This window comes from Alphaproteobacteria bacterium, from assembly GCA_016722515.1.
GTDB lineage: Bacteria > Pseudomonadota > Alphaproteobacteria > Rickettsiales > JADKJE01 > JADKJE01.
The window spans coordinates 749,728-980,413 of sequence record JADKJE010000001.1; the positions used below are offsets into that span (position 1 = coordinate 749,728).

212 protein-coding genes, 9 tRNA genes, 1 rRNA gene and 10 pseudogenes (2 of these 232 running past the window's edge) are annotated in these 230,686 nt (G+C 42.3%); 86 read left to right on the forward strand and 146 right to left on the reverse strand.

Annotation, left to right across the window (positions count from 1 at the left end; all coding sequences use genetic code 11):
* The 3 genes in view from IPP74_03360 to rseP are tightly spaced (at most 23 nt apart) and all read right to left on the reverse strand, a layout consistent with a single transcriptional unit that may run on beyond the window.
* On the reverse strand, positions 1–160 hold the beginning of the coding sequence (locus IPP74_03360; protein ID MBL0318330.1) for an OmpH family outer membrane protein. It extends 491 nt beyond the left edge of the window; only the first 160 of its 651 coding nucleotides appear in the window; its start codon is at positions 158–160; its stop codon lies off the left edge, out of view.
* Between the two features lie 23 nt (positions 161–183).
* Entirely contained in the window at positions 184–2,577 is a 2,394-nt protein-coding gene (bamA, locus tag IPP74_03365; GenBank protein MBL0318331.1) for an outer membrane protein assembly factor BamA, read from the reverse strand.
* 10 nt (positions 2,578–2,587) lie between these two features.
* Entirely contained in the window at positions 2,588–3,721 is a 1,134-nt protein-coding gene (gene rseP, locus IPP74_03370; GenBank protein MBL0318332.1) for an RIP metalloprotease RseP, read from the reverse strand.
* Positions 3,722–4,023: 302 nt separating this feature from the next.
* Here rseP and IPP74_03375 point away from each other — a divergent pair, with 302 nt between their 5' ends.
* The 5 genes from IPP74_03375 to IPP74_03395 all read left to right on the forward strand — a co-directional run bounded on the left by IPP74_03375 (position 4,024) and on the right by IPP74_03395 (position 8,129).
* Positions 4,024–4,698: a dienelactone hydrolase family protein gene (locus tag IPP74_03375; protein MBL0318333.1), complete on the forward strand. Its 675-nt coding sequence runs from the start codon at positions 4,024–4,026 to the stop codon at positions 4,696–4,698.
* Positions 4,699–4,778: 80 nt separating this feature from the next.
* Complete coding sequence (locus IPP74_03380; GenBank protein ID MBL0318334.1) at positions 4,779–5,210, forward strand: Rrf2 family transcriptional regulator; 432 nt, start codon at positions 4,779–4,781, stop codon at positions 5,208–5,210.
* Between the two features lie 8 nt (positions 5,211–5,218).
* A complete protein-coding gene (gene cysT / locus IPP74_03385; GenBank protein ID MBL0318335.1) occupies positions 5,219–6,067 on the forward strand; it encodes a sulfate ABC transporter permease subunit CysT in 849 nt (282 codons plus the stop codon).
* Between the two features lie 8 nt (positions 6,068–6,075).
* On the forward strand, positions 6,076–6,921 hold the full coding sequence (gene cysW / locus IPP74_03390; protein ID MBL0318336.1) for a sulfate ABC transporter permease subunit CysW: 846 nt from the start codon (positions 6,076–6,078) through the stop codon (positions 6,919–6,921).
* Positions 6,922–6,938: 17 nt separating this feature from the next.
* Positions 6,939–8,129 (forward strand): sulfate ABC transporter ATP-binding protein, encoded by a 1,191-nt coding sequence (locus IPP74_03395; GenBank protein ID MBL0318337.1) that lies wholly within the window; start codon positions 6,939–6,941, stop codon positions 8,127–8,129.
* Positions 8,130–8,265: 136 nt separating this feature from the next.
* On the opposite strand, the gene IPP74_03400 is transcribed toward IPP74_03395, so the two are convergent.
* From IPP74_03400 to IPP74_03430, 7 genes are all read right to left on the reverse strand, one after another.
* Positions 8,266–8,871, reverse strand: coding sequence for a transglycosylase SLT domain-containing protein (locus IPP74_03400; GenBank protein MBL0318338.1), 606 nt, complete (start codon positions 8,869–8,871; stop codon positions 8,266–8,268).
* A 318-nt stretch (positions 8,872–9,189) separates the two neighbouring features.
* Positions 9,190–9,357: a twin-arginine translocase TatA/TatE family subunit gene (locus IPP74_03405; GenBank protein ID MBL0318339.1), complete on the reverse strand. Its 168-nt coding sequence runs from the start codon at positions 9,355–9,357 to the stop codon at positions 9,190–9,192.
* 40 nt (positions 9,358–9,397) lie between these two features.
* Positions 9,398–10,669, reverse strand: coding sequence for a diaminopimelate decarboxylase (lysA, locus tag IPP74_03410; protein ID MBL0318340.1), 1,272 nt, complete (start codon positions 10,667–10,669; stop codon positions 9,398–9,400).
* A 15-nt stretch (positions 10,670–10,684) separates the two neighbouring features.
* Positions 10,685–11,026, reverse strand: coding sequence for a hypothetical protein (locus IPP74_03415; GenBank protein MBL0318341.1), 342 nt, complete (start codon positions 11,024–11,026; stop codon positions 10,685–10,687).
* Positions 11,023–12,420 carry an argininosuccinate lyase gene (gene argH, locus IPP74_03420; protein MBL0318342.1) on the reverse strand — a complete coding sequence of 466 codons (1,398 nt, stop codon included), beginning with the start codon at positions 12,418–12,420 and terminating at the stop codon, positions 11,023–11,025. Before argH ends, IPP74_03415 begins: the two co-directional genes overlap by 4 nt.
* 14 nt (positions 12,421–12,434) lie before the next feature.
* On the reverse strand, positions 12,435–14,762 hold the full coding sequence (locus IPP74_03425; protein MBL0318343.1) for an ankyrin repeat domain-containing protein: 2,328 nt from the start codon (positions 14,760–14,762) through the stop codon (positions 12,435–12,437).
* A 34-nt stretch (positions 14,763–14,796) separates the two neighbouring features.
* Positions 14,797–14,871, reverse strand: a tRNA-Cys gene (locus tag IPP74_03430).
* Positions 14,872–15,077: 206 nt separating this feature from the next.
* On the opposite strand from IPP74_03430, the gene IPP74_03435 reads away from it, so the two are divergent.
* From IPP74_03435 to IPP74_03450, 4 genes are all read left to right on the forward strand, one after another.
* Positions 15,078–15,710: a methyltransferase domain-containing protein gene (locus IPP74_03435; protein MBL0318344.1), complete on the forward strand. Its 633-nt coding sequence runs from the start codon at positions 15,078–15,080 to the stop codon at positions 15,708–15,710.
* A 44-nt stretch (positions 15,711–15,754) separates the two neighbouring features.
* Positions 15,755–17,110 (forward strand): TolC family outer membrane protein, encoded by a 1,356-nt coding sequence (locus IPP74_03440; protein MBL0318345.1) that lies wholly within the window; start codon positions 15,755–15,757, stop codon positions 17,108–17,110.
* Between the two features lie 226 nt (positions 17,111–17,336).
* Positions 17,337–17,987 carry a DUF2497 domain-containing protein gene (locus IPP74_03445; GenBank protein ID MBL0318346.1) on the forward strand — a complete coding sequence of 217 codons (651 nt, stop codon included), beginning with the start codon at positions 17,337–17,339 and terminating at the stop codon, positions 17,985–17,987.
* Positions 17,980–19,815 carry an ankyrin repeat domain-containing protein gene (locus IPP74_03450; GenBank protein ID MBL0318347.1) on the forward strand — a complete coding sequence of 612 codons (1,836 nt, stop codon included), beginning with the start codon at positions 17,980–17,982 and terminating at the stop codon, positions 19,813–19,815. Before IPP74_03445 ends, IPP74_03450 begins: the two co-directional genes overlap by 8 nt.
* Before the next feature lie 176 nt (positions 19,816–19,991).
* Here IPP74_03450 and tsaD read toward each other — a convergent pair whose 3' ends face one another.
* The 5 genes from tsaD to IPP74_03475 form a co-directional block, all read right to left on the reverse strand.
* Positions 19,992–21,017, reverse strand: coding sequence for a tRNA (adenosine(37)-N6)-threonylcarbamoyltransferase complex transferase subunit TsaD (gene tsaD, locus IPP74_03455; protein ID MBL0318348.1), 1,026 nt, complete (start codon positions 21,015–21,017; stop codon positions 19,992–19,994).
* A 32-nt stretch (positions 21,018–21,049) separates the two neighbouring features.
* On the reverse strand, positions 21,050–22,513 hold the full coding sequence (locus tag IPP74_03460) for a hypothetical protein (GenBank protein MBL0318349.1): 1,464 nt from the start codon (positions 22,511–22,513) through the stop codon (positions 21,050–21,052).
* A 15-nt stretch (positions 22,514–22,528) separates the two neighbouring features.
* Positions 22,529–24,904 carry a hypothetical protein gene (locus IPP74_03465; protein ID MBL0318350.1) on the reverse strand — a complete coding sequence of 792 codons (2,376 nt, stop codon included), beginning with the start codon at positions 24,902–24,904 and terminating at the stop codon, positions 22,529–22,531.
* 60 nt (positions 24,905–24,964) lie between these two features.
* Positions 24,965–25,342, reverse strand: a complete 378-nt coding sequence (locus IPP74_03470) for a TrbC/VirB2 family protein (protein MBL0318351.1) — start codon at positions 25,340–25,342, stop codon at positions 24,965–24,967.
* 356 nt (positions 25,343–25,698) lie between these two features.
* Positions 25,699–26,115 (reverse strand): PAS domain-containing protein, encoded by a 417-nt coding sequence (locus tag IPP74_03475; protein MBL0318352.1) that lies wholly within the window; start codon positions 26,113–26,115, stop codon positions 25,699–25,701.
* A 153-nt stretch (positions 26,116–26,268) separates the two neighbouring features.
* Here IPP74_03475 and IPP74_03480 point away from each other — a divergent pair.
* The 3 genes and pseudogenes from IPP74_03480 to IPP74_03490 all read left to right on the forward strand — a co-directional run bounded on the left by IPP74_03480 (position 26,269) and on the right by IPP74_03490 (position 31,197).
* Positions 26,269–27,845, forward strand: a pseudogene (locus tag IPP74_03480) (methionine--tRNA ligase).
* Positions 27,846–27,860: 15 nt separating this feature from the next.
* Entirely contained in the window at positions 27,861–29,075 is a 1,215-nt protein-coding gene (locus IPP74_03485; protein ID MBL0318353.1) for an AFG1 family ATPase, read from the forward strand.
* Positions 29,076–29,361: 286 nt separating this feature from the next.
* Positions 29,362–31,197 (forward strand): hypothetical protein, encoded by a 1,836-nt coding sequence (locus IPP74_03490; GenBank protein ID MBL0318354.1) that lies wholly within the window; start codon positions 29,362–29,364, stop codon positions 31,195–31,197.
* 303 nt (positions 31,198–31,500) lie between these two features.
* Here the strand turns inward: IPP74_03490 and IPP74_03495 are convergent, their stop codons facing one another.
* Positions 31,501–31,770 (reverse strand): hypothetical protein, encoded by a 270-nt coding sequence (locus tag IPP74_03495; protein ID MBL0318355.1) that lies wholly within the window; start codon positions 31,768–31,770, stop codon positions 31,501–31,503.
* 326 nt (positions 31,771–32,096) lie between these two features.
* On the opposite strand from IPP74_03495, the gene IPP74_03500 reads away from it, so the two are divergent.
* The gene (locus IPP74_03500) at positions 32,097–32,339 is read left to right on the forward strand and encodes a hypothetical protein (GenBank protein MBL0318356.1); all 243 of its coding nucleotides are present in this window, start codon (positions 32,097–32,099) and stop codon (positions 32,337–32,339) included.
* A 119-nt stretch (positions 32,340–32,458) separates the two neighbouring features.
* Entirely contained in the window at positions 32,459–33,526 is a 1,068-nt protein-coding gene (locus tag IPP74_03505) for a pentapeptide repeat-containing protein (protein MBL0318357.1), read from the forward strand.
* A gap of 19 nt (positions 33,527–33,545) precedes the next feature.
* Here IPP74_03505 and IPP74_03510 read toward each other — a convergent pair whose 3' ends face one another.
* The 4 genes from IPP74_03510 to IPP74_03525 all read right to left on the reverse strand — a co-directional run bounded on the left by IPP74_03510 (position 33,546) and on the right by IPP74_03525 (position 36,542).
* The gene (locus IPP74_03510; protein MBL0318358.1) at positions 33,546–34,457 is read right to left on the reverse strand and encodes a hypothetical protein; all 912 of its coding nucleotides are present in this window, start codon (positions 34,455–34,457) and stop codon (positions 33,546–33,548) included.
* A 107-nt stretch (positions 34,458–34,564) separates the two neighbouring features.
* Positions 34,565–34,969 carry a hypothetical protein gene (locus tag IPP74_03515; GenBank protein MBL0318359.1) on the reverse strand — a complete coding sequence of 135 codons (405 nt, stop codon included), beginning with the start codon at positions 34,967–34,969 and terminating at the stop codon, positions 34,565–34,567.
* Between the two features lie 418 nt (positions 34,970–35,387).
* A complete protein-coding gene (locus IPP74_03520) occupies positions 35,388–35,951 on the reverse strand; it encodes a carboxymuconolactone decarboxylase family protein (GenBank protein ID MBL0318360.1) in 564 nt (187 codons plus the stop codon).
* 48 nt (positions 35,952–35,999) lie between these two features.
* Entirely contained in the window at positions 36,000–36,542 is a 543-nt protein-coding gene (locus IPP74_03525; protein ID MBL0318361.1) for a peroxiredoxin, read from the reverse strand.
* A 164-nt stretch (positions 36,543–36,706) separates the two neighbouring features.
* On the opposite strand from IPP74_03525, the gene IPP74_03530 reads away from it, so the two are divergent.
* Positions 36,707–37,585: a LysR family transcriptional regulator gene (locus IPP74_03530; protein ID MBL0318362.1), complete on the forward strand. Its 879-nt coding sequence runs from the start codon at positions 36,707–36,709 to the stop codon at positions 37,583–37,585.
* Between the two features lie 38 nt (positions 37,586–37,623).
* Positions 37,624–37,953, forward strand: coding sequence for a rhodanese-like domain-containing protein (locus IPP74_03535; protein MBL0318363.1), 330 nt, complete (start codon positions 37,624–37,626; stop codon positions 37,951–37,953).
* A gap of 39 nt (positions 37,954–37,992) precedes the next feature.
* On the opposite strand, the gene ovoA is transcribed toward IPP74_03535, so the two are convergent.
* From ovoA to IPP74_03710, 35 genes and pseudogenes are all read right to left on the reverse strand, one after another.
* Positions 37,993–40,290, reverse strand: coding sequence for a 5-histidylcysteine sulfoxide synthase (gene ovoA, locus IPP74_03540; GenBank protein MBL0318364.1), 2,298 nt, complete (start codon positions 40,288–40,290; stop codon positions 37,993–37,995).
* Positions 40,291–40,861: 571 nt separating this feature from the next.
* The gene (locus IPP74_03545; GenBank protein MBL0318365.1) at positions 40,862–41,485 is read right to left on the reverse strand and encodes a hypothetical protein; all 624 of its coding nucleotides are present in this window, start codon (positions 41,483–41,485) and stop codon (positions 40,862–40,864) included.
* Positions 41,486–41,545: 60 nt separating this feature from the next.
* Complete coding sequence (gene tgt, locus IPP74_03550; protein ID MBL0318366.1) at positions 41,546–42,697, reverse strand: tRNA guanosine(34) transglycosylase Tgt; 1,152 nt, start codon at positions 42,695–42,697, stop codon at positions 41,546–41,548.
* The gene (gene queA / locus IPP74_03555) at positions 42,678–43,751 is read right to left on the reverse strand and encodes a tRNA preQ1(34) S-adenosylmethionine ribosyltransferase-isomerase QueA (GenBank protein ID MBL0318367.1); all 1,074 of its coding nucleotides are present in this window, start codon (positions 43,749–43,751) and stop codon (positions 42,678–42,680) included. Before queA ends, tgt begins: the two co-directional genes overlap by 20 nt.
* Before the next feature lie 65 nt (positions 43,752–43,816).
* A complete protein-coding gene (locus tag IPP74_03560; protein ID MBL0318368.1) occupies positions 43,817–44,368 on the reverse strand; it encodes a peptidylprolyl isomerase in 552 nt (183 codons plus the stop codon).
* A 27-nt stretch (positions 44,369–44,395) separates the two neighbouring features.
* Entirely contained in the window at positions 44,396–44,800 is a 405-nt protein-coding gene (gene rplQ, locus IPP74_03565; protein ID MBL0318369.1) for a 50S ribosomal protein L17, read from the reverse strand.
* A 43-nt stretch (positions 44,801–44,843) separates the two neighbouring features.
* On the reverse strand, positions 44,844–45,857 hold the full coding sequence (locus IPP74_03570) for a DNA-directed RNA polymerase subunit alpha (protein MBL0318370.1): 1,014 nt from the start codon (positions 45,855–45,857) through the stop codon (positions 44,844–44,846).
* Positions 45,858–45,889: 32 nt separating this feature from the next.
* Positions 45,890–46,273: a 30S ribosomal protein S11 gene (gene rpsK / locus IPP74_03575; protein MBL0318371.1), complete on the reverse strand. Its 384-nt coding sequence runs from the start codon at positions 46,271–46,273 to the stop codon at positions 45,890–45,892.
* 13 nt (positions 46,274–46,286) lie between these two features.
* Complete coding sequence (gene rpsM, locus IPP74_03580; GenBank protein ID MBL0318372.1) at positions 46,287–46,655, reverse strand: 30S ribosomal protein S13; 369 nt, start codon at positions 46,653–46,655, stop codon at positions 46,287–46,289.
* Between the two features lie 157 nt (positions 46,656–46,812).
* Positions 46,813–47,475 carry an adenylate kinase gene (locus IPP74_03585; protein ID MBL0318373.1) on the reverse strand — a complete coding sequence of 221 codons (663 nt, stop codon included), beginning with the start codon at positions 47,473–47,475 and terminating at the stop codon, positions 46,813–46,815.
* Positions 47,472–48,818, reverse strand: coding sequence for a preprotein translocase subunit SecY (secY, locus tag IPP74_03590; protein ID MBL0318374.1), 1,347 nt, complete (start codon positions 48,816–48,818; stop codon positions 47,472–47,474). Before secY ends, IPP74_03585 begins: the two co-directional genes overlap by 4 nt.
* A 15-nt stretch (positions 48,819–48,833) precedes the next feature.
* Positions 48,834–49,373 carry a 50S ribosomal protein L15 gene (rplO, locus tag IPP74_03595; GenBank protein ID MBL0318375.1) on the reverse strand — a complete coding sequence of 180 codons (540 nt, stop codon included), beginning with the start codon at positions 49,371–49,373 and terminating at the stop codon, positions 48,834–48,836.
* Between the two features lie 32 nt (positions 49,374–49,405).
* A complete protein-coding gene (gene rpmD / locus IPP74_03600; protein ID MBL0318376.1) occupies positions 49,406–49,588 on the reverse strand; it encodes a 50S ribosomal protein L30 in 183 nt (60 codons plus the stop codon).
* Between the two features lie 17 nt (positions 49,589–49,605).
* Positions 49,606–50,160: a 30S ribosomal protein S5 gene (rpsE, locus tag IPP74_03605; protein MBL0318377.1), complete on the reverse strand. Its 555-nt coding sequence runs from the start codon at positions 50,158–50,160 to the stop codon at positions 49,606–49,608.
* 7 nt (positions 50,161–50,167) lie between these two features.
* Positions 50,168–50,530 (reverse strand): 50S ribosomal protein L18, encoded by a 363-nt coding sequence (locus IPP74_03610; protein ID MBL0318378.1) that lies wholly within the window; start codon positions 50,528–50,530, stop codon positions 50,168–50,170.
* A 20-nt stretch (positions 50,531–50,550) separates the two neighbouring features.
* Positions 50,551–51,096: a 50S ribosomal protein L6 gene (gene rplF / locus IPP74_03615; GenBank protein MBL0318379.1), complete on the reverse strand. Its 546-nt coding sequence runs from the start codon at positions 51,094–51,096 to the stop codon at positions 50,551–50,553.
* Between the two features lie 9 nt (positions 51,097–51,105).
* A complete protein-coding gene (gene rpsH / locus IPP74_03620; protein ID MBL0318380.1) occupies positions 51,106–51,513 on the reverse strand; it encodes a 30S ribosomal protein S8 in 408 nt (135 codons plus the stop codon).
* A 9-nt stretch (positions 51,514–51,522) separates the two neighbouring features.
* Positions 51,523–51,834, reverse strand: a complete 312-nt coding sequence (gene rpsN, locus IPP74_03625; GenBank protein MBL0318381.1) for a 30S ribosomal protein S14 — start codon at positions 51,832–51,834, stop codon at positions 51,523–51,525.
* Positions 51,835–51,847: 13 nt separating this feature from the next.
* Positions 51,848–52,387 carry a 50S ribosomal protein L5 gene (gene rplE, locus IPP74_03630; GenBank protein ID MBL0318382.1) on the reverse strand — a complete coding sequence of 180 codons (540 nt, stop codon included), beginning with the start codon at positions 52,385–52,387 and terminating at the stop codon, positions 51,848–51,850.
* A 12-nt stretch (positions 52,388–52,399) separates the two neighbouring features.
* Positions 52,400–52,711 carry a 50S ribosomal protein L24 gene (gene rplX, locus IPP74_03635; GenBank protein MBL0318383.1) on the reverse strand — a complete coding sequence of 104 codons (312 nt, stop codon included), beginning with the start codon at positions 52,709–52,711 and terminating at the stop codon, positions 52,400–52,402.
* Position 52,712: 1 nt separating this feature from the next.
* Positions 52,713–53,081 (reverse strand): 50S ribosomal protein L14, encoded by a 369-nt coding sequence (rplN, locus tag IPP74_03640; GenBank protein ID MBL0318384.1) that lies wholly within the window; start codon positions 53,079–53,081, stop codon positions 52,713–52,715.
* 31 nt (positions 53,082–53,112) lie between these two features.
* Complete coding sequence (gene rpsQ / locus IPP74_03645) at positions 53,113–53,340, reverse strand: 30S ribosomal protein S17 (protein ID MBL0318385.1); 228 nt, start codon at positions 53,338–53,340, stop codon at positions 53,113–53,115.
* On the reverse strand, positions 53,333–53,545 hold the full coding sequence (gene rpmC, locus IPP74_03650; protein MBL0318386.1) for a 50S ribosomal protein L29: 213 nt from the start codon (positions 53,543–53,545) through the stop codon (positions 53,333–53,335). Before rpmC ends, rpsQ begins: the two co-directional genes overlap by 8 nt.
* A 17-nt stretch (positions 53,546–53,562) precedes the next feature.
* Positions 53,563–53,982 (reverse strand): 50S ribosomal protein L16, encoded by a 420-nt coding sequence (gene rplP, locus IPP74_03655; protein ID MBL0318387.1) that lies wholly within the window; start codon positions 53,980–53,982, stop codon positions 53,563–53,565.
* Between the two features lie 8 nt (positions 53,983–53,990).
* A complete protein-coding gene (rpsC, locus tag IPP74_03660; protein ID MBL0318388.1) occupies positions 53,991–54,656 on the reverse strand; it encodes a 30S ribosomal protein S3 in 666 nt (221 codons plus the stop codon).
* 3 nt (positions 54,657–54,659) lie between these two features.
* Positions 54,660–55,037 (reverse strand): 50S ribosomal protein L22, encoded by a 378-nt coding sequence (gene rplV, locus IPP74_03665; GenBank protein ID MBL0318389.1) that lies wholly within the window; start codon positions 55,035–55,037, stop codon positions 54,660–54,662.
* A gap of 2 nt (positions 55,038–55,039) precedes the next feature.
* Positions 55,040–55,309 (reverse strand): 30S ribosomal protein S19, encoded by a 270-nt coding sequence (gene rpsS / locus IPP74_03670; GenBank protein MBL0318390.1) that lies wholly within the window; start codon positions 55,307–55,309, stop codon positions 55,040–55,042.
* Between the two features lie 14 nt (positions 55,310–55,323).
* Positions 55,324–56,160, reverse strand: a complete 837-nt coding sequence (gene rplB / locus IPP74_03675; GenBank protein MBL0318391.1) for a 50S ribosomal protein L2 — start codon at positions 56,158–56,160, stop codon at positions 55,324–55,326.
* 3 nt (positions 56,161–56,163) lie between these two features.
* A complete protein-coding gene (locus IPP74_03680) occupies positions 56,164–56,457 on the reverse strand; it encodes a 50S ribosomal protein L23 (protein MBL0318392.1) in 294 nt (97 codons plus the stop codon).
* A pseudogene (rplD, locus tag IPP74_03685) lies at positions 56,454–57,076 on the reverse strand (50S ribosomal protein L4). Before rplD ends, IPP74_03680 begins: the two are co-directional and overlap by 4 nt.
* A gap of 15 nt (positions 57,077–57,091) precedes the next feature.
* Entirely contained in the window at positions 57,092–57,838 is a 747-nt protein-coding gene (rplC, locus tag IPP74_03690; protein MBL0318393.1) for a 50S ribosomal protein L3, read from the reverse strand.
* Positions 57,835–58,158, reverse strand: a complete 324-nt coding sequence (rpsJ, locus tag IPP74_03695) for a 30S ribosomal protein S10 (GenBank protein MBL0318394.1) — start codon at positions 58,156–58,158, stop codon at positions 57,835–57,837. Before rpsJ ends, rplC begins: the two co-directional genes overlap by 4 nt.
* A gap of 29 nt (positions 58,159–58,187) precedes the next feature.
* Positions 58,188–59,364 (reverse strand): annotated as a pseudogene (tuf, locus tag IPP74_03700) (elongation factor Tu).
* A gap of 91 nt (positions 59,365–59,455) precedes the next feature.
* Positions 59,456–59,529: transfer RNA gene (locus IPP74_03705), tRNA-Gly, on the reverse strand.
* An 83-nt stretch (positions 59,530–59,612) separates the two neighbouring features.
* Positions 59,613–59,698: transfer RNA gene (locus IPP74_03710), tRNA-Tyr, on the reverse strand.
* Positions 59,699–59,856: 158 nt separating this feature from the next.
* Between IPP74_03710 and rlmB the strand changes: the two genes are divergently transcribed.
* Positions 59,857–60,633 (forward strand): 23S rRNA (guanosine(2251)-2'-O)-methyltransferase RlmB, encoded by a 777-nt coding sequence (rlmB, locus tag IPP74_03715; protein ID MBL0318395.1) that lies wholly within the window; start codon positions 59,857–59,859, stop codon positions 60,631–60,633.
* A 156-nt stretch (positions 60,634–60,789) separates the two neighbouring features.
* On the opposite strand, the gene IPP74_03720 is transcribed toward rlmB, so the two are convergent.
* Both IPP74_03720 and motA read right to left on the reverse strand, forming a co-directional pair.
* Positions 60,790–61,722 carry an OmpA family protein gene (locus IPP74_03720; protein ID MBL0318396.1) on the reverse strand — a complete coding sequence of 311 codons (933 nt, stop codon included), beginning with the start codon at positions 61,720–61,722 and terminating at the stop codon, positions 60,790–60,792.
* Between the two features lie 22 nt (positions 61,723–61,744).
* Entirely contained in the window at positions 61,745–62,608 is an 864-nt protein-coding gene (gene motA, locus IPP74_03725) for a flagellar motor stator protein MotA (protein ID MBL0318397.1), read from the reverse strand.
* 109 nt (positions 62,609–62,717) lie between these two features.
* On the opposite strand from motA, the gene IPP74_03730 reads away from it, so the two are divergent.
* From IPP74_03730 to IPP74_03750, 5 genes are all read left to right on the forward strand, one after another.
* Positions 62,718–63,149, forward strand: coding sequence for a flavin reductase family protein (locus IPP74_03730; GenBank protein ID MBL0318398.1), 432 nt, complete (start codon positions 62,718–62,720; stop codon positions 63,147–63,149).
* A 56-nt stretch (positions 63,150–63,205) separates the two neighbouring features.
* Positions 63,206–64,018 (forward strand): 4-hydroxy-tetrahydrodipicolinate reductase, encoded by an 813-nt coding sequence (locus IPP74_03735; GenBank protein MBL0318399.1) that lies wholly within the window; start codon positions 63,206–63,208, stop codon positions 64,016–64,018.
* The gene (map, locus tag IPP74_03740; protein ID MBL0318400.1) at positions 64,008–64,799 is read left to right on the forward strand and encodes a type I methionyl aminopeptidase; all 792 of its coding nucleotides are present in this window, start codon (positions 64,008–64,010) and stop codon (positions 64,797–64,799) included. The genes IPP74_03735 and map overlap by 11 nt, the downstream gene beginning before the upstream one ends.
* 196 nt (positions 64,800–64,995) lie before the next feature.
* Positions 64,996–66,309 (forward strand): class I SAM-dependent RNA methyltransferase, encoded by a 1,314-nt coding sequence (locus IPP74_03745; GenBank protein MBL0318401.1) that lies wholly within the window; start codon positions 64,996–64,998, stop codon positions 66,307–66,309.
* An 11-nt stretch (positions 66,310–66,320) separates the two neighbouring features.
* The gene (locus IPP74_03750; protein ID MBL0318402.1) at positions 66,321–67,673 is read left to right on the forward strand and encodes a DUF2748 family protein; all 1,353 of its coding nucleotides are present in this window, start codon (positions 66,321–66,323) and stop codon (positions 67,671–67,673) included.
* A gap of 172 nt (positions 67,674–67,845) precedes the next feature.
* Here the strand turns inward: IPP74_03750 and IPP74_03755 are convergent, their stop codons facing one another.
* The 4 genes from IPP74_03755 to IPP74_03770 form a co-directional block, all read right to left on the reverse strand.
* Complete coding sequence (locus IPP74_03755) at positions 67,846–68,076, reverse strand: carbon storage regulator (GenBank protein ID MBL0318403.1); 231 nt, start codon at positions 68,074–68,076, stop codon at positions 67,846–67,848.
* A 130-nt stretch (positions 68,077–68,206) separates the two neighbouring features.
* Positions 68,207–69,707: ribosomal RNA gene (locus IPP74_03760) — 16S ribosomal RNA — on the reverse strand.
* Between the two features lie 1,135 nt (positions 69,708–70,842).
* The gene (locus IPP74_03765) at positions 70,843–71,856 is read right to left on the reverse strand and encodes a hypothetical protein (GenBank protein ID MBL0318404.1); all 1,014 of its coding nucleotides are present in this window, start codon (positions 71,854–71,856) and stop codon (positions 70,843–70,845) included.
* An 87-nt stretch (positions 71,857–71,943) separates the two neighbouring features.
* The gene (locus IPP74_03770) at positions 71,944–72,990 is read right to left on the reverse strand and encodes an Mrp/NBP35 family ATP-binding protein (GenBank protein MBL0318405.1); all 1,047 of its coding nucleotides are present in this window, start codon (positions 72,988–72,990) and stop codon (positions 71,944–71,946) included.
* Positions 72,991–73,066: 76 nt separating this feature from the next.
* Between IPP74_03770 and hflK the strand changes: the two genes are divergently transcribed.
* The 3 genes from hflK to IPP74_03785 all read left to right on the forward strand — a co-directional run bounded on the left by hflK (position 73,067) and on the right by IPP74_03785 (position 76,981).
* Positions 73,067–74,215 (forward strand): FtsH protease activity modulator HflK, encoded by a 1,149-nt coding sequence (hflK, locus tag IPP74_03775; GenBank protein ID MBL0318406.1) that lies wholly within the window; start codon positions 73,067–73,069, stop codon positions 74,213–74,215.
* Positions 74,216–74,231: 16 nt separating this feature from the next.
* Positions 74,232–75,101 carry a protease modulator HflC gene (hflC, locus tag IPP74_03780; GenBank protein MBL0318407.1) on the forward strand — a complete coding sequence of 290 codons (870 nt, stop codon included), beginning with the start codon at positions 74,232–74,234 and terminating at the stop codon, positions 75,099–75,101.
* Positions 75,102–75,586: 485 nt separating this feature from the next.
* Positions 75,587–76,981 carry a hypothetical protein gene (locus tag IPP74_03785; protein ID MBL0318408.1) on the forward strand — a complete coding sequence of 465 codons (1,395 nt, stop codon included), beginning with the start codon at positions 75,587–75,589 and terminating at the stop codon, positions 76,979–76,981.
* Here the strand turns inward: IPP74_03785 and IPP74_03790 are convergent.
* Both IPP74_03790 and IPP74_03795 read right to left on the reverse strand, forming a co-directional pair.
* Positions 76,959–78,773, reverse strand: a complete 1,815-nt coding sequence (locus IPP74_03790) for an ankyrin repeat domain-containing protein (protein ID MBL0318409.1) — start codon at positions 78,771–78,773, stop codon at positions 76,959–76,961. The two genes, IPP74_03785 and IPP74_03790, sit on opposite strands and share 23 nt — an antisense overlap.
* A gap of 185 nt (positions 78,774–78,958) precedes the next feature.
* Positions 78,959–79,312 (reverse strand): RidA family protein, encoded by a 354-nt coding sequence (locus tag IPP74_03795; GenBank protein MBL0318410.1) that lies wholly within the window; start codon positions 79,310–79,312, stop codon positions 78,959–78,961.
* A gap of 287 nt (positions 79,313–79,599) precedes the next feature.
* Here IPP74_03795 and IPP74_03800 point away from each other — a divergent pair, with 287 nt between their 5' ends.
* The 3 genes from IPP74_03800 (at position 79,600) to IPP74_03810 (ending at position 84,632) form a co-directional block, all read left to right on the forward strand.
* Complete coding sequence (locus IPP74_03800) at positions 79,600–80,199, forward strand: suppressor of fused domain protein (GenBank protein ID MBL0318411.1); 600 nt, start codon at positions 79,600–79,602, stop codon at positions 80,197–80,199.
* A gap of 363 nt (positions 80,200–80,562) precedes the next feature.
* Positions 80,563–84,201 carry a hypothetical protein gene (locus tag IPP74_03805; GenBank protein ID MBL0318412.1) on the forward strand — a complete coding sequence of 1,213 codons (3,639 nt, stop codon included), beginning with the start codon at positions 80,563–80,565 and terminating at the stop codon, positions 84,199–84,201.
* The gene (locus IPP74_03810; protein MBL0318413.1) at positions 84,198–84,632 is read left to right on the forward strand and encodes a hypothetical protein; all 435 of its coding nucleotides are present in this window, start codon (positions 84,198–84,200) and stop codon (positions 84,630–84,632) included. The genes IPP74_03805 and IPP74_03810 overlap by 4 nt, the downstream gene beginning before the upstream one ends.
* Positions 84,633–84,779: 147 nt before the next feature.
* Here the strand turns inward: IPP74_03810 and IPP74_03815 are convergent, their stop codons facing one another.
* Complete coding sequence (locus IPP74_03815) at positions 84,780–87,224, reverse strand: hypothetical protein (GenBank protein ID MBL0318414.1); 2,445 nt, start codon at positions 87,222–87,224, stop codon at positions 84,780–84,782.
* A 504-nt stretch (positions 87,225–87,728) separates the two neighbouring features.
* On the opposite strand from IPP74_03815, the gene IPP74_03820 reads away from it, so the two are divergent.
* Positions 87,729–89,813 carry a hypothetical protein gene (locus IPP74_03820; GenBank protein MBL0318415.1) on the forward strand — a complete coding sequence of 695 codons (2,085 nt, stop codon included), beginning with the start codon at positions 87,729–87,731 and terminating at the stop codon, positions 89,811–89,813.
* Positions 89,814–90,064: 251 nt separating this feature from the next.
* Here the strand turns inward: IPP74_03820 and IPP74_03825 are convergent, their stop codons facing one another.
* Positions 90,065–90,496, reverse strand: a complete 432-nt coding sequence (locus IPP74_03825; GenBank protein MBL0318416.1) for a hypothetical protein — start codon at positions 90,494–90,496, stop codon at positions 90,065–90,067.
* Positions 90,497–90,599: 103 nt separating this feature from the next.
* On the opposite strand from IPP74_03825, the gene IPP74_03830 reads away from it, so the two are divergent.
* On the forward strand, positions 90,600–91,499 hold the full coding sequence (locus IPP74_03830) for an arylamine N-acetyltransferase (protein MBL0318417.1): 900 nt from the start codon (positions 90,600–90,602) through the stop codon (positions 91,497–91,499).
* A 428-nt stretch (positions 91,500–91,927) separates the two neighbouring features.
* Here IPP74_03830 and IPP74_03835 read toward each other — a convergent pair whose 3' ends face one another.
* From IPP74_03835 to IPP74_03845, 3 genes are read right to left on the reverse strand one after another with little or no spacing between them, the layout of a single operon-like run.
* Positions 91,928–92,044: a winged helix-turn-helix domain-containing protein gene (locus IPP74_03835; protein ID MBL0318418.1), complete on the reverse strand. Its 117-nt coding sequence runs from the start codon at positions 92,042–92,044 to the stop codon at positions 91,928–91,930.
* Positions 92,045–92,068: 24 nt separating this feature from the next.
* Positions 92,069–92,251, reverse strand: coding sequence for a helix-turn-helix domain-containing protein (locus tag IPP74_03840; protein MBL0318419.1), 183 nt, complete (start codon positions 92,249–92,251; stop codon positions 92,069–92,071).
* Positions 92,248–92,397 carry a hypothetical protein gene (locus tag IPP74_03845; GenBank protein ID MBL0318420.1) on the reverse strand — a complete coding sequence of 50 codons (150 nt, stop codon included), beginning with the start codon at positions 92,395–92,397 and terminating at the stop codon, positions 92,248–92,250. Before IPP74_03845 ends, IPP74_03840 begins: the two co-directional genes overlap by 4 nt.
* A gap of 202 nt (positions 92,398–92,599) precedes the next feature.
* On the opposite strand from IPP74_03845, the gene IPP74_03850 reads away from it, so the two are divergent.
* Positions 92,600–94,660 (forward strand): hypothetical protein, encoded by a 2,061-nt coding sequence (locus tag IPP74_03850; protein MBL0318421.1) that lies wholly within the window; start codon positions 92,600–92,602, stop codon positions 94,658–94,660.
* A gap of 839 nt (positions 94,661–95,499) precedes the next feature.
* Here the strand turns inward: IPP74_03850 and IPP74_03855 are convergent.
* The 9 genes from IPP74_03855 to IPP74_03895 are packed head-to-tail and all read right to left on the reverse strand — an operon-like array spanning position 95,500 to position 100,414.
* Positions 95,500–96,126 (reverse strand): heme-binding protein, encoded by a 627-nt coding sequence (locus tag IPP74_03855; GenBank protein MBL0318422.1) that lies wholly within the window; start codon positions 96,124–96,126, stop codon positions 95,500–95,502.
* The gene (locus IPP74_03860) at positions 96,123–96,821 is read right to left on the reverse strand and encodes a response regulator (protein ID MBL0318423.1); all 699 of its coding nucleotides are present in this window, start codon (positions 96,819–96,821) and stop codon (positions 96,123–96,125) included. Before IPP74_03860 ends, IPP74_03855 begins: the two co-directional genes overlap by 4 nt.
* A gap of 3 nt (positions 96,822–96,824) precedes the next feature.
* Positions 96,825–97,553, reverse strand: a complete 729-nt coding sequence (locus IPP74_03865) for a hypothetical protein (protein ID MBL0318424.1) — start codon at positions 97,551–97,553, stop codon at positions 96,825–96,827.
* Positions 97,487–98,368 (reverse strand): DUF4118 domain-containing protein, encoded by an 882-nt coding sequence (locus IPP74_03870; GenBank protein ID MBL0318425.1) that lies wholly within the window; start codon positions 98,366–98,368, stop codon positions 97,487–97,489. Before IPP74_03870 ends, IPP74_03865 begins: the two co-directional genes overlap by 67 nt.
* A 12-nt stretch (positions 98,369–98,380) precedes the next feature.
* Positions 98,381–99,046: an exopolysaccharide biosynthesis protein gene (locus IPP74_03875; protein MBL0318426.1), complete on the reverse strand. Its 666-nt coding sequence runs from the start codon at positions 99,044–99,046 to the stop codon at positions 98,381–98,383.
* Positions 98,998–99,192 (reverse strand): hypothetical protein, encoded by a 195-nt coding sequence (locus IPP74_03880; GenBank protein ID MBL0318427.1) that lies wholly within the window; start codon positions 99,190–99,192, stop codon positions 98,998–99,000. Before IPP74_03880 ends, IPP74_03875 begins: the two co-directional genes overlap by 49 nt.
* Positions 99,173–99,397, reverse strand: coding sequence for a hypothetical protein (locus IPP74_03885; protein ID MBL0318428.1), 225 nt, complete (start codon positions 99,395–99,397; stop codon positions 99,173–99,175). Before IPP74_03885 ends, IPP74_03880 begins: the two co-directional genes overlap by 20 nt.
* 13 nt (positions 99,398–99,410) lie before the next feature.
* Positions 99,411–99,623, reverse strand: coding sequence for an amphi-Trp domain-containing protein (locus IPP74_03890; protein MBL0318429.1), 213 nt, complete (start codon positions 99,621–99,623; stop codon positions 99,411–99,413).
* A 41-nt stretch (positions 99,624–99,664) separates the two neighbouring features.
* Positions 99,665–100,414, reverse strand: a complete 750-nt coding sequence (locus IPP74_03895) for a Bax inhibitor-1/YccA family protein (GenBank protein MBL0318430.1) — start codon at positions 100,412–100,414, stop codon at positions 99,665–99,667.
* 439 nt (positions 100,415–100,853) lie between these two features.
* On the opposite strand from IPP74_03895, the gene IPP74_03900 reads away from it, so the two are divergent.
* The 7 genes from IPP74_03900 (at position 100,854) to IPP74_03930 (ending at position 109,097) form a co-directional block, all read left to right on the forward strand.
* Positions 100,854–101,834, forward strand: a complete 981-nt coding sequence (locus tag IPP74_03900) for a TerC family protein (GenBank protein ID MBL0318431.1) — start codon at positions 100,854–100,856, stop codon at positions 101,832–101,834.
* Between the two features lie 19 nt (positions 101,835–101,853).
* Positions 101,854–102,594: a tellurite resistance TerB family protein gene (locus IPP74_03905; protein ID MBL0318432.1), complete on the forward strand. Its 741-nt coding sequence runs from the start codon at positions 101,854–101,856 to the stop codon at positions 102,592–102,594.
* Between the two features lie 4 nt (positions 102,595–102,598).
* Positions 102,599–103,366 carry an ion transporter gene (locus tag IPP74_03910; GenBank protein MBL0318433.1) on the forward strand — a complete coding sequence of 256 codons (768 nt, stop codon included), beginning with the start codon at positions 102,599–102,601 and terminating at the stop codon, positions 103,364–103,366.
* A 408-nt stretch (positions 103,367–103,774) separates the two neighbouring features.
* The gene (locus IPP74_03915) at positions 103,775–104,125 is read left to right on the forward strand and encodes an alkylphosphonate utilization protein (GenBank protein MBL0318434.1); all 351 of its coding nucleotides are present in this window, start codon (positions 103,775–103,777) and stop codon (positions 104,123–104,125) included.
* Between the two features lie 236 nt (positions 104,126–104,361).
* On the forward strand, positions 104,362–105,465 hold the full coding sequence (locus IPP74_03920; GenBank protein MBL0318435.1) for a Fic family protein: 1,104 nt from the start codon (positions 104,362–104,364) through the stop codon (positions 105,463–105,465).
* A gap of 373 nt (positions 105,466–105,838) precedes the next feature.
* Complete coding sequence (locus tag IPP74_03925) at positions 105,839–106,423, forward strand: pentapeptide repeat-containing protein (GenBank protein ID MBL0318436.1); 585 nt, start codon at positions 105,839–105,841, stop codon at positions 106,421–106,423.
* Between the two features lie 295 nt (positions 106,424–106,718).
* Positions 106,719–109,097 (forward strand): hypothetical protein, encoded by a 2,379-nt coding sequence (locus IPP74_03930; protein ID MBL0318437.1) that lies wholly within the window; start codon positions 106,719–106,721, stop codon positions 109,095–109,097.
* A gap of 242 nt (positions 109,098–109,339) precedes the next feature.
* Here IPP74_03930 and IPP74_03935 read toward each other — a convergent pair whose 3' ends face one another.
* Positions 109,340–109,732: a hypothetical protein gene (locus IPP74_03935; GenBank protein ID MBL0318438.1), complete on the reverse strand. Its 393-nt coding sequence runs from the start codon at positions 109,730–109,732 to the stop codon at positions 109,340–109,342.
* Between the two features lie 15 nt (positions 109,733–109,747).
* On the reverse strand, positions 109,748–110,923 hold the full coding sequence (locus IPP74_03940) for an ATP-binding protein (protein MBL0318439.1): 1,176 nt from the start codon (positions 110,921–110,923) through the stop codon (positions 109,748–109,750).
* A 336-nt stretch (positions 110,924–111,259) separates the two neighbouring features.
* Here IPP74_03940 and IPP74_03945 point away from each other — a divergent pair, with 336 nt between their 5' ends.
* Entirely contained in the window at positions 111,260–111,793 is a 534-nt protein-coding gene (locus IPP74_03945; GenBank protein MBL0318440.1) for a Bro-N domain-containing protein, read from the forward strand.
* Position 111,794: 1 nt separating this feature from the next.
* Here the strand turns inward: IPP74_03945 and IPP74_03950 are convergent, their stop codons facing one another.
* From IPP74_03950 to IPP74_03980, 7 genes are all read right to left on the reverse strand, one after another.
* Complete coding sequence (locus IPP74_03950) at positions 111,795–112,124, reverse strand: transposase (GenBank protein MBL0318441.1); 330 nt, start codon at positions 112,122–112,124, stop codon at positions 111,795–111,797.
* A 258-nt stretch (positions 112,125–112,382) separates the two neighbouring features.
* Positions 112,383–112,721 carry an IS30 family transposase gene (locus tag IPP74_03955; protein MBL0318442.1) on the reverse strand — a complete coding sequence of 113 codons (339 nt, stop codon included), beginning with the start codon at positions 112,719–112,721 and terminating at the stop codon, positions 112,383–112,385.
* Positions 112,706–113,122: an IS30 family transposase gene (locus IPP74_03960; GenBank protein ID MBL0318443.1), complete on the reverse strand. Its 417-nt coding sequence runs from the start codon at positions 113,120–113,122 to the stop codon at positions 112,706–112,708. Before IPP74_03960 ends, IPP74_03955 begins: the two co-directional genes overlap by 16 nt.
* Complete coding sequence (locus tag IPP74_03965) at positions 113,047–113,367, reverse strand: helix-turn-helix domain-containing protein (GenBank protein ID MBL0318444.1); 321 nt, start codon at positions 113,365–113,367, stop codon at positions 113,047–113,049. Before IPP74_03965 ends, IPP74_03960 begins: the two co-directional genes overlap by 76 nt.
* Positions 113,368–113,423: 56 nt before the next feature.
* The gene (locus tag IPP74_03970) at positions 113,424–113,855 is read right to left on the reverse strand and encodes a helix-turn-helix domain-containing protein (GenBank protein ID MBL0318445.1); all 432 of its coding nucleotides are present in this window, start codon (positions 113,853–113,855) and stop codon (positions 113,424–113,426) included.
* Between the two features lie 415 nt (positions 113,856–114,270).
* Positions 114,271–115,395 (reverse strand): macro domain-containing protein, encoded by a 1,125-nt coding sequence (locus IPP74_03975; GenBank protein ID MBL0318446.1) that lies wholly within the window; start codon positions 115,393–115,395, stop codon positions 114,271–114,273.
* 53 nt (positions 115,396–115,448) lie between these two features.
* The gene (locus tag IPP74_03980) at positions 115,449–115,667 is read right to left on the reverse strand and encodes a hypothetical protein (protein MBL0318447.1); all 219 of its coding nucleotides are present in this window, start codon (positions 115,665–115,667) and stop codon (positions 115,449–115,451) included.
* 255 nt (positions 115,668–115,922) lie between these two features.
* Here IPP74_03980 and IPP74_03985 point away from each other — a divergent pair, with 255 nt between their 5' ends.
* From IPP74_03985 to IPP74_04030, 10 genes and pseudogenes are all read left to right on the forward strand, one after another.
* Positions 115,923–117,035 (forward strand): Fic family protein, encoded by a 1,113-nt coding sequence (locus IPP74_03985; GenBank protein ID MBL0318448.1) that lies wholly within the window; start codon positions 115,923–115,925, stop codon positions 117,033–117,035.
* Between the two features lie 256 nt (positions 117,036–117,291).
* A complete protein-coding gene (locus IPP74_03990; GenBank protein MBL0318449.1) occupies positions 117,292–118,212 on the forward strand; it encodes an ankyrin repeat domain-containing protein in 921 nt (306 codons plus the stop codon).
* Positions 118,213–118,270: 58 nt separating this feature from the next.
* Complete coding sequence (locus IPP74_03995; GenBank protein ID MBL0318450.1) at positions 118,271–118,516, forward strand: hypothetical protein; 246 nt, start codon at positions 118,271–118,273, stop codon at positions 118,514–118,516.
* Positions 118,517–118,859: 343 nt separating this feature from the next.
* Positions 118,860–119,621 carry a DUF2431 domain-containing protein gene (locus tag IPP74_04000; GenBank protein MBL0318451.1) on the forward strand — a complete coding sequence of 254 codons (762 nt, stop codon included), beginning with the start codon at positions 118,860–118,862 and terminating at the stop codon, positions 119,619–119,621.
* A 9-nt stretch (positions 119,622–119,630) separates the two neighbouring features.
* Positions 119,631–120,245 carry an alpha-ketoglutarate-dependent dioxygenase AlkB gene (locus IPP74_04005; protein MBL0318452.1) on the forward strand — a complete coding sequence of 205 codons (615 nt, stop codon included), beginning with the start codon at positions 119,631–119,633 and terminating at the stop codon, positions 120,243–120,245.
* A gap of 256 nt (positions 120,246–120,501) precedes the next feature.
* Positions 120,502–121,728, forward strand: coding sequence for an ATP-binding protein (locus IPP74_04010; protein MBL0318453.1), 1,227 nt, complete (start codon positions 120,502–120,504; stop codon positions 121,726–121,728).
* 309 nt (positions 121,729–122,037) lie between these two features.
* The gene (locus IPP74_04015; GenBank protein MBL0318454.1) at positions 122,038–122,340 is read left to right on the forward strand and encodes a hypothetical protein; all 303 of its coding nucleotides are present in this window, start codon (positions 122,038–122,040) and stop codon (positions 122,338–122,340) included.
* A 44-nt stretch (positions 122,341–122,384) separates the two neighbouring features.
* On the forward strand, positions 122,385–122,621 hold the full coding sequence (locus IPP74_04020; protein ID MBL0318455.1) for a DUF2442 domain-containing protein: 237 nt from the start codon (positions 122,385–122,387) through the stop codon (positions 122,619–122,621).
* Between the two features lie 282 nt (positions 122,622–122,903).
* A pseudogene (locus IPP74_04025) lies at positions 122,904–123,758 on the forward strand (Bro-N domain-containing protein).
* 10 nt (positions 123,759–123,768) lie between these two features.
* Positions 123,769–124,005, forward strand: a complete 237-nt coding sequence (locus IPP74_04030) for a DUF2442 domain-containing protein (protein MBL0318456.1) — start codon at positions 123,769–123,771, stop codon at positions 124,003–124,005.
* Positions 124,006–124,237: 232 nt separating this feature from the next.
* On the opposite strand, the gene IPP74_04035 is transcribed toward IPP74_04030, so the two are convergent.
* On the reverse strand, positions 124,238–124,693 hold the full coding sequence (locus IPP74_04035; protein ID MBL0318457.1) for a Fic family protein: 456 nt from the start codon (positions 124,691–124,693) through the stop codon (positions 124,238–124,240).
* Between the two features lie 2 nt (positions 124,694–124,695).
* Positions 124,696–125,718, reverse strand: a complete 1,023-nt coding sequence (locus tag IPP74_04040; GenBank protein ID MBL0318458.1) for a DNA-binding protein — start codon at positions 125,716–125,718, stop codon at positions 124,696–124,698.
* 631 nt (positions 125,719–126,349) lie between these two features.
* Here IPP74_04040 and IPP74_04045 point away from each other — a divergent pair.
* Complete coding sequence (locus tag IPP74_04045) at positions 126,350–127,453, forward strand: Fic family protein (GenBank protein MBL0318459.1); 1,104 nt, start codon at positions 126,350–126,352, stop codon at positions 127,451–127,453.
* A gap of 150 nt (positions 127,454–127,603) precedes the next feature.
* Here IPP74_04045 and IPP74_04050 read toward each other — a convergent pair whose 3' ends face one another.
* Positions 127,604–128,032, reverse strand: a complete 429-nt coding sequence (locus IPP74_04050; protein ID MBL0318460.1) for a hypothetical protein — start codon at positions 128,030–128,032, stop codon at positions 127,604–127,606.
* A 55-nt stretch (positions 128,033–128,087) separates the two neighbouring features.
* On the opposite strand from IPP74_04050, the pseudogene IPP74_04055 reads away from it, so the two are divergent.
* A pseudogene (locus IPP74_04055) lies at positions 128,088–129,144 on the forward strand (IS3 family transposase).
* Between the two features lie 388 nt (positions 129,145–129,532).
* Here the strand turns inward: IPP74_04055 and IPP74_04060 are convergent.
* Positions 129,533–130,921 carry a hypothetical protein gene (locus IPP74_04060; protein ID MBL0318461.1) on the reverse strand — a complete coding sequence of 463 codons (1,389 nt, stop codon included), beginning with the start codon at positions 130,919–130,921 and terminating at the stop codon, positions 129,533–129,535.
* 680 nt (positions 130,922–131,601) lie between these two features.
* Between IPP74_04060 and IPP74_04065 the strand changes: the two genes are divergently transcribed.
* From IPP74_04065 to IPP74_04080, 4 genes and pseudogenes are all read left to right on the forward strand, one after another.
* Positions 131,602–132,537, forward strand: a complete 936-nt coding sequence (locus IPP74_04065; protein MBL0318462.1) for a hypothetical protein — start codon at positions 131,602–131,604, stop codon at positions 132,535–132,537.
* A gap of 178 nt (positions 132,538–132,715) precedes the next feature.
* Positions 132,716–133,819, forward strand: coding sequence for a recombinase family protein (locus IPP74_04070; protein ID MBL0318463.1), 1,104 nt, complete (start codon positions 132,716–132,718; stop codon positions 133,817–133,819).
* Between the two features lie 123 nt (positions 133,820–133,942).
* Positions 133,943–134,824, forward strand: a complete 882-nt coding sequence (locus tag IPP74_04075) for a KilA-N domain-containing protein (protein MBL0318464.1) — start codon at positions 133,943–133,945, stop codon at positions 134,822–134,824.
* Positions 134,825–135,323: 499 nt separating this feature from the next.
* Positions 135,324–136,600, forward strand: a pseudogene (locus IPP74_04080) (IS256 family transposase).
* On the opposite strand, the gene IPP74_04085 reads toward IPP74_04080, so the two are convergent.
* Positions 136,597–137,490, reverse strand: coding sequence for a DUF2971 domain-containing protein (locus tag IPP74_04085; GenBank protein ID MBL0318465.1), 894 nt, complete (start codon positions 137,488–137,490; stop codon positions 136,597–136,599). The pseudogene IPP74_04080 and the gene IPP74_04085 sit on opposite strands and share 4 nt — an antisense overlap.
* A 229-nt stretch (positions 137,491–137,719) precedes the next feature.
* Between IPP74_04085 and IPP74_04090 the strand changes: the two genes are divergently transcribed.
* Positions 137,720–138,619 carry an abortive infection family protein gene (locus tag IPP74_04090; protein ID MBL0318466.1) on the forward strand — a complete coding sequence of 300 codons (900 nt, stop codon included), beginning with the start codon at positions 137,720–137,722 and terminating at the stop codon, positions 138,617–138,619.
* A 512-nt stretch (positions 138,620–139,131) separates the two neighbouring features.
* Here the strand turns inward: IPP74_04090 and IPP74_04095 are convergent.
* The 10 genes from IPP74_04095 to IPP74_04140 form a co-directional block, all read right to left on the reverse strand.
* Positions 139,132–139,206, reverse strand: a tRNA-Asn gene (locus IPP74_04095).
* A gap of 11 nt (positions 139,207–139,217) precedes the next feature.
* Positions 139,218–139,294, reverse strand: a tRNA-Asp gene (locus tag IPP74_04100).
* A 193-nt stretch (positions 139,295–139,487) separates the two neighbouring features.
* Positions 139,488–139,563, reverse strand: a tRNA-Val gene (locus IPP74_04105).
* 141 nt (positions 139,564–139,704) lie between these two features.
* Positions 139,705–139,977 (reverse strand): HU family DNA-binding protein, encoded by a 273-nt coding sequence (locus IPP74_04110; protein MBL0318467.1) that lies wholly within the window; start codon positions 139,975–139,977, stop codon positions 139,705–139,707.
* A 235-nt stretch (positions 139,978–140,212) separates the two neighbouring features.
* Positions 140,213–142,684, reverse strand: a complete 2,472-nt coding sequence (gene lon / locus IPP74_04115) for an endopeptidase La (protein MBL0318468.1) — start codon at positions 142,682–142,684, stop codon at positions 140,213–140,215.
* A gap of 187 nt (positions 142,685–142,871) precedes the next feature.
* Entirely contained in the window at positions 142,872–144,149 is a 1,278-nt protein-coding gene (gene clpX, locus IPP74_04120) for an ATP-dependent Clp protease ATP-binding subunit ClpX (protein MBL0318469.1), read from the reverse strand.
* 44 nt (positions 144,150–144,193) lie between these two features.
* Positions 144,194–144,844: an ATP-dependent Clp endopeptidase proteolytic subunit ClpP gene (gene clpP, locus IPP74_04125; protein MBL0318470.1), complete on the reverse strand. Its 651-nt coding sequence runs from the start codon at positions 144,842–144,844 to the stop codon at positions 144,194–144,196.
* A 145-nt stretch (positions 144,845–144,989) separates the two neighbouring features.
* Positions 144,990–146,330: a trigger factor gene (locus IPP74_04130; protein ID MBL0318471.1), complete on the reverse strand. Its 1,341-nt coding sequence runs from the start codon at positions 146,328–146,330 to the stop codon at positions 144,990–144,992.
* 128 nt (positions 146,331–146,458) lie between these two features.
* A tRNA-Leu gene (locus IPP74_04135) sits at positions 146,459–146,543 on the reverse strand.
* A 108-nt stretch (positions 146,544–146,651) separates the two neighbouring features.
* The gene (locus IPP74_04140) at positions 146,652–147,713 is read right to left on the reverse strand and encodes a substrate-binding domain-containing protein (GenBank protein ID MBL0318472.1); all 1,062 of its coding nucleotides are present in this window, start codon (positions 147,711–147,713) and stop codon (positions 146,652–146,654) included.
* Positions 147,714–147,902: 189 nt separating this feature from the next.
* Between IPP74_04140 and IPP74_04145 the strand changes: the two genes are divergently transcribed.
* The 3 genes from IPP74_04145 (at position 147,903) to IPP74_04155 (ending at position 150,921) form a co-directional block, all read left to right on the forward strand.
* Positions 147,903–149,618 carry a hypothetical protein gene (locus IPP74_04145; GenBank protein ID MBL0318473.1) on the forward strand — a complete coding sequence of 572 codons (1,716 nt, stop codon included), beginning with the start codon at positions 147,903–147,905 and terminating at the stop codon, positions 149,616–149,618.
* A 357-nt stretch (positions 149,619–149,975) separates the two neighbouring features.
* Positions 149,976–150,227: an RNA-binding protein gene (locus tag IPP74_04150; protein ID MBL0318474.1), complete on the forward strand. Its 252-nt coding sequence runs from the start codon at positions 149,976–149,978 to the stop codon at positions 150,225–150,227.
* Between the two features lie 121 nt (positions 150,228–150,348).
* Positions 150,349–150,921 (forward strand): DUF305 domain-containing protein, encoded by a 573-nt coding sequence (locus IPP74_04155; GenBank protein MBL0318475.1) that lies wholly within the window; start codon positions 150,349–150,351, stop codon positions 150,919–150,921.
* An 89-nt stretch (positions 150,922–151,010) separates the two neighbouring features.
* On the opposite strand, the gene IPP74_04160 is transcribed toward IPP74_04155, so the two are convergent.
* The 3 genes from IPP74_04160 to IPP74_04170 all read right to left on the reverse strand — a co-directional run bounded on the left by IPP74_04160 (position 151,011) and on the right by IPP74_04170 (position 157,558).
* Entirely contained in the window at positions 151,011–154,247 is a 3,237-nt protein-coding gene (locus IPP74_04160; protein ID MBL0318476.1) for a hypothetical protein, read from the reverse strand.
* Between the two features lie 276 nt (positions 154,248–154,523).
* Positions 154,524–156,437 carry a hypothetical protein gene (locus tag IPP74_04165; GenBank protein ID MBL0318477.1) on the reverse strand — a complete coding sequence of 638 codons (1,914 nt, stop codon included), beginning with the start codon at positions 156,435–156,437 and terminating at the stop codon, positions 154,524–154,526.
* A 794-nt stretch (positions 156,438–157,231) separates the two neighbouring features.
* Positions 157,232–157,558, reverse strand: coding sequence for a hypothetical protein (locus IPP74_04170; protein ID MBL0318478.1), 327 nt, complete (start codon positions 157,556–157,558; stop codon positions 157,232–157,234).
* Positions 157,559–157,730: 172 nt separating this feature from the next.
* Between IPP74_04170 and IPP74_04175 the strand changes: the two genes are divergently transcribed.
* Positions 157,731–160,463 carry a hypothetical protein gene (locus tag IPP74_04175; protein ID MBL0318479.1) on the forward strand — a complete coding sequence of 911 codons (2,733 nt, stop codon included), beginning with the start codon at positions 157,731–157,733 and terminating at the stop codon, positions 160,461–160,463.
* Positions 160,464–160,536: 73 nt separating this feature from the next.
* Here the strand turns inward: IPP74_04175 and IPP74_04180 are convergent, their stop codons facing one another.
* Complete coding sequence (locus IPP74_04180; protein MBL0318480.1) at positions 160,537–160,755, reverse strand: hypothetical protein; 219 nt, start codon at positions 160,753–160,755, stop codon at positions 160,537–160,539.
* A gap of 206 nt (positions 160,756–160,961) precedes the next feature.
* On the opposite strand from IPP74_04180, the pseudogene IPP74_04185 reads away from it, so the two are divergent.
* Together IPP74_04185 and IPP74_04190 are read left to right on the forward strand one after the other, a co-directional pair.
* Positions 160,962–161,246 (forward strand): annotated as a pseudogene (locus tag IPP74_04185) (DNA damage-inducible protein D).
* 261 nt (positions 161,247–161,507) lie between these two features.
* Positions 161,508–162,241: pseudogene (locus tag IPP74_04190) on the forward strand (IS5 family transposase).
* 293 nt (positions 162,242–162,534) lie between these two features.
* Here the strand turns inward: IPP74_04190 and IPP74_04195 are convergent.
* The 3 genes from IPP74_04195 to IPP74_04205 form a co-directional block, all read right to left on the reverse strand.
* Positions 162,535–162,624: transfer RNA gene (locus IPP74_04195), tRNA-Ser, on the reverse strand.
* A 102-nt stretch (positions 162,625–162,726) separates the two neighbouring features.
* Positions 162,727–163,248 carry a DUF1003 domain-containing protein gene (locus tag IPP74_04200; GenBank protein MBL0318481.1) on the reverse strand — a complete coding sequence of 174 codons (522 nt, stop codon included), beginning with the start codon at positions 163,246–163,248 and terminating at the stop codon, positions 162,727–162,729.
* 57 nt (positions 163,249–163,305) lie between these two features.
* Complete coding sequence (locus IPP74_04205; protein MBL0318482.1) at positions 163,306–163,680, reverse strand: VOC family protein; 375 nt, start codon at positions 163,678–163,680, stop codon at positions 163,306–163,308.
* Positions 163,681–163,994: 314 nt separating this feature from the next.
* Here IPP74_04205 and IPP74_04210 point away from each other — a divergent pair, with 314 nt between their 5' ends.
* Both IPP74_04210 and IPP74_04215 read left to right on the forward strand, forming a co-directional pair.
* Positions 163,995–165,716 carry a type I secretion system permease/ATPase gene (locus IPP74_04210; GenBank protein ID MBL0318483.1) on the forward strand — a complete coding sequence of 574 codons (1,722 nt, stop codon included), beginning with the start codon at positions 163,995–163,997 and terminating at the stop codon, positions 165,714–165,716.
* Between the two features lie 9 nt (positions 165,717–165,725).
* Entirely contained in the window at positions 165,726–167,177 is a 1,452-nt protein-coding gene (locus tag IPP74_04215) for an HlyD family type I secretion periplasmic adaptor subunit (protein MBL0318484.1), read from the forward strand.
* A 266-nt stretch (positions 167,178–167,443) separates the two neighbouring features.
* Here IPP74_04215 and IPP74_04220 read toward each other — a convergent pair whose 3' ends face one another.
* Together IPP74_04220 and IPP74_04225 are read right to left on the reverse strand one after the other, a co-directional pair.
* The gene (locus IPP74_04220; GenBank protein MBL0318485.1) at positions 167,444–169,090 is read right to left on the reverse strand and encodes a pentapeptide repeat-containing protein; all 1,647 of its coding nucleotides are present in this window, start codon (positions 169,088–169,090) and stop codon (positions 167,444–167,446) included.
* Between the two features lie 74 nt (positions 169,091–169,164).
* A complete protein-coding gene (locus IPP74_04225) occupies positions 169,165–170,211 on the reverse strand; it encodes an aspartate-semialdehyde dehydrogenase (GenBank protein ID MBL0318486.1) in 1,047 nt (348 codons plus the stop codon).
* A 612-nt stretch (positions 170,212–170,823) separates the two neighbouring features.
* Here IPP74_04225 and IPP74_04230 point away from each other — a divergent pair.
* From IPP74_04230 to IPP74_04245, 4 genes are all read left to right on the forward strand, one after another.
* On the forward strand, positions 170,824–171,282 hold the full coding sequence (locus IPP74_04230) for an OmpA family protein (GenBank protein MBL0318487.1): 459 nt from the start codon (positions 170,824–170,826) through the stop codon (positions 171,280–171,282).
* 118 nt (positions 171,283–171,400) lie between these two features.
* Positions 171,401–171,940 carry an inorganic diphosphatase gene (gene ppa / locus IPP74_04235; protein ID MBL0318488.1) on the forward strand — a complete coding sequence of 180 codons (540 nt, stop codon included), beginning with the start codon at positions 171,401–171,403 and terminating at the stop codon, positions 171,938–171,940.
* A 23-nt stretch (positions 171,941–171,963) separates the two neighbouring features.
* Positions 171,964–172,827 (forward strand): pantoate--beta-alanine ligase, encoded by an 864-nt coding sequence (locus IPP74_04240; GenBank protein ID MBL0318489.1) that lies wholly within the window; start codon positions 171,964–171,966, stop codon positions 172,825–172,827.
* 31 nt (positions 172,828–172,858) lie between these two features.
* Entirely contained in the window at positions 172,859–173,740 is an 882-nt protein-coding gene (locus IPP74_04245) for a rhodanese-related sulfurtransferase (GenBank protein ID MBL0318490.1), read from the forward strand.
* A gap of 310 nt (positions 173,741–174,050) precedes the next feature.
* Here the strand turns inward: IPP74_04245 and IPP74_04250 are convergent, their stop codons facing one another.
* Together IPP74_04250 and IPP74_04255 are read right to left on the reverse strand one after the other, a co-directional pair.
* Entirely contained in the window at positions 174,051–174,461 is a 411-nt protein-coding gene (locus IPP74_04250; GenBank protein MBL0318491.1) for a hypothetical protein, read from the reverse strand.
* 151 nt (positions 174,462–174,612) lie between these two features.
* Positions 174,613–175,734: a glutamate 5-kinase gene (locus IPP74_04255; GenBank protein ID MBL0318492.1), complete on the reverse strand. Its 1,122-nt coding sequence runs from the start codon at positions 175,732–175,734 to the stop codon at positions 174,613–174,615.
* Between the two features lie 87 nt (positions 175,735–175,821).
* Here IPP74_04255 and IPP74_04260 point away from each other — a divergent pair, with 87 nt between their 5' ends.
* Genes IPP74_04260 through IPP74_04275 form a run of 4 tightly spaced genes read left to right on the forward strand, consistent with a single transcriptional unit; the run spans position 175,822 to position 178,044 of the window.
* Entirely contained in the window at positions 175,822–176,052 is a 231-nt protein-coding gene (locus IPP74_04260; GenBank protein ID MBL0318493.1) for a BolA family transcriptional regulator, read from the forward strand.
* A gap of 21 nt (positions 176,053–176,073) precedes the next feature.
* The gene (gene grxD, locus IPP74_04265; GenBank protein ID MBL0318494.1) at positions 176,074–176,415 is read left to right on the forward strand and encodes a Grx4 family monothiol glutaredoxin; all 342 of its coding nucleotides are present in this window, start codon (positions 176,074–176,076) and stop codon (positions 176,413–176,415) included.
* 21 nt (positions 176,416–176,436) lie between these two features.
* Positions 176,437–177,219: a TatD family hydrolase gene (locus IPP74_04270; protein MBL0318495.1), complete on the forward strand. Its 783-nt coding sequence runs from the start codon at positions 176,437–176,439 to the stop codon at positions 177,217–177,219.
* Positions 177,220–177,270: 51 nt separating this feature from the next.
* The gene (locus tag IPP74_04275; protein ID MBL0318496.1) at positions 177,271–178,044 is read left to right on the forward strand and encodes an MBL fold metallo-hydrolase; all 774 of its coding nucleotides are present in this window, start codon (positions 177,271–177,273) and stop codon (positions 178,042–178,044) included.
* A 74-nt stretch (positions 178,045–178,118) separates the two neighbouring features.
* On the opposite strand, the gene crcB is transcribed toward IPP74_04275, so the two are convergent.
* Positions 178,119–178,514, reverse strand: a complete 396-nt coding sequence (gene crcB, locus IPP74_04280; GenBank protein MBL0318497.1) for a fluoride efflux transporter CrcB — start codon at positions 178,512–178,514, stop codon at positions 178,119–178,121.
* Between the two features lie 139 nt (positions 178,515–178,653).
* Here crcB and rcnA point away from each other — a divergent pair, with 139 nt between their 5' ends.
* Together rcnA and recQ are read left to right on the forward strand one after the other, a co-directional pair.
* On the forward strand, positions 178,654–179,787 hold the full coding sequence (gene rcnA, locus IPP74_04285) for a nickel/cobalt efflux transporter RcnA (GenBank protein MBL0318498.1): 1,134 nt from the start codon (positions 178,654–178,656) through the stop codon (positions 179,785–179,787).
* 73 nt (positions 179,788–179,860) lie between these two features.
* Complete coding sequence (recQ, locus tag IPP74_04290) at positions 179,861–181,687, forward strand: DNA helicase RecQ (GenBank protein MBL0318499.1); 1,827 nt, start codon at positions 179,861–179,863, stop codon at positions 181,685–181,687.
* Between the two features lie 59 nt (positions 181,688–181,746).
* On the opposite strand, the pseudogene IPP74_04295 reads toward recQ, so the two are convergent.
* Positions 181,747–182,187, reverse strand: a pseudogene (locus IPP74_04295) (ATP-binding cassette domain-containing protein).
* Positions 182,188–182,739: 552 nt separating this feature from the next.
* On the reverse strand, positions 182,740–184,512 hold the full coding sequence (locus IPP74_04300; protein ID MBL0318500.1) for an ABC transporter ATP-binding protein: 1,773 nt from the start codon (positions 184,510–184,512) through the stop codon (positions 182,740–182,742).
* Positions 184,513–184,825: 313 nt separating this feature from the next.
* On the opposite strand from IPP74_04300, the gene IPP74_04305 reads away from it, so the two are divergent.
* Together IPP74_04305 and IPP74_04310 are read left to right on the forward strand one after the other, a co-directional pair.
* Complete coding sequence (locus tag IPP74_04305; GenBank protein ID MBL0318501.1) at positions 184,826–185,539, forward strand: amino acid racemase; 714 nt, start codon at positions 184,826–184,828, stop codon at positions 185,537–185,539.
* Positions 185,540–185,553: 14 nt separating this feature from the next.
* On the forward strand, positions 185,554–185,967 hold the full coding sequence (locus IPP74_04310; protein MBL0318502.1) for a VOC family protein: 414 nt from the start codon (positions 185,554–185,556) through the stop codon (positions 185,965–185,967).
* Positions 185,968–186,134: 167 nt separating this feature from the next.
* On the opposite strand, the gene IPP74_04315 is transcribed toward IPP74_04310, so the two are convergent.
* The 3 genes from IPP74_04315 to IPP74_04325 form a co-directional block, all read right to left on the reverse strand.
* Entirely contained in the window at positions 186,135–186,956 is an 822-nt protein-coding gene (locus IPP74_04315) for a hypothetical protein (protein ID MBL0318503.1), read from the reverse strand.
* Entirely contained in the window at positions 186,949–187,254 is a 306-nt protein-coding gene (locus tag IPP74_04320; GenBank protein MBL0318504.1) for a hypothetical protein, read from the reverse strand. Before IPP74_04320 ends, IPP74_04315 begins: the two co-directional genes overlap by 8 nt.
* Before the next feature lie 98 nt (positions 187,255–187,352).
* Positions 187,353–187,883, reverse strand: coding sequence for a Smr/MutS family protein (locus IPP74_04325; protein ID MBL0318505.1), 531 nt, complete (start codon positions 187,881–187,883; stop codon positions 187,353–187,355).
* A gap of 68 nt (positions 187,884–187,951) precedes the next feature.
* On the opposite strand from IPP74_04325, the gene IPP74_04330 reads away from it, so the two are divergent.
* Together IPP74_04330 and IPP74_04335 are read left to right on the forward strand one after the other, a co-directional pair.
* Positions 187,952–188,731: an RluA family pseudouridine synthase gene (locus IPP74_04330; protein ID MBL0318506.1), complete on the forward strand. Its 780-nt coding sequence runs from the start codon at positions 187,952–187,954 to the stop codon at positions 188,729–188,731.
* Positions 188,724–188,912 carry a hypothetical protein gene (locus tag IPP74_04335; GenBank protein ID MBL0318507.1) on the forward strand — a complete coding sequence of 63 codons (189 nt, stop codon included), beginning with the start codon at positions 188,724–188,726 and terminating at the stop codon, positions 188,910–188,912. The genes IPP74_04330 and IPP74_04335 overlap by 8 nt, the downstream gene beginning before the upstream one ends.
* A 91-nt stretch (positions 188,913–189,003) precedes the next feature.
* Here the strand turns inward: IPP74_04335 and IPP74_04340 are convergent, their stop codons facing one another.
* Positions 189,004–189,699 (reverse strand): phosphatidylserine decarboxylase, encoded by a 696-nt coding sequence (locus IPP74_04340; protein MBL0318508.1) that lies wholly within the window; start codon positions 189,697–189,699, stop codon positions 189,004–189,006.
* A 135-nt stretch (positions 189,700–189,834) separates the two neighbouring features.
* On the opposite strand from IPP74_04340, the gene IPP74_04345 reads away from it, so the two are divergent.
* Positions 189,835–190,377, forward strand: a complete 543-nt coding sequence (locus IPP74_04345) for a TIGR00730 family Rossman fold protein (GenBank protein MBL0318509.1) — start codon at positions 189,835–189,837, stop codon at positions 190,375–190,377.
* Between the two features lie 47 nt (positions 190,378–190,424).
* Positions 190,425–190,501, forward strand: a tRNA-Val gene (locus tag IPP74_04350).
* A gap of 209 nt (positions 190,502–190,710) precedes the next feature.
* Here the strand turns inward: IPP74_04350 and IPP74_04355 are convergent.
* The 3 genes from IPP74_04355 to IPP74_04365 form a co-directional block, all read right to left on the reverse strand.
* Complete coding sequence (locus tag IPP74_04355; protein ID MBL0318510.1) at positions 190,711–192,375, reverse strand: protein phosphatase 2C family protein; 1,665 nt, start codon at positions 192,373–192,375, stop codon at positions 190,711–190,713.
* 310 nt (positions 192,376–192,685) lie between these two features.
* Positions 192,686–192,871, reverse strand: a complete 186-nt coding sequence (locus IPP74_04360; GenBank protein MBL0318511.1) for a DUF1328 domain-containing protein — start codon at positions 192,869–192,871, stop codon at positions 192,686–192,688.
* A 24-nt stretch (positions 192,872–192,895) separates the two neighbouring features.
* Complete coding sequence (locus IPP74_04365; GenBank protein MBL0318512.1) at positions 192,896–193,141, reverse strand: hypothetical protein; 246 nt, start codon at positions 193,139–193,141, stop codon at positions 192,896–192,898.
* Positions 193,142–193,426: 285 nt separating this feature from the next.
* Between IPP74_04365 and IPP74_04370 the strand changes: the two genes are divergently transcribed.
* The 4 genes from IPP74_04370 to folP are packed head-to-tail and all read left to right on the forward strand — an operon-like array spanning position 193,427 to position 196,369.
* Positions 193,427–194,488 (forward strand): phosphoribosylformylglycinamidine cyclo-ligase, encoded by a 1,062-nt coding sequence (locus tag IPP74_04370; protein MBL0318513.1) that lies wholly within the window; start codon positions 193,427–193,429, stop codon positions 194,486–194,488.
* A complete protein-coding gene (locus IPP74_04375; protein ID MBL0318514.1) occupies positions 194,478–195,101 on the forward strand; it encodes a phosphoribosylglycinamide formyltransferase in 624 nt (207 codons plus the stop codon). The genes IPP74_04370 and IPP74_04375 overlap by 11 nt, the downstream gene beginning before the upstream one ends.
* Complete coding sequence (gene folK / locus IPP74_04380) at positions 195,070–195,615, forward strand: 2-amino-4-hydroxy-6-hydroxymethyldihydropteridine diphosphokinase (GenBank protein ID MBL0318515.1); 546 nt, start codon at positions 195,070–195,072, stop codon at positions 195,613–195,615. Before IPP74_04375 ends, folK begins: the two co-directional genes overlap by 32 nt.
* On the forward strand, positions 195,587–196,369 hold the full coding sequence (gene folP / locus IPP74_04385; protein ID MBL0318516.1) for a dihydropteroate synthase: 783 nt from the start codon (positions 195,587–195,589) through the stop codon (positions 196,367–196,369). The genes folK and folP overlap by 29 nt, the downstream gene beginning before the upstream one ends.
* Here the strand turns inward: folP and lipA are convergent.
* The 15 genes and pseudogenes from lipA to IPP74_04460 all read right to left on the reverse strand — a co-directional run bounded on the left by lipA (position 196,316) and on the right by IPP74_04460 (position 215,833).
* Positions 196,316–197,269, reverse strand: a complete 954-nt coding sequence (gene lipA / locus IPP74_04390) for a lipoyl synthase (protein MBL0318517.1) — start codon at positions 197,267–197,269, stop codon at positions 196,316–196,318. The genes folP and lipA overlap by 54 nt on opposite strands.
* A 147-nt stretch (positions 197,270–197,416) precedes the next feature.
* Entirely contained in the window at positions 197,417–200,203 is a 2,787-nt protein-coding gene (locus IPP74_04395) for a hypothetical protein (protein MBL0318518.1), read from the reverse strand.
* Between the two features lie 267 nt (positions 200,204–200,470).
* Positions 200,471–201,361 (reverse strand): hypothetical protein, encoded by an 891-nt coding sequence (locus IPP74_04400; GenBank protein MBL0318519.1) that lies wholly within the window; start codon positions 201,359–201,361, stop codon positions 200,471–200,473.
* 12 nt (positions 201,362–201,373) lie between these two features.
* Positions 201,374–202,782: pseudogene (lpdA, locus tag IPP74_04405) on the reverse strand (dihydrolipoyl dehydrogenase).
* Positions 202,783–202,811: 29 nt separating this feature from the next.
* The gene (locus IPP74_04410; protein ID MBL0318520.1) at positions 202,812–204,167 is read right to left on the reverse strand and encodes a pyruvate dehydrogenase complex dihydrolipoamide acetyltransferase; all 1,356 of its coding nucleotides are present in this window, start codon (positions 204,165–204,167) and stop codon (positions 202,812–202,814) included.
* A 144-nt stretch (positions 204,168–204,311) separates the two neighbouring features.
* Complete coding sequence (locus IPP74_04415) at positions 204,312–204,833, reverse strand: GNAT family N-acetyltransferase (protein ID MBL0318521.1); 522 nt, start codon at positions 204,831–204,833, stop codon at positions 204,312–204,314.
* A 10-nt stretch (positions 204,834–204,843) separates the two neighbouring features.
* The gene (locus IPP74_04420; GenBank protein ID MBL0318522.1) at positions 204,844–205,839 is read right to left on the reverse strand and encodes a pyruvate dehydrogenase complex E1 component subunit beta; all 996 of its coding nucleotides are present in this window, start codon (positions 205,837–205,839) and stop codon (positions 204,844–204,846) included.
* 42 nt (positions 205,840–205,881) lie between these two features.
* Complete coding sequence (pdhA, locus tag IPP74_04425) at positions 205,882–206,895, reverse strand: pyruvate dehydrogenase (acetyl-transferring) E1 component subunit alpha (GenBank protein MBL0318523.1); 1,014 nt, start codon at positions 206,893–206,895, stop codon at positions 205,882–205,884.
* Between the two features lie 517 nt (positions 206,896–207,412).
* On the reverse strand, positions 207,413–208,603 hold the full coding sequence (gene metZ / locus IPP74_04430; GenBank protein ID MBL0318524.1) for an O-succinylhomoserine sulfhydrylase: 1,191 nt from the start codon (positions 208,601–208,603) through the stop codon (positions 207,413–207,415).
* Positions 208,604–208,755: 152 nt separating this feature from the next.
* On the reverse strand, positions 208,756–209,076 hold the full coding sequence (locus IPP74_04435; GenBank protein ID MBL0318525.1) for a hypothetical protein: 321 nt from the start codon (positions 209,074–209,076) through the stop codon (positions 208,756–208,758).
* Positions 209,077–209,199: 123 nt separating this feature from the next.
* A complete protein-coding gene (locus IPP74_04440) occupies positions 209,200–210,414 on the reverse strand; it encodes an argininosuccinate synthase (GenBank protein MBL0318526.1) in 1,215 nt (404 codons plus the stop codon).
* Between the two features lie 24 nt (positions 210,415–210,438).
* Positions 210,439–210,765: a BON domain-containing protein gene (locus IPP74_04445; protein MBL0318527.1), complete on the reverse strand. Its 327-nt coding sequence runs from the start codon at positions 210,763–210,765 to the stop codon at positions 210,439–210,441.
* Positions 210,766–210,808: 43 nt separating this feature from the next.
* Positions 210,809–211,960, reverse strand: coding sequence for a molecular chaperone DnaJ (gene dnaJ, locus IPP74_04450; GenBank protein ID MBL0318528.1), 1,152 nt, complete (start codon positions 211,958–211,960; stop codon positions 210,809–210,811).
* Between the two features lie 71 nt (positions 211,961–212,031).
* A complete protein-coding gene (gene dnaK, locus IPP74_04455; GenBank protein MBL0318529.1) occupies positions 212,032–213,954 on the reverse strand; it encodes a molecular chaperone DnaK in 1,923 nt (640 codons plus the stop codon).
* 112 nt (positions 213,955–214,066) lie between these two features.
* On the reverse strand, positions 214,067–215,833 hold the full coding sequence (locus tag IPP74_04460; GenBank protein MBL0318530.1) for a sensor histidine kinase: 1,767 nt from the start codon (positions 215,831–215,833) through the stop codon (positions 214,067–214,069).
* 207 nt (positions 215,834–216,040) lie between these two features.
* On the opposite strand from IPP74_04460, the gene IPP74_04465 reads away from it, so the two are divergent.
* Positions 216,041–217,543: a YifB family Mg chelatase-like AAA ATPase gene (locus IPP74_04465; protein MBL0318531.1), complete on the forward strand. Its 1,503-nt coding sequence runs from the start codon at positions 216,041–216,043 to the stop codon at positions 217,541–217,543.
* 177 nt (positions 217,544–217,720) lie between these two features.
* Here the strand turns inward: IPP74_04465 and glnA are convergent, their stop codons facing one another.
* The 9 genes from glnA to IPP74_04510 form a co-directional block, all read right to left on the reverse strand.
* A complete protein-coding gene (gene glnA, locus IPP74_04470; GenBank protein ID MBL0318532.1) occupies positions 217,721–219,199 on the reverse strand; it encodes a type I glutamate--ammonia ligase in 1,479 nt (492 codons plus the stop codon).
* A 128-nt stretch (positions 219,200–219,327) separates the two neighbouring features.
* Positions 219,328–220,182 carry a formyltetrahydrofolate deformylase gene (gene purU / locus IPP74_04475; protein MBL0318533.1) on the reverse strand — a complete coding sequence of 285 codons (855 nt, stop codon included), beginning with the start codon at positions 220,180–220,182 and terminating at the stop codon, positions 219,328–219,330.
* Positions 220,183–220,195: 13 nt separating this feature from the next.
* Positions 220,196–222,262, reverse strand: a complete 2,067-nt coding sequence (locus IPP74_04480) for an AsmA family protein (protein MBL0318534.1) — start codon at positions 222,260–222,262, stop codon at positions 220,196–220,198.
* Between the two features lie 158 nt (positions 222,263–222,420).
* Positions 222,421–222,702, reverse strand: a complete 282-nt coding sequence (locus IPP74_04485; protein MBL0318535.1) for an integration host factor subunit beta — start codon at positions 222,700–222,702, stop codon at positions 222,421–222,423.
* Between the two features lie 25 nt (positions 222,703–222,727).
* Positions 222,728–223,651: a signal peptide peptidase SppA gene (gene sppA / locus IPP74_04490; protein MBL0318536.1), complete on the reverse strand. Its 924-nt coding sequence runs from the start codon at positions 223,649–223,651 to the stop codon at positions 222,728–222,730.
* A gap of 19 nt (positions 223,652–223,670) precedes the next feature.
* Positions 223,671–225,407 carry a 30S ribosomal protein S1 gene (locus IPP74_04495; GenBank protein ID MBL0318537.1) on the reverse strand — a complete coding sequence of 579 codons (1,737 nt, stop codon included), beginning with the start codon at positions 225,405–225,407 and terminating at the stop codon, positions 223,671–223,673.
* A gap of 148 nt (positions 225,408–225,555) precedes the next feature.
* A complete protein-coding gene (locus tag IPP74_04500; protein ID MBL0318538.1) occupies positions 225,556–226,227 on the reverse strand; it encodes a (d)CMP kinase in 672 nt (223 codons plus the stop codon).
* Entirely contained in the window at positions 226,224–227,582 is a 1,359-nt protein-coding gene (aroA, locus tag IPP74_04505) for a 3-phosphoshikimate 1-carboxyvinyltransferase (protein MBL0318539.1), read from the reverse strand. Before aroA ends, IPP74_04500 begins: the two co-directional genes overlap by 4 nt.
* 66 nt (positions 227,583–227,648) lie before the next feature.
* Entirely contained in the window at positions 227,649–229,655 is a 2,007-nt protein-coding gene (locus IPP74_04510) for an Rne/Rng family ribonuclease (GenBank protein MBL0318540.1), read from the reverse strand.
* A gap of 439 nt (positions 229,656–230,094) precedes the next feature.
* Between IPP74_04510 and IPP74_04515 the strand changes: the two genes are divergently transcribed.
* A protein-coding gene (locus tag IPP74_04515) for an N-acetylmuramoyl-L-alanine amidase (protein MBL0318541.1) crosses the window boundary here: on the forward strand, positions 230,095–230,686 show its 5' portion. 920 nt of this gene lie beyond the right edge of the window; 592 of the gene's 1,512 nt are visible here — the first part of the coding sequence; its start codon is at positions 230,095–230,097; its stop codon lies off the right edge, out of view.

Consider the following 230,686-nt stretch of genomic DNA (forward strand, 5'->3'; position numbering starts at 1 on the left):
TCATGATACGTTGTGTATCAACTACAGCAATCTTCTTTGCTGCTGGAGCCGCTGCAGGCGCCACAGCTGCTGCTGTGGTTTGTGCACATACCTGAGACACGGATGACATCAGCATCAGCGATGATGTTGCCAAGATAACGGTTAATAGTGTTTTTTTCATAAGCATAACTCCTGTTTAAATCCTTAAAATTGTGTACCAAAATTGAAACGAATAAGTTCTGTTTCGTCAAAATCTTCTTTCTTGATGGCCTCAGCTAAATCAATCCGAATTGGACCAAGCGGAGAACTCCAAGCAAGACCTGCACCAACAGATACTCTGAGTGAATTGCTATCTTGTAAGGTTGCACCTGAATCATCTGTTCCCCACAGTGATCCTGCATCCACAAAAATAGCACCACGTAACCCTAACTCATCAGGCGTACCTAAAGGAAATTCAAGCTCCGTGGTTCCAACATAATAATTATTCCCGCCCAACGCATCTGCTGTTGCACTATCGCGAGGACCAACCCCCGAACTTTTGAATCCCCGAACTTGCTGACCACCGACAAAGAAGCGATCACTTAAGCGAACATCTTCGCCCCCCCAACCAAAGATATTTCCACCTTTTCCAACCAGCTTAAACACAACATCATCTGTAAGGACCGGAAAGAAAACACCAGTTCTGAGCTCATTGCGGATGAATTGTCCATCGCCACCAACACCGGCGAACTCCTGATTTAACCGCAGATAATAACCTTTACTAGGATTGAATTTACTATCTCTTTTATCATACATTAGGGTATGCCCGATAGAAGACGTTGTATGCTCACCTTGCTGAGCCTGAACAAAGACCGATGATGCTGCATTAACATCCTGAATATCATCTTTACGCAACGAATAGTGCACCGAGTGCGTTAAATATTCTGTAATATCATACGAGGCTCTTAATGTTCCCCCAACGGTATCAATGCTATAGGAACTCTCATCCGTATTATCTCTTGATATTTTAAACACGTCGAAACCTGCTGCAATGTTTCTATCCATGAAATAAGGCTCGGTAAACCCAAGATCAATCTGCATCCCACGCTGACCACGCTCAAAACTCAATTTAAGATCTTGGCCTTTTCCTAAGAGGTTCCGCTCACGAATACTGACATTTCCAACGATACCATCGGTCGTGGAATAACCTGCACCGAATGTCAATTCGCCGGTTGATTTTTCTTTAACATTAACATCAATATCCACTTTGTCAGGATACTGGGTTGGCTTGTTATCAACATTGACCCTCTCAAAGAAAGCTAAATTCTGGATACGTTCTTTAGAACGACGAATCTGTTCTGCATTGTATGGATCACCCTCTTGAATTCTGAATTCGCGACGGACCACCTTATCAAGTGTTCTGTTATTGCCATTGATATCAATACGGTTAACGTATACCTTTGGCCCTTCTTTGATTTGATAAACGACTGAAACGGTACGCGCCTTAGCATCTCTCTTGTACTGAGGGTCAACATCAGCAAAAGCGTAACCGTGATCGGTCGCATACTCAACTAAAGAATCCACAGATTTTTCAACCTGTTTGGCATCAAACAACTGCCCTTTTTTGGTTTTGACCTTTTCCATCAGCTTGTTTTTTTCAAGATTTTTGAAAGCGCTGTTGACGGAAATGTCACCAAAATTATATTTGATTCCCTCATCCACGGTATAGGTTACGATAAACCCATCCTGCTTAGGATTAAGGTCGGACGTAACGGAAACAACCTGGAAGTCCGCATATCCTCGTTGGACATAGAATTTTCTGAGCAATTCTTTATCGAAAGATAGTCTGTCGGGATCATAGGTGTCGGTACTGGAAAAGAAGCGGTACCAATGCGACTCTTTGGTGCTTACAATCCCCAGAAGCCTGTTATCCGAAAAATGTTTATTACCCACAAAGAGTATTTGATCAACATTGGCTTTAGGCCCTTCTTCAATCTCATAGACAAGGTCAACCCTGTTTTGATCTTTATTGATAATTTTTGGCTCCACCTTCACTGCGTAACGACCATGCTGACGATACACTTCCTGAAGGCGTTTTACATCGGCTTGTAATTTAGATTTCGTATAAACCGAACGTGGCGTCAATTTGATTTCCGGCAATAATTTATCATCTTCAATCCGTTTGTTTCCTTCAAAGCTAACTTGTGAAACAACTGGGTTTTCAACTACGGTTACCTCAACTTCATCGCCACGTAATCGAGCATCTACATCACCAAAGAGCCCTGTTTCATAAAGGTGTTTTACACCTTCGCTGAGTTTTGCATCATCAAAATCAGAACCAACTGGCATCGCTAGATAATTTTCTATCGTGCTTTTTTCTATCCGCTGATTACCTTTAACACGGATAGCGGCAATCTTGATACGCTGCGAACTGACTGCCACCGATTCAGACCGCGCTTCAGCCATCTGTAAACCGCCCAAATCAGTACTGGCTTTTTCCGATTCGAGCGATGAGGTTTTATCAGCACTACGACCTATAGATGTGGCAAACGCAGTTGAGAACCACAGCGATTGACACAAAAGAAACGCCAAACTAACACAACGCATAAAACGAAACATACCACAACCTTTAGAAATAACCCATAATATCATTCAGTATCACAAATATCATCAAAGCACTGATTAATGCAAGCCCAACTCGCATTCCATATTCTAAAATCTTGGGAGGTATCGGACGGCGAATAATCCCCTGTATGGCGTATATGAATATATGCCCCCCGTCCAGAACTGGAATTGGAAATAAATTAATGAGACCTAAATTAAGTGACAACACGGCGACAAACCATATTGCTGTCTTCCACCCACGATGCACTGACTGCCCTGAATACTTAGCAATTTTAATCGGACCGCCTAATTCTTTAACGCTACGCTGCCCTACAACCATCTGTTTCATTGCCAGTAAGGTTGACGCAGACATATCATACGTTTCTTTGACCGCCTCCCCCATCGCATTAGGAAGTGAAAGAGGATGGGTTTCAGCTTCTGTTTTAGAAGCAATTCCTAGTAAACCAATACGTGTCTCATTACCAAAAATATCTTTTGTTGTATAGTCTTTAGGCGTAACGGCCAACGTAATAGGCTTGCCACTCCTTTCAATAACCAACGTAACCGTAATACCGGGATGAAGACTTATAATTCGCTGTAAGTCCGCAAATGAATTAACATTTTCCCCATCAACTTTTAGCACCTTGTCCCCAGCTTTAATACCAGCAGCAAAAGCGGGGGTATTAGGCATAATCTCATCGGCAATAGGTAAAACGATCCTCTGGCCATACACATAGAAAAAACCTGACAAAATACAGAACGTAAGAAGAAAATTAGCGAAAGGCCCAGCAAAAACAACGGCGGCTTTAATCCATAGCGGTTTAAAAAAGAACGCCTGTTTGCGTTGCGATTCTGGTAATTCATTGATACCTAGTTCTGGAAAACTGGCCGGATTGGCATCGCCAAACATTCTGACATAGCCACCCAGAGGCAATAGGCTGATTTTCCAACGGGTACCAGAACGGTCATTCCAGCCAACAAGTTCTTTGCCAAAGCCAATTGAAAAAGCTTCCACTTTAACCCCGAACAGTTTAGCAACCGTGTAGTGGCCCAACTCATGTATAAAAACGATGATTGATATAATAATAAAGAAACTGGCCGCGTAATACCATGCGTGTAATACGTTCCACTGAAATAACAAATCTATTAATTTTTCCATACACCATCCTGGACACAAATCATAAAACTAAGGTGCCCTCCCGACTTATAACATGTATGTCAAAAAAATACAAATATTGTTTATAAATAGTTTTAATCCTAAAAATAGCGTATATTCGGTGCTGATGCCTCGCTTGACTCGTTTTAACTGCTCTTTTTAGGTTAGTGCCTTTTGGGGGTATCTTCAAATTGACGAATACGCCTAGAACTTCACCGAAATCATTTCCTAAAGCAAAAAAATAAAAACTTTTGTTGTTTTTTCTAAAATCTACGCCATCATACTGAACAAAGGAAATTATAACTATGAATCAACGTGAGGCGCTTTCTTATCTTGAACAACCGCCTGCTTCGGGCAACAGCCCAAAGCAGCTGATTGTCTTTTTGCATGGAATTGGGGCAGACAAATCCGATCTTTTTCCACTGGCGGATGAATTAGCGCCATTCCTTCCTGATGCCCATTTTGTTTCCTACGACGCCCCATTTCCTTATGACCTTGCACCTTATGGCAGACAATGGTTTAGCCTGCAGGATCGATCGGCCGAATCATTGAAAGCTGGAGCTGCTATTGCTTCGGTAACACTCAAAGCGGCGATTGAATCTAAACTTAAAGAACTCACGTTAACATTTGACGAGGTGGCCATGATTGGCTTTTCACAGGGAGGTATGGTTGCTTTATACTGCAGCCTCCGCTGGGAGGAAGGCTGCAAAGGGGTTGTTAGCTATTCTGGAGCCTTGATCGACCCAGCAGGACTCAAAGATGAAATCCAATCAAAACCAGAAGTATGCCTTATTCATGGTGAAGCAGATGTAGTAGTACCCTTTATCGCATTTGAGGAAGCATACCAGGCTTTGCAGAACCTTGATGTCCCGGTTCTTGCTTATTCTCAACAGGATTTAGGCCATGGTATTGACCCAGCCGGCCTGCAAATAGGCGCGGCATTCTTGCAACACACCTTTGACATTATCAGCGAAAAATAAGGCCAACCGTAAAAACCCTATTGACTTTGTAGAAATTAAACTATATACATTTTATAGACATTAATTTAGTGGGTAGCCCTTTGTTATCGATGAAAGCAAAATATGCTCTACGTGCGATGATCGTTCTGGCACGGCATGAAAAACGCATGATCCAGATAAAAGTCATTGCCAACGAGGCGGATGTTCCTCAGAAATTTCTGGAAGCCATTTTGCTTGAGCTTAAGCATCATGGTTTCGTTGATAGTAAACGCGGTATTTTTGGTGGCTATTTTCTTTCTCGTCCTGCAGCTCTCATCAGCGTAGGCAACCTTGTGCGCGTCATTGATGGGCCGTTGGCCCCTATACGCTGTGCCAGCATAACTGCTTATCAAAAATGTGATGATTGCCCGGATGAAAATCTTTGCGAAATCAGAAAAATCATGCTTGAAGTACGCAATGCCATCGCAGGTGTTTTAGATAATAAGACACTGGCTGAAATGCTTGAAAATCCGTCGATAGGTTCTGGAGTTTAAGTTTTGCCATGTATAAATATCCCAAAATATCCATCCTTAAACGCCATACAATCGTACCGGGTTTTGGCCTGACCCTCGGATTAACCTTGACCTATTTATGCCTCATTGTCCTCATACCGTTATCAGGCCTGTTCTTTTCGTCGTTTCATTTAAGTTTTGCGGAAATGTTTAAAATTGCAACAGATCCCCGTGTGGTGGCTTCTTATAAAGTCACCTTTGGTTGCTCATTCATCGCAGCCCTCATCAATCTTATTCTAGGATTAATGCTAGCATGGGTGTTGGTACGATACCAGTTTCCAGGTAAACGTCTGATGGATGCCATGGTCGATTTACCCTTTGCCCTTCCTACAGCCGTTGCTGGAATTACCCTTACGGCACTCTATGCGCCCAATGGCTGGATCGGTCAATATTTAGAGCCGCTGGGAATCAAGGTTGCCTTTACGCCGCTGGGAATTATTGCGGCACTCATTTTCGTAAGCCTGCCGTTCGTGGTCCGGACCTTGCAGCCCGTCCTTGAAGATCTTGAAGAAGAGGTCGAAGAAGCTGCAGCCTGTTTAGGTGCCAATCGTTGGCAAACCTTTCGCATGGTGATTTTTCCTTATATCCTCCCTCCCCTGATCACGGGTTTTGCCATGGCTTTTGCCAGGTGCCTGGGAGAATACGGTTCCGTTATTTTTATTGCTGGCAATATGCCATTTAAATCAGAAATCATTCCGCTTATTATTGTGACCAAGCTTGAACAATATGATTATCAGGGAGCAACTACCATCGCGGTTGTTATGTTGCTGGTATCATTTTTGATGCTTTTTGTGATTAATATGCTCCAGAAATGGAGTTCTCGGTACTTAAGTAGGTAAGGATAACCATGTTCAGTAAGCATATGAATCATACCGTAACCGAACCTTTTCTTGTAAGAGCCTTACTCATCGTACTGAGTATTGTTGCCCTGTTTCTTATCATTGGCATGCCTATTATTGTTGTCTTTACCGAGGCATTCAGCAAGGGCTATCATGCCTATATAGCTGATATCCTTGACCCCTATGCCATCTCTGCCATTAAATTAACCTTACTGGTCGTGGCTATCGCTGTACCTTTCAATTTAATATTCGGGGTCGTTGCCAGTTGGGCTATTACCAAGTTTGAATTTGCCGGGAAACATTTTTTAATCACGTTAATTGATCTTCCTTTTTCGGTGTCTCCTGTTATATCAGGACTTATTTATGTCATTCTTTTTGGTGCCCATTCAATCTTTAGCGACTGGCTTAGTGAGCATAATTTGCAGATTGTCTTTGCCGTTCCAGGCATTGTGCTTGCCACTATTTTTGTGACGTTTCCTTTTGTTGCTCGTGAAATCATCCCCCTTATGCAAGAACAAGGTACTGAAGAAGAAGAAGCCGCCATCCTTCTGGGGGCATCCGGCTTGCAAACCTTCTGGCGTGTAACCCTTCCCAATATCAGTTGGGCTTTGGTTTACGGAGTGCTCCTGTGTACGGCACGCGCCATGGGCGAGTATGGTGCTGTGTCTGTGGTATCAGGGCATATTAAAGGAGAAACAATGACGATTCCTTTACATGTGGAAGTCCTTTATAACGAATATAATTTTACTGCTGCATTTGCAGTTGCCTCTATTTTATCGCTCATGGCATTATTGACCTTGATTGTTAAATGGATCGTTGAAAAACATTTCCATAGTTCTAACCAATCGACCTAATCTTACTGGAGACTTCCATGCCCATTCACATTGAAAATGTGTATAAAAAATTTAGCGGCTTCGTTGCTCTTAATAATGTTAACCTGGATGTTGAATCAGGAGAATTGTTAGCCTTATTAGGCCCTTCAGGTTCTGGAAAAACGACCTTATTGCGTATTATCGCCGGTCTTGAATCTCCTGATAAAGGGGTCATTTCCTTTGATGGCGAAGAGACACCAACAGGGGATAGCGGTCGCCATGTTGGTTTTGTGTTTCAGCACTATGCCTTGTTTCGACATATGACTGTTTTTGATAACGTTGCCTTTGGCCTTAATGTCAGAACACGCGATAAACGTTTAGCCAAACACGAAATTCGTAACAAAGTGTTTGAATTATTGGCCTTGGTTCACCTCGATGCTTTTCATGACCGTTTTCCCCATGAACTTTCAGGTGGTCAACGGCAGCGCGTGGCGCTTGCCCGTGCCTTGGCGGTTGAGCCTAAAGTCTTGTTGCTAGACGAACCTTTTGGCGCACTTGATGCCAAAGTACGTAAAGAATTGCGATCCTGGTTACGTCGCCTTCATGACGAAATTCAACTCACAAGCATTCTGGTAACGCATGATCAGGAAGAAGCCATGGAAGTTGCCAATCGTGTGGTGGTGATGAATCAAGGCGGCATAGAACAAGTAGGTTCACCAGAAGAAGTGTACCATCATCCCGTGAATTCATTTATTTATGACTTTCTTGGAAATTATAATGCTTTTGATGGCTGGCAGGATGACAGTGGCAATGTCCATCTTATCGACTTTGATGTCATAGCCAAACCGTTTAAAAGCCCTTATAACATTCAAGATAAAGGGCTCTTAAGCCGTTATCCTGAATTAAAGAAACTGGGTAAAAAAGTCATTCCGAACTTATTTGGTGATGAAAACGACAGCTCCCCTAAGCAATCTGTAAAAAAAGAACCGATCCCAACAGAAGGCAAGCCTGTTAAACTCTTTGCCCGACCACATGAAATTTTTGTCAATAAAACCATGGATCAGGGTGAGTATATCGAGGCACGTGTTGTTCACATCAACCCAGCAGGTTCGCTGGTTAAAATGGAATTACAGCGTAAAAACCTCCAGGTTATTTATGCCGAAGTTCAAAAAAATGTAGTGGATAAACTAGAAATTATCAAAGGTGATTTAATTTATATAAGACCCAAAAATTGGCGCGTCTTTGAGTAGCCTAACATTCAATTCATAAACCTAAAAAGAGCCTTTAAAACGACTGATCCATAAACACCCAATATCTGCTCTTTCAGGATAAAAAAACTCCCTGCCATCTGGCAGAGAGTTTTTTAACATTAGGATCATGATCGCTTTATCTAGCCATAGCCACTTCGATATTGTTTTTTTGATTTTTAAGACTTTTCCACATAGCAAATACTCTATCGGAATAATCACGACTTCTGGCTGGGGTCGCTGAATGATAAAGACCCACCGCTTTTTTCCAGCTATTGACGTCTTTATAACTGTTTTTAAGCATGCGCGCAGAATAAGCGATGTTATAACGCGGCTCGAACATTTGTGAAATACTCACGAATTCTTTACCATGGTATTTCAGGTTAATTTGCATACAACCTAAATCCATACTGTTGCGGCCAAGCTTACGTTGTTGATTCACAAACTGGATAGCTTCTTTCTTTGAGTTGAAATAATAGCCTTTTCCATTCACATTAACTGTCCAAGGCCAAGGTGCCATTTTTTGAGTTGCTTCATCAAATTTCCCCGATTCAACCATCGACACTGAGTTCAATAATTTAGCTGGGATTTGTTGTTTGCTTTCAAAATAATGGAAATAACGTTCGCAAATGTTTCCTTTTGAAGCAACCGCATCATCTTTACTGGCCTTTGTTTCATTAGGAACCAACGAAAGACCAACAAGAACCATAAATATAGATATGTATAGTAATGTAATACGCTTCATACTCCTCCCTACTTTCCATTAAAAAATGAATAGATCAATTATACATGATTTGGTGAAGTATTTTAAGCTATAAATTACACTTTCTACAACTTTTTACCATTGACTTATTAGATTGTTATATTATTTTGACAGAGATGTTTTGTCATATAACGATAACAATACCCCGTCATAGCCACCGCTTCTTCAAGCCGGACCTCTATCATTCTTTTTCGCCATAGGAATGGAGTGTGAGCCGCAACTGATTACGGAAGAGCTCTGAACTAACGCTGGTGCTCATGGTCTGTCGTTATTTTGACAGCCATATTTGTTTGTGTAAAACTATTTAGGTTCTTTAGGCGTAACGTCTTTAATATCACCGCCTTCATTAAGCCCATCTTTGAATTTACGGATACCTACTCCCAAGTCACCCAACACGCGTGGCAGTTTTCCGGCACCAAAAAGAATAAAAATAGCAATAACAAGAAGCAGTAATTTCCAGATACCCATAAAGGCTCCTTTCAAAGTTATGTGTTGATTATACTCTTTATTATGCCTTAAGCCAAGTGGGGATATGATCTTTAGCAAATAACTCCTCGTAGGTCTGTCGAGGCCGTATCACATCAAACGTATCACCTTTTACCATAACTTCAGCTAACAGCGGCCTTGAATTATAGGTTGACCCCATCACCGAACCGTAGGCGCCAGCAGAGCGTATGGCTAATAAATCGCCTGGATTACAGGTGGGCATAAGTCGTTGCATCGCAAGCACATCGCCGGTTTCACAAATAGGTCCAACGACATCCACGAGATGCTGCACGGTGTTAGAGCTCGATTGAACCACAGGAATTATATGATGATAGGCATCATATAACGTAGGACGAATCAGGTTATTCATAGCGGCATCTACAATCAGAAAATTTCGGCTTTCTGTTTTCTTTTCATAAATAACCTGGGTTACCAAAATGCCCGAATTACCCACGATCAAACGACCTGGTTCAAATACTAAGCTACAGCCTAGATCTTTGGTTGCCTCACTGACGACATCCGCATAATCCTTAGGCGTCGGAGGAATAACCTCTTCATGATAGGGAATTCCAAGACCACCACCTAAATCAAGCCTCGTAATAATATGTCCCTCGCCTCGTAACATTTTAAGCAGTTCAGCAATTTTGCTGAACGCTTTCCGAAAAGGCTCAAGATCAAGCAATTGTGAACCAATATGCATCGAGATAGCACACGGATTAATACCGGGAAGATCCGCCGCCAAACGATAGATATGCTTGGCTCTCTGCCACTCCACTCCAAATTTATGCTCTTTTTTACCAGTTGAGATTTTATGGTGAGTTCCTGCATCGATATCAGGATTAAGGCGAATTGCAATGTTCGCGGTCATACCTAATGATTCGGCAACCTGGCTTAAGGTCCGCAATTCTTCCTCGGATTCGACATTGAATTGAAGGATCCTTTCTGTTAGGGCATACGCCATCTCCTCTGTGGTTTTACCCACACCGGAAAAAACGATTTTCTTTGGATTGACTCCTGCTATGCGTGCTCGTCTGATTTCTCCACCCGAGACAGCATCGACACCGGCTCCTTCATTGGCTAACAGCTTAATAATAGCATTATTATCATTGGCTTTTACCGCATAACACAACATCACGTTCAAAGACGATGGAAACGGCTCCAGAAAAACGCGGTAGTGCCGTTGAATTGTAGCCGATGAATAAATATAAACAGGTGTACCCACCTGTTTAACAATGTCGCTTACGGGTACATCTTCAGCGTACAATACCCCATGCTTATAATTAAAATGATCCATAACAACTACTTTTGATTAATGGGTTTGATTACGCGTATCCTCATCAACGCCAACCGGCGATTCAGAATCACGTTTACCTGAATCCTGAGGATCTGGAACAACCGCTTGAGGCTCCTGATCTAAACCTTGTACAGGTATTTGATTGGTCGTCTGTTCCTCATGCATCTGGTCAATGATACCAGGATCAGGTGCAGGCGTATCCACAATCGGAGAATTTGGCGCTTGATATTCTATCTGAATTTGGTCCTTAGCACGTTTTTTCATCACACGGTCACCATGCACCAAATCGCCACGAAAACCGCAGGATGTTAGGAACATCCATGATCCCGCACCTATCAGAATACTCTGTTTTATCATTTCAGATATTCCTTTTGGGCATGGCTAATAGCTTCCTTAACTCTCAATGGTGAAGTCCCTCCAAAACTCTGGCGGCTATTAACCGACTTCGACACGGTGAGAACATCAAAAATCGACGCATTAATTCCCGGCTCTACTGACTGAAGCTCATCAAGCTTCAGTTCATGCAATTCACAGGGTTTTGCTTCGGCAAGCCGGACAATCCTTCCAGTAATGTGATGCGCTTTACGAAAAGGAATGTGTAGATTCTGTACCAGCCAATCTGCAAGATCCGTAGCCGTAGCATAACCTTGACCTGCAAGTGCCAGCATCCGGTCTTTATTAATGAACATATCCTTGATCATGCCTTCCATAGCGGCCAGGCTTAAATGAAGCGTTGCAGCAACATCAAATACAGGTTCTTTATCTTCCTGCATATCTTTGCTATATGTCAGTGGCAGCGCTTTCATCACAGTAAGTAATGATAATAACGCGCCATAAACCCTGCCGGTTTTAGCACGCACTAATTCAGCTGCGTCTGGATTACGCTTCTGAGGCATGATCGAACTACCTGTCGTAAATGATTCTGATAAGGTAATAAAACGAAAACCTGGGCTGCACCAGAGCACAATCTCTTCAGCAAAACGTGAAAGATGCATAGAAATCAAGCTGGCAACACTTAAAAATTCAATCGCAAAATCGCGGTCTGATGTTGAATCAAGTGAGTTGCGTGTGGGACCATCAAATCCAAGTAACTCAGCGGTGAGGTGACGATCAATAGGAAAGGATGTTCCAGCCAGGGCTGCTGCACCAAGCGGACATTCATTCAGGCGTTTTCTTGCATCGGCAACACGACTACGATCCCGTCTTAACATCTCAACATAGGCAAGTAAGTGATGGCCAAACGTAACAGGTTGCGCTGCTTGAAGATGCGTAAAACCAGGTAAAATAGTTTCTGCATGCTCTGCCGCCCTTTTTAGTAATGCGCTTTGAACAGCCTTCAAACGTTGATCAAGGGCATCATAGGTATCGCGCACAAATAATTTAAAATCGGTAGCAACTTGATCATTTCGTGAACGTGCCGTATGCAGCTTTCCGGCAACATCGCCGATAATTTCCTGCAAACGCGATTCCACATGCATATGGATGTCTTCAAGGCTGGTAGAAAATTCCATCTTGCCTTGTTCTATTTCGCTTTCAATACGATGAAGACCGTCGTGAATGGCTTCTTTTTCTGCTTGTGTTAAAATCTGCTGTCTAGCAAGCATTTCACTATGCGCCAACGAACCTCGGATATCCTGGCTATAGAGCACATGGTCAAAACTAATGGATTCATTAATATCTTCCATGATCTTAGACGGCCCTTGATCATAATGGCCACCCCACATCCTATTAGCCTGTTTTTTAGAAGCCATACTCTATTTACACCTTATTTGGTGATAACCATACACAAGATACCTTGCATCTTCAAACGCTCGCTTAAATCCGAAGCTTCGCTAGCACTGGCAAACGGGCCAACCCTTAAACGATAACTTTGTTTTGAGCCGTTAATATAGGGAGATGAAGTAATAACCGGTTCAACAAACTCTAAGTCTTTCGAAGCATGTCGACGAATTTCCTGGAAGCGTGAGCGTGCAATGCCTTCATTGGCAAAGCTACCCAATTGCAACCAAATGCCCGTACCTGAGACAGCATAAGGATCGCCACCGCCAGTATAATAAGGACTGCGACCATAAGGATTCTGATCCTGATACCTGACGACCTGATGATTCATCACTTTAACTTGTCTGATATCTCTGTTTTGAATCACCTGAACAACACGCTGGCAATAATCAACATCGTTATCAATGGCATCACAGAAACCTTTTACGGCGTCAACGGAAGCAAAGGGTCCAGCCTGAATATAGGCATTACCACCCTCAACCCTTGCAACAGCAGGCTCAAGGAATTTAACAGTAATTGAAGATGGCTTCGAAAGGTGACCCCAAAATTGTTCAGCTTCTTTAGCATCGGTAAAGTTACCAAGTTCTGCCCATAAATTTTCACTGCCGGGAATAACCACATTTGCCATCGGCACGGGCGATTCTGCAGAAATTTGTACGGCCTCAGAAACACCTACCCCGGGACGCGTACTGATGATATCTTTATTCATGGCAGCTTCACGGGAATTATGAGAGACCTCTTTAGGTGCGCTAACCGGCTCCACTGGAATAACAGCAGGCTTTGTCTGGATGGTTGCTTCTTTATCAATCGAAGGCTTTTTAACGTCTTTATCAATCGAAGTTTTTTTAGCTACTGTATCATTCTTTGGTTTATCATTGCTTGGTTTATCATTCTTTGGCGAAGGGCTAGCCGTCACATTTTTATCTTTTGGAGAAACGATCTTCTCTTCTGTTGCTTGAGGGTTAGACGCATTCTTTTCCAGTGGAGTCCACGCAGAGCTAGAATTAAATGGATTGGATTCATTGACCTCATCCGCATCGAGCACTCCATTTTTAGGAGCCGTTTTAATGTCCTTTGATGGCGATAAAGGCACCTCTAACGATGGAGTTGGCGCAGACCAAGGGGTGCCGACGACGGGGTTATCTACACCGGTTACCGCAGGAAACGCCTCGGGTTTCTCAATCAAGCTTTTCTCAGGGGCAGCAACAACAGGTGGTATGGCTGTTGCAAGTGGATCAGTACTTGATTGCTCAATCACAAGACATTCAACATCCCTCAAGGCCAGTTTGGCACAGCGATCACGAGCCGCACTTTCTTTGATAAAAGAATTTGCACGCAACACATAAGCGCCCGTTTGTCCAGGCCCCATATTGGTTTTTGTGATACTTAAGGTTAAATCTGAAAGCAATTCAGGAAAGCCATTATTAATTTCCGCTTGTTTTTTCTTTGCTACTTCTTCATTGTCAAACAATCCAAGTTGCAACACAAATTTATTAGCGTTAGACGCATTCCATTTATCTGAATCAGCCTTCACTTCCTTAGCCGCAGAAGTAACTTTAGCAGACGAATCAACCGAAGGCGGTGTTAATCCTTGATATACATTGCCATTTGGATCCTTCAAGGCAGCTGTCTCGACTTCGCGCTCAGACATAGCCAGCACAGGTCCCTTCTCCAACAATTGGATGATAGAATCGGCATGTTTTCGTTTAGCAATATCCAATGCCGTCGCTGAATGGGCACCTTGTTTTAATAACAAGGTCACCGCGTTTGCATTACCCGCACGAACCGCTTCAGTCAAAGGGGACTCATCATTTTTATTGACATAATTAACGCCGGCGCCATTGCTTAATAATGTTTTAAAAATAGTGGTATCTTTTAGATATGCCGCCCTCATTAAAGGTGACCAGCCCTCATTATCTGGTTGGTTGACATCCGCACCGCCTTTGATAAGCGCAGTCACGGCATCAGCATTTCCTTGGCGGACAGCCAACCCGAGTGAGGATGCACCACCCACGTCACGCAGATTAGCATCTGCACCTGCTTTTATTAAAGCATTAATAATCTCAACATTGCCTCTGTAAGCAGCCCGCATTAAAGCTGTCGTCCCAAAATCAGATGTTGCATTTACAGCATGTCCTTTTTTGAGGAGCGACATAACTTCGGTAGAAAAATTTTGGTCAGCGGCCGCTACTAACGGATCTTTGAATTCCATTTTGGCAACTTCTGCGTCTGCAAATTCTGTGTGAAGACCGAAGCTTAGAAAGCCGACAAGCGAGGCAACGGTTACAAGACATTTGTGACGAAGTGGAGACATGTGACTCTCAGCCTTTAATAATCGGTTTTGTTTATGGAGGCCGGGGTCGGAATCGAACCGACGCATAGGGGATTTGCAGTCCCCTGCATTACCACTTTGCTACCCAGCCAGTGTACTATTTAGTCGGATAATACCCGATTTGATCTTCCTTAATAGCGGAATAACCCTCGCGGGTCAAGCCAAAACCAGATATTTCACAAGAATTCGTATCAAATCTTCAAAAAGACTATTGCCTGAAAATCAAGAGGTTGTTATCCTTACCAAGCATAAAACGCCGATTTATAAAACGCCGATTTAATAGAAGGATCTATTCGGATGCAGGATTTTCTTAAAACCACCTCCCTCATGCTTACTAACCAGATATTGCCCGTTGTAGCCATACAAGAATCGCTTCAAATGGCATTTCTTGAAACACCCCGACATGAGTTTGTGTTACCTCACTTTAAAGATGCGGCTTATATGGATGGCGTTATGCCTTGTTCCAAGAACAGAAACCTCATGCCACCGGCGTTGCTGGCAAGATGCCTTAGTTACCTGCATATCGATTCGTGTACCAATGTCTTACATCTTGGCTGCGCAAGCGGTTATACTTCGGCTCTCCTTGCCAAAATATCCCGAATGGTGACCGCAGTTGATAAAGACGGCGAGCTCTTAACTCGTGCCACACAACTATGTCAGAAGCTCAATCTCGCCAATGTCCGTTTTTATCAAGGCAATTCAAACGAAGGATTTGGTGAGAACCAACCTTATCGAGCCATTTTTGTTGAAACGCCCTCTTCGTCAATTTCAGAAGAAATCCTAAACCAACTTGCCCCACAAGGCCGCTGTGTTGCGCTGATTTCCACTAATAAACCATTTATTGAAATCATGGTTTATCAACGTACAAACAGTGGAATTGCGGCTCAATCCGTTTTTAAATTTGAACAAGCCCTCTTAATTCGTCATTAAACCATTGCACTATTAACCAACCATTTTTAACTCAAAAGCACCTTATGAAGATTCAGACTTTGTTTTTATCCAAATCTATTTTTCTAGTCATTGTGCTTATTAGCATGGGGTTCCCCACATTGCCTGCACATGCGGGAGATCTTCTACAGGCACTCACTCAGGCTTATTTGAATAATCCGCAGCTAAAATCTGAAATTGAAAATCTAAAAGCAACAGATGAACAGGCTTCTCAAGCCTTTTCAGGATGGCTTCCAAACCTTGGTGCTAATTTTCAAGCAGGCAGTGAGTCCAATAAAACAGGGTCCTTACCTAATAAATCCTATTCTACTTCTACTGAACAATTGACTTTTTCGCAGCCACTCTTTAGAGGCGGAAAAACCATGGCAGATATGGAACGTGCGGATTATGCCATTTTGTCGGGTCGTGCCAACCTAGCCAACGTAGAAGAACAAGTATTGCATGCAGCCATCAGCGCCTATATGGGGGTGTTACGGGATACAGAAATTGTCAGGCTTCATCTAGAAAATGAACAGGTTTTACAGAAAAATCGAGATGCAAGCCAGCAACGTTTTGAGCTTAAGGAAGTCACCAAAACCGATGTTGCTCAATCGAATGCCCGCTTGTCCGATGCGATTGCCAATCGTATTTCGGCCGAAGGCGACCTGCAAAAATCTAAAGCGACGTATCTAAGGGTTATTGGCGAACAACCGCAAGGGCTCTTTATGCCGTATTATCCTCCCTCCATGCCAAACTCGCTCGAAGAAGCTATCAGTGCGGCACTGGCAAACAACCCACAATTATTACAGGCACGATACGATCAAAAAGGTGCTGAAAAAACGATAGCGCTAAACCGAGCACCACTTTTTCCGCAAGTCTCCTTTAATACCACGCTATCCAATGAAGATGGTGCCGCTTATCTGGATGGCAAATCCATTGATACGCAGCGTTACTACGTTAATGTAAGCATCCCCCTTTATCAGTCAGGAGCAGAGTATTCACGTTTACGCCAGGCTAAAAAGATTGCCTCCAGCCGTTCTTACACCACGATGGATACTGAAAACCGCGTAAGGGAAGCCACCCTATCTGCATGGGAAAGCTATATGGTCTCCAAAGCATCTATTTCTTCAACCATGGAATCGGTGAAAGCAGCCACGATTGCCTTAGACGGGGTAGAGCAGGAGATGAAAGCAGGCACCCGTACATTAATCGACGTGCTGGATCAGGAGCGTGACTTATTTACTGCTAAAGTTAAATTAGTCCAATCACAGCATGATGAAATTATAAATGCTTATTATATTAAGCAACTCACAGGCACTCTTACCGCCCAGGGACTAAACTTACCGGTGCAAAGCTATAACCCTGTTGAGAATTATAATAAAGTTAAACATGCACTTTTTTAGGCGCAAATAGGGAAGCAAGCCAATCTCTTAAGCACCTGAGCCTTCTATTTTTCTCTTCTGTTAAGTCGTTTTTGTTATCTTTTTTTCTCTAGCTTGTACATTTTTAACCAGATTGGTATACTGTCTTTGTTAGTGCGGATAAACCCAAGGGTATTTTGTTGTTAATAAACAGCATTTGACTTAGGATTATTCGAAATTCATTGGACTTTAAATAAAGGAATTGCGTGTGAGTAATCAGCCCTTACAGGAAGATACATCCATGGAAGAATTGTTGACAACCATACGCAGTGTCATTGCGGGTGGTGATGCAGCCTCTCCCGAAAGTAAGAAACCAACATCTGCCACGGTTCCCTCGCAAGTTCAGGCTTCTAGCCCCTCCTTCCCTCAGGATGATGATGAGGTGCTCGAATTGACGGATGTTCTCAATGAGGATGGTTCTGTTACGTCGCTTACGCATGCCCCAGCCCTTGAGACACGATCAATACCTACGCCTGAAACAACACAACATAGCACTGATTCAATCAGTGCAGCCACCGATGTCCTTGACCATATTGATAAAGCCGTAGCGCAAACGCCATTTGCTAAAACTGAAAAAAGCCACCGCGATGACCGCCAATCTAAATCTTCCGGCCTTTTAACAGAAGAAGCCATTAACCAGTCAGCCGATGCCATCAGAGATCTAGTTACGACCTTCCCTAAGTTCCAACAAAGTGGCATTCATTTCCGGTCTGGAAGCACGATGGAAGATCTCGTCATTGAGGCATTAAAGCCCGAATTAGGTAAATGGCTTAACGAACACCTTCCCGGATTAGTCAAACAAATTGTCGAAAAAGAAATTCGACGTCTTATCCCCCAAGCAGAAGATACGCATGTTTAAGAAAAAAAATTATGTTCGTTACCTGGCTACCCTGGCTAATTTAGGTACTGTTTTTATGTTAGGCGTCTCTTCACATGGAGCCTTTGCGCAAAGTCCAACAGACTTGCCTGAATTACCACCATTGCCTGGTTTATCCGACACCTCCAATGAAAAAGATAAAACAGCCCCATCTGCAACAACGACAGCCACTAAAGATGCGGCTCCCAAAACAACAACTCTGATTACGCCTAATATCGGTATTAATAAAAATCAAGTAACGGTCATCACCCCTGCCCCGTCCTCATCTAAAAACACAAACCCGATGTTGTTGTCAACTCCGAGTGATATGACGGATGATATTAGTTCCGTCCTTAGAAACACAGAAAACGATGTGGATATTGATGCCAAAAACCTGACCAATTCGATGACCAGTAAAGCGAATACCCCTTATGGTCGCGAAACGAAAAAGACAACAGCTCCCGTTGCGACCCCTTCTGTCGATAAAACACCGAGTGTTGCGATTGCAGCTCCCTCAGAAAAAGGGCCTTCTCCGGCAGCAACGCCCCCGGCCAAAGCAAAAACAGAAGATAAAAAACCGGCGACCTCAACGACCGATAAAGATACCCCCAAAACACCTGCCTCCGGTGCCGCAGAGGGAGTGATCGTCCCTCCTGCCAGCCTCGATGCCGCACGTAAAACAACGCCTGAAACAGGTCTTTTACCGGGTGAATCACTCCCCAAAGGTTCATTGCCTAATAAACCTATTCTCCCGCAAACTGGCTCAAAAAGCGCAAAGGCGGCTGCTCCGCTTGCAAAGGAAGAGGGCTTGTTCTTTTCTGATCCTGAAATCCAGGAAGAAGGACGGATGTCAACGACAGACGAAAGTGCCAATTCAAGTGGCGTACTAGAGGAGTTTATTCCCATACCCAAGCGTAAGCCTCGGTTGCAAGCCGATACATTTCTCCAGTCCCCTCGAATCAGCAAAAAAGAATATACCAAAGAAAATAAGCACCTGCCTTTAGTCGAATATGAAAAAGAACGGGATTCTATGCTTTTCAAATTGGCAGCTGAAGGCAATGTAGATGGGTTACGCGCTGTTCTCAACACGAAGCGCGAGGTCGATATAAAAAATAATAAGGGTGATACTCCACTCATTTATGCTATCCGTGGCGGAAAAATAGAATCCGTTCGTTTCCTGCTGGCAAAAGGAGCCAATCCCAATTTGGTCACCGATCGCGGTTATACACCTTTGGTTGCTGCTTCGTATATTGGCCGCTCCGATATCGTAAGAGCGTTACTTGAAATGGGCGCGGATCCCAATGCTGTCGATAGTGCAGGTAATTTGAATATTATGTCATTGTTAGAAAAAGGACATTACGAATTACTGGAAACCTTTATTAACAAAGGGAGCGATGTTAACAAAATCCTGCTTGTCCTCTGTCGGTATGGTGACCTTAAATCGGTACATTTTATGTTAAATCATGAAGCCGATATAGCTACAAAAGATGTGTATGGACGCACGCCACTTATGGTGGCCAGTTCATATGGAAAAACAGAACTGGTCGAATATTTATTGGGTCGTGGAGCAGACATCAACGCAACTGATGATTTCGGTTATGATGCAGCGGCTATTGCCCAGGCTTCGCGGCAAACTGCTACGGCTGATTTGTTAACCAGCTATAAAATACAAAAGGAATTAGGGGCATATCAAGGACAGGCCTCATCTGCTTCGTATGATTCGTCATCATCGTATTTACCAGCGGCTCCTTTGCCACGCGCACCGGAAGCCTATTGGCCAACAATGCCGACCTACCCAACACAACCGAATCAGAATTATTCGCACTATTAACCTTAACTCCCAGGTGCGAGTCGATGATCCATGTCGATGATCCATCAGGCTATTTTTATATCTTAATGTTGCTTTTAATATCTAAGTTGGCCCCATGGAGGCCTGCGTTCATTCATTCGACATTCTTATTAGGGGACGCCAGTACCTGGCAAGAGGTTCGAGCAGTCACTGCGTTTCTACTCATTATTTTCAGCCAAAGGCCAACGTGCCCTGGGGATCAATTCTAGTGAATCAGTGAGTCCACGTTTAAAACGTTCCACCCCTGCCCAAGCGATCATTGCCGCGTTATCGGTACATAATGCTAAAGGGGGTGCTACCACTTCATAACCTTGCGTTGCCGCAACGTCACACAACCGTGAACGCAGGTAGCGATTTGCCGCTACGCCACCGGCAATAACCAGACGATTGAGTACTATCTCTTCTGTTTTCACCTGGTTCATCGCATTCAATATTCGATTGGTAATAATATCACCTACCACCATCTGAAATGACGCACAGATATCAGCGCGGATGGCTTCATTCAGAGAAGGCTGTGCATCAACCAGTCTTTTAACCGCCGTTTTAAGACCCGAAAATGAAAAATCACACCCGGGCTGCTGAATCAACGGCCTAGGTAATGCAAAGGCATGGCCGTTGCCTTTTGCCGCCAGCGATTCCACTAAAGGTCCGCCTGGATATCCAAGCCCCAACATTTTGGCTACTTTATCAAATGCTTCTCCCAAAGCATCATCGATGGTTGTTCCCAATAATCGATAATGGCCAACCCCCTTCACTACCAATATTTGACAATGCCCACCTGAAACCAATAATAACAAATAAGGAAACGCAACTGGCTCGACTAACCTTACTGTAAGAGCATGTCCCTCCAAATGATTGACACCTATTAAAGGCTTTTTTAAAGCATAAGCCAATCCTTTTGCCATCATCACGCCTACCATCACCCCACCAATAAGCCCAGGCCCCGCTGTGACAGCAATAGCATCAATCTGATCGAAATCCAGATTCGCTTCTGCCATGACGGCCTTGATAAGCTGGTCTAAATGATCCATATGGGCACGAGCAGCTATCTCAGGAACAACGCCACCATAGGGTAAATGCTCCAGATACTGCGACAATACCTTGTGTCCTAAAATCTGCCGTTGATCATTAACAAGCGCTACAGCTGTTTCATCACAACTGGTTTCAATACCGAGTATATTCATGGGGGCTATGTTTATAGGTTTAGTTTATGGGTTTAGTTGACTTCCGTCGTTCCGGTTGGACAAGTATCTTTGTCAGGATACGGTGTATTGATTACCACATCTGCATGATAGGAGCCAGAATTATCTGAATATTGTCCTGGAGCATCATCAATACGCAATGCAAGATCTCCTGTTTGCGCCCCTGCACCAATCATGACTGCGGAACCAGGCGCTGAACTGGTCGTGGGATTCGTCCATTGACTGGACCCGATTTTATAATCAAACCATGTATTTCTACCTGGGGCAGTTTTCCAATCACCGTCCTGGCTACAGGAGGAGCCGTCGATACAGATCTCGCCTGTTACATTTTGCACAATGATATCACTGTCTACAGCAACATTAGCCACCGTTACGCCACTTTCTAATTTTGCTGAAATATTAACTGATTGCGTTGATTGACAGACTAAGGAAGCCGGAATATCAATGCAATATCCAAGCTCAGAAGGTGTTTTAGGACGAACTTCCTGGGTTGCATTGGCATTGCCATATAAAATTAGATCGCTTGGGTTCGTCGAATCGAAAGGCCTGATGATAGGGCCCGGCATCTTGCCGTTGCTGTCTTTTATATAAGCGACAAACAGATCTCTTGAATTAGCCCCATCGCCTGTTATACATAATTTATGTGCGACATTATCACGAATTGCCGTGTAATTAACACCATAGAGCGATTTCGTCTGCCCGCTTGCCAACGTAATACTCAATCTGGAAGGATCACCGGCATAGGTCACATTAATTTGCGGTTGTGACCTAGAGGAATTGACCGGAGCAACAACCACCGTAGGGGTATAGCCAACACGCTTGATACATCCAATTTGCTTTTGATCCGGTTCCGTCTCATTGACACACACCTGATCGTTGCTCAAAGCGGTCGTCACATCAATCTGCGTTTCAGCAACCGTCAGCGAACTTGTCCCCGTTGGAATAGCATATAAAACCACTGAATTATTTGGATCCGTTTTGACACGCACCATCACAGAAGGATGAAAAAAATCATTAGCCGTTGTCAACGGAGGAGCAACAACCTCGAGTGCTGGGGCATTCCTACTTATTCTATCCTGACAAAAAGGGGGGGGTGATGGTGCAAGCGGCACGACAACACAATCAATTTTGCTTTTAACAATCGTGACCGCGGGTTGATTTTTGGGATCGCAATTATTCCAGATATCGACAAGGTAAACGCATATATTATAATCATCTTCTAGAAATGAACAATAATAAGCTCCATCGAGAATGGTCGATTCAGTATAGGTTACATCGGCACAGGAATCGATAATACCAAATAACCAGTGATTGCACAAATGCACTTTGGGTTTGAAATAATCATTTTGATCATCAGGAATTTGTTCTACGGTTTGATCAATAATAAAATTGGCATAGGCTTTAGGCAAGCTAAACGCCATGATGAATATAATCATCCCTAAAACAACACAATACCTCCCCCAAGGCATTTTATTCATCGTTAGAGACTCCCCCTATGCTCCTGCACGCGAAATAAACAACGGAACCCAGGCCACAGGATCATCGCCTGTTTCCTTAATACATTCCTTCATTAAATCTGATTTTTTTTGATCACTTGATAATAAATGCACGTACTTCATCGTTTTTAAATTTAACTCGGTGATTACCGCAACATCACCTTGTTTAAGCAAAAATTGGCGTTTTAGAATATTCATTTCACGTAATTTAGAATATTCAACGTCTTTTAACCCAAAAATACTTTTATACGTTTCTTTGGCTTGTGGGTTAGGCAGAAAAATCTGGGTGGCGAGCTTTGAAACGATTCCACTCGTAATTTTACTTTTGCTCACTTCTTCTGGGCTCTCTGAAGCCAGTATCAACATACTATTATGTATTTTTAAATAATTAAGCCACTTTTCAACCACCGGTGCTAACACCTCGTTATCAAGAACTTTCCACGCTTCATCCATCACAATAATCGTTTTTTGGTTATCTCTTATGAGCGTATTAATTCTGAAAACAAAATACGACATAAACGACATCAAGCACTCTTTATTGTGAATAAGATTACTGATGTTATAACCAATAATGGGTAAACCTTCTAAAAAACTATCCGAACGGTTATCAAACAGGGGCGCATTTTTTCCCTCTCCTACCCAATCGGTTAAGTCTGCCAGTAATGGGTGAGTAGCCGCCAGCTGTTTATATATTTCTGAAAAATAGCGCTGATCAACAGGAAGTTTATAGATATCCGTAATTAAATTTTGAATTTCTGACTTATGACTCGCATCTGAAAGGCTAGTGCCGTGAGTAAGAAGATTACTGATAAACGCCAGTAAAAACTCTCTATTCTCTGGCGAATCCTTCAGTGCAAATGGGTTCATGGTCACGGACTGATCCTTATCACCGACCAAATGATAACTCGCACCGATACTCTTTAAAAAGACTTCAGAACCATTAAACAAATCCAGATAAAGAATACGTGGTTGAAATTTCAAACTTTGCGCAATCAGAAAATTGGTTAGCACTGTTTTTCCCATGCCCAAAGGTCCAATAATGGAGGTATGTCCGACATCTCCTTTATGGAAATTAAAAAAGTAGGGTGTGCCATTGGCCGTTCTAAAAAGCGTAATGGCTTCTCCCCAATGATTGTCTTCACGGCTTCCTGCAGGAAAATTATAAATAGTAGCAAAGCCACCTAACTTGCTGGCTGGCATATTCGTGGTATGACGGATATATTGAAAATTTCCAGGTAACTGTGCCCAGAAACATTGTTGCAAAAAGACATCCCTACGCACAAGTACTAGCCCAATTTTTTGGAACACACTTATAATGGCTGCGACATCTTCTTCTAGTTTTTGAAGATTTCCGCTGATAAGCATCAGTGACACATATTGTTTAACAAAATTGGTATCGCCTTCTAAAGCAGTAATTTCAGGGAGCCCCATGGATACGCTAAATTCTTCATCTCCACTTACTTCAAAAACTCGCTTACGGTAATCAAATTCATCTTTGGCAATAGCCGCTGGAACAAAACCTCCCGATTGACAAATAATAAATTCATGCGGCAAGTGCAGAAGCTTATCGAGGGTTTCTGGAGTCAAGAACGGAGCATCTTTGATCGTAAATAAGGCACCAAAATGCTTGATGCCTTTATTACTCAATACTTCAACCGCATTAAAGCCAAAGGCAATACGATGCGTAGCCATATATTCAGAAATATCCATGGTTGGCATAGGCAGCAAAATATCGCTCAAGAAAATAATTTTGCCAAAAAAGCTGATGAGTTCAGAATAATATTCGCCATGTACTTTAATAACGCCTAATCGTGCAGCTCCAAAGGAGTTTAAATTGTTCAGCATCCCTTCAACGGCAGTATTTAATTCTCTAAATGATTCATCAAAGAATTTTTGTCTATAAGCAAACTCATGCTTTGCAGACAATGTCCGCATAAACGTTTTTTTATCTTTAATATTGAGTAACTGTGCTTCATGGACCACCGACAAATAGACTTCATTGACGAATTGATTTTTCCAATCGTGAATATCATTCCAGCTATCATTAATCTGATGGGAAATTTCGTCACGAAAATTTCCTTCGAGTCGAATGTCTTTACGTTTTCTGATGGTATGGAATCTCAGGACAAATCGATCATCTTTAATATTTTCTCGGATGGCGCGTTTAATGATTTCACGCAAATCTTCACGCAAAGCTCCGACGCGCTCGCTATTAAATCCCGTAATTTTAATAACTTGAATCAGCTCTCCGTTTTTTGAGATAACGGTGTGAGGATCATAATGGCATGTATAGGGAATATAATCAGGAACAGGGACAGAATATCCAGACGAAGACGATGAAACCTTAGTTTCTGTAGATGACCCCTTTGCCATGCCCCCTCCCGAAATAAAAAAGGGGCGGCTAAAGCCACCCCTTATGAATTCTAAAACTAATTACGGTGTAGTCGTTGCATTGAATGCGCTGCAGTCATAATTGGTGCCGGTAACATCAGTACCAGAAGCCCATTTAATAATGGTATCCGCACCGAAAATGGCAGCAATACCCAGACCTACGGCAATCGCGATACCCCAAGAAATTTTACCTAAGAATAAACCAATACCTAGGAAGAAAATACCTACGGTTGCAATTACTTTACCGGTGGGACCAACAAGCGTATTTCTGACTTTGCAAAGCATTTTTTCCATAACGTTCTCAGTATCAACAGCAAAGCTGAATTCTGGAACAGCAAGGAATACCGCAACAAGACAGAAAACAACACACAGGGTCCATGCAGACTCAGTGTTAATGGTAAAATTACTCTTGGCCAACATGGCTTATCTCCTTATAAACAAAAACCGCACGGACACCGCCAGGAACCTCAAGTGCACTAACACAGTAATCACCTAAAAACCCAGCTAGAAAGCCTAAACTTTCTACATGCTTACCCATAATTATACCATAATATATTAGTATGTGTAAACATTTTTGTCAGCTTGAATCCGCCTATCACGGGAGGCATTCGGGTATATTCACACACCTAAACCCCCTTAGAACGGCCTTAAAATCATTATACAGTCAAGACGTTAACAATAGATTGACAACCAATGAGAACCTAAGAGAAATTTTATTTACTGTTTTTCATCTTTGATCTCTCATTTATAACGACACTAAAGGATGAGTTATAGAGTTATTTCCAACTCATTCCGCCCAAAATATAATCAACGATACCTTCACGTGCACCAAGAGGAAGTAAACACTGGCGATATTTAATAACATTGTCCTGTAAATTAACAAATTCCGACTCATCAAACACCGGACTTAATGTGTCCAACACTTTATGGAACTTAGAAACAACGGTTGCAGCTTCAGGAGAAACTAATCGTGAATAAACGGATTGCCCGGTTAAATCGTCACCATAGGCTTCTTTGATGGATTCACCCATGTATATATAACGATAATCAATAATATCGGCTGTTTTTTTAATTTGGATTAAGAAACAATGATCCCATACATCTCTGATGTCAGCAAGGTCTATCTCCTGCTCGCTTGGAAACGGGCGTTCGCCCTTAATCTTAGTCCAGTAACCAAATAACTGGTCTGTCAAACGCCTTTCCACCCTTGACATTAAGCCTCCAGAGCCCAAAAAAATCATGAAATTAGCCCTTTTCGTATAAGGACACTTGCAAAATACACGGTTTTAGCCAAATATCTAGCGTTAAATGAATATTCTTTTAATTAATAGGTGTACGCTAGACTCATGTCAGAAAAAAAACAGACTCCATTCTATATAACCACTCCCATTTACTATGTGAATGATATTCCACATATTGGTCATGCCTATACCACATTGGCAGCCGATGTCCTTGCACGCTTTATGCGCTTGGACGGGTATGATGTATTCTTTCTCACAGGCACCGATGAACACGGACAAAAGGTAGAACAATCTGCTGCCAAAAAAGGGATTCCTCCACAACAATTTACCGATGAGGTATCAAAACATTTTCGAGACCTTGCAACAAGCCTTCAGTTTAGCAACGATGATTTTATCCGTACCACAGAAATTCGTCATCGTGATTCGGCTCAAGCGTTGTGGAAACGGCTTGAAGACAAAGGCGCTATTTATCTTGGTTCTTATTCTGGTTGGTACTCAATCCGTGATGAAGCATACTATAATGAGAGTGAATTGGTGGATGGCAAAGCGCCTTCAGGAGCCTCCGTTGAATGGGTTGAAGAACCTAGTTATTTCTTCAACCTGTCTGCTTACCAGGAAAAACTGCTTGACTGGTATGAAACACACCCAAATTTTATTTTTCCAGATTCTCGCCGCAACGAAGTGATTCGTTTTGTTGAAGGTGGATTAAAGGATCTATCCATTTCCCGTACTAGCTTTTCATGGGGAGTTCCCGTTCCAGGCAGTGACAAACATATTATGTATGTCTGGCTTGATGCACTGGCTAATTATTTAACAGCGGTTGGTTTTCCGAATGATACAAGTGAATCATTCCAAACCTATTGGTGCGGCACCTCCGATATGTCGCCTATGCATATCGTCGGCAAAGACATTTTGCGTTTTCATGCTGTGTACTGGCCAGCTTTTTTAATGGCCGCCGATTTACCGCTTCCCTCACGCATCGTGGCTCATGGATGGTGGACCAATGAAGGAGAAAAAATTTCAAAATCCGTTGGCAATGTCATTTCACCTTTGACCTTCTAAACGAATTTGGCCTCGACCAGACCCGTTACTTTTTGATGAGAGAAGTTCCCTTTGGTAATGATGGCAACTATTCCCGTCAAAGCATGATCAACCGCATCAATAGCGAACTTGCCAATAATCTGGGTAACTTAGTCCAACGAACCCTGAGCATGGTCCATAAAAATTGTGCCGGTGTCTTATCCTGTATGGATGTACACACGGATGAAGATCAAATGCTGCTTCAAAGCGCGTACGCCTTGGTTGATGAAGTGCGTTCTCACCTTACCAAAAACCAGCAATTCTCCCAGGCATTACAAGCTATTTTCCAGGTTTCAAGCCGGGCAAACGAGTATATTGATTCACAAGCTCCGTGGACGCTAAAAAAAGAAGGCAACATCGAACGTATGGGACATGTACTGTATGTTCTATGTGAAACGATTCGTATTCTTGGCTTAAGCCTGCAGGCGTTTATTCCTCAATCTGCCGAAAAAATACTCAACCAACTCATGATTAAGCCCGGTGAACGAACAACTGCATACGCCACCAAAGACCATACATTAAAAACGGGGATTACTCTCCTGCCTCCACAACCAATTTTTCCACGTTTCATGGATAATATTGCTCCGATGACTTCCTCTTGATAGTGTCGTTTATCTATGTCACTCTTACCGCATATGCACTCCCCATTAGGACCATTGCTTAAACAGTATCACCATTTGGTTGGTGAGCAGCGTATCGAAGCTAATCCGGCTCAGGAGGATATTATCCACAGGCTTGAGGCTGTCTACGACTTTCTTGTTGCGCGCGAGACTCATCGACACAAACAGAGTCTATTTTCATTCCCTAAATTTTCGTTCCTTAAAGGGAAGCTCTTGCATCCTTATTCCCACAAGGGTTTTTATCTGTATGGAGATGTAGGACGGGGAAAATCCATGATGATGGATTTATTCTTTCAACACATTCCCATAGCGTATAAACAGCGTCTGCATTTTCATCAATTTATGGGCAAGCTTCACGAACACCTTAAATTATTGCGCCACCAGCAAGCATCACCACAAAAACAAAAATCGGCCTCCTTTCAAAGCAAAGATTCATTGCTTTTCAAAGCAGCCGATCATTTAGCACCAGATACTAGCCTCTTATGTTTTGATGAATTACAAGTCACCAACATTGCCGATGCCATGATTCTTTCATCGTTATTTGGACATTTAGTTGATAAAGGTGTGTTTATCATCGCCACTTCAAATCGCCCGCCCAAAGATCTTTATAAGGACGGGTTACAGCGTGAACATTTTCTGCCTTTCATTACCATGGTTGAAGAGACATTTGATGTGGTTGAATTACTATCCGAAAAAGATTTTCGCATAGGAAAACGTACGCATGCCACTACCGGTTATTTTTATCCCCTTGGCGAAGATGCTGATTTATTTATGGATCGCACCTTTGCCGACTTTACTAACCACCAACCTGTACACCCCCTGGATCTCTTCGTTCAAGGAAGAAGTCTCCATTTTGATAACGTTGTTGCCGACATTATCCGCGTTGATTTTTATAGCCTGTGTGCACAACCATTGGGAGCCCAGGATTACCAAGAAATAGCCGCCAATTTTAATGTCATCCTATTAGAAAACATTCCTCGATTTAACCGTGATTTAAAAAACGAACTTATCCGTTTTATCACCTTAATTGACGTGCTTTATGAGCATGGCACTAAATTGATCCTCACTGCAGATGCTCCTTTTGAACATCTGCGCAGTGACGACCTATCCGTATTTGAATTCAGCAGAACCATATCCAGGCTGAGTGAAATGCAATCGCAGGAATATTGGCAAAAACACCACCAAAACTGCCCCACCCCAATTCGCAATTAGCGTTGCCTCCCCTTTTCCAACGCACCGAACTCACTACATTTAAGGAGTGATGCCTCAAGCTCCGAATCGCCAAAAGTCGCCAGGCTGGCAATCCGACCAACCTTCGAACACTTCATCAGCCTTTAATAATCAGTCAGCATCAATGTGAAATATTATGATTGGCACGGCCAACCTTATATAAAAAATATAATTTATATAATAATACTTCTTATTTTATTTAAATTTGTCATAAAATTGCACAATTAGTAATGTATAATCAATATACCAAACTATTTAGGATGTTTTTATGAAAAATCTTATTGAGAATGACCAACAAATTATCTATGGAACGGATAGTGATATTATGGCTGCATTGAAAGCCCATGAAAGCAGAGTGAACAATAGTGATAAAAATAGTGATAGCGATAAAGCTTCTAAAACGACACTCACTAAAGAGTTAAAATCGATCATCAAGTCAAAGCTAAATAAGACTAACGATGAGTATAGCCGTTCGAAGCATCCCATCCTTAATAAGCTATCTTTAGCCCCAAACAGGGGCTTACGTTCATTTGTTGGTAAAGGCGTACCCTTGCAAGTTACACCGGACACACTGACGAATAATTATCGTTTTGGATTTCTAGCAAAAGCCAAATACAGCCAGCATGGTGGAGCTAATTTGAAGACGGCTATCCGAATTGACACAGACAAAAAAATTGGGAAAACACTTTATCCAGGAAATGCCTTTACCCTCGATGTAGAAACCAATAAGTCTCAATCCTATGTTATTTCGTCGGCTCCTTTCTTGACCGGAAAAAATAAATATAAGAACTACGTCAAAGCTGTGCTCGCAGGGACGACAGAAACGAATGTTGCACATATCAGTATGAAGGAGCTGGATTATCGTAAGATGGTCAATTTTCCTAAAGAAAACGTGACGGTTAAGGTCAATGGTGAGACGTACACATTAAGAGAAAAACAAGATGCCAACAAAGAGCAATATCATGAGCAGATTAAAGAACCTCAATTTAAAAAGCCTTCCATTACCGATTTGAGTATTAAACATAAAGTTGAGACACAGATTTCGGGTTCCTACAGCCATAAATTTGGCGACACCCCTAGCGAGATGATTTACGTCAAAAAAATGGAAATTATTAACTCCAAAAATGAGGTGGTCAAAAACATTGATTATGCTTTTTATCCTGATTATTTGGATGATCGAAAGGAGGCCTACAAATCGAGTAAACAGCTTCCCGTTCTGCAGTTTTTTCAATCGATTGAGAACAATCCGGAATCAAAGGATAAGCCCTATGCTTTTTGGGCTAATTGCCGTAACGGTATTAATCGTGGCCCATCCATGATGGCTGACCACATTGCTTATAAAAATATCAACGGGTATTTTAACGCAATTGTCAACGACGACATTCTTTCGTATGAAGCGAAGACAACTAAAATTAAGAATGCCTATAACAACTTTACACTTAAATCGGACATCATGGCACATCGCATCATGTCAGAAATTGGCATTCAGTCTATGTCACCAAAAATTTCGCAAATACGTAAGAGGGAAAATGGAATCCATACGTTTACCCAAGCAGATGATATCTCCAAGTTTATTAAATTGGCATCGGGAACGCTGAAGGATAACTATCTAAACAAGATAAATGAGGAGAAATTAGCTGCTAAAAAAGAGGTGGAATTAGCTGCACAAAAAGAGCCAAAAACAACCATTCAAGCATTACCTAATGCAGAGCAGTCTGTAAAATCACCCCAGAGGACACAAGAACAAAAAAACAGATTGGTGGACCTTCTTAAAGATGCAAAGCTGGCCGATGACGGATCTATCCAGCTTGAAGTAAAACCACAGTATCTTGAAGTAAAACCACAGTATAGTGACTATCTTGAAAAAATGCGTTTTTTTAAAGACTTTTTCAAGCAAGCAATTGATAATAAAAACATTCTAATTGACGGGGACGTATCTCCAGAATTTGCGATAAAAATCTCCGTTCACCCGGAGTGTAATGAAGCAAATAAAGCGAAATTAACACAACAGCTGGGAAAAATGTTGAGCATTGCACACGAAAGAGCAGCAAGCGATACACAATCAGTCGGAGGTTCATTAGCCACGCAGGGCCGTGCACGTTAGTGTATTATCGTTTCTGTAAAGTGGTTTTTTGGTGATAAACTGCCTCTGAGTCTTCCTCTTGTGTCCCCCGCTGAGACACAAGAGGAAGACAGAAGTGGCTCAATCGACGAATAGGACACATTCTCTTTTTCAACTAAAAAAGAAGAATGATATGTCCTACCCTGCCAAAGACTAGAACACATTAACTGAGCTACTGGAAACCGTACGTCAACATGGTTTTGAAAGAATGTCTCCTGCAATGCAGATACTCACCATATCCAGGCTGAGTGACATGCACTCGCAGGAATAGTGGCAAAAACACGACTAAAACAGGCTGATCCCCACTTCGCAATTATCTTTGATCAACCCTTTTTCAACAACATTAATCCGCTTAGCTTTCTGAAGCTGTTCGCACGTAACCCCTTCTTTGAACTGGCACAGATGCGCTCCTGAAAATCCGTTATCGTCTTTAATCGATACCGCTGCATAAGGACCGGTTTTATTATCAACACAAGCTGACACCGATTCAACGTTCTTTGGCTTACAGGCTGAAACCGCTAGCAACAGGGCAATGATCATTATTTTCTTATTCATAAGACATCCTCTTTTATTAGTCTGCCATGTACGATACACGAAAAAACCAGCTGAAGCAATCTAACCTGATACAGCGCATCGCCTAGCCGCTGGCCATAGTTGCCGGCAAACGCGACTCGACAAGGATACCAAGCTCCAGGAATGTGTTATCCTAAAAACGGCGATAGGCTATTGATTAGCACCTAAGCACTTCCTCACTATCGGACTATTAAGTACTATTTTCCTCCTATTAAGGTTGTGTCAAATCATCTTCGGCGGCGAAAGAATCTTTCCCTTGAGGTATTTGACCAGCGCTGCGCTCAATATACGGAGCCATATTTGCTTTTTTGGAGAGCTGCTCCGCATTACGCCGCAAGCGGGCTAAAAATTGCGCGACACGTGTCAGCGCGTTGCTTTACCGATTCTTTATCGCGATGCGTAGCGCTGATTCTCAGGGTGCGTTTGCCTGCATGTTTGGTGAGTTAGGCAACCGCAGAAAGCATGAGGGGGCGGCTGGTGAGAGCTTCGTTAAAAGCAAAAGAACGCAATGGTATGAATGGCCGATATCTATTCAAAATTATTTAATATAATAATTTATTGTAATAGGCCTGATCGCAATAAAGAATTTTATAATGATATAACCTTATTTTATTGATATAATGATAGCCAACATCAGTTAAATGAAACCCTATGTGTGATAGATATTCTTATGAAACACCACCAATCAACGCGTGAAGAATTAGGCGATTATATCCAAAATCATCGCAGTTATCGAGCAACTTTCAATATGGAGTTGCGGGATTATGGTGGGTCATTTAAGGCATTTACTGCTTTGAAACATGGGTATACAGCTCCATTTACCATCAGTTTTGAACGACAAGATTTAAGCGAAATGGATTTGAAAGAAATAGACTTACAAGGTTTTAATTTTGAGAATGCGATTTTAGATGGCGCTGATATGAGCAACGCCAATATGTCTGCAACCCATTTGAAAAGAGCGTCGATGAAAAACACTGTTTTGGTAGAAACAGAGTTCAGTCTGGCCAATTTTGAATGTACCGAACTTAATGGCTCTGATATAAGACGTGCAAATTTACGAGGCGCTCATTGCAAGTTTACGAGTTTTAAGAATACCAATCTATCGGGGGCTAATTTTTGGGGTGTCGATCTTAGCACTGCCATTTGGGAAGGTGTTACCGATGTTACAGATACTATCTTTAAGGGGAGCTTGAACCAACCGCATGGATTTGATCAACTGCCTCATTATAATAAGGCTATAACCACACAAAACCAGATTCAACAATTAGTAGGAACGCTGGTAAACGATGAGTATCCATTTGTTATGAATCTAAGAATGGTAGTACCTAAATTTTTGACGGGTTCTGAAGAGAATCGCACTAAAATGCAAGCTAAATTTCCGTACATGAATTTTAATGTTCCGATGCTGCAATTCTTTCGTGAAGCGGCAGCGGTTCTCAACAAAGTTAGGGTATTTACTCGCCCTAGTGCCTCTTATGATAACGTTGAAGACATGGATAATCGGTGTGGGATATTACATATTCCCGATGAAATAAGAGAGGAAATAGCGAAAAAACTTGTTTCTGAGGGGGGAAGTCTAAATCGTCATCATGTAGAAAGAATAATATTGTTTGCCAGGGAAACTAACGACACGAAAGGCTTCAAAAATTGCTCCGATCCTGATGAAGCTAGAAAAAACTATTTCTGCCATAGATTGATAGGTCACGCACAAAACAATGCCCACTCCAGACAGCGCTAATATTCCGCAATCTTGTTGCTTAAATTACACTTGGACCACTCGGGTTTAATCGGTTGATTTTAATTTCTTCAACATGCGATCTGACATTGCCAGGCTTCACTTTTTCCTCCTCATTTCCCTTTTCTTTCTTTACCTCTTTTGCTATATCAATTTCTTTTTTTTGTATCGTCTCGACTATTGCTGGGATGCATTCCTTTAAAAGAAACGCCTCTTTTGAAATACGTCCTTTACTTCCAAGAACAACAACCTCTTTTAAATCATCAACCATCTGCGTATGAAGGTAGTAAACGCCTGAATCGGGAAAAACAATGCTTCTTAATTCTTTTAAAGCAGCAGCAGTGTCAATGAAAATGCCTCCTGGCTCCTTTGACTGGATGATGTCTATTAATGCGTTTTCAGCGGGTATGAATCCAGGAAAAGAGACATTGTTTTCTGTTAGAAATGATTGAATGCTACGCGAAGTCATTGAACTCGTAGCGATATAAGTGCGCGTTACCTCAAAAGCGTCAATAGCCTGATTGAGACCATCAAGTTTTTTCACCAAATTATTATATTTATGCCAATCTCTTTCATTTAACAGATTAATTTGATGACCTTCAAGTGAATAATGAACTACATCATGCAAATATTTATCTTTATCATAGTTGGCACTTCCTTGGTCTGTATCAGGAAGCACATTACACGTAAGCATTTTTCTAAATAACGTATTATAAGCTTGGTGTAATTGTTCGCCAACGCTTCGCCTTTTTTCTTGCATGGGTTCTGATTCTTCTGGTATTTGCAGGAATGAGAATTGTTGCTTTAATGTTGCAGAATCCAGGGGCTGGCTAATATTCTCCGTACTTAATCCCCGAAGTGAAGTCTGTATTTCTTCCATTCTTTCGCTTATAATACCATTGAGGCTGTCACAGACAGCTTCGCGGTCACGCATCTTTGAACTTGATTGGTAGGCAATATATTTTGTTGCAAAAATACCACATTCGACAATTTTTTCATCTGTAAAACGTAGTCGTTTGCCACCGAATTCACTTGCCAGACTTAAATAATTTGTAAATTCTTGATCCGAGGAGTACCGATAGGCGATGGAAACATTATAAGCATTTTCACCTGCCTGCCTGTGCTCTCCCTTTTCTGAATATTATAAAAATCATCACGAATTGGAGCGTGCCGAGATTTTAAAATTTTGTCAAGCGGCAACTCAATGGTTTGAGGGGAACATCCTGATTCTACTGATTTTATTGCTGGTCTAAGAACGCTCTTTTTATCTAAGGTTCGAGCTCGCTCCAACTCAGATTCGTTAAAATGCCTCCTAGCTTGAGTAAAGGCATTGCGTCTTGCTTGTTGTTGTTCACGGATAGCAAAAAACGAATAATCCCTTTCCTCGCCCCCATTTTTACGTTTGGAAGGATTTTTGTGAGAAAATTTATCGGTGTCCTTTGTCATAAAATATCCACAATTATGTATTTTTTAATTATTATCTATATGTTTTTACTTAATTATAACATAATTTTATTAAAAAATAATAATTTTTATTTCAAAAGCCGCCACATACTAAAATTCTCGTATAGCAATCAAATGCTCAAATCTTACCCGCAATAAACAGGCTTGGTCTCATCTCATGAGACTGAATGATCACCCCATACATTGAAATCACCGATAATCAGGACTTCATTAACCAATATTTCATATTAACCTGGCGGAGCTTCATTGCGCTTTAGCTTCCGATAAACAGCGCAGACTGGCCGGCCGATTGGTTCAGCTGGGATATCTTTACTCTTTCATCATAACGTAAATGGTTATATCTTTTCAGTTGCACTTACCAAGAGACTCACCCTCACGGGCAAGCCTCTTGATCGAGTACTCAGCTTATGCTAATAGCAAAGGCAGCCGCATGGATCACGCTGGCTAAACGCAATACCGACTGAATGCCCAGTGTCGATAATCCAGCCTTCTTCACTTCATGCGCATGCGCTTCTAAACACATGCCACAACCATTGATAGCCGACACCCCCAGGCACATCACTTCAAAATCAAGTTTAGCAATGCCTGGATTAGCCATGATATTCATCCGTAATTTAGCTGGCATTTTTTTCAGCTCATCGTCTTGCAGTAGATGAATACTACGGTAATAGACATTATTCATCGCCATGATTGCGGCTGCCGCTTGTGCCGGCACAATCAGCGATTCTAGCCCCTGCTCTAACGCCAAACGCTTTACTTCCTGAGTAACTGTATGGTTCTTGGTCGCAAAGGCGCTGGCTAATGCTACTCCCCATAATTGCTCCTGGGATAAATCGGCAGCACCTTCAGCACTGAGAACACTTCCCCAATTAAGCCGGATATCTTTGGCATAATCAGGGATATGTTGTTTAAACTCTTTTTCACATGCCTGAACTTCATGGATACTAACACTCTGTAACGTCATAACGACTCCTTCTATACGATCATTTAGTGATACATGGCCAACGTAATATTAGGCAGCCACGTGGATGGTTTCTTGCCCTTTTTGCCAGTTGCATGGGCATAATTCATCGGTTTGCAACGCATCAAGCACACGAATCACTTCTTTGACATTACGCCCCACACTTAAATCAGTAATCATCACAAAGCGGATAATGCCTTGAGGATCAACAATGTAAGTAGCACGTTGCGCAACGCCCTCAGTGGGATCAATAATGCCCAAGGCACTCGATAATTCGCGTTTAATATCCGCAAGCATTGGGAAAGGAAGATCTTTTAAATCGTTATGATGCTGACGCCAGGCAAGATGCACGAATTCCGAATCGACGCTCACACCTAGTATTTGTGCATCGCGATCTTGAAATTCGTCATTGAGTTTGCCAAACTCCGCAATCTCAGTAGGACAAACAAACGTAAAATCTTTAGGCCAGAAAAAAACCACCAGCCACTTATCCCCATACGTATGGTTGCTAATGTCCGTAAAGGCATTGGCTTGATCTGTAGAAACCGTCGCTTTTAGTGAAAAGGTTGGAAAAGGCTGAGAAACACCACGCATAATAACTCCTCGATAAATTAGTCTGTTTAACCTAGGTCTGGTTGGTTCATCCAACCAGCGCTTACAAAGAGGAGTGTAGCCCAGGCATTTATACATATAAAATATATTGTTATTATGATAACAATTGATAAAATCAATTAAAAAGGCTTATTGAGATTTATTGCATGAATTTAAGAGACATCGAATACATCGTGGCCGTCGCCAAATTGCGGCATTTTGCCAAAGCCGCAGAGCAATGCCATGTTAGCCAATCGACGCTTAGCATTCAAATCAAAAAACTGGAAGAATATCTGGGGGTGAGTTTGTTTGAACGTAATAACAAACACGTTATGTTAACTCCCATTGGCCAGGATATATATGAGGTTGGAAAACGGCTCCTCAGCGAGGCGCAAACGATTCGCAATCTCGCCAAGCAGGCAAAAGATCCGTTTAGTGGCACGTTAAAGCTCGGTGCTTTTCCTACGTTGGCGCCCTACCTGTTTCCCCAAATTGCTCCGCTCATTACCAAGCAATTGCCGCCATTGGATCTTTACTTGCTGGAAGAAAAAACCGATCAACTGCTTGCGCAACTCCAGGAAGGAACCGTTGACTGTGTGTTACTCGCCTTACCCGTTAACCATCTCTTGTTCTTAGAAGTTCCCCTCTTTTTTGAGCCGTTTTTTATTGCACTTCCCAAACAACATCCCTTAGCCCGTAAAAAGCAGCTGTCGCTTGAGGATATCTCCCAGGAGGAACTATTGTTGCTAGATGAAGGGCATTGCCTACGCAGCCAATCACTCGAACTATGCACACGCATAGGCAAAGGCGAATCGCGCCATTATCGCGGAACGAGCCTGGAAACATTGCGCAGTATGGTCGCTGCAGGAGCTGGCATTACCGTCATTCCGCAATGTGCCGTGCCAGAAAAAGATGCCCATCTCCATTATATCCCTTTTTCACAGAAGGATATTGGCCGTACTATTGGCCTTGTCTATCGCAAAACCAGTCATCGAACAGCCTTATTTGAAAAAATCTCAAAGATAATTCTTGATTCTAATGGTTAAATTGCCATGCTGATGCAACACCCATAACAGGAGATACGATGACACCCCATAATGTTGATGCAACCACTTTAAAACGATGGCTTGATGATGGTGAAGCCATCGTGGTCGATGTACGCGAACAGGCTGAACATGCCAGGAACCATATTGAAGGCTCGTATTTAATTCCTTCAGGCGAGATAACCAGTATGTTGCTGCCAAGCCAAACCAAAAAAATTGTCCTACACTGCAATTCAGGTGGGCGTGGTGGCAGAACAACACAAAAACTGCGTGAAGAAAATGCGGCACTTAACGTCTATAATCTAGAAGGCGGAATCAAAGCATGGATAGCAGAAGGCTACCTGGTCAATGGAACCGGTGATTCCCATTAATCTTTCCAGCCTCCTCCCTACTTTTAAGGAAAACCCACCTCACTCTGCTAGCCGCCATACACTTGCCTGCGCAATAATATACTCAAATTTCCGTTGATGTTCCCTAATCATAAATGGCACTTCTTCATGATGGATCAACGAAAATCCTGGCAATTGCTGGCCTATAATTTCCAGCGACGTTAGCCACTTTTCTTTGGGAGTAAATGCTTCCATCCAGGACATAGGTGCTGTTATCACAACGATGCCTCCTGGCAAAACCAGCCCATTTTCGCCTACCATGCGCTTTAAACACAGCGTAGGGTCAGGCAATCGGCAAATCACATTGGCTAAAATAACTGCATCGTATCCCTTGATGGATTCTGGCAAATGGCACGCATCTCCTACCGTAAATGTCACGCGCTGGCGATCAATATCTGGCTCAACAGCGGCTATACAATGCGATGGTTTATCACCTGTTTCGACCTTCTCATAGTCGATTGCACCGTCCATTTGCAGCTGCTGCGCTACGTCAATAAACGCCTCGCTCGCATCAATGCCATGAACCGCAGCAAAATGGCGCGCTAGTGCAAAACTGGTACGTCCAACCGAACACCCCAAATCCAGAGCCTTATCTTGTTTAGAACAAAAACGAACGGCAAGTTCTGCAGCATAACTGGGCAAATGTTTGACGTCTGGCCATTGAATCTGCGTTGAAAACTTAGGATCAAACACCTCATTTTGGCTACCCCAATGAAATAAAAGATAGCGATTCACCATTTCCTTATCTTCGTAAGAAAATGGACGTTTGATTTGCTGATTGGGTAATGGATCCATAACCACTCTAAATCCAGCATGCTGAAAAAAATGTGGACGAAAATGGAATCGTGCCCAAATACTGGCTTCATCACCGGTACTGATAAAGGACCCACCCATCATCATCTGGTGTTCATTATCATAACAGGGAGTGCTAAAATCGGTATAGAACGGATGGGCTTTAAATCCCGCAAGCGGATGGAATGTATCCTCACACCATTGCCACACATTGCCAAACGTATCATGGAACCCCTTGCTGTTGGCCGATAACCCCAAAACCGGCTGTTCAGACCCATACGTCAAATTGTGATTAATCACAGGCTGCACTACTTTAAACGGATGCGTACGCATCATTACCGGATCCTCACGCTCCAACAACACAGACTCTTCCTGTCGAGGGTCACGTAAGGCATGATGCTCGGTTTCTGTGAGTAAACGATACGATTTCTTATCTTGCTTCCCTCGCCATGCACAATACGCTTTTGCCTCATGATAATTGACAATCACTGGCCAATCCCAAGGCATGGCAACCACGTCAAAGATGGTGCGCAATTTATATTCATGCAGGCCTGCTGGGCCATTGGCCACCCAGAATGTAGGCCATTTAGTGTTTCGAAAACTCCGCCATTGCCATCCCAGATCAGACCAATATTCCTGCTGCTGATACGCATCTGATGCCACGAAGGCATAAAAATCACCATTGCTGATAAGCGCGTTGGTTGCTTTAAAACTATCGACTTTCCTGGTTTCCAAACCATATTCATTGTCCCAGCCAAAACTACCCCATAATGTTGGTTTACCCAATACCACGTTACCTGCGGCAACATCCCTAAACGCAAGATTAGGTTCAGACTGAGCACTTAATTTTAGTTGTTGCCGTGGTGGAACGGCACCATAATGCGGCCATGCATCGGGCTTCTGGACATATTCAATCGGCAGTTCACGTATCAAAACGCTCGATGTTTCTATATGGATACGTTCATGCTCAAATGCCATGAACAATGCCCACAGCGGATGGTCTTGACCAATCGCCTCATGTGCGCGCTCAAAAGCAGGGTGTGTTTTAATAAGCTGCACCACGGCTTTATACACTGTTTTGCGGTAACGCCTGGCTTCATCCAACGAAGGCCATTGAATGGAATCATCCTCATGAAGATCATCCCAGCGCATCTCATCAACGCCCTGTTCAAAAAGCGCTTCAACATGCGGATTAAACGAATCGGTTATAAGTCCGGCAACACGCAGTTTATTGACGTAAAAAACGACAGGGTGAAGATAATAAAAAATCAACGGATGCCGCAAATGATGATACGGCCGGCGGTAATAAGATTCTTCGCTTGCCAACCCACTGAACAAGACTTCAGTTAACGTCCAGCCATTATCAAAATAATCGAGTATTTCCTGGCGCGATGACCGCGTTGAGATAAATGGCAATGAATGGATGGTTCCATCCTCAGCAACGCCGGCACATAACCCAAAAACCGGAGGTTTTCCCGTCCAATAGTGTGGATCAATATCAAGGTTTAATCGCGGCTGCTTACTCATGATAGTCCCTTTTCACATCGATTTACTTTAACGCAGAGAGATTTTATAAAACGTTAATCAACCAGGCGATGATTCGACTTCTGAGACATTTTAGAACAAAAAATCCATGAGAAAAATAACGTATTAATAATATTTAATAACCATGTATTTATAATTAATATAACATCCTTCACAACCGATTGGAACTGAGATTTTTCATGAATACGACACGTGACGATTTGAACAAAGTTCCGGAAAAGAATCAAACGAATCTGACCAAACCATAGCTGCTCCGCCATGTACCAGAACGCAACACCCATACGGGCATTAATCAGGGTCAACATACATGCCAGCCGCCGCTGTACAACCTACGCAATCAGAATCTCAATGAGTGGAAGATTTTAACCTGACGATCAACATGTCAGAGTTTTTTTGTATACGACCCTAAATATAGCAGCTTCTCGTGGCTCCTATTATTACATCCCTGAATCTCTACTTTTTATGTTTTCTAAGCTTCCCATTTCACCCCCCAGCAAAAGACGCTTATTGCACCATTGCACTTTCTAGGTTAGTTGAGATAACCCAATCTCACTTATTTTGAAAAACCGTGACTCTCGCCATTTGAATTACGAACATGGTCCTGATAGCTAGTTGATCTTGGCTTAATCCTCTTTGATCCTTGTTGTACCGCCTCTAATGGTTCTAAGGGGTGAATTTTAGGCTGGGGTATTCCGGTATACATCGTAGTTGGTATTGGGTGACTCCCCTGTTGACTGGCCTGCGTCCATTTCTTAGGTGGGGACGTGGCATTATCATATCCCATTGGCAATGCCGATGGGATGGGTACCGCATCCGTTAATGGATGATAATTGCCTTCTAACTCAACCCGTAGTTTTTGAAACAGGTTATGATTATTGTCTGGTGTGGCGATTTTCAGTTCTGCAAATATATAACCACATTTTGTTTCACCGATAGCAATCCGATTGCTGGCATGCTGGAGTGGGATCTGATAGTTAAGGGCAAATCTTTTTGCTTGAATATCTGAATTAAAAACAAGTTGAAGTTGTTTTGTCTTTTTGAATGGGTCTTCACCAATCGTCGCATTGGTTACCCCCCAATCTTTCATGGCATCCATCAACTTTTGAACGGCCGATAAAGGAAATATTTTTTGTGGTGTTCCACTCGATTTGGCTTGTTTATCATTTTCTTGGGACATGTGCATTCTCCATTTACCCAATACAAAGCTAACACAAGATAGTTAATTATATTTTAATTTCTATCTATTTTGCTCATCAACAACATCCTCATCTTTAATATTAGTATATTTTTTTATAAAATTTGAGGCATACATCTGTAATGTATGGCTCTCGATGGCCATTCTTAAACCACGCATGAGGTCTTGATAAAAATGCAAATTATGCCAGGTCATCAGCACGCTGCCGAGGATTTCGTTGCTCTTTACTAAATGGTGTAGATAGGCTTTGCTAAAACCACGACAGGCTCTGCATGTGCAGGTGCTGTCCAGTGGTGTTTTATCTTCAGCAAAGCGGCTATTGCGTATATTGACAGGCCCCTCCCATGTAAACGCTTGTCCATTACGCCCAGAACGTGTCGGCAGGACGCAATCAAACATATCCACGCCACGTAGTACCGCCCCCACAATATCGGTAGGCTTTCCCACCCCCATCAAGTAACGCGGCCGATCGATAGGAAGCATCGGTGTCGTATAGTCGAGCACATCAAACATCACTTCCTGACCTTCACCCACCGCTAGGCCGCCAATAGCATAACCATCAAAGCCAATATCAACCAACCCCTGGGATGATTGAGCTCGCAAATGCTGATAAACTCCACCTTGGACAATACCAAACAGCCCATAGCCTGGGCGAACTTGAAATGCCGACTTCGAGCGTTTTGCCCAGCGCAGGGATAACTCCATAGATGATCTCGCTTGTTCCTCGGTTGCCGGATACGGAGTACATTCGTCAAAGATCATGGTAATATCACTTCCTAGCAAATGCTGGATTTCCATCGATCTTTCGGGGCTTAAAAGATGTTTGCTGCCGTCTATATGCGACTGGAAGGTCACGCCCGCTTCCGTGATCTTACGCAACTGTGCCAGTGACATCACCTGAAAGCCACCAGAATCAGTGAGGATTGGACCATCCCAGCCCATAAAATGGTGCAGACCTCCTAATCGATGGATACGCTCAGCCGTAGGCCTTAGCATCAAATGATAAGTGTTACCCAGAATAATCTGCGCACCCGTTTCCTTCACCTGCTCAGGTAACATGGCTTTAACGGTAGCGGCTGTGCCCACAGGCATAAACACAGGGGTGTCAATCTCACCATGGGCGGTTTGCAGTTTGGCCCTGCGAGCATGGCCATCACTGGCTAAAATATCAAAGTTAAAGGATGGGGCTTTCATAAGGAAAAATCAAACAGGCATCGCCATAAGAGTAAAACCGAAACCGCTCTTCAATGGCATAAGCGTAGGCACGCTTCATTTCATCAAGACCGGCAAAGGCAGATACTAGCATAAAAAGGGTAGATTTAGGCAAGTGAAAATTGGTGATTAGGCGATCAATCACTTTAAAGGGGTAACCAGGTGTTATAAAAATATTGGTTTCTCCAGCAAAGGGCATCACATACGCGTTACGATCCTCGGCATAATGTGCTGCCGTCTCCAGAACCCTTACAGATGTCGTACCAACGGCGATGATCTTTTGTCCAGCCGCTTTAGCGGTATTAATCACAGCAGCAGTAGCATCTGTCAATTCACACCATTCATAGTGCATATGGTGCTCTGTAATATTATCGACTTTCACTGGCTGAAACGTACCGGCTCCCACATGAAGGGTAACCTCCACAAGAATAATCCCCTTAGCCCGCAACTGCTCCATAAGGGATTGGCTAAAATGCAGACCGGCGGTAGGTGCCGCAACGGCACCCTCATGCTTGGCATAAATGGTCTGGTAGCGATCCTGGTCAGCCCCTTCTTCATCTCTTGCAATGTAGGGGGGAAGTGGCATATGTCCGTTTATTTCAAGCTTACGATAAAATTCAGATTCTGGGTATGCAAACGAAAGTATGACTTCCCCAGTTTCCTTTTTATCGATCACGCGTGCTTTAAAATCAGCAGCAAAGATAACCTCGTGGCCTATCTTTAAACGTTTAGCGGGTTTAGCAAACACATCCCAGGTTAATTCATGTGTTTCCTTTTCACTGCGCTGACGTTTATGCAATAAAATTTCAACCTGGATATCGCCACGCTTACCATATAAACGCGCAGGTATGACTTTGGTGTTATTAAACACCAAAACATCACCACTCTCCATAAAATCAAGGATCTGAATGAACGACGTTGACGTTAAAGCGCCATGCGCTCCAACCACCAATAATCGGCTTTGATCTCTCTGCGACGCAGGAAATTGTGCTATAAGTTCCGGAGGAAGATTAAAATCGAAATGGGAAATATCCATAGTAAAGCCTTTTTTCCCCTCCTGTTTTAGGAGGGGTAGCGTCAGGCCAAGGTGGGTTGAGTCAGTTACTTAGCATCCACATCAGCTGCAACACGCATGGCTATAATCTTATCAGGATTTTGCACTTCACCATTTTTAGCGCGGTCGCCTTTTTTGATTTTATCAACAAACTCCATACCAGATGTCACTTTACCCCATACGGTGTAATGACCATCAAGGAAGGGCGAATCTTGTAATACGATAAAGAACTGGCTATCCGCACTATTAAGGGCAGAAGCACGCGCCATTGATAAGATTCCACGAACATGTGAAACGCTCGAAAATTCTGCGTTAATATTTTTACCCGAACCACCCATGCCTGTGCCAGTAGGATCACCCGTCTGCGCCATAAAGCCTTCAATAACTCGGTGGAAAACCAAATTATCATAGAAGCCTTGGCGAACCAGTTCCTTAATACGTTTTACGTGATTCGGCGCCAGGTCAGGACGAAGCTCAATAACGACCCTGCCTGCTGGCAATTCGAGATAGAGAGTGTTTTCTTTATCTGCACTTAATGCGGATGTTGCCATAAAGATTCCAATTAAAGCGACAAAAATTGTCAAAAGTCTTTTCAACATAAAACCCCCTCCCCTCAAACCAACTTACTATGCAGCTTCTTTTAAGCCTAAAATAGTACCTTTAGCATTGACATCACGCTCAACAAACTCGATGACAGCAACTGCAGCATTATCACCCTGGCGGAAACCAGTTTTAATAATGCGCAAATAACCACCTGGACGCGTTTTATAGCGAGGGCCAAGCACCGTCAATACTTTCTCAACGACAGCTTTATCTTTAAGGATAGCCAACAATTGACGACGAGCATGCAGTGATTGGTTGTTTTTAGCAAGGGTAATCAAACGCTCAACGATAGGGCGAATCTCTTTTGCCTTATGGAGGGTTGTTTCGATTTGCTCGTGTGTCAGCAATGCTACTGCCATGTTAGAAAACATCGCCTTACGGTGAGGAGTTGTTCTGCCTAACTTTCTATTTTTAATACGGTGACGCATATCTCTACCTTCTGTTATCTTTCTTTAATTCTTATAGTCAAACTTAAAATGGCTCTTCAAAACGCTTTGCCAAATCTTCGATATTCTCTGGTGGCCATCCAATAACTTCCATACCGAAACGCAAGCCCATGCTTGACAACACATCTTTAATCTCATTCAAAGATTTACGGCCAAAATTGGGGGTTTTCAGCATTTCAGCTTCCGTTTTACGAACAAGATCACCAATGTAAACGATATTATCGTTTTTAAGGCAATTCTGAGAACGGACAGAAAGCTCAAGTTCATCCACTTTACGCAACAGATTTGCATCAAATCCGAGTGATTCGATATCTGATTTTCCTTGCTCTTCCTCATCTTCAAAGTTGATGAAGAGTTGCAATTGATCTTGAAGAATACGAGAAGCATAAGCCACCGCATTTTCAGGTGAAAGTGTACCGTTGGTTTCAATCGTCAAAGACAATTTGTCATAATCAGTGACTTGACCAACGCGGCTATCCTCAACTTTGTAAGCCACTTTTCTAACTGGGCTAAAGAGAGCATCCACTGGGATAACACCGATAGGAGAATCTTTGGGGCGATTTAAATTCGCAGGGATATACCCTTTACCGGTTTCAACAATCAACTCCATATCAAGCTCACCGCCTTTATCAAGGTGGCAAATAACCAGATTCTTGTTAACCACTTCAACTCCGGTAGTTGACTCAATCATTCCAGCAGTAACAGGACCAGGCTGAGATGTACGTAAACGTACACGGCGGCGCTCAGAACCCTCTACTTTAAGAACGAGAGATTTAATATTTAATACCAGCTCAGTCACATCTTCACGGACACCAGGAACAGAAGAAAACTCATGCAACACGCCATTAACTTTAATAGCGGTAACCGAAGCACCTTGTAACGATGACAACAAGACGCGGCGCAACGTGTTACCAAGGGTAACACCAAATCCACGCTCGAGCGGCTCAACAACCACAGTAGCCGAGTTAGAAACACCCTCAACAGGTGTCACAACAAAGTTAGATGGCTTAATCAATTTATTCCAATTATCTGACAACACGGCAAAACCCCTTCAATTAAGGTTACACTAAATTAAACACGGCGGTTTTTTCTACGTCTGCACCCATTATGAGGCAACGACGTAATATCGAGAATAATGGTCACATTCAAACCACTATTATGTACGCCGCGCAACGCCGACTCACGACCAGAGCCAACCCCCTTAACACGTACCGATACCGTTTTCATGCCATAAACAGTCACTACTTTTTTGCACGCTGTTTCCGCAGCAATCTGAGCAGCATAAGGTGTCGATTTACGCGACCCTTTAAAACCACATGAACCAGATGATGCAGTCACTAATACATTTCCTTGCGGATCAGTAATGGTCACAATCGTATTGTTAAAGCTAGCGTTAACGCTAACAATACCAGATGCGACGGCACGGATATTTTTCTTTGCAGGTTTATTTTTCATAGATGTTCCTTACCTATTTCTTTTTGCCGGCGATAGGAGACGAACGCTTTTTACGCGTTTTAGCATTCGTATGTGTACGTTGGCCACGGCACGGCAAACCACGACGATGACGCAGACCACGATAGCAGCCTAAATCAATCAAGCGCTTCATATTCATAGCCACGACCCGGCGCAAGTCACCTTCGGTGACATGATTGCCTTCTATATATTTACGAATCGTATTGACTTCCTGATCCGTCAAATCCTTGACACGCTTCAGCACAGGAATTTCCAATGCTTGGCAGATCTTATCGGCTGTTGAACGACCAATACCATAAATGTATGTCAAAGAGACAACTACCCGCTTATTTGCAGGTAAATTAACGCCAGCTATCCGAGCCACAATATACTCCTTCCAAACTAATACACAAAAAACCACTCACAAAGGAAGAGTGGCATTTTATCTGTTTTCTTACGTAAGTCAATAACAAATCCTGAAAAGATTCATTATGGCCTACCCCATCTTCCGCAGAACCCTCAGGGCCTGTGGATAACGCCAGCTACGCAGCTCTTAGTACCTTGTCAAGAATACTGCATATTTCCTGGGTAACCTGATCAAAAGCACCCATACCGTTAACCTTCGAAAGCAACGCTTTCTTTTGATAATAGTCCCTTAAGGGGGCTGTTTGTTCATGGTAAACTTTCAAACGTGAACGAACGGTTGTTTCATTATCGTCTTCACGTCTGATAAAATCCCCGCTTTGGCAACGGTCACATTGGCCCGCCACAACAGGGTTCTTATAAAAATCATTATAACCTTCTCCGCAGGATTTACAGGTAAATCGACCTGAAATCCGCTTAACCAGCTGGTCTTCATCCACACTAAATTCGATCACCTGATCAATGCGTTGCTGTTGAGAAGCAAGTAACGTCTCCAACGCTTCAGCTTGCTGAATCGTCCGTGGAAACCCGTCTAAAATATAACCTTTATGACAATCCGCCTGACTGATTCGATCTTTAATCATGTCAACGATTAAATCATCCGGCACGAGTTTGCCCGCTTTCATAATTTCCTGCGCTTGCTTACCAACTGCCGTTTGCTTCGTCACAGCGTCTCGAAGCATATCACCTGTAGATAATTTAGGAATACTGTAACGTTTCACTAGATTATCTGCCTGAGTGCCTTTACCAGCTCCTGGAGCGCCAAGAAGGATTATTTTCATTTAGTCCTCCCACGCAGCTTGGCTTTGCGGATTAATCCCTCATATTGGTGAGAGAATAAGTGCGTTTGGATTTGACCCATCGTATCCATAACCACATTCACCACAATCAGCAAGCTGGTACCGCCAAGATAAAACGGCACAGAGTATTTTGAAATCAGTAACTCAGGAAAAATACAGATAATAGACAAGTAGATAGCCCCGAGTGTAGTCAAGCGAGTCAAGACAAAATCAAGATATTCAGCCGTATGCTTACCTGGTCTGCGCCCTGGAATAAAGCCACCATATTTTTTGAGATTATCCGCCGTTTCATCAGGGTTAAAGACAACCGCTGTATAGAAGAATGAGAAGAACACGATCAACGCTACATACATTAGCATATAGAGCGGTTTACCATGGGAAAGGTAAAGGATAACCGTGTCTAGGAATGAACTTTCAGTGCTGTTCCCACGAAAACTTGCCAACGTTACTGGAAAGAGCAATAACGAGCTTGCAAAAATAGGTGGTATAACACCAGCTGTGTTCAGCTTCAGCGGAAGATGCGAGGAATCGCCACCAAAAATTTTATTGCCCATTTGCCTTTTGGGATACTGTACCACAATCCGACGCTGCGCCCGTTCCATAAAGACAATAAACATGATTAAGGAGACAGCTAGTACCATCAAGCCCAACACAAAAAATGTTGAAAGAGCACCCGTGCGTCCCATCTCAAACGTGCTTCCCAACGCTGTTGGCAAGCCGGCGACAACACCTGAAAAAATAATAAGGGATGTACCATTACCAATACCACGCTGGGTGATTTGTTCGCCTAACCACATAAGGAACATCGTCCCACCAACCAAGGTAACCACGGTTGTGCACATAAAGAAGGTACCGGGGTCAATCACAGGTGACACGCCGTTAATAGACATATTCTCAAGTGCTTTAGCAATACCAAAGGCCTGGAAAGAGGCAAAAAGTACCGTGCAGTACCGTGTATATTGGTTGATTTTCCGGCGTCCGCTTTCACCCTCTTTCTTTAACGCTTCAAGCGATTTAGAAATCGAGGTCATGAGCTGAATAATGATCGATGCCGTAATATAAGGCATGATACTGAGTGTGAAGATCGTCATACGACCGAGAGCACCACCAGAAAACATATTAAAAATGGCAAGCATTCCACCCGCGTTTTTATTCATGACCTGTTCAAGCACCAAAGCATCAACACCAGGGATTGGTATATAGGTGCCTATTCTATAAATAATAAGCGCACCCAGAATAAACCAAAGGCGTTTTTTTAACTCCGTCGCCTTAGACAAGACTCCAAGATTAACGGTAGCGGCTAATTTGTCCGATGCTGAGCGCATGGAATACCCCTTTGACTATTCTTCGTCTTTAACAGACTTTTTCTTTTTAGGCTGATGTGAATGTTTTTCAGCAATCTTGGCTTTCTTCTCAGCCAGCGATTGATTTAACTGAATCTTACCACCAGCAGCAGAAATTTTATCCTGTGCTTTTTGCGATGCGGCATCAACTTCAATCGTGATTGCTTTGGTAAGCTCACCAGAAGAAAGCACCTTAACCAATTTAGCTGCAGAACGAACCAAACCGACTTCCTTCAGCGTTTGCACATTGATCGCGTTAGCCTTCAGCGTTCCAGCTTCAATAGCGGCTTGCAATTGGTCAAGATTAATAACCGCAAATTCCTGACGATGAATATTCGTAAAACCACGCTTAGGCAAGCGACGGTAAAGTGGCATTTGTCCACCTTCGAATCCATTCAAGCGTACACCAGTACGTGATTTCTGACCTTTATAACCACGGCCACAGGTTTTACCTTTTCCAGAACCGTACCCACGTCCGACTCGCATGAGCGAGTGGGTTGCTCCTGGATTATCTCTTAATGTATTTAACTGAACCATAAATTACCTCACGTACCTTGGAAAGCTTATTTCTAAGCTTGCTCTACTTTAACCAGATGCAACACTTTGCGAATCATACCTTGAACTGAAGGAGTATCCTCTAATTCCGATACAGAACCAATTTTCTTAAGACCTAGCCCTAACAGCGTAGCCTTCTGTGCTTTTAATGATTTACATTTACTGGAAACCATCGTTATTCTAACTTTCTTTGTCATACAATCCTCTTATCAGCCTATTCTGCGGTTTCTTTATTTTCTTTCGCAGAGTTTTTAATCTCGCCTGTACGCTTGCCACGTCGGTTAGCTACGTTACGAGGAGACGTGGTATTTTGAAGTGCATCAAACGTGGCTTTAACCAAATTATGTGGATTGGTAGAACCAATCGATTTAGATACCACATCATGCATACCAACAACTTCCAAAACGGCACGTGTTGCACCGCCAGCAATGATACCAGTTCCTGAAGGAGCGGTACGAACCACAACAGTCGACGTACCATATTTACCGAATGAATCATGGTGGAGAGTCCGACCTTCTTTCATAGGGATATGGATCATGGCACGTTTAGCTGCTTGCACTGCCTTTTTGCGGGCATCACCAACTTCACTCGCTTTACCAAGGCCCCAACCAACTCGACCTTTACCATTACCAATAACTACCAGCACGGCAAAGCTGAAACGACGTCCGCCTTTCACTACTTTAGCTACGCGCTTTACGAGAACGACCTTCTCAATTAAATCGCTATCTTGGTTGTGATCCGTGTTAACATTCGCATTTGACATAGTCATACCTTAATTAGAAATCAAGACCCGCTTCACGGGCACCTTCAGCAACTGCTTTTACGCGACCATGGTAAGGATATCCCCCACGATCAAAAACAACTTGTACTATACCCAGCAAAACAGTTCTTTCAGCGACAAGCTTACCAATCTGTTTTGCGGCTTCAACATTAGCTCCTGTTTTCAACTTTGAACGAATTTCTTTTTCCAAGGTTGAAGCACAGGCCAAAATATCTCCAGTAACATTGCAGACGAGCTGGGCATAAATATGCTGGCCAGAGCGAAACACTGCAAGACGAGGACGATTGCTTTTTTTCTTAATGCTATTATTATTTCTTTCTTTACGTTTCAGTAAATGGGCTTTCTTTTTGGCGGACATCATAACAACCTTCCTATAACCTATTTCTTCTTGCCTTCTTTAGAACGACGATACTCAACAACAGGCGCAATACGATAAAGGCCTTTTCCTTTGTATGGATCGCGGCGACGAAGACGAATGATTTCACCGACAATCTGTCCAACTTTTTGCTTATCGATTCCTTTAATAACCAAAACAGTCGGCTTTTCAATGACGAAGGTAATCCCTTCTGGTAATTCAAAAACGATATCATGGCTGTAACCCAACGAAAAACGAAGTTCCTTAGGGGATTCTTGAGCAACTTTAAAACCCACTCCAATGATTTCGATGGTTTGAGAGTAACCTTTAACAACTCCCTCAACCATATTATCAATGATACGTTTAGCCATGCCCCATTTTGCGCGATCCTTAGGATTATCTGACAATGGAGTCATAGTCAATTTTTCTTTGGTCAAGTCATTATTCACAAAACGAATGACGTCGGACTCAAGAGAACCAAGAGGTCCTTTTACCAACACATTTCCTTCTTGGATAGTAACCTGAACATTAGCAGGAATTGAAACTGGATGTTTACCTACGCGAGACATGGATCATTCCTAAAATACGTTACATAACAATTCACCACCAACGTTCTGGCGTCTGGCTTCAATATCAGACATAACACCCTTATTGGTAGATAAAACCGAAATTCCAAGACCATTATACACACGGGACTTAAGCAACTCTGCCACCGATATATACATACGTCGACCAGGTTTAGATATACGCTTAAGCATCGTGATTGCTCCTTTACCAGCATGGTAACGAAGAACAACAGTCAACTTAGTATAAGCTTTGCCCTCTTGACTTTCTTCCTGATAATCTTGGATATACCCCTCGATTTTCAGCACTTCAAGAACAGCACGATTTAATTTAGAATTTAAACACTCGACTTTCGCCAGGTGTGCAGATTGACCATTACGAATTCTGGTTAACATATCTGCTAAGGTATCATTCATTGCCATGTTAGACTCCTACCAACTTGCTTTTATTACACCAGGTAACTGACCATATGCAGCCAAATCACGCAGTTTAATACGCGACATATTAAACTTACGGAAATATCCCTTTTTACGACCTGTCAAACGGCAACGGCGAGCATAACGAACGCGCGAACCATCCCTAGACAAACCGGCCAATTCCATAGATAACTGAAATTTCTCAGCTATGGTGACATTCCCTGTTTTGTCATAAATACGTGCTTTAATATCTGCCCGGCGACTTGCCTGGCCTTTTACTTTTCTTGCACGTTTGTCGTTACGACGGACAACTGATTTTTTAGCCATAATCTACCTCAAATTAAACAAGCGGCAAGCACATAGCTTTCAACAAAGCCTCTGCTTCCTCATTAGTCTTTGCCGATGTGGTAATCACGATATCCATACCACGAACCCGATCAATTTTATCATAATCAATCTCTGGGAAAACGATCTGTTCTTTAATACCCAGTGAATAATTGCCACGACCATCAAACGATTTTTTTGACAAACCACGAAAGTCACGAACCCGTGGAAGAGCTATAAATACTAGCCTTTCCAGAAAATCATACATACGCTCTTTACGGAGAGTGACTTTACAGCCAATTTCCATACCTTCACGAAGTTTGAACGCAGCAATCGATTTACGCGATTTTGTTTTAACAGGTTTTTGACCAGCAATCAATGTCAATTGATCATAAGCATGATTAATTGTTTTGCTATCAGCAACCGCCTGACTACCAACACCCATATTTAAGTGGACTGATAATAGCTTTGGTATCTGGTGGACATTGGTATAGCCGAATTGTTTCTTCAACTCCGGAACAACTACCTTATTATAATGATCTTGCAAATTAAACATGGTCAATCACCCTTAGTTTAGAACTTCATTGGTTGTTTTCGCGAAGCGGACGTTCTTTTCACCTTCTTTGCGACGGCCTACACGTGTAGGCTTGCCTTCCGAATCTACCAACATCACATTAGAGATGTGTATAGGTTGCTCTTTCTTAATCAGACCTGCAGGTTTCATACCCATTGGCTTTTGATGGCGAGTAGCCACTGCAACACCAGAAACAAGTACTTTAGAATCCTCAGGGAAAACTTTAAGCACTACACCTGTTTTACCTTTGTCAGATCCCGAAATGACAATTACCTTGTCACCCTTTTTAATACGAAGCTTGGTCATGTTACAGTACCTCCGGCGCTAACGAAATAATTTTCATAAATTTTCTGGCACGAAGTTCACGGGCAACTGGGCCAAATATACGAGTAGCAAGAGGTTCCCCCTGCTTATTGATCAACACAGCCGCGTTATTATCAAAACGAATAACGGAACCATCTTGACGACGTATATCCTTTCTGGTGCGTACTATAACAGCACGATGAACTTCACCTTTTTTAATTTTCGCGTGAGGATTTGCTTTCTTCACGGATACTACGATAACATCACCAATGCTTGCGGTTTTACGTTTGGAACCACCAAGCACCTTAACGCACATTACTTCCTGTGCACCTGAGTTATCTGCTACAACTAATCTTGTCTGCATCTGGATCATAAGACAATCCTTCTCGCTCTTCTAAAAATTATTATGATTCAAGAACCACCCAACGTTTTCTTTTTGATATAGGACGCGATTCCTCAATCCTCACGTCTTCACCAAGCTTACAACGATTTGTTTCATCATGCGCTGCGTATTTTTTAGAACGCTGCACGAATTTTTTATAAATAGGGTGCATATAACGGCTCACAACTAAAACGGTAATCGTTTTGGGTGTGACGCTAACAACAGTACCTTTTAATACGCGTTTAGGCATGGTTACCTCCTGCCGCTTTTATTTGCTTTTCTCTAATGATTGTCAAGATACGAGCTATAGTACGACGCACCTCTTTAATTCTCGATACTTTAGCCAATTCATGAGTTGCTTTTTGAAAACGCAAATTCATAGATTCACGCTTTAGGTCTTCTATTTGACCTTGCAACTCTTCAACCGACTTTGTGCGAATTTCATCTATTTTCATACCACACTCACTCTGTTTTAAACATTTTCACCAACACGTTTAACGAACTTGGTTGCAATCGGCAATTTTGCCGCTGCCTTCGCAAACGCGCTACGTGCTACATCTTCAGGGATACCTGCAAGCTCGAAAAGCACTCTACCTGGCTTCACTTTGCACACATAATATTCTGGTGTACCCTTACCACTTCCCATCCTTACTTCCGCAGGTTTGGTACTAACAGGAACATCTGGAAAAATACGGATCCAAAGTACACCAACCCTTTTCATTTCACGGGTGATCGTTCTTCGAGCCGCCTCAATCTGACGTGCTGTTATTCTTTCTGGTTCAAGTGCTTTCAATCCAAAATCACCAAAGTCAATGGCCGTGCCACCTTTAGCGTTTCCATGAATCTTGCCTTTAAACTGCTTTCTATATTTTGACTTCTTTGGACCGTTCATGTTAAGACCTACTGATTAGCTTCTTTAGGTTGTTCTTCTTCTTTGCTCAACACTTCTTTATGGAACACCCAGACTTTTACACCAATCAAACCATAGGTGGTAAGCGCCTCAGCAGTACCATAATCAATGTCTGCACGAAGTGTATGCAAAGGAACACGTCCTTCACGATACCACTCCATACGAGCAATTTCTGATCCAGCCAAACGGCCAGAGCAATTTATCCTGATTCCTAGAGCACCTTGGCGCATAGCGCTTTGAACTGCTCTTTTCATCGCTTTACGGAAAGCAATTCGTTTCTCCAGCTGACGTGCGATACTCTCAGCAATCAAGGTTGGATCAACTTCAGGCTTACGAATTTCAACGATATTCAGAACCACCTCAGCATCTGTCAGCTCTTTAAGCTTAGCTTTGAGTTTCTCAATATCTGTTCCTTTACGACCAATCACTACTCCCGGACGAGCCGTATGGATAGTTACTATAGCTTTCTTTGCCGGTCTTTCAATAAAAATCTTACTGACACCTGCACCAATATCGGTCAAGTATTTTTTAAGGTACTTACGGATTGCTAAATCATTGTGCAGTAAGTCTGCATAATCTTGGCCTGCAAACCAGCAAGAATCCCATGTACGAATACCACCTGTACGTAAACCGATTGGATTAACTTTCTGACCCATGGATTACTCCTCCTGTTGTTCGCGAACTACGATACGCATATTACTGAATGGCTTCACAACCCTGGCAGCGCGACCGCGAGCCCTTGCTGTGAAACGCTTCATAACAATGCCTTTCCCAACAACCACCTCGGATACTACGAGACGGTCAATATCTAAATTATGGTTGTTTTCAGCGTTAGCAACGGCTGACAACAATAACTTACGTACGTCTTTAGCAATCGCTTTATGCGAGAACTGAAGCTGAACGATAGCCTTAGCAACAGGCATACCGCAAATAAGACGACCAACTAAATTGAGTTTACGAGGAGATACACGCAACGATCTTGCATAGGCCATAGCCTCAGTCGGTGCTTGTCTCCTTTGTGTTGCTGGTTTAGACATAATTACGCCCTTTTCACTTTTTTATCTGCACTGTGCCCATGGAACGTACGTGTAGGAGCAAATTCACCGAATTTAAATCCAACCATATTTTCATTCACATAAACAGGCACATATTTTTTGCCGTTATACACACCAAACGTACATCCAACGAAATCCGGAAGAATGACAGAACGACGCGACCGAATATTGATCACACCTTTTTGACCAATTTTCTTAACTTTTTTGATGACATAACCGTCAACAAAAGGACCTTTCCAGACTGATCTAGTCATGACTACCTCTTTCCTTATTTCTCATAACGACGACGAACGATATGCTTATTCGACACTTTCTTGCGAGAACGTGTACGCTTACCTTTTGTCGGCTTACCTTTTGGTGACACCGGATGGCGACCACCTGACGTTTTACCTTCACCACCACCGTGCGGGTGATCAACAGGGTTCATGGCAACACCACGAACGTGCGGACGACGACCCAACCAGCGTTGACGACCAGCTTTACCAATTTGAATGTTCTGCTGATCTGGATTTGATAATGCGCCAATCGTTGCCATACATTCAGAATTGATCATACGAACTTCACCTGAGCGAAGACGAAGCAATGCATATCCTGAATCTTTACCAATCAACTGTGCGTAGCAACCTGCTGCACGTGCAATCTGTCCACCACGACCTGGCTTTAATTCAACATTGTGAACCAACGTACCTACGGGTACATTTTTAAGCGGCATGGCATTGCCGGGATTAATTTCAACCTTCTGTCCTGAAACAACGGTGTCTCCAGCCTGCAAACGCTGTGGCGCAAGGATATATGATTTCTCACCATCGGTATATTGGATAAGAGCGATATAGGAAGTACGGTTTGGATCATATTGAATGTCCAGAACACTGGCTACAACATCAAACTTATTACGTTTAAAATCGATAATACGATAACTACGCTTATGTCCACAACCTCTGTTTCTATTGGTAATGTGACCTGCGTTATTTCGACCAGTTCCACGCTTGAAACCAACCGTCAGTGATTTCTCAGGTTTATTCTTAGAAATTTCGCTTCTATCTACAAGAACCAGACCACGTTGGCTTGGGGTTGTAGGATTAAAAACCTTTAATGCAGACGCCATACATTATACTCCTGCTGTGAAATCAAGGGTTTGACCTTTGGTAAGGGTCACAATGGCTTTTTTATAATCAGAGCGTTTGCCCTTACGACCACGGAATAGTTTAACCTTACCTTTTACATTCAGGATATTCACTGATTGAACTTCCACTTTGAACAAGGTCTGAATAGCATTCTTTACCCCTGTTTTAGTAGCGTCAGGTGATACCTTAAACGCAAATTTGTTGAGTTCACTTAATGCTGTCGATTTCTCGGTTATAATAGGTGAACGAATAATATCAAATTGAGGTGCTATAGTCATGCGAAATTCTCCTCTAAATAGCGGATCGCATCTTTCGTAAGCAAAACATTTTCATGACGAAGGATGTCATAAACGTTAATACCTTGCTGTGAAAGTACATCGATATATGGAATGTTGGAAGCAGCACGTTTCAAATTGTCAGGGCTTGCTCACCAGTAACGATAAGCGCAGATTTTAAACCTAATTTTTCGAGTGTGCTTTTGAAGTTCTTTGTTTTATGGCTGGAAATGTTATCATGCTCAACCACTGTGATTTTTAAATCAGCAGCCTTGGCAGATAGAGCCGTTCTTAATGCCAGCTTACGAACTTTCTTAGGAAGGTCAAAAGCATGGCTACGAACAACTGGCCCGAAAATAATACCACCGCCACGATATTGAGGTGAGCGCAAGCTACCCTGACGAGCGTGACCGGTACCTTTCTGACGATAAGGCTTTTTCGTTGTACCTTGTACTTCAGAAATACCTTTGGTTTTATGATTACCCGATTGACGTTTAGCCAACTGATAACGAACCGCACGGTGAAGCAAGTCTTTACGTTTAGGCAAACCAAACAGAGCTGCGCTCAGTTCTATGTCTCCTACCGTTTGTCCTGTCTCTAGATTTATGACATTGACTTTCATTATCTTACTCCTCCACTACTGCGAAGCTTGTTCAGACGCAGATGAATCATCAGCCGGAGCAGTTGATTCAGTTTGTTGCGCTGAAGCACCAGCAAATGCCGTAGGATACGGAGCATTTGATGGAAGCAAACGTTTAATTGCATCGGATATATAAACATATCCACCTTTATTGCCTGGTACTGCGCCTTTAACAGCGATGGTACGAAGCTCGACATTTATGTCTATGATTTCAAGATTTTGAACAGTCACGGTTTCAACACCCAGGTGACCAGCCATTTTCTTATTTTTGAACACGCGGCCCGGATCTTGACGTTGACCAGTTGAACCATGTGAACGGTGAGACACAGAAACACCGTGGGTAGCTCTTAAACCACCGAAGTTCCAGCGTTTCATAACACCGGCAAATCCTTTACCTTTGGTTGTTGCTTGAACATCAACAAATTGTCCAAGAACAAAATGGGTTACCAGAATCTCTGTACCAACATCAAGGAGTGCATCAGCAGCAACCCGGAATTCTTTGATATGTTTTTTAACAGCAATCCCAGCTTTAGCGAAGTGGCCTTTTTTAGGCTTATTGGCACGTTGTGGTTTAACATCACACACACCAACCTGGACCGCATTATAGCCGTCCTTGCCTTCCTCTTGTTTACGCTGGATAACTTGGCAACCGTCTACGAGAAGAATCGTAACGGGGACCTTTTTGCCCTCTTGATCAAAGCGGCTTGTCATGCCGACTTTTTGTGCTATGACTCCTGTTCTCATGCTACTGCCTCAGCTAATTTGACTTCTACACCTACACCTGATGCTAGATCAAGTTTCATCAATGCATCAATGGTCTGAGACGTTGCATCAACAATGCTTACCAAACGCTTGTGGACGCGGATCTCAAACTGTTCACGCGAATCTTTATCAATGTGAGGGCTACGCAACACAGTAAAGCGCGATATCTTGCGCGGCAGAGGGATTGGACCACGAACGCGAGCACCTGTACGTTTAACGGTATTCACGATCTCTTTTACGGCCTGATCCAACACTTTGTGATCAAACGCTCTCAACTTGATTTGGATAATTTGCGAATTCATAATATGTCTTCTTTTTGTCCCAAATTTAATTAGTCTTGAATGTCGTGAACGACACCAGCACCAACAGTACGACCACCTTCACGGATAGCGAAGCGCAAGCCTCTGTCCATCGCGATTGGGTGAATCAATTCAATTTCAACAGTCACGTTATCTCCAGGCATTACCATCTCTTTACCTTCAGGCAGTTTAACTGACCCGGTAACGTCGGTAGTACGGAAATAGAATTGCGGACGATAATCATTGAAGAATGGAGTATGGCGACCGCCTTCTTCTTTCTTCAATACGTATACTCTCCGCTTTAAACTTACGGTGAGGTTTGATCGTGCCTGGTTTAGCCAGAACTTGACCACGCTCAACATCTTCACGTTTGGTTCCACGCAACAAGATACCCACGTTATCACCAGCTTCACCTTGGTCAAGCAGCTTACGGAACATCTCAACACCTGTACAGGTGGTTTTTTGCGTATCTTTAATACCAACGATCTCGATCTCTTCACCTACTTTCACAACACCAGTTTCAATACGGCCTGTTACTACGGTACCACGACCGGAGATAGAGAACACATCTTCAATTGGCATCAGGAATGGTTTATCCAGTGGACGTTGTGGCATTGGGATATAGCTATCAACAGCATCCATCAATTTTCTCACTGCATCAGCGCCAATCTCAGGATTTTTACCTTCAAGCGCACTCAATGCAGAACCACGGATAATAGGAATATCATCTCCAGGGAAATCGTACTTGCTAAGCAATTCACGAACTTCCATTTCAACCAGGTCTAATAACTCAGCGTCATCAACCTGATCAACTTTATTTAAGAATACCACAATCGCAGGTACACCCACCTGACGTGCAAGCAGAATGTGCTCACGCGTCTGTGGCATTGGGCCATCGGTTGCACTCACAACCAGGATTGCTCCATCCATTTGCGCAGCACCGGTAATCATGTTTTTTACATAGTCGGCGTGTCCTGGGCAATCAACGTGTGCATAGTGGCGATTCGCTGTTTCATACTCAACGTGTGAAGCGTTAATCGTAATACCACGCTCTTTTTCTTCTGGGGCTTTATCGATTTGATCGAATTGAATTTTAGTACCCAATACGTTTGCGATAGCAGCTGTCAATGTCGTCTTACCGTGGTCAACGTGACCAATGGTTCCAACGTTACAGTGCGGCTTATTACGTACGAACTTTTCTTTTGCCATAACTACCTACCTACTTAAAACCTTCTTTTTAACCTAGTTATTCTTTTTATTCTCATTGCATTTCTGCGTATTTAGTATTCTTCACTCGCCTTGGAGCGGGTGAAGGGAATCGAACCCTCGCAACCAGCTTGGAAGGCTGGGGCTCTACCACTGAGCTACACCCGCGAAAGGCATGCGGTTATCCTTATATGCAAAACCTCTGTGCCTCTTTCTTATGGCCTGCCACCCGAAGCTCGTAGAGCGTAGGGTGGTGGAGGGGGCAGGATTCGAACCTGCGTACGCATAAGCGGGCAGATTTACAGTCTGCTGCCTTTAACCACTCGGCCACCCCTCCTCGAAGGAATAAGAGACCTTTTTGAAAACGGGGCTTTCAAGCTGTTTTGCAATAACCTCAGCACGCAGAATTATCTACGTAGTGGGTTGCCCTTTTTAAACCATCCGCTATGATATGTCAACGAATAACTTTAACCTTTTTGAGAAAATTAGAAAATTATGGCAAAAAAAACGCAGTTCTCGTCTTCCTCTTCTTCGCGCTCTTATTGGATTTATGGCAAACACGCCATCATAGCCGCGGTTTCTAACCCCTTGCGTGTCTGCCGCAGGCTGGTTGTCACCCAAAATGCCCTTACACAGGGTGACGCACTGTTAGCCCAATGCCTGGAGCGGAAAATCCCTTATGAAATCCTAGACCCCAAGCAATTTTTGCGGTTTGTGCCCGAATCAGCCGTCCACCAAGGCCTGGCCTGCGAGGTTGAGCCCTTGCCTTTACTTGATTTGCGTGATTATTTAGCCATGTCCGAGGCACAAGAATCGCCGGCAAAACCAGAGATTCTTGTCTTGCTCGACCAAGTCACTGATCCCCACAATGTTGGCGCCATCTTGCGTTCCTGTGCTGCCTTTAAGGTTGGTGCCCTGATTGTTCCCAAACATCACTCCCCGGATGAAAATGCCGTTATTGCCAAAACAGCCTCCGGTGCCCTGGACATGGTTCCTTTAATTACCGTCACTAACCTCAATCAGACCCTTGACCAATTAAAGGACTATGGTTTCTGGTGCTTTGCCCTAGATGTGCCCGCCACCCAGGATATTACCAAGGTGAAAGGATACGATAAAATTGCCCTGGTCTTAGGTGCCGAGGGAAAAGGCATCCGTCCCAGCACACTGAAGCATTGTGATGTGATTGTGCAGATTCCTATTATCAGTGCGATTGGGAGTTTGAATGTATCCAATGCCGCTGCGATTGCGTTATATGAAGTGTCGAGGGTTTGAATCAGCGCAAACGCCGGGCTTCCTCGCGGCGCTTGGCACACGTAGCGCTTGGCACTCGCTTCCCTTCCTACCACCCCAGAAACATGTTAAAATAGCCTGAATCTGCCCCTCCTCCCAGCGGTGGGAAGAAGGAAAGGAATAGTCGGAGTCGTGGTTTTACTTTTTCTCGGGTATCAGCACTTTAGGCTCTTCCATCGGCTTTTCATCATTATCACCTTCCTTGGAGAACACCCCATCCGGTGCTGCGCGTCGGTGATAGGGAAGAACCGAATGGCGCAAGAGAATAATCGATATACGATCATTTTCTGGCGCGTTGGGCTCCTCGGGTTTAAGCGGCTCAAAGTCAGCTTTGCCGACAACTCTGGCTACTTGTTCTTCGTCCAGCCCGCTTTCTTGCATAAATTGGCGCACAACATTGGCTCGATCTGCCGACAACTCCCAGTCCGTATACCCTTTGCGGAGGGCATTGGTAATAGTGGTATGACCATTGATCGACAGGTAATTAGGCACAAACCGGACGATATCCGTGATTTTAGCCAGCATTATTTTAGCATGCGGATAAAGTGTTACCCCACCATAACGAAACATCGGACGATTTTTTTTATCGGTTATCTGAATCCTTAAGCCTTCTGGCGTTTGGTCAATGATAATTGAGTCCATCAATTCCTTCAATTCTCTGTCTTTTTTCAAAGCCTCACTGATATTATTTTCAATCAAGTTAAGCTGTTGCTTTTCCGTTTCTTCATTCTCCTGTGATTGATCTTCTGGCGCTTGAACAATAGGCCCTGTATGTGCAGCACCATTGGTAATAGAAGGCTTTGCCATCGCTATTTCTTTGGTACCCTCCTTACCCATGGCCTTACCACCTTTGAAACCAATCCCCAGCTCTCCCTGGACACCGGTGGTTGGAGCAAAATAATCAGAAATACCGTGTAAGGTTTCTTCTGATGACGTTGATAACAGCCACAGCAACAGGAAAAATGCCATCATCGCTGTCACAAAATCGGCATAGGCCACTTTCCAAGCCCCACCATGATGGCCATGTTCGCCTTTTTTAATTTTTTTTACGACAATAGATGGTCCAGCCATATCCAACCTAACATTCTGACAGTTATTTTTCGCCGCCTGAGCCATTAATAATTTGATCTAATTCACTAAAAGACGGACGAATTTTATCAGGGATTATTTTACGGGCCGTTTCTACTGAAATCATAGGCGCATTCCCCTGCACATGGGCGATAATAGCCGCCTTGACCACCTGCAAATAGGTTCCCTTGGCGGTTTGATATTTTTTGATGAACGCAGCCATCGGCGCCACAAATCCATAGGAAATAAACACTCCCATAAAGGTTCCAACCAACGCGCCCCCGATTAAGTGCCCCAAAACTTCCGGCGGCTCAGTAATACTACCCATCGTATGAATAACCCCCAATACCGCGGCAACAATCCCAAGTGCGGGCATTCCATCGGCCATATTCGAAAGCGATGTTGCCACTTCGTCATAATGGTGATGGTGTGAATCGAGTTCTCCTACCATTAAATCTTCTAACTGGTAGTGGTTATCCACGCCCATCGTCAACATCCGTAGATAATCACAGACAAATGCCACATTGTGATGGTCGCCTGCGAATTTAGGATATTTGGTGAATAATTCACTGGACTCCGGTTTGTCGATATCCGCTTCAATTTGTAACATGCCTTTGGTTTTCATCACTTTAAATATGTTATAAAGAAATCCCAGCAACTCACTATAATCACTCTTGTTATAAGGCGTACCTTTAACTAGGTTTTTTAAACTGTGCAACGCGTCTTTAATGATATGGCTTGGGTTGCCAATGATAAACGCACCGAAAGCCGCACCAAAAATAATAACAAATTCAAAGGGTTGCCATAACACCCCCATATGGCCGCCATTGCCCATATAGCCGCCTACCACGCACCCTATTACTACTATTAAGCCGACAAAAAAAAGCATGACACCCCCACACGTGCGCAACCGTAAGACAAAGAGACTTAAGAACATTCATCATGCTTGTGAATGCATAAAAAAACGTTAAAATGAAGCTTTAATAAAAGAGATCATCATGCCCGTCAGCTCAGAATTATTTCGGCAAACCCTTGGACAATTTGTGACAGGGATTGCTATTGCTACCTGTGCTTCGGTCGATAAAAATCCTATTGGGATTACGATTAATTCCTTTACCTCAGTATCGCTGGATCCGCCACTTGTTCTTTTTGCCTGGATAAACGCGCGCATTGTCATCGGGATTTTATGCAAGCCGCTTTTTTTTCCATTAATATCCTGGCATCCACCCAGCAATCGCTGGCGCAGCATTTCGCCGGCCCTACCAGTGAACGCTTTAAGGAGATCGATTACAGCCTGTCATCCCTTCAAACGCCTCATATTCCAGACGTACTGGCCTCTATTGATTGCTCCCTTTATCAAATCCTGGAGGGAGGCGACCATCACATTGTCATTGGCTGCGTTCAGCAGGCTCAATCACGTGTTGATTTAAAGCCTCTCTTATATTACCGTGGTCAGTATAACGCACTCAGTTAAAGGTATATCATGATGAAGATTGGCATCTTTGGTGCAACGGGCCGTATGGGCAAGGAGCATATCAGGGAAATTTTGCAAAATCCGGATGTTTCACTTTCCGGAGCGGTTACTGCCAGTGGCGATCCACTGATTGGCCGTGATGCCGCCTTGCAGGTAGGTCTGCCCGCATGCGACGTTTTAATCAGCGACAACGCCGAAGAACTGTTTAAAGCAGCAGACGCAGTCATTGATTTTTCCACACCTGAAGCCAGCCTCATATCGGCGCAACTAGCCGCTCAGTACAGAAAGATCCTGGTGATTGGCACAACTGGATTTTCTGATGCCCAATGGCACGTCCTTCAATCCTACGCCAACGAAACACCGATTATTTGGTCATCCAATATGAGTGTTGGCGTCAACCTTCTCTTTGCCTTAACCGAACAGGTTGCCGCAATCCTGGGGGAAGAATTTGATATTGAAATTGTTGAAATGCACCACCGTCAAAAAATAGATGCCCCCTCAGGAACGGCACTTTCGCTTGGAAAAGCGGCCGCCAAAGGTCGCAATCGCCATTTCAACGACGTAGCTAAATTGTCACGCGAAGGGATTGAAGACATTCGTCCGCGCGGAGAAATTGGTTTTGCCACCTTGCGTGGCGGCGATGTCATTGGCGACCACACAGTAACCTTTGCTGGCATGGGCGAACGCATTGAACTCACACATAAAGCATCCAACCGCACCATCTATTCAAAGGGAGCTGTGCGCGCCTGTTTATGGGCACGCCAAAAAGCACCTGGGCTATATGCCATGAAAGATGTCTTACAAGGAAATACCCATGGGGCATGATCCAGTAGTCATTCACCAACCCTCTGATGTTGAATGTATGCGTAAAGCAGGTGCGCTTGCTGCATCCATTCTGGATTTTATCATTCCCTACGTAAAACCAGGTGTCACAACGGATGAACTCAACACGCTCTGCCACGATAAAATCAGTGCGCAGGGAGCCATTCCCGCACCGCTCAATTATCGGGGGTTCCCTAAATCCATCTGTACTTCGATCAATCATGTGATTTGCCACGGTATTCCCGATGACCGTAAATTAAAAGACGGCGATATACTGAACATAGATGTCACCGTTATCCTCGATGGTTGGTATGGCGACACCAGCCGCATGTATTTTGTTGGCCAGGATATTCCCATTAAAGGTAAACGCCTAACCCAAGTCACCTATGATGCCATGATGAAAGGCATTGAAGCCGTTCGCCCGGGGGCGACTTTAGGCGATATCGGTCATGCTATTCAAAGCTACGCCGAAGAAAATGGCTATTCGGTGGTTCGCGATTATTGCGGCCATGGTATTGGCAAAATTTTTCATACCCAGCCTAACGTACTGCATTACGGCAAACCGGGTCAGGGTATGGTGCTGGAAGAAGGTATGTTTTTTACTATTGAACCCATGATCAATGCCGGCAAACACCATACGCTGTTGATGAAAGACGGTTGGACCGTTATCACCAAAGACCGCAGCCTTTCTGCACAGTTTGAACATACACTCGCAGTAACCAGGGATGGGTTTGAAATTTTTACCTTATCGCCGCAAGGATTGTTTTGCCCACCTTATTCGTAGAAGGGAGCGTCCTCTTGTCTTTCTTTTCTTCCTCTCAGGGAGGGGGGAGAAGGAAAGGCAAGGCTGGGTTTTTCTCTTTTAAGGCTTAGTACTGCGTTACTCTCACACCACCCCAGATTCATGCCCAAAAGCATGAATCTGCCCCTCCTCGGAGAGGAGGGTAGAAACTCAAGATCTAAATAGAGGTTCACCACCCATGCCCCCCCATTACCCCTTCCAGATCGGCGATGACATTGATTTATCCATTATAAACGTCAGTGGTCAGGGACTAGGGTTTGGATTTTATGAAGGCTTTAAAATCTTTGTTCCATTGACCCTCAAAGACGAGAGGATCAACGCCACCATCGAAACCATCACCAGCAAATTTATCCGAGCCCGCTGCAACAAGCGTCTTATTCAAAGTCCGCAACGAGCAACTCCCCCCTGCCCTCATTTTGGCACCTGTGGCGGCTGTCAATTACAGCATTTAACCTCACAGGGCTATACTGCCCTAAAACAACAATGGGTAGCAGAGTCGATCAACCGCGCCGGTTTTTCTACAGCAGCCATTTTACCGCTTTACGAAGTTGGTCTGGCAAAAAGAAGGCGAGTGGTCTTTAAAATTACCCAAACCGATGGCCAATTCCAGCTTGGTTTTTTTCAAGAATCAACGCATCATGTCGTTGATATTCATACCTGTCTTATTGTTAAAGAACCACTACTCACCTATGCACTCGCCCTTAAGGAATGGCTGCCGCACCTTGAATGTGGAGCTGCCATCGATGAAATTCATCTGACGTATCATGCGTCCGCTAACGTCATGGATGTTATCTTCCATGCCCATGTGGCGCTCAGTAGCCACGATAAAAAAACGATTACTGATCGTTGCGCAACACTCCATCACCGACAACGGCTTACCTGGCAATCGAAGCATACCACCATCACCATCCAGGATTATCCTGTTACGCTGACGCTCGGTGATGCCGAAGTTTCGGTTCCCCCGCTGGCCTTTTTACAGGCCACACACGAAGCACAAACGGTGATGACCGATTTTATCATGCGTACCCTAGCCTCGTTGCCGGCCGCATCGCTCGTGTATGATCTTTATTCTGGTTGCGGCACGTTTAGTTTTCCATTGTTGCAAGCCGGGTTTACGGTCATGGCGATTGAAGGTTCTGCTGATATGGTCTTTGCCATGAAGCAAGCTTTATCGCATATGGACCCATTACATCATCGTTCCTTAAAAGCACTCAAGCAGGATCTCTATCATATGCCGGTGGCAGCCACCAAACTCAAAGAAGCCAAAGCCATTGTCATTAACCCACCACGCAACGGCGCAGGTCCACAAATCCAGGAAATTGCCCATTCGCACGTACCACATGTCATTCTCGTTTCTTGCAGCTTAAGCAGCCTGGAGCGCGACAGTCACTCACTTAAAGAAGCTGGCTACCGACTCGAATCGCTCCTTGCCATTGACCAATTTTACTGGACACGTCATACTGAATCCATTGCCTATTTTTATCGTCCTTAGCAACATTGACTATGAACCGTAACCTCTATCACATTCTGGCCCATCGACCAGCCCTTGAGGATTTTGAAACCAACACCGAAACCGAAGAGTTGGCACAACGCTTGGTAAGATCCGGCTTGTTGCGTATTGATACGGGGGATAAAATAAATTTTGTCCGCTATTCCTACCCATTTGGCGCATCGTATGTGATTTTCAGTTACCGCCAACTGTATGATCCACACCTGGTTATCAACACGCGCAACGTGCTACGTTATATTTTAAAGAACCAGCAAACGCACTCTGTCAGTGAGGGGCAACTGGATGAAACCATTCAGCGTTTGCGTTATGAAGTGGATAAATCGCCACACATTACCGAAGAGATCGAGCTAAAAATTGCCCGGGCCCTGGTTCAGGCAACGCATCCCGTTGTCCTTTATTTATTGCTGTGGGAAGAAGTCGAAATGTTCGTTACTTACAGCTATTCCATTGGTGATTTGCTTGATGTTCAATCATGGGAATCCCTGCGCTGGAATAATGGTATGCAAACGACCTATGGCAAAGATTATGCTATCTTTGTTTCTGCCGATGGCGACCCTTTTGATGAAAGCAAACCCGGTGCTACCCAAGGTGATGGCACACCCGCGCTGGCGCGATTGATGATAATTGCGGCACAGGAGATGGGGCATTATTCCGATATCATCCGCGACCGAGCCGGTAATCCTATCAGCCGCCATTCCACCAATCTGAATGCCACTAACCCAAAACGCGCTTGCCGCCAGGCGCGTTATCAGGATAAACAACATATGCAGATGGTGCTGCAAAAGGCGCGTAAAAAGGGATTATCGCGATTAGTCGAAGAGCAAAAACAATATCAATTTTATAAAGAACAGCATTTGCACTGGCTAAAGCGTGCTTTTATCAAATGGCATTATAAATTAGGCCTGCAATTTTTCTTCTTGCGCTGTTCGTGTCATAAAATAGGATTTCTAGGCAATTTACCACGACAACTACGTACGCCCCTTGGGATTGAAGATGCCATTGGCGACATGATTTTTAATATTGAACCCAAAGCCGATGCCTATGATAGTCCCAACGCAAGTGTTCGCGAAGCCCTTGCCTGCGTAGAGGCCATGGCGCGTGTACCGCAGCAGGTACAAAAATGGGGGCATCCTTTTGTTCGGCAAACCATGCCTAATCTCTATCATATGTATTATCACGAGGTTATTCCTTCCTGTGTTAAAGCATATGAAATGATATCGGGGGCTAAATTCAGGCGCAAGCGCGATAAGCAGGCGTTTAAAAAACGGTTTGTTGGGTATTTTCATTATCTATGGCGGGTAGCCAAGGATAACCGTAGGCGACGAAAGGTAAAGAGTGAGGAGTAACGGCTCCATTACTTCAACGAAATAATGATAGAAGCGTTGTTGAGAAGACGCTGGATCCCCGACCCAAGTGGGTCGAGGATGACGGAGTTTGGGGAAAATGCTTTATTGCGCGACTAGCGCATAGCGCAACTCTATTACTTCAATGAATAGGGTGGTTGATGCCTTTTACAGGCTACTCTTCGTTGTTCTTCAACGCATTCAACGTTTGTTCATCTAATACAAACTCAGAAGCAGCTTTATTTTCCTGGGTGATACGGTCGTGGATTTCTTTACGCAGAACCGTGGAATCAGGCGGAAAGGAAAAACCAAGTTTAACCGTTTTTCCGCGGACTTCCAAAATCTTAACTTCAATATTGTTATTGATGATCACCGATTCATCTGTTTTACGCATGAGGTAAAGCATAGTAAGCCTCACATTGATCGGTGATGAATTGAAATTGTCTAAAGCATTACCCTGGAAGAAAATCACAGGCAGTGGTGGTAGTTTTTGACTATGAAGTATCACCCGAAAGCGATACTTAATGATGTCTTTAAAAGGAGGTAATCCAGCCACAGGTTCCCCTACGGCTACCTTGTTACGACTTCACCCCAGTCGCTGACCCTACCGTGGGCGGCTGCCTCCTTGCGGTTAGCTTGCCGACTTCGGGTAGAACCAACTCCCATGGCGTGACGGGCAGTGTGTACAAGACCCGGGAACGTATTCACCGCGGCATGCTGATCCGCGATTACTAGCGATTCCGACTTCATGCTCTCGAGTTGCAGAGAGCAATCTGAACTGAGATGGCTTTTGGAGATTTGCTTCAGCTCGCGCTTTCGCTTCTCTCTGTCACCACCATTGTAGCACGTGTGTAGCCCACCCTGTAAGGGCCATGATGACTTGACGTCATCCCCACCTTCCTCCGGTTTATCACCGGCAGTTTCCTTAGAGTCCCCGGCCGAACCGCTGGTAACTAAGGATGAGGGTTGCGCTCGTTGCGGGACTTAACCCAACATCTCACGACACGAGCTGACGACAGCCATGCAACACCTGTGTATAGCCCAGCCGAACTGAGCCCTATGTTTCCATAAGATTTAGCTATCATTCAAAGGGTGGTAAGGTTTTTCGCGTAGCATCGAATTAAACCACATGCTCCACCGCTTGTGCGGGTCCCCGTCAATTCCTTTGAGTTTTAATCTTGCGATCGTACTCCCCAGGCGGAGAGCTTAACGCGTTAGCTACGACACCAACTAAAAGCTGATATCTAGCTCTCATAGTTTACAGCGTGGACTACCAGGGTATCTAATCCTGTTTGCTCCCCACGCTTTCGCACCTTAGCGTCAGTAATAGCCCAGATGGCCGCTTTCGCCTCCGGTGTTCCTCCTAATATCTACGAATTTCACCTCTACACTAGGAATTCCACCATCCTCTACTATTCTCTAGCTTATTAGTTTTGAATGCAGTTCCAGGGTTAAGCCCTGGGATTTCACACCCAACTTAATAAACCGCCTACGTGCGCTTTACGCCCAGTAATTCCGAACAACGCTCGCTCCCTCCGTATTACCGCGGCTGCTGGCACGGAGTTAGCCGGAGCTTCTTCTGCGGGTACCGTCATTATCTTCCCCGCTGAAAGAGCTTTACAACCCTAAGGCCTTCATCACTCACGTGGCATTGCTGGATCAGGCTTTCGCCCATTGTCCAATATTCCTCACTGCTGCCTCCCGTAGGAGTTTGGGCCGTGTCGCAGTCCCAATGTGGCTGATCATCCTCTTAGACCAGCTATAGATCGTAGCCTTGGTAGGCCATTACCCTACCAACTAGCTAATCTAACGCGGGCTCATCTAATAGCGGCTTGCGCCTTTCCCCCTTAGGGATTATGCGGTATTAGCCATCGTTTCCAATGGTTATTCCCCACTATAAGGTAGATTCCCACGCGTTACTCACCCGTCTGCCACTGACAGAATCCTCTAGCAAGCTAGAGTCCTTATCCGTTCGACTTGCATGTGTTAAGCATGCCACCAGCGTTCGTTCTGAGCCAGGATCAAACTCTCAAATTTTGAATTTAACGTTGCACTTGTCTCGAATGAATCAAAGCAAGATGCAACATTTGTTTTATTGCACCACTGCCAATGATTTTCTTCTGGTTTGCTTTATGAACAATTTCAAAGAACTTCGCCGCTTTTAAGTTTGTCGCTCATTGCGGCGTGGATGGCTAATATAACGCTTACTGACACCCCTGTCAACTGCCAAATTCACTTTTTTTCGATTTATTTTATATCCCATTGAAATCTATAGATTTTTTATTTTTAGGAGTGGCGTTGGTGGGTGGGAAAACGTTTTTTTTGCTTGTTCCATACCCTTATATACAGGATATATGCAGGACTTGAGTGAGCATTGTGCTCGTCACTCAACGTCATAGCACTCACGAATTATCACAATTGTTATCCAAAACTGAGTAGCTATCAAAGAAATGGATAAGCCCCCCTTCCTCGCAGGACACAATGGTGTCCAATATCAAGCTTCACCCTTGTTTTTTAACTGTGACATGTTTACACACGTTCCCTTATTTTTAGATATTCTGGGAGTATGAGCTCTTGGATGGTACGGAGAAATGGTCTAGGTATAGGACGCGCTTCTTAATATATCCATCCTTATCTCTGTAAGCTGAATGGCCGTTAAACAAGCAGCGAATTAGCTCCCGATAAACGGTACACACCGGACGGCCGATCACTGAGCAATCTTTACTCTTTCATCATAACTTAATGGCTATATCTTTTCATACGCAACATTTTTTTGATTATCTGTCTTTAACAACAAACATCATAAGGTGTTGCACTTCATTTTAGAACAGGACCCGTCATACACATTGATTAAATAAATCTATGCTCCTTTTCAAGGCATAATTTTTGCTTCATCGAGATTAAGGTTTCCTTTGATAGATGCAGCTTTGAAATATATGTTATTTTATATATTTTCTCCATAGTGCTGCGTGGGTTAGTAGTGGAAAATAAGAGCAAGCACATGAGTAATATTCAAAAAAAGTCCAGGTCTGGTAGACTGTATGATTCACGATCATTCATACTTCGTGACTTGCACCTGCATGCCGATATATTTACCTGGTATGTAAAAAAAAGCCTGGGACTTCTCCCAGGCTTTTTTAGTTACTATATGATCAATAACAAATTGGAAATACTAAACAATAGCCATAAGATGATCAGCTTGTCTAGCTCCTGAAGTCATGTAAGTAGAAATTCCTGCTGAAGGAACTTTTTTAGCAAGTTCAGTATTTCCAGGTTCTATCGTCATGTGCAATGAACCATTTCTTATCAGGGGTCTCAAACCAGTCCAAACCGCATTGGCATCGCCACCAATGTTTACTTCACCCATTGTACCATTAGCCCGTCTTTGAAAGAATAGACCTGCATCATGAGCTGCTTTGAATTGTCCCTTTGCAGCGTCACTATCCATATCGTCTTGCAACGCCAAACTCTGTTTAAAAACTTCAATCGTCATAGTTTCCCGCACTGGTGGAACCACCTCTGGAGGTAAAACGCCCAATATTTTTCTCATCACACCATCAGCTACTCGTCTTCCTTTATAATAAACTTCGGCATCAGGATGTGCTAATTCGTCTACAGAAGGATATGGCTTTGGCGGTTGATCTTCATCTACTACCACTGAAAAATGCTTAAGCTTTCCTACGACTACATTTTCACGCTGGGCGGGAGTAAGGGTAACTATATCACTAGGAAGCCGGTTAAGCAAGTCCCTATCTTGTTCGTTGAATCCTAATTGCTTAGCTAACGTATTCACAGACAAAGATGGTAAATTTTTGTTGATATCAATGTCAGCCCCTCTTTCCTGCCTAATTTTGGCCCCAACACGTGCCTTATGTGGCCCATAATGAGAGGCCGTCACTCCAGCAAGAGTCACTCCGCCAACGACTAAACAAGCAATACCAATTGGTAGCGCATAGGGCGCAACAAAAGGAACCATCATGGCAAGTACGATTGCGCAGATACCGAAGACAGCGAGTCCTGCAGCACCAATAGCTAATTTTTTGTGTCTAAAACCCTTCTCTTTGGCGGGGTGGTTCCATCCCCAGTCAGCTTCTGCGGCAGCTCCTTGGTTTTTAGCTGCTTCTAAGCCGGTCCTTCCTACAGCCATAGCTCCTTTTTTAATCCCTTCACCAACTTTATTACGCATATCAGTTCTCCTTAAATGCTTTAGAATCTGTTAATCTTTGAATGCTATTATACCCTGTTCCATCGTGCATGTCAATTACGAACCACTTTAATTCTTTATTATTACAATATTCAACAATACTGAAGCAAGTTCCTTCATTATAGTGTCAAAATGAAATAAACTCCCTTGGTCTCCAGCCTTGGATATTTCGGATAATAGTGGCAAGGAAGTCAATAGCCTTACTGATTCGTCAGCTGCCCATTGTTGAGCACCTCCTTCACCAAATACATGCAGTTTTTGGCCATTATCCAAGGGAACATAGGCCATATTCTCGACAAGTCCAATGATTGGAACCTGCAGGGCCTTAAACATCCGTGCTGCTTTTTTTACATCAAGCAAGGCCACTTGCTGGGGGGTGGACACTAAAATAGCGCCCGTGAGTGGATAATTTTGTGCTAAATGTAAAGGCACATCGCCAGTACCGGGGGGCAAATCAATCAAAAGCACATCCAACTCGGGCCATTTGGTTAGGCGTACCAATTGATGAAGAGCCTTAATGACCATGGGGCCGCGCCAGATCGTGGCGTTTTCTTCAGGAATTAAAGCCCCCATCGACACCACATGGATGCCATTGACTTCTTCAGGGACAAGTTGATTCCCCTCAACGCGATGCTGCGCGGTGATTCCCAGCATTTTGGGAATAGAAGGGCCGTAAATATCTGCATCGACAATCCCGACGCGCAACCCTTGCTTTTTACATGCAGCTGCCAACATCACCGTAACGCTGGATTTTCCTACCCCACCTTTACCCGCACCAACCGCAATCATCGACGCAATACCTGGAATAGGTATTTTTTTAGAGTCCGATGACTGTCGTTGCAGTGATGGCTCCTTGTGGGACTGCACCGGGGCCTGGCCCGTCAACGCAATGGTTACCTGCCCTATAGAGGCAATATTCTTTAATTGCTCGCTACAGGCCTGGCGAAGATATTCCGCCTGTTCCAGGCTATGTCCGCGTAATTCAAGCGCAAAACCTATGTCATTGCCCTTTTGAATCACCGCCGAAATCATACCCGTTGCAACCAGATCATCTCCAGTCAATGGATCACGAATTCCCTTTAAATATTGTTTAATTGTCTCTGAAATAAACGCCATACCTTGAAATCTCTTTGCATTTCCTTTACATTAGACAGGCATACTATCATATTTCGCTTCATAAGGAAATCACACTATGGCAGTCAAAGGCCCTTGGGGCAATCAACCCTCCTCCCCGCAGCAGCCCAAACAACCACCCAAATCCCCGCCAAGGGGCCCACAATCCAGCAATAGTTCTCAGGATTGGGATGAGTTTATCAAGCGCAGCCAAGACCGGTTTAAAGGAATGATGGGGAATCAGCGCCCCCACGATAATCCCGTGAAATTATGGACACTTGGCATTTTAATTGCCGTTGTTTTATGGTTATTCAGTGGTTTTTATATTATCCAGCCAGGCGAGCGTGGCGTTATTTTACGCTTAGGTAAGTTTGAGCGCACCACCACCCCAGGGGCTAATTACCATTTACCAACACCGCTTGAATCTCTGCTGCGGGTCAATGTTGAGAAGGTCAATACAGAAGCCGTAGGCTTTAGCAGTAATGGCACCTCCGGCAGGCGTAAATCAAACACCCAAAGTGAAGCCGATGAAAGCCTGATGCTCACTGGCGATGAAAATATCGTCGATATTAACATGGAAGTGCAGTGGAACATTAAGAACGCCAAGGATTATTTATTCAGCGTACGGGATGAAGCCGCCGAAAACACCATTAAAAGCGCCGCTGAAAGCGCCGTGCGCGAAGTCATCGGCCGTATTACTTATACCGATGCACTCCTGGGTGAGACCCGAGCCGAAAATGCTTTAGCCATTCGCAAGCAGATCCAGGAAATTTTAGATTCCTACCATATGGGCGTGAATGTGCTGACCATCCAGATAAAAAAAATTGATCCTCCAGCAGAAGTGATCGATGCGTTCCGCGATGTACAGTCAGCCCGTGCCGACCGCGAAAAGGACATCAACCAAGCAGAAGCCTATCGCAATGATATCCTGCCGCGTGCCCGTGGTAATGCCGCCAAAATTACCCAGGACGCCGAAGCGTATGAAAAAGCGTTACTGGCTAAATCCGAAGGTGAATCGCAACGGTTTGAATCGGTGGTCAGTGAGTACCAAAAATCTCCGCAGGTCACCAAGGATCGCATGTATATCGAAACACTTGAGTCAATCTATGGCGGCATGAATAAATTGATGGTGGATAAGCAGGCAACAGGCAATGGCATTATGCCATATCTTTCACTGCCTGAACTCACTAAAAAATCGCCATCGCCATCCTCATCACCCAGCAACTAGAAAACCGGAGAACACCATGCGTCGTCATTATGTTATTTTAGCTGCCATCGTCTTTCTTTTACTGGTGGCGTTTGACAGCCTCTTTATTGTTAACCAAACCGAACAAGCCATTGTGATTCGTCTAGGCCAGGCCGTTGCCAACCGCTCACAACCGGGGCTCAAGGCCAAAATTCCGTTCCTTGAACGTATTTTATTCTTTGATAAACGGAAGCTTAACATCGATATCCGCCTTGATCCCGAAGAGGTGATTGCTTTAGATCGCAAACGCGTGATTGTCGATGCGTATGCCAAATACATTATTGTTGACCCGTTGTTGTTTTATAAGACCGTTGGGAATGAACGCGGCTTGATGATTGCCTTTAACCCCATTATGGATTCGGCCATCCGCGAAGCCGTGGGCCGGGTAAACTTAATTGAGCTGTTATCGTCTAAACGTGCCATGGTCATGCAAAATATCATGGCCATTGCCAATGACCGCGCCAAACGTTTTGGTATTAATGTGGTGGATGTCCGGATTCGCCGCACCGACTTACCGCAAAGCAACAGCGCCTCTATTTACCGACGTATGCAGACTGGGCACGAAAAAGAAGCCCAGAAAACACGAGCCGAAGGAGCCGAACAAGCTCAGCGTATCCGTGCTGAAGCCGAACGTGACCGCGAAATTTTGTTAGCCGAAGCCGAAAAGGACGCGCAGATTGTCCGTGGCCGTGCTGAAGCTAAAGCGACCTTGCGTTACGCCCAGGCTTATGGCAAGAATGCCGATTTTTATGCGTTCTATCGCTCTATGCAGGCTTATCAGAAAACATTGAAAACAGACGATACAACCATGATTATCTCGCCAAGCGAGCCGTTCTTTAAATACCTTAACCAGGGTGCAGGTAAGTAGGTTTAGTCTCAGGCGCTGTCATGAGGCCATGCGTAGCATGAAGGGCATTACGCTGGTCACGGAATCAGGGTTGTGCAAGGCCACCATTTTAAGCAACGGCCGCCTGCATAGAAAAGTTTCGAGGGCCCCTATAAGGCTATCGAAACAGTAGGTGTTGCGCAGAGTGAAGCGGATGAGGCTATAGCGCTCCTACCTGTCCGACTCCTCTCCCAGCAACCCAATATTGTACGCATAGCAATGTGCTTGGGCCGTTCATGGATAGAGACGCTGTTTGGTCAACGTGCAGCGCCAGTTCCTTTAAATTGCCTCAACTGAGAGATCTTTACTCTTGAATAGTTGAGCGTATTTCGATAGAATCAACAGGTACATATCCTATTGTTTTCTATAATTTTTTGAATAACCCTTCCCAAGAAAGGGATCGTGGTTTTCAATCATGTTTATAGAATCCTATATTTCCCATTTTACCAACGTTTGAGATTACCCCCATGAAAAGTCATCTTACCATCATTGATGCGGCATTAGGCTATGTATTCGATCATGAAACCGACCCAGCAGCGGTTGAAGATGCCTGCGATCCCCGGATACCCCTTCCCGCCACCCATCCCTATAAAATGATACGCGCTGTACTTGACCAACCCAGGCTACTGGGTCCGCTTACCAATATGGGAGCCATTAGCAACAGTCAGGCAAGGCAGGCTATTTTATCGGTTATTCATGGCTATGTCCCCCTGCTAAATCAATCCCGTCTACGTGAGTATTACGACCAACATTACCCCGATCAAGATAGGTTGGTAGGAGACCATAACACCACTACGGTCAGCCCGGAAATATTATCATGGCACGAAAAATGGCGCTATTTTAAGGAAAATGACTCAAGCGATGCTGTCATCATCGATACATTGTTAGCATCTGAACCCGCCAGGCAATATGGTATTTCCAAAGAATTTGCCCAGCGAATTGGCGCTGTTAAATTATGTCTTGGCCTTAGTGAACAAGGCATTAGCACCTTTTATCGCCTTGGGCTAGATGTAGAAACGATTTCAGATGCATTAGAAACAATAGGCCTCTACCGTCTTGATGCCCTGATTAACCACCCCGAGCTTACCTTATGGCATGTAAAGCACCTTAGTATTTACCAATTGCGTGGCATGATTGTTTATGGGTTATCGTATCAGCAGGTAGAAAAAAATTTCGGCGACCATACGCTGCACGGTTTATTCCAATTAGTGATAAAAGGTTCTACGGTTGCTGAAGCTTTTGCTAAGTGTGAGGGTTTAGATCGATATGAAACACTGGCAGTAACCGAGTTTGGATTAGGCAGGCATCAAGTCACTTCCAACGTTAAACGCGCCAATTATCAAAATATAACATGCGAGGCTTTTTGCCGAATCATGCTAGATATGCACGATAGCCAACCACCAGTCGATCACATTTTTAAAACAGTTTGTGCTGCAAAACTGGGGGCAACACAAGCACTTTGTTTGGGACTACCACTCAGCGAATTAACCCCCAAAATCAGTGACGGCCCCAAATATGAAGCCTTTGTGTTCCTTGCAAACAGCCATAAGCAAACACCACCTGCACAGCTTTGGAACACCATTAAAGATCGTCCTTATGAATATCACAAGGCCATCGTTAAGGGATTTACCCTTGAACAGATTGACTCTTTAAAGGATGACACACTGAATGATCCTTATCTTCGCATCCGTGCCGCCACGGTTGAAGCTGAGACGCAATCCATCGAGCCCAACGACCATGAAACGCTCAGCAAGCTATGTGAAGAAATAAAACCATTAACCGTAGCAGCGCTAACGTCCATTTTCAAAATGGCCAATAGAGCCAGGATCGCGAAACAGGCTAATGTCGCTCTTTTGATGTAGGCCCAGTATTTATTTTATTCTGCCATGAACTTGGAATTTTGGTGGTTGAGCTATGTTCCTGTGCGTGGGGATTTGCTTTTTGTTGCCACGTTTTCTCCGTCTGCTGTTGTCGTTCCAACTCTTCTATTTTATGCGCAACCTGCTGTTTAAACCCTTCTAGTGTTACATCGTTGGTTGCGCTTACTATCTGTTCAGGAGTATGGTTTTCGATAAATGCTGCGTTTCGCTGATACGTTCGCTCAAATTTATGATCGAGCCGCCTATTTTGTTTGCTGCCTTTTCCATCCTCCATAAGGCTACTTCGATGCTGTTCAAATGCGGCTTTTAAATCTTTGCTTTGCTCTGTAGCCCCGACTTTTGTGCCTTTCATTTTTGCATAAATGTCTGCTTCATCGACATCCAGCTTTTCAACGATAGTGTTTCTAAGTATTGATGCTTGAGCACTCCGATACATCCGTGCCGGAAAAGTAACAGCATAAACCTGATGGCGATTACCCTTTTTATCTTTGATGCTTTCTTCTTGCGTTATATGTTGCTTCACATACTGTGTCAGAGGACGATCCCCTGACATCTCAGGTGATGTATATTTTTCTGGCAGGTATTGTTCACTACTCAATAGTTCTGATACTGAATTATTCGCAAAAACAGAACATCCTGTTTTTGAGTGCTGCATTTTTTTATCGCTATAATAGGTCGCTACCTTAGGAGACAATTGACTTAAGCTGCCCAATACTTTTTTATCCGGACGATCACCGAGTGAATCAACCCAGTATAATTCGTTTTTATCTTTGCTAATCTCAAACATGGCTGCTACGTTGTGGCCATCTTTGTGAAAAACAAAAGGAATAGAAATGGAAGCATCTCCGACATGTTGTGCCAATTGAGCAATCTCTTCGACAAATGAGTTAAACTCTTTTTCATGGATATAACTTGGTAATAACGTATTGTGACGGTCAATCTTTTTAAATAGATCTTCATTTTTAGCCGCAATTGCTAACTTCATCATTTCTTCTGGCATCCCTGGGGGATCTTTATTTTCGAGATGAAAAAAATATTTATTCTTAGCTAAATAAATGGCTTTCTTACCTTTTTCATAGGCATTAATAATGCCTTCGTGGTTGGATTTTTCTGCAATCTGAACCGCAGTCATCCCTGCGTTATTAAGCATACCTATATGCTCCATTGATTTTCCAGACATCAGAGCCATAAACATATCGGATTTATCCAGTCGTGCTGCGTAATGAAACGGGGTATTTTCTTCATGATCAGTCACCTCCACACAATTTGGAAAATAAGCGCTGATGAATAGGCCAATCTCAATATTATTAGTTTCCACTGCGTAATGCAGAGGTGTCTTACCTTCTTTATCCACGATGTTGGGGTTAACAAATTGAGTCAAAAAGGAAAACGTGTGATGATCTGCATGTTCCGTGGCAAGATGAAGTGCCGTTTTTCCGTCTGCATTTTTGGCGTTAGCCACATCTTGGGGTAAAAATCTTACCATTGCCATCGCTATGACGAAATTTTTATTTTTCAGGGCAATATGCAAAGGAGTATCGCCATCCTTATTAACAACAGCAAGTGAAAAATAATCTTTTAAGTGATTGAAGGAACCAACATCGGCATGAGCAGAGGCCCAACACATCATGGGTTCTCCCATTTCATCTATTCGACTAAAGATTTTGGGATCCTTTTTTTTGTATTCTTTTAATTTTGTCAACAACACAGACATTTTATGATCTGTGATCATTTCCTGAATTCCACTTGCAATTAATTTATCATTTTCTTTCATAAGATTGCCAATACTTAACATTATCTATATAAAAACGATCAATATATTCACAGTAGCATAAAATTGTTTAAAATTTGCTAACTCCCCCCCCCCAAGATGACAACATATACACCTTCATTCTCACTCTTTTTAAGCAGGATGAGCCAACGGCGAGTAGGGGGTGGGTGATTATGCTCTCTTTTGCCCTATACTATCGCCTCTATCATTATCTCTACATGATAACCGGGAGCCGCCAGTTTGGCTTCAACGGTGGCTCTTGCAGGCGCCTGCCCTGCTACGACCCACCCGTCCCACGCCTGATTCATCTGAGCAAACGTGGATATATCACTAAGCCAAATATTCGCTTTCAGGATACGGGTTTTATCCGATCCCGCCTGGGCAAGGAGCGCGTCAATCTGTTGCAAGATTTCCTGAGTCTGTTCAAACACCGATTTCCCTATCATTGCGTCAGCAACAATACCCGCAGTATAGATTCTATCTCCATAAATAACAGCTTCACTCATACGTGCACCGGGTTCAACGCGGCGGATATTGGTCATGGTAGGCCTCCTTAGGCTTCGTTTGTGTTGATTATCAGGAAGAAATAGCCTTCTTTCCTAACAGTTAGGGGATTATATGAATAATCCGATGGAAGCCTCAACCATACCCTAATATACACCTTTAAGCTAGCCAATAGGGTCAGCCATTCACTGAGGCAGATATCCTTGCTTCATAGGCTCATCCACAAACAAAAAAACAAGCAATCCAAAATAAACTCTGTACTACACCATAACATTCATATAATATATTGAAACACAATGCTTATATAGCCACAGGAGCCCCATTAATGTTAGAACGTATCTGGACTGAAAGAGAAAAAAAAATCTATACTGGATTATTTGATAATTTTCCCGAGCAAATTCATACGCCTGCTAGTGCTGATGCCGTAGCAATTGGGGGTAGTGAGTTACTTTTCTCCTGTGCCGGTGTATTTGAAATACCACCGTCTTCTAAAGAAAAATATTGGACTTACTTAACCTCAGGCTTAAGCAATGCATCTGAAGCAGGTGAGGTGTCCGGATATGGGATTGAGTTGCTTCTTCAGCTTCCAGAACAAGCAGCCTGGCCAGTCCATTTATTATTTAACCTTATGGGATATATCATGCACACCGGCAATGTGTTTTCTGAAGGACACCGCATACCGACAGGCCCCATAAGATCTGACGATAAAGAGTGTCATTTAAATACTCTTTTGTTCTGGTCCCCCATTTCCTTACCGCCTTCCTTTCAGCTGGAAAGCGGTACGGTTGATATCCTGCAAATCCACGCCATTACCAGTGAGGAATATGCATACAGCAAAGAACATTCATCATATGAAATATATGATATCTTACAAAAGCTTCCCTATTTCCCAGCTATTGATATTAAGAGAAAATCAAGTATTTGATTTTCTCTTAATTTATGATGTTTGTTGTCAAAACAGATAATCAAAATGAGGGGGCATTTCATTTTAGAACAGGCCTTCAAACCCCTATATTTAGGGCTCTTGAGCTGTTTTTGCTGTTCCCCTATCCGCGGAGCAATAAAGAACTACTTCTAAAACTCCCCCAATAATTCATTATGAATCCCCTAGATATCGTGCTCAAAAAGCCATGATTCTTTGTCAACTTTCCTCCATCCAACGACACCTAAAGCATTACTATATTTATTATAAGTAAAACAATTTATTATTATAATTGCCACATAAATATCATATAAATAATATATAATATCGTTAATAAAAATCAAAATCTTTAATAACGATGAATATATGAAAATACGCAATACACCCGTGACTTCCGATATTAATACTCAGGATATTTTGACTCTTATCCGGGGATGGGGTGAGCCTTATTTTAACAAGCGAGCATTAAATGATCATCTCAAACCATTCGCCCTACCAGAATTATTTTATCCCGCCTCGTTGCGAGGAAAGGCAGAATATTTAAAGTACCTACTTGAGCTAACAAGAAATGGAAATATAGACGACGCTACGAGGCAGAAATCCATCTATTTCATCGCAGAATCAGCTGAAGCATTATTATCCGACAAGGTTGCCGCACAACTCAGCAAGGTAGAAAGCCTTTGCAAGCATCTGTTTCTCCATTATTTGGATTCGGCTATTGCGCATAATTCGCGTCTTGATCCTGAACTTAAAGTTCTCATTCCTGAAAAAAAACGCCTTCAGAAAACCGCAACTGAACTCTACAACGACATCCTCGCACATCCCGACAGTACACACGCCCAAAAATTGGGTGCTTATTATTTTATAAATGAAATAAGGAGCATGGACTTAAATTACCTCATACACGCTGAATTTATAGAAAATGCAGATTCTCTTGCTCACATTATGATGAAAGACGCTCAAAACTGGGCAGACTATCATACGCTTGTCAACGTGTCTCAAAAAATGTGCACAGCAATATTCAATAATCCTACACCTGGGCTGAAATGCATGGAGAAATCATCCATTTATGCTGAAAGTTTTTATCGAATCCGCTCAGGTCATCCCGATCATCTAGCGTATCTAATTGGTCAGGCTGAAGCCGCTTTTGTGCATGGCGAGCAACGTGTAGGAACTATGAATCTTGTGCAATGTACGCTAATTACGGTCAGATGCACTGATAAAAAATATAATAATTTAACGCTGGTCATGCATAAAGATTTTCAAATGAACCGTGATGCTATGTATGACTTGCTTTTTACATTACCCCAAAACACTCCATGGGATATTGGATTATATGCTTCTGCCGGCCCAATAGATCCCACAGGCAATTCCAGAAAAAATTTATACGAAACCCTTGATGTTCTGCGTAGTTTTCCTAATGCAACGGTCAAACATACGGCTGTTTTTGATATGGGGTTTCCTAGTGGAATTATTTATGATGCAAAAACAGGCTTGGTGAAGGAAGGTTTTGCAGCCATTGAACGTGACGACATCACCTTCGCTGCTCATCCGAAATATCATACGTGGAAGAATAAAAGGGATGGTCAAGGAACCTACCCGCAATTCCATGTAGCATATGATCTTACCCATGAAGTGGCAAACACAGTCGCACCTCCCCTTCCACGACAAATTTTAAGCAATGCATTGATGGAAATTGGACATAGCTTTCCCAATTATGCTGACCCAGATTTTAATTCAAATGAACGAAATAGGCTTGCTACAGCGTTTAGCCAACAATATTCGATTGAATTCAGGGTGTATTTTGACTACCGAAATAATTATATACGTGCGGGTCTGTGTAGTGAGGTTTGTGATGTAATTAGACACTCTATTACCGATTTTCTTCACCATTATCCGGCGCAATCACATGAATTACAACGTCTGTACCTAGCACTGGAAAATGCCATGACCGCTAAGGGGGTTAGACTTTTTGTTGGCGACAATGCTCAAGTGTATAATCGATCTTTTTATGATTCCATCAGAAATGGCAGCCTTTTTATTCAATCAGATCCCATAAGAATTAATGAACAAGCGCTCGAATCCTTTGTAAACTGGACGCCCAGTGAAGCAACACACTTGAAGCATTACCAAAACACAACCATTTCAATCATAAGCAATCCCCTTGAATACATTGACTCCATGAATGAAATTGATAAATCTCCCGCACTTCCTCTTTCTATTTCCGAACAGATTAAAACAATGAATGCTGTTGAGGAATTGCTGGTTCAAACAATAGAAGCGGTGCGTACCTATCAAAATCTGGGGATACTCACACCCAATAAACAACATTGCGAAAGTATAGAAAATCACTTGCATGCATTTGATAGGAAGATTTCTGCTTTTGAACACTCTATAAAAGAAAGCAAAATGAGTGATCCGGATAAAGATTTCTTGAATGGAGTGTGTACCCATTATCGTGGTGCCGAACATTTTCATAGCGTGCATAAGAACCGGATATTTGACGACAACAGCACCGAAGAAGAACGTTACAGCGACCAACAGATTCTAATCATAACACTCTTAGATGTGTTAAAAAACAACGCGAGAATCATCGCAAACGGCAGATCACCGAAGCAAGAACAGTTCATGATGAATCTGCTAGCAGAAACCCATCTGGCACTTGCAACTGAATTTTTTATAAGAGATGACATACTGGACGCAAGGCAACACATTACAGAAGCCATTATGTATGCTTCCACTACTAAAAATAGCGCCTTGATGCCCAAACTTTATTCATTGAAAGCAATGACCTATTCCTCCTCCAAGGATTGGACTCATATTGATACTTCGCGTGCTGATTATTATACTTACCTTGGTGCGCTATCCAGCATAACTCCTTTAGATAAGAATGCCTATTGCATTTATGGCGGGGAAGCCGCTTTGCTTAATAATAAGCATTCTGTAGGAACGCCTGATGTATGGGAAACATGTTTTGTAACCATCACCTGCAAAGATCCTCATCAACAGAACCCGTCACTGGTATTTAATACCCATCGATGCCTTCGGCACGAAGCCATTGGTGCTTTACTTAGGAACCTTCCCCAAAACGCACCCTGGGATGTAAATATCATAAGCGCAGTCAATCCCCAGGATAGAAAACGTATCGTACGGGTTGAAAACCAAGCTATTGAAGTCATCTCACAAATCAGAGCTATTAAAAACGATGACGTAACATTCCATATAAATTTGCAATTACCTTGCTGTGAAGGGGTAACCTATGATGGTGCAACAGGCAAAATATCCATCAAGAAACCTGTCATTAGCCGCGATGATGGAGAGACAGCACGCATATTAGATTCAAGCAATATAATGCATACTTCGAAGGGAAAGCCATTCGTTGCATTTAAATTGGCTTATAATCTTATAGGCCATGACGATTTGAGTCATGCAATGGTTAATCCTCGCAGATATAATTTAAATTATATTAACTTTCATGCGCGGATCGATCCAGATGATATCAAAAACCTTCTCCAGAATCCAAAAAACAAAAATTATTCCAAAGTGGTCGTCGAAGATCACAAAATATGTTATTCAGCTGACAGCTTCGTCGCACTCTCTGATTTACAGAAATTATGCCGCACAACAAAACTTTTTATTGAAAAAGCCATTGATAAACGCTTGAAAGAGCAGATCGAAAAACACTCAGAATTCAGAGAATTCGATTTCAAACAAAAAGACAATATGCTTAAACAGTGGCGCGGATCGCTGCTCAAAGATATAGAAGATTCAGGATTAAAAATTGCCATAGGCACAGACCCCAAGGCATTGAATCCGGAATTATTCAAAACCATTGAAACAATAGGTTTAATCCTTCAGCAAAATCACCTTATATTTAAGCAAAAACAATTTTCAACATTGGCGCAACAACAAGAGGATGCGGTCAAAAAATCAAAGTCATCTGTTCGAGCAACAACAGCAAACAGGTTGGATCAGCAATCCCAACCAGTTAGGAGAGACCGATGACGTTGAGTGTGCCACGCAGCATTAAAAGTCAGGAATACGCCTGTGTGAAAACAGATGATGTGATTCTACGTCCCATCGCGCTTGGCGATTTTAATTTTGATAAGGATCATGGGCTGGCTATTTATAATCCGCAAACGAGAATGCTTTTTTTTAGCTGGAACTGTACGTTTGAGCAAAGCAAAGAGCATGTATTAAACGCCTTACCCACCGACAAATCAACATATGCACAAATTAATTTTTACGGCAATGACGCTAGCCCTCTCATCCATTTTCTATTACCCTGTATGCTAGAAAATAAGGTGATCAATCTTGACAATGTAATCACCCATTCTGTGAATGAAAATGGATATGTTCGCGTTCCTGGTAATGAATCCCAAGCAATAATCTGCCCCTCCTCCAAGCGCTTCCCCCCCAGATTCATGTCAACATAGCCCCCAAAAGGGGGATTTCAATAAAACCTTCGATAACAATAACTTAACACCACGGAAAGAACTCAATTGGATAACTCCCCATGAGATCTTCCTAAAGAAATGTCAGAGGGCTGCACTTCAAACTAGAATGTGGACTCCACTATTTTTCTATGGAGAACTATATGCTTTCTGGTTAGGTAGAGCCTGTATACGTTCTGTCCATTTTTGCTTCTCGATAGATTCTATCAAGGACAATTTAGGATCTTTCGAGGGCAATTCAGGAAACATCTCACGCAGGCGAGATGCCAATTGACAAGGTTGGCTGATACTTTTCAAATACTCATTATCACCCGTTAAAACAACCATTAAGCTGTTAAATAAAGCCAAATAACCGCAAGAGATGCCATCACTTTGTTGACGCTTAGGTGGATTTCTTAACACCTTGATTTCAGGATAAAGGCTAGGCAAATCAATTAGATGCCACACCTCTTGGTCATCAGAAAACGCGTCTTTTATTCCGGCGGTAAGAGCATTCGTAAATGATTGAGGCATCGTATACTCAGGCTTTAATGAATCAACCGTTATTAATAATGGAATCGTGTTACCCAGCTTGTTGCCATGAGGCGGCTGATAACCAGAAGGCAGTATTACGCAAGAAACCCAGTGACTCCCTCCTATAGCAAACGCATCAGAAGATGAATTAGCTATAACCGACTGCGTATTTATGACCATCACTATAGGCAAACGTTTATATTTTTCTCCTAAACAAGAGATATTCTTTATATAATTAACGACACCTTCGTTAGATCGGTGAGGATTAGAATCGAGGGGGGAATTGATAGATGATAATGTTGGGTCAATCACAATAGCCTTATCCCCAAGCAAACGGTTTAATGCCAGATTAATTCCATACTCTGTTGCCCATTCGCGAGAGCTAGTTTGTGTCTCTTCTGGTAATTGCCCCAGGGATTCAAACAAATCCCACACACTTTCAAGCGTTATGTCGTGGCGTATAGTTACAGGTGCGGGGGTATTAACGCATGTCTCCCGAGTAAAATTACTTGAGCAAAGGGTATTATGACCCAGTGATTTATCTTTCAGTGCCATTAGCCAATTTAAAACGCTTTGACGGGAGCCTTGCGATTGCATAGGTTGCCATTGGTTGTAGCTTTGCATCGTTTTAGGCAAGCCTTGTTCATGTGGTTGGAATAACGTGTCCCGGATTTGAATTTCAACCTTCGTACGTGAATTACCCTGGAAAAAACGAGACCAATCTTCGCCGCTCATGGCTATATCGCAATCTATTAAACGCAAGCTTTTCAACGATAGCTGGCTTAATATCCACATATGCTCACTGTTAATAATGGCCTGTTTCAAATAGAGGCTTGTTAGCTGCTTTACATGGAGGAGCATATTAAATAAAACTGTCTGTGTTTCTGGCTCCATGGCATCAAGATTTAAAACAAGTTGGCATCGCGACAATGGTACGACTCCAAAATCTCCGGCTTTAATAGTATGATTTAATCTCACGTGTAACGATTGCTCAGGGGTAAGATTCTCATCCACAATTGCCTTTTTCCAGTTTTCTAGAGCCTGGTAAACATTAGAAAATAACTCCGTACTTAAGGATAAAGGAAGATACACATTATGTTTTTCTAGATAAACTCGCCAGCGTGCAATGACCATCGCTGGATGGGTATGGCGCAGCCCATGATCCCAGGCATTACTGTCAATAACCATAGCAAGTGGATAGTGGTTTTCTCCACTCTTATGCTCCTTTTCTTTGTTGATGTCCTCTCTCCCCCGTATTAAGGATAGGAGCTTTTTATACCATGTCTGCGCAGCAGCAAACTGTTCTTTTGATTGAGAAACGAGCGGTAATAATTGATAATGATGAGGCCCCTGCTTCAACATACCAGGCCCCTGCTTCAACAGACTGAAATGAACTGGCTGACAATTCGTCATGCTTTGATATAAACTCGTCACCAACAGATCATCCCTTGCCGCATTCCGCAGTGCGTGGAAATAAACCTGCTTCAGTAAGGTATCATCTATATCTTTAAATGCCGAAGCGTACAGGGGATTTATCAGAAACCATTCTGGCGCATAGGAAGCACAATAACTTAACAGATTGCGATCATCGTGAATCTGATCCTTCAATGTTCGTAAATAGCGATTTAGAATAACGAGATGAGACGTAAATTTAGAAGAAGCAGTGGTTTGAAAACGCGTCCCATCCTCTAAAAGAGATGGGATTAAAACGTCAAGCATATTTTCCTTATCATAAGCTTCCCTATCTTGCGTTTGGCCGCGGGAAAGTACATTCCATAAACGCTTATGCAACGGTGCTTTAGGCGCTTGATATAGACTATATTCGAATTTATCAAAGAAATAAGCAATCAGCCCAGAACGTTCATGCGGTTTCATCGGAGTAACAGGGTTTTTTAACCAGCTAAGGAGATAACCAACCCCTTGTGCCCAACCGCTTATCTGTGTATCGTCAGTGCATGCATCTATCGCTTGCGCGATACTATCTTCTTTGATCAGTGCAGTCAGGCAAACAGATATGGATTGATCGCGGCGATTAGTATCTTCAATTATAAGTTGTTTCATGTTTCACCTACTCTGACTTTGTTAATAAGGGAGAGCCTATTATCCTGTTTCAGATAGGGAGTCAATGAGTATCATCAAAAACAATAACTCCCACCCTTTGCACAAGTGAAGAATCAGTGGGATAGCTTTTTTGAACTACCTCCAACTCAAACTCCATCGCAGCATGGATAGTTTCATGTGCCAGCAGAAGAGTGGTTTTAGCACAGGCCCTAGAATATTAAGAGCACACAACAGGCCACATTCACGTTTGAAATTCTTATGGACACCCGTGCTCCCCTCGGCAATTCAAGCGCTAGGATCAGCATGCCAGCGGGTAGCATTCGCCACATTAGACATATCTAAAGTTCCACAAGCCCTTCCAAAATTAGCACGATCATCATAAGAATAAAAAACAAAATTACATCGTTGTCATAAATATTTAAACAATCAATTGACGTCATAAATATGTTATATTATTAATGAGGAAAATAACATTAAATCAACTTATGGTGGAGAGTCATTGATATGTCCAAACTGATAATTAAAATTGCACATTCATATAACAAAAACATCTCAGAGCTTTCATTTGAAAACGTTCATACATTAATTAATATAAATGGAAATAATAAAAAATATTTGAATAAACTTTTTATAGCAATAAATCATGAACAGCAACTCAATGCCCTTGTGAGACTAGAGCTAAATAAGCTATTGATTGAGGAATATAAAGCCTATTTATCCGTCTCCCATTTTAGAAACGTTCTTAGGCAATATGCCAATGAGTCACATAGAGAAAGCAAATATCAGAATCTTTTTTATCTGATTTCAAATCAAAACCAACAAACAATAGATGAGATCTTTACAGAATCCTATCATGCAACCGATTTTGAGGACATAAATTATGTGATTTATCTTACAAGTGGCATGGATCTCCCCACCTTATTTTTAACGCATCCCCTACTAAAACCAAGTAAAAAATGTTTATTAGATGCACTAAGCGCGCCCAATTTAAATTTCATTAATTTTACATATGAATTAATTAAAAATAATTACGCTTTTAACTGCAATGACTACCATTATCTTTTAAGCAAAAAACCGCATCTCAGTCCCACAGAACAATTGGACGCTCTATTTAAAACATTAACTAATCCTAATCAGAGCAATAGAAGGACCGATGCTTATAATAAAAGCCCATTGATAAGAGACTTAACCAAAGTTTATGGCCAAGATATATTTGACAATGCTATTGATCTATTTCCAACTAACAAAAAAGACAAGTACGTTCAAAAATATGCTTCAGCCTTGTTGAAGTCAAGGCTGAACGGACAATCGACTAACGTAAGCTATCTTAGTGGTTTTATGCTTTGTTCTATCAAATGGTTACCCCATCTCATACGCTTAAATAATCATGACGACTTAAACCTTTTATTTAAAGAATCACAACATAGTTTAAAAGCAAACGCCATTGATTGCCTGACTAGAATAGAAAGTAATCAGGACTTATCTTACATAACAAAATCATTTATAAACAAATCATTTGAATCATTTCAAACTGATTTGGATAATTTAGACATTGGAACATTTAATAAAGAAGATCAACACTACGGTGGAACATTTTATAGATTAACCAGTTCTTTCCGCCAATATAGTTGTTGTTATAATGATTTTATTAACAATCTAATCCCATTAATTCCAAAAATTATCGAACACTACCATCTGTTTTTACCTGCGTATTTACACGATCTGAATGAAGTTCAGGAGCAGGAGATGAACCATTATTTAAAATATATCAATCTAATGGTTGCCTGTTGGGATGCCTGCTATGAAAACAAAGAATGTGATAAACCTCATTATAACGCTGATTTTACATCACTATTAAACCAATATTTGAGAAATGAATTTAAACTTAATGATTATATAGAACCAGCGTCATCCCTTTATTTAGGTGTAATAAATCACCATTTCATTCCAACTAAAAATGCAAGACTAGCCATAAGCACTCCTGTAGAACCAGCGGTCCCCCCAAATCAAACGGAGTTTCCGGCTTCTTTATTGCAACAAATCACCCAATTTACATTCATGAATTATAGCCTTCGTTTTACCCATGAAGATGAACGCAACGACTTCGTAAAGCAATTAGATGAAAGGTACCCTAAACTTATTTTCTCTCTACCCAACTCACAACAAAACTTCTATCTTGAATTCAAAAACAGTGAAATAGGCGGCCTCGTATATGAGCAATGGTTGAAACTGCACGAGCAACTTAAAGAATGTATCCAGTGCCATGTTCCGAACATTCTTTTTCGGGACGACAATAGCTATTCCCTTCAATTTCAAAATAAGAACAAACTGGATGTCTTTGTCAATAACCTGGCTCAATGCTTGGGACTTCCAAGAAAAGCGGCACTCACTCTCTTCAAAGCCACGAAAGCTAAAGAAAACGTCGAGACAGATCTCCCTATCCGATTATTAATAACACAGGACACTCCACCTTTAGTGTTAGCTGTTATCACAGCGGAAAACGATCGCAGAAATGAGACCGAAATGCACCTCAGTTACGCTAGCCGCATAAGAATCCCAGAGAAAATCGGATGCAACATCAAACTTTAAAAAGTAACTCACGACAAGATATTGCTATTGAGATAGACCTTTTGTTTATCAACACATTCCTTCAAAACATCATAGAGAAAAGCAGCATCAATATTATCAGCTAAGGTATTGCGTTTTATTCCAGTGTATAAAACCGTCACTTAAGACAATTTGAGATCATTCATCGCAACAACCATCGATTTGGCACGTTTTGCTGCGTCTGTGCGTTTACGCTAGAATCACTAAATTCACCTATTCCCTTCTCCTTAGATTCAACTATCGAATTGCTTAAATTTACGCAGAGCATATACCCAGCAGATCCCTGCCAGCATAAGAGCCACTTTCAGTAAACCTATTTTGAGCTTTGGAAAGTCAATCAACCCGGCATTTGCAAGCAGTGCTTGCCCTATGTCGATTGCCATCATAAGCACGAGGAGAATGGGACCAATAATAGATTTACGTTTTTGCGTATAGAAGGCAATACCCGCAAAGAAAATAGCCCCGACCAGCCCACCTCCCAGTATTGATGCCGAATCCTGTATCACAAAGGTGGCCAACACACCAATAATAATTTGGAGCGCCGCCATGCTATAAACGAAGACTAGACATGACCGATGAACAAACAAAGCATGTTCCTTATCTTCGATTTTTGATTTCAGCAGATAGCGCCATTTGCTTGGTTTAGATTGAAATTGTGCACTCATATTTATCTCTTATTTTGGTTATTATTTTGATATCTTGCCATATTAGCGTACACTTCCCTGACAATCACATTCAAAGGCCACCGACCTTCCTATATTATGAAATATGCCATTTCCTCTTGATGATTCAAGAGTTTTATATCACAATGCATGTGATTGTAGGTTGAGGAAGAGGATCACATTCATGGATTTAGGGGCCTATCTAAAACGCATCGGCTATACGGGTACCCTTGCTGCCACTCTTCCTGTGTTGCGGGATATTATTTTCGCACACACCTGCTCTATCCCATTTGAGAACCTTGATATCCTAATGGGGCGTCACATTTTGTTGGATACTGAATCACTTGAGAGCAAGCTGGTACGTGACTGTCGCGGTGGTTATTGCTTCGAGCAAAATGCTTTGCTATTGTGCGTTTTGCGTCAGATTGGTTTCTCGGTTACCCCTTTGTCCGCACGTGTGCGTCTCAATACAGCACGTGAGATAGTCCCACCACGTACACATTTATTTCTTAGTGTTGAGATTGATGGTACACCTTGGCTGGCAGATGTTGGCGTTGGTGGCCTTTCACCAACGGGTCCATTCCAACTGGATGTATTGGACGCTGAACAACTAACACCCCATGAAATGAGAAGGATTGTTTGCGAGCCGCACCGATCATCGCTACGTTATTTCCATCAGGCCAAACTGGGGGATAACTGGGTAGATATCCATGAGTTTACCTATGAAACAATGCCAGAAATTGATCGTGAGGTTGGCAATTGGTGGACAAGTACACATGCGAACTCAAAGTTTCGGAATCATTTGTTCGTTGCCCTGGCTTGCCCTGATGGTACACGCATTTCAATTCAAAATCACGCATTCAACCACCGTCGTGGTGCAGAGGTGCTCGAACAGTTTGAAATTATAGAATTCAACCAGCTCTTGAGTGTTCTCCGAGAACGATTTGGAATACACCTTCCTATAAACTCCACACTCAGCGTGCCTGGAATTTCGTGGCTGCAATGAGTGTTTGTGCGTTGATATTTTGGGAGGAATGGGATCCGATAGCTATTAACGACTGCCCGGAAGCCAGAAATGAATCTAATTCATATGCAATCACATTTGCAGGCCTGTTTTTGGACGATACTGATAAACAGGCTTTATTCCAAAACTATGCAAACACACAATCCGCATCCGTCAGCTTGCATTAGTATGCGTCGAAGGCTAATCTGCTCAGAGCTATGGGATCGCCGGATTCGTTTAAGCAACGTGATTAAGCGTTTTTATTTTATACCAAGTCTGATATTTAAACAAACTAATTAATAGCGCAAATCTGAGCGATCCGCTCTGGAGTGAAGTCGTGAATGGCTGCGCAAACGGCAACTTCAAGCTCATCTATTGAATCATAGATTTTGTTTCTGATGGTTATACGCTTGAGTTGTTGCCAGAATCTTTCAATCAGCAGCACCTTGAACATGCTTCGGTCTCGCTCTTTTAAATGAGTACCCCTCTTTGCGAATAAGAACCCACAACGTGTTGATGCCCATCCTGATACCAAACTCATCTTCTATCGATTGCCTTAATTTTTCAAGTGTTCAATTGATATCTCTGCCTGCGTGATTTCGTCCCGTGTCAACCCATCTAATCACTTCCGCTTTTTGAGCTTCACTCAGCTTGCTCCTTTTGGGCTTGCGTGGCCTATCTTCTAAACCAGCAAGACCTTCTTCGCTAAAGCGCTTAACCCAAGCTTTTATCCGACTGCGATCAATTCCTATCACCGAACTAACCACATTAATGAGTGATGCCTCAAGCTCCTAATCGCCTGCAGTCGCCATGCAATCCGGCCAGATAAACCAAGACCTTCGAACGCTTCGTCAGCCTTTAATAATAAGTCAGCATCAATATCTTTTACTTTTCGTCCCATAACACCCTCTTCAATTAGAAGACATCACAATACACAGTGTTTGGTGTGTTGGCAATGGGAAGTATTATCATATAAAATCTCAAGTAATTGCCATAATACAAAATATTATTTAATTACACAGCATTTAAATAGAAGGAACTTGACAACAACATTATATCAAGTAGAATAATATTCTTTTTAATCTAAAAAATGGATATTTACTATGTTTTCTTTAATAAAAAAGATACAAACTCAAAACGAAATAGAAAAATTAATTAGAGATGCGCAAGCGGAAAAAGATTTTTCAAAACGAATCCCAATCAATGAATCTATTCTAAAAAAAATGAATATAGACCAATTACTTAGAATCCTTAATTTAACATGGGCAAGAGGAAGGGCAAGAGCAGAATGTAGCCAGGCATTATTAATAATTAACGAATTAGTATCCAGAGAAATAATAGACCAAACAAAAGCATTCAAAGTGGATTATAGCATAACCGGGGAAAAGTTAGAAAAGCCAAGCTATTCTCCGTTTGATCCTGGTTTGTTGGTTGATTTATGTCTGTTGATAAAAGATCCTGACGAATGTGCAAAATTAATAACAAAACTACACGAATCAGGAATAGGCGTACGTGATAATAAGTTTTTATTTAATATACTTAAAACTTCTCCCAATATAACACGTAGTTTAATGAGTTGTGACAATTTTTTAAATGAGGTGTTGCCATTTAATGTGAAAAACCACAAGGACACATTCATTAATATTCACAAATTACAGGCAGAGGTGATAGAATGGGCGGTTAAGATGGAAAGCAGATCTATTTTTGATGATTATTACGCAGAAATGGATGCCGCTGAGCAACGAAAAGAGAGGATAAAATTGCTATTTGAACTGAAGAATAAGAATCATTCAGAATTACTTTTAGACCTTGAAGATGCAATTAATAACCAAGCCATAGCACTTGCCGAGTTAATTGTTCATAAATTATTAATTGACAATAAAAAAAATGAGCTATCCGAATTCATTAAAACAAATTTTTCTAAAATTTATGATAAATGTAATTCAGATAATTCAGCAAGACTTATTATCACATTATCACGTTTAGAAGTAGCCCCATGGAGCTCCAACACTAATTTAGACTATAATGGCTGGGAAAATATACTTTTATATCACCTAAAAGATGCAGATTTAGTTATCAAGCTTTCTGATGAACGTATTATACCAAATACCATTTTAATTGAGTACATACGCAGAAGTATAACATGCCCTCCTACTAATTTTCAAAAGCTTATCGAGCAAGCGAACAAACTTAATATTTTAGCAGAGCCTTTCGAATACTACAACAGCGCGGGAGAAGCAAAAACCGGTAGTCTCCTTGATGTAGTTTTATGCAGAATTTCAAATACAGACCCTGGTTCTGATTCGGTACTTTTAGATCTCAAAGAAATTGCACAATATTTACATAATTGTGAACTTAATTATTCCGAAGAAAATGAAGAAATTTTAAGAAAAATTATGAGACAAACAACAAAAAACGCACGTAAAACTATTATTGATAGTGAAGATTACTTTGAAGAAAAAAAGCCTCTTATCATTGAATGTCCTGTCGCTCAGAATGGAGGTGTCAATCCAATTTTGCACGAAAATACAAATAATCTAATTTCAGAATTAGATAAATGTGTGCTTCACAATAACTTTGATAAACTTGTAGAAGTCCTGTGTGAAATTCGAAGTATAAATAAAGACAGTCCTAGTAAGCCAGAGTTGTTAAAAAAGGCTTTGGTTGCTGTTATTGCATGTAACGCCGAAGCACGCTCCCCAAAGAGATTGGAACAAATAAAGCTGTTAGTGGCAGCTGGAGCCGACAAAAATATGGTGGATGAAAAAGGTAATAATTTAGTTGGAATTGCTATTTTGTGCAAAAAACGAAACCTAGCACGAGCCTTGATTAATGAAGACGTGGATTTGTCTAAAGGAAATGATGTTTATAACTTGGTGAAAAATAAAAATAATACTTTAGCAGAATTTATTCAGGAAAAACGTTCCCAAATCCAACTGAATGTGTCTTCAAACTCTGAATTGGCTGATAACACATCCAAATCTGTTCAGAAAAAACGTCCCCAAATCCAACTGAATGTGTCTTCAACCCCTGAATTGGCTGCTGAAACATCCAACCAAATTGTTTTGCTATCTACGACACGTAGACAACCTGTTACAAGACGCTCTAGAGATCCAAAACCCAAAGATCAAAACCCCAAAGATAATATCTCTAGAAAGTTCTAGATCTCACGCACGGATACAATTTTCTTAGCCAGGGTCGCTCCTCAATCCATACTTAAGGAATGAGGAGCGATCCATGAGACGTTATTTGCTACCTACATATATAGTGGCTCTGTTTCTAAAGATTAAGAATCAGCGGGCATATGCTCCTCGTACATGAATATTTGTTTTATATTAGGAACAAATATGATTTTTTTTCAACTAATAATATCTGCTTGGAGCCTAAGATGACCACGAAACGTCTGTTGTTTTTTTTATTGATTGGAGTTGCTGGCCTATCCTTTATATGGTCAAACCGACTTATCCCAATGAATGAGATTCACGTTGTTGGTTCATCCACTGTATTTCCATTTGTTTCGAGTGTTGCTGAATCGTTCCATCATGCAACGCAAAAAAAAGGCGCCTATTGTTGAGAGCAATGGTACGGCAGGCGGGATCAAAATTTTCTGCACGGATACTGGTCCTAATGCTCCTGATATTCTTGATGCATTCAGAGTCATTTATCCTAGCGAACAAATGCTGTGCAAAAAACATGGCATAGTGGAATGTTCGCCTAAGATACTGTCATCATGACAAGTGCGATAGAGCTTGCTCGACTGCTGGGAACTGACAGAAGAATACGTGTCGAGCGTTTTGGTCTCCTGCAGCCTTGTTCCCAATCTTTGTTGTTTTCGTCGGCTACTATTTAAAATTAAGAAACTACGGAATATCGAAAGGGCTTTTAGGATTTCAAAAGCAGACTTACGTCTACGTCCTATTTTTGATCGAAAGAAAGAGAGGCTAGAGGCGTACCTATGTACAGCCTTCTTCGAATGGCTTAAACTTTCGCAATTTAGGTTTAACTATTTGGCTACTTCCACCATCACTTCATTACGGCGCAAGAAAGGCAATGTCCACGGCGGGTTGAAGAAGGCGTAGGTGGGTTCGGATATCGCGTTCAATTTCGTTGTGCTGATAAATGTCTGAAGCTCATCAGTATGCGATTTGAGGCTTTCCTCGCTAGCCATGCCGGAAAAACGGATAACCGCAAAACGCTTACCCGGAACTTGCTGCAGCGTCACGGCATCATTATTGGGCTTCGGCAGCGTATCCATCGTATAATTGGCGGGCATCACAAAACGCACTTTCCAACTAGTACCAGCACCTTCCTGCGTGACTGGCGCGGTCATGGCAATTTTTTTTGCGGGTTGTTGAATAACGGGGGCAGTCATCGCTACGTTTTGTTTAGGGGCATTGTTGCCAAAGATATAATCAGCAATGATGCGGAATCCTTGGCTAATTGCTTCTTTGCGTTCACCGGTTACTTCGGCCTCGGCTACGATCATCGGAGTATAGTCACGGATTTGGATATCGCCTTGCGATTCTACCACCTCAAATTTCGCTTGCTCAACATTACTCATAATCGGTCCCCATGCTGCCGCACCAATGACTGCTACACCCGCGATAATCCATAACATACGTTTCCTCATTTTGTTGGCTCCTCCAGCCGGTAGCCGATGCCCGGCTCGTTGATAATAAACTGGTCACGCGCTGGGTCTTTCTCGAGTTTCTGGCGCAGCTGGGCTATGTAGATGCGTAAATACTGGTTATCGTCGCTATAGGCTTCGCCCCATACGTGCTGCATGAGATATTTGTGGGTGAGTAGTTTACCCGCATTCATCGCCAGCACTTTGAGAAGATTAAATTCTTTAGGAGATAACTTTATCCGCTCACCGCGTAAAGAAACAATGCGTTTCATCAGATCAATGCTAAGATCACCGATAATAACGGTCGTTTCTTCTGCAACAGCGACAATCGCATCACGCAGTGCGGCGCGAAGTCGCGCCAGAAGCTCGCCTGTACCAAACGGCTTGGTGACATAATCATTTGCGCCGAGGTCGAAGGCTTTGATTTTTTCTTCCTCACCGCTACGCACGCTAAGCACGATGATCGGTATTTTTGACCATTCGCGCACAGTTTTTATGACCTCAGTGCCATCAATGTCAGGCAAGCCCAAGTCGAGCAGCAACGCATCAGGCTTGACTGACGTTGCAAGGCGAATACCTTCATTGCCCGATTCGGCAGGAATGACGGCATAGTCATGCGAGGTGAGTGTAATGGTCAGGAATTTCCGTATCTGCGGATCATCCTCAATCACCAGTATTTTGGGCTGTGTCGTTCTCATGGTTCAAACTTCTTCTATTTCTTTTTCAATATCAATTGGTATTAGGACTTCTTTTGGCAATGTAAGCCGCACGCATGTGCCCTTGCCATCGTGGGGATCAATAGCGGTAATCGTTCCACCATGCGCCTCGATAATCCCACGGCAAATATAAAGTCCCAGTCCCGTTCCTGCGATTTTACGGTCACCGTGCATGGAGCGGTAGAATTTTACGAAAATCGCTTCCCGTTCCGATTCAGGAATGCCGTCGCCGTCATCATCAATATCGATAGTGGCGGATTGATCACTGAAGGATGCAATGATTTTTACCTCACCTTCGGCTGGGCCATATTTGATCGCGTTCTCAAGCAGGTTTAGGAACACCAGCTCCATCAATGCGGAATTGACGTATAGCAGCGGAAAGTTCGCTTCGGCCTGAATGGAAAATCTCTGCTTGCCGATTAATGGGTGAAGGGATTTAAGCGCACTGGCCAGCATATCATGCAAAAGAACCTGGTCTTTGCGTATTGCTTCAAGCCCGGATTCAAGACGGCTAATTTCTACCAGATTATTGATGAAGCGGTTGAGTTTTTGTGCTTCTTCCAGCCCTCCAGCGACAATCTCGCGGCTGTCGAAGTTATCCTGCACCTGCTTCATATCCTTAAGTGAACTGAACGCACCGATCACCGTCACCAGCGGTGTTTTGAAATCGTGCGATACAGAAGAAAGCAGAGCGGAATGAAATTTCTCTTGCACGGCATCACGCAGTTTTTCTCATGCGCTTCGGCAAGACGTGCTTTTTCGATGGCACTGGCGGTTTGTGCGGTAAGCGTTGCGAGTACTTTGGAAGAAAAACGCCCGCTCACATCCGAGCCTACGCAGAGTAACCCCAGCGCAGATTCATGCACGGAAAGCGGCAGATAAAGATTTGGGTTATCTGTAAAATGCTTGGTGCCACTGCCAACGGGTGTGTTGTTATCGATACAAAACTGCCCGGCCTGATTGAATCTCTCTTTCTCGCTTCTCAAGATGATTGTCGCCTCACTATCCAGTAATGAGGATAATTTTGCCTCTGCTGCGCGTCGCATATCAGGGATATTGGCAATCCCCAGCATGTCCTGGCTCAAAGCATAGACGCCCGAAAGCACTCGCTCACGCTGCATGGCCTCTTGCGCCAGTTTGTGGATGCGGCTGGAAAGCGTACTTGCGACAATCGCCACAAAGCTAAGCGCAAACATTTTGGCAATGTTTTCAACCTCCCACAGACCGATATGCCATACTGGAGGTAGCAACACAAAATTATAGGCAAGTACGGAAAATACAGCAGCGATAAGCGACACCAGCAGACCATAAAGCACTGCCCCCACCAGCACCGGAATGACAAACAGGACACTCAGCGTTTCAGGCGATGGAAAACCCGCCAATACCAATAACCATGCGACCAGTGATGTAAAAATAACGGTAGCAACGGTAATGCTAACGCTGACAAAGAAATTACGGCCACGCGAACCAGTTTCACCATCGGTGATAAAATGATGAAGCTGCGTTTCCACTGTGCCAGTCGATACCATAGATTCCTGTGATTAAAAGATGCTGCTCACCAGTTGCCATATTATCCATGCATACCCAGTGATAAGGGCTGCAAAAAAGTATAAGGCAAAAAACGTCAGTAGCCAACCCGTTATCATAACAATGCCATCGCGTTCTGTAATGGCAAGCGCTAGAACAGCCATAGCAATGCCAAGAGGTAGGTTCCCTAGAGGAATGGGTAGCGCAATGAGTAACGCAAGCAACAGGATCAGCGCTCCAGCAAAACGCTCAAAATTCCGTGTGGTAATTTTGTCCAGACGAGGTTTTATCAGTTTTTCTAATCGCACCAGCCACGGCAATGGTTTTTGAATCAACGGCCTGAGTTTACTCATTGGAATTTGGCGATTGGCTAACCAGCTGGGAAGCCATATGCGCTCTTTGCCTAAACAAAGTTGGCTGGCAAAAAATATAAGCGGCATGCCGGTGAGCGTTGAAATGCCAGGAATAGGCAACGGAATCGTATTGGGAAGTGCAAACAATAAAAGCATCAACCCGAATCCGCGATCTCCAAGCTGCGCTGAGAGGTCACGGACACTGATGCTATCACCGTCAAACCAGGTAAGTTCATGAAGAATGCTGCTGGTGGAACGGTAACGACTGTCACGCACCTTCATTTTTGGCAAGGCGACTTGGCGCGTTGCAGTTGTTTCTTTATCCATATCCAGCCCTCTTTTATAAATTCGATGAAGTTTTTGCGCGGGCGTGGTGGATGGATTTCTTTAAAATCGGCATCAAGCACTGCCCGCGCTTCTGCGTTCAACAGATCGCCACCAGCAAAGCCTCGCTCATTCGGACTGGTACGCATAGCGCCTCCTTCTCGATACGAGGGAACGAAGTGGTTTTCCGATGCGTGCAAGGCGCTTACGCTTTGAGGTATAATCCAGTCGCGCCAATTCTTGGTCGTCTGGTAATTCGTTCCATCCATCATCTTGGCTATCGAGCCAGCGGTACAGTGTACGATCACTCAGTGTAAAGACATCCAAGTCTCCATTATCCGATGATTTAGACATAGCTTTTCTCCCGTCAGTTTTTCCATTTGATCTGGAATTCAATTTCTTCTTCGCGCCCTTGACGCTCATGCTCAATAGTGAAGATGGCATCCTTGGGAACGTACATGCGCTCACCGGCAATCTGGAGATCGAACCTTTCGCCCTTTTCCAGACAATCTGCTAGCCTGCGAAGCTTCTCCACGAATTGCTCCGTGGTATAGGCTTTTTCGATATCGCGGTTTTTCATTTTTACAGTGTTCATGTTTTTCTCTTTTGTTGGTTAATATGTTACTGCCTTCTATCGCCCAGCAGATGCATCAGGCTCGTGAAGATATTGATGAAATCGAGGTAGAGCGTTAGCGCACCCATGATGACCGTTTTCGCCATTGCTTCGCCCTCTAGCTGTAATTCGTAATACAGATGCTTAAGTTTCTGCGTGTCATAGGCTGTTAGGCCGGTGAAAACCAACACGCAGATAACAGAGAGTCCGAACTGCAAGGCAGAGCTTTGCAGGAAGAGATTGACCAGCGAGGCAATCATTATGCCGATCACTCCCATGACCAGGAACGAGCCAAACTTGGTCAGATCACGCTGTGTAGTGTAGCCGTAAATACTCATCGCGCCGAATGTGCTAGCGGTGATAAAGAATACGCGGGCGATACTGGTACCGGTGTAGGTAAGAAATATCGTTGTGAGCGATAATCCCATGACTACGGCAAAGCCCCAGAATCCAGCTCGTGCCGCACCTAGGCTCATTTTATTGAGCGCAAACCCCATCCACATGGCCATGCCTAGAGGGGCAAGCATAATGATCCACGCCAAGGGCTTCATGCCGGCAATGGCCGAGCCTTCCATGACATACATGGCGTTAAGAAATGCTGGCGACTGCACCGCAAGTAATGCTACGATGCCGGTAATCGCCAGGGCGCTGCCCATGTAGTTGTAAATTTTTAGCATGTAAGCACGTAGGCCCGCATCAAAGGTGGCGGCTTTAGCGGTGCTATTTGGGCGTGTAATCTGTGTATAAAAGTCGTTCATGGCAGTTTTCTCCTTTAAATGATGGGCAGTGTTGTTGCCCATATTAATAATAGTACGCCATAAGCTAGCCAAATCGCTGTACTGACTCGGTCTTGCCTTCGTTTAAATGGCGTAGTGATGGTGTAAAAATTCCGTATATGCGCCGCTACGAAACAACAGCGGCTTAAGCTTCCACTTGGTACGGACTTCCTACAGCTAGGCTTGCTATAATTATCTTATGTTCAATAAACACAGGAAGAAACGATCGATGAGCGTTGCCGCCCTTTGAAAATTCAACATTTATAAAGGAGAGACCAATGATTCTGTCATTGGGAGCAACGTCAACCGCCACCTTCTATCCCACAGGAAAAAAGCGAGCACCCAATCGCTCGCTTTGGTGATGATAGAGGCTGTTATCCTCAAGGCACTAATGAAAAACTTAATAATAAGGAATTGATAAATGGAATTTTTGTTTGATGTTGTGATGGGAAAACCCGTCTGGATGTGGGCTACTTTCATGGGCATTGTGGGTGTACTGCTCGCTTTTGATTTAGGGGTTTTGCACCGCAAAACACGTGAAATTTCCATTAAGGAGAGCCTGTGGCTGAGTGCATTTTATATTTCGATCGCGCTAGCCTTCGGCGCGTGGGTGTGGTACTCGCTAGGGGAGCAAAGTGGGAAAGAATACCTCACCGGGTTTATTGTCGAAAAAACACTGGCAATGGACAATGTGTTTATCATTTCGTTGATTTTCACCTATTTTGCTATCCCACGAAAATATCAGTATCACGTCCTCTTCTGGGGTATTCTCGGAGTAATCGTGCTACGCGCTATCATGATTGGGCTTGGAGCAACCTTGGTTTCTGAGTTTAGCTGGATACTCTATATCTTCGCCGCGTTCCTGATGCTCACCGGCATCAAGATGCTCTATATTGGCGATAAGCTGCCAAGCATAGAAAATAATCCGCTGCTGAAGTTTCTGCGTAAAAACATGCGCGTAACGAGCGAATTGCATGGCCAGAAGTTCACCGTACGGCTGGAGGACAAAAATACGGGCAAAAAAGCGACCTACATGACACCATTAATGGTGGCGCTGATCCTCATCGAGTTTGTTGACCTTATCTTTGCAGTGGATAGCGTACCCGCCATTTTTACCATCACGCTTGATCCGTATATTGTTTACACCAGCAACATCTTTGCCATTCTTGGGTTGCGGGCGCTCTATTTCGCGCTGGCAGCGATTATTCATCGCTTCAAATACCTAAAACCTGCACTGGCATGGGTGTTGATTTTCATCGGCTCAAAAACCTTCATTGCCGATGCACTGGATATGGAGAAATTCCCTGCCAGCATCTCGCTGGGGGTAACCTTCGCCATCATTCTCGCAGGCGTGCTGGTGTCGCTCTACAAGACACGCGGCGAGAAACAATCTTCACACTAACCACCAAAAGGAGAAACGTATGTTAGATACTAAAAACTTACTCGCCAACATTGATTCCAACGGACTCGTTGGCAAAATACTTGGCGGTATGGCCACCAAAAACTTTGCTGCTGGATTGCTAACGGGAGGGGTTGCCACCTCGCTACTAGGCGGTGGCAAAGACACAGTGGAAACCGTCGCAAAAGTCGGGGGCTTGGCGCTGCTTGGCACGCTGGCTTACAAAGCCTTCGGCAATTACCAACAACAGAAGGCTGCGGGTGGAAACGCGAGTGTTGTGAATGCGGTGAAACATTCTGCAACATGCATGGCGACACAGGCAAGCAGCCTGATTTCCGGCTTACTTGCAGGAAATCAGGCTCCCAGCGTTTCTTTGCAGGCTCCCGCGTCGGCGAACACAGAGCTTCCGCTGGCGATTATACGCGCCATGATTGCCGCCGCCAAAGCCGATGGACATATGGATGCGGCGGAAAGCCAGAAAATCATAGGCCAGCTAGAAGCTGCTGGCGTGGGTGCTCATGAAAAAGCCTTGCTGATTCAGGAAATGGCGAATATGCAGGATGTGAACAGCATTGCCGCCGCCGCCAAAACACAAGTAGAAGCGGCGCAGATTTATCTTGCTGCCTTGATGGTGTGCGACAGCCAGTGTATGCCTGAACAGGAATACCTCGCCTCGCTCGCCAGAGCTTTGAAGCTGGAGCCTGCGTTTACCAACAGCCTGCAAGAAGAACTGCATGCAATGTCTACCCAGAAAGCAGCTTGAACCTATGGCTATAGGAAAACTAAAAGCAATCGTCGAAGCGCCGTGGTTTAGCAAAACCATCATGGTGCTGATCATACTCAACGCCGTGATTCTGGGAATAGAAACCTACCCAGCAATCATGGCGGAGTATGGTGACATGCTGAAAGCCATTGACCATCTCATATTATGGATCTTTGTGGCCGAGCTTGGCCTTCGACTGATGGTTTATCGTCTGCGCTTCTTCCGTGATCCCTGGAGTATTTTTGATACGGTAGTGGTGTTGATTGCCTTTATGCCAGCGAATGAAGCGTTTGCAGTGCTTCGGGCAGCGCGGGTGCTTCGTGTTCTGCGGCTGATTTCGATTTTCCCGCGCTTAAGGCGCGTCATTGAGGGGCTGATTGGTGCCATCCCAGGTATCGGCTCCATTGGTGCTATTTTGATAATCGTGTATTATGTTTTCGCGGTCATGGCAACCAAACTCTATGGCATCCAATACCCTGAATGGTTTGGTAGTCTGCACGGTTCGTTCTTCACGCTGTTTCAGATCATGACACTGGAAGGCTGGGCTGACATTGTGCGCGAGATCATGAAAACCCATCCAAAGGCATGGATATTCTTCGTCATCTACATACTGGCGGCCACCTTTACCGTACTCAATCTGTTTATTGCGGTGATCGTTGACGCCATGCAAAGGAAGCATCAGGCCGAGGAGCAGGAAGATCAAGACACCATCAAGCGCATCGAAACAGAGCTGATGAAGCTTCATCAGAAAATAGACGCGATGAAAAAATGAGGCAATCGGCTGCAATCATAAGAGGATAGCACAAATAAAGCCTCCTTACGCAAACCATACGCCCACTGTGCATTTCCACAATGCTACCAGTTATTATCAGAAGTGGTGATACGAAATGACGCTATGATCGATTGACGCTGTTTTCGATAATATGGCGATTATTCAAAATAAGCTTACCATGTCCCTAAAATACCTTTTTTTGTGATTTTAAGGACATGGCGCACTTATTTTACACTCTAGTCGCTTGACTTTAATTCGCAAGTAAGCAAAATGTCATTATTATCACGATAAACGTGATTTTGAGGACACGATGAATCTATCTTTTTATGTGAAAGAAATACGAAAAACTGGGCAACGGTATTTTGCCTTAGAACAGCTTATGGCACCCAGTATATCAAAGGATATCCAATGAACGAAACGTCTAATTGCCCGGAATGTAATTCCCCGTATGCCTATGAAGACAGAATGCTACTGATCTGCCCTGAATGTGGTCATGAGTGGCCCAAAGATGCTGTTCCTGGCAACGATGAAGATTCCGACCACAAGGTATATGATTCCAATGGTGTGGAACTGCAGGATGGAGATACGGTTATGATCACCAAAGACCTTAAGGTAAAAGGCTCCTCATCAGTTGTGAAAATCGGCACAAAAGTCAAGAGTATCCGTCTAGTAGAGGGCGATCATAATATTGATTGCAAAATTCCTGGCATCGGCGCAATGGGACTAAAGTCAGAATTTGTCAAGAAAGTAACGTCGTAAGCAGCATAATCAAGCCACTTGAACGTTGTAAGACAACAGAAAAAAGAGAATTGATCAATTTAGTATTTTCGAACCTTGCTTTAAGGAGCAATGGCCACAGCTTGCGCGTTGCCTTGCAAGCAAAATGATCCCTACTGCGGTGAATACATCCATTATTCACCGCAATATATGCGGCGAATAACATTGCTTTTGCGGTGAATATGCGCTATAATCTCATTATGATGTGCGGAGATTATATGTATATATACCAACAAAAACATTGGCCTGATTTCACCTGGAATGAAGGAAAATTATCCATTCTATTAGCAGACGTCCGCCACTCTCAGGGGCGGCTGCTTGGTCGCATGGAGGGGCTTGGCTTTTCCTTACGAAGTGAAGCCGCTTTGCAAACACTTACCCAGGATGTGATCAAGACCTCTGAAATTGAAGGAGAAAAATTAGATAGTGAACAAGTACGGTCCTCGATCGCAATTAAGCTTGGGATGGATATTGCCGGAACATTTCCAAAAGACCGCCATATTGAAGGCATTGTTGACGTTATGCTGGATGCCACACGAAACTATACTAAGCCATTAACCGATGAACGAATGTTTAATTGGCATGCATTATTATTTCCTACTGGCAGAAACGGCATCTACCACATCAATGTAGGAGGCTGGCGAACAAAAGAAAGCGGCCCTATGCAGATCGCCTCAGGTGCCTACGGTCATGAAAACATACATTATGAAGCACCAGAATTTTACACATTGAAGAAAGAAATGGCTCGGTTCATTCAATGGTTCGAAACAAAGTCGGAGATAGACCCTGTGCTTAAGGCAGCGATTGCCCATTTCTGGTTTGTGACAATCCACCCATTTGACGATGGAAACGGACGCATTGCCCGTGCCATTGCTGATATGCAACTAGCGCGATCCGAACGAAGCCAGCAGCGTTTCTATAGTATGTCTTCACAAATTCAGCATGAACGAAAATCATACTATGACGTTTTGGAACAATGTCAGAAGGGCACTATGGATCTCACCAATTGGATGGAATGGTTCTTGCATTGTCTTAAACGGGCTATTCGTGCATCAGAAAAAGCACTTGAAGCGATATTGATCAAAGCTAATTTTTGGGAAAGCCATGCAGGAGTACCCTTCAACGACCGTCAACGAATCATCATCAACCGTTTACTGGATGGTTTTGATGGCAAACTGAATTCATCCAAATGGGCTAAAATCAACAAATGTTCTCAGGATACTGCGCTTCGTGATATCACAAACTTGCTTGAACGCAATATCTTGGCAAAAGATGGCGCAGGTGGCAGAAGTACAGGGTATATCTTAAAACATCCTGATTAGATTGGGCTTAACATACTCTTTTTGGTATCAACCTATTGCAAATTAACGGCTTTCTGCTTCACTTGCTATCAGGTGACACTGTTATTTAAAGACTCCCAAACTCCACTACCTATTACATTGAAAAATATTATCCATATAAATCTACTGATAATGGCAGTCGCAGTTATTAAATTTTGTATGAAAAATGCTATTGACACCATCAATTACCTTTCTATAATTGCCTAATATTTATATAATTGAGCATTTTATAAAACAACAAATAGACGTACATCATAAAGATTTGATCCAATATTTCAATCATTTTGTATTCAATCGATTGCCTTTCAATCATTACATAGCAGATATCCATAAGCTTCCGCATAATAGCGTCATTGTGAACTTATCACCCACCATAAATAACTTGCAGCAATTGACTCTTCCCGGGGGGAATTTTAGTGGAACAAGATTTTCTGATATAAAGATGAAAAGCTTTTCAATTGTTAATGCAAATCTTACTGATGCTGATTTGAGTGGAGCATGTTTCGGTGATTGCATAATTGTTAATTCAAACTTAAATGGCGCTAAACTCAAAAAATTTGAATTTACTTCCCTCTATCTTGGGCGCCCCCCATTAGAATCCTCATTAAAAGATTTATATATTGACCAAGAGACGTTTAATAAAATTATAGCACCTCAGCAAATTGAAAATGGAAATGCCTTATCCCCTGCACAACTAGAGCAATTAAATCTATCTCTCCGTCGTTCTTTGGATTTGGATAAGCAGGCCATAGCTGAGTCCATAGATGCACAAGCAGCAAAGAAATCAAATGTACATGAAGCCATTAATACTGGATACATAGAAATAAAAATTGATGCAAACACTGACAAACAAACTGACAAACAAACGGATTGGGCTAAAAGAGTAGTGCAGCAATCATCTCAAAATCAATCGGCTTCTGCGGGATGTAGCTTGATATAGCGGGGGATAATAACCGCATATCTCAATGTATGCCGTTTTTTTCTTATGCTAAAACCCCTTTTATTCATAAAAGGGGTTTTTTAACGCGCTTTGAAGAATTCCACATTCTTTGGTGCTGGTTTGAAGTTGCAGTTCAATGGAATGTAAGCGCCAGCGGTATTTCATTGGCTTGGAAATAGATGCAAAGTTAAAAACAATATTGTTTTCTTATAAATATTCCTGATATTACATCTTGACTCTTACTGTAAATCAAATTACACGTAATCCAAAAAATATAAAAGGTAGTTCATACGTTATGCCCAGAAATAAAGATTCAATATCTAGTCAAGATACCAAGTCACGTCCTGCAGCGCAGACCGTAAATAATGAGCATCCTTTACCTAAGTTTCAAGAAAGAAGTCGTAGTGAAACATTAGAGAGGGTCGATCAAAATTTAAACCTCAATAGAGAGGTCAGCCAAGCTGAATTTAAAAAAATATCTAATATTTTAGAAACAAAATATAACAATGACTGGACAACCTATTTTTTAGAGATGTGCCGACAAGCAAATCGTAAAATAGCATTATTATTGCTAGAAATAAAAGACAGAAATAGTCTAAGCATCCTTTTAAATGATACTGTAATGTATGACGTTATTTGTTGCAGTTTTAAACTTCTTCTTCCAGAGGTGCTTAATGCTGCATTAGGCTATAATTCTAAAGATACTATTGAAAAATTAAAGAAAGACAAAGAAGTCATTTTATCACTGAGTGATAACGTTTTAAATAAACATCACAATAAAATTGAATTAGAAAAACTCATTTATAAAAGTGAATTTTATACTGCATTCATCGAAATGTTAAATGCATATGCAGAAATAAATCACAATAAACCAGAACATATAACAAATAAGTCAGAAATAGTTTCTATCATATTTAGGAAATTTTCAGAATCGGACATAGTGGATGGGATGAAAGAAAATTTCCTTAGCACTTGTTGCTTCAATTTATATGATGTTTCTTGCATTAATTTGCTGCTGGAAATTATTTCTAAAGACAAGCTGACTATAGAAGCGTGGCGGAGTTTCTTCATTTCAACATTGAAAGGTTGGTCTATTGGTAATAAAAAAGAAAAATTTAATGGGGAGCAAAAAAACAAGAATGCACAAGCTATTTTTAAATTACTAGCCGCTGAGTATAAAAAGGCAGGCATGGGACCATTGAGCGATCTAGTGAATAATCCAAATGGAAAATCAGAAACTTTATTAAATTTAGCCTGTTTTAATGGTCATTTGGATATCGTGACAGAATTGCTTAAGATTGATGACATTAATCTCTATACCGAAAATCACGGTGGCAATGCATTATGGAATACATTGTCTGGTTTCGCTGTTTACGTTGGCGAGCCCAATAACCAGATACGGGAAACTGAACAGCAAATAAGAAGAAAAACGACTACAGATATTTTTTGTTCTTTAATCGCTAAGTATAGAGAAAAAGCCAATACAACCGGCATAAAATTACCTCAACTCGTGGATGGTAAAACAGTTAATAATAGAACTTTATTAATTTTAGCCTGTTTTAACGGGATGAGTGACATCGTGACAGAAATACTTAATATTGAAGGTGTTAATATAACACGTAAAGTACGAAAAAGAGATGCATTCACAAGTACCATAAAGGGTTTATATGATTATATCGACAAAAATGACATCCATTCTTTAGGTACCGAATACAGAATATTAACCTTAATCGATATTCTTTCCGCGCTCTTAAATAAATTACCCCCTGATATTCGTAGTGAATATCAAAATATAATAGCTAATGAATTATACACCTTCAATGAACATAGAGATGGAACACTTAATGCATATTTAGAAATATTTAAAAACAACAAAATTATTCCTAATGATTTTCAAATTAAAGGCCCCATCCCCACTAACATCTCATCGGTTAGAAAGGAGAATAGTGCTTCAAATAAACGCAAAAGAAGTGATACCACGCAATCGCCAATAGCCTATCGAATTTCCAGAAGTAATGCATGCGATAATCTTAATAACAATTATCCACGAGGTAATCCACCACAGCACCAAGACGATTATCCCTACTCCAGAAATTATTTGAATGAATTCAATCATGCAGCGTGCAATTATCTATTAAGCTATCCGGTGACTGTATCGATCCCAGCCGGTAATCCCCGAACCATTACTCCTCCTCACGTAGGATATACTCCATATCAACTTCATGCCCCTAACGCTTCTTTGAATGAGGTCAATCATATAGCGCACAATGCGCTACCGAGTAATCTGTCACGGATGCAAGGCTATTATTATCGCCCAATCCATCCTCCTCTTTCCGAAAGATATCCTGACCCTGCTTACTATTGTTTGAATAAAGTCAATCCTGCAGAGGGGGATTATCTACCAAGTAAGCAGGTATGGAACCAAGACTATAATCACAAAACCATTCAGCCTTATACCCCTAACGATTATTTAAATCATAGTCAAACAACCCATACTCAGCAGTTGCAATTGACTAATCCAAATAGTCAGGACAATCAACTAACCACCCAAGACAACCATATTATAATGGAAAATTTGAGGAGAAACCCAGGACATCCTTCAAACTCCACTACCAGTTTTATTGTTAAATATAATCAAGATAAATCTAATGACAATGGCAGTCGTGGTTATTGAATATTGTATAAAAATATCACTTTTTCAGAGAAGATATAAGGAAGCAAATGGCAGCAATTTCTTAAGCAAAAAGCATATGAAAAAAAACTGGTATAAGAGGAATTAGATATATCACCAATGCCCCCAATCCCGCCGTTGCGAAGGAGGATGGCTCCCCGGTCTGGACGAATTTCGAACTTTTAGAGGGGAGATTGAGGAGACGATGAAAAGGTCACCTTATAATTTTTAATTCATTAAAATCATTATCTAAAATTTGGGTTAAATGGATCTAAAACCATAATTTCCGGTTCATATTCAGCAATCACTTCAATTACGACAGATTCCGTTAATACATAAAAATGTCTATTCGAACCAGATCCCGTCCCGCATGGGCATAAATTCTGTGAATATTCAGACTCAAAACATTCAGATAAGAAACCGGTTATTTTATTTTCTTTACCCTCATATCTCCAACACGGTTCGGGTATGGATCGAAAATTTCCTACCCCGTTAAAAACTATAGTATATTTTTTACTCTTCGGAGAAACTGTTAATGGCCGTCCAATATATCCATCTGGTTCACCTTCGATAAGCTGAGCAATAGAAAGCTTTAAGTATTCTGGCTTATACGTTAATTTTAATAATTGGAAATACATATTTTTTCATAAAATCTATTGATCATCATCAAATTCTTTCAAAACATCAGTGAGAGGAACCGCTTCAATATTATCAGCTAAGGCATATTTTTTTGTTCCAGGGTATAAAACTTTCAGTTGGGTCAATTTGAGATCATTCATCGCAATGACCATCGATTTGGTAAGTTTGGGTGCATCTGTATATTTACACTCAAAACCCAAACGCTTGTTTCCCTTAATCATGAATAGATCAAGCTCAGCCCCACCCTGAGTTGCCCAAAAGTAGCTCTCAAATCCTTTGGCCTGATAAAGCCTGATCATCTCTTCGATCGCAAATCCCTCCCAACTTGCTCCCATCTTTGGATCAACCAACAAATCATCCATTGTTTCAATAGCTTTAAGACTATGTAATATCCCACTATCCCTAAAATATATTTTATGACTCTTAATCTGTCTCTTGCTCAGATTCTCATGCCACGGCTGAAGTTGCCGTATCATAAAGGTAGATACGAGTATTCCTACGTAATACTGGACTGTCTTAATATCAATTCCAAACGACCGGCCCAACTCAGCATAATGAATTATATTGCCATGATAATGTGTTAGCATCATCCATAAGCGACGCAACATGACAGGAGCAATGCGTATGCCCAAATTAGGAATATCCTGCTCCAAATAGGTTTTAATATAGGCTCTGCGCCACTGAGCACTCTGCTCATCGCTTCCAGCAAGGAATGAGCGCGGGAACCCTCCACGCAACCATAAATCATTCAAAGGATCGCTATCCTCATCTAATAATTCATTGAGCGAGAATGGCGTCAATTCAATATACTCAATTCTTCCAGCCAAACTTTCCGATGACTGCCTTATAAGCTCACGCGATGCAGAGCCCAGAATCAAGAACCTTCGATTATGGCCAGGTTCATCAACCAACACACGCAAAGCAGAAAATAAATTAGGTACACGTTGAACTTCATCAATAATAATGAGTCCTTCCAACCGACCAAGCGTCAAAAAAGGATTTTCCAAACGCGCCAAATCATCCGTTCGCTCAAGGTCAAAATAGTGGGTTTGGGGCACTGGTATATCACGAATAGCAAAATACTGCCTGGCCGTAGTCGTTTTTCCACACTGCCGCGGTCCCAACATAGCCACAACTGGATGCACGCTAAATGCACTATCTATCCTAGAAAAATAAAGCTCTCTTTCCATATACCTTGCAAAAATGGATTATTATTCCAATAATACAAGTCAAGGTGGTTAGTGTCAATAAAAATAAGGCCTCTCGTACTGCCCGCTTCGGAGGCAAGTCACCTTAAAGTTACTAAAAAACAACAAGATCGCACCTTACATAAGCGAAGAAGGATGGCTCCCCAGTCTGGACGAATTTCGAACATTTAGTGAGGAGATTGAGGAGATGGTGAATAGATTTCTTAATTCTGATGATAGCAGTTGATAACATTTTCCATTGTTGTTGTATATTATTACAATATAATTCTATAGTCAAAAGGATATAGGCATGGCACATGATTTAGCACTCTTCGAAAAATTTGGAGTAGAAGGCTTTTTGACACAGAAAAGAATAAGTGGTTTTTCTCTATTGTTGATATTATTGGCCTCTTAACAAACCAGCGCGATTATCAAACATCAAGAAAGTATTGGAATAAATTAAAACAAAGACTCAACGAGGAAGGAAGTGAAGAGGTGACAAATTATCACCTGTTAAAAATCAAAGCTGCTGATGGAAAAATGAGAATAACAGACGTAGCTGACCCAGAAACCCTCTTTCGCCTTATTCAGTCAATTCCCAGTAAGAAAGCAGAACCTTTTAAATTATGGCTGGCCAGGGTAGGAAATGAACGCATTGAGGAAATATCAGACCCAGAGCAATCCCTTAATCGAGCAAGAGACAATTGGAAAAAACATGGCCGGAGCCAAAACTGGATTTGCGCGCAAAAGAGTGCGATCTTTTCTAAGAATGATCCGTGTAAAATTATGGCACTATCTTTCCTTCGATTCGCTTGGTTTGCCCTTACTAATCGCTTTAGCCCAATTTTTATACCAAGTCTTATATTTAAATAAACTAATTAATACCGCAAATCTGCGCGATCTGCTCTGGAGTGAAGTCGTGAATGGCCGCGCAAACAGCAACTTCAAGCTCATCTATTGAATCATAGATTTTGTTTCTGATGGTTATACGCTTGAGTTGTTGCCAGAACCTTTCCACAGGATTTAATTCTGGAGAATAAGGAGGCAAATGGATGATGCTTATATTTGCGGGCAGATTAAGTTGCCTTGACCTGTGCCACCCGGCTCCATCCATAACAAGACTAATTTTATCGTCCGCAAATTGCCGAGACATTTCTTGAAGATAGAGATTGAGCATATCTGTATTGACGTTAGGTAAAATCAAAGTGAATTTTCACCTGAGTTAGGCTCTACAAAGCTATAGACATAGAAATTATGAAAGCCAAGCTTCATCTTCACACAAGATCTTTGTCCTGTTTTGAACCATCCATGGCCTATTTTTGAATGAGTTCCAAAGCGTGATTCATCTATAAAAAACATGCGCCTTCCTGGGCATTCACTTAGATGGTTTGATAGATTTTTTTTTGAATTCCACTTCATCCCCTTGGTTTTTCTTGTGATGTTCTGGACGTGGAGGCCACATTCAAGTTTGAAGTGCAAACCTCTGACATTTTTTTAGGAATGCCTCATTAGGAGTTATCCAATTGAGTTTTTTGCGTGGTGTTAGGTTATAGTTATCAATGGTTTCATTGAAATCCTCCTTGTTGTATGTGTGAATGTTCGTTTTTCTGGGTAAGTCTCTTCGCAGTCTTCCATTGGTATTCTCGACGCCGCCCTTTTGCCATGATGCATATGGGTCGCAGAAGAAGGTTTTGATGTCTAGTGCTTTACCCCATAACTGGTGACGGGTAAATTCACCACCATTATCCAAAGTCAACGACTTGCGTGCTTTTTGAGGTATTTTGGTTAGCAGGTTAAGGATTGCGTTTGCAACGTCATCGGCCTTTTACTGGGCAATTGCTTGCTGAGGGTAAACATGGTCTGTCTTTCCCTGAGAACCAGAATATGTTGAGAGCCCTTACAGAAGCTCATCAAATCCCCTTCCCAGTGACCAAATGTTGTCCGCTTATCAATGTGCTTGGGCCGTTGATGGATAGAGACTCTGTTTGGTATACGTGAAGCACCGGCGCCTTTAGATTTCCTTAGTCCCCGCTTTGCTTTATGCCGTGGAAGGAACTTCCAGATTTTCTCTTTTCGTCTGGAACCCTGATAAATCCAGTGGTAGATCGTTTCGTGACAAATGGATTTTAGCTCGGTTTGACCATGCTTAAGATGACCGGCGATTTGCTCAGGTGTCCAGAAATGGTTCTGCATGTGTTCCATAACAAATTCCTGGAGCTTGATATCCTTGTCGAGTCGCGCTTGACGGCAACGGCGGCCAGCTGCCAGGCGATGTGCCGTATCCGGCCATATTGACCTGGCGGTGCTTCATTGCGCTTTAGCTCCCGATAAACGGTACACACTGGACGGCCGATCGCTGAAGCAATCTGGCCTGCTAGCAGGCCAGATTGCTTCAGCTGAGATATCTTTACTCTTTCATCATAACTTAAATGGTTATATCTTTTCATACGCAACATCTTTTTGATTATCTGTTTTGACAACAAACATCATAAGGTGTTGCACTTCATTTTAGAACAGGCCGAGTTATATAAGAAAAACGCATTTTCTTTATCAATCGATGAACGGTTGATCGCCCCAATTTCACCTGCATAGTTTTAGAGATTTTCTGTTGAATGGCCTCAATCGTTAGTTGTGGATCGGACTCTAGCCATTTGCGAATCTCCTCTTGCTGAGAGGGGCTTAACAAAGGCTTGCGACCCCTTCCTGGCTTAACAGATAGCGTTTCAAAACTACCATCCCGAAGCGCTTTAATCCATGAAATGACGCTAGCCTTGGTGACGCCCATTATATTGCACACAGCACTTATACCATGCTCTTGCGCTGCCAAGACTATTCTTAATTTAATCGCTATAGCCCCACTCTTTCCTACCTCTTCTAAGCCAATACGTGCGCGACTTACAACAATATCTGTCAATAACTTCGTTTTTCTGCCCATAACAACCAGCCTTTCATTGTGTTAACAGGCCATAGAATATCACAAATAATGACAGATATAATTAGTTTATTTAAATATGATACATAGTGTTAATAGCAAGCGGTCAATCATTACCGGCGATAGCGCCCGTTGCTTACCCAGATCGCCATCCTTTGTGTTAGCCTTCAGATTATACCGGTGCGTTCGCGGATCGCCCTTGCTGCCTCTATGAGTGCTTTATTTTAGTTTCATCCGGCAGATCAGCAAGCTCCATTGCTACCGCTTTAGCAGATTTACCAATGCCGTTCATTTGGTCTTCTAAGGCAAAATTAGCGCGTGTCACCGATATCCTCACATAGCAATATGCCTGTTGGCTATTCTACTGCTAAATGGCTTGAGATTCAATCCTGTTGAGGACCCAACCCAGGGATAGCCATTATTTGCTTGGCAAATTTTCTATCTTGTTCTGTAAAGCATTAACAAAATTCCCTTTGTCTTTTTTGTATTGAGAACTTGATAGAGGCAGACGAGCCTTAATTCTTTCACTGAAATTTTGGGGTTTTGCAAAATCTTTCCCTATAACTGCTTTATCCAATTCCATATCACGTCCTCGTAGAATTTCGTTAGCTTTCTTCGAGAAATCCCTTAAGATTTTTCGATTATTAGAATCAAGGTCATTGTAGCCATACCTCCTGTTTGTTCTAGGCATAAAATAATTGTTAATAGCTTTATATACCATTTGCATTTGTTCTTTCTTGGCTCCGTCATCATAGGTTCCAGATGCAATGAACAATGCATTTAACAGATATTCTCTGGCCTTAGCGCGCATCTTATAATCAGGTTTCCTCATCATGGTATCTGCTTCTTCTAACATACCTTTTAATGTATCTTTTACCATGTCGTTAATTGTAATTTTATCGTTCTTTCCATGAGTTCTATCCATAAGATCACGATAAGATTCATCAGCTTTAATACTAAGTGTCATGTTATATTGTGGATATCTCTCTTCAAATCTTCTACTAGCTGATTCTACAGCACTGGCTGTGAGGCAAGCTAACTCTTTTTCCGAAAATTCTCCTTTAAATATTTTTCCACTAATAACAGGACATTGTACGTAGTTGATTTTTTTCTTTTTTGCAGCTTTTAGCATGCCTAGATAGGTTTCGGTCAAAGCTATTTTCGCCTGCTGGAAACGTGTTTTTCCCTCATAAAGATAGCCATTTAAATCTAATCTTGTATTAGATCCATTGTATTTATCTAAACCTTTCTTAAAGTTTCTAAAATCGGGGCCAACAACATGAATAATATAATTAATTCCTTTATCATTCAAATCAAATGATTCTGTTACAAGACTTTTGGTAACCCCTAATGTACTCCCCTGTAACAATGTACGTAATCCACCTCCTGCTGCTTCCTGTATTTGCTTTGCTAGACCACCTCCTCCCCATAAACGTGAATTAGCAGGGTTAACAATAGCACACTCTTCTACACCTCCATCTCTTACAAATACATTTCTTCCTTCCTTTCCTCCACCCCTATTTATATATACTGTTACTGTCATAAGCAAACGCCCTTCCTAAAATTCATTACTTAACGAAGTATATCATGTCATTATTAAATTAATATTAAATAAATACATTTATTCATTATAAGAATAGAGTATATCGGCAAATCTGAACCAAAAAACGACTCTATCCGAAAATACTGATATACTTTCTCCGCTGCCGTCCGGTCGATACCTTTAGCCTGTAATAAATCTTCAATGGTTGAATCGGCGATGGATTGGATCGAACCAAAATGATTAAGTAATGCCCGTTTTTTCTTAGGGCCAATACCTTAAATAGTGTCGAGCACCGAACATGAAGGATGGCTCCCCGGTCTGGACGAATTTCAAACCTTTAGGGGGGAGATTCAGGAGACGTTAGCTAGATATATATTTAGCTAAATTTGTTTAAATCCAAATAAGGCAGACAGATATAGGCCGTTTAGGTGAGTATGCTTAATTTTTAGATGTATGATTTATAAAGAAACTTTCTATTAATCATAAAAAGGCTATAATATGATTTATAGAAATAAGGTCTATACATCATGCAATGGAATTGGCAAAAGCCTAACTGGCCAGAATTTATCTATAAATCGGATGTTTTGGAACATTCAGAACAGGCTCTACAGCATGGTTCAGGTATACTTTTTGGAGCCTATAAACACCTCACCAGTGATGATCAAAATCTGCTTAAAGTGGAACTTATCAGCAGTGAGGCCTTAAAAACATCAGAAATTGAGGGCGAATATTTTAACCGTGATAGTTTGCAGTCCTCTATCAGACGTCATTTTGGCCTGCAAACGGATGGTAGGAAGGAATCTCCAGCAGAGCGAGGAATCGTTGATCTCATGGTTGATCTTTATCATAGTTTTGATGATACCCTTGACCATCAAACACTATACCGTTGGCATCGAATGCTTACAACCGGACGTACTGATTTGGAAGATATGGGTTGTTACCGAACCTGCAAAGAACCGATGCAGGTGGTATCCGGTCCTGTCTATGAGCCCAATATCCATTTCGAAGCTCCACCATCAAAGCAAGTAAAAAAGGAGATGGATGGTTTTATCCAATGGTTTAACCGGACTGCACCAGGCGGAAAGGAATCCCTTCCTGCCCTCACCCGAGCTGGGATTACGCATCTTTATTTTGAGTCAATTCATCCTTTTGAAGATGGAAATGGCCGTCTAGGGCGGGCACTTTCTGAAAAGGTACTGGCACAGTCATTAGGAAAACCAACCCTGATTGCACTAGCAACTGTTATTAACAAAAATAAAAAAGCGTATTACGATGCGCTGGAATACGCTAACAAAGGAAATGAAATCACGGCCTGGTTGGTCTATTTTGCTAACACCGTTTTAGAAGCACTTTCCTACACACAACATTACATTGAATTCCTGATCGAAAAGGTAAAATTATTTGAACGGTTAAAAAATGACCTAAACCCGCGGCAAACAAAATGCTTACTACGCATGTTCAGAGAAGGATTAGATGGATTTGCCGGAGGATTAAGCGCCGAAAATTATATCAGCATTACCAAAGCCACACGTCCAACCGCAACCCGTGACCTTGCAGATTTAGTTGCCAAGAAAGCACTCCTGAAAACTGGAGAGTTAAGATATACGCGTTATTACCTTTGTAAAGGCGGTTCAAAATAGGGAAATATGGTGATGACCATTGTCACCACCTAGAAATATTGGTTAGTAATGTTGATGCGCACCCAATTGTTTTACCAGTTAGAAGTAGAGCCCTGAGTTTCTTTGGACTTGCCACAATGAAGGTTTCAATATATTAAAATACTTTCCAGACCATAATAGAGATAACAATAAATATTGAAAATTAAATTGTATTGCCTTATATTAACATCGTTGGAAAGAAATATTATCCAGAAAGCATTAATTATAGAACAAAATAATGAAAAACCGTCCATTTACACATCATGTTGAAATATTGCAACTTACTCAGCATAGCCCTAAAATCAGTCGGTTAGATCTAAGACAGCTGCTAGATAACAATCCAGGAAGCATTAATTGGAGAACAAAATACGGCCATAGCATGCTGATGCATTATCACGATAACCAAGCACGCTCGCTATTATTGGAGAGAGGAGCGGATATTAATGCCATTGATTGGCATAATGAACGTGGCGAAGTCATTCACAATGATAAATATCCACATTTCTTTAATACAGCATTACACTGGGACATTGCGAATGAAGAACCTGAGCGTGCTCTATTCCTTATACTTGAGGGACAAAAATATGGTATTGATTTAGATAAAAAGGACGGTCAGGGGAAAACTCCATTGCGACTAGCCGTGTTGTTCGGTTATGAGGAGGTCGTGAAAAAATTAATTGAGGGAGGTGCTGATGTTAATGCCAGAGACCAATGGCAAGTGTCCCCCCTCATGGCTGCATGTATTCGTGGAAATCTTACTATTGTGCACTCACTTTTAGAAGCTGGCGCCGAATTAAATGCATGCGATATCAATGGAAAGAATGCGCTGGTTTATGCTTCAGGAAATCCCGATATAACCGGCACAATACTATGGACCGTCGGTTTAGATCCAAATCGTCCGTTTGATGCAACAGGCAATAATATAACCTTGTCATGGGTAGATAAGGTAAGAAACTGTTTTTTTCCAGCTAAACCCACGCTACTTGAAGATTGTCTTAATAAGCAGCAACATATCCGTATGTTACTTCAGGAAAAAGGGTTAAACGTATCGCATAGTATCCCGAATGAAACTATTCCTTCACAGCGCGAGACCCGAGTTGAAAAATTACTAAATAGGAATAACAACAGTCATCAAGAATTCTATAGGAACTCTTTTTGAGAATTCAGAGTTACCCTATCTATACTATACAGAATCATTCAAACGTTTTCATGTAGAGATGGATACTATTGTATGGGAAAATGGATTGGATCTAGCTCCTGAGTTTTTGTGGGAAAAGGTAACACATTCAAATCTTGATAAAAGGAAAGAGAAAATTCAAGTACTGAAGGATATACACTCTATTGTTGACTTAGGAGATTCTCAGCAAAAGGCTTTCGATAGCAGAGTTCGTCTCATTACTGAATCAGTTGCTAATGCACTTGAACCATTAGACAACACAATAAAAGAAGCCAAGAAGTCATAACTTCCTCATAAGCCGATAAAGTGGCTCTTATTAAGGGCTCAAAAACATTAAAAAATGAATTGATAAACTTTGAATTTATCGTGCCTAAACTCTACAGCAGCAAAAGAAAAAGAAAACCGAAGCTGAAAGCGAAGGATGGCTCCCCTGGCCGGACGAATTTCGAACTTTTAGGGGGGAGATTGAGGAGACGATGGACAGATTTATTTTTCCTCCTTCACTTGACATCCTTATCATTAACCGGAAATTAGGCACTTAATACAGCAAAAATTATTTTTCTCCATACACTTCCAAAAGACAAAACTAATCCGCTACCCTTTATCTATAATAGGCAAAGGAATACCATATGGACAACATATCTCTTCATCATAGTCATTTTCATATGTCCATTATCTGTAGCTTGGGTATCATCAATCAATCCGCAATTTCACATTGTCTGGATTACGGCTTCATAAATGAAGCAAAGAAACTCTATCAGCTTAAACATCGACTTATTAGGTTGTTGCAATATAAAACCCTAGCATTTGACTTTGTTACCCAACTCGCAACAGGGATGATACTTTTAGTTGGAGAAGGTAATTTAAGCTTCTCACTTAGTTTGTTAGATATGGAGTGTATGAATCCTCTCTATTTAACCGCCACCACCTATGAGCAGGAAAAAGATCTATCTTTAGAAACAATAAAAAATGCACAAAAGCTCAAACGTGCAGGAGTACTGGTACAGCATAATGTCGATGCAACCAACCTTACTGATAAGTTTAATAAGATAAAATTTGATGCCATTGTATTTCAATTCCCAAATGTCGCCAGTAGAGAGGCGATTGAAGGACATAACCCCAACTTTATACTCGTACGTGACTTCCTCAAAAGTGCAGCAAATCATTTAACCTCTAATGGCAAAGTATTCATGTCAGCCGTAGATAATCCTTACTACCATGGCGCTTTTCAATTTGATAAGGCAGCTAAATTTGCCGGATTTCCACTCCCAGATTGCTATCCTTTTGATCCAACTGCATTTTCCGGGTATAATCATATGATGACGCACCAGGACGAAAATGGAATTGAGAATCATGACATATTCGCCACCTGGGTATTTTCAAAAAAATAAAGACTTATGATGCACTTGCAACCAACTTTATTTGATCACCCACTTCCTATCACCAGCGAACTTATACCCGGCCTCCTCTACCTTCCCGAGTTCATCACCCCTTTGCAAGAACAAGACCTGCTCGCGCGCATTGACCAACATCCATGGGATACCAGCCTTAAGCGCCGTGTTCAACATTACGGTTACCGCTATGACTATACAACCAGAAATGTTTCACCTGATTCCTGGCTAGGACCTTTACCGGATTGGCTATTTTCTTTCAGCCAGCATCTCCACCAACAGTCACTTTTTCAATCCCCACCAGATCAAATTATCATTAACGAATATCTACCTGGCCAAGGAATTTCTGCACATATCGACTGCATTCCCTGCTTCAGCGCTACGATTGCGTCCTTAAGCCTTGGTTCAGCCTGTGTCATGGAATTTTTTAATCCATCCATCAAAAAAAGAATACCAGTATTGCTGGAACCTCGTAGTTTACTAATAGTGTCTGGAGATGCACGTTACCAATGGCTGCACTCTATTCCCGCACGAAAAACAGATCTATATGAAGGAATTAGTTTTACTCGGAATAGGAGAATTTCTTTAACATTCAGGAATATGATTATCCATCACAAAGGATAATTATCGACAAAAAGTTGGCATGTCGTATTTATCCTTTTTTATGCATAGGATGCTTATCACAGAAGAGTGGCTCCTCGGTCTGGACGAATTTCGAACTTTTAGGGGGGAGATTGAGGAGACGATGAACAATTGTGTGCTTACGCTAGAGTCACTAAAATCTCCTATACACTTCTCCTTAGATCAATCACCTACAGCCACAATTGACTTACTGGGTTAAAAGCGCTAATCTAAAGTATAACTTTATATTAGCCCCCATATGCCATCCAGAATCAAACGCACTTTAGCAAAACCCATCACTGAGGTAAGCGACAGCTTCAAAGTGTTATTACTGACAGGCCCTCGCCAAGTAGGAAAAACCACGCTGCTGCAGAATATTGATAAAAAGCTTCGTTCTTATGTTACATTGGACGACCTCACTCAACGCACCGCTGCTCAGGAAGACCCAGCTGGATTTATTGAGCGGTTACAGCTACCGGTATTGATTGATGAAGTGCAATATGCACCCAATCTCTTTCCTTACATTAAAATGGCTGTGGATAAAGCACGTAAGATGGGTCAATTCTGGCTTACTGGTTCACAGCAATTTGACATGATGAAAAACATCACGGAATCTCTGGCAGGCCGAGTAGGTATTTTGCATCTACAGGGGATTACACTCGCAGAAGAGCAAAACAGATCCAATGATGCACCTTTCTTGCCGGAACTAAAACTACTTAAGGCACGACAAAAATCAGCAAAGATACTAACTGTACGCCAAGTGTTCCAAAAGATCTGGCGTGGTTCCTATCCCGATATGGTGACACGAAAAGGCAAAAACTGGGAACGTTTTTACGATTCCTATGTCTCAACTTATATTCAACGGGATGTGCAGGATTACCTCGGTATCAAAAGCAAAACGACATTCCTGAAGTTTATGCAGATTGCAGCTGCTCGCACGGGACAATTAGTGAATTACGCGGATATTTCCAAAGATGTTGGCGTTAGTCAGGTTACGATCAAATCATGGCTCAACGTGCTGCAAGCATCTGGTATTATTATGCTACTACAGCCCTTTTTTAAAAATCAAACAAAACGCCTAGTTAAAACACCCAAGCTCTATTTTATGGATACGGGACTATGTGCATTTCTCACTGGCTGGCTGAATCCTGACGTGCTGGAGCGTGGCGCAATGTCTGGCGCAATGCTTGAGACCTATGTCGTCTCAGAGATTATTAAATCCTATCTGCATCAGGGTCGCGTCCCCCGTGTTTATTTTTACCGTGACAATAAAAAGAATGAAGTGGATCTTCTTATCGAAGAAAATGGCACACTTTATCCTATTGAAATTAAGAAAACTTCATCACCAAAACGTGCTGATTGCAAAGCATTTGATTACCTGCAAGGCCTTAAAATGCCCATTGGACATGGAGGAGTGATTTGTTTTACAAGTGCTTTAACACCACTTGCGGATAACATTGATGCCATACCACTGGGCTATTTATAAATAAACTGGTGACAGATAATCATCAGTTCAAAATGAGGGAACCCCATTCTCCAGGTGCTCACACATCGTGATCACATGACAATGCCGACAAGGACATGGAAGGTACGATTAGATTCCTCTCAATTCCGTGGTAGCTAAACGAAGGAGGATGGCTCCCCGGTCTGGACGAATTTCGAACTTTTAGGGGGGAGATTGAGGAGACGATGAGTAGATATTTATATAGGTAAACTCATCATGAGCTTGTTGCAAAGATTCATCTTTCATTATATCTTGTAATTATTATTACCACAAAGCTGAATGAGGTTAGTTATGGCACATGATTTAGCACTATTTGAAAAATTCAAGGTCAGAAGACACTTTGATGAAAAACAGAACAAATGGTATTTCTCAGTTATTGATATTATTGCGATTCTTATTGATCGTCCAGATCATAAAAAAGCTAAAAGCTATTGGTCTACCCTTAAAAATAGACTGAAGGCAGAAGGAAGTGAAGTGGTCACAAATTGTGACCACTTGAAAATGAAAGCACCAGATAGAAAAATGAGAGAAACCGATATAGCTGATCTGGAAACCAAAACAGGGAAAAAGTCGTGGATGGTACCAATTTCTTGATGAAAGAAATTGGAGCGAAGAAACTGAAATAGGTGTAGCTGTTCATGATGTATGCGATTGAAGCTTATTATCTCGAGAACTATAAAATCCGTTTGCGGTTTAATGATAATAAAGAAGGAATCGTGGATTTAGAGAATATGATTTCAAGTGATCATCGTACTCTTTTTAAAGAATTATCGAATACAGAATCATTCAAGCGCTTTCATGTAGAGAAGGATACTGTTGTATGGGAAAACGGATTGGATCTGGCCCCAGAGTTTTTGTGGGAAAGAACAATATAATTTCAAACCATCCGACTTCGAAGCGAGCTATAAATCAAACAATAATTGAGTAAATAAAAAAGTTGGCTCCCCGGTCTGGACGAATTTCGAACTTTTAGGGAGGAGATTGAGGAGACGATGAATAGGGAAATAACATCAATAACTTCAATTTTAAACTAGTCGAATTCGACGGATTTAAAAAAGAGCGAAGCAAACAAAGGACTTTATGTTTAGCAAATATTACTTTATTTTCTAATGGTGGGATTTGAAGAGATGTAAGCAACCAATTTTATGAGATGCAGTATGATAGACCGTCAAAGCGCCATTGTTTTGTTCAAAGAACAAAAAATTCGTCGTACATGGCATAATGAAGAATGGTGGTTTTCTGTTGCAGATATTATTGGCGTTTTAACTGATAGCTCAGATGCAGGGGCATATTGGCGTAAGTTAAAACAACGACTTAAGGAAGAAAACAGCGAGGTCGTGACATTTTGTCACGGACTGAAATTAGAAGCTGCTGATGGAAAAAAATATACTACTGACTGTGCTAATACGGAATCTATACTGCGTATTATCCAGTCTGTTCCCTCTCCTAAAGCGGAACCATTTAAACGATGGCTGGCAAAAGTTGGATATGAGCGCATTCAGGAAATTGAAAACCCGGAACTTGCGCAAGAGCGAATGAAGCAGCTTTACGAGCAGAAAGGTTAGCCACAAGACTGGATTGATAAGCGACTTCGCGGCATAGCGGTAAGGCAAAGCCTTACCGCTGAATGGCAAAAACGAGGCATTACTAGTGAGATTGATTATGCTATTTTAACAGCAGAAATCTCCCAATCCACCTTTGGCATGACTCCAAGCGAATATAAAAAACATAAGAACCTACCTTCCAAATCGAAAACGAATTTGCGTGACCATATGACTGATCTTGAATTAATTTTCACTATGTTAGGTGAACGAGTAACCACTGAAATTTCTGCCTCTGAAAAACCGAAAACCTTTGAAAAAAGCAAGAATGTAGCCAAACGTGGTGGCAAGGTTGCTGGCACGGCGCGAAAGGAAACAGAAAAAGAATTAGGACGCACCATTATTAGTTGCGATAATTACCTATCACTTATGCAAACAAAACCTGCTAAACGAATGAAGGATAAAGTTTAGGAGCTCATCTATGATTTATGTTATTGAAGCTTCATATCTTGAAAACTATAAAATCCGTCTACGGTTTAATGATAATAAAGAAGGCATCATTGACCTAGAAGATGTCATACATAACGACCATCGCACTCTCTTCAAAGAATTATCTAATACAGAATCATTCAAACGTTTTCATGTAGAGATGGATACTGTTATATGGGAAAACGGATTGGATTTAGCCCCTGAGTTTTTATGGGAAAGAACAATATAATTTCAAACCATCCGACTTCTAAGCGAGCTATAAATCAAACGATAATTGAATAAATAAAAAAGTTGGCTCCCCGGTCTGGACGAATTTCGAACTTTTAGGGGGGAGATTGAGGAGACGGTGGGGAGAGATCGATCAACATTTAGTTGAGTTGAATCGCTCGTGAATCATTAATAAAGGACCTTCATAAATAAGATGATTAGTTAAATGATCAGGGCATTTTTATATTAAAAGGTTAAGTGTCACACTTTAAGCTTAATGCGTGAATTAGAGCAAGCTGTACTGACTCACGCTCCTGTTCCATAATAATATCTTCGATAATATCTTTTAGTAAGTCTTTTTCAATTTTGTTGTCTGCCACCCACACTACGATATTTTCCATGCGCAGGATAAAATCCGTTATACAGTAGTCATATCCATTAATTTGCAGTAAATAAGCACTTAGCGCTAAACTAGAGCGTTTGTTACCATCAAAGAATGCATGGCTTTTATTGATGCTATAAAGCAGGTGTGCAATTTTATCCAGAAAGGTGGGATAATAAAGATCATTCTGAATATGAGCCAATGTACTTTCCAGCATCCTTACCTTATCCGCATCATATCCAGGCATTCCACCTGAAATTTCGATGATCATATCATGCACTTGAATTGCATGGGGTAAATCAAAATAGAATATTTTTAACTCTTTCATACCTATTTATTCTTAAGCCTCTCAAACACTTCCTTTGTCTCAAGGATACGCTCTTTTAGTTCTTTGCTTTTTTCACCTAAGAAACGCTCAAAGTCTGCTTCTGGCACCGACTGAATATAATGTATTAGCTTGTCATGCAGTGCATCTCTAAAGCATTTATCACGACTAGCCATTTTAGTGCGAACATCGTTTAGCAAAGGTTTTTGACTCGGATGTGATTCAAATTTTGCTACCACAGCATCAAACTCTGCTTTGCTTAGTTTTTCTTTGCCCTTAGCATTGTATGCCTGCTTTATTTCATATGCCAAGCCAGCCTCATAGCTAGCAATCAGAGTCAACACCTCAGCATACATTGTGTCTCTGACTGGATCCTTTTGTGTAAGAGCAAGAACCTTACGGTACTCCTCGGCATCCTCATGAAAAATTGAACGGTAAATGGCATTGGTGCAGTAACCATATTTCCAATTTGGCATCCCTACACAGAGATCAATAGCATCCGTAAATTCCTTGCGATGATTTTCCTCCTGAAAGGCGGCGGGAAGATAGTTTTCATCCCTCTGATTAATATACTTGGTTTTGCCACCTACACGTTCAGTCAATACGTCGATAACAATGTCCAATATTCTAGAGCGGATCATCTTGGCTTTCTCACTCTCAGTTAAAAGCATTGCAAGATTGAGAACTGCTCTAAAAGAGAAGATTCCCAAGGTGTTTACTAACGGTCCGACATCGATGTCGGATCGTAAAGATATCTTCAAATCTTTCAAAGGCTTGCCCTGAAGGAGCTGATAGCCATTCCTAGTCAATTCATCCTTATGACTGCTCAAATAGCGTTCAATGGTACGCTCATCAATTTCTAACAGCTGAGCCACATCAGATTTGGTAAAAATTGTTTCGCCTTGGTATTTTATGCCCCCTAAATAAAGGTTTTCCTCAACTTTTTGGATTGCAAAAGGATTATTGAGGATATTTTGCCTTTCAACATGTGATCCTGTAAGGTTACCGTTAAGTTTTCCCGTGCTCATTATACAGCCCCCATACTTTTTCAACACTAACCCCCAATACCTAAGCAATTAAGAGTTTCCTTCTATGGGATCACTTCAACCTCAAATTAAGAGAAAAAAGACGATTCATCCGCATTGCCCACTTGATGCTACAATAAAGTGTTATATGAGTAAAGAGTAACTGGCGCGCAATGCCAATTGAGGGGACCGTCTTAAGAAAGAGTATCATTATACCTTTAAAATATCCTTATTTTTTGGTGTTAATGAATCTCTAGAAATGACGACGAAGAAGATAAAGATGAAGTCTTTATTTCAAAGGGTCATTAAGGATAAGCATGAATATCGGTGAAATTAAAATAAGGAAAAGTTGGCTCCCCGGTCTGGACGAATTTCGAACTTTTAGGGGGGAGATTAAGGAGACAATGGACAGATTTTTTCGCTTGCTCCCTAAATCATATACAGAACAAGCGCACCGCCACCTGAGTTACTCAAAAAAAGTAGTCATGGTGGTTACACCTTGTGTATTGCCTTACAAGCAAAATAATCCCTTTTGCGGTGAATACATCCATTATTCACCGCATTATATACGGCAAATAATATTGCTTTTGCGGTGAATATGCGCTATAATCTCATTATAATGTGCGGAGAATATATGTATATATACCAACATAATCATTGGCCTGATTTCACCTGGAATGAAGGAAAATTATCCATTCTATTAGCAGAAGTCCGCCACTCTCAGGGGCGGCTGCTTGGTCGTATGGAGGGAATTGGATTTTCCTTACGCAGTGAAGCCGCTTTGCAAACACTTACCCAGGATGTGATCAAGACCTCCGAAATTGAAGGAGAGAAATTAGATATTGAACAAGTACGGTCCTCGATAGCAATTAAGCTTGGAATGGATATTGCCGGAACATTTCCAAAAGACCGTCATATTGAAGGCATTGTTGAGGTTATGCTGGATGCCACACGAAACTATAATAAAGCACTAACTGATGAACGAATGTTTAGTTGGCATGCATTATTATTTCCTACTGGCAGAAACGGCATGTACCGCATCAATGTAGGAAGCTGGCGAACAAAAGAAAGTGGCCCTATGCAGATCGTGTCTGGAGCTTACGGTCATGAAAAAATACATTATGAAGCACCGGAATATAGCAAACTGAAGAAAGAAATGACTCGCTTCATCACATGGTTTGAAACAAAATCGGAGATAGACCCCGTGCTTAAGGCAGCGATTGCCCATTTCTGGTTTGTGACGATCCACCCGTTTGATGATGGAAACGGACGCATTGCACGTGCCATTGCTGATATGCAACTAGCTCGATCAGAAAAAAGCCAGCAGCGTTTTTATAGCATGTCTTCACAAATCCAGCACGAACGAAAATCATATTACGACGTTCTGGAACAATGCCAGAAAGGCACTATGGATATCACCAATTGGATGGAATGGTTCTTGCATTGTCTTAAACGGGCTATTCGTGCATCAGAAAAAGCACTTGAAACGATATTGATCAAAGCTAGTTTTTGGGAAAGCCATGCAGGAGTATCCTTCAACGACCGTCAACGATTAATCATCAACCGTTTACTGGATGGTTTTGATGGCAAACTGAATTCATCCAAATGGGCTAAAATCACCAAATGCTCTCAGGATACTGCGCTTCGTGATATCACAGACTTGCTGGAACGTGATATCTTGGCAAAAGATGGCGCAGGAGGCAGAAGTACAGGATATATCTTAAAACATCCTGATTAGATATAGACCATTGAAGTGAGTATGCTTCATTTTTAGATGTATGATTTATAAAGAAACCTTCTATTAATCATAAAAGGGCTATAATATGAGTTATAAAAACAAGGTCTCTACATCATGCAATGGAATTAGCAAAAACCTAACTGGCCAGAATTATATTCCTTTAGATCCTCCATTGGATTGATTTTCTTTTCGCTGAGTATGATCTTTTCTTGGGCTAGTATCTCGCTGATTTTGAGGTGCAACAGGTTGCTCTAAAGTAATAGTGAAGATCTGACCGTTGCTTAGTCGATTAACATGAGAAGCTAGTGGCGGAGAAACAGACCTCTCTAAACGCTGAGCATGCAAACGTTGTCCATGGCTACTATACTTAGCGGGGGGAGTCTTATTCACCTTAGAGGATCTTTTATATCCTACTTGTACTTGTTCTAGAGATAAATTGCCTGGCTGTTCATGGCTTGGTGTATTCGTAGCAAAAATAGGCTGCGAAGGTTTGCTTGGAGAAGGAGGTAAAGATTTTCCTTCCTGGCCTTTAACATGAGAAGCTAATGGCGGAAAAACAGACCTTGACGTGCTCCCCAAAAATTGGTCCACAAAAAAGTAGAGTCTGTTAACTTTAACCTAAAAGGAGCAGACTATGAAAAAGCGTTACACGGAAGATCAAATCATTCGCATACTTCATGAGCATGAAAGCGGTACTGGAACAGGAGATTTATGCCGGAAATATGGGATAAGTTCAGCAACATTTTATAAATGGAAATCGAAGTACGGTGGGCTTGGTGTATCTGAAGCAAGCAGATTGAAGGCGCTTGATGAAGAGAACCGTCGTTTGAAGAAGCTTTTAGCTGAGGCTGAATTAGACAAAGCGATATTGAAGGAAGCCCTGTCAAAAAAGTGGTAAAGCCTGCATCTCGGCGTTTGTTGGTAGAAGATATCTGCCAAACGAAAGGTTTATCAGAGCGTCGCGTTTGCAGGCTATTAGGATTTGCTCGCAGCACCCACCGTCATAAGCGGAAGCATGATGATAGTGAGCTGCGTGCTGTCCTAAAGAAACTTGCGCACGAGCGTTGCCGTTTTGGTTACCGTCGTTTGGCTATTTTATTGAAACGAGAAGGTTATGTTATCAATTTGAAGAAAGTTTACCGATTATACCGAGAAGAAAATTTATCTGTTAAACGTCGCAAGGGCAGAAACGCGCATTGGGAAGCCGCGTTCCCTTGCCATGCTCTCGCCGATTGCACGAAGTGTGGTCACTTGATTTTATGAGTGATGCTTTAGCAGATGGCAGAAGATTCCGTATCCTTGGGATTATGGATCACTATAGCCGCCAATGCCTTAACCTTGTTGCAGACCTGTCGATTGGTGGCCACCGGGTTGTACGTGAACTTGACGTTCTGATAAAGCGGTATGGGAAGCCCGGGACAATCATCAGTGATAATGGTACGGAATTGACAAGTAAAGCGGTGTTAATGTGGGCAGAGCATCATGGGATCAAATGGCACTATATCCGTCCTGGAAAGCCTTCAGAGAATGGTTTTACAGAAAGTTTAAATGGGAGGATCAGAGATGAATGTTTAAATGAACATTGGTTCACGAGTTTGCGGGAGGCACGGGTAATTATTGAAGAATGGAGGCAGGATTATAACCATGTGCGCCCCCATTCCAGCCTGGATTACCAGACACCCGCACAATTCGCCGCGATCAACACCGCATTGGGCATGCCCAATGCGGTGTTGATCGCGAAACCAAAAGCAGTTATAAAGAACTCAAGACTCTACTTCTAACTGGTACAACAATTGGGAGCACCTCAAGTGTATTAATCCTCTTCATTTAACCGCGACCACCTATGAAGAGGAAAAGAATCTATCTTTAGAAACAATAAAAAATGCACAAAAGCTCAAACGTGCAGGAGTAGCAGTAGGGCATAATGTTGATGCAAGGTCAGTATGATGATCGTTGAAACAAGTGTATCCACAGGCATGCATGCAACCCATATTTATACCAACTGCTCGTGTAATACCCGTGATTTAAAGAAGCGGCTTGCTACCTTTTAATCCTCAAAACCTCAAACATGGTTTTGCTTTAAAACATAAATTGATGGGTACTAGAAGGCTTTTGCTCCCCAGGTACTGATGTTCGAGGTGAAACTCTGTCTTGATAAGAAACCTGACGATCCCCATCGGGCCTTTGGGTTTTATTAGGATTATCTATAAGGGGTAGATAGTTTGGATGTAAAGTTCTAAACTCTTGTTCAATATTATATAATGCTACTAAACTGTCGTTATTAGAGAGGTCTAATATCGGTTCTATATTTTTAATGCCAAGCTGTTTACCTAAAATCTGAAAATCACTTCGCACGTCTTCAACTATCGTCGTTCGTTTAAAATTGAGAATATTGATTTTAAAAGCCAGAAATTTATTTCTGATATCAGTTATCTCCATCATGGTGCCATTTGATAAATTAATTTGATTGGCATTTCTAATGGAGGGGTGAGATATCATAGATGAAGCTATCGGTTGATAAGAAACCTGAAGATCCCCATCGGGCCTTTGGGTTTTATTAGGATTTTCTATACGGGTTAGATAGTTTGGATGTAAAGTTCTAAACTCTTGTTCAATATTATATAATGCTACTAAACTGTCGTTATTAGAGAGGTCTAATATCCGTTCTATATTTTTAATGCCAAGCTCCTTACCTAAAATCCGAAAATCTTTTCGCACGTCTTCAACTATCGTCGTTCGTTTAAAATTGAGAATATTGTTTTTATAAGCCAGAAATTTATTTCCGATATCAGTTATCTCCATCATGGTGCCATTTGATAAATTAATTTGATTTGCGCTTTTAGGTGTTGAGTATAAAGGCTTAGTCTCGGAGGTCTTAACATGTTGAGGAGATGTTACAGATGGATAGATAGGTGGACTGTAATTAGGGACATGATCTGCCGGATCTTTACCCTGATTATAATAATCTATAAAATATTCTGCTGGATAGTATCCAAGTAATGTCTTATGTAAACAGCATAAATTGTACTCAGGTGAATTCTCAGTTTCACATAATTTTTTTGCTGTCCACTCTAAGCCATTATCTTTTGCGAATTTTATGACGCGTTCATTCTTAATTTTGTTCCATTCCGTACTCGAGGGAAATTTTTTAAACGTCTTGAATAGAGCTGAAAACGTGTTTACTAGATCTTGATCACGCGAGCTAAATGCAGAATATTCATGATAGCCAGAATCGTATTCGCTATCTTGTGAATGGCCTTCAAAGGCCTGTTCCAAAGCTTGTTGGATTAAGAATCCAAAGGGATCGACAACTGCTTGAACTACTTGTACCCCGGTAGCAATCCCACCCAAAGTGTCCTCAGCCGCATTTACAACGGCTCTTCGAGAAGGCAATCTTCTTATTGCACCAGACACTATTTTTGATAATCGGCTCTTTTTCTTATTATTCTTATCAGAATTCTTAGACATAAAAATGCTCCTATAAAAGTTCTTCAACATTGCAGGCAATAATACCATATATATGTTGTAATAATTTATCAATGTGAATGAATATGATTCCAGGCCGACAAGGGCATTTTTATTTTGCAAGATGGCGGGCGCATCTAGAAACGGCCCCCGTTCACACTCTGGTTTGCCCGGTTACTTTTTGATCAAGGTAAAACCTTGCTTGATGTAGGCCATCAATGTCATAAGCGCAACGTTATCTGTTCAAAACGACAATCATCCTAAACTAGCATAGTGCGTTTTGAGAAAATATCCGGGCTAGTTAACTTTTACCTAAAATGGCCCGCGACGTTGCTGTTCGCCAGCAGCAGAACGCCTTTTTTGCTCCTTGTTTGTATAGCTCTTATTGTCATTGGATACTATATTAACGTTCTTATCAGCCAGATCTACAAATTCACTAGTGCGATTGTCTCCAAGTTCTGTTAATGCCCTTGCCAATCTAGGGTTTTTATTCTCATTACTTAAGCGATTAAATCATTCCAGAATGGTCCCATATGGGATGGCTGACAGGTTGCCTAGCAAGGAATTTACATTTTTCTATGTTGATTTATTTCGAGGATAATTTTCATTATAATAAATCATATTGATATAGCAATTGATTGATATAATTAATTATAGATGTCATTAATTATTGTGAAAATATTATGAAAACCCAAAGCTCTTCAGAAACAACGTCTATTCAGCCTATCCTCAACCAATGGATGGGAACCTCTCAAATCAATCGTTTTGGTAGGAGGAGTGATGATTTAGCAGTTGAACATGAACAGCTTGCGGTTATTTTTAAAGTCGAGGTTAAAGATCGTTATGGTCTGAAGCATGCTTACTTTTTAGGTGGGACAGAAGATTTGCGGGTTGTGCTTCAGCACCTCAAACAAGAGATGTCACAGCCCGGTGCAGAATGCCTCAGTATTGTGCGTCCTTACATCCACGCCATGAACCTCTATATGGTCAATGTGGAGGGGAAAATTCATGCCTTGCTTATGGATCCCCAAGGATTACAACATACCTATGAGCCTAATGTTAATATTGCAGCCGCACTGCATGAAGCATTTCCAGGGTGCACCATTCACTCCTCTTCCAATCAATTTCAATTACCCGATGACAACCGTAATTGTTCTGTATTTTCCTATAAAATGGCGGGTCACCTCGCTAAACATGGCAAAGAAATCATAGAGGAATTGAGGACCAAAGGGGGGCAACAGCAAGATTGGAATGGCTTCATCATTCATAGCCATGATATATCATCGCTTTTTGCCTTTAAAAACAAATCGCAAAATATAGCTGGCAATACAGAACAAGCCACGCAGAAACGCATAGGGTTGCGTGATCAGATCCTGCCCCAATACGCAGAAAAGATAGGGTTGATAGACCACCAGGCGCAGAAGCTAAACCAAGCAGTGCTGCAACAGATTCTTGATGAAGTGTCAGGTAGGCACTTAGTGTTTGCCCGTAAAGAAGCTTGTTTTAATATCCAGGTGAGCGAAACCGCCATAGACAGCAAAAATGGTCAACATGCAACCATCACCTATATCCCAGCTCCTGGTACAGTGTGGGAACATGCGAATTTCCCACGCTATTAAGTAATCAGCTACCTAGCACCTCCAAGACTCACTTGGATAGCACCATTAACAACAGCCTATGTGAGTCAAAGAAAGAGGCAGGCAAAAATCCACCTGGTCACGCCTCCAAGACTAACTTAACCCCTGTTCAACCCTCATTATTTGAGGTGAATGTATCCAAAAGGCACCTCTTGGGTATTTGAATGTCAAAAATGAATATGGAAAGTCCGATGTTATTGTTGATCCGTTAAGAGCACCTCTTATTCAAGAATTGTTCAATCTCTACGCAACGGGAACCTACTCATTAAGTGATTTAGCTAAATTTTCTCAAAAGAACAACCTTACGAATAATTTCTATAACAGACAGGAAACCAAGCCACTCTCTAAAAATGTCATTGCCGTGATACTAAAGAATCCCTTTTATTACGGAGAAATGTATGTGCAAAAGTATGACAGGTTTTACCGGCACAAATACGAGCCGATTATCTCAAAGGCATTGTTTGATGAATGCCAACGCATTACTGGTATGAGGTCACACGCGAATAATCGCGCACAAGCTATCCAAAGTTCAAAAAAGGACTTCATATTCAGAAGCCTTATTAAGTGTGCTGTAACAGGCCGGACAGTATCATCTGATAGGAAAGAAGCCAAGCGCAACAAGAACACCTACCTTATTACGTGGAATCCCAACAACCCTAGCAAAAAACTTTATGTTCCAGAAAGTGACATATTAGACCAGGTAACAGGGATATTTAAAAGCCTGGCTATACCAATGCCTATGCTGGATGAAATCACCACCCACCTACAGCAATCCCATGAGACAGAAAAAGAATTCCATAAGCACCGGATAGAAGATTTACGAAAGCAGGAAGATGCCATCAAACTTAAAATGAATAGGTTGCTCGATATCTACCTGGATAAGGCTATTTCTGAAGATGTGTATATCGGTAAGAATGCGTCCCTGGAACAACAATTGAAAACTATCCGTATTGACAGGCAGTTACATGAAGAAGCCGATGGAAGCTTTAAAAAGACCCTGATAACGGCCTTTAGACTAGCCAATAGAGCCAGTGAACTTTTCGAAAGTTCGAAAATGGCAGAAAAGAGGGAATTGATTAATTTCGTATTTTCGAACCTTGCTTTAAGGGGCAAGAACCTAGAATATTCCTTACGTAAACCCTTTGACATGATGGTCAATTTTGGGAATCGTGAAGAGTGGCTCCCCGATCTGGACGAATTTCGAACTTTTAGGGGGGAGATCCAGGAAATAGTTGATAGATTCCACAATTCGGTTATGCTTTGATTCATCCTTTATAAAGGAAGAAAAAAACCTCAACCGAATTCCCCCTATCTATTGGAACAATTAATGTTTGATCATTCTAATTAGGGCGAATTCGCCCCAATTAGAATAAGATGCGAGTTACATATGCTTTTCAAAAAGAAAAGAGAACTGAATATTCAGGACGCAATTGTTGCAGTTCACGATATTGACGGGGAAGATTACCTGAGTCTAACGGATATGGTTCAGGTTCAAGGACATGACAGTTCAGATCATATAAGAAACTGGATGCGAAACAGGAATACGGTTGAATTCCTTGGTTTATGGGAGTGTATGAATAACCCTAATTTTAAACCCGTCGAATTCGAGGGGTTTAAAAAAGAGGCTGGGTTAAATAGTTTTAATCTGTCGCCTAAAAAATGGGTAGATTCAACTAACGCAAAGGGAATTATAGCAAAATCAGGGCGATACGGTGGAACTTACGCTCATAAAGACATTGCTTTTGAGTTTGGGACGTGGATCAGCCCCATTTTTAAGCTTTACCTTATTAAGGAATATCAACGTCTTAAAGAAATTGAGAATAATCAATATAACCTAGAATGGAATGTAAAACGTGTTTTAAGCAAAGCCAATTATCAAATTCATACAGATGCCGTTGAAACCCATATCATTCCTACTTCTAAAAAATGGAGGAAAGAATTAGAATATGCTGAAGAAGCGGATGTTTTGAATGTTGTTGTGTTTGGTTCTACTGCGAAAGAATGGCGTGATATGAATCCCGAACATCGCAAGAATAAGGAAAATATCCGTGATGTGGCAAGCATCAACGAATTAATGGTTTTATCCAACATTGAAAGTATGAATGCTGAAATGATTCGAAGCGGAATGGATAGGAAAGCACGTTTTGAGAAACTTCAGGAAATCGCAAAATATCAGCTTGAAATCCTAAACAACAAGGACTCAATAAAAGCCCTCAAAAAACGATCCGAAGATACCTACTTAATTGAAAGTAAGAAAGAAGAGAATTAGGAATAAGCCCTTTGGAGCTAGAGGATTAAAACCCTGCATGGCATGGAGCCAACTTTCGCATCCAATAGGACTTACCATATAATGATAAATGAAAAATACACTATTTGTCAAGCAAATTGATTCTTTGCAAATAGACAATCATATAATAACCAATTGATCTATAAAGAGAGTTGCTCCCAGGTCTGAACGAATTTCGAACTTTTAGGGGGGAGATTGAGGAGACGATGAATCGATATTCCCTCCAATAAATAGGACGTAAATTAAGGATGAGAAGTATAAGGTATATCAGAGCACCTTACTTCAATATTCTCATACCCAAACTCATGGAGCATGATTTCTAGTTTCTCTTTACGTTTCTGCTGATGAATCCCAGGTCCCACAACAATTCCATTTATTGATTTCATAAATAACTCTGGGAATCTATCAAACGGGAGTGTTTAAATAACTGTGTCAGTTTCATCAATAGCTGTATATAACAGCGCAACAGGAGAAACTGATTATGAAGAAACAAACAAAAAGAAAAAGCCGTGTCCCCGAATTAACCCCATTGCAACAGGAGATCATCGCGTCGATCAGATCTGGTAAATCCCTGATGGGTGAAGGAGGTGTTTTGACCTCTGTGATCAAGGGAGCCCTGGAGGCGGTTTTAGAAGGGGAACTTTGAATCACATCTGAGTGTTGAAGGAGATAAAAGGGTTTATCATGCCGAACCTACTTTAGTGCCTTCCCACACAAACCGTAGGAACGGAAAGAGCACCAAGACGATGCGTAGCGAGCATGGGACATTTGAGCTTGTGACTCCCCGCGATCGTGAATCGAGCTTTGATCCCCAGCTTGTGAAGAAACGACAGACGGTACTTACCGATGAATTGGATAGCAAGATCCTGGCGTTGTTTGGGCTTGGCATGAGCTATGCTGAAATCTCCGGTCACGTGAAGGATATGTATGCGTATGAGGCTTCTCCCGCTACGATAAGCGCAGTAACTGACAAGTTGATTCCACTGATTGCGGAATGGCGAAGTCGACCACTGGAAGCGCTTTACCCGATTGTCTTCCTTGATGCGATGTTTTTAAAACCCGTGAGGGTGGCGAAGTTAAAACGAAAGTCATCTATAATATCCTGGGCATAGATAAGGACGGGCATAAGGAGATTCTTGGCTTTTATGCTGCAGAAAGTGAAGGGGCAAACTTTTGGTTGGGAGTACTAAACGACTTGAGGCAGCGTGGCGTAAAAGACATACTTATAGCCTGCATCGATGGTCTGAAAGGTTTTCCTGAAGCCATAAATACACTATTTCCACACACTGAAATCCAACTCTGTATTGTGCATCAGATTCGTAATTCCCTAAAATATGTAGCCAGTCGTGATCAAAAGGAATTTATGGGTGATTTAAAGGATGTTTATAAGGCACCTTCCAAAGATGCTGCAGAGTATAACCTGTTGAAACTAGACGAAAAATGGGGACAAAATATCCCGCTGTCCTCAAATCATGGAATAATAATTGGCACCATTTGTCCGCGTATTTTAAGTATTCCGCTGAAATACGCAAGATGATTTATACCACCAATGCCATTGAGGGCTTTCATCGACAGGTCAGAAAATACACGAAAACCAAGGGTGCATTTACAAGTGAAAATGCACTGTTTAAACAGCTATTCTGCGCCATAGAACGCATTAAAGAAAAATGGACTCATCCCATCCAAAATTGGGCATTGACCATTTCTCAGTTGCATATATACTTTGGAGACCGTGTGGTCATAGACCTAAAAAACTAAGCCCTGACACAGTTGGGTGAACCTTCTCTATCAAACAGGACAATATAGGGCGTATTATTAGTTCTGAAATAAACTTTTCTAGGTTGCAATTCAGAATATCCTTCATTTTGTTCTTTAACGACTTGATTACTCGCACATGCAACAATCCGAATTTCTCGTTCTTCATGAAAGCCAAAATGTTTGATACGCGATGCACCTTGTATAATTTTCATCATATATTCATTGATAAAACTATCTTCAGGTTCGATTTTATTTCTTCGAAAATTAAACATTTCTCCAATTCCATTCATTATTTCACTAAGCAATTCTTTTATAAAGCGCTCTGTCTCCTTATCTGATTTAATCTTATTAATATCACCATATAAGTAAAGATATCCGATGGAAGACATCGGTATCCTGTTAGGATAACTAACTCCACTCTTGCTAATTTCACTTTGCAACATTTCCTCAAGATCTTTAGCTTTAAACTCAATAGCATACCCACCATCTTGCCCATAACCCCGCCATTGACTTAAACGACCATTTTGCAATTCGAAACGGGCTTCATCAGAATCATCATTTAAATGCTTTGCAGGACAAAAACACGTTATATAAGCAGGTGCGACGGGTTCGATTATTTCTTTAAAATGTTTCTTGATAAATTCATCTAGATGTTCATATACCTCTTGAGGGATATTCTCATCTACACCCTTTAAATAAGGCCTAAGCGCTTTACCTAAAAGACTAAATTCTTCTAAATCATTTAAAAAACGAAAATGCGTTGCCCAAAGCGATTTGGATGACAAAATTCCGTGGAGTCCCGCTTCACCTGTATAGTGAAATAAGGAATAATATTTATCACTCACTAGGGATTCCTGTGTATTTTCCAATTCTTTCTGACTACCCAGCATACTTATCCCTCTATCAAATACTCATATGATCAAAACCACGATTTCCTTCTGACCATTAATCCCTAGAATACAAACATTTTCAAGTGCTGTGGTTGCTCACCAACCTATAAACAATTTAATCCCTTCCCACCATCACCAAAAATTGCTACTCTGTCTTTGGGTTTCGAAAGCCCTACTCAGGCGGTTAGGCGCTTACTGACAATCACATGAAGCGATGAAGGCTAATCGAATGAAAATATCAGGTCCTACCATTGAAGTTTTGGCAAACATCATTACAGGTGGAAGCAATAGAGAAAATTCAGGTTATCGCAGTGGGTCTGAGCTGGTAAATTTCTTTTATAGTTTTGGCTCTACTGATATTTATTCCTTCGGTTTTCCATCTCGCAAGGATTACGTCATTGATAAGTTGAAAGAATATAATGGCACGAATGCCATGGTAGATATCATCATAGAGGCACTTTATCCTGTACACTCTACCAAAGAGACTCCTAACAATGAAGCTGCCGCAACATTGAATAAACATCTTCAAAAGGACGGATACAAGCTCATTCCAAATAGAATTGATTGCTTCACAGATGAAATAGGCCGACAAACATATGGCGATTTTTTAGTATTTGATGTACAGCCCATCAGTGGCAAAACCGTAGAAATAGCCAATATCACAAAGATAGACCATCAGTTCATTAATGACCAGATCAGGAAAGCTAATGAAAAACTGGCCAAAGGTGACTATGACGGAGCTATTACCAATGCCCGTTCATTGGTTGAGGCATTCCAGGAAGAAATAATCCGTAAAAGTTGCGCAGAAGTTCCGCAATATGATGGCGATCTTCAGAAACTGTACAAAGCAACCAAACAGACCCTGAACCTTGATCCCTCGCAGAAAGACTTGTCGGACACATTAAAACAGATACTGACAGGATTAAATAGTATTATTTCGGGCATCAGCGGGTTAAGCAATAAAATGGCAGACCGTCATTCCAGATCATATAAGCCATCTCATCACCATGCAAAACTGGCTGTGAACGTTGCATTTACATTCTGCGAGTTCTTACTAGATAGTTATGAATATCAACAAAATCAAAAAATAAGCAAAAGCAGTGGGCTTCTTAATACAGAAACACTCTGAAATATTTTAGGACTCAAGGATGAAACAAGTGGTAGATATCATAAATCATACCTTCCTCATTGTCATGTGAAGGTTCACATCCGACAGAGTGCTAGGCCTAGTCGTGGAATGGGTAGAGTTACAGCAAAAAGAATTATTAGATAAATGATGATTTACGAAAGCAGGAATATGCCATTAAACTTAAAATGAATAGGTTGCTGGATATCTACCTGGATAAGGCTATCTCTGAAGATGTGTATATCGGTAAGAATGCGTCCCTGGAACAACAATTGAAAACTATCCGTATCGACAGGCAGTTACATGAAGAAGCGGATGGAAGCTTTAAAAAGACCCTGATAACGGCCTTTAGACTAGCCAATAGAGCCAGTGAACTTTTCGAAAGTTCGAAAATGGCAGAAAAGAGGGAATTGATTAATTTCGTATTTTCGAACCTTGCTTTAAGGGGCAAGAACCTAGAATATTCCTTACGTAAACCCTTTGACATGATGGTCAATTTTGGGAATCGTGAAGAGTGGCTCCCCGGGCCGGACTCGAACCAGCGACCAATTGGTTAACAGCCAACTGCTCTACCACTGAGCTACCGAGGAACACCAAAAAATGGCGGGAGTGACGGGGCTCGAACCCGCGACCTCAGGCGTGACAGGCCTGCGCTCTAACCAACTGAGCTACACCCCCGAAGGGTAACAATCAACTTCAAACAACTTCAAGCATCTTAACTTGCCCCTCTTATGCTACTAAAATAGCGTGGGAAGAACAAGCAAAAAGCTTGAGAAAAACGCGTCTACGCTATTGCGTAGCTTCAGGAGACACCCTATGGTCCAATGACTTTCAGGTGGCTACGCCATCCGAAGCTCGTAAGAGCGAAGGATGGTGGGCGATGACAGGCTCGAACTGCCGACCCCCTCGGTGTAAACGAGATGCTCTACCAACTGAGCTAATCGCCCTGAAGCTAAGGACTATACCTAAAACAACACTGTAGCGCAAGCACAAACCTAACATGAGTATGATTTTTTTTTACATGCATCGGCCACAAAAAAAACCGCCTCTAGAGGCGGTTTTTTTTGGTAAACGCTAACCAACCTGGATTAGTTAACGGCTTCTTTTAAGCCTTTACCAGCAACAAATTTTGGTACTTTACGAGCAGCCACTTTCATCGGCTTGCCTGTCTGTGGATTGCGAAGTGTCTGTGCTTTACGCTGCGCCACTTTAAATGAACCAAAGCCCACGAAATTGCATGTTCCGCCACTTTGAAGCTCTTCACGTATCGCTTCAAAAAAAGCTTCAACTGCTTTTGCAGCAGATGCTTTGGTGATTTCAGCTGTTTCCGCAACCCTGCTTACTAGTTGTTGTTTATTCATAACATACCCTTAAATGAAAGTTAAACGACAATACGATTAAAGCTTATGAGACGCTATTCAACAAATCAATAGCAAAATCACATTTATTGAAAAATTTCCGTCACATATTTTCTATGCAACTAAGGGTTATTTTTGCATTACATTCAACGTCCGCTCAGAAACTGCGAACGTTAGTCTTTATAGTACGATAATGCTCATCTCACACGTTACATTAGCAGGATGTGAAACCAGCTGCTTAATGCAACGCATCTCTTTCTTGATGGTTACGGCGTCCTTTGATTTTAGAAGATTTTTCTCGTATCCCTGTTGATGTAGTTTCCCATATCACAGGTTTGGGCATACGCTCTAGGGCAATGGCCAGCACTTCATCAATGGTTGAGACCGGTATAATCTCAACTTCACCTTTGATGTTATCTTGAATCTCTTCTAGATCTTTCATATTCTTTTTAGGAATAATAACCGTCTTAATACCACCGCGAATCGCCCCCAATAGTTTTTCTTTCAAACCACCAATGGGCAAAACACGTCCACGCAGCGTAATTTCGCCGGTCATCGCCACCGAACTATGAATAGGAATATTGGTCATTGCCGACACAATCGACGTTACCATTCCTACACCCGCAGAAGGACCGTCTTTTGGGACAGCCCCTTCCGGTACGTGCACATGGATATCATGTTTCTGGTACATTTCTGGCGTAATACCAAGCTGTGCACCATGCGAGCGTACATAGCTAGCTGCTGCTTGAATAGATTCCTGCATCACATCACCTAACTTACCCGTGATTTTAATATGCCCCTTCCCTGGCAGACATACCGCCTCCAGAGTCAATAAATCACCACCGACTTCGGTATACGCAAGCCCATTAGTAACACCCACGAAATTTTCTTTCTCTGCTTCGCCAAATGAGAATTTCTTAACCCCGGCAAATTTAGATAGATTTTTCTGGGTAATGGCAACTGATTTTGCCTTTTTAGAAATAATCTGTTTCAATGATTTTCGTGCCATTTTTGCTAATTCGCGTTCGAGGCTCCTTACACCTGCTTCTCGAGTGTAATCCTGAATCAACGTACGCACCGCTTCATCCGAGATTTTCCACTCATTCTTTTTGATACCGTGCTCTTTAATAATACGCGGCAACAAATGACGTTTGGCAATTTCCATTTTTTCGTTTTCGGCATAACCAGCGATACGAATAATTTCCATACGGTCTGCAAGTGGTCGCGGCATATCCAGTGAATTGGCAGTAGCCACAAACATCACATGCGATAAATCATATTCCACTTCAAGATAATGATCCTGGAAAAAAGCATTTTGCTCGGGGTCCAATACTTCAAGCAGTGCCGCTGCCGGGTCTCCACGGTAATCAGACGACATTTTATCAATCTCATCCAATAAAATCAGTGGGTTAGACGTTTTAGCTTTTTTCATCGCTTGAATAATCCGACCAGGCATTGAACCAATATAGGTACGGCGGTGCCCACGAATCTCCGCTTCATCGCGCACACCCCCGAGGGACATTCTGACATACGTCCTCCCTGTGGCTTCAGCAATCGCACGAACAATCGATGTTTTACCCACACCAGGAGGGCCAACCAGACACAAAATAGGGCCGCGCAATTGTTGCGTACGCAATTGTACTGCAAGATATTCAAGAATGCGGTCGTTAATCTTTTCTAACCCGTAATGGTCGCGGTTTAAAATGGTTTCTGCCGTTTCCAAGTCTGAGTGGGTTTTAGAAAATTCATTCCAAGGAAGCATCAATAACCAATCAAGGTAATTGCGGATAACGGTTGCTTCCGGCGCCATCGGATTCATTGATTTTAATTTTTTTAACTCGCCTTTGGCTTTTTCTGCTGCTTCTTTCGATAGTTTCGTTTTTTCAATACGTTCAGAAAGTGTCGCCACTTCATTGCCTAAATCATCCCCGTCATTTAATTCTTTATTCAGCGCTTTGATTTGTTCATTGAGGAAATATTTGCGCTTTTCCTCTTTCATCTGCTCATCCACGCGCTTGCGAACCTTATGCTCTGTTTGCAGCACGCCAATTTCAGCCCCCAAATGATGATAAAGTTTTTCCAGACGGCGCAGGATAGACACCATTTCCAGCATTTCCTGACGTTCGGCGACTTTCAAATTTAAATGAGAGGCAACTGTATCACAAAATGTATCTGGTGCTTGAATGTGTGAAAGACTCGCATAAATTTCAGGTGTAATTTTTTTATTGAGCTTCATGTATTCTTCAAAGCGCGATAATACAGCACGCATCAATGCTTCAACTTCGTATTTATCGCTTTCTTTGATATCCGTTACGATAGGTTCAACCGCAGCTACAAAATACGAACCGCGATCCACCATTTTTAACACACGCGCACGCTCTAACCCCTCCACCAATACTTTTACCGTACCATCAGGTAATTTGAGATATTGCAATACCGAAGCAATGGTTCCAAATGCGTATAGATCAGTCGCAATAGGATCATCCTTTTCTGGATCACGTTGCGTCAACAAGAGAATCTTTTGTTCACCAACCAGATGTTCTTGCAGAGCTTTAGAACCTTTTTTAGGAACATCCCCTGATTTTTGTTCTTCAACCACCACTTCCAATGCTTTTATGGACTTATTTCTGCCCACAAACAAAGGAACAACAATTCCTGGCAGCACCACAATATCCCTTAGTGCCAAAACCGGGTAAACAAATCCAGCCATACCGTAAGCCTCCTATAAGTACAGATGAGTATATCATAGATATGGGGTATTTATCAAAAATGTAAAGAGGGATAAGGGGTATTATTTTAGATGGCTAAAAGGCACACTGCCATTCCCTTTTTTTTGCACGATTCATCCCCAATCTCTTCCTCCTCCTCCCAAAGGAGGAGGAGGAGAAAATAAATAACTATTTTTCGCCGCTGGAAACTTTAGGCGGTTTATGCGTACGTGATGAAGCAGGAACCAGAATTGGTTTGGTTTCGCCCTCGACCACCTTGTCATCAATCACGACTTCGGCAATATCTTCACGGTCTGGTAGTTCAAACATCACATCTAACAAAATGCTTTCAAGGATTGACCTCAATCCACGTGCACCAGTTTTACGCTTAATGGCTTTAGAGGCAACCGAAGCCAAGGCTTCCTTGGTCACCGACAATTGCACACCTTCCATTTCAAACAGCTTTTGATATTGTTTGATCAGCGCATTTTTAGGCTTGGTTAAGATTTCAATCAATGAAACTTCGTCCAAATCCTCAATGGTTGCAATCACTGGTAAACGCCCCACAAACTCAGGGATGAGTCCGAATTTCACCAGATCTTCCGGTTCTACCTTACGCAACAGATCCCCCACTTTCACTTCCTGCGGAGTACGAACATCTGCACCAAAGCCGATGGATGTGCCCTTGCCGCGTTGCTCAATCACTTTTTCAAGACCAGCAAACGCACCCCCGCAAATAAAGAGGATATTGGTAGTGTCCACCTGCAAAAATTCCTGCTGTGGATGCTTACGACCACCTTGCGGCGGAACTGCAGCAACCGTACCTTCCATAATTTTGAGTAATGCCTGCTGAACACCTTCTCCCGATACATCACGCGTAATTGATGGGCTGTCCGACTTGCGCGAAATTTTATCAATTTCATCAATATAAACAATACCACGTTGTGCGCGTTCAACATTATAGTCAGCAGCCTGCAGAAGCCTTAGGATAATATTTTCAACGTCTTCACCAACATAGCCAGCTTCCGTCAGCGTAGTCGCATCCGCCATCGTAAAAGGAACATCCAGGATACGTGCCAACGTTTGTGCAAGCAAGGTTTTACCGCACCCCGTAGGACCAATAAGCAAAATGTTGGATTTATCCAATTCAACATCCGAAGACTGTTCCATATGCGAAATGCGTTTGTAGTGGTTATGCACCGCCACCGATAATACCCGCTTGGCATATTCCTGTCCAATAACATAATCATTGAGGATTTTCTGGATGGTACTTGGATTAGGATACTCCTCACCTTCTTTGGCTACAAGCGCCTTCCCTTCTTCCCTAATAATATCCAAACACAGCTCTACGCATTCATCACAAATGAAAACGGTAGGACCTGCGATTAGTTTTTTAACCTCATGTTGGCTCTTTCCACAGAAAGAACAATAGAGGGTATTTTTAGATTCACGTTCATCCGTTGGCATAATAAACCTTATTTATCAGAGATATTTCATTCGTTTTGGATTAGCTATTTATCTTTATCTTTTTCTTTATTTTTATGAGAACCACCACCCGAGCGATGTTCAATCACTTTATCAATAATTCCAAATTCAATCGCTTCGACAGCCGACATAAAATTATCGCGCTCCATCGCTTTTTGAACATCAACCAGCTTCTTACCCGTATGGTGAACATAAATATTATTCAAGCGGCTTTTGACGCTTAAAATTTCACGTGCATGTATTTCAATATCGGTTGCCTGACCTTGGAAGCCACCAGAAGGCTGATGAATCATAATACGGGCATTAGGCAGCGCATAACGATGACCATCTGCCCCACCAGCAAGTAGTAAAGATCCCATAGAAGCGGCCTGTCCAATGCACAACGTGGTTACTTTGGGGCGGATATATTGCATGGTATCATAGATAGCAAGACCCGATGTCACCACTCCACCTGGAGAATTAATATACATGGAGATATCTTTCTCTGGATTTTCTGATTCCAAGAACAACAACTGGGCAACAACCAGGCTTGCCATATTGTCTTCAACAGGACCGTTCACAAACACAATACGCTCTTTAAGCAAACGCGAGAAAATATCATATGCACGTTCGCCACGGCTTGTCTGCTCAATGACCATTGGTACTAAAGTTGCGACTGTATCATTTATCCGTTCCATAACATTCCTATTCAATTAAACTATTCCTTATCACATCACAAGCCTACCAGAAAAATGTCAGATCTAAAATTGATCTTTTCTCTTCCGGTAGACTTCATGCTTACCCTTTAGCTAGAAGATTATGATTAACGTAAGGTTAACAGCACTAAGAAACGACAACTTCACCAGATTCAACTAATTTAACGAGCTCTTCTGCAGGAACTGTTTTTTCCTTAATTGGCGCCTTCTCCATAATAAAATCGACCACCTTCTCTTCAAGAATTGGGCCTTTTAAATAGTCACGCGCCTGCTCGTTGTTACGATAGTAATCAACCAACATTTGTGGATTGCCACGGAAATTTTTCAGCTGGTCAATAATCGCATGCTGGATATCGCCTTCGGTAACGTTGATATTGTTTTTACGGCCGGTATCAGACAATAAAATACCCAAACGAACCCGTCTAGCCGCCATTTCCTGATACTCTTTGCGCAAATCTTCCTCAGAGGTAGCCTTAAGCTCTTCATCATGCTCACGCTCTTTTTGAATCTTGTTCCAGAGTGAATCAAATTCCAAACCAACCATCTTAGCAGGGATTTCGAATTGATATTGTTTATCCAATATATCAAATAATTCACGCTTCAGTTTGGCACGAGAGATTTTTTGATAATCGCTCTCGATCACCTTTTTAACCTGTTCACGTAACGCATCCAATGTTTCATAACCCTGGTTTTTAGCATATTCATCATTGATTTCAGGGACGTGCATCTGAGCAATTTCTTGAACGGTTACATCGAACTCGGCAGGTTTACCAGCCAGTTCGGTTGAATGATAATCAGCTGGGAAATCCACTTTCACTGTTACTTGGTCTCCAACTTTAGCGCCTTTAAGCTGATCTTCAAATCCTGGAATAAAGGTATTAGAGCCCAAAATCAGTTTAGAGCCACTTGCTGTACCACCCTCAAATGCCACACCATCGATTTTGCCAACAAAATCAATCGTAACCTCATCATTGTCCTCAGCCTTATGAGAGGCATCTTCAATTTTCTTAGCGAACTTGGACCACTGGGCCAAACGATCGATCCCTTTCGTGATTTCTGCTTCATCCACTTGGACAACCGAGCGCTCAAGCTCCAGTTTGCTAAAATCGATATCAGGCGTTTCTGGATAGGTTTCAAGGGTCACTTTAAAAACAAAATCCTTACCGTCTTCATACTCGTCAAAATCTAAATCAGGAGTCAATGCAGGACGAATTTTCCGCTCCTGGAACAAATGGAAAACAGCATCCTGGATCACGTGGTTGATGGTGTCATTTACTAATGACTCGCCATATCGTTTTTTAATGATGGCAACGGGTACTTTTCCCTTTCTGAAACCAGGAACTTGTGCGGTCTCCTGGATACGGCTTACCTCTTTATCCATATGCGATTCAATCACGTTTGCCGTGATTTTAATCTCATAAAAATGACTCAAACCTTCAACTTTTTCCTGGGTAACTGTAAATGCCATGGATATCCTCTTCCAAAAGAACGTTTATAACTCAAATAGTTAACAGCCCGCCGTTAATAAGTCGGGTGCAACATTAGCTTCTCTTCAACGCGTTAGCAGCATTAATCGCACCACCCCCCGTAGGAGGATGGTGCGGGTGGAGGGACTTGAACCCCCACGACCGAAATCGCTAGGACCTAAACCTAGTGCGTCTGCCAATTCCGCCACACCCGCTAATCACGAAAACACAGAAACATCTCATTTAACCCAAATTAATGGATTATGCAAGCAATTAACACCTAAAACTTGAAAATCCCCGATTTGAGAGGAGGCTTAGGCGAATTATTTCTTGGTTTTCGTATTATTTTTTTGATGATCCCTTTGTAGAGCCTCAAGAATAGTTATAATTTGTGTTCGTTCTCTCAACAATACCTCCCTAGGTAAAGGAATCAATCCGTTGTCAATCGTATAGCCATATTGTCCTAATGCCTTATCACTGAGCAATTCTTTCACAAATTCAACAATGCCAGGCACAAATCCAACATTTTCAGCCTTGATATAAACATAGAGTAACCGAGAGATGCTGTATTTACCACTAATAATTGAATCAAAGTCAGGATCGACTCCCGCTATTAACGTTGCTTTAAGCACATCCTGATTTTGATCTAAGAAACTAAAACCGAAAATCCCTAAAGCATCTGGATTATGGATCAGTTTCTGAACAATCAAATTATCATTTTCACCAGCTTCCACAAAAACGCCGTCTTCACGCATCTGCCTACATTTTTTTTTAAGGACTTCTTTATCAGGATAGTGCGCCTTGAATTCCGGAAGCTGTTTACATTCCTCCTCCAACACCAAATCACTAAATGCATCCCGTGTTCCCGATGACGTAGGCGGACCGTAAATAAGGATTGGCCGGTGCGCTAGCTGTGGTGAAATTTCATCCCAATAACGATAATGATTAGGAACTAACCTTCCTTCTACAGGAATCAATTTTGCCAAAGCCAGAAATAATTCTTTTCTGGTTATCGAAAGAGTTTCGGTCTTGCGCAGCGCAGCAAGAACGATACCATCGTAGCCAATTTTAATCTCGATTGGATTCTTAACCCCATTCTTGAGGCATAATTCTCTTTCCCCGTCTTTGATAGGACGTGAGGCATCGGCAATATCAGGGTATTTAAGTCCTGTACCAGAACAGAATATCTTAAAACCGCCTCCAGTTCCGGTTGCTTCAACAACAGGTGTTTTATATCGGCTTTCTCGACCGAATTCCTCGGAAACTGACGTCACAAATGGATACACAGTCGACGATCCTACAGCATGGATATAGTCGCGCGCCAACGCATGAGGCGCACACAGGCACACCAAGCCACTTAACAATATTGCTAATCCCATTTTCATACTAGAACCCTAAACAGCCTTAGGCACATCTTACACCCTAAGACAACAACTCCGTATAGCCAACTGATCACTTAAAGTCAAGATTCAAACCATTTTCAACCACTCATAATTGACGATCCCTTGCTTAACCAATGTATATCGTGTAATAAAAGAGGCCTGTTTTCATCTCATTCTTTGGAATAATTATCCATGCCACGGCATAAACCATTAGCCCCTTTTAAAGAAGGCATCTTAATGCTCGCCATAGGAGTGATTGGGATTATTGTTGCCGTGTGCTATAACTTATGGCGTGACTACAAGCAGATTGATGAGCTTGTCTATAAAAAACTAGCAGGAATGGAATCCAAATTAACACATACGTTTGATTACACTCATTCTGTTTTGCAAATCATGTCCAGGACCATTCGTGTCAATTACGAAGATCCTAATTATATCAGTTCACTCTTGCGTGATTACAGTTATGCCACTAAATCTGCCTATTCCAGTGCCTGGACCATTTTCTCCTGGGCTAATAATCAGCATTATATTACGGTTGACGCTTTCTTTGGAATCATGGAACAACCGTATGATTTATCGTCACGCGATTACATTACCTACACAGTACAGCATCCTGGAATCCTGCATTTAGGCAAACCAGTCTATGGTTCAACCAGTCGCCGCTGGATGATTCCGGGAGGGTTAGGCGTTACCGACATCGATGGCACATTTATCGGCACGTTGACGATCGGTTTTGATATCGAAAAAATCACTCAGGTTTTACAGGGCGAAACTAATTCTGATTCACTTCAATTTGCGCTGCTTAACCTCCAAGGCGAACCCGTCATCAAATCCGACCCTACCTTACAAGAATTTGATCAAGTTAAAATTACTGCTTCCCCGAATTATCCGTCCGTAAGCATCCGCGATTTTATCAGCAGTGATCTTAAATTTTCTAAACAGGATGGGCGATGGGCACAAACCGATCATCGTTTTTATTTTTACAGAGTTCAGGGATACCCTTATATTCTCTATGCCAATCTTGATTCTAGTTTTATTTTTAATGAATTATTACGATCCAGCGTTCAGAAATCGGGCCCATTGATCGCCTTTTTAGTAATAGTGATTACCCTTTTCTTCATTGCACGATACCGACAAAATTATTTGATGAACCGGATTCATTCAGCTTCAAGCCTACTTAAAAGAGCCTCTGTTTCTAAAGAAGAATTCCTGTCACAAATCGTATTTGAACTTAGAAACCCCCTTTCCATGGTAATCTCTATTTCAGAAACCATGCAGCAAGAAACATTTGGAACAATCCCAGAACATTATAAGAATTTCATCAAGGATATTGAACTCTATAGCCGTGATGCGCTTGATTTTATTGATGATGTAAGTGATCTCAGCCATGCATCATCTTTATCACACGCGTTCCAAGTTGTTCCCTTTGACATCGGCGCGATTATACGCAGATCTATGAACCAAAATATGTCCCTGTCGATGCACCGGCAGATACGGTTGCAAAGCCATATTGAACATCAATTGCCTAAACTGCTTTCAGATCCCAAACGAATTAAACAAATTCTCAATCATTTTATCCGTAATGCCATTTCAGTTTCCAATAATTTCAGCACGATCACCGTTGGTGCAAAAAGTCATGAAGACAAAGTTGAAGTGTTTGTTGCCGATAAAGGTTTGGGGCTGACTTCATCAGAAATAGACATTTTATTAGGTAAGCAACATATTCTTGATGGCTCTCCCTCCACCCATATCAATCCAACAGGCCTAGGTCTAAAACTAGTAGCCCATCTCTGTCAAAATCTGGGAATTGATTTTTCTATCGAAAGCGAAAAAGGACAAGGCACGCGAATGATCCTTCGCTTTCCTAAAGAAAAAATAGATTGGATGAAAGATAGGTCCAAACTCTAGATTACCAGACTCACCAGCGCATCCTTTAACATAGAATGTTCCTCTACTTCAATCCTCACCCAACTGGCATCATGATTAGCGCCTGGCATGACTCCTGGAGGACAATGGTTGGAAGCACAAAATTTATTTAGTTCAAAAAGTTCAGTAGCCGACGAAAACAAGAGACAGAAGTGCTGAATAGAGGTTATTCATAGGTTCACATATAGCCACCCGGCGTTACATCGTTCTACGGATTGAATGATGGTTTCCGGCTAAAGAATGCACACGCATAAATATCTTTCTTTAGGAATGATTATTAGACAATATAATGTTAACCTAGTGTGCAATAAGCTACACAACCCTGTTTTTGGAATACCCATGAAAATAATGGTACTTGGCCTCTCTAAAGCCCTCACTCACCACGAATTACTCGATCTATTCAAACCTTTTGGCCATGTTCAATCCTGTACCCTGGTAATGGATAAAGTTGCAGGAACCTCGAAAGGCTTCGGTTTTATTGAAATGCCGAACGAACAAGAAGCTCTCGCTGCGATTGCTGCCCTCAATAAAACGAGGGTTGCTGGCGGTCGAATTCGGGTAAAACGTGCTGAAGAAACCGACAAAGAATAAAGCATCATCGCTAGTCCCCATCTTTATTTCTTCTTTATACATTATTGTCAAATACTCACTGCACCTATATGCTTATTGTGTCATGATAACATTTGCCGTTCATTTTTAAGGGATCATCATTATGAAAACACATTTTCTCAGCACAACTGCTTTAGTCATTGCACTTGCATTCAGCCCAATCGCCGCATCTTCCGCTCGTGCGCACCAAATGGGTAAAGATGCTCTGGTAAGCTCACCCAATGCTGAATCGGCACCTTATGACCTCCAATTTCTTGATACCATTATCGAGCAGCATAGCGAGGGTATGATTATCTTCCAACTGGCTGCTGAAATGGCACAAAACCAGGAAGTCCGGAATTATGCCCAGATGATGTTAGATGGCGAACAACAGGAAATCCCATTCATACAGGATATTCGCCATGCTATCGCCCCTAATGCACCGGAAGCCATTAACATGAAATTGCCAGGCATGATGGCACTGGATGGTTATAGGCTTGAACATACCCAAGGCAAAAAATTCGACCAGCTTTTTCTTGATATGGCTATTAAACATCATCAAGGTGGGATCACCATGGCACGCAATGCCATAAAACATGGACAAAACCAACGTGTCAAAGACAGGGCACAGATCATTATCGATCGAATGACAAAAGAAATAACCGACATGAAACACATGCGTGCGGCTGTAAAATAAATCTAGATGTTGCCCGTGAAGAGTCATGGCGCCAAGAGTGCGATCCCTCTTCACGGACATAACCAATCACGATTGGTTTGAATCCCCACCTATCTATTTTGGCCCAATCTACTTTGGCCCAATCTACTTTGGCTAGTTGACCGCGGTTGATTTACCACGCTTTGGAGAGTATGTTTATACTCCTGTAATTCAGGACGGTTTTGGATATGTTCTGATAATGTTGCTTTTTTATAGTTTGAAATCTTACCTTCAAACGAGACGATCTCCTGTTGATTAAACCAGATAAAAGGGTCCGTAGCTAACGTAGGGTTTTGTTCAATTATACCTATCGCTACGTCTATCTCTCCTGCATTAATAGCGTATTGAAATCTAATCGCACCAGCAGCAAATCGCAAATTACCAATTTGGCTTCTCATATTAGAGGTAACCCGGTCAGAGAGAGTATCAAGCGTAGTACCTGCTCCCATACGCCCCTCAAGAGCAATATTAATATCATCACAAGCTTCGTTATTTGCATATGCTTTTCGAATTTCACGAACAGAACGGACAATGGTTAATTCCAATTCATGCCATTGATGATCCATTTTATCTGCGATCTTATTCAATTCATCCGCAAATAATGGATGTTGAAATACACTCATAGGATATTGCGTATCCCTAACCATCGCTAACATAACATGCTCTGGTGTTGGGCAGGAATAAAATTCAAACGCATCACCATAATCAATACCGGCGACTCTTTTATTTGCGATAATCCCAAAATTCCCTTCATTTACGTCTTTATTGGTAATAACAATATTGATAGAAAGAATTCTCAAAAGGTCAGGATATAGAAGAATCAGATGCGCAAAATATTCACCATATTTTTGTCTTATAGTAGCAGGGCTATCATGTTTCTCGAGTTCAATAGGCGCTACTTCCTGAAAGTCACGCACATACGTTGAAGCCAAATAAACCGCTGCATCCACTCCACATACTAAAAAAACTTTGGGAGCTGATTCTTTGCCAGCGAAGAAACGCGCTATATCCGAGGCTAATTTTTCAATGACATTTGCATCAGCCATGGATTGCTGATCTTTAATCATAATCAAACGATCTGAAAAACCGTTTTTGGCATGCACAACGGCACCAGGGTTGAATCCCTTGGTTTTGGGTGCCACCAGATTGAAATCACTGATGGATCGAGGCTCACCAGGCTGGTGCTTGGTAAATAGCGGCTGACTATTTTTAACGGTTGCAAGTTCGGTGATAACACTCTTATTTTGGTTTTGAGCACCTTCGTTAGATCGCTGATTATTTCGACGCAACTCGGCTAACTTCTTATTCCCAAAATGAACTAAACACGTTAAAAACGCTTGCTGGTTTTGTTCATATGGAATCTCACTCTTACAAAGCAGAAAATCCTTCGGGTATTGTGTATGTAAATGTTGACTAAACGCCATTAAACGTTCATGTGCATCGCCAAATCGATCGTTAATACCACCTGGTTTAAACCATTTTCGAATGGTGTTGAGCGCTTGTACTGTTTTTCTATAGGTTCTTTTATTCCTTTTGCCTTCAGCCTTATCACAGGCTAACGATTGACTAACGTTGTTCGTCAAACATTCTGTCAATGGAAACCCTGCTTCAACAGCAGACACAATCATGCCTGAAATCAGGGCTTTTACACTGCTTGTTAAATATAAGCCAAACGAGTAATGATCCAGCCACGAGAGTGTAAAATGTCTTAAATCATCCGGTGTTAGAGCACGCTGTTTGATACACGTTTCTGCAAATAATCGCCCCTCATGAAAAAGATTATGAGGATTAACATCCTCCTTAAGTGCATGAATAGGTAATCCCGCGTCTTCAGGAAAATGTGATTGGGCCCATTTGAACGCTTCAGATACACCGGCTCTTTCTTCCAAAAACATAGCTAAAAACCGCTGACTATCTTCTGTGTTATAGAATCCAGCAGGCACAGGAAGATTAATGTATGAATTGATTTTAGCCCAAGCGTTAGATGTCAGGTGATTCTGTATACTGGCTATGGTTATAGTATCGTCTTCAATCATGTTGGTGAGTAATCTGTATCTTCCATTCAATTGCGTTTTTTGGATAGGATCAAGACAATTAGAACCCAATTCTGCTTTTATGTTGATTGCAAGCGCATTTAGTTCATCACGTCTATTGCTTATGATTTTATCAAAGAACTGGGCAGTCATTACCTCCATTTGAAAAGCGGTAAAATTTTGAGAGACAACATCCTTATTAAAACGCTTTAAAGTATCATTGACTTGTTTTTGTCCAGCGTTAGGCGTTCCTTTGAAATATCCCCAATTTTCTTTTAAAAAACATTTTAAAAACTTTTTAGGAGTTTGTTTATCGTAAAAAATGGGCGCAATCAGCGCATAAAGTTCCTTTCCAACTATTTTCTCTTGGTTCACAATTATTTGTAAGGAACCCTGTTGATTTTTTTGATCGGCCCAATCAAACATAACGCCGCCAGCTACCTCAATCGGCGTACCTACTGTAAAATTATCGCCTCGATGAGGAACGGCGTATTGCATCACCACAAAAGGTATTGTTTGTGCAGGCCCACCTCTATCTCCGAAGCGCAAATTGTGAACCGCGTTAAATGCCCGCGTAATCTCCGCATGGGTTAATAAAGGATATTTCTTGTTTATGTATTTTATGACATCACTTATATTTGATTGCCCTGATTCCAACACATAAAACATATTTCTTAGAAATGAACCGAATTGGAGAGTGGTGCCTTTTCTAGATGATTTGATTGCCCCTTTAAACGACGCTCCTAATACTTTGTATTTTTTCTTATCTTGCGGCGCCTGATCTTCCCGACCGTCCACATCCTCTTCAATATCTTTGCCAAATTTTAAGAATCGGGTTAGAAACCGATGAATACTACCGGGATGAATTTGTATAAAGGCCTGATTACCCTTATAAGCTAAATCAATCTTCGTAATGCCCGCTGCAAGAAGTGTCGCCGCCAAACGTTGCGCACCCTCTTTATGACCTGGCAAAAAATTAAAAATAATAGAATGATGCCCCAAGCCCACGTAGAAAGAATCTTCTTGCAATTCAGTGAGTTTATTAATCAACACCTTGTGCATTTTATAGAGCACATTCTCACAGGCATGTATCCCGTCGATCATGTAAATAGGATTAGATTTAAGTGGTGTAAAATAGTTAGCGTTTTTGTGCCTGCTTGCATAGAAATTTTTAAATCGTCCATCGCTTTCAAAAGGTAGGGCATTTAAATTATCCAATCGAACCATTTCCAATTCGGCATCCTGATCATTTACTATAATATTATCGAATTTCACTTAATATCCATTCATCATTAATTTTAATTATAAATAACATTATACTGCTATAACTTATTTTTATAAATCTATATTATTTGATATCTTTTTGACTCCAATAAATGCGTCAATTCCACACACAAAATGACCCTTTAAAACGTAGTAAGCGAGTCGGAAGTGCTGCTTAAATGCGAACATTCAGGATCGTTAGCCGTCCCTTCAACGCATAACTCACTTGGAAATACACCCAAGTAGCCCCCGACGTTCACACGTCAGCGGCTACATTGAGGACAGATATTATTGACGCTTAAGTGACGGAGCCATACTGATGTTGTCCTTAGCCTTTTGACGGCTTACTTGGTCTACCTTTCTATCTAATGTCACAGTATTGCGATTAAGATCTCTTTCTTGATTTAAGTTTCTCACAGATTGAACAATGAAATTACTTTGACTTTCAGAATGCTTATAAATATGCACAGCAATTTTGGTAAGCAACAGTTCCGCCATATCTTTGGTCAGAAGGAGATCGGGCGTATCAATATGTCCTTTGGTGGTAATGATGGATTGGGTAATTTTGTTTTTTACGCCTGTGGTTTCGTCACGCTTAACGAGTGTTAAAGAATCAAGTGAGAAAAGCTCCTTAGCATACTTTTCTACCGGAAGCTTGCCCTTATAGTCGTATGCGCCCTTTTCCCATGAACCGTCAAGTTTTCCACACGCATTAATTGCAGCCATTTGTACATCCAACAAGGTATAGATATTATCTGCTGGAATAAATTGATGTTGATTTTTAATAAATGTTTTCTTGTAAGGGACACCTTCTCTGCTTCTTTTGTCTGAAACTTTATCTAATTTTCCCATACATTGCTTTGTTTGTAAAGTACGTAAATCACGTAAAGCAAGTGGGACAAAATTAGCCAACTTAGAATCCTTCGAGTTTACATTATTGAAATCCAAAGCTTTTTCTAAAAAGACAACAGACTCTTGTGCGGAGAGAAGAATGACGTTGTTATCAATCAACAACAGGTCAGAGTAACCATTCTCAAGCAGGGTCTGATGGAGACGCTTAGCATTATCAGAATCCGCAAAACCGATACGGATACAACCCAAGGTCAGCGCAATCTGAGGCATTTCGGCTAAATATGTTTCATGATCGGCAAGGGTCAAATCAACCGAATCTGCACCTTTACCACATTTGGCCACGAGTGTCAGAGCGATTTTATCCTCAATGGGCGTTACTTTATCAGAAACTTGTTCTTTCCATGGATTCTTGAAATCATGTCTCCACACAAGCTGAGGCGTTTGTGGCTGATGAAGATCAACAGGAATTTTTTCGCTTATTTCCTTGCGGTATTGCAGTTCATCTTTAACAGAGAATGGGAAATTAAGTTCATTATAGACCGACTGGACTAAATACTGTTGCAAGTCGTGTCGATTATGAATACGCGGCATTTTAAACTCATCTATTGATGTGCTAAGGGTAAGAGCCGCAATGTTGTTTCTGGGCTCCAAAATACGTTCAACGTCAGGATGCTTCATCATTTCTGCTATGGCATCTTGGGCAATAGCCATAGCCATAGGCAATGTAAAGAATGATTTTGAATGAAAATCGGTGGATCCCTTTTCAAATTTACCACCGCTTTGTCCCATAAAGTGGTCGATAGCACTATCAATATACGCTTCTAAATTTTTCTTTTTATCGGTAGCGAATAGTTCTCCCACTAGATTATTCGTCGTTTCTATAAGGATACGTCTCTTAAGGCTTTCAACACTTATGGTAAAGAGTCTTGGAATTTGCTGGTCATATCTGATATACTTTTTATAAGCTTTACCACTATGCCCATCGGTGGCTTTAATTGATTTTAATTTGTCTTGTGCATAGGCATATTGAAGTTTTCTAATATCACGAGCAACCAATTGAACAAAATTCTCCAAATGAGGGTTAGCTTCACTTGCATTAAAATCGAGTGTATGTCCTAAGAAATAGGGCACAAGCACAGGTGGGATCATTACACAATGCGAAAAACCCTCATCTGGTTTACCAAGGCGATAATAAGGCCTTGCCATGGCTTGTACGAAGGGCGATTCAAATTTTTGATCGGCTTTTTTAAGGGTTTGGCACAACCTTTCTGCTTGTTGTTGCGTCTGTACCCCAATAAATATTGCACCAAATTCAAGGGCAACAACTGGATTAGCCCCATGAAGCTGCAAGCCAAATTTTTCATTTAAACAACGCTCAATACGTTGTTCTGGAGTAACTGATCCTTTGTTCCTTTTATTGGCTATAGTGGCCTTATAGGGATTGGCGTAGCTCTCATTAACGGGATACGGCTCGGCGACTTCACTTATGCCACTATTAGAAACCCTAGGCTGTCGATTAGAACCCATAGTCATTTTTCTTACTCTCGCTTTAGACATATTATCTCCTTGCTTACTTCCGATGAACGAATACTGAATTATCTATAAATATTTACAAATTGAAGCTCCATTATACTAGGAATAGAAATCTGTTCAATGCTAATAATGTTAAATATTTTTTAAATAAAATTCCAACGAATACGAATGATCCATAGTTTAGTTGCTACCAGTTTTATATATTCTCAACGGTTCTCCCCCCACTTTTGGGAAATGAGTTTGGTGGAACGCTTGTCGAAGGGGACTAGTCTTGAAATTGCATGCAACAAAAGAAGCCATCCCCAGCGGTGTCACAATCGACGCAACGGCACCGCTTAGGGTCGTTGTCGACGAGATTCTTGCAAAATGCACTGAAAAAGACCACGGGAGCTGCTAGATATTGGTTGCAAGCCCCCCCCCGCTTGCAACGTGCCATTGATGCGGTAACACGCGCAGTTCACCACGTCTAGAATGCCACACATTTCATCTACAGCCATCGCCGTCTTAAATACACCTCAGAGCTATCTGCGGCTATCATGACCATCGATGAACGTTCCACCTTATCAATTAACGAGATTGTGCACCAACCTGTGGCTTCATAAACTGCTTCACTAGTGTATTGCCCTGTTCTTCATAGTGATTATAACCATAGGATGTCCCCAGTCGAGGTGCAACTTGCTGCATGCCCTCCGAGCTGAATGATGCCAGTCATAATTTTTCATGGCATCAATCTCGACACATACCTGGGCCAGCTTACTAAAAATTGCTTGATAAGCTTCTTCTGGCAGATGTTTCTGTAATACAGCATCCCTTTCTTGGAGTGGCAAATTGATAAGACTGTTCAAAAGCGTTTTATCTAGGTCACCGGCGACATTAAAGGAGACTGACAATTCAGCCAAGAGGTGATTTTTAATTTCTGCGCTTAAGCCTTTACGCACGTCACGCTCAAAAGTAAAGATAGTAAGGTTTCATCTAAGGGGGATTCAATATTTAACATTGAATAATATAAAATATTGGGAAATCGGTTGGAATGTTTAAATATGTAATTAAAGTCCAACAAATCTATGTTATGTTCCACGATATGACAGATCAAAAGCATAAAGGTATTCTATGAAAGACGACGTTAATCAAATCAAAGACCAAATCAAACAATTTGCTGCAATCGAAGATGATTTCGAATGCACGATTGATGCTGTGAGACTCATTAACGTAGTAGTATTAAGCTCTGGCCATATCTTTAGTGAAGATTCTGTTCCAAAGATGAACAACTCAAACCCATTTACACGTGTTAATTTCGATGAAAACTCAATTCTGAAGTCAGAAGCATTAAATCTATTTTTTAGGCATTATCATGAGGACACATTAGATGCCAGCGACTTAAAACCAAATAAAGACGATGGCATATTATGGCCATCCATACTGCTTTGCTCTACCACCGGTTTGCCGATGAATTGTCCCGTACTTGCAAAAGATGGGAAACTCTATGATAAAGAAAGTCTCCTAGATCCAATAACAAAAGCACCTCTCACCATTTTTTCCGATAAAATTGTTCTTTTAAGTAATTTTAAGGAATTTTATGAAAAAAACGTGGTGATTCCACGAAAACAAAAAGAAGCTGATGAATTGGCAAAGAAAATGGCAGCGGAGGAAATAAAATTAGAGGCTCCAGAATCTGCGGGTCAGCTTCTTGAAAGTTCAAAGGTAATTCTAACTTCTTATATAGATAAGCATCAGTTGGATTTTAATTCTTCGCTTACAGGCTTGCCTTTAGAAGGACCTTTATTTGTAGGGAATACGGGAAATGTTTATGATCAAGCTTCATTGGATTACCTTAAAACAATCACTGGAAATTTAGACCTAAGTTTGATTGATGAAAAAACTTGCCACAAGAGCCGAAGTTTGTCAAAATTATTGTCGTCGGTAAGAAAAGATAAATGGGACACATTAATAACACGGGAAACAAATGGGTATATTTATCCTGCTTGTTTTGTGAGCGAACAATCAGGAAATCTCCTTGAAAATCCGGTTCTTGCAAGTAATGGAAAATTCTATGAACAAGGTGAAATTAACCTTGGAGATTTTGATTCAGAAGGTAACGAAATCACTTTTGTGAGTGAGAGAGTTGAGCTTTTGGCTCAGCTAATCAGTGGCTGTAGCCAAGAAATAATGTTACAGTCGCCTTATCCCGTCGATCTGAGACCTGAAGAAAATAATCCTCGTCAGGTTAAAAATCCAAAACGTGAACGAATTCTTTTGAATTCTCACATATTATCAGTATTGGATTCATTCTCAGACGCTTCAACTCGTTCTAAATTGATTCAAACGTTTAATCGTAACTATAATCAATCAGTAGACCAGGAAAGCCTTGAGACTGCATTAAAAGCAATTCTTTTGAAGGATGGAGGTGGAACGCATATAAAATTATTTAACATAATTCAAGAATGGGACGTTGATAAGGGCTATAAGTTTCAATCGGACATAGCGTTAAGAGACGCATTATATAGAGAAATAAACGCGCATAATCGTACTGCCTCTGCCTTTTGTCTTATAGTAGACGCTGATCAATGTATTGATGAAATGCTTGCACTCACGCGCATACCTGCTATTAATGAGAATTATGCCAACCACAAATACTCTCAGGTAAACCCAAAAAATCAACCTCAATCATATTTTTATGAGAATATTTTTGCCCTCCCAGGAGCTCCTAGATTCTCCGTTATCACTGAAGACAAATCCCGGCCTAATCTACGCCAGAATAATCAGTTGCCTCAATCGTATTCGTATGGCAATCGTTACCAGAATTATCAACAAGATCTGCCTAATTCCAACGTTAAAATTATGATTGACCTGCCGAATTATTCAGCTCCTTCAAGCGAGCTCGGGTACTATAATCTGCCGCCTCAACCATCTCCTGTTCCTACTAGAAACGCATCTCTTCCTTCACACGGTTTAAACCCATCACAAAACAATAATATTTCAAAATCTGAACGCAAATTAAATGAATTAAATGAAAAGGTTTTAGTTAAGACTAGAAAATTGGTTTCTTCTAAAGGTTATAGTTATGAACAGGATTTAGAATTAAAATATCGCTTAAAATCAAAAGTCATTAGGTATAATAATAAGAAAAAACAAAGCTCTTTTGAAAAACGAGTGGATAATTTGGTTGATAATCTTCTTGATAGCCGAATGCTCCCTGCGAAGAAAGAGGAGGCCTTTACGGCATTAAATATTGTTTTGGGATTGAATGCCCCAGAGCCCCATGAAATTAACTCTTATAAGGATAATTTGAAAAAACTTATCGAAGAGGAATATGGCTATACACAAGATCCATTTGAGTCATTCATATCTAGAATAAGAAATTTGGGTAACAATCAACTACCCTATGGTAATCCACTCAGATGGCCAAAGAGCCAAAAACGAAGAGGTGAAGCACTTTTGGATATTGATTCCTATTTAACTAAATGTATAGAAGTCGCACGTGATCCTAGAAAAACGGCGCAGGATATAAAGGGTTATGAAAAAAAACGTGTTTATCCTTTGAAGCCTTTGGTGCTGACTCTCCCAAATGAATTAAGCAATCAAATACTTGTTGCGGCAAAAAGGGCTACAGGGTTAAAGCGCAACAGTAGAATTCATAAAAACGGATTGATTCCTTTTGAGCAATCGATCATACGTGATATTGATGCGATAGTCGCAACCAGCAATGTTAAACCTTATATTAAAAAGGCAGTGACATCAATTCCCGCAGAATCGCGTGCCGAAAGCATTAGAAATTTAACCTTTGACATAATTTACAGTATAGCAGAGAAGAAAAGTGGTGTAGAGAAGAAAAGAGGTAGATAATAGGAATTGGAAGGTTCTGCAAGATAATTATAGAGTTTTGCGTCATCTGTCACATTCTATCCTTCAAGCAAGATTATTTTTGTCCTAGGGATAGAAAGGTAAAAACCACGCCGCTGATAATCAAGCGGCCGCCTAATGCCATCGCAAGACTGAGTTGTTCATACAGAAACACAACGAAAAGCAGCGCTCCAAAAAGCGGAGCCAGCAGCATAAAAGCAGCCACGTGATGCGTAGGGTACCGCTGGAGCAGCTTCGGATCAAGATATGGCAAGAGGGGCGGACGAATTAACATAATATACATATCCAATATGAATTTTAGATATACCCCCAGAAGTGCCCCCCAAATTCTTTTTAGCTTGTTTAAAAGTCTTTGTTAACAAACTTCTTGCTTCTGATAAATGCTGCAATTACAATACCATCTATTTTCAGCCCATTCAATTCCATAGATAATAAATTTTAACGAACTGATCACGCCATATACGAGAAGGAGGCGGCATAATGAAAATTGAGATCGTCCAGGAATTAACATTAACCTTTGAAGGCCATGCTCAACAGACTGAAACAGGTGTTGAATACTGGTTAGCACGGGATATTCAGCATCTGCGGGGTTATGCGCACTGGAAAAACTTTATAAACGTATTAAATAAGGCAAAAACTGCTTGTGAAGTTTCTGGTCACCACATCATAGACCATTTTGCCGATATCGGAAAAATGGTCGATCTTGGTTCTGGTAGCCGCCGTGAAATCGATGATATCATGCTTACCCGTTACGCCTGTTATCTTACCTCACACACGGATTGTAATTATTATGCCATCTAATTTTAACTTGACAAAGGGAAGGGATTCGTGCTATTAATTATATTAATAATACTCGCACGGCCTCTCCATGGAAGCGTACCCGGCGAGTTTTTTTATGTCTAAAAAGCACTTTAATAAACCCCCTCTAACTAGGGCGTGTCCTCAATTATGCTTTTGCACATAAAATGGCTGCAAATTGGCTGAATAAGTGAGATTGTTTCTTAATATTGAAGAGAGGTTTTACATATGGTGCGACAATTTTTAAGCGATTCAATCTGGGAACAACTTCAAAGGACAATGAAAGCGAAAGGATGCCATCGCTGGAAAAATGATCGTGCAGTTATGGAAGCTTCGTACAGGAGCTCCCTGGCGAGATGTTCCTGAGGAATTTTGTCCCTGGAAAACAGCCTATAATCGCTTTAACCGTTGGGCTGCGAAAGGGTTGTGGGAGATTTTTTTTTGAGCTACGAGGCGAAATTGATACGGAGTAGGTATTCGCCGACGGAAGTTATGTCCGCGCTCATCAGCATGCAAGTGGAGCTCGGCGTGGCGAAGAACGTGCCATCGGAATGTCTAGAGGAGGAGCAACTACTAAGATTCACATTGCCGCCGATGCGCATGGAAATCCGATCGATTTTGAAATCACTGGGGGTGAAGTCCACGATGCCAAAGTAGCCGATAACATCATCGGAAAGATAGGAGTGGAAGACCATTTTATAGCAGACAAAGGCTACGATTCCCAAGCAATCCGAGCGCAAGCAAAAGAGGCGAGGATGAATCCTGTTATTCCACGAAAATCCAATAGCAAAAAGCCAAACCCAGAGTTTGACTCGTATCTATACAAGTTCCGCCATTTAGCAGAAAATCTTTTTGCAAGACTGAAACACTTTAGAAGCATTGCGACACGATTTGAAAAATTGGCTCGAAATTTCAAAGCTATGCTCTTTCTAGCCTGTACATTCATTTGGATATCAAATTGAGGACACGCCCTAGTAGGGAAAAACAGATCTCGTGACTTTGTTTTCATCGAAAAAGCTCCAACTGTACAGACTCACTTTGATGCTTTTCGTTTGGTGCATGAAAGTGAGTGTTCACGGTAGGAGATGTGGAATCATATAAGGGCATGGGGGTATCTAAAGTACCCCCATAAATACCCCTAAGTACCACCGGATGCCAAGAAATACCCCCAGACCTTACTGGACGATATCGGAGGGAAGAATCTTTGATTTTATTGGGTTTGTTGGATCTTTCGAGACCACTTCGGATCAAGATATGGCGGAGAGAGGGGGATTCGAACCCCCGAAAGCTGTTACACTTTACACGCTTTCCAAGCGTGCGCCATCGACCGCTCGGCCACCTCTCCGCAAGAAGCTGGCATTCTACGCTATTAAAGCCCCCTTGTCAGCAAGTAATTATCCTTGCAACCACCTCAATGACGAATCTTATGGATCATTCCACGACAACGTCATTTGGTATTATAGAGGGTTATCTTCTTCTCAAGATCACTGATAATATCAATTAATTGCTTAATTTCTTGTTCTTTAAGGGCATCAATTTTTTGATGCAAGAGTTCAATTTCCATTTCTGCCTTTACATTCACCGTATAATCATTTTCCACTTTTTTTCGGTCTATGGCGTTTTGGCGGTTTTGGCTCATCATGATAATCGGGGCCGTAAAGGCAGCTTGAAATGACAATAAAAGATTCAATAAGATAAAAGGATACGGATCCCAAACCCTTATCCACGAAATAACATTCAGTAACAACCATAACAACAGTAAGCTGCTTTGAATAATAATAAACGTCCAGGAACCAACCGTACTTGCCACCGCATCAGAAATTCGCTCTCCAATGGTAACCCCTTCCAGACGTATTTTACGATGGGCTGGCCTCAGCTTCCTGAGTTCAGGCAACGACAACGACTCACCATTACGGTTGGCTTTTGATGGCTTATGAACAGGATGGGTGGCTTGAGTTACTGCTGACATATTTCTACCCTCGTGAATTTAAGACAAACCTATATCCCTAAGAATAGACCAATATCACTAGCTTTTTGCTGCCATGTTTGGCTGCCATAATCCCAGAGCAGCTCCAGTAGGGTCTACCAGGACGCTCAGCCATCCCATACCCATAATTTCAGTGACATCTTTTACGATCGTAGCACCAAGGGCGCGTGCCTGTTCCGTTGCGACCTTAATATCATCCACTTGTACATAGGCAAGCCACGATGAGGGCGCACCAGCCATTGGATGTTTCATTAATCCACCCCCCGTACCTTCACCAACCTGGATCATGGTATAGATATCACCGCCTTCCATCGGCACCTCTTCCATTTTCCAATCAAACAATTTTCCATAAAAAGCCTTAGCTTTGTTGACGTCCGTGGTATTTAATTCAACGTGAACAAAAGGATTTGGCATTGGATAAGTCTCCGTAGAAGGTTCAATAGGGAATTCAATTATCAATGAGAAGGTAACGTCACTATAGGATCGTTGTCAGAGGAAAGTCAAATTATATAACAAGAATCATGCCCTATTAGCCACATGAACGACATCCATCCTAACATCTTTTACTACAAATCTATATCCCATCCTCTTTCCCTTTTAAACAAAAACCATAAAAACGTTAAATGTTTTTTCATCATCTCAGCCTAGGCTCCTTTACAGTTGAACGGGGATGTGTTAGACTTCTATCGTAGATTTTGTCATAATTTTGTAGATATGTAGAATATACCATGAACACAATGAATGCCCAGCAGCACTCTGTTTTAGAGAATGCATTCAAGACCAGCAAGGCCACTTTATGGTTTATTTTGCTTTTTAGTGCTGCCATTAATATCCTGATTATGGGTATGCCCCTTTATTCGATGAAAGTACTTGATACTGTTATTTCAAGTGGCAGCCTCGACACGTTGGTGATGCTTACGATTATTATAGCGGTGTGCTTTGTTGTGATGAGCATTCTCATGACCGTTCGCGGTTTTATCTTGATCAAGGCCAGTGAATGGCTAGATGGAAAACTCGCAAAATTGGTGCTTGATAAATCACTCACCTTCGCCTCCATGCGCGGAGGAGTTGGTACGTCACAGGGGATCCGTGACTTAGCGACGATCAAAGCCTTTGTCACCGGCCCCACCCTGATTTCGCTGGTGGATGCGCCATGGTCGCTTGTTTTCCTGTTAGTCATCTTGATCATCAATCCTATTTGTGGACTAGTTGCCATTGTTGGCAGTGGATTATTATTATTTCTAGCTTACCTTAATGAAACAGCTACCAAAGAAATTTTAAACAAAGCCAATGAGTACAGCATTCAAAATATGGCTCAAACCGATTTATTGCTACGCAATGCCGAAGTGATTGAGGCCATGGGTATGCGTCATACGATTACCAGTATCTGGGATGAAGCGAATATGTACGTCCAGAATCTGCAATCTCAAGCCAGCAGCCGCGGTAATACCATTATGTCTATCACCAAATTCACGCGCTCCTTCTTACAAATTTTGCTTACCGGTATTGGCGCCTTTTTAGTACTGAAAGGCCAAATGACTGCAGGGAGTATAGTGGCCACCTCTATCCTAGCAGGAAGAGCGTTAGCTCCCTTTGAAGGAGCCATCGGTTCGTGGAAGGGCATTGCCAGCCTTCGAAGTGCCTTCCATCGATTGGATAAACAACTTAAAACTATTCCTTCGCGTAATGAAACCATTTCTCTTCCCTCGCCTAAAGGCGATATCGACGTCGAAAAATGTGTCTATGCGCCCCCTGGATCGACCGCAGCTATCCTTAAAGGCATTTCATTTCACGTGGTTGCAGGCGAAATTGTTGGCGTGATCGGTCCCAGTGCGGCTGGTAAAACAACCTTATCAAAATTATTGGTGGGTATTAACAGACCATCTGCAGGGGTTGTACGCCTGGATGGAGCCGATGTTTACACCTGGAACCGTCAAGAATTTGGTAAAAACGTCGGCTACCTTCCGCAGGATGTTGAATTATTTCAAGGCAGCATCAAAGAAAATATCGCGCGTATGGATCCCTATGCCTCACCAGAAGCCATTGTGAATGCCGCAATGATCGCTGGTGTGCACGATATGATTTTGCGTTTGCCTAACGGTTACGACACCGAGATTGGTGTCGGTGGCACATCACTGTCTGCCGGACAACGTCAACGGGTAGGTCTTGCTCGCGCCTTTTTTGGCAATCCTCGCTTGCTGGTTTTGGATGAACCTAATTCAAATCTCGATGAAGCTGGGGAAAGCGCCCTAGCTTCTGCGCTTAAATATGCAGCAACCCAAAAAATTACCACCTTTATTATTTCCCATCGGCCATCAACACTCGCTCATGTTGATCGCATTCTGGTTTTAAAAGAAGGTATCGTTTCTGCCTTTGGTCCGCGTGAAGAAGTCATGGGCCAATTTACGAACAGGCAGCTTGATCAAAAACAAAAAACATCGACGACATAAGGTAACTTCATGACGAATTATTCAACAAACGATGACTCAGAAGTTTTAGAACTGCCCGATCTTAAAAAACAGCCTTCGCGAACCAATGCCATCACGATCAGAACCATTAATGCTATTGATACCAGCACTAAATATCTTTTGGCGAAAGAAGGTTCAACAGAAAATGAACTGCTTAATCTAGCACATGGGCCTATTCATTTTGGTTTATGGGTGATCTTAACGTTCTTTGTTATCCTCGGTGGGTGGGCTGCCTTTGCGCCATTGCACAGTGCCTCAGTGGCTGAAGGAGTCGTTGTCGTTGGCAGCAACAAAAAAACCATTCAACATTTAGAAGGTGGGGTCATTGATAAAATATTGGTAAAAGAAGGCCAGATTGTTAAAAAGGGCCAGGCTTTGATTGTCCTCAATCAAACCTCTGCTAAAGCCAAAACCCAGCTGTTAGTCACCCAGATCCTGGCAGACCAGGCCTTAGAAGCCCGTCTTATCGCTGAGCGTGACGGTAAGCCAACTATTAATTTTGGCTCCAATATTGAGAAATATAAAAACAACCCAACCATTGCCAATTACATTGACAACCAAAAGCGAATCTTTGAATCGAGGATGCTCGAATTACATGGGCAAGTCGGCGTATTTGAACAAAAAATCCACCAAAGTAACGATGAGATTAGAGGTCTCAGTGCCCAGGAACAATCAGCCCTGGCGCAAATCGACCTTACCCGCGAAGAAATAGCCACCGTGCAACAATTACTGGCACAAGGCAATGCAAACAAACCACGCTTGCTCAGCCTGCAACGCAATGAAGCAGAACTTGTGGGTATGCGTGGTGAATACCTTGCCAGCATGGCCAAAGCAAAACAGGCCATTACAGAATCACAAATTCAAATTCAAAACATCAAATCTAACCGATTAAATGAAGTGATTACCGAACTCCGCGATACCCAAAGTAAAATCAGTGACCTTGTTGAACAAATCCGCGCTTCCAGCGATATACTTTCACGTATCACCATCACCTCCCCTCAGGATGGCACGATCACAGGCCTTAAATATTTTACGGAAGGTGGAGTCATTAAACCCGGCGATGCCATTATGGATTTAGTACCACTTGATGACCAAATGGTCGTCGAAGCACGTGTATCACCGCTGGATATTGATATTGTTCATCCAGGCCTGACAGCACGAGTCCAGCTTAGCGCATTTAAAACACGCCGTGTTCCTAAGGTGGACGGCAAAGTAATCTATGTTTCAGCAGACCGATTTACCGATGAGCAATCTGGCAAAGCCTATTATAAAGCTCGTATTGTCCTCAATGCTGACAAACTGCAGAAACTTGCGAAAAATCACGTTGATCTTTATCCAGGCATGCCTGCTACAGTCTTTATTGATGTGGGTTCACAAACATTCCTTGCTTACTTGCTTGAACCACTGACTGACAGTTTCCATAGAGCGTTTTCAGAATATTAACAGATCCTCATCTGATAATACGTTGAATGATATTGATTGTTGCTGGCTGCAAAATAACATTGCGATGCTTCGCCGATTTTTAGAGGAGCCTCTGCTACGGCTTACCACATATCTAGAAACCGAGTAGGACGCATAAAATCCGATATACTCACCTTTTTTAAGCATCATCAGCTATACGCGAGTACGGATTAACAAGGTAGGTATCCACCGCAACACCCATTGGCACACCGCGACTAGCGCACGTCCATACCATTCAATGCAACGAACTATTCTGCAGGTTTATCATCCACGGCTTCTTCCCGGACAACCTGCTCCATATTTGTACCGCTCGTATTCGCCTGTTTTAAATGAGCTCCAGCTAGATTGGCTCTGGATAAATCAGCCCCAGAAAGATTGGCGCCTTCAAGGTTGGCATGGGCTAATTTTGCACCAGCAAGGTTGGCTTGGGTTAAATCGAGGTAACCGAGGTTAATACCTTCCAATGATTTTCCATCGGCAATCAGGTCTTCCAACTCTTTTGTTGTTTCAATAGCACCAAAACGTTTCAACGCACCAATACGTTTACCCACGCCCTGCGTATCAATTAAAATCAAGTTCTTTACTTCGGTTTCCTTGATTTGCGCATCTTCCAAATCGGATTTCGTCAAACTGGCATTGGCTAGATCAACCCCCGTTAAATCAGCATTGCGCAGATTGCTTGCATACATCAAAGCACCTACTAATTTAACATGTGAAAAAACACCATACTGCATCCGGACTTTTTTAAATATCGACTTTGAGAAATCGGTATCAGTTATTTCAATTCCCATCATCGCCACATCTTCAAACCGCGCCGATTGCGCATTGGAATCGCTCATCACCGCACGGATAAACTCGGATTTCTTAACCATGGCTTTATTCATAAACACTTCATGAAACTGGCATTCATCAAACACGGCCTCAGAAATAAGCGCCTCACCAAGCAGTGAACTCATAAAATAAACACGGTTAAAATGGGTTCTAATAAATCGAGCATTGGTGAAATCGGTTTGTTCGAGTTTTGTATCTTCAAACACAGCGTCTTGAAAATCGGCGCCCTTGGCATTCGCGCCATTCATATTGGTACTGGTGAGTTTTGCCTGGCGAATATTGGCATCTTCTAAATTGGCATTAAATAAATTGGCATTACTGAGATTAGCCCTCACCAAATCAGCCACCTCCATATATGCGTAACTACCATTCATATCAACCAACGATGCCCCACCAAAATTCGCCCCATACAAAATGGCATTGGAAAAATCAGATCCATCTAACGTGGCCTTCATCAAATTGGCAGCATACAAGTTAGCATTCTGCGCATCGACATTTCTTAAATTAACGGTGGCTAGATTTGCTTCTTTAAATTGCGCATATGGCATTTTAATATTCTGCATCTCACTTTCCTGGAGATCAGCACGATTAAAAATCGCATAAGACAAGTCACTATCCGTTAAAATAACTTGTAACATTACAGCATCCGTAAAATCGGTCTGCTTTGCAACCACGTGTGCCATTTTTGCTTCGGATAAATCCGCACCCGAAACATCTGCCCCCGTAAGATCGGCCCCTGAAAGCTTCGCTCGATTAAGTTTAGTGTTACTTAAATCAACACCTCTTAAATCGGCATTTTCAAGATTTGCTCCACTTAAATCCAAGCCACTCAAATCCAACCGTGCAAACTTTCCTTTAAATTGTTGAGTAAGATTAATCTGCTGTGATGCTTTGCGGGTTTTCGTTACGTATTCGTCTACATCGTCTCGGGTGGTGTTATGCCTGAATGAGCCACTAGCGGGATGCACCATTTGCTGCGCACTTGATACATGCGCATATTCGATGCCGCATACGGCCACCGCGCATAAAACAAATACGTATAATATCTTACGTTTAAAAGCCATATATTCCCCTCAAAGCACTCTCCCTTACAGGAAGGAAAGCCATTCGCAACCGCTCTTCAACCTAACGTGCATCTTTAAATATAATCGCGAATCAGCATTTCCGCAATCTGAACTGCATTCAGTGCCGCACCTTTTCGAATATTATCGCCAACCACCCATAAATTAAGGCCATGGGGGAGTGTTGGGTCTTTACGAATACGTGATACAAACACATCATCTTCGCGCACTATTTCTGCCGGAGTTGCATAGCCACCATTTTCATGCCGATCAATGACCGTAACCCCAGGCGCTTTATTCAATAATTCCCTCGCTTTCTCAGGAGAAATCGGTTTTTCAAATTCCACATTGACCGATTCTGAATGCCCAACAAATACAGGCACCCTCACACACGTAGAGGATACCAAAATAGATGGATCAAGAATTTTTTGGGTTTCTTTGACCATTTTAATTTCTTCTTTGGTGGAACCATCGTCCAAGAAACTGTCAATATGAGGAATCACATTAAACGCAATCCGCTTGGTAAACACTTGCGGTTCTTTTTCCTCAAACATATATTTGGCTTTGGTTTGCGAATAAAGTTCATCCATTGCCGCTTTCCCAGCACCGGAAACGGATTGATAGGTACTCACCACAATACGTTTGATGGTTGCAAAATCATGAAGCGGTTTAAGCGCCACCAACATTTGGATCGTCGAGCAATTTGGATTAGCAATGATCATGCGCTGTTTATACTGTACCAAGGCCTGCGGATTCACTTCAGGCACAATCAAAGGTATATCAGCATCCATTCTAAACTGCGAGGTATTGTCGATCACAATACAGCCTGCCTCTGCAGCGCGGGGGGCATGGATAGCCGATACTTTGCTACCAGGGGAAAAGAGAGCAATATCAGTTCCTTTAAAATCGTAATCATCCAGCGCTTGAACCCGTAATTTAGTACCTTCACCAAAACTCACTTCTTTACCCGCTGAACTTTTAGAAGCCAGGGCTACAATTTCAGTAACAGGAAATTGGCGCTCATGAAGAATTTCCAGACATTCTCTGCCCACATTACCTGTGGCTCCGGCTATAGCGATTTTATATTTTCGTTTAGGTTGCTGTGACTTAGGTTGCTGTGACATGGTTACCTCAATTGAATGAACTAAACTATTTTGAAACACAGATAATAACACAAAGTATCGCCAAAGTCCTCAAAATTTGATGCTCTTAAATTGTCCCTTCATCATGCTTTAAACCAACGTTTATCCACTAGTCTTGCACCTAAGTAACTACACTCACATGTCAGGATCCACATGATCAAACCTGTTGCATCTTTGCAACAGGTTTATAAGCCAGGAGGGCGATATCTATTAAGCCATTGATTTAAAAAGCATTTACCAACAACATGTTCATCCCCTAAGCATGGAATTGAAACCTGATGTTAATACCAATTAACCCATTGTTATATATCGGTATTTAATCATTTATACCTCTAAATAAACTGTAACAAGAATACTAGTAATCTTCATGTTGCCACCACTTATGGGGGGCATTTTTCAACTAAGTGTTGCTTATGCTCTTAAAAAGATGTATCTAGCTAACCCAGTAGCTTCATTTTTTTGCGGTAAGCTAATGATTTTATCTTTATTCAGTACTATATGTTTAGTATTCCTTTACTTTTATAGTGTTAGAATATAATCATGCTACCGCAATATTAATGGGATATCTTTTTGGGAGTATTAAGGAGAATAAATATGAGAATACAATTTGGAAAATACCTTGGCCTTGTTGCCACTGTGAGTTTGCTCGCTGCGTGCCAAAGCCAATATCATGAAGGTTTCAGCACATCAAGAACCGTTTATTTTGATTTCGGTTCATCTAAGCTGAACCACTCTGGTGCTGCTACCGTTAGAGAAGCGTCTGATATTTTGATTAAAAATCAAACTCGCTTCAAAATGGTTAGAGGCGATGAGCGCATTTCTAGACCAGCAATGGCTTATCTTTCTGGTCACACTGATACGGTTGGCAGTTCGAATGGCAATCAAAGACTTTCTGAGGAACGTGTTACTAGCGTTAGAAAAGAAATGCTTGCAAATGGTTCCAGATCGTCTGCTGTCAGCACAAAAGCTTATGGAAAAACCCAACCAGTTGTTCCTGGCGAAGGTAAAAAAGAAGCTAAAAATCGTCGCGTTGAGATTAGAATCGTTCAGTAACGATATCTCAACTGCGGTATGACTTTTTAAAGGGAGGCTTTTGCCTCCCTTTTTCTTGAAAAAAGAGTATTTTTGAGGTAGCTTGAGGCCTCAACCTGTCTAATGTAAGGATATATTTATGGACGTAGCACATATACCAGTTGGTAAAAAATCCCCCCACGAAGTGAATGTTATCATTGAAGTCCCCATGGGTTCCGACCCGGTAAAATATGAATTGGATAAAGAATCAGGCGCTATTTTTGTTGACCGCTTTATTCATACTCCCATGTTCTATCCTTGCAATTATGGTTTTATCCCCCATACCCTCTCAGGAGATGGCGATCCAGTTGACGTACTGGTTGTCTGCAACCATCCTGTAGTACCAGGTGCCGTATTGGCGGCCCGCCCAATCGGTGTATTGTTGATGGAAGATGAATCAGGTGAAGATGAAAAACTTATCGCGGTTCCCACCACTAAAATTAATCCCTTCTATGAAAAAGTTCACGCTCTGGAAGATTTACCAGAATTATTGTTAAGCCAGATCAAGCATTTCTTTGAACATTATAAAGATCTTGAGAAAGGCAAATGGGTAAAAGTCAGAGGCTGGGAAAACGCAGATAAAGCCCGCTCACTCATCGAAGAAGGCATTGAACGCGCTAAAAAATCTAAGGCCGCTTAAGGCTTAAGGAGTTTGGTTTATAAATGCAGGTCATAAGAACCCCCTCAACGCTACAACCGCTAATCAAAGCTTATAAATTAGCTTCTGAAAGCGTATGTTTTGTTCCGACGATGGGGGCACTCCATCCCGGGCATTTATCACTCATCGAAACGGCTAAGCAACATGGCAGGCGGGTGATTGCCAGTATTTTTGTCAACCCCGCCCAATTTGCCCCGCATGAAGATTTTCATGCCTACCCCCGCCCTGAAGATCAAGACATCGCCTTGCTTCAAGAAAGCGGCGTTGATATCGCCTATCTTCCGCACGTGTCCGATATGTATCCAGATGGCTTCTCTACCAAACTATCGGTAGGCGATATTGGCCAGACATTATGCGGCGTTTCACGCCCCCATTTTTTTGATGGTGTCGCTTTGGTTATTACCAAACTCTTTCACCATGTACAGCCTGATGTCGCTGTTTTTGGCGAAAAGGATTTCCAACAGCTGCATATTATCAACAAACTAACCCAGGACCTTGATTTTCCTGTTTCGATCATCGGTAACCCGGTAGTCAGGGAGGCTGATGGGTTGGCCATTTCTTCACGCAACCGCTATCTTTCACACCAAGAACGCCGAATAGCTGCCAACCTCTACACGACCCTGGAAGCGATAGCCACGTCCCTTAATCAGCTCTCGCCACTGGATGTAGACACGATCCGCAATCATGCCGCCAAAGAGCTCTTAGCCGATGGTTTTACGAAGATTGATTACCTGGAAATCCGCGATGAAGCGACACTGAGTCATGTCACATATCCCCTAGAAAAGCCAATCAGGATTCTAGGGGCTGCCTATCTTGGCACAACCAGACTTATTGACAATATCCGTTTTTTGCCCAAAATACATAGCTAACAGCCATAAGTTACTATAATAGAAGGTTTTTATGAATCATTCCCTTGCACACACTGACAGTTATAATCATCACACCCCTCAGGACAAGCCTGAAGATGTGGTTATCGCCACCTTTTATCATTTTACAGATTTCCCTGATTTTGAGAGCAAGCGCGAAGCGCTTTTGACCTTCTGCCATTTTCAGAAACTAAAAGGCACCATTCTCATCGCCAGCGAAGGAGTCAATGCCACCGTTAGCGGTAGTCGCGAAGGCATTGATGCGCTCTTGGCGCATCTCCGTGCCGACGAACGTTTTTCAACCTTAATTCACAAGGAAAGCGTTCTTGATTATCAACCGTTTGAACGCATGAAAGTTCGCCTCAAAAAGGAAATTGTCGGCATGGGTGTTGCAGGTGTCAATAGTGCTGCTGTAACCGGACATCATGTCCCCCCACAGGAATGGGATGCTTTAATCACCCAACCCGGCATGTTGCTTGTAGACACCCGCAATGATTATGAAGTTGAGATGGGAAGTTTTGAAGGAGCCATTAATCCTCACACGAATTCCTTCCGCGAATTTCCTGCCTGGTGCGAAGCTAATTTGGATATTCACCGCGATAAAAAAGTTGCGATGTTCTGTACCGGCGGTGTTCGTTGCGAAAAAGCGAGTTCCTATCTGGTTGAGCAAGGGTTTGAAGTGTTTCAATTGGATGGCGGTATCTTGAATTATTTTGAGAAGACCAAAAATGCCAGCAACAAATGGCATGGCGATTGCTTTGTTTTTGACGAAAGGGTAGCTGTAACACCTGATTTAAAACCAAGTAATGCGACCATTTGCCCCTCTTGCAATACACCCTTTACGTCGGATGAAATCAAACTGGGTTCATGTGAATACGGAGTCAAATGCAGTCAATGCCTGCATGATGGAAAATAGGCGATCAAATCCAGCACCGAACCCATTGATAACTATAACCTAACAGCACGCAAAAAACTCAATTGGATAACTCCTCATGAGGCATTCTAAAAAATGTCAGCGGTTTGCACTTCAAATTTGAATGTGGCCTCCCTGTCACCCCTCCTCTTGGAGGAGGGGTGACAGGGAGGCCGGGGAGGTGGGAAGGCAACATGCTGTCATTAAATGATTCTATTAAAAACAAAACCAAACAGCCTCACATTTAGCAGAAGACAGGAAAAAGGCCAGTTCAACGAACTGGCCTTTTTTTACATATCATAACATGGCCTGGTTATATGGATTTATAGGTCAACGATAATAATACACCGATGCCGATGCCTTTAATAATGTCACCAACCAGCCAAGCGAGAGCCATTGACAATGGAATTGGCATGTACGCATACATACCAAAGCACATAAGACCTAGAACTAAACCAATATATAACCCGAACCGAACGCCTTCATCCAGTCCTTTACCCGCAGCATACCGCCCGTACAGTAAAGTAACGACAAACGCGAATAACAGCTGTACTATAACAGCCCAATGAAAATAACCTTGCATTTCCTCTTGTGTGCGCCACAGAGACGCAGTATGGGCATATTGATCGTGCATAAGCACCATATGATAAACCCAATCATATACAAAAATGAAAGCAAAAAGGGCGACAACTGATAAAACCAAACGTTCAATTTTAAGTACCATATCCAAACCCCTTTCTTGAATAAAAGGCATATGCGCATATGCCCATACAGTTATTATACCATACCCATACGCACAAGGCTTAGAATTTACTGCAAATAGCCGCCAAATTTAGCAATTAACCAATTGATAAATAACGATTATTGTGATATAATCACAGGCTTGGCTCTGTCAGAACAAGATCGTCGCGATGGATTAATTCCATCCGGCCAATATAACCCAAGATCGACTCGATATCGTCACTGTTTTTACCCATAATACGGCCAGCATCCTGTGAACTATAGGCGATTAACCCACGGGCAATTTCTTTACCGTGTCCATCGACAACCGTCACGACGTCGCCTCGGTCAAAATCGCCTTTTACCCCTTTTACTCCGACCGCCAATAAACTATTCCCATTTAAAAGAGCACGCGCTGCGCCATCATCAACGATGATCGTTCCATGAGGCTTAATCGATGTACGGATCCAGTGTTTACGAGCTTTCAAAGGTGATCTATCCGCGAAGAAATGCGTATGGCGTTCCCCCTCCTCCAATCGTCTAAGCGGGTGATTATCATGCCCTTTGAGAATCACCATATGGCATCCACCAGCAACGGCAATTTTTGCAGCCGCAATTTTACTGATCATTCCCCCTGTTCCAAAGTTTGATATCGACCCGCCTGCCATTTGTTCAATATCTTGGGTAATGGTTTTAACTTCCGATACAAAATGTGCGGAAGGGTCTTTGTGGGGATTCGCGGTATAAAGCCCATCAATATCCGACAGCAATACGAGCAGGTCAGCTCCCATCATCTGCGCAACCCGTGCCGCCAAACGGTCATTGTCACCAAAACGCATTTCATCGGTTGCCACCGTATCGTTTTCGTTGATGATCGGCACAATACGCATCTTCAACAATGTTTGCATGGTATTTCGCGCATTCAGGTAACGGCGTCGATCTTCGGAATCATCAAGCGTTAATAGTATCTGTGAGGCATCCATCTCAAACTGTAACAGGCTTTTGCGATAATGATGAATTAATAAAGCTTGCCCCACGGAGGCCATCGCCTGTTTTTCTTCAATCTTTAATTTAGAACGGTCCATCCCTTTATATTCACAGCCCAGCGCCACTGCCCCCGACGTCACAACCGCCACTTCTTTACCGCGCTTTACCAACTGTGCTATATCTTCAGACAGTGAAGCAAGCCATTCCTGGCGAAGGCCATTTTTCTGTGAGTCCACCAAAATAGCGGATCCCACTTTAATCACGATGCGTTCTGCTGATTCGATTATCATACCGCTTTAAAAGCCCTTATCTGACCGTTGTTATTGATATCTTTGTAATTTAGACTATAATCCATCAAAAATAAAGAGCCCACACACATGCCGATGTCACAAAATGAAATCGAAACCCTAATCAAAAGCGCATTCCCAGATGCCGAGCTTATTATTACCGATTTAGCTGGTGATAATGATCATTGGTCGGTGGATGTTAAATCATCCGCGTTTGCTGGCAAATCAAAAGTTCAGCAACATCAAATGGTCTATGCTGCCCTTAAAGGCAATATGGGAACAACCCTGCACGCCATGCAATTACAAACCCGCCCTAAATAACCACCAATCTATGAGGATAATATGACAAACCCAGTTTTTGAACGCATTCAAAAAGATATTTCAGAAAATGATGTGGTGCTCTACATGAAAGGCTCTCAATCCTTTCCACAGTGCGGCTTTTCTGCTGCTGTTGCCAGCATCCTCCAGCATTTCGAAATTGAATTTAAAGATTTCGATATTCTGAAAGACGCCGAATTACGCCAAGGCATCAAGGATTTCAGTCAATGGCCTACGATTCCACAACTTTATGTTAAAGGCGAATTTATCGGCGGATGCGACATCGTTAAAGAACTCACCCAATCGGGTGAATTGTTTGACATCCTCAAAGCCAAAGGCGTTTCGTTTAAATCACCTGTTGCTTAATTCTAACGGATAGTATCCATTATGGAAAACGCAGTCCTTGTCGACTCCCATTGCCATCTTGATTTTGAAGAACTAGGCAATCCGGCAGATGTCATAGCGCGCGCTAAAGCTGCCGGTGTCACAACATTGCAAACGATCGGTACACGCATTACGAAATTTCCAGCTGTCCGTACGATTGCCGAACAATTTGATCATGTTTATTGCTCAGTCGGCATCCATCCTCATCATGTTGAAGAAGAACCCGAAATTGATTTAGAAAGCCTGATTGAATTGACCCACCATCCCAAAGTCATTGGCATTGGTGAAACGGGGCTGGATTATTATTACGATCACAGCCCACGCCAACTTCAGCAAAAAAGTTTCCGCACCCATATTGCCGCCGCGCGTGCCACTGGGCTTCCTATCATTATCCATACACGTAATGCTGATGAAGATACCGTATCGATCCTGCAGGAAGAAATGGCCAAGGGATTTTTCCCCGGTCTTATTCATTGTTTTACCTCCTCAAAAGAATTAGCCGATGCCTGTATTGCGTTGGGGCTTTACATCTCTATTTCTGGCATCGTCACCTTTAAAAACGCAGAATCGTTACGTCACACCATACAGACTCTCCCACTAGAACGCCTCCTGGTTGAAACCGATTCCCCCTATCTTGCGCCGTTACCCCATCGCGGTAAAACCAATGAACCTGCATATGTTGTGCATACAGCACAATTTCTTGCCGATTATTTGGGTGTTTCATATGAACAACTGGCGCAACAAACCACTGCTAATTTTTTCAAATTATTTTCCAAAGCCGCTTAAAAACATGTTAGCCTGATAGATTGATGTAATACCAATCTTGTTCTTATCTGTATGAAAATTATCCTGCTTGGCTGTGGCTCTTCACCCGGTGTTCCTGCGATAGGATGTACCTGCGATGTGTGCCAGTCTCCTGATCCCAAAAACAAGCGCACACGTGTATCCGTTGCTGTACACATCAGTGGCAAAACCATCCTGATCGATTCTTCTCCCGATTTACGCCAGCAGGCGTTAGCTAATCATTTAAATCAGGTTGACGCCGTCTTATACACGCATGACCATGCCGATCACACGCACGGGCTAGATGAATTAAGGTCTTATAATTTTCTCGGCAAAAAACCTTTACCTGTTTACAGTGACATACATACGTTAAATGATGTGGCAAAACGTTTTCCTTATGCGTTTCAACCCTACGATCCTTCAAAATATGGTTGGTATAAACCCTATTTAATCCCACACACGATTATCCCTGGAATTCCATTTACGGTCGAAGGAATCACGGTGCTACCCTTTGAACAGCGTCATGGAAAATCCCTAACCATCGGTTATCGCATTGGCGATTTTGCATACTCTACGGATGCTAATGTTATTCCCGAAGAGAGCCTGGCTTTGCTTAAAGGCCTTAAATTATGGATTGTCGATTGCCTGCGCTACACACCAGCGCCTACCCATGCTCATTTAGGACAGGCACTACAGTGGATTACCCATGTTAAACCAGAAAGGGCCATACTCACTCATATGAATCATGATATTGAGTATCACGATCTCAAAAAGCAATTGCCTATTCACGTCGAACCCGGATACGATGGGCTCGTTGTTCACATGTGAATGTTATTAAACAACGCAAAATAAGCGTGTATATACTGATCTACCTAAAACTGATCTATCTGAAAGTGCCATGATTATGCTCCTTTTAATTGATTCAATGCCGATGCCACCATATAGCCAAGCCATACTGAAACCAGGCACAGCACAACCGATAGCAACACATTAAGGCCCGCATAAACCATTTCGCCATCTCTGGCCAAATTGAGTGTTTGTAAGCTAAACGATGAAAAAGTGGTAAAGCCGCCGCATATTCCGACCGTCACAAATATCCGTGCATCTGATGCAACCATCACGCGGCCATCAGGCCCCGTGATCACTGCAACAAAACCAATGACAAAAGAACCCACCATATTGATGACTAACGTACCCCAGGGAAAAATCTCTCCGATCGAATGGGCAATCAGGCCTGAACACCAATATCGCAGCACACTACCAAGCGCACCACCTAACGCCACCCAAAGATATGTCATATCCTACCTCTACGATTCTTTAGTAATTAAGCTGCCATTAATGATAAGATGAATATACGTTTAAATGAAGAGATTAATCCATTGAAAACCACCCTCGTACACTTTAAAATCATAACATCATCTTTAATAGGAATAACCCATGCCTGATTTATCTCTGTTGATTCAACAAGGCACATCTAACCTTTGGGTCTTTATGCCTACTGCCATATTGCTGGGGGCATTGCATGGACTTGAACCAGGACATTCCAAAACCATGATGGCCGCTTTCATCATCGCTATCCGCGGTACGCTCAGCCAGGCTATTTTATTAGGACTCGCAGCCACAATCTCACATACAGCTATCGTCTGGATAATCGCCTTAGGGGGACTTTATTTTGGAAATAGCTGGCATGACATCACCTCTGAAGCACACATGCAATTAGCATCCTCCATTCTGATTATTGCGATTGCATCATGGATGATCTTCAGAACCTGGAAACACCGTTATGATTTTGACCACCGCCATTCCCATACCCACAGCCACGACCATCATCAAACACAGGGTCAGATCATTGATACAGGACATGGAATCGTTAAACTGGCAATAGCCCACCACGACAAAGACCATTATTTTCGCCTTGATAGCGAATCAGCCAATGCCTTAACATCTTATACACCAAAGGATGTGACGCTTGTTACGCAGTGTGCGGATGATTCAAGCCAAACCTTTACATTCAAGAATCAGAATGATTACTTCCAATCACGCGAAACCATCAAAGGACCTCTAGAATTTATGGCGCGTTTATCCATTGGTCACGGGCATCACAGCCATGATTTCGATGTTGAATTCACCCATGGTGGCCACATCCATGCTTTACCTGGTATGGAAGGATTAGATATCACAGCACCTGGATATCAGGATCCACACGAGCTTGCTCATGCCAATGATATCCGAAACCGCTTTACTAACCGGCAAGTCACCACCATTGAAGTGGTCTTGTTTGGCATCACCGGCGGATTAGTCCCCTGTCCGGCCTCGATTACCGTCTTGTTAATCTGCTTGCAATTGAAAAAAATAGCCCTGGGTACTCTGTTGGTTTTTGGTTTTAGTATCGGACTTGCATTAACAATGGTTGCCTCTGGGGTAGTCGCCGCTTTAAGCGTTAAATATGCCACCAGACGCTCTTCAGGATTTAGTACGTTAGCCAGACGGGCGCCTTATGTTTCTGGAGGGCTGATGATTTTAATTGGACTCTATATGGCATACCAATCATTTGGGAATGTATCTAATTAATCTTTACAATCAAACCATTGCGTAAGAAGATGGGCGATAATGTTTGTTCAGCATCTAAAATTAATTGGAATATATGACATCCGTGCATAATTCAACAGCAAGCGCATTAGACATTTTGCAGAAAACCTATGGTTATCAGCAATTCCGTGGACAACAGGCGGAGATTATTGATCATGTCATTGCCGGTCACCATGCGTTCGTTCTCATGCCAACCGCCAGTGGTAAATCGCTGTGCTATCAAATTCCATCTCTTTGCCGTAAAGGGGTAGGCGTTATTATTTCGCCACTGATAGCGCTCATGCAAGATCAGGTCGATGCCTTAAAACAATTAGGTATTAAAGCTGCGGCTATTAACTCCAGCATGAACAGTTCCGACATTTACCAAACCAAGGAGATGATCCGCAACGGCACCATCGATATGGTGTATGTCGCACCTGAACGTTTATTGATGGAAGATTTTTTGGCCTTATTAGAACAATCACCCATCGCCTTATTTGCAATTGATGAAGCCCACTGCATTTCGCAGTGGGGCCATGATTTCAGACCACATTATACACAGCTTACCATTCTCAAAGAGCGTTTTCCAACTGTTCCGCGTATTGCCCTCACGGCTACAGCGGACGCACCCACACGCAAAGATATTGTTGAACGTCTGCATCTGGAAGAGGGAAAATCATTCATCGCCGGATTTGACCGCCCCAATATCCATTACAGCATTGTTGAAAAAAACAATTATCGGCAACAGCTTTTGTCATTCCTTAAAACAAACCATGCTGGTGAAAGCGGCATCGTTTATTGTCTATCACGGCAAATGGTGGAAGATACAGCGGAATGGTTATGTGGCCAGGGATTTAATGCTTTGCCCTATCATGCCGGCCTGGCAGCCACTGTGCGCGCCAAGAACCAGGAACGCTTCCTGCGCGATGACAATATGATTATGGTAGCAACCATTGCCTTTGGTATGGGTATTGATAAACCGGATGTACGCTTTGTTGCCCATCTGTCCTTACCTAAAAATATTGAAGCCTATTACCAGGAAACCGGACGCGCTGGTCGTGACGGATTAGCTTCAAACGCATTGATGTTTGTTGGCATGGCTGATGTTGCCATGCAACGAAGTTTTATTGAAGAATCCGATGCTCCCGACAATCAAAAACGTATTGAAAATCAAAAATTAAACGCATTACTTGGATTATGCGAGGCAGCCTGTTGTCGCCGCAAAGTGTTACTGGAATATTTCGGCGATACCTGTAACCCATGCGGAAACTGTGATAACTGTAATCATCCTCCCCGCACCTTTGATGCTACCATTGTTGCACAGAAGGCAATTTCTTGTGTGTATCGTACCGGGCAGCGCTTTGGCGTCAGTTATTTGATTGACGTACTCCTGGGGAAAACCGATGACAGGATTCAACAATTTAGCCACGATAAAATAAGCACCTTCGGTATTGGTACTGAATATGGCAAACAGGAATGGCAAAGTATTTTTAGGCAATTAGTTGCCCATAATCTACTGATGGTTGATATCACCCAGCATGGCGGATTAAAAATGACCCAGTGGGGTGAGGCTTTTTTAAGAGAAAAACAAACCCTGCAACTGCGGCAATATACCGGCAAGATAAAAGTAGAAAAACTCTCTAAAGATAAAATAACCACTCCTTCACAATTTGAGCGCCAGGGCGACCATGCGTTATTTGAAGCCTTGAAAACCAAACGGATGGAATTGGCCAAAGCACAAAACCTGCCGCCATATGTTATTTTTCATGATAAAACACTGCGCGAATTAACCCTGCTTAAACCTAAATCACTTTCTGCGATGTCAACTATCAGTGGTGTAGGTGAAAAGAAAATGGAACGATACGGCCACGTCTTCTTGAAAATAATAGAAGAACACTTATAGATTTAAAGATATTTATTAATTTTATATTAAAAAACACAGATTTTATTATAGAACAAATCTTACACGTCACTTTCCGGCAAAAATCCACCTGCCTGCATATGCCACATTTTAGCATAATGACCACCCAGTACCAGAAGCTCTTCATGCGTACCGTCTTCGATAATATGCCCTTTATCAAACACTAAAATACGGTCCATTTCAGAAAGCGTTGATAAACGGTGGGCAATAACAATGGTCGTACGGCCTTGCATCAAGGTGTGAAGGGCTTCCTGGATGAGTTTTTCAGTAACCGAATCTAGCGCAGAGGTCGCTTCATCCAAAATCAATATCGGCGCATTCTTCAGCATCGCCCTGGCAATGGCTATGCGTTGCCGTTGGCCGCCAGACAATTTGATACCGCGCTCACCAACCTGGGAAGTATAACCTTCAGGTAATTGGCTGATAAATTCGTGGCAATGGGCTTTCTTTGATGCGGTGATTACCTCATCATCGGTTGCGTTTAAATATATAAGGCTCAAATGCACTGTAAATTCCCCAATAAAATGCCGTAAAAGCCAAGCCTGCAATATATCCAGGATAGGGCCTCAACATACGACACACAAAAGGAACGAATTGCTTAGGTAAAGTTGTCATGATCTTAATAAAAAATATCCGCTCAATCCCTAAGATTACAGGCCTTCATCACACTTGCCAAGAAATTATTCATTGATTCTTAAAGAGGATATGATATCCTGAGCACCAGACGGGACAGTGAGTTTAACCCACTATCCCTGGGTTCGAATAGCTAACTCAGCACGCTGAGTAACCACTCAAGTAACCGCAGAACTAGTTCTAGTAGTTCTGCGGTTTTTTCTAAGTCGTCGATCATATCAACTCCTATATGGGTTAACACAATCCCGCTTAAAATCCGACAGGACTATCACTAGTTCATGTGCCTAGTACGTTCCCGCCGAAGCGGGAGCAAACGCAACATGCGTTTGCGGAACCATACTACCACAACAATCTATACAAGCAATATCTGCAATATATTAAAACGCAATTTTTGATGAATCTTACACGTCACTTTCCGGCAAAAATCCACCTGCCTGCATATGCCACATTTTAGCATAATGACCACCCAGCACCAGAAGCTCTTCATGCGTTCCGTCTTCGATAATATGCCCTTTATCAAACACTAAAATACGGTCCATTTCAGAAAGCGTTGATAAACGGTGGGCAATAACAATGGTCGTACGGCCTTGCATCAAGGTGTGAAGGGCTTCCTGGATGAGTTTTTCAGTAACCGAATCTAGCGCAGAGGTCGCTTCATCCAAAATCAATATCGGCGCATTCTTCAGCATCGCCCTGGCAATGGCTATGCGTTGCCGTTGGCCGCCAGACAATTTGATACCGCGCTCACCTACTAACGATTCATACCCCTCCGGTAATTGCAGAATAAAGTCATGGCAATGTGCTTTCTTCGATGCCTCAATCACGTCTTCATCCGTAGCATCCGGGCGACCATAGCGAATGTTATCCATCAAGCTGCGATGAAACAGCGACGTGTCCTGGGGAATCATCGCAATCGCATCACGCAACGAATCCTGGGTTACGTTGGCAATGTCCTGGCCATCGATTAAAATGCGGCCGCTTTCGACATCAAAAAAGCGCAGGATCAAATGCACAAACGTGGTTTTTCCCGAACCTGAAAACCCGACTAACCCAATTTTTGCTGCGGGAGCGATCACCACATTTTTATTTTCAAATAAATTGGTGTTGCGCTGATAACAAAAGGTCACCTGGTCAAATTCAATACGCCCTTTGCTCACAAGCAATGCCGGAGCATTAGGGACATCTTCCAGATCATGTGGAACCGTAATAATAGAGAGTGCCTGCTTGCAGGTTCCCACTTCCTGAGAAAAACGCACCATCTGGTTAGCCGCGTTCCACAGACTTTCTAGAAGCCTGCCATTTAAGGTAAGAATAAGCACAAAATCACCTACCGTAATGTTTCCCAAAGATCGTTCATAGACAAGTGTTATCACCATACAGGCAATGACCGCCGTCATGCTACTAAACTGAAAAATCCGCACCTTCAGCAAATACCATTGCAATTGCCGGTCTTTATCGACCGTATCATCGGTATAACGTTTAACATAAGCCACTTCAAATGAACGTCGCGCAAATAAGCGTATATTGACCATATTACCAATACTATCAACCTGCTTACCCGTTAAGGTACTGCGAGCTTCAGCGAATAGGGTGGCATATGCTTGACCTTTCTTGGATAAAAGCCATGAAACATAAAAATAGATAAACGCCCACACAAACAGCACAACCGCAAAAATAGGCTGCACAAAATACATGGTAACCATCGCGGCGCAAACTCCCAGGAATGAGGCAAGAAACGTATCTGTCGTCATCAATATGATCTCAGATATGCCCCGCATCATATCGCTTATCTTATTCGACAGGCTGCCCGCAAAATTATTTTGAAAATACGTGTACGAATGCCCTTCCAGATACATCAACATCTGCTGTTGAACATCCCGTTTAATATTAGGCAGCAATTTCATTACAAGATAATCGTAAAACCGAAAGGTAATACCAATCATGACAGAAAGCCCAACATACCCACAAACCGGCCACATCACGGCCCTTCCCAAATGCGGCAAATCATTCGAATACGCCGTGACCGTATCAATCAATAATTTAAGCACATAAGGCAATAACGACACATGCGTTGCCCACGAAAGCGCCACGCTAAATAACCCCACCACATACCATTTATAGGGTTTGATAAAATGAAGAAAGAAAGGCAATAAGTGTTTAGGGAGCGTTTCCATGAAGTACCGTGTGATTGTGGTTTAGTTTATTTTAAAGAACAAATGTTTATAATAGGTTCATAGGTCGGGAGGATAGCACATAAGTGACATCCCCAGTTAGCTAAAACGATCTTAGAGTTTCCAATATCTCTAGAATCCGTTTTAATAACAGGAGGGCTAGTTTGAGTAACCCTGCTGCTCTTTTTCGAACTGGCTTCAACATTCTGAATTTATATAATAGCCATTTATCCTTCCCACACCCTAATTAACCATTTATCTTTCCAAAATTTCGCTTATGCTCATCACTACGCATACACGGCAAAAGAGTCAGCCCATGAACACACCCATGAAAACCATTGGCCTTATCGGTGGCACCAGTTGGCCATCTACTATTGAATATTACAGGCTTCTTAATCACATGACGGCCACTGCGCTAGGAGATTCACACTCAGCCAGGCTTATTTTATATAGTATCGATTATCAACCGATTAAAAGCCGTTACCGCGATCATTGGCACGAAATTCCTGCCTTATTGAAGGCCGAGTTTCAGTCTGCATTGGCATTAAGACCTGACTGCCTGATTCTCTGTAATAACACCCTCCACAAAGCCTATGATCAGATTGCTGCCGAACTCAATATAAGCATTCCTTTTTTTCATGCGCTTGATTTAACCGCACAATCCATGCACAAACAGGGACATAAGCGCCTGTTATTGCTTGCTACCCAGGCAAGTATGGAAGATCCCTATTTTTCAGGAAAATTTGAGCAATATGGACTAGAGGTTGTGACACCTGACCTTGCAGATCGTCACCATATTCAAGACATTCAAACCAGGCTTGCAACAGGGAATCCTGTCACCTCCGTCGACCAAGCCTATTTCAAACAACTGCTCGATCAGTACCGCGATAAGGTAGATTCGGTCGTCCTTGCCTGCACCGAACTACCTCTTGCCGTTAACCAAAGTATGACCGCTCTGACAATAGTCAATACCATTCATGTTCAATGCGAAGCCGCCCTTCAATTTGCACTTACCTCTGCTAATTTTTAAAGAAAATCATCCGTATGCACCCTTTTCATTTAGCCATCCCTGTTAACGAAATCACAACCACCAGAGCATTTTATGCCGATTTCTTGGGTTGTCCCATTGGCAGAGAATCGGACAAATGGATCGATTTCAATTTTTTTGGACACCAACTATCAGCGCACGTAAAGCCTGAAGAAACCACACCTGTAACTGCCAACCAAGTGGATGGCAAATCGGTGCCCGTCCGGCATTTTGGCATTGTGCTTGCGTGGGATGAATGGCACCCATTAGCTGATAAACTCAAAGGTGCCCACATCCAATTTATCGTCGAACCTTATATTCGTTTTAAAAACGAAATAGGTGAGCAGGCAACGATGCTCTTCTTTGACCCCAGTGGCAACGCCCTTGAATTTAAATCGTTTAAGGATATGTCACAGTTATTTGCCAGCTAAAAACATCTATTAATATTTTAGAAGAGAGTGTCGCGTACCCTCAACACGTCTATGATGTCCCTAGTCTTGGAGTTATTCTAATGGGTGATCCCAATCCTGCCGGTTGGATAAGGAGCATGATACCCTATGAATGATCCATTAAAAATCACGCCCCTTTTTTCTTAAATTTACCCTATACCTTGCGAATGACCTTTTATTTGAGACGTGATCGTTTCTTTCAGAACTTTCTTAAAGGATGGTTTATCGACTAACAGCATAAAAGCATGAGGATAATCCCTTATCCCGTTTTTATTTAAAACCTCGGCATTGAAGAAATCACTGATTTTATGGGATTCGCGGCAATTACAGAAACGCACATCTTTGAATTTTTCTGCATGGTTTTTAATAAAGGCACGAGCATCATCATAAGTTTTGAAATTCAAAATAAAATGGGTTTGTGAATCCTGATCCACACTAATGCTGTCTATCCCAAGCGCATGAGCATTAGGTTGATATTTGGACGCTTGTGTATGGCCTTTTATCAACGGCAAAGCTCCCAATTTTTCAATTTGTTTTTCAAAAATAGTATAAAATGTTTTTGCTAATAAGCTCGATACCTGAGGTCCACCATTACCATCGAACACTCCTAATATGACAAACCGGTCTTTATCAATGCCATCGGAACCGATCAGATCGAAATTGATATCTAATTCGGTGATATTATCTCGGCTTTCATTTATCACAGCAATAATAGGCAAAATGCGACCGATCTCTAATTGAGGAAAAGTAGCACCATTTTCTAGTAGCATATCCATGTAATCAGCATAATTCTGTTCTATTATTCCCTTTTCGTTTAGACCATCTGTTCCTACCGATAATTTCTTTTCACTTCCAACAGTTGAACACGTTTCAAGGTCATAGATAGTAATCGTTGGTTCTTCAGACACGTATTCTAATTTACTGCCAAACCCAGTAATATTACGCCCGACTTTGACACCTTTATCATTCATCACAAATATGTTTTGGGTTTGCGCGATCGCACAAATTCTGCACCTGCTTATAAACAGCGGGCCCCTCCATTGCAAGCAGGGGAATGGAAAGTAGTTCGACCTCGGTAATTTCTTGATTCTCTGTAAGCTTGGGATGATCTTCAGCTTTAGAATGCTCACGTTTCTCTGTAGGGAGTGGCCAACGATCATCCTCTGGATAATGTTGTTTATGATAGCTCCCTGTCGGTTGTATAGGATAGATAGGATAAGCTTGATCCTTTGGAAAATGCGGATAAGTAAAATCAAAATCATCAGACATAAATCTATACTTAACAATATTTACTATATCTATAATCATATAATATTATTAAATATTTATATTATTTATACCAAAAATATTGATATAATGCTTATATATTACTTAAAATCAACATAAAGTGCCCCTGCTCCCCCATGATGTTTTTCTGCCTGGCTAACATGCTTTATATACATAGACAGTGAAGAATGTTTAAGCCATTTAGGCACATGGTCACATAATCGTCTATCCACATTCTCTGGGCTTGATCCTTTACCAGTGATGATAATCATACGTTTAATACCCTGGTTTCTAAGCTGTGGAATCCGGTTCTCCAAAAGTCCCCAGGCTGCATCAAGGGTAAGTCCGTGCAAATCCACAGAAACAACACCAGCCCTACCTGCCTGCTGTGGTGATACAGGCCTTACCTCAATTTGACTGGCAAGGGGTTCATCAGGATGCAAAAACGAGAGCCATAAAGGCTTGGAAGGAACCCAAGGCTTTGCTTTTAGATCATTAACAAAATGGGTCGAGGCAGAATCGGGCTGATAATAACGGTCTTTGTCTCTAAGCGGTGAAACGCGCTTTTTAATCCGCTCCCAGGCGGTATTTTCGTCATCATCACCTTCCATGGGAGGATAATCAGCCATCATAGTCTACCTTTTCCCTTATTCTATGGTATAATCCCCCTACAGAAAAGCCCTGTTTTTAAGGAAATAAAATGACGGTTGTTAATAAAGTAGTTCTAGAAGAAGAACAAGGCGCGCGGCTAGACCGCTGGATCAAGAAGCATTTCCCTGAAGTGCCCAAAACTCTGGTTTTCAAATTATTGCGCAAGAAAGCAATTACCGTAAACGGTAAAAAAGTCGAAGCCGACTATACCCTCAAAGCATGGGATGTTGTCAAACTTCCGCCTTCTTGTACCTCTAACCCGGCTCCCAAACCACTTGATCCGCTGAGGTCGGTTTCTGAGCATGTGATTTCCGATTTTGTCAAATCGGTTATCTATCAAGATAAAAACCTCATCGCCATCAACAAAGCACCGGGACTTGCCGTACAGGGGGGGCCTGATATTAAAATCAGTGTTGACCGCCTGGCCTTCAGCCTTAAAGGCGATCATCTTCATGCACCTAAATTGGTGCATCGGCTCGACCGCGATACCAGTGGCGTACTTTTATTAGCCCGCACGACCGAATCAGCTCAGCATTTGACATCGCTGTTTAGAAGTAAAAAACCGATTACCAAAACCTATTATGCCCTGGTTAAAGGCATTCCTGAAGAAGAAGAAGGCTGGATTAATCTGCCACTTGCCCAAGGTACTGGCAGCGATCGGGAGATCATGGAAGTAAATAAAAAGGACGGACAAACTGCCAAAACCTTTTACCGCATCATTGAGTATATCCACGGTATCGCAGCTTTAGTAGAACTTGTCCCTTACACCGGGCGTAAACACCAGTTGCGCGTGCATATGGCTTGCCATTGGCCATCCCATAGTGGGTGATGGCAAATATGCTGGTTATGAAGCGATGATCGATGATCTCAGCGAATCGCTCCATCTCCATGCTGGAATGATTGAATTCGATTCTATTGATGGCAAACATCTGAAGATCAAAGCCCCACTCCCTCGGCATATGCGCGAGAGTTTGAAACATTTGGGGATAACGAATCCATTAAAAATATAACGAGGTTCCCCTCCTCTCGGAGGTGGGCCAGATTCATGCTTCTTCAGCATGAATCTGGGGTGGTGGGAACCACGCTCCGCAGTCTGTATTTCTATATCGCTGTTCCTTCGCGTGCGTCTTCAGCACTTTTCAGATTAGCAAGGATGGTTTCCCCGCCAACGGCACGTTGACCAACAACAACTAAAGGATTGACACCCTCAGGAAGATAAACATCAGCACGGCTGCCAAAACGGATAATACCGTAACGTTCACCTGATTTCACCGATTGACCTTCCTGGAGATCGCACACAATACGACGAGCCACTAAACCGGCGATTTGCACAAACGCAATTTCTTGTCCATGAGTGGTTTCCAGCAACACCGACTGGCGTTCATTATGTTCACTTGCTTTATCAAGCGACGCGTTAAAGAATTTACCGGGATGGTAATGAAGCTTTTTGATGGTTCCACTGTGGGGAACACGGTTCACATGCACATCAAACACGTTCAAGAAAATACTGATACGTGTTAATGGCTGATCACCCATTTCCAATTCTGGAGGAGGAGCTGCACGAGTAATCATCTGCACCTTACCATCAGCAGGGCTCACCACAAAATCTTCACCTTGAGGGATAACACGGACAGGGTCGCGGAAAAAATACGTCATCCACAACGTCACCACCACACATATCCAACCTAGCATAGGAGCCAGAGCCAAGAATAGCAACGACGCTGCGATTCCGATTAAAATGAACACAATACCTTCTTTATGAAGGGGAGTAATAATATCACGAATTGAATGTAACATGTTTTCCTCTTAGACTAGGGCGTTAGATATTTGTTTACCAATTGCTTTTACATTAAGATTAAGCCGCTGGTGGGAATAATAAGAACCTTATCATACCTCTAGTGATAAAAAAAACAACTGCGATTAAAGGAATTTATGAAACGTATTCGCTCAGTAGCCGTTTTTTGTGGAGCCAGTAACGGCATTTCAAAAGAATATTTAGAGATTGCCACTAATGTTGGCAAAAAAATTGCCCAACGCGATATCCATTTGGTTTATGGTGGTGGCAAAAGTGGCATGATGGGCGCCGTTGCTTCTGGATGCCTGGATGGCGGCGGTAAAGTAACCGGTGTATTTCCTAAAGTACTGGAAGGGCTTGAACCACAACATGAAGGCCTAACCGAATTGATCAACGTGCTCGATATGCACACCCGTAAAATGACGATGTTTGAGCGCTCTGACGCATTCATCGTTTTGCCAGGTGGCTTTGGTACAATGGATGAAACATTTGAGGTTATTACCTGGAAACAGTTAAATACCCATACCAAACCAATCGTTATCCTTAATCATAGTGGTTATTTCGATTCGTGGGTTCATATGACAGATCACTTCATCGCCAATGGTTTTGCTAGTTTCAAAACCCGTAAATTATACGAAGTGGTCAATGAAGTTGATGAAATTTTCCACCTTATCCACTAGACACTTGCCAGCCTTAATAAGCACTGCTATAATCCGCCCTCCACTGAGGGCGGTTAGCTCAGCTGGTTAGAGCGCCACGTTGACATCGTGGAGGTCGATGGTTCGAGTCCATTACCGCCCACCACCCTTCGCTTCCACTAGCTTTGGGAGACTCAGCCACTTGGAGATCGAGGGAGATCGAGGGAGATCGAGCTAGATAGAGCGAGATAGAGATCGCAAGGTATCTGGTGAAACTTTAGCGTAAGGAGATTCTCAGAACACACGCTTTACGTTCGCTCTCCACAGACATTCCAACCCGTTTCCTTTTTTCCACACCCCAAACGACGATAAGCCCTACTCACCCCCCATCGAAAAAGTCCGGCCATTCCCACCGGATTTTTTCAATGCCGTATCTGTCCAGTATTGCGTCTTCGCTTGCTCCGGTTTTTGGGATTCTATTGGTTGCACCTGGAGGACATGCTGTGACCAGTCTGACCTTTTTTGCCGTTTGCTAGGTTCAATGCCTTCATCCGTACCCGGCTGGTAGCTTCCTCGTTTACGTTCATTGAGCTTTGACGTGTTAGCATTCTCCGTAAGCGTATCCTGCCGATTCACTACAGGAGTGGGGTTTACTTCTTCTTTTATCTCAATTGGCGAAGGTTCCTCCAATTCATCCTCAGCATCACTATTTTCTCGAGTAGAAACTTGACTCGATATTTTTCCCCCAGGTACTAATTCATCCCATATCATTCTAAACTGCAAAATCCAGTTTGTGGCTAGCCACTTCGCCACGACTTGACCACCATGCCCATCATACAGTGCAAACACATAATCATGCACCGCTTCTTGAGACAATTCAGACAATAATACCGATTCAAAGAACAGCTCCAAAACGCTTATATTATCGTTACTAACCGCATTAAAAGCCGCTCGAAGCATCAATGCGGCAAGAGGTGATTCCTTATCCGAGATCGTATCAAACAAACGACAAAAATTGGCTAGTGCTAATGTTTTTTTGGCAGGATCACGACATTCAAACGCGCCATCACATGCAAAAATAAGTCGTAATGTTGATAATTGAATCTTCCGATCTTTGAATAATTCGGCTAAATCAAAATGAAGAATATCAGGTTGCGCGCATAATGCCCCTAAGAGATAACTGTCACCCAATGCGCGTCCTACGCTCAATGAATTATTAATCTGCCCTTTCGCATTAACCGTACCTTGATGCGTCGTAACAAATCGATGATTTAATAAATCAGTAGTCGTATGCTCCAAATTCAATTGCATTGATTCATAATGCCCTTCTTCATTCACAAAAAATAAAGCGGCCACACTATCACCGGTATTTGCCAGATAAAGGTTGGTACCAGACAAATAACCCAAAAGCGCTGTAGAACCAGCAGAAAGTGTCCCTCCCCTTTTCAGTTTTCTGGGAGGAAAGTTTTGTTCAATTTTTTTCTGACAAGCTGCAAATGTTTTCTGAAGCACCTCAGGAATCTTTAACCTATGCTCCTCAGGAATAGCATCAGCTATGTCAAGATAATACGCATCTTCCTGTCTGGGCCTTCGACCTATTGTTTCCTCAATACACACCTTGAGTTTTCCCAGGATTATCGATGAAGAGATATTGTCTTCTTTAGCGGTTAGTTCATCCGTGAGTTCTCCCACCAAAACGGGCCAATGTTCTTTCTCCCTCATGGATTCTTCATGTTGGCATTGGTTATTTAAAAGACGCAATTCTTGAAGAAACTGATGAATGAAATTGCTAAAATAACGTTGGGTATACTGTTTCTCGTCTAATTCGCGTAATAACCGCTCAATGTTTTGAAAATTCATATCCTGGCATGTGGGGTTATCCAAGAAATAATGCAAAACAAAACTCTTAATATCAAAACACCCTAAATAGTCGTAATCTGGATGTAACATAAACGCTGTAGGCAGAGGATTATCATTAAGCCCATTTAAGGTCTTTTCAAGTGCAGAAAAATAATGTTCTTCTTTTAAAACAAATGTCATATTTCTTCATTTTATATCATGTTGATGAGCAATATATAATAGGTTAGGGAATATATCTCAAGTGTCTTTCGCTTTGCAGTTGAAATAACAATAAAAAAGGGAGCAATGATGCTCCCTTTTTTATTGTTATTTTGTTAGATAGTATCCTTACACAAAAATAAGCGTGCTGTACGCTTTCTTAAAACAATTAAAGGAAAAACTATGTTAGCACCTGTACGTCATGATAGTTGTGATACATTCTGGCAACTTTTGGAGCCACATTTGCCTGGAATCCAAGGTCGTGTTAGCTGCCCAGCACAGTGCCTAGAACTTATTGAGGCGGGCTGGGCGGCCTGCGTCCCGTTATAATACTGTAGACCAATGTCGCAAGAAACAGCATCACAAACAAAAACGCCAAGAATCTGGCAATTCCAGCAAAATCAGCAGCAAGCCCCGTAAACCCAAGCAGAGATGCTATCACTGCCAAAACAAAAAAAGTTATGACATAGTTCAACATACGTATTCTCCGTAATCCGTTAAATTAGCGCCAGAATGGCTCACCCAGATTAACATCTTTTTTACGCGTCAGTCCGCCAGCAGCTGCACCAACCGCCCCACCTATTACAGCACCAGTCACGGGATCACCACCAACCACAGCTCCGCTTACAGCACCCACACCAGCACCAATACCAGCACCACTCAGTGCACGATCAGTTGTTGAAGTTCCACAGCCAGACACCAGCGTAAAAACCGCCATAGCAACCACTACATTTGTCAATTTTCTCATAAACTCTCCTTTCTAAGCGTTATAAAGATATGATAGGGAACGCCCCGTAAGAGTGCAGCATGATAAAACAGATTAAGCGTAAGATTACCGTAAAACCTATAGAGATGGAGGGAGCTGAGAACTCACATGTAAGAAATCAAAAAGGCTCAACAGAACTGCCTAGATAAGGATGCTGCCAAAATTAACCTTTTTTCTTATCAGTTTCACTTGATTTTCCTGGGTTTGCAGATATGATTGACTGGTAAAGAAATGTGAATGATTAATCTAGTAAGTAGGCACCAGACCATGGCTTCCAAGCCCCTTACCTACGCTGATGCAGGCGTAGACATCGATGCCGGCAACCGTTTAGTTGACCGTATTAAACCTTTTGCCAAGGCTACAGCAAGACTTGGTATGGATGCCGATTTAGGCGGGTTTGGCGGTTTATTCGACCTGGCTAAAGTAAAATACCAGGATCCTATCCTGGTTGCTGCCACAGATGGCGTTGGCACAAAACTTAAACTGGCATTTGCCGCAGATAAACACGACACGGTAGGTATTGACCTCGTCGCCATGTGTGTGAATGACTTAGTTGTGCAGGGTGCTGAACCTCTGTTTTTCCTCGATTATTTTGCTACAGGAAAACTTCATGTCGATGTCGCTGCCTCAGTTATTAAAGGCATTAGCGATGGCTGCAAACAGGCTGGTTGCGGTCTACTCGGTGGCGAAACAGCTGAAATGCCTGGCATGTATGAGGCAGGCCATTATGATTTAGCCGGATTTTCGGTAGGCATCGTCGAGCGCAGTGAAATACTGCCAAAACCAACCTTGCAGGAGGGCGATGTGGTTCTAGGCCTTGCCTCTTCTGGGGTTCATTCCAATGGCTTCTCGCTGGTTCGTCATACGCTTGATCACCAGGGTATTTCCCTTACATCTGCCTCCCCTGTTTCTGGATTAACCTGGGCAGAGCTACTATTAACCCCTACCCGTATTTATGTCAAAAGCTGCCTGGCTGCTAAAAAGTCTGGAGGATTAAAAGCGCTTGCCCATATTACCGGTGGTGGTCTCGTTGAAAATATCCCAAGGGTTCTTCCTGATCATTTAGCTGTGTCAATCGACTGCAGTGCTTGGCAGCCTCTGCCAATCTTTAGCTGGCTTGCCAATGAAGGCGGTGTAGATTATGACGACATGTTCCGTACCTTTAACAACGGTATTGGCATGATTGTGGTAGTCGATAAGGATTCTGTTGATTCCATTTCACACGTATTTACCCAGCATGGTGAAACCGTTTATAAATTAGGGCATATTGCTCCAAGAACCAGCCAAGCTGTTTTGCTGAACCGCAAGGAAACATTATATGCCAGATAATCGGAAAGCCCGTGTGGCTGTTCTTATTTCGGGTAATGGCTCTAACCTTCAGGCATTAATTGATGCAGCAGCAAATCCCGATTACCCTGCAACGATTGAATTGGTTATTTCCAATAAGGACGATATTTACGGTTTAACGAGAGCACAACAAGCCGGCATTTCGCAGCATGTTATTGAGCTTAAACATTACCAAAGCCGTGAGGAATGCGATGAAGCAATGCACGAGGCTTTGATAGAATTTAATATCGATTACGTGGTATTAGCTGGTTTCATGCGCTTACTCACACCGCAATTTGTTAACAAATGGGAGGGTAAAATGATTAATATCCATCCGTCATTACTTCCTTCCTTCAAGGGCTCTCATGCCGTGCATGATGCCTTACGATATGGGGTTAAAGTGACCGGATGCACCGTCCATTTTGTGACTTCAGAAATGGATTCAGGACCTATTATTATTCAATCAACTGTCCCTGTTTATAATCAAGATGACGAAGCACGTTTACTCGATCGTATCCACGAAGCCGAGTATACGAGCCTCCCTCTTGCACTACAACTTTTAACTTCTGGAAGGCTATCCATACATGACCGACGCGTCCACATCAACACTCTCTAGTTTCGTATTAATTGGCCTTGGCACTAATCTTGGCGATCGTTACACCAACCTTATTTCTGCATTGAAATTCATTGAGGATCATAAACTCATCGAGACGATGATTGCATCTCCGGTCTATGAAACCCCGGCAACGCTTGCTCCTGAATCCCCCAAAGAGTGGGATAAACCTTTTTTAAATATGTGCGTTATGGGTACTACCCATCTGGCACCTGGTAAATTATTGCAACAACTTAAAGAATGCGAAGATAAAATGGGCCGCTTATCGCCTGAGCGCTGGTCTCCACGGGTTATTGATATTGATGTGCTTTTATATGGCGATTATCAATTAGAAACGCCGAGCCTTACCATTCCGCATATTCAATTTACTAAGCGTGATTTTGCCCTCGTTCCTGCCGCCGACATTGCTCCTGATACCAGTATTCCAGGCACGCCTCACAGCATCAAGGAATGGGTTGCGAAATTAACCGAAAACAAAGCAGTCTTTTATGCCGACCCGCCTCGTTGGCATTCTTAATCTTACCCCTGATTCTTTTTCAGATGGCGGAAGTTATACGGATCTTTCTTCATTATTGATCTCATGCACAACCCTCATAAAAGAAGGTGCAGCTGTTATTGATATAGGGGCAGAATCAACACGCCCCAATGCCATCCCCTTATCTGCCAAAGAAGAATGGCAACGTCTTGCTCCCTATCTCAAATCGATCATCAACCATATCCATCAACTGGGAGCGTTAGCCAGCTTAGACTCACGTCATCCTGAGAATGTTCAACGTGCTGTTGATCTAGGTATCGACTGGATGAATGATGTATCAGGCTTAAGCGACCAAGCCATGATTGATGTCGCGGCATCAAGCCATGTTAGCATTGTGGTCATGCACAGTGTTTCCATTCCCGCCGAGCGCACCATGACTATTCCTGATGATATCGACCCCATTCTCTACCTGAAGCAATGGTTGGACACGTGCATTAGCCACGCATCCGCGGCCGGGATAGACAAGCAGCGGCTTATTTTTGACCCAGGGATCGGTTTTGGTAAAAATGTTGACCAATGCTGGTCACTTATCAATCGCGCAGACGAATTGAAAGCATTTGGATACCCACTTTTTATCGGTCATTCCCGCAAAGGTTTCCTTGCACCCGATAAGGCTCCCAAAGACAGGGATCCAGAAACATGCCGGGTAAGTGCCCAATTATGCCGTAAACAGGTTGATTATTTACGTGTTCACAACGTTATCAGCAATAAACTCGCCTGTATCTCGTTGCAATAATACCAGCTGCTCTTCTCTGGCCGCGCGGAGTTTCACAAAATCATCGCCAGCATGGTATGAAGAGCGCGTCATTGGGCTGGATGAGACCATCAGGAACCCTTTGACCCTGGCCATACGACCAAAATAATCAAATTTATCTGGCTCCACAAAACGTTTTACTGGTGCATGTTTAGGAGTTGGCTGTAAATATTGGCCAATGGTCATAAAATCAACATCGGCGGCGCGGAAATCATCCATCACTTGCAGCACCTCCTCATCCACTTCACCTAACCCCACCATGATACCCGATTTGGTAAAGATAGAAGGATCCAGCTCTTTAACCCGTCTTAAAAGGTTAAGCGAATGAAAATAACGGGCACCCGGGCGAATATGATGATAAAGCCTTGGCACTGTTTCGATATTATGGTTATAGACGTCAGGGCGGGCAGCCACAACAATTTCTAGGGCACCAGGCTTGCGTAAAAAATCGGGGGTTAACACTTCAATGGTTGTTCCCGGTGACGTTTCACGGATACGTTGGATACATTCGGCAAAATGGTGAGCGCCTCCATCTGGTAAATCATCCCTATCAACCGAGGTAATGACCACATGGTTCAAGCCCAATTTTGAAATAGCCTGGGCTAGATTCTCAGGTTCATGGGGATCTAGCAAATCTGGACGCCCCGTCTTGATATTACAGAAAGCACAGGCGCGGGTACATACGGAACCAAGAATCATCACAGTCACATGTTTTTGCTTCCAGCACTCCCCAATATTAGGGCATGCCGCTTCCTCACACACGGTATTTAGTTTATGCTGCCTTACCAACTGGTTGGTGGCAAAAAACTCTTGAGAATTAGGAGCTTTAACACGAATCCAATCAGGTTTAGGAATTCGGTTCTGATTTGCTTGTTCTACCATCGTCTATCTCTATAGGCCTAAGAAGCTGGAGTATAACTCTTTTTGATTAGTAAGGCAAATAAAGTAAATACAAGGGATTGTGCCCCCTGTCAGGGGGCACAATAACCATGTATCATTCAATAGCTTTTGTTCGCATTTAATTGCATACTATTGATTGTTAGGGGGTAGTTGAGGGTTATTACTCCGGCTGAGTGCGAAAGAAGAACCTCCACGACCAAGACCACGACCACGACCACTGATACCACTATTTCCAAGGCTGCTTTGTCGGTTAACCCATGAGTTAGCGCCGCGAGCCCCTTCATTTATAGAGGCGGAATGATCACGCCGTGACACAGGCCTTTCATTTTCAATAACTGGAGGAGAAATATTGATGATAATAACCTCATTTTTTACCTCATTTTTTACTTCTTTGATATTCGAATTTCTTTGATCAAGCTGGACTAATTCTTTAGCTTGCTCTTGAATATCAGCGTATATTTGATTATAACGATCGATTACCAGCGCTCCCAGAGGATCGTTTATATCTCCAACTAAGTATTGATTGAATTTTTGATAAGCATTACTCGTCTTTTCAGCAAGAGCCTGATTTTTTTTATCAATTGCATGGTCATAAAAAGCGATCATATCCTTAGCAAAGAAATGAGTTGAAACATAGCATTCAGCACTCGTTAAAAGCGTTAGTATTTTTTGATCATTAGGATGACCCACCTCTTGTAATGTCTCGTTAAGCACCTGTTTAAAGGCTTGCGTATACGCCCATTCTTTAACCCAACGATCAAGGCAGTCTGGGTCTTTTTCTAAACGCGATTTAAACCCAAGCATTTCATAGGCAAAGAGATCATAGTCAGCTCGATAGCCTTCGATTTGGAGTAAAGAATTACACAAGGGTGCATAATGTGATAATCGCACCACAAAATCAGCTAATGGTTGATGCTCTTGCGCCATCTTCAATGCATCGTCTTGTTGCTTGTTCATAATACTAACCTGCACACGGTCTACGATGTACTTTGCAAAATCTGGGGTTTCAGCAACATTAGAAGCTAAATTAAAATAACAAGCATAAAATGCAGCTGTTTTCTTTAACGCCTTGATGTACCGGTCTACCGATGTTTTATCACCGTTTGCTGGACGAATAGCACCAGCCATGACATTCAGAAAATTGGGAAGCAGTGACAGCTCGCTGACATCACAGGGTTTTAATGGAAAATCCTTACCATCTTGCTGGCGTTTAATGAGCCGCGCAACATCAACTGCTTTACATTCTTCTACTAGGCCCAATCGATATTCAAGACCAGCATATTCTCCCGCAGGAAATTCAGCTCCCCGATCGATCGCCTCAATAATGGTTCCACGCAAGAAATTTTCAATATCCTTTGTTTTTCCCGACCAATACATAAAGTCTTCTAAGCGGGCGGCAACAAATTCAGTTAGCTGATCCTTCGATACATTATAGAATGCTGCATAAGTTGCCGTAAAGAGCTTTCCTTCATTCAAGGCACCATCCAATTTAGGGATTTCACGTAATGCATTTAGAACAACCCCAGGAATTGAGTCGTATTTTTTACCTGAAATTTTAAGAGCTTCAGACAAATACGAACGAATTTCTTGCAGTAGCGCAAGACTTCTTGTACCATTTTTGGCCTGAGTGCCTTTGGTAAAATCAAATGCAACATATGCCTCAAGAGCTAATTGAACATGCTTTATAATAAGCCTATTCAGTTCCTCACCGACATTTTTCTCATCGGGATTAATACTTATTATATTTCCCATGATTGCGGCTTTGGAACATAATTCTCCCTTTTCAATAGGCTTTGGGTTTTCATTAATTTGTCGCTTAATGTCGTTTATCTCAGAATTAAGAATATTAGCTACATCTTTCATAAAACGATTGAAGAGTACGGCGGTTAAAATATCTATTTGTGTTTGTGTAAAACTTTGGGCCATAACGTCAACGTCAAGGTCACCAGCAATACTATGCATTACATCGGCAGCACCCGTTGCTGTTCCAATAAAGATTCCCCAATCTGTCGCCAAAAATTTTATTAACAGCGATTCCGGATTTTTTGGGTCGAAAAAGGCCGAACTTACATATAAAAACAGCTCACTACCAAAAGCTTCTTTTTGGTTATTAATGATTTTTAAGACACTTTGTTGTTGTTTAGCATTTTCCCAATCAAAGATGACCCCCTCTTTCATTTCAACAACCCGATTCACCTTAAAAAGACCTTCAGACTCATGTTCATTACGATTTGGTAAGGCATAGCTAGTGACAACAAATGCTTCTGCTTGACCATTTTCATTTGTTCTGCGTCCATAACGCATGCTGTTAACAGCATTATATGCGCGTTCAATCGCCGGCTCGTCTACACTTGTATAATTCTTACGCACATATTTCTTTACTTTTTCGAGGTCATTTGTTGCACTTTCCATCACATAAAACATGTTCCTCAAAAAGGAACCAAATTGTTTAGTAGATCCCTTTTTTTCAGATCCTGTAAGATTTTTTAGTCCTTTGCTAAGACTCGATTTTAATGATCTCTTTGCCAAAGCCGGTTCTTCTTTTCCAAACTCCAGGAAATCGGTTATAAAGGACGCAATGCACCTTGGATGAATCTGTACATAGGCTCCATTAGAACCAGCAACGAGGTCAATTTCATTAATGTTATTCACTATCAGTGTCTTGGCAAAACGTGCAGCAATCTCCACATTGCCGTGAAAATTCAAAATGATAGAGTGATGGCCAAGTTCAACGGTAAAAGAATCAATTGGCAATTCTGGAAGTTTATCAATTAAAACTTTATGTATTTTATAAAGCACGTTCTCACAGGCCTGATCTGTATTGTTCTTGCGTACGATAGGATTCGATGGATCCGGTATAAAATACTGGGGTTCGCCATGAATGCGATTAAATATATTTGAGAACCCTTCATTCATCTCAAATGGCGCAATCGACATCGTTTCAATTGAAGTATATTTCATATATTTCCTATAGTTACTGGTTGATTTTAGACAACATACAATCAAAAACCATCACTTTCAATATAATCTTGATACCCAGCCTATATACATCAATCCATTATTGTGTCATTGAGATTTTATAGAAAATAAATAGCGATTTTACCTAAAATCACAGCCCTTTTTAAGCTATATCGGATTCTTAATATCTTTTTGGAGATGAGTCACCGTAAAGGAAAACGCTTCTCACAGCCGATCAGTCCATTTTTTCTTATCAATCTTCCCTAATTCTGGAAACTTCGGTTTGGTAGTATTATTTTTCTTCAAATCTTTCCAATCAACAGCTAGTTCAGCTGAGCCTGCAATAATCTCTTGTGCTTCGCGATACTGCGTGGTGATCATGGCATCAACCCTTAATTTAAACAAGTCACCCACCACGTCAAATAACTCTTCCTGCTCCATATCCGGTTCAAGCAGAACAAAAACCTTGATAGCACGACGATGGAGCTGGGTTATAAGTGCTTCATCAATTTCTTCTTCATGGATAAGTAATGCAGCAGGTTTAAAATCAAAGATCCTCCGCAACGCGTCATTTGAGGGATAATCCTTGACCTTCACAATCATGTGCGCCTCAGGAACAGCCTCCCGTATTTGCTCTGCTAATGTAACATCATCGCCCACTGAAATAAAAACACGGGAAAGTAAACCATTGAGCGACTTTAATGTTTGTTTCACATACAGGACCAGACCAGGTTGTGATCCCGCATCTTTGATCACCATGCACGCTTTTGCATTCTCATCTTTCTCTAAGGATGCTTTTATACCTTTAATAAATCCCTCAACATCTATATCCGCAGAACCATTATGCGCCGACATAGAATTAACGTTGGGAGCGAGTGTAGCTAACTTAACCGTTCTCACTTTCGATTCAACTGGCTTAACTTCAGCATCTTTTCTATTTTTGTCATGACCGCTGATAGGTGCATTGGAGCCTAATTTGATCATCGACGAATCAGAAGATGCCGGACGCATCACTTCAGCATAAACACCTTGCGCACCTTCTGTCAGCATTTTCTTTAAGAGTGCCGCAGTCCATCCCTCATTCAATCCCACATAATGGCCAAACAACAGCAGCATACTCAATTCCAACTACATGTGAATGACGTGACCATCCGCATCAAGGACTGCTTCATGCATCATCTCTGAAAGCGTAGGATGAGCAAAAATCGTATGCTTCAACTCGTTCTCGGTAAGTTCGGCTGTTTTGGCAATCACATAACCTTGTATCATCTCGGTTACTTCAGGACCAATCATGTGTGCCCCTAACAGCTCGCCTGTTTTTTTATCGAAGATCACTTTAACAAATCCGGCTGTATCACCCAAAGCGATGGCTTTACCATTCGCCATGAAAGGGAAACGTCCCACTTTGATATCGTACCCTTTTTCTTTAGCTTGCGGTTCGGTTAACCCAACACTTGCTACTTGAGGATGACAATAGGTACAGCCTGGAATATTTTGTCGTTTAATCGGATGAGCTCCTGGAACACCGGCAATTTTTTCTATGCAAATGACCCCTTCATGACTGGCCTTGTGGGCAAGCCATGGCGGTGACACCACATCACCGATGGCATAAATGCCTTTTTCATCGGTTTCCAACCATTCATTGACCATAATCTGGCCACGCTCCACCTTAATCTTGGTTCCTTCAAAACCAAGATTCTCCGTATTGCCAACCACACCAACGGCCACAATAATCCGATCAAAGGTCATATCTTGTTTAACATCACCGGTTTTCACAACAACCTGAACGTCATTCTGACCCTTTTTAGGGAGTCAACGGTACTTTTGGTTAATATCGTCAGGCCCTGTTTTTCAAATTGCTTACGGGCAAATTCAGAAATCTCAGGATCTTCAGCCGACAGGATGCGGTCCGCTAATTCAACAACAGTTACTTTGGCACCAAGTGTGGCAAAGAAACTGGCAAATTCAATACCAATAGCACCACTTCCTACCACCAGTAAGGATTTAGGCATTACATCCGGCACTAATGCTTCTTTATAGGTCCAGATCAATTTTCCATCTGGCTCCAGCCCAGGAAGAACACGCGCCCGAGCACCTGTTGCTATAATAATATGTTTAGCCATAATATCAGCTATTTTCTGGCCGTCTTTTTCGACTTTCACTTTACCTTTGCCGTTAAGTTTGGCTAAACCATCAACCACGGTTACTTTATTCTTTTTGAGCAGCTGTTTAACTCCGCCGGATAATTTTTCAGAAACACCGCGCGACCGTTTAACGATCGCCTGTAAATCAAAACCAAATTCTTTAACGCTCAATCCAAAATCAGATGCATGTTTAATCATGTCATACGCTTCGGCAGAGCGCAATAATGCCTTGGTAGGGATACAGCCCCAGTTTAGGCAGATCCCCCCTAAATGCTCACGCTCAACCAAGACCACGTTAAGTCCCAATTGCGCACCGCGAATAGCAGCGACATAGCCCCCAGGGCCTCCACCAATAACAACCACATCAGCTTCTAATTGCTGCACCTCAGGCATACGTTTTCCTCTTTCAAAATGAAATTTATTTATATCAATAGGGTGGCTGGTTTTTCAAGGAAACCTTTTAAAGCATTAAGATATTGTGCGCCTAACGCCCCGTCCACGACACGATGATCCACCGATAAAGTCAACGACATTTGAGTCGCTATTTTCATCTGGCCTTTTTCAACAACCACCCTTTCTTCTCCAGCACCTACTGCTAAAATACAGGATTGCGGCGGGTTAATAATGGCACTGAATTCTTTGATACCATACATACCCAGGTTGGAAATACTAAACCCACCTCCTTGGAATTCTTCAGGTTTCAATTTATTAGCGCGTGCTTTTGCAGCCAGTTCTTTCATTTCGGTTGAAATTGCCACGATATGTTTTTGATCAGCATTACGTACGATGGGGGTAATCAGCCCTCCCTCAATAGCAACAGCAACTGAAACATCAATATTTGAGTAGGTAGCAACACCTTCATCCGTCCATGAAGCATTGACACCAGGAACCTTACGCATCGCTAAACCAACAGCTTTGATGACAAAATCATTCACTGACACTTTATAGGCAGGCTTGCCATCGGCGCCAATCGGAGCTGCGCCATTAATATCTTCCCTGACTTCCAATAATTTATCTAAGGTACAATCCAGCGTCAGATAGAAATGCGGGACAAATTGTTTGGCTTCAAGCAGTCGGCGGGCAATGACTTTACGCATATTGCTTACCGGTTCCATGGCATATTCGACCGGATTACGACGCACCATCGAAGAACCAAAACCAGCCCCGGCACCTTGTTGTTTTGCTTTTAACACATCGTCTTTAACCACACGGCCTCGAGGGCCGCTACCCTCGACAAGACCAATATCAATGCCCTCCTGCTCTGCAATGCGCTTTGCCAGTGGGCTGGCAAATGCTCGCGCCCCATCATGTTTGGCTGCAGGTGCAGATATCGCCTTGGTTGCCGCAGTCAAAGGAGGCAAAGCAAAACGAGGAGCCGCACCCAGCCCAGGGGCTGATGTTGCAGCAGGAGCATGAACCACCGATGGTTGACCCGCGTCAACGGCAGCAGGTGTTGCTGCCTTCGGCGCTTCTGTTTTTTGCGGTGCTGGCTTGTTAAATTTAGCAATAAACGAATCCAGATCCGCCATTTCTTCACCATCTTGGGTAATGACCGCAATGAGTGAATTCACCGACACATTCTCGGTTCCTGCGGGAACCACGATTTTAGCAATTTTACCAGCATCAACCGCTTCCACTTCCATGGTTGCTTTATCGGTTTCAATTTCGGCGATAACATCACCTGCTCTGATTTTATCACCTTCTTTTTTAACCCATTTAGCCAGGTTTCCCTCAGTCATGGTAGGTGATAATGCAGGCATTAAAATTTCGATCGGCATAGGTTTCCTCATGTCGAGATTAATATGTCTTCTCACGATAGCCCAAAATGGTTCATTTGGAAAGTTTTTCGAACATTACTCTGTCGTTTAATTTTCCTGGTTGTTCCTCTACTGGGACTTGTATAATTAATTATACCGTTAAACCTATCTAACAAATGCAAAAAGATTTGCGTCCAATAGCTTTCCATCTTTGAGATAGGATTTTCGCATACATCCTTCTACCACAAAACCAGCTTTAGTTAACACCCGGGCTGAATTGGTGTTATAGGTAAACACGGCCGCGTAAATGCGGATAATGCCCATGTTCTCCATCGCCATCTGGCATAACCATTTGGTGGCTTGTGGCATAATACCTTGTCCCCATTGTTTTGGGGATAGCCAATAAGCAAGTTCAGCTTTATGGCCTTCAATCTTAAGGAAACTTATGTCACCTACTACTTCTCCCGCAACGTCGATGGCTAAATGGAGCGATGTTGGCTTCTCCTGTTTTGCACCATCTATGGCGTTTGCTATATATCGACTAGCATAGTCTTGCGTGACATTTTTTGGAAACCGGTAGGTATTCTCATACACATCCACATCTTGCAGATGGTGTATAAAAGACAGGATATCCCCTTCAACAAATGGTCGAATAATAAACCCTGCCCCTTCAAACCGGTAATCCATAGGCCATTCCTTAGCCAACGTAACAAGCGCTTTTAACAGCTTCTATAATATCGGCAGTTTGTGGTAACGCTAATTTTTCAAGATTTTCTGCATACGGTAAAGGCACATCTTTAGCTGCTACACGTACAACGGGAGCATCCAGATAATCGAATGCGTCTTCCATAGCAATAGCGGCAATTTCAGAACCGATCCCTGCAAATGGCCAGCCTTCTTCAACCGTTACTAAACGATTGGTTTTGCGCACCGACTCAATAATTGTAGCGCGGTCAAGCGGACGGATAGTCCTTAAATCAATGACTTCTGCATCAATTCCTTGTTCCGCTAATTGCTGCGCTGCATCTAAGGCAGCTTTCACCATAATTGAAAACGCAACAATGGTCACATCCTTACCTGGGCGAACAATTTTGGCTTTGCCAATTTCAACCAGAAAATCATTATTAAACCTATCTGGCTCAGGAACCTGATGTTTGTGTCCGTAGAGGATTTCGTTCTCCAGGAAAATGACCGGATTATTATCACGGATTGCCGCTTTCAATAACCCCTTATGATCTTCGGCACTATAAGGTGCAATCACTTTTAATCCAGGGATATGGGCATACCAACTGGCGTAACATTGTGAGTGCTGGGCACCCACTCGGGCAGCCGCTCCATTGGGGCCACGAAACACGATCGGGCAGGATACCTGGCCACCAGACATGTAATTGGTTTTAGCAGCAGAGTTAATAATCTGATCCATCGCCTGCATCGCAAAGTTAAACGTCATAAATTCAACCACTGGTCTTAACCCCGCCATCGCCGCACCGATTGCCAGTCCGGTAAATCCATGCTCTGTAATCGGGGTGTCAATCACACGCTTGGGTCCAAATTCCTGGAGCAACCCTTGCGTTATTTTATAGGCCCCTTGATATTCAGCTACTTCTTCGCCCATCACAAACACGTTTGTGTCGCAACGCATTTCTTCGGCCATTGCATCACGTAATGCTTCGCGGATTGTTATCTCTGCCATGCTTATCTCCTTGTTTCTCTGATAGATAGGTGCCCTGCCATACTAACGGGTTACATCCGTCCACAACTCGCCTTCATCAGGCAATGGGCTATTTTTAGCAAATTCAACAGCTTCGGTAATGATATCCCGAATTGTTTTTTCAATGGCCTCAAATTCACTTTCAGGCACCTTGAATTGTTCGATGATATTTTTTTGCAGGCCATTGATCGAATCATGCTTTTCTTTCATGTCTTCCACTTCTTCCTTACTACGGTATTTAGCAGGATCCGACATGGAGTGACCACGATAACGATAGGTTTTCATTTCTAATATATAAGGCCCTTTACCCGTACGGCAATGTTCTAACGCCTTACGTCCAGCCTCCATCACGGCAAAAACATCCATGCCATCGACTTGTTCGCCAGGTATATCGAACGATACACCCCGTTTATAAAGTTCAGTCGTTGCCGAAGAGCGTCCCACTGAAGTACCCATGGCATATTGATTATTTTCGATTACATACAGCACTGGCAAGTTCCATAAACGCGCCATGTTAAACGATTCATAAACCTGCCCCTGGTTGGCGCTGCCATCACCAAAATAGGTCATCGCCACATTACCGTTGGCCTGGTATTGGTTAGCAAAAGCCAACCCCGTACCGATAGGCACCTGGGCACCTACGATTCCATGCCCCCCATAAAAATGATTCTTCAGATCAAACATATGCATTGAACCGCCCTTACCGCGCGATACACCGGTAGCACGCCCAGTCAATTCGGCCATAACGGCTTTAGGGTCGGAACCGACCACCATCATATGACCATGATCACGATAACTGGTAATCACTTGATCGCCATGCTTACTGACGGCGTGAAGCCCTACGACAACAGCCTCCTGACCAATATACAGGTGACAAAATCCGCCGATTAACCCCATTCCGTATAGCTGTCCTGCTTTTTCTTCAAAACGGCGGATCAGCAGCATATCATAATAAAGCTTCAGCATGAACTCCTTGCTGTGGGGTTCAGTCTGTGTTTTGGCTGATGTGGGCGCAGTTGTTTTTTTTGTCATGACCATTGTCTCTGCCATAGTTCCTCTAGATCGTTTCATCCCCTAAACATAAAGCGATTTGCCCGTTGTTGCAAGAGGGTAAATCCTTTGTTTTAGCAAGTACCCCTCCCGGGGGATCACTTTAAAAATGAAACACAACCAAGTATAATCGTTATCTATTAAGAAAAACTGACTAGTTAGCTGGATCTTTTGTATCTGTGATCCACAAACATCAGCTGACCATTTTGTTCAATTATTTGAGGATAGAGCTTCATAATCAATAGACCTCCTTACGGTGTCGTGCTTTTATGACTTCAATGTCAAGTTGCTTTTGATGCAACATAGAGTAAGCGTTCGTTTGATGAAGTCTTTTTCGCGCATTTTTGTTAAACTTGACCGAATACGGCATAACCATATGTTATGCACAATGTTGACACAATGAGCCTCCACCCCCGGCAACAGCAAGGCCAGAGTGTTAAATTCGCTTCATTGTCTATAACATCATTTCTAATAATGCGATTATTTTATTCTACAAATAGGCTTTTTATGCAAGAGCCTGGAGGATATCGCCCTTCAAATCATCTATATCCTCGATTCCTACCGAGAATCTGATTAAATTTTCAGTCACTCCACAGGCATCCTTGATCGCTTTAGGGACGCTGCTATGGGTTGTGGAAGCAGGATGGGTAATCAGGCTTTTGGCATCACCTAGGTTGTTGGAGATATCGATGATCTTTAATTTATTCATAAAGGCAAACGCCCCAGCTTTACCGCCTTTGACTTCAAAAGCAATCAGGCAACCGCCTCGCTTCATTTGACGCTGAGCGAGTTCATATTGTGGGAAAGAAGGCAATCCTGGGAATAATACTTTCGTAACCTGCGGATGGGACTCCAGCAATTCCGCCAGTGCCTGTGCATTATCACAATGGCGTGCCATTCTAAGATCCAGAGTTTCGAGACCTTTCAACACCACCCACGCCGTGAAGGGACTCATGTGTGGGCCAGTATGGCGATGATAGGGCAGCAATATCTCAGACATAAATGGTTCATTACCAATGACGGCGCCACCGAGCGTACGCCCCTGCCCTTCCAGATGTTTAGTGGTCGAATAAACCACCACATCAGCCCCTAATTCCAACGGCCGCTGTAACAACGGCGTAGCAAAGACATTATCAAGAATCAAACATGAGCCATTCTTTTTCGACATCTCAGCAACAGCCGCGATATCAACAAGCTCAAGTGTAGGATTAGCGGGCGTCTCAATGAACACACAGCGTGTGTTAGGCCTGAATGCTTTTCTCCACTCATCAAGGTTAGGGCCATCAACCAATGTGACCTCAAAACCCAAACGTGGCAACACATTGGTGATAATGTAATAACACGAGCTAAAAAGCACTTTATTGGCGATGATATGATCGCCTGCCTTTAATTGGCACATGATAGACGCATACACAGCAGCCATGCCGCTTGCCATAACCAACGCTTTATCAGCACCCTCTAATACAGCCAAACGTGTTTCAAGCATCGATAATGAAGGATTTGAGTAGCGTGAATAAGCAAATCCTGGAGCTGATCCATTAAAGCGACTTTCGGCAATCTCTGCCGATTCATAGCAATAACCTGAATTCAAGAAAATCGCCTCGCTGGTTTCACCAAAATTCGAACGTAAGGTTCCTGCACGCACAAGCTGCGTTGACATATTCCATGATCTTGGATCTGACTTCTTCTGCGTCATGGTTATTCTCCTGTTTAATCTGCAAAGCTTCTTTTTAAGCAGGAGAAAAAGCCCCTGTTTTGTGGAATTATAACTCAAAAAACACAAAAAAAGAAGGCCTGAGAAACCCCAGGCCTTCAAAATAATATATTGATGCTTAAAGCATCAATACACTACTTAGCGATTTTGCCATCTTTGGTATTGATGGTGCTACCGTCTTTAGCAGCGTGAGATCCATCTGGAGCAGGAGTCAATTTAGCATCTTTACCAACGACGAAAACTTCCTCGCCTTTGATTTGGATTTGTGTACCGTCTTTCAATTCAACGGTTTGAGCTTGCTGTTGTTTAGCAGCTTGAGCTGGAGCAGCGTGTTCTTGTGCAGCTGGAGCTTGTGCAGCTTTCTCAGCGCCTTTTTCAGCAGCAGCTTTATCAGCAGCAAATGCAGGCATAGCAACAGCAGAAGCCAAAATAGCAACTAAAAGATGTTTTTTCATAACAATAGTCCTTCCATATAATACGTTTCAACATGGAGTCTCATTCACTAAGACCCTACTTATTCTATCATTCCAGTTTTTTAAAAACTTACAAGATGAAATTTTCAAGTTTCTCACAAAAGATCATTTTTTTTGAATCTTGCTTCCGAGTCTCAAGCGCAGTGCATTCAATTTAATAAATCCTGCAGCATCTTTTTGATCGTAGACACTATCTTCTTCAAAGGTTACATATTCTTGAGAATACAAACTCATGTCAGATTTTCGGCCAACGACAGAAACCGATCCTTTATATAATTTTAAATGCACAGTTCCGCTTACAAATTCCTGCGAAGCATCAATAGCAGCCTGCAGCATTTTACGCTCAGGAGACCACCAATATCCATAATAAATCAGCGAGGCATAACGCGGCATCAATTCATCTTTCAAATGCGCAACTTCGCGATCCAGGGTAATACCTTCAATTGCACGGTGAGCTTTGAGGAGAATAGCACCGCCGGGCGTTTCGTAGACACCACGCGATTTCATACCCACATAACGATTTTCGACAAAATCTAAACGACCAACCCCATTTGCACCACCCAGTTCATTAAGTTTCGTAAGCAATGCCGCTGGACTTAAACGGTTACCATCAATAGCAACCGGGTCACCTCTTTCAAAATCCATGGTGAAATACGTTGGTGAATCAGGCGCGTCCTCTGGAGCAACACTTCTCAGAAACATACTATTGTCTGGCTCACTCCACGGATCTTCAAGCACTTTCCCTTCAAAGGATGTATGCAATAAATTAGCATCAATCGAATACGGCGCTTCCCCACGTTTATCCATGGCTACTGGAATTCCCTTTGATTCGGCATAGGCAATTAATTTAGTACGCGAATTTAAATCCCATTCACGCCAAGGCGCAATAATACGAATGTCAGGATTTAATCCGTAATATCCTAATTCAAAACGAACCTGGTCATTGCCCTTTCCAGTCGCGCCATGAGAAACAGCATCGGCTCCCGCTTGTCTGGCAATTTCAATCTGGCGTTTAGCAATCAAAGGACGTGCAATCGATGTACCTAATAAATATTCACCCTCATACACGGCATTAGCTCTAAACATCGGGAACACGAAATCACGCACAAATTCTTCGCGAAGATCTTCGATATAGATTTCCTTAATCCCAAATTTTTTGGCTTTCTCGCGTGCTGGCTCAAGCTCTTCACCTTGCCCCAAATCGGCAGTAAAGGTCACCACTTCACAGTGATATTGCTCTTGCAGCCAACATAAAATTACAGAGGTATCCAATCCGCCAGAATAGGCAAGAACCACCTTCTTTACTGGTTTCTGTGACATAGCAAATTCCTTTTCTAGCTAGCTTTATTTTTTAGAAACAACGGTCAATTGCGAAATGACTTTTTTCACACCCTTAACTCCCCGTGCAATAGCGATCGCACGATTAGCTGATGCTTGGCTTCCTACACTACCATGTAGCGTAACCACGCCACGATAGGTATCCACATTAATGTCAAAGGCACTGACTGATTTTTCTTTAACAAATTCAGCATTGATTTTTGAAGTGATCACTCCGTCGCTAGTAATGGTGCCCACGCTGCGCTCGCTTGTTCCAGCGTAATAGCCAGCCGATCCGCCACCAGCCACCAGTGCTGGCGCACATGCACCGATCGAAAGGGAACTAACAACCATAAGGGTCGATACGGATAATTTTAACATAACTTTATCTCCAGGTTTATTCTTTAAGATCACTCCAAAACTCTTTAACCTTTTTAAAGAAACTTTCGGTCTGAGGTTGGGATCCTCCCTCGATAGTTTGGTCGAATTGTTCCAATAAGTCACGTTGTTTTTTAGTTAATTTAACAGGCGTTTCAACAACGGCATGAATATACATATCACCACGCTTAGTGGAACGCATTTTTGACATCCCTTTATCCCGCAAGCGGAATTGGTCACCGGTTTGCGCACCTTCTGGGATAGTTACCTTCGCTCTACTACCATCAATCGTTGGAATTTCAATTGTGCCGCCCAATGCTGCCGTCGTCATCTTAATAGGTACCTGGCAATGTATATCATGGTCATTCAATTGAAAAATAGTATGAGGGGCAATGGAAACAAAAATATACAGATCACCTGCTTGAGCTTTGCGAATGCCAACTTCGCCTTCGCCAGAAAGACGAATACGCGTACCGTCCTCGACACCCGCTGGAATGTTAACTGACAAAGTCCTGTTTTTCGATACACGCCCATTACCATGGCAGCGTTTGCATGGATTTTTAATGGTCTTACCGATACCATTACAGGTATGGCATGTTTTTTCTATGGTAAAGAATCCTTGGGTTGCTCTTATTTTTCCTGCCCCATGACAGGTATTGCACGTGATCGGATCAGCCTTATCTTCACTACCGATACCACCGCAATGATCACAGGTACTCAGTGAGGTAAAATTAACATTTTTTTGTGCCCCGTTATAGGCTTCCTCCAATGAAATCTCTATATTATAACGTAAATCCGACCCACGCGAATGCGATGCCGTTGAGGTACGCGCATTGCCACCAAAACCGCCGAATAGATCTTCAAAAATATCTGAAAAATTACCATTGAATCCACCAAATCCACCCTGTCCTGCACCAGGATTAAACCCGGCACCACCTCCAGCTGCATTGAACGCCTGGCTGCCGTAACGATCGTATGCCGCACGTTTCTGCTCGTCACTTAAGACTTCATAGGCATTGGAGATTTCTTTGAATTTCGCTTCTGCTTCAGGATTATCAGGGTTACGGTCAGGATGGTATTGTTTAGCTAGATTGCGATAGGCCGTCTTCAGCTCGTCTTTATTTGCCGTTTTGGACACGCCAAGCAATTCATATAGATCTTTATTTGACATAATTAATTCTTTGAAAGAGTGCGATGCACAACACGCCCCTTCTGTCAGGAAGGGGCGTGTTGACTTATACTTTATTCAGCTTTTTTATCTTTAATTTCTTCGTAATCGGCATCAACTACTTTGCCTTGATCATTGGCAGCTTCGGCATCTTCCATAGGAGCCTCGGCAGCTTCTGCCTGTGACTGCTGATAGATAGCCTCACCCAATTTAAGTGATGATTCACGCAGTGCATCGGTTTTTTGTTTAACGGCCTCTACCGACGGTTCACTTTGCTCCAATTCTTTTTTGAGAGCATCCACATCACCTTCAATCTTAGCACGTGTGGCTGCATCAATTTTATCACCATACTCTTTCAAACTTTTTTCCGTTGAATAGACCAAGCTATCGGCATGGTTACGGGCCTCTACTAACTCTTTACGCTGCTTATCAAGTTTAGAGTTTTCTTCGGCTTCCTTAACCATCTTGTCGATGTCCTTATCCGACAAACCACCTGAGGCCTGAATCGTAATTTTTTGCTGCTTTCCAGTTGCTTTATCAGAGGCCGAAACATTGACGATACCATTGGCATCAATATCAAATGTGACTTCAATTTGTGGCATACCGCGAGGAGAAGGAGGAATACCTTCCAAGTTAAATTGCCCTAGAAACTGGTTGTCCGAAGCCATCGTACGCTCGCCTTGGTATACCCGAATAGTAACGGCCGTCTGATTATCATCAGCCGTTGAAAATACCTGGCTTTTCTTGGTAGGAATCGTGGTATTACGCTCAATAAGTGGCGTGAAAACACCACCCAATGTTTCAATACCGAGTGAAAGCGGTGTAACATCAAGCAATAATACATCGCGCACATCACCAGCAATCACCGCACCTTGAATAGCCGCTCCGATGGCCACAACTTCATCAGGATTTACACCTTTATGCGGTTCACGACCGAAGAAATCCTTAACGATTTGTTGCACTTTAGGCATACGGGTCATTCCACCCACTAATACCACCTCGTGGATATCGCTTGCTTTCAAGCCAGCATCCTTCAATGCTTTGCGGCACGGTTCAATGGTGCGCTGCAATAAATCATCCACCAACGACTCTAATTTTGCGCGGGTTAATTTAAGATGCAAATGTTTAGGACCGCTAGCATCTGCTGTAATATAAGGCAGGTTAACTTCGGTTTCTGGCGTGCTTGAGAGTTCGATTTTGGCTTTTTCAGCAGCTTCTTTCAACCGTTGCAAGGCAAGCGGATCTTTACGCAGATCAATACCCTGATCTTTTTTGAATTCATCTGTGAGAAATTCAAGGATGCGCATATCAAAATCTTCACCGCCTAAGAAAGTGTCACCATTGGTTGCTTTCACTTCAAATACGCCATCGCCGATTTCAAGAATGGAGACATCGAATGTACCGCCTCCCAAATCATAGACGACGATGGTTTTGCCGTCTTCTTTATCGAGGCCATAAGCAAGAGCTGCTGCAGTTGGCTCGTTAATAATCCGCTTCACTTCAAGGCCAGCAATCTTACCAGCATCTTTGGTGGCCTGACGCTGCGCATCGTTAAAATAAGCAGGCACCGTAATAACGGCTTCCTTCACTTCGTGGCCAACATAGGCCTCAGCTGTTTCTTTCATTTTTTGGAGGATAAAGGCACTGACCTGGCTTGGCGAATATTGCTGGCCACGCCCCTCTACCCATGCATCACCATTGGAAGCTTTAACAATTTTATAAGGCACCAAAGTCATATCTTTTTTGGTGGCTGGATCATCAAATGTACGGCCAATCAAACGCTTAATTGCTGAAAACGTATTAGCAGGATTTGTCACTGCCTGACGTTTTGCTGGCAAACCAACCAAACGGTTGTTATTATCAGTAAATGCCACGATAGACGGCGTAGTCCGCCCACCTTCGGCATTTTCAATAACCTTGGTATCACCATTTTCATAAATAGCGACGCAAGAGTTCGTAGTACCTAAATCGATCCCGATTACAACATTTCTAGCCATGATTATACCTTTTATAAGTTATGTTTATACCCTATATATGGGTTATAAAAAGGGGAATACAATACCCCTTCAAAAAAAATTGTTTATGGCCCAATAGGCCGGCTTCAGGCCTCTACCACAGGGCCGACTCCTCCAACCTTTCCTGTGAAAAAAGGGATAACCCCTCTTCAAATCGATAGACCCTCTCCGCTGGGAAAATAATAGAGATCGTGGTTCCCTCATTACGGGCGCTTTCAATCTGCATCGTCCCCCCATGAAGCTCCGTAAACATTTTACATAACGACAAACCAAGCCCGGTTCCCTCTTGATGGAACATATCGCTGCCTACCTGCTCAAAGGCTGACAACGCCTTGGGGATATCGGCCGGATCAATGCCCACGCCGTTATCAGACACGATCACGACATAATTGCTATCCATATCAATCTTGGCCTTGATCGTAACCCAACCACCCGATTTAGTGAATTTGATGGCATTGGTGAGTAAGTTAATAAGAATTTGTTTGATTTTACGTTCATCGCCTTTAAGCAGTGGCAAATGATGGGGGATATCATCGATAATAGTGATCTTGGCGTTTTTAGCGCGCTGGTCCATCATTCGTAATACTTGCTCGATGACTTCAGGGACATTCACCGTGTCTTCCTGTAAAATAACCTTTCCCGCCTCACCTTTGGAAAATTCCAGGATATCGTTGATGAGTTGCAGTAAATGGTCACCACACATATTAATGTCCTTAACACGCTCTAATTGCTTGTCAGACATTAAACCAAAATATCCTTCCGCCAACATCTGTGAAAAGCCAATAATAGCATTAAGTGGGGTACGTAATTCATGGCTCATCTTCGCCAGAAAATCCGACTTTGCCTGACTAGCGAGTACGGCAGAATGTTGAGATTTTCTCACTTTTTTCATTTGCAGCGACAATTTAAAGAGCAAAATAGAAATAGTGAGAGTAAACAGAAAAAATACGATCAATAACGTCCCGCTATAATGATAATTTAAACCTATATCCTTAAAAATATCCTGATACCCTAATCTAACAATAATATGCAAGGGCAACTTCGAAATGCCCGTGGTGGCCACAATATCGGTAATGCCTGATTTTTTGACAGGCAACATACGTACATTAATAATATCATGACGATCACGGCTGTTATTATGCAGGGCATCTATTTTTCTGAGCAGCTCCTGGCTAATATTGGTCGATGCTTTTTTAAGCAACACGTTATTGTCTGCATCCAGAATCCAAAAATCAGAATGGGTGTAATTACCTAGCAACTCTGATAATTTGGCAAAATAATCATGATCAATAACAACCCCAACCACCCCACCAAACTGACCATCTACTTTATTCATTCGTCTTGATAAAATAAGATCCTGGGCTTTAAACAAACCATCTTTCGTAATGGTGGTTGCGAATGGGTTTTCATCATCTTGATTCTGGTGGTGCGAAAAAAATGCGTGCTGATAAAAATTGAGCGTAACATCACTTGGCAATTTGCGGCCCTGACTGAGAATCATCAATTTTACTTCACCTGATTCATCGGTAATAAACATCGCACGGTAGTGTGGGTATTCTTTTAACCATGACCTGAAATATTCTTCCAGATCCTTTCCTAGCGTCCCACCAAAAAGCATATTGACGTATTGGCGGTCAATTGCGCTACTCAGCAGTTGGTCTGAAGTCATAATACTAAGCTCGAGTTGATTACGCATTAAAACCGCGATACGTTGTGCGTCTTGCTTGCCCTTGTTTAAATCATCTTCTTGTAAGCGCTGATCATAGAGATACACATAGAAAGCAACCAATAGCAGAATAATAATGCTAAAGCCTATGCCAATATGCGCAAAAAAGCCTTTATCTTTTCGAATTTGATTCATAAATTAAGTTGTATATTTCTAACAAACTGTATAAAGTTACAAGCGAAATCGGGAGCAATCCAAGATAGCTTGCTTTGATGTTAAGCGCAACCTAAAGCAATATCAACAGCAACGTTTTTCTACTCTCAATTTACGCCCACATTTTTTAGTTTCTTTTCTATGTTTCCCTCATGGAACATAGAATATTATTTTTTTTGTGGGGTAAAAATGGTATCGCATTGTTTTTCCGTTGCCTTTGAAGGTATTCACGTTGTGTTGGTCGAAGTACAAACACATTTTAATTATTCAAGCTTTAATGACTTTTATATTGTTGGTCTTCCTGACAAAACCGTACGAGAATCAGAACAGCGCATCCGCGCAGCATTTTCAACACTTGGCATGCAAACCATGCTGCCTAATATCACCATTAATTTAGCGCCCGCTTCGTTGCATAAAGCAGGCAGCCATTATGATTTGCCCATTGCCTTAAGCATCTTATGTAAGCTCAATATTATTCCCCGTGAAACCATACAAGACCGCATTATCATGGGTGAATTATCATTGGATGGCCAGATTGTTTCTGTTCCGGGTGTGTTTGCTGCCAGTATGATTGCTAAAGAAAAAAACAAAACATTCATCTGCCCCTACGCTAATGCCGAAGAAGCAACACTGACGAGCAATCAGCAGGTCATAGCAACAGATACGCTTAACTCACTTATTGATTATTTGAATAACCGCAATAGCCTACCTCCATTTTCTTTATCGACGGATCATGTACCAACATCTTTTCAAGACCTCAGTCTGGTCAAAGGACAATCAGCTGCTAAACGTGCGCTGGAAATCGCAGCAGCTGGCAATCATAATCTCTTGATGAAGGGACCTCCAGGATCGGGTAAATCAATGTTGGCTTCGTGCCTTCCGGGTATCCTGCCGCCACTTTCTTCACGCGATAGCCATGAGGTAAACCTAATCGCCAGTATTACCGGCCAACTTAAAAACAACCAATTACTCAAGCATGCTCCGTTCCGCAGCCCACATCATTCCTGTTCTATGGCAGCAATGGTCGGTGGTGGCAAACATGCGCGTGCTGGAGAAATTACATTGGCGCATCGCGGTATTTTATTCCTGGATGAATTTCCCGAATATTCAAAACAGGTATTGGAAGCCCTTCGTCAGCCCATGGAATCTGGAATCATCACGATTTCACGTGCCAATGCCCATTTTACATACCCAGCCATATTTCAACTGATTGCAGCCATGAATCCCTGCCCATGTGGTTATCTGAATGATCCTAACCGCATGTGCCATAAGGCACCTGTCTGTGGAAAGACCTACCTCTCCAAATTATCAGGGCCCATTTTAGATCGGATTGATCTTCATATTGATGTTCCTGAAGTGCCGTTATCGTCACTGAAACACTTATCCCTAGGCGAAACATCAGAACAGGTTCGCCAACGCGTTATTCTGGCACGCGCATGTCAACAACAGCGATACCATCATGATGATATTCAAACCAATAGCCAAGCAGCGATGACTACCATCGAATCACATCTTCACTTAACCGCTGAAGCCCAGCTATTTCTTGATAAAGCCATAGAGCGCTGGAAATTATCTATGCGTGGCTACACGCGCGTATTACGCGTGGCTCGTACTATCGCTGATCTTGAACAACAGGAACAGGTTGAGAAAAAGCATCTAGCAGAAGCATTCTCATACCGCCCACTCCTATGATTTTTTGTACTAACAAAAAACATTATCCTTATAAGGTTGTTGAGAAGAATCCTGTATAGACAGATGGAATGAGATATGTAAAAGCAGCCTCATCCATTATTCTTTATCCAGAAAACCAACAAAAAACGCGCTAAGTCATATGACTTAGCGCGTTTTTTAAAAAGATTTTCAACGCTTTTATGAGCTGAAATAATTTTGGAATTCAACTGGATGAGGGCTTCTTTCTAATTCAGTTACTTCTTCCATTTTAAGTGCAATATACGCATCAATCAATTCATCATTGAAAACACCACCAGCCTTCAAGAAAGCACGGTCTTTATCAAGAGCCTCGAGTGACATATGAAGCGAACGGCTAACGGTAGGAATTTTCTTCAATTCTTTTGCATCTAAATGATAAAGATCTTTATCTGAAGCGTCACCCGGATGGATTTTGTTACGAATACCATCCAAACCTGCCATTAACATAGCAGCAAACGACAAATATGGATTACTTGCAGGATCTGGGAAACGAACCTCGATCCTTTTACCTTTAGTCGAATGCACATGCGGAATACGCACAGATGCAGAGCGGTTAACCGCAGAATAAGCCAACAGAGTTGGCGCTTCATAACCTGGAACCAAGCGTTTATAGCTGTTGGTTGTGGAGTTCGTAAATGCATTGATCGCACGGGCATGTTTAATAATACCGCCGATGTAATACAGTGCCATTTCTGATAAGCCAGCATATTTGTTACCGGCAAATAATGGCTTACCATCTTTCCAGATCGATTGGTGCACGTGCATACCAGACCCATTATCACCGGCTATGGGCTTAGGCATAAAGGTAGCAGCTTTACCATGAACTTGCGCCACGTTGTGGACAACGTATTTATATTTTTGGACATTATCTGCCGTTTGAATTAACGTGCTGAATTTAATACCCAATTCACATTGCGCAGGAGCGACTTCATGGTGATGAAGAACTGGTTGAACCCCTACGGCTTCAAGAACTTCTAACATGTCCGTACGAATTTCTGACAATGAATCAACCGGCATAACTGGGAAATAACCACCTTTCACTTTAGGCCGGTGTCCTAAGTTTGCTTGATGTGGAAATTCTCTACCACTGCTGTAAGGACCCTCTTCAGCTTCTAAATGATAAAATGCTTCATTCATACCGACGTTAAAACGAACATTATCAAAAACAAAAAACTCAAGTTCTGGGCCAAAGAAACAAGCATCACCTAGTTTAGAATCAATCAGATACTGTTCTGCGTTTTTAGCAATATTGCGCGGATCACGATCATAGCCTTTGCCCGTATCTGGATCAATAACATCACAGAAAACAGAAAGTGTAGAACGCGATGCAAACGGATCAATAAACATTGATCTTTGATCAGGCAATAGAATCATGTCTGATTTTTCGATCCCTCTCCATCCTTGGATAGAGGAGCCATCAAACATTAACCCCGATGTAAGCAATTCTTCATCAACTTCACGAATGTCATAGGTCGTATGTTGTAATTTACCTTTAGAGTCAGTAAACAAAAAATCAACATATTTTGCTTCAGATTGTGCAGCAAGCGACAATAACGGATGGTCGGAACGAGACTTTGTTTTTGCAGTTACCGGTTTGGCATCGGCGGATTTGGTAGCAGTTTTTTTCTTTTTTGACATGTCATTTCCTACATTTAGGTGTGATTGCTAAAATATGAGGTAAGCAAATTGTTGGTTTGCCCAGAGTTTAAAGATAAAACGTCTACCGGATAATTGCAAGAACAAATCTGTTAAGAAGCATTGATAAATCAATAAAAAACAACTGTTTTGCTACCATTCAGCAGCACTCTGTTTTCACTATGATATTTAACAGCACGGGCCAACGTACGACATTCAATATCACACCCTAACGCAACCATTTTCTGAGGGTCATGCGTATGATCAACCCGAATAACTTCTTGATCTATAATTGGCCCTTCATCGAGATCGTCAGTCACGTAATGAGCCGTGGCACCAATCAGTTTAACCCCCTTATCATAGGCTTGATGATAAGGCTTTGCCCCCTTAAAACTGGGAAGGAAAGAGTGATGAATATTTATCGCTCTTCCATTCAGCTTAGAACTTAATTCTGGCGATAATATCTGCATGTAGCGCGCTAACACCACCACATCTGCTTTATAATGACCAATTAATTCTAGAACCTTCGATTCTTGCTCATGCTTTGTCTCTTTCGAAACTGGCAAGTGATGAAAAGCAACACCATACCATTGCGTCATTTCAGCTAAATCCTGATGGTTCGAAATCACGGCAGGAATATCAATATTCAAACGCCCAGTCCGTTGACGGTGCAATAAATCATTTAAGCAATGGCTTTCTTTTGACACCATAATCACCATCTTCATACGCATATCGGTTGAACTCAACGTCCATTTCATGGAAAAGCGAGCGGCGATTGCTGCAAATTCTTGGCGGATAGTTACTTCAGTCTGATGTGTTTCTGTTACCTCAAACAAGGTTCGCATGAAAAATGTGCCTGTCGAAGCATCCCCGAATTGTGCCGACTCAAGAATAAAGCCTTTATGCTCCAACAAAAAATTGGCAACTGCAGCAACGATTCCAGCAATATCTGGACATGCCAGGGTAAGAACAAAGCGTTTCAGCATTTATCATACTCCCCTAAAACATGTTCAACAGATCTTTCACCGCATCTTTCTTTTTAGGTTCCTGATCCTGTTTTTGCTCAGGAGTTGGCGCTGTTTCACTAGAACCTTGGGATCCTTGTGTTGCATCCGCTGGTGCTTCTTTTGAGCCACCTAATCCGCCCAAAATACCCGATTTAAGACTTTTTCCTAACCCTTTCGTGGATTCTTTATAACCTTTAAGTGTTTTACCGATATTAGCTGGATCTGCCAGCAAGTCTTTAACCACTTGTTGAGCTATTTCCAATCGAATGTGAGGATCTGCCCAGGGCCCTTCAATGCGCACAGGTACTGTTAATCCTTTGCTTTCTCCTAGTCTTCCCTGCCCTTGCGTAGAAGCAATGAGCGAGGGTTCCGCCAAATAATTAATCCATTCACGTCCCAGATCAATGTCTCCACTTCCCTTAACAAGAATGAAGGGCGATTTTGCCGTCATATCTTCGTTATGGGCAATTCCTTTATGAATAACAAAGCTTGCATGGGCTTCAGAAAAATCAGTTTTAGCGGATTCTTTATCTGAGCTTAAGGGGGCTGTCACGGTTCTAGCTATTTGTGCCAAATTAATGCCCCGGACGAAACCATCTCGTAATGAGAAATGGGCATTGCCCTCGCCGGAAGACATCAGGCTTCCATAAGTCTTTCCAACACCCTTGGTTTGGATCACCGCATCTAAGGTTCCAGAGAAACGATCATTACCCATATAATCTTTGAGTACATTGCCTAAAGCCACATGCTTAATATCCCAATTTTCACTGTAGGAAGGCGTGCTTGCCTGCTGATTGAGGTCGAGATTACCCTTCACCATTCCACCGTAAAAATTAACTTCAGAAAGAACCAGGGACAAAACTTGGTTTTTAATATTCAAGGCTCCACTCACTTTACCGATCTTTAAATTACGATAAATAACACTTCCAGCACTAAAACGAAGTGAACCGTCTACTTTATCAAGCCCTGAAATACGAACTTCTTTTTGTTTCCAATCACCTTCTTTTTCTGCAGATCCTGGTGTAGCTGTGGCAGGTTTGTTGCCCATCAACGTGTCCAAGTTAATGGAATCAGTATGTATATTACCCTGAAAACTGGTTTTCTTGCCTTCTGGAAATTGCGCAGATAGGTCACCATTTAGTGTGATACCTGCCAAACTCAAAGCAAGTGACTTACAAGCAACACGTTCGGCGGCAAGGTGAGCTAAGCATCCCAGAGACAATGGCTTATTCATATCAGGATCTGGTTTATCACTGACGACTAAAAGCCAATTTTTTAATTTAGCAACCGATGGAGAGGAGACATCCAATTTTCCATCTAAGGCTAGTTTTTCCTGAACAATCGTGTTTCCCTCAAATTTCAATTTAAGCAACGGCGATTTAATATCAAGGTTAAGTGGGTAATTTCCTTTATCAGCCAAAATCGAATCTAACGATGATGTTTTCGCGTCCAATTCTAATTTTTGATCATTCCAATCCAAAGAGACATGCGCCTCTAATCCAGAAACGAGTGAATTAGTCACGTTCACATCCAACCCAGAAACGGTGTATATTTTCTTCTTTGTCTTGTCACTGTAATGGATATCCCCATTTTCTATCGTGAATTCGTCAATATCAATGGAAGAGACATTATTATTGTCGCTGTCTTTCTTGTCTTCTTCTTTCGTGCTAAGATCGTTGAAATCCCAATTCACCTTATCATCACTAACCTTAATCAAATGAATGATGGGCTTCACTAATTCAATCTTGGTTATTTTGACTTCTTTGTTTAGCAAAGGCTTTAATTTAACCATTGCCACCAATTGGTCAAAGGTTGCGAATTCTCCTTTTTCAAATCCTGGTGGATTTCCAAGCGTTACATCCTTCATTTTAAGTGCTATCGAAGGAAATACTCTTAAAGATATAGGGCCATTAATATGGAGCTCTCTATGAGTCTTCTCAAGTACGATTTGCTCAATTTTGCCTTTATAGTTGTTAACGTCAACCACAAACGGTACAGCGATAACGACTGCGACGAGAAATAAAATGAAAACACCCGTGAACAAAAAAAACTTTCTCATAACCGACCCTTATCAATGAGCAACAATATTCGCTCAGGTAAGTATACGACAGTTAGGATATTTGTCTAGTTAGCAAATGGCGATTAAAATATGATTATTAGCTATAACTCACAGCAGTGCATGTCGATCTTCAAAGAGAGGACACGTCACCACACCCGTTATTCTTGATTCACCAGTTCACGTAATTCTTTTCCAGCTCTGAAATAGGTGGTTCTATGTTTACCTAGCATCACTTTTTCACCTGTTTTAGGGTTACGCGCTACGCGTTCATCCCTATCACGTGGCACCAAGGTACCAAAGCCACGTAATTCAACTCTACGGCCCTGTTTTAAAGCCGTTTGGATTTCATCAAAAAAAAGATCAACACATGTTTTTAAAACTTTTTCAGATAAATGCGCATACTTGATTTTCAAAGTTCTAATTAACTCCGATTTTGTCATAGATTCCTCATCGACTCATAATACGTTACTGTAACATTGCCCACAATCCCGATCTAAGGGATTGCGAGTTAAATCCGGCGGCAGACGCCATGGATGAAAAAAGCTGATCCATGACCGTTTTTTCTTCATCAAGAGACACTTTCTTAATGTCTATAGTCGCTTCAATCTGCTTCTCCTTCGTTAACCATTCAATGGCCTCACGTTGACCACCAATAGCATCAACCAATTTGAGCTTTACTGCCTGACGACCTGAATAAACCCGACCATCTGCAAGTTTTTTTGTTTCTTCAATTGAAAAATTTCGTGATTGAGCCACATGCTCAACAAATATATTATAGGCATCAAGGATCATGTCATTAACAGCATGCTCAACTTGAGGCGTCATTTTCTCAAAAGGAGAAGGAGAACCCTTTAATTCCGAAGATTTAAAGGTATACATTTTAATACCGATCTTGTCGATAAGCCCCGTTACTTCAGGGGTCTGCATTATCACACCAATTGAACCAGTCATGGTTCCTTCACGAGCGAAGATTCTATCTGCTGCAATCGACACCCAGTAACCACCCGATGCCGCATAGTCACCCATAATGACGACCACAGGCTTTTTAGAACGGACGTATTTTAATTCATTAAATAAATTTTCAGCACCAACAAGCGTACCACCTGGACTATTCACGTAAACCAGCAATGCCTTAGCACTTTTATCATCGGCGATTTCGCCTATCACTTCCTGCCAGTGGGGATTCTCGTAGATAATCCCTTCAATATCGATACGGGCAATGTACGATGTAAGGCCATGTGTCAATCCTCCATCAACCCCATGTTTACCAAAGGGATGAAAGACCATCGCCGCCAAAAAGGCAACTGCTGCGATAGCGACAAAACGCCAGCGCTGCAGTTGCGATTTAAGCTTCATTCGATCGAGAATAGCATCAGCCATTAACACCATACATTACCCTATGCGTAAACTAGGCTTCAGCAGATGCGTCATCAGCACCAGCTGCCGATTTTTTCTTCTCTTTGCTTTTGACTAAAGCCGCACCAAGGATTTCGCCAAGGCTTGCACCACTATCGGTTGAACCATATTCAGCAATTGCTTTTTTATGCTCATCCATTTCTAGGGCTTTAATTGAAACGCCGATTTTGAAGTTATTTTTATCAATCGAGGTTACCTTAGCGTCAACACGGTCTCCCACTGCAAAACGCTCAGGACGTTGATCAACACGGTCACGAGACAAATCTACTTTTTTGATAAAGGCACTGACACCTTCAGAAATTTGCACTTCGATACCTTCGTCATTTACTTCTTTAACAACACAGGTAACGGTAGCACCTTTCTCTACTTTATCAATAGCTCCAGCCATTGGATTATCTGCCAATTGTTTAATACCAAGGCTGATACGCTCTTTATCAACTTCAAGCGCCAATACTTTCACTTCAATTTTTTCGTCTTTCTTGAATTTACGTATTTCTTCTTCTGGATTACCTGACCAGCACACATCAGAAATATGGACAAGTCCATCAATACCGAATTCCAGACCAACAAACAATCCAAATTCAACCACGTTTTTCACTTCGCCTTCAACGACAGTACCTACAGGGTATTTGTTAGCGAATAATTCCCATGGATTTTCCTGAGTTTGTTTAATACCCAGGCTGATACGATGACGCTCAGGATCAATTTCAAGCACTTTTACAGAGACTTCTTCACCGATGCTCAGCAATTTGCGTGGATGAACATTGCTCTTGGTCCAGCTGATTTCAGACACGTGCACAAGGCCTTCAATACCCGCTTCCAGTTCAACAAATGCACCATAATCAGTGATATTGGTGACAATCCCTTTGCAGGTAGAATTTTTCGGATAACGCGCATCAATACCTTGCCAAGGATTACCTTCAAGCTGTTTCATGCCAAGCGAAATACGTTTGGTTTCTTTGTTAAATTTAATAACCTGTACTTTAATGGTTTGTCCGATAGAAAGCACTTCTGATGGATGGTTAATACGGTTCCATGAAATATCGGTAACGTGGAGCAATCCATCGATACTTCCCAGATCAATAAACGCACCATAATCGGTGATATTTTTAACGATACCATCAAGGATTTGATTCTCTTCAATTTCACCCAGAAGCTTGTTACGCTCCTCTTTGCGTGACTCTTCAAGTACAGCACGACGAGACACAACGATATTGCCCTCAGAACGGCTCATTTTAAGAATTTGGAACGGCTGTTCAATTCCCATAAGTGGTGAAATATTTTGAATAGGACGAATATCAACCTGGCTACCAGGCAAGAATGCAACAACGCCACCTAAATCAACCGTAAAGCCACCTTTTACACGTCCAAAAATGACGCCATTAACACTTTCTGCTGCTGCAAATAATTTATCCAGCCTTTCCCACGCCTCTTCGCGCAATGCTTTTTCACGACTAACAACAGTACCACCTTTGCGGCTATCGATATGCTCAAGGAAAACATCAATATCATCGCCCACTTTAAGTTCAGAAAGAGTAGAACCAAATTCTTTAAGAGGCACCTGCGCTTCGGATTTCAATCCGACATCAATGAAGATAACTTTATTGTCTATCGCAACAACGCGACCTTTAACAACCTCGCCTTCTTTGCTTTCTGTTATAAAGCTCTGCTCTAATAATTCTGCAAAATTTTCTGATGATCCAAAATCTTGGGCTTTTGACACTGCCATGCAACACTACTCCGACATTTAGGATGAACATCCTAAACCACTAAAAAGTTAAAACAACAAAGATGGGTAGCATGAATATAACTGCCCATCCTCACACATACGCCTCTGGATTTTACAAGAATATTGCGGCGCTTAAGAAGCCTACCCTTTAAGAAATATTGCCCTGTAAGCTTGAATGAATTAAGGCAACTATTCGCTCAAAAACAGCATCTGCATCCAAGTCAGTTGTGTCGATTACAACCGCCCCTTGCGCCTTCGCCAACGGGGCTACTGCACGACCTTGGTCGCGCACATCCCGTTCTCGTAAATCCTGAAGAACACGTTCATATATAGCCGAATTGTCATTTTGATGCAACTCTTTATATCTTCTCATCGCCCGCGCTTCTAGCGATGCCGTCACAAATAGCTTTATATCACTGTTTGGGCAGACCACCGTGCCGATATCCCTACCATCTAAAATAGCACCAGCACCCGTATACGCAAATTCACGTTGATAAGCCAAAAGCGCAGCTCTTACTTCGGGGATCGCTGCAACTTTTGAAGCCATCTGCCCAACCTCTTCAGAACGCAACAAATGGGATCGTAAATCACTTTCTGTAATGAGTTTCGCTGCCTGTGTTATGTGTTGAACATGGTCAAACGAGACCCCCAGTTGAATAGCTTTAGCCGCAACCGCCCGGTATAAGGAACCCGTATCAAGATAACGTAAATCAAAGTATCGCGCCAAGCGCCTGGCTAAGGTTCCTTTGCCAGAGGCCGCAGGTCCATCGATAGCTACGACAAATGGTTGCCGTACAAAAGGGATTTTTTCCTGGCTCATGAGTCAACCTTATCAATTACAGCCCCCAAGGTCTGCATCAAATGAGTAAAACCAGGAAAACTGGTTTGAATCATTTCAGCTCCATCCACCGTCACTGGTTTTTGTGCAGCCATACCGCATACTAAGAATGACATAGCTATGCGATGGTCGTGATGCGTATTCACTTTTCCTCCCCCTTGCGGCGGTGTTCCGGTTCCTTCAACCACCAATGTATCGTCTTGTATAGCATGTGGAATCTGACACGCTTTCAACCCTTCAGCCACGGCAGTAAGACGGTCGCTTTCTTTGACCCTTAATTCGTGGAGGCCTTTCATGATCGTTCTGCCGTTAGCAAAAGCCGCTGCAATACTAAGAATGGGGTATTCATCAATCATCGATGGGGCTCGTTCAGCTGGAACCTCAATCGCTTTAAGCTGGCTGTAACGAACACGGATATCTGCCACATCTTCCCCGGCCTCTTCTCGTTGATTAAGCCAGGTAATATCTGCACCCATTTCCTGAAGTGAGATGAATAATCCAGTTCGAAGTGGATTCATACCGACACCTTGAATGGTTACATCTGATCCAGGTATGATAAGTGCTGCCACGATGATAAAAGCCGCCGACGAAGGATCACCGGGGACCCTAATACGCTGAGGTTTAAGTTCCGGCTGACCATGAATGGAAATAATCCGTCCTGAACTTGGCTTATGGTCTTCTACGGTCATATCGGCACCAAAGAAACGCATCATTTTTTCTGTATGATCACGGGTTAAAATCGGCTCTATAACGGAAGTAGTGCCAGGAATATTCAGCGCCGCCAGTAAAATAGCTGATTTAACCTGAGCTGATGCAACAGGTAATGTATATTCAATAGGGATAGGCTGAGCAGCCCCTTCCACCATCATTGGGAGCAATCCACCCGTTCTTGCATGAAAGACCGCACCCATTTTTGCCAAAGGCTCACTGACTCGCTTCATTGGACGTTTACGTAAACTAGCATCACCGGTAAAAAAAGTTTTAAATGGATAGGAAGATACCAAGCCCATTAATAGCCGAGCACCCGTACCGCTATTACCCAAATCCAATATATCATTTGGTTCACAAAGGCCGCCAACACCAACACCATCCACATGCCAGATACCATCATCATCGCGCTCAATAACCGCACCTAATTTTTTAAGGGCATCGCCTGTACGCAACACATCGTCGCCTTCGAGCAATCCTTCAATTGTCGAATGGCCAACAGCTTGCGATGCAAAAATAAGAGAGCGGTGGGAAATAGATTTGTCCCCAGGAACTTTCAACATGCCTTCCAGTTTTTTTCCTGGGCTAGAACGCAAATAACATAGTGTAGACAAGTCATGTTTGCTCATAACTCTTTCTCCGGATTTTTCTACATTGGGCTCATCGCCACTGCCGATTAAAACTGACTCAGTCTATTAATCAATGAGACGTTGCCATAATCCCTTAATAACAGAGGGTGCTTTCGCTTTAGAAGGCTGTTTTGCACGACCACCATGTTTTGGAATATTCTGCTCCTGACGTTTTGCAGCAGGCGCATTACGGCGTTTCCCTCTGGGGGCTGCCCTATGTTCAGAATGCCTGACAACAGGAACAAAATCCTCATGGTCATCCCCATCATTATCTGCCCCATCGATTGCCGCTTCTGCAATAGGTTCAGACCAGATACCTTGGGTCAATGGTTCTTTTGGTAATAATCGACTGCGATTCAATTTACGTCTTTCTAATCTAAAATCATCAACGCGGTTGGTATCAAACTCAAGGGTAATACGGCTTTGATATTCATCTTCCAGCATTCTGATTTCATAACGCTTGTTATTAAAAAGATAAAAACCAACCGTAGCGGGGACAAAACCGACAATTTCACACGCTTCACCTTTGGAAATTTCCGCCTTAACTGAACGCAGGAACATAGCCGCCACCGTAGATGGCGCCATAACCCGTCCATTACCTTTGCAATGTGGGCACGTAATGGTGTTCGTTTCAATAAAGCTCGGACGCAAACGCTGACGCGACATTTCAAGCAGACCAAATGAACTGATGCGTCCAATTTGGATACGCGCCCTATCCTGCTGTAAGGAATCACGCAATACACGCTCGACAGAGCGTCGATTTTTAGATTCCATCATATCAATGAAATCCACAACTATCAGTCCCGATTGATCACGCAGGCGTAATTGTCGTGCCACTTCCTGAGCAGCCTCAAGATTGGTTTTAAGCGCTGTCTCTTCAACATTCCGTTCAGACGTTGATTTACCTGAGTTTACGTCAATAGCCGTTAACGCTTCTGTCTGATTGATAACCAGATAACCGCCCGATGGTAATGGCGCGTTATTTTCAAAAAACGAATTCATCTGTTGTTCGATGTGATAACGCGTAAAAATAGGGACTTTACCTTTATACAGCTTCACCCGCGATAACGTTGAAGGCATAATAATTCTAGCAAACTCATGCGCTGCTTTATAGGCTTCTTCACCTTCGATGAGAATTTCGTCAACATCATCATCACATAGATCACGGATAGCGCGTTTGATCAAATCCCCTTCCGCATGGATGAAAGCAGGAGCAGATGACGAAATCGTATGCTCCACAATATTTTCCCACAGGCGCGACAAATATTCATAGTCTCGGCGCAATTCTTGTTCTGTTTTGCTGGCTCCGGCAGTCCTGATAATGATACTACCTTCTTCCTTAATATTCACGTTTTGCAGCACCGATTTTAAATAACGACGCTCTTCTGGATTAGATATCCGGCGCGAAACACCGCCTTGACGCGGACTGTTTGGCTTGAAAACACAACATCTGCCAGCCAACGAAATAAAGGTGGTTAATGTAGCTCCTTTATTGCCGCGCTCTTCTTTGAGAACCTGAACCAACACGACTTGATTGCGCTTTACGACTTCCTGAATTTTATAACGACGAAGAATTTGCGAACGCTTAAAAACAGCCCTACCGCCCTCTTCTTCACCTTCGCCATCATCACCAGAATCAGATTCACGAGCGCTTTCATCTTCAGCAATGGATTCTTCAGCATGATCGGCATGGTAATCATCACCAGCTGCTGGCGAATCAGACAGATTTTCAACACCAAGTGGCGGATGATTGTCATGCGAATCATCATCGTCATCAAATGAAGATGAGCCAATCGCTTCGCTCAGCAATTCCTCTTTATCCTCCACGGGAATTTGATAATAATTAGGATGTATTTCAGAAAAGGGAAGGAAGCCATGCTTATCTTCACCATATTCAACGAAAGCAGCCTGAAGTGATGGCTCAACCCGCGTTATTTTTCCAAGATATACATTTCCTTTTGACTGCTTTTTAGCAGCCGTCTCATAATCAAAATTCTCTATGCGGTTGTTATCGGCGATGACAACCCTGGTTTCATTAGGATAGATAGCATCAACAAGAATTCGTTTTGCCATAAGTTATCTCCATAGCTGGAAAATCTGCCGGAAAACATCAGATGTCCTCCACCAGCAAGCAGCCATCTGGCAAACGCTACAGGGCCAACTCTTTTACCGCACTCTATAACCGACGTGTGTTTATTCACAGACATATGCGCTACTTTTGTTGTCACTGTGTCCGGCACCTGAAATCGCACCAAATCACACTGCTTTAAATTTTTAGACCAATGCCACACATTGCTGCATGGCTCCCTAAGCACCTTCTAAAACTGGATATAACACGCCGTCTTCATTACGAAAAAGACTAACGCCAGCTTCAAAAGACACCTTTAATTTGTTTCAACGTTGTATTCAGCGTTAAATAAAGGTATATATACCCTTCGTTTTCAACTTCAAGGGTATAGCCCTCGCATTGTACCGGTTTATGGCCTCACAAACAAACATTATTTTTGGTTGTATGAAAAAACCTGATATATCACTATCATTATCCATATTGTTCAATAGGTTAAGCTTTAACTCATTCCGCGCAATTAGCCTGCTTATTTTGCTGTGTTCATTCCTCATTTTTCCACAATGGGCACAGGCAGATTTACTTCGTTACCAATGGGATACTTCTCGACCATCAACGCTCACTTTCAGTTTTTCAGAACGCGTCGATTTCCACGTTTTTTCATTAACGAATCCCAATCGCATTGTTATCGATGTTAAAGGTGCTACCTGGCCTGCATCACTTGCCGTGGACCAACCGAATCCTTCTTTTGTCCAATCCATCCGGTATCGCAATAAAAACGATCATGAGTCAAGAATCGTCCTCGACGTGAATACGCCTAATCTTTCCTGGACCCTTTCCAATAAAAATAATACATCCACGGAGCCGTTTGTAATTTCAATGACTATCAAGGGTAAAGAGTTAGAAGCAACCACGACTAAACATTCTCAATCCGGCAATGCAATACCATCTCCTCAACAGGAGAGCCAACCCAAAAAGAAAAATCCTCCAGTTGAGTATGATGGGAATATCAAAGAGGATCCTTCTTTATATATCCCTA

Bases quoted from the DNA above. Each gene is read 5' to 3' on its own strand.
- IPP74_03970 (MBL0318445.1), bottom strand. From the start codon at position 113,855: ATGGGCAGAAAAACGAAGTTATTGACAGATATTGTTGTAAGTCGCGCA.
- IPP74_03915 (MBL0318434.1), top strand. From the start codon at position 103,775: ATGAACGAAACGTCTAATTGCCCGGAATGTAATTCCCCGTATGCCTAT.
- IPP74_03680 (MBL0318392.1), bottom strand. From the start codon at position 56,457: ATGACTATAGCACCTCAATTTGATATTATTCGTTCACCTATTATAACC.
- rlmB (MBL0318395.1), top strand. From the start codon at position 59,857: ATGGCAAAAAAAACGCAGTTCTCGTCTTCCTCTTCTTCGCGCTCTTAT.
- dnaK (MBL0318529.1), bottom strand. From the start codon at position 213,954: ATGGCTAGAAATGTTGTAATCGGGATCGATTTAGGTACTACGAACTCT.
- IPP74_04460 (MBL0318530.1), bottom strand. From the start codon at position 215,833: ATGAATCAAATTCGAAAAGATAAAGGCTTTTTTGCGCATATTGGCATA.
- IPP74_03845 (MBL0318420.1), bottom strand. From the start codon at position 92,397: ATGGGACGAAAAGTAAAAGATATTGATGCTGACTTATTATTAAAGGCT.
- IPP74_03490 (MBL0318354.1), top strand. From the start codon at position 29,362: ATGAAAAATCTTATTGAGAATGACCAACAAATTATCTATGGAACGGAT.
- IPP74_03415 (MBL0318341.1), bottom strand. From the start codon at position 11,026: ATGATAAAACAGAGTATTCTGATAGGTGCGGGATCATGGATGTTCCTA.
- IPP74_04480 (MBL0318534.1), bottom strand. From the start codon at position 222,262: ATGAGAAAGTTTTTTTTGTTCACGGGTGTTTTCATTTTATTTCTCGTC.
- IPP74_03515 (MBL0318359.1), bottom strand. From the start codon at position 34,969: ATGACAAAGGACACCGATAAATTTTCTCACAAAAATCCTTCCAAACGT.
- IPP74_03535 (MBL0318363.1), top strand. From the start codon at position 37,624: ATGACACCCCATAATGTTGATGCAACCACTTTAAAACGATGGCTTGAT.
- rpsC (MBL0318388.1), bottom strand. From the start codon at position 54,656: ATGGGTCAGAAAGTTAATCCAATCGGTTTACGTACAGGTGGTATTCGT.
- lon (MBL0318468.1), bottom strand. From the start codon at position 142,684: ATGGCTGGATTTGTTTACCCGGTTTTGGCACTAAGGGATATTGTGGTG.
- IPP74_03510 (MBL0318358.1), bottom strand. From the start codon at position 34,457: ATGCGTGACCGCGAAGCTGTCTGTGACAGCCTCAATGGTATTATAAGC.
- tgt (MBL0318366.1), bottom strand. From the start codon at position 42,697: ATGAAAGCCCCATCCTTTAACTTTGATATTTTAGCCAGTGATGGCCAT.
- IPP74_04260 (MBL0318493.1), top strand. From the start codon at position 175,822: ATGCCGATGTCACAAAATGAAATCGAAACCCTAATCAAAAGCGCATTC.
- IPP74_03935 (MBL0318438.1), bottom strand. From the start codon at position 109,732: ATGTATTTCCAATTATTAAAATTAACGTATAAGCCAGAATACTTAAAG.
- IPP74_03825 (MBL0318416.1), bottom strand. From the start codon at position 90,496: ATGAGTGCACAATTTCAATCTAAACCAAGCAAATGGCGCTATCTGCTG.
- IPP74_04500 (MBL0318538.1), bottom strand. From the start codon at position 226,227: ATGAGCCAGGAAAAAATCCCTTTTGTACGGCAACCATTTGTCGTAGCT.
- IPP74_03425 (MBL0318343.1), bottom strand. From the start codon at position 14,762: ATGTCTCCACTTCGTCACAAATGTCTTGTAACCGTTGCCTCGCTTGTC.
- rpmC (MBL0318386.1), bottom strand. From the start codon at position 53,545: ATGAAAATAGATGAAATTCGCACAAAGTCGGTTGAAGAGTTGCAAGGT.
- IPP74_03730 (MBL0318398.1), top strand. From the start codon at position 62,718: ATGCCCGTCAGCTCAGAATTATTTCGGCAAACCCTTGGACAATTTGTG.
- IPP74_03895 (MBL0318430.1), bottom strand. From the start codon at position 100,414: ATGAACGACTTTTATACACAGATTACACGCCCAAATAGCACCGCTAAA.
- lysA (MBL0318340.1), bottom strand. From the start codon at position 10,669: ATGGATCATTTTAATTATAAGCATGGGGTATTGTACGCTGAAGATGTA.
- IPP74_04045 (MBL0318459.1), top strand. From the start codon at position 126,350: ATGTATATATACCAACATAATCATTGGCCTGATTTCACCTGGAATGAA.
- IPP74_03400 (MBL0318338.1), bottom strand. From the start codon at position 8,871: ATGAAGCGTATTACATTACTATACATATCTATATTTATGGTTCTTGTT.
- IPP74_03890 (MBL0318429.1), bottom strand. From the start codon at position 99,623: ATGAAAAACCGCGATATCGAAAAAGCCTATACCACGGAGCAATTCGTG.
- IPP74_04245 (MBL0318490.1), top strand. From the start codon at position 172,859: ATGAATCATTCCCTTGCACACACTGACAGTTATAATCATCACACCCCT.
- IPP74_04215 (MBL0318484.1), top strand. From the start codon at position 165,726: ATGACGAATTATTCAACAAACGATGACTCAGAAGTTTTAGAACTGCCC.
- ovoA (MBL0318364.1), bottom strand. From the start codon at position 40,290: ATGAGTAAGCAGCCGCGATTAAACCTTGATATTGATCCACACTATTGG.
- IPP74_04435 (MBL0318525.1), bottom strand. From the start codon at position 209,076: ATGAAAAAACATCTTTTAGTTGCTATTTTGGCTTCTGCTGTTGCTATG.
- IPP74_04375 (MBL0318514.1), top strand. From the start codon at position 194,478: ATGCCAGATAATCGGAAAGCCCGTGTGGCTGTTCTTATTTCGGGTAAT.
- IPP74_03460 (MBL0318349.1), bottom strand. From the start codon at position 22,513: ATGAATAAAATGCCTTGGGGGAGGTATTGTGTTGTTTTAGGGATGATT.
- recQ (MBL0318499.1), top strand. From the start codon at position 179,861: ATGACATCCGTGCATAATTCAACAGCAAGCGCATTAGACATTTTGCAG.
- IPP74_03990 (MBL0318449.1), top strand. From the start codon at position 117,292: ATGAAAAACCGTCCATTTACACATCATGTTGAAATATTGCAACTTACT.
- sppA (MBL0318536.1), bottom strand. From the start codon at position 223,651: ATGGTGTTAATGGCTGATGCTATTCTCGATCGAATGAAGCTTAAATCG.
- IPP74_03850 (MBL0318421.1), top strand. From the start codon at position 92,600: ATGTTTTCTTTAATAAAAAAGATACAAACTCAAAACGAAATAGAAAAA.
- glnA (MBL0318532.1), bottom strand. From the start codon at position 219,199: ATGTCAAAAAAGAAAAAAACTGCTACCAAATCCGCCGATGCCAAACCG.
- IPP74_03750 (MBL0318402.1), top strand. From the start codon at position 66,321: ATGAACCGTAACCTCTATCACATTCTGGCCCATCGACCAGCCCTTGAG.
- IPP74_03470 (MBL0318351.1), bottom strand. From the start codon at position 25,342: ATGTTGGCCAAGAGTAATTTTACCATTAACACTGAGTCTGCATGGACC.
- folK (MBL0318515.1), top strand. From the start codon at position 195,070: ATGACCGACGCGTCCACATCAACACTCTCTAGTTTCGTATTAATTGGC.
- IPP74_03375 (MBL0318333.1), top strand. From the start codon at position 4,024: ATGAATCAACGTGAGGCGCTTTCTTATCTTGAACAACCGCCTGCTTCG.
- IPP74_04360 (MBL0318511.1), bottom strand. From the start codon at position 192,871: ATGTTGAACTATGTCATAACTTTTTTTGTTTTGGCAGTGATAGCATCT.
- IPP74_04440 (MBL0318526.1), bottom strand. From the start codon at position 210,414: ATGTCACAGAAACCAGTAAAGAAGGTGGTTCTTGCCTATTCTGGCGGA.
- IPP74_04180 (MBL0318480.1), bottom strand. From the start codon at position 160,755: ATGTTAATTCGTCCGCCCCTCTTGCCATATCTTGATCCGAAGCTGCTC.
- IPP74_03520 (MBL0318360.1), bottom strand. From the start codon at position 35,951: ATGACGTTACAGAGTGTTAGTATCCATGAAGTTCAGGCATGTGAAAAA.
- IPP74_03855 (MBL0318422.1), bottom strand. From the start codon at position 96,126: ATGAGGAAACGTATGTTATGGATTATCGCGGGTGTAGCAGTCATTGGT.
- IPP74_04365 (MBL0318512.1), bottom strand. From the start codon at position 193,141: ATGAGAAAATTGACAAATGTAGTGGTTGCTATGGCGGTTTTTACGCTG.
- IPP74_04140 (MBL0318472.1), bottom strand. From the start codon at position 147,713: ATGAAAATGGGATTAGCAATATTGTTAAGTGGCTTGGTGTGCCTGTGT.
- rpmD (MBL0318376.1), bottom strand. From the start codon at position 49,588: ATGACAAAGAAAGTTAGAATAACGATGGTTTCCAGTAAATGTAAATCA.
- IPP74_04320 (MBL0318504.1), bottom strand. From the start codon at position 187,254: ATGTCTGATGATTTTGATTTTACTTATCCGCATTTTCCAAAGGATCAA.
- IPP74_03560 (MBL0318368.1), bottom strand. From the start codon at position 44,368: ATGTTGAAAAGACTTTTGACAATTTTTGTCGCTTTAATTGGAATCTTT.
- IPP74_03720 (MBL0318396.1), bottom strand. From the start codon at position 61,722: ATGGCTGGACCATCTATTGTCGTAAAAAAAATTAAAAAAGGCGAACAT.
- rplF (MBL0318379.1), bottom strand. From the start codon at position 51,096: ATGTCTCGCGTAGGTAAACATCCAGTTTCAATTCCTGCTAATGTTCAG.
- rplO (MBL0318375.1), bottom strand. From the start codon at position 49,373: ATGGTTCAGTTAAATACATTAAGAGATAATCCAGGAGCAACCCACTCG.
- IPP74_04270 (MBL0318495.1), top strand. From the start codon at position 176,437: ATGGAAAACGCAGTCCTTGTCGACTCCCATTGCCATCTTGATTTTGAA.
- IPP74_03975 (MBL0318446.1), bottom strand. From the start codon at position 115,395: ATGACAGTAACAGTATATATAAATAGGGGTGGAGGAAAGGAAGGAAGA.
- IPP74_03795 (MBL0318410.1), bottom strand. From the start codon at position 79,312: ATGACCAATATCCGCCGCGTTGAACCCGGTGCACGTATGAGTGAAGCT.
- IPP74_03960 (MBL0318443.1), bottom strand. From the start codon at position 113,122: ATGGAACACATGCAGAACCATTTCTGGACACCTGAGCAAATCGCCGGT.
- IPP74_03870 (MBL0318425.1), bottom strand. From the start codon at position 98,368: ATGGTATCGACTGGCACAGTGGAAACGCAGCTTCATCATTTTATCACC.
- rplB (MBL0318391.1), bottom strand. From the start codon at position 56,160: ATGGCGTCTGCATTAAAGGTTTTTAATCCTACAACCCCAAGCCAACGT.
- lipA (MBL0318517.1), bottom strand. From the start codon at position 197,269: ATGGTAGAACAAGCAAATCAGAACCGAATTCCTAAACCTGATTGGATT.
- IPP74_03810 (MBL0318413.1), top strand. From the start codon at position 84,198: ATGACGTTGAGTGTGCCACGCAGCATTAAAAGTCAGGAATACGCCTGT.
- IPP74_04345 (MBL0318509.1), top strand. From the start codon at position 189,835: ATGAAACGTATTCGCTCAGTAGCCGTTTTTTGTGGAGCCAGTAACGGC.
- IPP74_03830 (MBL0318417.1), top strand. From the start codon at position 90,600: ATGCCATTTCCTCTTGATGATTCAAGAGTTTTATATCACAATGCATGT.
- IPP74_03505 (MBL0318357.1), top strand. From the start codon at position 32,459: ATGAAACACCACCAATCAACGCGTGAAGAATTAGGCGATTATATCCAA.
- IPP74_04225 (MBL0318486.1), bottom strand. From the start codon at position 170,211: ATGTCACAGCAACCTAAGTCACAGCAACCTAAACGAAAATATAAAATC.
- IPP74_04175 (MBL0318479.1), top strand. From the start codon at position 157,731: ATGAAAGACGACGTTAATCAAATCAAAGACCAAATCAAACAATTTGCT.
- IPP74_03900 (MBL0318431.1), top strand. From the start codon at position 100,854: ATGGAATTTTTGTTTGATGTTGTGATGGGAAAACCCGTCTGGATGTGG.
- IPP74_04275 (MBL0318496.1), top strand. From the start codon at position 177,271: ATGAAAATTATCCTGCTTGGCTGTGGCTCTTCACCCGGTGTTCCTGCG.
- rcnA (MBL0318498.1), top strand. From the start codon at position 178,654: ATGCCTGATTTATCTCTGTTGATTCAACAAGGCACATCTAACCTTTGG.
- IPP74_03435 (MBL0318344.1), top strand. From the start codon at position 15,078: ATGCAGGATTTTCTTAAAACCACCTCCCTCATGCTTACTAACCAGATA.
- IPP74_03860 (MBL0318423.1), bottom strand. From the start codon at position 96,821: ATGAGAACGACACAGCCCAAAATACTGGTGATTGAGGATGATCCGCAG.
- IPP74_04305 (MBL0318501.1), top strand. From the start codon at position 184,826: ATGAACACACCCATGAAAACCATTGGCCTTATCGGTGGCACCAGTTGG.
- IPP74_03735 (MBL0318399.1), top strand. From the start codon at position 63,206: ATGAAGATTGGCATCTTTGGTGCAACGGGCCGTATGGGCAAGGAGCAT.
- IPP74_04420 (MBL0318522.1), bottom strand. From the start codon at position 205,839: ATGGCAGAGATAACAATCCGCGAAGCATTACGTGATGCAATGGCCGAA.
- IPP74_04040 (MBL0318458.1), bottom strand. From the start codon at position 125,718: ATGAGCACGGGAAAACTTAACGGTAACCTTACAGGATCACATGTTGAA.
- IPP74_04325 (MBL0318505.1), bottom strand. From the start codon at position 187,883: ATGATGGCTGATTATCCTCCCATGGAAGGTGATGATGACGAAAATACC.
- motA (MBL0318397.1), bottom strand. From the start codon at position 62,608: ATGCTTTTTTTTGTCGGCTTAATAGTAGTAATAGGGTGCGTGGTAGGC.
- rplC (MBL0318393.1), bottom strand. From the start codon at position 57,838: ATGAGAACAGGAGTCATAGCACAAAAAGTCGGCATGACAAGCCGCTTT.
- IPP74_04060 (MBL0318461.1), bottom strand. From the start codon at position 130,921: ATGTCTAAGAATTCTGATAAGAATAATAAGAAAAAGAGCCGATTATCA.
- IPP74_03585 (MBL0318373.1), bottom strand. From the start codon at position 47,475: ATGAAAATAATCCTTCTTGGCGCTCCAGGAGCTGGTAAAGGCACTCAG.
- IPP74_04205 (MBL0318482.1), bottom strand. From the start codon at position 163,680: ATGCCAAATCCTTTTGTTCACGTTGAATTAAATACCACGGACGTCAAC.
- rpsJ (MBL0318394.1), bottom strand. From the start codon at position 58,158: ATGAATTCGCAAATTATCCAAATCAAGTTGAGAGCGTTTGATCACAAA.
- IPP74_04255 (MBL0318492.1), bottom strand. From the start codon at position 175,734: ATGATAATCGAATCAGCAGAACGCATCGTGATTAAAGTGGGATCCGCT.
- IPP74_03765 (MBL0318404.1), bottom strand. From the start codon at position 71,856: ATGCGTAATAAAGTTGGTGAAGGGATTAAAAAAGGAGCTATGGCTGTA.
- IPP74_04445 (MBL0318527.1), bottom strand. From the start codon at position 210,765: ATGGTTGTTAGTTCCCTTTCGATCGGTGCATGTGCGCCAGCACTGGTG.
- IPP74_04340 (MBL0318508.1), bottom strand. From the start codon at position 189,699: ATGTTACATTCAATTCGTGATATTATTACTCCCCTTCATAAAGAAGGT.
- bamA (MBL0318331.1), bottom strand. From the start codon at position 2,577: ATGTTTCGTTTTATGCGTTGTGTTAGTTTGGCGTTTCTTTTGTGTCAA.
- IPP74_04465 (MBL0318531.1), top strand. From the start codon at position 216,041: ATGGTATCGCATTGTTTTTCCGTTGCCTTTGAAGGTATTCACGTTGTG.
- rpsS (MBL0318390.1), bottom strand. From the start codon at position 55,309: ATGACTAGATCAGTCTGGAAAGGTCCTTTTGTTGACGGTTATGTCATC.
- IPP74_03495 (MBL0318355.1), bottom strand. From the start codon at position 31,770: ATGAATAAGAAAATAATGATCATTGCCCTGTTGCTAGCGGTTTCAGCC.
- rpsK (MBL0318371.1), bottom strand. From the start codon at position 46,273: ATGAAAAATAAACCTGCAAAGAAAAATATCCGTGCCGTCGCATCTGGT.
- tsaD (MBL0318348.1), bottom strand. From the start codon at position 21,017: ATGAATATACTCGGTATTGAAACCAGTTGTGATGAAACAGCTGTAGCG.
- IPP74_03790 (MBL0318409.1), bottom strand. From the start codon at position 78,773: ATGAAAGAAAATGATAAATTAATTGCAAGTGGAATTCAGGAAATGATC.
- IPP74_03800 (MBL0318411.1), top strand. From the start codon at position 79,600: ATGTTAGAACGTATCTGGACTGAAAGAGAAAAAAAAATCTATACTGGA.
- IPP74_04000 (MBL0318451.1), top strand. From the start codon at position 118,860: ATGGACAACATATCTCTTCATCATAGTCATTTTCATATGTCCATTATC.
- IPP74_03785 (MBL0318408.1), top strand. From the start codon at position 75,587: ATGAAAAGTCATCTTACCATCATTGATGCGGCATTAGGCTATGTATTC.
- IPP74_03745 (MBL0318401.1), top strand. From the start codon at position 64,996: ATGCCCCCCCATTACCCCTTCCAGATCGGCGATGACATTGATTTATCC.
- queA (MBL0318367.1), bottom strand. From the start codon at position 43,751: ATGGATATTTCCCATTTCGATTTTAATCTTCCTCCGGAACTTATAGCA.
- IPP74_04030 (MBL0318456.1), top strand. From the start codon at position 123,769: ATGATTTATGTTATTGAAGCTTCATATCTTGAAAACTATAAAATCCGT.
- grxD (MBL0318494.1), top strand. From the start codon at position 176,074: ATGACAAACCCAGTTTTTGAACGCATTCAAAAAGATATTTCAGAAAAT.
- IPP74_04330 (MBL0318506.1), top strand. From the start codon at position 187,952: ATGACGGTTGTTAATAAAGTAGTTCTAGAAGAAGAACAAGGCGCGCGG.
- rplX (MBL0318383.1), bottom strand. From the start codon at position 52,711: ATGACCAAGCTTCGTATTAAAAAGGGTGACAAGGTAATTGTCATTTCG.
- IPP74_04130 (MBL0318471.1), bottom strand. From the start codon at position 146,330: ATGGCATTTACAGTTACCCAGGAAAAAGTTGAAGGTTTGAGTCATTTT.
- IPP74_03940 (MBL0318439.1), bottom strand. From the start codon at position 110,923: ATGGAAAGAGAGCTTTATTTTTCTAGGATAGATAGTGCATTTAGCGTG.
- IPP74_04410 (MBL0318520.1), bottom strand. From the start codon at position 204,167: ATGCCGATCGAAATTTTAATGCCTGCATTATCACCTACCATGACTGAG.
- rplN (MBL0318384.1), bottom strand. From the start codon at position 53,081: ATGATCCAGATGCAGACAAGATTAGTTGTAGCAGATAACTCAGGTGCA.
- IPP74_04485 (MBL0318535.1), bottom strand. From the start codon at position 222,702: ATGACAAAATCGGAGTTAATTAGAACTTTGAAAATCAAGTATGCGCAT.
- rpsE (MBL0318377.1), bottom strand. From the start codon at position 50,160: ATGACTATGTCAAATGCGAATGTTAACACGGATCACAACCAAGATAGC.
- IPP74_04015 (MBL0318454.1), top strand. From the start codon at position 122,038: ATGGCACATGATTTAGCACTATTTGAAAAATTCAAGGTCAGAAGACAC.
- crcB (MBL0318497.1), bottom strand. From the start codon at position 178,514: ATGACATATCTTTGGGTGGCGTTAGGTGGTGCGCTTGGTAGTGTGCTG.
- IPP74_04210 (MBL0318483.1), top strand. From the start codon at position 163,995: ATGAACACAATGAATGCCCAGCAGCACTCTGTTTTAGAGAATGCATTC.
- IPP74_04145 (MBL0318473.1), top strand. From the start codon at position 147,903: ATGCCACGGCATAAACCATTAGCCCCTTTTAAAGAAGGCATCTTAATG.
- IPP74_04200 (MBL0318481.1), bottom strand. From the start codon at position 163,248: ATGTCAGCAGTAACTCAAGCCACCCATCCTGTTCATAAGCCATCAAAA.
- IPP74_03530 (MBL0318362.1), top strand. From the start codon at position 36,707: ATGAATTTAAGAGACATCGAATACATCGTGGCCGTCGCCAAATTGCGG.
- rseP (MBL0318332.1), bottom strand. From the start codon at position 3,721: ATGGAAAAATTAATAGATTTGTTATTTCAGTGGAACGTATTACACGCA.
- IPP74_04220 (MBL0318485.1), bottom strand. From the start codon at position 169,090: ATGGCTTTTAAACGTAAGATATTATACGTATTTGTTTTATGCGCGGTG.
- IPP74_03450 (MBL0318347.1), top strand. From the start codon at position 17,980: ATGTTTAAGAAAAAAAATTATGTTCGTTACCTGGCTACCCTGGCTAAT.
- rplV (MBL0318389.1), bottom strand. From the start codon at position 55,037: ATGTCTAAACCAGCAACACAAAGGAGACAAGCACCGACTGAGGCTATG.
- IPP74_03885 (MBL0318428.1), bottom strand. From the start codon at position 99,397: ATGTCTAAATCATCGGATAATGGAGACTTGGATGTCTTTACACTGAGT.
- IPP74_04310 (MBL0318502.1), top strand. From the start codon at position 185,554: ATGCACCCTTTTCATTTAGCCATCCCTGTTAACGAAATCACAACCACC.
- IPP74_03440 (MBL0318345.1), top strand. From the start codon at position 15,755: ATGAAGATTCAGACTTTGTTTTTATCCAAATCTATTTTTCTAGTCATT.
- IPP74_04085 (MBL0318465.1), bottom strand. From the start codon at position 137,490: ATGCTGGGTAGTCAGAAAGAATTGGAAAATACACAGGAATCCCTAGTG.
- metZ (MBL0318524.1), bottom strand. From the start codon at position 208,603: ATGACGCAGAAGAAGTCAGATCCAAGATCATGGAATATGTCAACGCAG.
- IPP74_03910 (MBL0318433.1), top strand. From the start codon at position 102,599: ATGGCTATAGGAAAACTAAAAGCAATCGTCGAAGCGCCGTGGTTTAGC.
- IPP74_03875 (MBL0318426.1), bottom strand. From the start codon at position 99,046: ATGGATAAAGAAACAACTGCAACGCGCCAAGTCGCCTTGCCAAAAATG.
- IPP74_04035 (MBL0318457.1), bottom strand. From the start codon at position 124,693: ATGAAAGAGTTAAAAATATTCTATTTTGATTTACCCCATGCAATTCAA.
- IPP74_03930 (MBL0318437.1), top strand. From the start codon at position 106,719: ATGCCCAGAAATAAAGATTCAATATCTAGTCAAGATACCAAGTCACGT.
- IPP74_04075 (MBL0318464.1), top strand. From the start codon at position 133,943: ATGCTTTTCAAAAAGAAAAGAGAACTGAATATTCAGGACGCAATTGTT.
- IPP74_04150 (MBL0318474.1), top strand. From the start codon at position 149,976: ATGAAAATAATGGTACTTGGCCTCTCTAAAGCCCTCACTCACCACGAA.
- IPP74_03755 (MBL0318403.1), bottom strand. From the start codon at position 68,076: ATGCTTTACCTCATGCGTAAAACAGATGAATCGGTGATCATCAATAAC.
- IPP74_03985 (MBL0318448.1), top strand. From the start codon at position 115,923: ATGCAATGGAATTGGCAAAAGCCTAACTGGCCAGAATTTATCTATAAA.
- IPP74_03395 (MBL0318337.1), top strand. From the start codon at position 6,939: ATGCCCATTCACATTGAAAATGTGTATAAAAAATTTAGCGGCTTCGTT.
- IPP74_04230 (MBL0318487.1), top strand. From the start codon at position 170,824: ATGAGAATACAATTTGGAAAATACCTTGGCCTTGTTGCCACTGTGAGT.
- IPP74_03920 (MBL0318435.1), top strand. From the start codon at position 104,362: ATGTATATATACCAACAAAAACATTGGCCTGATTTCACCTGGAATGAA.
- IPP74_04415 (MBL0318521.1), bottom strand. From the start codon at position 204,833: ATGGATTACCGGTTTGAAGGGGCAGGGTTTATTATTCGACCATTTGTT.
- IPP74_03880 (MBL0318427.1), bottom strand. From the start codon at position 99,192: ATGCGTACCAGTCCGAATGAGCGAGGCTTTGCTGGTGGCGATCTGTTG.
- IPP74_03405 (MBL0318339.1), bottom strand. From the start codon at position 9,357: ATGGGTATCTGGAAATTACTGCTTCTTGTTATTGCTATTTTTATTCTT.
- IPP74_04300 (MBL0318500.1), bottom strand. From the start codon at position 184,512: ATGGAAACGCTCCCTAAACACTTATTGCCTTTCTTTCTTCATTTTATC.
- clpP (MBL0318470.1), bottom strand. From the start codon at position 144,844: ATGGAACGGATAAATGATACAGTCGCAACTTTAGTACCAATGGTCATT.
- rplE (MBL0318382.1), bottom strand. From the start codon at position 52,387: ATGTTTAATTTGCAAGATCATTATAATAAGGTAGTTGTTCCGGAGTTG.
- IPP74_04250 (MBL0318491.1), bottom strand. From the start codon at position 174,461: ATGGTACTTAAAATTGAACGTTTGGTTTTATCAGTTGTCGCCCTTTTT.
- hflC (MBL0318407.1), top strand. From the start codon at position 74,232: ATGCGTCGTCATTATGTTATTTTAGCTGCCATCGTCTTTCTTTTACTG.
- aroA (MBL0318539.1), bottom strand. From the start codon at position 227,582: ATGAGCAAACATGACTTGTCTACACTATGTTATTTGCGTTCTAGCCCA.
- IPP74_04510 (MBL0318540.1), bottom strand. From the start codon at position 229,655: ATGGCAAAACGAATTCTTGTTGATGCTATCTATCCTAATGAAACCAGG.
- rpsN (MBL0318381.1), bottom strand. From the start codon at position 51,834: ATGGCTAAAAAATCAGTTGTCCGTCGTAACGACAAACGTGCAAGAAAA.
- secY (MBL0318374.1), bottom strand. From the start codon at position 48,818: ATGCGCTCAGCATCGGACAAATTAGCCGCTACCGTTAATCTTGGAGTC.
- IPP74_03815 (MBL0318414.1), bottom strand. From the start codon at position 87,224: ATGAAACAACTTATAATTGAAGATACTAATCGCCGCGATCAATCCATA.
- IPP74_04355 (MBL0318510.1), bottom strand. From the start codon at position 192,375: ATGACATTTGTTTTAAAAGAAGAACATTATTTTTCTGCACTTGAAAAG.
- IPP74_04315 (MBL0318503.1), bottom strand. From the start codon at position 186,956: ATGAATGATAAAGGTGTCAAAGTCGGGCGTAATATTACTGGGTTTGGC.
- purU (MBL0318533.1), bottom strand. From the start codon at position 220,182: ATGCTGAAACGCTTTGTTCTTACCCTGGCATGTCCAGATATTGCTGGA.
- pdhA (MBL0318523.1), bottom strand. From the start codon at position 206,895: ATGGTCATGACAAAAAAAACAACTGCGCCCACATCAGCCAAAACACAG.
- cysT (MBL0318335.1), top strand. From the start codon at position 5,219: ATGTATAAATATCCCAAAATATCCATCCTTAAACGCCATACAATCGTA.
- rpsH (MBL0318380.1), bottom strand. From the start codon at position 51,513: ATGGCAATGAATGATACCTTAGCAGATATGTTAACCAGAATTCGTAAT.
- IPP74_04370 (MBL0318513.1), top strand. From the start codon at position 193,427: ATGGCTTCCAAGCCCCTTACCTACGCTGATGCAGGCGTAGACATCGAT.
- IPP74_03465 (MBL0318350.1), bottom strand. From the start codon at position 24,904: ATGGCAAAGGGGTCATCTACAGAAACTAAGGTTTCATCGTCTTCGTCT.
- IPP74_04240 (MBL0318489.1), top strand. From the start codon at position 171,964: ATGCAGGTCATAAGAACCCCCTCAACGCTACAACCGCTAATCAAAGCT.
- IPP74_04005 (MBL0318452.1), top strand. From the start codon at position 119,631: ATGCACTTGCAACCAACTTTATTTGATCACCCACTTCCTATCACCAGC.
- IPP74_04090 (MBL0318466.1), top strand. From the start codon at position 137,720: ATGAAAATATCAGGTCCTACCATTGAAGTTTTGGCAAACATCATTACA.
- cysW (MBL0318336.1), top strand. From the start codon at position 6,076: ATGTTCAGTAAGCATATGAATCATACCGTAACCGAACCTTTTCTTGTA.
- IPP74_04110 (MBL0318467.1), bottom strand. From the start codon at position 139,977: ATGAATAAACAACAACTAGTAAGCAGGGTTGCGGAAACAGCTGAAATC.
- IPP74_04395 (MBL0318518.1), bottom strand. From the start codon at position 200,203: ATGAATGAAGGGTTCTCAAATATATTTAATCGCATTCATGGCGAACCC.
- IPP74_03545 (MBL0318365.1), bottom strand. From the start codon at position 41,485: ATGTCCCAAGAAAATGATAAACAAGCCAAATCGAGTGGAACACCACAA.
- ppa (MBL0318488.1), top strand. From the start codon at position 171,401: ATGGACGTAGCACATATACCAGTTGGTAAAAAATCCCCCCACGAAGTG.
- rplP (MBL0318387.1), bottom strand. From the start codon at position 53,982: ATGAACGGTCCAAAGAAGTCAAAATATAGAAAGCAGTTTAAAGGCAAG.
- dnaJ (MBL0318528.1), bottom strand. From the start codon at position 211,960: ATGTCAAATAAAGATCTATATGAATTGCTTGGCGTGTCCAAAACGGCA.
- clpX (MBL0318469.1), bottom strand. From the start codon at position 144,149: ATGCCAACGGATGAACGTGAATCTAAAAATACCCTCTATTGTTCTTTC.
- IPP74_03770 (MBL0318405.1), bottom strand. From the start codon at position 72,990: ATGGCGTTTATTTCAGAGACAATTAAACAATATTTAAAGGGAATTCGT.
- folP (MBL0318516.1), top strand. From the start codon at position 195,587: ATGCCGACCCGCCTCGTTGGCATTCTTAATCTTACCCCTGATTCTTTT.
- IPP74_03965 (MBL0318444.1), bottom strand. From the start codon at position 113,367: ATGAAAAGATATAACCATTTAAGTTATGATGAAAGAGTAAAGATATCT.
- IPP74_03820 (MBL0318415.1), top strand. From the start codon at position 87,729: ATGTCCAAACTGATAATTAAAATTGCACATTCATATAACAAAAACATC.
- IPP74_03905 (MBL0318432.1), top strand. From the start codon at position 101,854: ATGTTAGATACTAAAAACTTACTCGCCAACATTGATTCCAACGGACTC.
- IPP74_04495 (MBL0318537.1), bottom strand. From the start codon at position 225,407: ATGGCAGTGTCAAAAGCCCAAGATTTTGGATCATCAGAAAATTTTGCA.
- IPP74_04065 (MBL0318462.1), top strand. From the start codon at position 131,602: ATGAAAACCCAAAGCTCTTCAGAAACAACGTCTATTCAGCCTATCCTC.
- IPP74_03995 (MBL0318450.1), top strand. From the start codon at position 118,271: ATGGATACTATTGTATGGGAAAATGGATTGGATCTAGCTCCTGAGTTT.
- IPP74_04155 (MBL0318475.1), top strand. From the start codon at position 150,349: ATGAAAACACATTTTCTCAGCACAACTGCTTTAGTCATTGCACTTGCA.
- IPP74_03805 (MBL0318412.1), top strand. From the start codon at position 80,563: ATGAAAATACGCAATACACCCGTGACTTCCGATATTAATACTCAGGAT.
- IPP74_04010 (MBL0318453.1), top strand. From the start codon at position 120,502: ATGCCATCCAGAATCAAACGCACTTTAGCAAAACCCATCACTGAGGTA.
- map (MBL0318400.1), top strand. From the start codon at position 64,008: ATGGGGCATGATCCAGTAGTCATTCACCAACCCTCTGATGTTGAATGT.
- hflK (MBL0318406.1), top strand. From the start codon at position 73,067: ATGGCAGTCAAAGGCCCTTGGGGCAATCAACCCTCCTCCCCGCAGCAG.
- argH (MBL0318342.1), bottom strand. From the start codon at position 12,420: ATGGCTTCTAAAAAACAGGCTAATAGGATGTGGGGTGGCCATTATGAT.
- rpsQ (MBL0318385.1), bottom strand. From the start codon at position 53,340: ATGCCTAAACGCGTATTAAAAGGTACTGTTGTTAGCGTCACACCCAAA.
- IPP74_03525 (MBL0318361.1), bottom strand. From the start codon at position 36,542: ATGCGTGGTGTTTCTCAGCCTTTTCCAACCTTTTCACTAAAAGCGACG.
- rplQ (MBL0318369.1), bottom strand. From the start codon at position 44,800: ATGCGTCACCGTATTAAAAATAGAAAGTTAGGCAGAACAACTCCTCAC.
- IPP74_04020 (MBL0318455.1), top strand. From the start codon at position 122,385: ATGATGTATGCGATTGAAGCTTATTATCTCGAGAACTATAAAATCCGT.
- IPP74_03485 (MBL0318353.1), top strand. From the start codon at position 27,861: ATGTCACTCTTACCGCATATGCACTCCCCATTAGGACCATTGCTTAAA.
- IPP74_04400 (MBL0318519.1), bottom strand. From the start codon at position 201,361: ATGCTGCTGTTGTTTGGCCATTATGTGGGATTGAATGAGGGATGGACT.
- IPP74_03610 (MBL0318378.1), bottom strand. From the start codon at position 50,530: ATGTCCGCCAAAAAGAAAGCCCATTTACTGAAACGTAAAGAAAGAAAT.